Consider the following 230,686-nt stretch of genomic DNA (forward strand, 5'->3'; position numbering starts at 1 on the left):
ACCTCCGTCCTCGCGGCACACGAAGGCCGCTCGGGTGACCCGGTCTTGCGAGATGACCGGAGAGACAGGGCCCGGCGTCACCGACGGGTGGGTTGCGATTACCTTAACCGATGCAGCAGTCCCGGCATCGTGGTCGCGCTCCCGAGTCCTGTGGAGAACGCCACTAAGGCGGCTGAACGGCCGATTCGTAACCCACCTTTCACCCGACCCTTTCGTCCCGCCCGGCAAAGCGGATTGGGACCTCGGTCACGGGTCTGGCACGATCGCAACGTGTTTCCCTCCATGCCGCAGGACGATCCCTGGGACGCCGAAGCCTCCCAGCAGGTCGCACGGATGAACCCGGGCCGCCCCAAGGCCGGGTTCTACGGCGCCGTCCCCGACGAGGAGGGGGGCGACCCGGCCTCGAGCGAGTCGGACGACGACGAGTTCGAGGAGATCGAGGTCGTCCCGGTCCGGCCGAAACTCTCCGTCGCGATCGCCGGCTTCGCCGGGCTGCTCACGGTGGCGCTGGTGCTGGGCTCGGTCACGTCCGGGCCGGACTCCCGCGTGCCGTACGCGATAGTGCTCTTCGGTGTGCAGCTGCTCGGACTGCTGGCCTGGACCATGGCGTTGCAGCCGCCGGCGGCGGTGACCACGGCGGCGGTCGCCGCGGTGACCGCGCTGACCGCCGACTACCTGGCGGTCAGCGGCGACACCGCGGAACTGATGCCGCTGCTCTACGTCGGCGCCACGGGCGTCGTGGCGGCGCTGATCGGCCAGGTGTTCAAGCGGGAGGACCGGCAGCGGATCAGCGACACCTACCGGACCACCGCGATGATCGTGTTCGGCGCGGTGGCGTACGCGGTCCTGATCGTCCTGACCCGGCAGCCGATCGGCTCGCAGGCGATCCTGGTCTGCTGCACCGGCGCGGGCCTGGCGCTGCTGGTCTCCCGGCTGACCGACGCGATCTTCCCGAAGCCGCGGATCGCGGTGCAGGTGCCGCGCGGCGCGACAGGCATCGTGCTGGGCGCGATGGTCGGCACGCTGGTCTGCGCGGTGCTCGGCAGCTATCTGGTCCTGCCGTTCACCCCGGCGAAGGGCGCGGTGCTGGGCCTGGTCGCCGCAGTGGCGGCGATCCTGGTGGACCTGGCGGTGAACTTCGGCGAGGCGGGCCGCCGGCTGGCCGGGCAGGCGCCGACGTTCTGGCTGGCCAGGCACATGCAGGGTCCGCTCGGCGGTTTCGCGCTGACGGCGGTGGCGGCCTACACGCTGGTGCACTTCTACCTCTCCTGAACCGCCAGTTTGGTCGAGCCCTCAGCCGGGGCATGTACGTTTCCCAGACGTCAGGGCAAACCCGGGAGGCATCGTGAGGCGAAGACTGCTCACCGTCGTCGTCGTGCTGGTGCTGCTGCTTCTCGGCGGCGCTCTGGTGCTGGACCGGGTCGGCAAGTCCTATGCGGAAGGCATGCTGGCGGACCGGATCGCCGGTGAGGTCGCCGCGCAGAACTCGACGAGCGGCACGCCGGACGTGACGATCGCCGGTTTCCCGTTCCTCACCCAGGTCGCCAGCGGTGACTACCACCAGGTCCGGATCGAGCTGCCGGACTTCGCGGCGCCGGACGGCTCCGGCGGCACGGTGCGGATGTCGCTGCTGGACATCCGCGCCGAGGACGTACGGGCGCCGCTGGAGACGCTGCGCAACGGCGGCGACGTGATCGCCGGGACGGTGACCGGCGCCGGCACGATCGGCTACGACGAGATCACCGCACTGCTCGACCAGAAGGGCGTGAAGCTCGCCGAGCAGGACGGCAAACTGATCGCCACAGTCCAGCTGGAGATTCCCGGTCAGAAGCCGCTGGAGGTCTCCGGCACCACGAACCTGACCGTCGAGAACGGCTCGATCCGGGTTCGTTTCTCCGAGGTGACGTCGAAGGACCTGCCGGCGCTGCCGTTCCTGCAGAGCATGATCGATGCGCTGTCCTACCAGCTGAAGGTCCCGGAACTGCCGTTGAACCTGGTGGTCCGCGAGGTCGAGGCTCTTCCCGAGGGTCTGCGGGTGACCGCCGGCGCGTCTGATGTGAACCTCTCCGCAGGCGGTCTGTGACCGTCCGTTCCCGGATGGTGGTCGGTGCTGTTCCGCGCTCCGGGCTCGCTGGTAGGGTCGAGCGCATGAGCCTGTTGCTCACGAAAAGGCGCGCGATCGACCTGTGTCGCGTGGCCGCGTGCCTGTGTCGCCCCGCTGTCTGACGGGGCCACTCGGTGCTGAGCACCTCCTCTGATTAGCCCGGGGCACTTCTTCTCTGCCCGGCAGTGGCGCCGTCGCACAAGCAGCCCGTGATCCGTAGTAAGCCATGGGTCCGCGCGGAGTGCGACCGCATCTCCGTGCGCTGACTCTCCCCTCACCCACCATCAGGGAGTGAATCGATGAGTCGCGACACCGCACTCGTTTCGGCCGACTGGGCCGAGAAGAACCTGGACACGCCGGGCATCGTCTTCGTCGAGGTCGACGAGGACACCAGCGCGTACGACGGCGGCCACATCCCGGGCGCCATCAAGATCGACTGGAAGCAGGACCTGCAGGACCCGGTCCGTCGCGACTTCGTCAACAAGGAGCAGTTCTCCGCGCTCCTCTCCGAGCGCGGCATCTCCAACGACGACACCGTGATCCTCTACGGCGGCAACAACAACTGGTTCGCGGCGTACGCGTACTGGTACTTCAAGCTCTACGGTCACGGCGACGTGAAGCTGCTCGACGGCGGCCGCAAGAAGTGGGAGCTGGACGCCCGCGTCTACACCAAGGACGTCCCGGCCCGCACCAAGACCGTCTACAACGCCAAGGACCCCGACCTGGAGATCCGCGCGTTCCGTGACGAGGTCGTCCAGGCCATCGGCGTGAAGAACCTGGTCGACGTCCGCAGCCCCGACGAGTTCGCCGGCCGCCTGCTCGCCCCGGCGCACCTGCCGCAGGAGCAGTCGCAGCGGGCCGGTCACATCCCGACCGCGATCAGCGTGCCGTGGAGCAAGGCCGCCAACGAGGACGGCACCTTCAAGTCGGACGAGGAGCTCGCCAAGATCTACGGCGAGGCCGGCCTCGACGGCAGCAAGGACACCATCGCGTACTGCCGGATCGGCGAGCGTTCCTCGCACACCTGGTTCGTGCTCAAGGAGCTGCTCGGCCACGAGAACGTGAAGAACTACGACGGCTCGTGGACCGAGTACGGCTCGCTCATCGGTGTGCCGATCGCGCTCGGCGACGAACCCGGAAAGGCCTGATCATGACTTCTCCCACCAACGTGACGACCGCTGCGGCTGGTTGCGCCGCCCCGGACCAGTCCGCGCCCCTCCCCAGCAGCGTGGACCTGGCCCGCGAAACGGTGATCACCGGCATCGTGACGAGCGCCGAGGGCGACCCGGTCGGCGGCGCGTACGTCCGCCTGCTGGACGGCTCCGGCGAGTTCACCGCCGAGGTCGTCTCCTCCCCGGAGGGCGTCTTCCGCTTCTTCGCCGCTCCCGGCTCCTGGACCGTCCGGGCCCTGAGCCGGTTCGGCAATGGCGAGCTCGCCGTCGACGCCACGGTCGGCGTCAACGAGATCTCGATCAACGTGGCTACCGCTTAGTCCACGCTCTGTTGAAAAGGGGGCGGGTCTACCCGCCCCCTTTTGCTATCCGGCAGAGCGCCGGCGCAGAAGCCGGTGGAGGATCAGGCGGATCACCCGGCAGCGGTACCGGCGGACGAGCCCCCGGAAGTGACCACCACCGCGTCCGGCGGCACCTCGGGGCGGCGACGCGACAGCCGCCGCACGCCGGTGTTGAGCACCGCGATCAGCGGAACCGCGACGAGCGCCCCGATGATGCCGGCGAGCACCACGCCACAGGCGATCCCGATGATCACCGCGAGCGGGTGGATGGCGACCGCCCGGCCCATGATCAGCGGCTGGAGCACGTGTCCTTCGAGCTGCTGCACCAGGATCACCGCGCCGAGCACCAGCAGCGCCACCACCCAGCCCTGGTCGACCAGGGCGACGAGCACCGCCACCGCGCCCGAGACACTGGCACCGACGATCGGGATGAACGCGCCGAGGAAGACCAGCGCGGCCAGCGGGAACGGGAACGGGACGTCGAGGATCAGCAGGGCCAGGCCGATGCCGACGGCGTCGATGAACGCCACAAGCACGGTCGCCCGCACGTAGGCGCCGAGCGTGGCCCAGGAGGCGTCCCCGGCGTCGGCGATCGACCAGCGCGCGTTCAGCGGGAAGAGCCGCACGACGAAGCGGAAGATCTTCCGGCCGTCCCGCAGGAAGAAGAACGTCGCGAAGAGCACCAGCACCAGACCGGTCGCCACCTCGGCGATGGTGGCCGCGGTGGAGATGCCGGTCGAGGTCAGCTGCGAGGTGTTCGAGTTGACCCACTCCTGCGCCGAGTCGATGGCCTGATCCACCTGGGCGTCGGAGAGGTGCAGCGGACCGGTCCGCGCCCAGTCCTGGATCTGCCGGACCCCGGCGCTGGCGTTCTGGGTGAGGCTCGGCAGGCCGTCGATGAACTGGTTCACCACCAGTGTCAGCGTGCCGGCCACCGCCGCGAGACCGCCCACCAGCACCAGGAACGTGGCGAGCGAGCTCGGCAGCCCGAGCCGCAGCAACCAGCCGACGGCCGGGCCCAGCAGCGCGCTGAGCAGCAGCGCGATGGCGAGCGGGACCACCACGACGCTGACCATGCCGATCAGCCGGAGCAGCGCGAGGCCGACCACGCCGACCACGATCAGCCGCCAGCTCCAGGCCGCCGCGACCCGCAGCGGCTGCGGCACGTCGGCGTCGTCCCGGCTGTTCGTCGACTGGTGCACGATCTCCGGCTCCGGCCGGCGGGGCGCGAAGTCCGGCTCCGGGACCGCGCTCTCCTCCCGAGCGGTCCGGACCTGCTCCCGGCCGGAGTCGTACGCCTTCTTCAAGTTCTCCCGGACCCGCTGCAAGCGGTTCAACCGCCTACCCCCTCGGCACTGTGCGATACGCGCTCATCACGGTAGTGCCCTGATGCCCGAATCGCTCTCCGAGCCATGCCTCCCCAGCGGTGAAGAGCTGTTCGTCACGGGCGTACCGTCTGCGTTTGTGAGTGCCGATACCCGTACCGACGCCGGATTGCCCATCCGGATGCTGCATGACCGCGTTCTCGTCCGTCAGGACGGCGGCGAGGGTGAACGCCGCTCCAGCGCGGGCATCGTGATCCCCGCGACCGCGACGATCGGGCGCCGGCTCTCCTGGGCCGTCGCGGTCGGCGTCGGGCCGAACGTCCGCTCGATCGTCGTCGGCGACCGGGTGCTCTTCGACCCGGACGACCGTTCCGAGGTGGAGTTGCACGGCAAGGAGTACGTGCTGCTCCGCGAGCGTGACGTGCACGCGGTCGCGGCCAACCGGGTCGAGTCGGACGGGACCGGCCTTTACCTCTGACCCTGGTTCCAGCCGCCGTTCGGCGGCTGCTGCGGCGGTTGCTGCGGCCAGGGCGCGTTGGTTCCGGGCGTCGGTGGGAACGGCGGCGGATTCATCGGGTACGCGGGGAAGCCCGGCTGTGGCTGACCGGCCTGATGATGTCCCGGCTGGGGATGGCCCTGCTGCTGGGGGTAGCCCTGCTGCTGGGGATATCCCGGCTGGTGCGGGTGACCCACCTGCGGGTATCCGTGCCCCGGATAGTCCTGCTGGTAGACCGGCGGCGGCGCGGCCAGACGCACCGGCACCGGCATGACCGGCTCGGCCGGCGGGGCGATCGCGCGCACCACCCCGTCCGGGAACGTGATCCGGTAGCTGTGCCCGTCCCACCAGGCCGGCGGGGTCTGCGGGTCCCGTCCCGCGAAGACCGAGCGGTACCCGGTGATCGCGGCGAGCAGCTCGCGCTCCTCGGTGACCACCCGTTCCAGATCGCGCGGCTCACGGGACAGACCCCGCTCCATGCCGTCGCGCAGCAGCGCCAGCCGGGTCGCCGCGAACTGGAAGCTGCGCATCGCCTTGTGCCCGGCCGGGCCGGCGATCCGTTTCGCCCACTGCCGCGCCGAGTGCCGCCGGCCCAGGCTGGCGAGCGAGGCCACCTCGGACGGCGCGAACCAGCCGGTCGCGACGTACCGCGGGAGCACCCGCTCGGCGAGCCGGCCCTCCCAGCTGCGCAGCGCGATCGCGAACCCGACGACCGCGAAGAAGAACGGCACCATGAAGCCGAGATAGCCGTACAGCATGATCAGGGCTTCGCCGGTGGCCGCGGAGAGCGTCGGCAGCAGGTTGAAGAGCCCGTGCAGGATCATCGCGGCGAGCAGGCCGGCGATCGGGGCGAGCCAGCGGACCGTGCGGTCGCCGGACCGGGCCGCGATGCCCAGGCCGATGCCGGTCATCGAGGTGAAGAGCGGGTGCGCGAACCCGGTGAACAGGATCCGCACGATGAAGATCAGGAAGACGTTCTGCAGGCCGGTCGCCGGACCGTACTCGTCGGCGCCCGCCGCGTACCCGTGGCCGCCCAGGTAGAGCACGTTCTCCACCATCGCGAAGCCGAGCGCGGAGAGACCGCAGTAGACGATGCCGTCGGTGATGCCGGACCACTCGCTGCGACGGCGCCAGAAGAGCAGCAGCGGGCCGATCGCCTTCATCGTCTCCTCGATGAACGGCGCGATCAGCACCGCGACCAGGGCGTCGGGCAGGCCGATCCGGTCGAAGAGCCAGGCCGCCCCGGTGTTCACCACCAGCGCCACCGCGGTCGCCACGGCGGCGCCCCAGGCGAAACAGAAGACCAGGTACTTCACCGGCTCCGGCTCGTACCTGTCGAGCCAGGCGAACGCGCCGGCCAGCAGCGGCACCGGCAGGATGGCCGCGGTCAGGCCGATGGCCAGGCCGGTGACGCCGATCGAGTACCCGAGGAAGACCAGCATGCCGATCGCGGCCGAGGCGATCAGCACGATCACCGCGGTGACCGGCAGCCAGCGCCGCCAGCCCATCCGCCGGCCGGGAATCGGCGCGCTCGCCATCGCGGCCGTCGTCTCCGGGTACGGCGGGACCGGGTCAGCGGTCACCGGCGGCTCTTCGATGGTTTCCAGCGGTCGGTTCTGGCCGGTTTCTGGCAAGTCTGGGCTGTTTTCCGGCGGTGAGACGTCGGCCATGACCGCCAGCGTAGTCACCGATGTCGCGACGAGCGTGCCCGAGGAGCGGTCAGGACTGCCGCGGCCGGATCTGCCGCTTACGAGCGCCGTGCGGACGGCCACGCCAGCCGATCGCGTCACGGACCAGCCGGGTCGCCTCCGCGTACTCGATGCCGGTGGCCCGCAGCAGGTCAGCCACCGCGGTACGGACCTGCGCCACCACCACGCCGCCGGAGTACCCGACGCCCTCGGCGTAGGCGCGGCCCGACTCGGCCACCGCCCGCAGCGCGCGTTCCCGGGTGGCCAGCGGCTCGACCCCGCGGTCCCACTCCTGCCGGAGCAGGTCCACCGCGTCACCCAGGTGCTGGATCGAGGCCGGCAGCACGTCCGGCACCGGCTCCTGGTCGTTCAGCGCGGTCTGCGCCCGGCGAACCATCACGCGGACGTTGCGCAGCGCGTAGGTGAGCTGGTCCGCGCCCTCCACGTACTGGGCCAGGGCGCCCCGCGAACGCCACCGGGCCGGCGCGAACGCCACGTTCTCCCGGGCGGCGTCGATCGCCGTACGGAATGCCGCGAACGTCCCCTCCGCGGCCCGCAGGCGTTCCAGCGCGCCCTGCACCACCGCCGGGTCCCCGGCGGTGAGCCCGCGCGCAACGTCGTGCAGTCCGGCGGTGAAGGCGCGCAGGGCCGGATCGGCGGCCCGGGAGACCACCGTGAGCGGATTCAGCGGCAGCAGCACGCTCATCACCGCAAGACCGATTCCGCCGCCCACGAGAGCGTCCAGGAAGCGCGTCCACGGTTGACCGCTGGTCGAGGTGAGGGTGGCGACCAGCACGGCCGAGGAGGCGGATTGGACGATCAGCGGTGCCCCGCCGCCGACCGCGGTGGCGAGCAGCACGGCCAGCAGGACGATCACGCCGATCTGAATCGGTCCGGTTCCGATCAGCAGGATGATCCCGTCGCCGAGGCCGATCCCGACCGCGACACCGATCACCAGCTCCGAGGTGCGCCGCAGCCGCTGCCCCACCGACGAGCCCAGCGTGATCACCGCGGCGATCGGGGCGAAGAACGGCATCGGCCGGCCGAAGAGGTCGTGGGCGACGAACCAGGCGAGGCCGGCCGCGAGACCCGACTGCAGCGCGAGCATCAGGCCCGCCCGCCCGCGGGCCAGAGCGGCGATCATGAGTTCAACCTACGTGCCAGGATGCGGGTGTGACATCTTTGCCCGATCGTTTCCGGACGGCGGCGCGGGGCGCCGGCGCCACCACGAGCGACACCGACCTGGACGCCGCCGCGAATTACCTGCTGGGCCGCTGGGCCGAGCCGCAACGCCACTACCACGACGTGACGCATCTCGCCGCCGTCCTGGACGTGGTGGACCGGTTCGAGCACCTGGCGCCGAACCCGGACCGGGTACGCCTCGCGGCCTGGCTGCACGACGCCGTCTACGACCCGCGGGCGCTCGGCGACGCCAACGAGCGGGACAGCGCCGAGTTCGCCGAAGGGCTGCTGCTGAGCCTGGGCGCGCCGGACGAGGTGGCGGCCGAGGTGGCCCGGCTGGTCGGGCTGACCGCCGGGCACGCCACCGAGGACGACGACCCGGACGGCGAGCTGCTCTGCGACGCCGACCTGTCGATCCTCGCCGCCGACACCGAGCGGTACGAGCAGTACACCAGCGCGATCCGCCGGGAGTACGCGCACGTGCCGGACGACGCGTTCCGGGCCGGGCGGACCCGGGTGCTGACCGAGCTGCTGAAACTGCCCTCGATCTACCGCCACTCCGAGATCCGCGCCGAGTGGGAGGAGCGCGCCCAGGCCAACCTCACCGCCGAGCTGGCGGAACTCGCTTAGGGGCCAGATGCTTCGGGCGGCGTAATCCCGCCGTCCGGAGCCTTGCGGCCAGATCGCGGGACGGCAGCAGCGTCGCGCCCAGCCAGAGGGCGCTGGAGAACCGGTACTCCGGGATGTCGTAGTGGTCCCGGTCGAAGGCCCGCCGGGGCGAGCCCAGCATCTCCGCGAAGACGTGCAGCTCTTCGAACGAGACGTCGCTGACCAGGTGCGACCAGAGGACGCCGCGACCTGGCCAGAGCGGTTCGTCGACGAGGATCAAAGATCGATCTCGAGCAGCTCGACCCGGCGGTCCGCGGCCAGCCCCCGCACGTCCGGCACCCCGAGCCGGGCGGCGTCGGCGGTCGCGTCGTCGGGCATCGTCTGCGACTGCCGTTCGGCGGTCACCCGGGCCAGGTAGTGCTCGATCTCCTTCTGCCGCACGGTGGCGTCCCAGCCCAGCGCGTCACCCATGATCTGCGCGGTGTGCTCGGCCGACTCGGTGCCGCGGTGCGGTGTCTCGAAGGAGATCCGGGTACGCCGGGTGAGCACGTCGTCGAGGTGCAGGGCGCCCTCGGCGAGAGCCGCGTACGCCACCTCGGCCGCGAGGTACTCCGGGGCGCCGGCCAGCGGGACCGCCAGCTGCGGGTCGGCGGCCATCATCGCCAGCAGGTGGACGGTGAGCGTCCCGTACCTCTCCAGCAGATGCTCGACCACCCCGGTGGTGACGCCGTGCCGCCGGGCCAGGTCCTGCCGGTCGCGCCAGGCCGCCGCGTACCCGTCCGCGCCGAGCAGCGGCAGCTGGTCGGTGCGGGACGGCTGCGCCGGGCCACCCAGCCGGCGGACAGCGCGGTCGATCACGTCGGCGGCCATCACCCGGTACGTCGTGTACTTGCCGCCGGCGACCAGGAGCAGGCCGAGCATCGGCTCGACCACGGCGTGCTCACGGGAGAGTTTCGACGTCGAGTCGGCCTCGCCGGAGAGCAGCGGGCGCAGGCCGGCGTAGACGCCCTCGATGTCGTCGGTGGTGAGCGGCCGGTCCAGCACCGTGTTGACCTGGTCGAGCAGGTACCTGATGTCGCGCGCCGAGGCCGCCGGGTGCGACCGGTCCAGTTGCCAGTCGGTGTCCGTGGTGCCGATGATCCAGTGGCCGCCCCACGGGATCACGAAGAGCACGCTGGTGGCGGTCCGCAGGATCAGCCCGGCCTCGCCGGTGATCGCCGAGCGGGGGACCACGAGGTGCACGCCTTTCGACGCGCGGACCTTCAGACCGGGCCGCAGGCCGACGTCACGGAGCATCTGCGACATGTCGTCGCTCCACACACCCGTCGCGGCGACCACCGTCTTCGCCCGTACCTCGAAGGTCTCTGATCCCGGGGTCTCCAGGTCACGGACCCGGACGCCGACGACCTGGCGGGCCTCGCGCACGAAGCCGGTGACCCGGGCGCTGGTGACCACCGCGGCGCCGAGACTCGCCGCGGTCCGTGCCAGGTTGACCACGAGGCGGGCGTCGTCGACCTGGCCGTCGAAGTAGCGGATCGCGCCGCTGATCTTGTCGGCCCGCAGGCTGGGGAAGATGTGCCGGGCGCCGTCGCGGGACAGGTGCCGGTGCAGCGGCATGCCGCGGCCGGCGCCGAAGACGCCGGCGAACACGTCGTACGCCGCGACGCCGAGACCGTAGTAACCCCGCTGCCAGGCGCGCTGGGCGATGTTCGCCGCGGGCAGCGGCACCATGATCGGAACCGGACGCACCAGATGCGGCGCGAGCCGGGTGGCGAGCAGGCCGCGCTCGGTCAGCGCCTCGTGCACCAGGTGCAGCTCGAGCTGCTCCAGGTACCGCAGGCCGCCGTGAATGAGTTTGCTGGAGCGGCTGGACGTGCCGGCCGCGAAGTCACGGGCCTCCACCAGGGCCACCTTGAGCCCCCGGGAGGCCGCGTCCACCGCGGCGCCGGCGCCCGTCACGCCGCCGCCGATCACCAGGACGTCGAACTGTTCGTTCCGCAACCGGCGCAGGTCGGCCGTGCGCCGGATGGGAGAGAGACGACCGGCCGAGTTCCGGGATACCGAGGGATCACGCACCTGTCCCAGGTTAGCGCCCCCGGGTGTACCCCATGCTGACGAAAAAAGGCATTTCCGTACGGCTGGCGGCGCGCGTACCTACCGTGAGGGCGTGCGCGGACGGAGCGCCGGGATCCTGTTCCTCGTCCTGGCTGTGATGCTGGCGACGCTGCCGGTCAGGGTCGCGGCCGCCATCACGACGCCGTTCACCACCCGGTTCGACGTGAATGCGAACGGCTCGATCATGCTGCGCGGCAACGCGAACCTGACCTGCCCGGTGCACCTGCTCACACAGGCCTGCTCGGCGGCCCGCAACGGCACCGGGTCGACGCTGAACGAGGACCTCAACAACAACGGCTATCCGATGGTCTTCACCGATGCGGACGGCGACCCGGCGACGTTCAACGACAGCGCGGCCACGGTCGACATGCCGGCCGGCAGCACGGTGCTCTTCGCGGGTCTCTACTGGGGCGCCGACCCGTACGCGGGCAGCTCCCTCGGCGCCCTGCTCGGCGCGGACGCGCCGTCGATCGCGGACCGGAAGAAGGTGCTGTTCCGCACGCCCGCGGCGGCCGCCTGGAACCCGATCACCGCGTCCGACACCTACGAGACCACCACGCCCGAACCCGTCTACCAGAGCTTCGCCGACGTGACGGCGCTTGTCGCGGGCGTCGGCAACGGGGTGTACTCGGTCGCCAACATCCAGGCGGGCCGGGGCAAGGGCACGTACGCCGGCTGGACCCTGGTGATCGCGTACGCGAACCCGGCCGAGGATCTGCGCAGCCTGCGCGTCTACGACGGGTTCGGACTGATCGACTCGGGCAGCACGACCATCCCGGTGACCGGCTTCGAGGCGCCGCACAGCGGTCCGGTGCAGGCCGAGGTGGGCGCGGTCGCCTACGAGGGTGACCTGGGCAAGACCGGCGACGGCCTGCAACTGAACGGGCAGGCGCTGAGCGACGGGGTGAACCCGGCGAACAACGTCTTCAACAGCACGGCCAGCGAGGGCGGCGCGATCCTCGGCGGCCGTGATCCGGGCTATCGCAACCTGTTCGGCGTCGACATGGACCAGTTCAACGCGTCAGGCATCCTCGCCAACGCGGCGACCAGCGCCACCCTGCGGATCAGCACCTCCAGCGAGACGTACTACCCGGGCGTCATCACGATCGCCATCGACCTGTACGCACCCAAGATCGTCACCACCAAGACGGCGACCGACCTGAACGCCGGCACGCTGGTGCCCGGCGACGAGATCGAATACCGGATCGAGGCCCGCAACGACGGCCGGGACATCGCCGACGGGGTCACGCTTGCCGACTCCATGCCGGTCTACACCACGTACGTCCCGGCGTCGGCGCGGATCGGGACCGCGGCGGTGACCGACGCGGCCGACACCGACGGTGGGCGGGTCAGTGGCGGCACGGCCGTGTTCACGCTCGGCAGCATCCCGTACCAGGGGAGCACGTATGTCAGGTTCCGGGTCAGGGTCGATCTGAACACCCCGGCCGGATACGCGATCAGCAACCTGGTGAACGTCAGCTACACCGGCCGCACCACCAGCGTGGCGGTGGCCGGGGCGGGCGGCACGTCGGCCGCCCCGGTGCTCCAGCCGGACAGCGACCTGGTCGGCGCGCTCGCCGTCGTACCGGCGTACGTCCAGCGTGCCTCGACGCCGGCCCCGGTGACCTACACCGCGACCGTGACGAACGCCGGCCCGAACCTGGAGCCGGCCGCCCGGGCCCAGCTCACCCTGCCGGCCGGGCTGACCGTCGGTGCGCTGCCCGCCGGGTGCACGGCAGCCGGACAGGTGGTCACCTGCCAGCTCGGCCCGGTACTCGCCGGGCACCAGGCAAGCGTCAGCGTCCCGGCGACGGCCGGCTCCTCCGCCGCGGCGGACGCGGTCGCCACGGTGACCGCCTCCGGCGCCGGGCGAGACACCGTGAGCGGCAACAACACCGGTTCCGCGTCGCTCTCGGTCAACTCGCCGCCGGTCGCTACGGCCGACACCGCGGGCACCACGAACGGACAGGCGGTCTCGATCGACGTACGCGCCAACGACACCGACCCGGACGACACGGTCTCCACGCTGCTGGTGTCGATCACCGCCGCGCCCGCGCACGGCACCGCAGCGGTGGCGTCGAACGGCACGATCGCCTACACCCCGGTGTACGGCTGGACCGGTCCCGATGTGTTCACGTACGAACTGAACGACCGCGGCGGCGGCACTGCCACCGCCACCGTCACGGTGACCACGGCGAACGCGAGGCCGCAGGCCTTCGACGACGAGCGCAACGCCCCGCCGGCCACCCCGGTGCCGATCTCCGTGCTGGCCAACGACACCGACCCGAACACGATCTTCGGCGACACGCTGCACCTGGACTCGTTCACCCAGCCGCCGTCCGGGACCGGCGTCGTCACCCGGCTCGGCAACGTGCTCACCTACGCGCCGGACATCTCGTTCAGCGGCCGGGCGCACTTCACCTACACGGTCGAGGACAGCCACGGCGGGCAGGACACCGGCGACGTCTACGTGGATGTGGAGAACGCGGCCCCGACCGCCGCCGACGACGCGAAGACCACCCCGTTCGAGACCGACGTGCTGATCGACGTGCTGGGCAACGACACCGACCCCAACGCGGGTGACACCAAGACGCTGGTCTCAGTGGACCCGCCCGGCGTCCCGTCCGGCTCGCAGGTCCGCTACCAGCCGCCGGCCGGCTTCTCGGGGACCGTCGCCTTCGCGTACGTGATGCGCGACAGCGGCGGGCTCACCTCCACCGGCACTGTCACGGTGACCGTGCTGAACGGCCCCCCGGACGCCTTCGATCACGCGGTGACCACCCCGTACGGGACGTTCCGGGACGTCAACGTGCTGGCCGGCGCCATCGACCCGAACCTGCCGCCGGACCCGCTCCGGGTGAGCGGCGTGACGAACCCGGCCGACGGGACGGCCGTGATGCGCTCCGGCGGCATCGTCAGGTACACCCCCGACGCCGGCTTCTCCGGCACGGACCACTTCGACTACACGGTCGACGACGGCCACGGCGGCACCGACACCGCGCGCGTCACCATCGACGTGGAGAACGGGCTGCCACAGGCGGTCGACGACGCGGTCACCGTGCAGGCCGGCGTGCCGCTCGCCATCGACGTGATGGCCAACGACACCGGCGACCCGAACGGCGACCCGCTCACGATCAGCGTCACCTCGCCCGCCGCGTTCGGCACGGCATCGGTCGGGCCGGGCAACCGGATCACCTACGCCCCCGGCACCGGGCACCTCGGCGCCGACGCCTTCGGATACACGCTGAGTGACGGCACCGGGTCCTCCTCCGCCGTCGTGACGATCGGTGTGGTCAACTCGGCGCCGATCGCCCGGCCCGACGCGGTCACCACCGACACGAACACCCCGGTGCCCGTCGCCCCGCTCGCCAACGACAGCGACCCGAACGGGGACGTGTTCACGCTCTCCGGCATGACCGCCGCGGCGCACGGGACGATGGCGGACAACGGCGACGGGACGTACACGTACACGCCGGATACCGGCTTCTACGGCACCGACACCATCGGGTACGCGATCGAGGACCCGTACCGGCTCGCCTCCTCGGCGGTCATCACCATCACGGTACGTAATGCCGCGCCCGTGGCGATCGACGACTCGTTCCTGGCACATCCGCAGGTCACCACGATGCTGGACGTCCTGGACAACGACTACGACCCGAACACCGGGCAGGAACTGAGCATCGCGTCGGCCGGGCCGGCCGGCAAGGGCTCGGTCGTCCTGGCCGCGAGCGGCACGCTCACCTACCGGTCGTCGCCCGGCAGCACCGGCCAGGACACGTTCACCTACGTGATCACCGACGACCTCGGGCGCACCGACACCGGCCGGGTGACCATCACGATCAACGGGCCGCCGGTGCCGGTCGCCGACGCGATGACCACGCCCTCCGGGACGCCGGTGACCATCCCGGCGACCGCCAACGACCTCGATCCGGAATCCGAGACGCTGACCGTGGTCGCGGTGGGCACGCCCGGGCACGGCACGGCCGCGATCAGCGGGTCCGGCACCGTCGACTACGCGCCCGACCCGGCATTCGCCGGGACGGACACCTTCGGGTACGACGTACGCGACGTCACCGGCAACACCGCGACCGGAAGCATCTCCGTGCTGGTCGAGAACGCGCCGCCGATCGCGGGTCCGGACGAGTCAGGCGTGCTCACCGGCCGCAGCATCCTGATCGACGTGCTCGGCAACGACACCGACGCCAACACCGGGCAGACCCTGACGATCAGCTCGGTGGGCGCGCCCGGCCGCGGCGTCGCCTCCCTCTCCGGCGGACAGATCCGGTACGCCCCGACCGGGAACTGGACCGGCCGGGACACCTTCACCTACCAGGTCAGCGACGGCGCGGGCGGGCTCGGCTCGGCCACCGTCGGCGTGACCGTCACCGACGGGCAGGCGATCGCGAACCCGGACCGGGCGGCCACCGGGTACCGGACCGCGGCCGTCGTGCCGGTGCTCGCCAACGACGCCGACCCGGCCGGAACCCTCACCGTCGTCGCGGTGACCCAGCCGTCGCACGGCAGTGCCTCGTTCACCACGACCACGGTCCGCTATCTCCCGGCGGACGGGTTCAGCGGCACCGACACGTTCCGCTACAGCGCGGAGGACGACACCGGGACCCGGGTGACCCAGTCCGTCACGGTCACGGTGGGTGCGCCGCCCGTGGTGCCGGACAGGTCGGCGGCGACCGGGCCGGGCGAGAAGGTCGGGATCACGCTGCCCGGCACGGACCGGCAGGGGCGGCCGGTCACGGTCACCGGGCTGGGCACACCGGCGCACGGCACGGTGGTGCTGAACGCGGACGGGACGGTGACGTACACGCCGAACCCGGGCTTCAGCGGGACTGACTCGTTCACGTACACGGTGGTGGACGAGTACGGGAACCTGGCCCACGCGACGATCGAGGTGCGGGTGGCGGCCGCGTCGGTTCCGTCCCCGCCCCCGTCCCCATTCCCATCGCCGTCCCCGTCCCCGTCGCCGTCGCCGTCCCCGTCGCTCTGGCCCTCGCCCAGCATTTCGCCGGTGCCCAGCGCTTCTCCGACCGGCAGTCCCAGCCCGAGTCCGCGTCCAGCCAACCGGGTTCCCCTCGTCGGGCCGGACATCGAGGCCGTGACCGCCGGGGAGAAGGTCACCGTGCGGCCCCTGAGCAACGACTCCGACCCGGACGGGGATCCGATCTCCCTGATCGACGTGGGCCGGCCCGCCCACGGCACGGCCACCGCCACCGGCCTGGCCGCCACGGGCTTGACCACGGCGGGCTTGACCACGGCGGCCAGGCCGGTGGCGGCGGATCCGGCCGTCGCCCGGCGGTCCCCTGCCACGATCGTCTACACGCCTGTGCCGGGGTTCGCGAGCGGCACCGACAGCTTCACCTACACGATCGGCGACGACCGGGGCGGCACCGCGACCGGCACCATCACCATCCGGGTCGTCGCGGCCGCTGACCCCCTGCCGGTCACCGGCCACGACCTGATGTCGCTGGCCCGGATCAGCACGGCCGCCATCCTGACCGGGACCGGCCTCTACATCCTGAGCAGGCCTCCCGCCCGCGGGCCCCGCCCGCACGCCGGCTGAGCCCACCCCCGCGCCGCTCACGCCCCGCCCGGACCGCCCCGCGCCGCGCTCGCATCCGCCCCGACCGCCCCCGCGCCGCTCACGCCCCGCCCGGACCGCCCCCGCGCCGCTCTCGCACCCGCCCCGACCGCCCCCGCGCCCGCCTGCGGACAGCGAAAAGGGCGGCCCGCCGAAGCGGACCGCCCTTTTTCTAAGACTGGACTCAGAAGTCCATGTCACCGCCGCCCGGGGCGCCGGCCGGAGCCGGGTTCTTCTCGGGCTTGTCGGCCACGACGGCCTCGGTGGTGAGGAACAGCGCGGCGATCGACGCGGCGTTCTGCAGCGCCGAACGGGTGACCTTGGCCGGGTCGATGATGCCCGCGGCCAGCAGGTCCACGTACTCGCCGGTCGCGGCGTTCAGACCGTGACCCGCGGAGAGGTTGCGCACCTTCTCCACAACGACGCCACCCTCGAGGCCGGCGTTCACGGCGATCTGACGCAGCGGGGCGTCGAGCGCGACCTTGACGATGTTCGCACCGGTCGCCTCGTCGCCGACCAGGTCCAGCTTGTCGAACGCGGTCTTGCCGGCCTGAACCAGCGCGACGCCACCACCGGGGACGATGCCCTCCTCGACGGCCGCCTTCGCGTTGCGAACGGCGTCCTCGATGCGGTGCTTGCGCTCCTTGAGCTCGACCTCGGTGGCCGCGCCGACCTTGATCACCGCAACGCCGCCGGCCAGCTTGGCCAGGCGCTCCTGCAGCTTCTCACGGTCGTAGTCGGAGTCCGAACGCTCGATCTCGGCGCGGATCTGGTTGACCCGGCCCTGGATCTGCTCGCCGTTGCCGGCGCCGTCCACGACGGTGGTCTCGTCCTTGGTGATGACGACCTTGCGGGCCTGGCCCAGCAGGGACAGGTCAGCGGCGTCGAGCTTGAGGCCGACCTCTTCGCTGATGACGGCACCACCGGTCAGGATGGCGATGTCCTCCAGCATGGCCTTGCGGCGGTCACCGAAGCCGGGGGCCTTGACGGCGACCGACTTGAAGGTGCCACGGACCTTGTTGACGACCAGGGTGGCCAGGGCCTCGCCCTCGACGTCCTCGGCGATGATGACCAGCGGCTTGCCGGACTGCATGACCTTCTCGAGGATCGGCAGCAGGTCCTTGACCGCGGAGATCTTGCTGTTCGCGATGAGGATGTAGGGGTCGTCGAAGACGGCCTCCATCCGCTCGGCGTCGGTCATGAAGTAGGCCGAGATGTAGCCCTTGTCGAAGCGCATACCCTCGGTGAGCTCGAGCTCGAGGCCGAAGGTGTTGCTCTCCTCGACGGTGATGACGCCTTCCTTGCCGACCTTGTCCATGGCCTCGGCGATGATCTCGCCGACCGTGGAGTCACCGGCGGAGATGGAGGCGGTGGAGGCGATCTGCTCCTTGGTCTCCACGTCCTTGGCGAGCTGCTGCAGGCCCTCGGAGACGCTGGCGACAGCAGCCTCGATGCCCCGCTTCAGGGCCATCGGGTTCGCGCCCGCGGCCACGTTGCGGAGGCCCTCACGGACCAGCGCCTGGGCGAGGACGGTCGCGGTCGTCGTGCCGTCACCGGCGACGTCGTCCGTCTTCTTCGCGACCTCCTTGACCAGCTCAGCGCCGATCTTCTCGTACGAGTCCTCGAGCTCGATCTCCTTGGCGATGGATACACCATCGTTGGTGATCGTGGGGGCGCCCCACTTCTTCTCGAGAACGACGTTGCGACCCTTGGGGCCGAGCGTCACCTTGACCGCGTCAGCGAGCTGGTTCATGCCCCGCTCGAGGCCCCGACGAGCCTCCTCGTCGAATGCGATGATCTTGGCCATACGGCGTTGTCCTCCCGGACATCCGCGGTGCCGGGCCTCGTCGGCCCCGCTCTCCGCACGTTGAGGAAGTCTGCGGACGTCACCACCTGGCGATGTGACGTCCTCAGGCCGAGCCGGATAGCCCGCGACGACCGGTTTCGTGCCGCGGCGCCGATGGCAGCGCTGCGACCGGAACCCCACCGTCCCGACCTGTTGGCACTCACTGGGCGCGAGTGCCAATGACTTGTTTAGCACTCCCGGGTACCGAGTGCAAGAAAACCCATCTTCCCGCGAAACCTCGGTACCGGACCGGTAATCCGATAAGGATCTTGAAAGCGCAGGTCAGGGTTGCCCGGGCGGGGGCCGGCGGGTATGGAGGACGTCATGGACAACTGGACCGTACGCCGGGTCACACCAGAAGACGCGGGACGGATGCGAGCGCTGCGCCTGGAGATGCTCGCGGACAGCCCGCTCGCCTTCCTGGAGACCCTGGCCCAGGCCGCGGCCCGGCCGCACGAGAGCTTCCGGCACCGGATCCGGCAGTCCTCCTCCGGGTCCGAGACGGCCCAGTTCATCGCCGAGCCGCCCGGCGCGCCGTTCATCGGACACGCCGGCGGAACCGTGCTGCCCGACGAGCCGCACTGCACGGTCGTCTTCGCGGTGTACATCACCCCCGCGCACCGGGGCGGCAAGGCGCTCGCGCAGCTCGTCGACGCGGTGGCCGACTGGTCGCTGGCGTGCGGCCGCAACGAACTGATGCTGGAGGTGGTGGTCGGCAACGAGCGCGCTGTCCGGGCGTACCAGAAATTGGGTTTCGCCGACACCGGTGTGCGCCTGCCGCACCCCACCGTGCCGGTGCTCACCGAGCTGCAGATGCGCCGGCGGATCTGATGAGACCGCGGGCCCGGACCGTGCTGACCGCCGCGAACGGCACCACCGCGGCGGGATTGCTGATCGCGAAACTCACCGGCTCCACGATCAAACGAGGCCCGGGCGGCATCCTGATCGCCGAGGGTTACCGGTTCCGGAAACCGCCGGCCTCCTGCTTCACCATCGGTTCAGTGATCATCACGAAGAGGTCCGCTGAATGGTTGCTGGACCCCCGGCGCGAGCGCCTGCTGGCCCACGAGACCCGGCACGCCGATCAGTACGCCGTGCTCGGGCCGCTCTTCTGGCCGGCGTACTGGATCGCCTGCGGATGGTCGATCACGCTGACCACGTCGTTCGGGGTGCGCAACTACTTCGAGAAGAGGGCCGGGCTCGCGGACGGGAACTATCCCGAGTTCGAGCCGCTGCGGCCCTGGATCCAGCGGGTTCTCCGCCGGTCGTGATCGATTTTGGTCGGGAGGACGGACGCACAGCGCCTCCGGCACGAAGCCATGTGGGTCAGCGCTGGATCGTTGGGTCCCTCGGAGATTGTCGCCAATGTCCAGGTGAGGGGCCGCTTACGGCGTCGCGTCCTCCCGCGTAGAGCATCCTGCCCATCCGGAGATCGGATCGCAAGTCCTCCGAGGAGGGATTTTCAACAACCGGCAGAGATGCGGTTACTGAGCGTCATCCTCGGTTCATCCGAGCAGGCCGGCTTCGCGCGCGCCACGCAGCGACGGCTTGATGGTGTGCGTCGGTCCAACCTGGCCCGCGACCGCGTCCAGAGTCTTCAGGCCCTCGCCGGTGTTGTAGACGACGGTCTCCTTGGCCGGATCGAGCTTCCCGGCCTCCACCAGCTTCTTCAGTACGGCCACAGTGGTGCCACCGGCCGTCTCGGCGAAGATGCCGGTGGTCTCGGCGAGCAGCCGGATGCCGGCGCGGATCTCCTCGTCGTCGGCGTAATCCATCCAGCCACCGGTGCGCTTGACCGCCTCGATCGCGTACGGCCCGGCGGCCGGGTCGCCGATGTTCAGCGACTTCGCGATGCCGGTCGGCTTCACCGGCGTGATCACGTCGGTGTCGTTGTGCAGCGCCGTGGCGATCGGGTTGCAGCCGGCCGACTGGGCGCCGAACACCGTCCAGCCGCCCTCCGGCGCCTCCACGAGTCCGATCTCGACCAGCTCGCTGAACGCCTTGTCAATCTTGGTGAGCAGCTCGCCGGACGCCATCGGGACGACCACCTGCGCCGGGATACGCCAGCCCAGCTGCTCGGCGACCTCGTACCCCAGGGTCTTGGAGCCCTCGGCGTAGAACGGGCGCACGTTCACGTTCACGAACGCGGTGTCCTCGAACTCGTCGGTCTCCACCAGCTCGCTGCAGAGACGGTTCACGTCGTCGTACGAGCCCTCGATCGCGACCAGGTCACCGCCGTACACCGCGGTGGTGATGATCTTGCCCTGCTCCAAGTCGGACGGGATGAACACGATGCTCGGCACACCGGCGCGAGCCGCGTGCGCCGCCACCGAGTTCGCCAGGTTGCCGGTCGAGGCGCAGGAGAACCGCTTGAAGCCCAGCTCCTGGGCCGCGGTCAGGGCCACCGAGACGACCCGGTCCTTGAAGGAGTGCGTCGGGTTCTGCGAGTCGTCCTTCACCCACAGCGGCGCGGTCAGGCCGACCGCGGCGGCCAGCGCCGGGGCGGAGACCAGCGGGGTCAGTCCGGGGTCGAGGGTCACCCGGGTGGCCGGGTCCTGCCCGGCCGGGAGCAGCGCCGCGTAGCGCCAGATGTTCTGCGGGCCCGCCTCGATCTCGGCCCGGGTCACCCGCGCGAGAGCCGCCTCGTCGTACGCGACCTCGAGCGGGCCGAAACACTCGTAACAAGCGTGCTGGGCGGCGAGCGGGTACTCCGCGGCGCAGGCGCGGCAGATGAGGCCGCGAGCGGGGGAGGTGGGGGTAGCAGTGGGTGCGCTGACGGCAGACGTCATCGAGGCCTTCCTCTCATCTTTCCCCGCGGCGACCTGCCGGAACGGGGACGGAATTAGCACCTGCCGAGCGGGTGGGCCTCGTCATCGAGACACGCGCGGTGGTTGCCGGGGCTTCAACGGGCCGTTCCCTCTGCCCCTCTGGATGAGGTATTCAGTTGTTTCCCGAAGCTTACGACGAGAGTCCGCGATCTTCACCACGAGTTCCCGAGGTGTGAGCGACTTCCCTCCGGCACGCTCCTCCGCGACCTTGGCAGGTCCTGCCCGCGTGGCAGCCACTACTCGCCTGGATCGCCCCGGGCGGGGCAATGCCACTTAGCTGATATTCAGTGGCAGGTCCGGCCGTCCGGTCCGGTGATCATGATCCGTCGGGACCTGTCGCTCGTGCCGCCAGGTCACACCCGTGATCGACTGAGGTTGAGCGGCGTGGGACAGGCGGCTCACGGTGGGGCTCGCCCGGGGTTGGTGGCTCACAATGGGCTCACCCGGGGTTGGCGGCTCACGGTGCGGCTCTGTCGCGGGGGCTGCGGCGCACGGAGGTGCACGCCGGCCGTGATGAGGTCGCACGGAAACGGTTCGTGTGCTGTCATCCCCGCCCTGGCGTTGATGAATCGCCACGCAGGCGTTGCGTGTGACCTGGTCCCCCGCCGCAGGCGTTGCGTGTGGCCTTGTCGATGCGGCGGCGGCGTTGCGTGGAGCCTCATCTACGCCGCTGGTGCCGCGGACGGTCTCGGGCCGGGCTACGCGACTGCGCGGGCCGGTCGATGCGGCGATCCGCACCCACCGCCCCGCTACGGCATCGATCCTCTAGGAAGTCACGTCCTTGCGGGTGAATCGGTAGAACGCGACCCCCCAGAACAACGTCGCGTACACCACCGCCGAGATCGCCCCCTGCGCCAGATTCTCGGTCTGCACCGGGCTGGACAGCAACCCGCGCCAGGCATCGGCGTAATGCGTGGGCAGCAGGTTCCGCAACCCGCCGAGCGCAGTGATCTGGTCCAGGATGCTGGAGAGGATCCACAGCATCACAGCGCCCCCGACCGCCCCCAACGCCGCATCGGTCAGCACCGACAGCAGGAACGCCAGCCCTGCCACCACGAGCATCACCACGGCGAGATAGGCCACCACGGCCAGCAGCCGCAGCAATCCTTCGGACGCCGGCAGCTCAGCGGCGATGGTGCTCCCGAGGGGCCCCCACCCGTATCGCAGCGTCCCGATCAGCAGGGCCGTCCCGGTGAGCGTGAGCAGGGCCAGCAACGAGTACGCCCCGGCGACGATCAGCTTCACCCCGAGCAGCCGCCCCCGCGGGACCGGAATCGCCAGCAGATAGCGCAGGCTCCCCCAGCTCGCCTCGGACGCCACCGTGTCGCCGAAGAACAGCGCCACCACCACGACCAGCAGGAATCCCGCGGAGACGGCGAGCGCGAACAGCGCGAAGTTGAGCCCGCCCGAGGTGGCCAGGTCGGCGATGCTGCTGAACGCGCCGCTGACGTCGCCGTCCTCTTCCGGGCCGGGGTCGCCGATCTCGAACGCGACCAGCATGATCACCGGCAGGAGCACCATGAAGCCGAGTGCCAGCTGGGTGCGGCGCCGGGAGGCCTGGCGGCGCACCTCGGCCCAGATCGGCAGTGTGCGTGACGCCCGGTAGCCGGCGGCGGCCACCACGCTGCCTGCGGAGTCGGTGCTCATCGGTCCCCACTTCCCCGCGAGTTGTCGCCCACCAGGGCCAGGAACGCGTCTTCGAGCCGCCGCCGGGGCACCAGCCGATCCACCCCGATGCCGGCCGACACCAGCGAGGCGACCATTTCCGAGCGGGGTGTCCCGTTCATGTCGACGATCAGGCTGGACGCGCCCTCCTCCTTGACCGAGCGGACGCCGAGCTCTTCCAGCACCCGTGTCGCGCCCGGCACATCGGAGACGTCGAGCTGCACCGACGGGGAGTCGCCGACGATCTCGTCGACCGGGCCGGACGCGACGATCCGGCCCTTGTTGACCACGACGGCGTGGGTGCAGGTCTGTTCCACCTCGGCGAGCAGGTGGCTGGAGACGAGCACGGCCCGGCCGTCGGTGGCGTACCGCTGCAGGACGCGGCGCATCTCGGCGATCTGCGGCGGGTCCAGGCCGTCCGTCGGCTCGTCGAGCACGAGCAGTTCGGGCAGGCCGAGCATGGCCTGGGCGATGGCGAGACGCTGGCGCATGCCGTGGCTGTAGTTCTTGGTCCGGCGGTGCACCGACGCGCCCAGGCCGGCGATCTCCAGCGCCTCGTCGAAGCGGGCGTCCTCCCACGGGCGGCCGGTGGCCTGCCAGTACGCCCGGAGGTTCTGATAGCCGGTGAGGTGCGGCAGGAAGCCGGGGCCCTCGACCAGCGCGCCGACCCGGGACAGGATCGGCGCGCCCGGCACCAGCCGGTGCCCGAACACGAAGATCTCGCCGGCGGTCGGTGTGGTCAGGCCCATCAGGACCCGCAGCGTGGTGGTCTTGCCGGCGCCGTTCGGTCCGAGCAGGCCGACGACCTGGCCCCGCTCGACGGTGAAGCCGATCTCCTGGACCGCCACGAAACCGTCGCCGTACGCCTTGCGCAGCCCGTCGACCACGAGCGGGGTGTCCGCGTACCGCGCGTCGACGGTGGTCTCCCTGCGGCGGTGCCGGCTGCGGAGGATCAGCAGGACGGCGACGAGGCCGAGCAGGACTGCGGCGACGACACCGGCGAGCACGTACCACCAGAGGGTCGCCGGGTTGGCGATCGGCGTGCCGGTCAGCGTCGGGAGGGTGAGCGTGGGCTCTGCCGCGACCGTGTAGGTGGTCGGCTGCGCCGGGGTGAGGAACGCCTGGTCGGAGGTGGCGACCGCGACCCGCAGCGTGTGCCCGGCCTCGATCCGGCGCACGATTGCCGGCATCGTGACGGTGACCGGCTGGGCGTCCTCGACGGTCTCCGGCAGCCCGGTGAGCCGGACCGGCGCGACGAGGCCGGCGCTGAGCGTGGCCGCGCCGCTCTGGTCGACGTCGTAGAGCTTGACGAAGAGCGTGGCCGCACCGGTGGGCGAGGCGGCACGCAGTCGCACCTGCGGGGCTCCGCCGACCTCGATCGAGGCGTCCAGCGGTTCGGAGGTGAACGAGGCGAACTGACCGGGAACGTCCATCGCGATGCCACCGCTGAGCACCGAGGTGAGCCGTCCGCCGATGCCGGGCAGCGAGCTCAGGGTGCCGGGGTTGCCGTTCGGTGGGTTGGCGATCGGCTGCGCCGATCCGGTGAGCGAGACCTCGGTGCGTCCGGTTCCGCCCATTGAGGGGTACGCCTTCGCGGAGTACCCGTTCGTCACGAGTCCCCGATCGAGGGCGCTGAAGCCGGCCACCCGCGACCAGGTGAAGTCGTCGCCGGGCGCCTCGCCCTCGCCGTTCAGGTAGTGGTCGAGCCACTGCACGGTGAGGTACTTGACCCGGTCCGAGTCGGAGGCCGGCCCGGCGCCGCCGTCGTGCCCGCCGGTGAACCAGGCGACACGGACCGGGGTGCCGGTGGCGGCGATCCCGCGCGCGTTCGCGTCGGCCTCGGAGAGCGGGAAGAGCGTGTCGACCGCACCCTGGATCAGCAGCGTCGGCGCCTTGATCTTGTCGAGGGTGGCTGCCGGGCTGGACTTGCGGAGCAGCTCGACGGTTCCGTCGTCGGGGATGCCGGTGGTCGCCATCTGCAGGTAGGCGGCGCAGACGTCGGCCGCGAACCGGCCGCAGGCGGGGTCGGCGGTCTGCGGCCGCCCCGGCGTGGCGGAGTCCGGCGTGGCGGAGTCCGGCGTGGTCGCATTCTGCGTGTCCGAGGCCGGCAGGGCCGAGTCCAGCGTGGCCGAGCCGTTGCCGAAGAACAGGCCCGCCCAGGACTTCTTGAAGACGCCCACCCCGCCGGTGTCGGCGGACTGCGGCAGGAACGACGTGTTCAGGTCGTTCCAGGTGATCGACGGGACGATCGCGTCGACCCGCTGGTCCTGACCGGCCAGCATCAGCGCGAGCGCGCCGCCGTAGGAGCCGCCGACCACGCCGACCCGCGGGTCGCCGGCGGCGTCGGTGCGCACCTCGGGACGCTTCGCCAGCCAGTCGAGCAGCCTCTGGGCGTCCTTGACCTCGTAGTCCGGGTGGTCCAGGTGGATCTCGCCGCCGCTGCGGCCGAAGCCCCGGGCGGTGTAGGCGAGCACCGCGTAGCCACGGGCGGCGAGGCTCTCGGCGTCCGAGCTCACCGAGTTCTTGGTGCCGCCGAAACCGTGCGCGAGCAGCACGGCAGGCACCTTCCCCGAGCGGTCCCGGGGCAGGTAGAAGCGGGCGTCCAGGTCGACCGGCTCGTTCCCGGACGGCCCGGAGTTCACGGTCAGGCGCAGATCCTCGGCGGCCCAGGCGTCAGCTCTTGAGCGGACCTGCCAGACGGTCGCGGCGGCGAGCAGCACGACCACGACCCCGGCGATGATCGCCCGGCGCCGGGTGAGCCGGGGCAGCTTGCGCAACCCGGCGGTCAGGGCAGACATGGCGCACACGCTAGCCGGAACCGACTGTGCGACACCTGTGAACCGGTCAGCATCCCGAATCGGTGCGGTGGCGTTTCTCCACGCTCGCGGCGACCCCGCCGACCAGGCCCGTCACGTTGTCACCGGTGACCTTCACGAGCAGCGCGTTCGCGCCGTCGGAGACCTCCCAGGCGGCGCCCGGACGACCGAAGATGATCTTCCCGTCGGGGTACCGCGCCGTCACGTCGGCGAGCTCGGCACCGACCGCGAGGCCGGCGTCGGTGGCGGCGCCGGGCGCGGTCACCTCGATCTGGACCAGCCGGCCGTCCGCGAACCGCAGCTTCGGCTTCTGCGGCAGCGCCGAGCCGGTGCCGGTGGCACAGCCCGCCTCGTCGGTCTTCAGCGCGCCGACCAGCTGGGCGCCGATCAGCTCGTCCCGGGTCTGACCGATCCGGTACGGCCCGAACCCGCTCGCGGTGAGCCCTTCACCCGTGCCAGGAGCCGCCGGAGCAGGTGTCTTCTCCGTGTCCGCGCCGCATCCGGTGACGGTCAGCGCGACGAGCGCGGCGATCAGTACGAGCCTCAACAACGGCCTCCCGAGCCTGCGGCGGATAGCGTGGACGTCCAAGAGCCCGAACGATCAATTCGGAGGCATCCGCGGTGGCTGATGATCTCACGCTGACTGTGACATTGCGGTCGGCGGCCCTGGACGCGCGGCGGGGCATCGTCCGCCTGCACCCGGAGGTGATGGCAGCTCTCGCGCTGCGGCCCGGCGATCCGGTCCGGCTGACCGGCGCCCGCACCACGGCCGGCATCGTGGCCCGCGCCGAGAGCACGTCGAGCCGGGCCCTGCTCTACGCCGACGACCTGATCCTGGGCAACCTCGGTGTCCGCGACGGCGGCCAGGTCACCGTAACCCCGGTCCCGGTCGTCGCGGCGCGCCGGGTCACGCTCACCGGACCGGCCGAGATCGTCGCGGTGGTCTCCCCGGAGATGCTGCGGCTCGCCCTGCTCGGCAAGGTGGTCAGCGCCGGCGACGACGTGTCGCTGCTGCCGCAGGACGTCCTGCCGGGCGCCGGCGACCGGGGCCTGGTCGAGGCGGCGCGGCGCAGCCTCGCCAACCGCGTGGGGTACGCGTGGACCAGCACCCTGCTGACCGTGACGTCGCTGGACGGCCCGGACGCCGCTCTCGTCACCATGGACACCGTGGTGGCGTGGCAGGACGGGCCGGTCACCGCCGGGCCGTCGGTGGAGTCGGTCCCGGTGATGACGACCGAGGCGCCCAACCTCGATGACCTCCCCGGTCTCCGGCCACAGGCCAAGGAGCTGGAGGAACTGCTCGACCTGGGCTTCAACCACGGCGAGGTGCTGGCCCGCCTGGGCACCAAGGTGACGCTCGGCGTGCTGATCTCCGGCCCCTCCGGGTCCGGCAAGTCCGCGCTGGTCCAGGCCGTGGGCGCCGCGGTGGGAGCTTCGGTACGCGGTGTCTGGGCGCCCGAGCTCGCGGCGCTCACCAACAACGCGGCGGCGGCCCGGTTACGTGAGCTGAGTCAGGAGGTCCGCGGCAAGACGCCGGCCGTCCTGCTGATCTCGGACGTGGAGGCGCTGGCGCCGCGGGAGGAACCCGGCCCGATCTCCACGGTCTTCCGCCAGGTGCTCGCCGAGACGGTCGCGGCCGGCGCGGCGGTGGTCTGCACGACCAGCAAACCGGAGTCGGTCGACCCGGTGCTGCGGGCGCCCGACCTGCTCGCCGTCCAGCTGACCGTCCCGCTGCCGGACGCCGCGATGCGCCGGGAGCAGCTGGCCGCGCTCACCCGCGGGATGCCGCTGGCGGAGGACGTGCGGCTGGACGACGTGGCCGGCCGTACCCCCGGATTTGTCGCCGCCGACCTGGGCGCGCTGACGCGGGAGGCCGGGGTGCGCGCGGCCCTGCGTCACGTCGGCAACGGGACCGGCCCGGACGCGCCGACCGTCACGATGGCCGACTTCGAGGCGGCGCTCGACGTGGTCCGGCCCACCTCGATGGCCGAGTCCACGCTCGAGGTCGCCGAGGTGACCCTGGACGACGTCGGCGACATGGCCGAGGTGAAGCAGACCCTCACCGAGTCGGTGCTGTGGCCGCTCACCTATCCGGACACGTTCGCCCGGCTCGGCGTCTCTCCCCCGCGCGGCGTGCTGCTCTACGGCCCGCCCGGCTGCGGCAAGACGTACCTGGTGAAGGCGATCGCCGGGACCGGCAAGGCGAACGTGCTGTCGGTGAAGGGCGCCGAGCTGCTCAGCAAGTGGGTCGGCGACAGCGAGCGCGCGGTGCGGGAGCTGTTCCGCCGGGCCCGGGAGGCGGCTCCGACGCTGGTCTTCCTGGACGAGGTGGACGCGCTCGCCCCGACCCGCGGCCAGGCCACCGACGGCGGCACCGCGGACCGGGTGGTGGCGGCCCTGCTCACCGAGCTGGACGGGGTGGAGGACCTGCGCAACGTCGTGGTGATCGGCGCCACCAACCGGCCCGATCTGATCGACCCGGCGCTGCTGCGGCCCGGGCGGCTGGAGCGCCTGGTCTACGTGCCGCCGCCGGACGGCGAGGCGCGGGCCGCGATCCTGCGGGCGTCGGCCCGCGCGGTGCCGCTGGACGCCTCGGTCGACCTGGACGAGCTCGGCGCGGAGCTGGAGGGGTTCTCGGCGGCCGACTGCGCCGCGCTGATCCGGGAGTCGGCCCTGGCCGCGATGCGGGACTCGCTGGAGGCGTCCACGGTCACCGCGGCGAACGTGGCGACGGCCCGGAAACGGGTGCGGGCGTCGCTCGACCCGAATCAGGTGGCGTGGCTCGCGGCATACGCCGAGACACACCAGCCGTGAGCGCTATCGCCGGCGGGTCCGGGCCCGTGCTGATCGCAGCCGTCGCAGGCGGCCGATCAGCACGGGGTCGTGCTCCAGCGCCGCGGGGTTGTCGAGCAGGCCGTTGAGCAGCTGGTAATAGCGGGTCGAGGAGAGGTCGAAGGTGTCCCGGATCGCCTGCTCCTTGGCGCCGGCGTGCTTCCACCACTTGGTCTCGAACGCGATGATCTGCTGCTCACGCTCGGTGAGGGCCGGTCTTTCTTCTTCCTCCATGGCGCTCCAAGCATCAGCGGGGATCACCAGGATAAGCGTGCCAGGTGATCCCCGCGCACGTTACCTCATGTGATGTCGCGCTTACGCATCGTCCACATCGAAGCGCCGACGATGACCGCCACGACGACCGCCATCCCGATGCCCGCGGTCTGCCATGTCATCAGATACGTGTCCGGCTCACATCCGGCCGACGAGGAGAAGTTGCAGGAGTCGTAGTCGATCGACTCGTACTCCTTCGACATCCAGGCCATCCCCCAGATCGGCAGCGCCCAGACCTCCCAGTACTTGAAGCCGGCCAGCTGCGTCATGATGATCACGCCGATCTGCAGGGCGCCGGCCGCCACCAGGACGCCCAGCGCCATGCCGGTGTGCCGGCCCAGCGAGGCCAGTGCGAACCCGAGCGCGCCGGCCGCCACGATCAGGCCGAGGCCGCGCAGACCCATCAGGCCGAACGACTGCCAGACGCCCGAGGTCATCTTCTCGGTGGTGCCGCGGTTCTCCGCGAGCAGCCGGAAGAGACCCGCCCAGACCGCGCCGAGCAGCACCGCCAGCGTGGTCAGCCAGCCCAGGAAGACGCCCAGCTTGGTGCCCAGCACACGCAGTCGCTGCGGCTGCCAGAGCAGCAGGTTCATCATGCCGCCGCTGTTCCACTCGGCGCCCACGAAGGACGCTCCGATCAGGAACGCCGCCGCGGCGAGGACCACGGCGAACACCGAGATCATGTCCCGGAAGTCGTCGCGCAGCTCGAAGGTCGGCGGGATGCTCCACCGGTAGTCGAACTCGTCCGGCTGCGGCGTCCAGATCGCGGCGTCGCAGCCGCCCGGCCAGTTCTTCTCCGCCTCCGGCGTGCCCTGCGCGGCCACGCACCGGGCCCGCTCGGCCTCGGACTCCTGCAGCGCGCGCTGGTAGTCCTGCTCCGCGCTGGCCTTGGCCGCCGCGATCTGGTCCGGTCCCACCTTCTCGTTGGCGAGCCAGGCGCCGGCCACGACCGCGACCAGCACCAGCAGCGTTCCGAGGACGATCAGTTTGGTGAAGCGGCGCTTGATCAGCCGCCGGGATTCCGCACGAGCCAGGCTCACTGTCCCCACCCACCCTTGCCCGCTGCGCTCTGGCCGGCGGTCAGCGCGTTCTCGTCCACCTGCCGGCTGTGCCCCTCGACCGGCGCGGTGCCGGTCAGCTCCAGGAAGACGTCCTCCAGGTCGGCCGCGACGGGCGTCAGCTCGGTGACGTAGATCTGCTGGTCGGCCAGCAGCTTGGTGATCTGGGCCGGGTTGCTCGCGTTGCCGACCGTGAAGTGGTCGGCGGCCAGTTCGACCTGGGCACCTGCCCTGCGCAGCATCTGCGCCGCGCTCATCAGGTCGACACCCGGCTCGAGCCGGACCTTGACCGCCCCGCTGGTGTGCTGCGCCAGCACCGACGAGACCGAGCCGGACGTGACCCGCCGACCGGCCGAGATGATCGTGACCGAGTCGCAGATCAGCTGGATCTCGCCGAGGATGTGGCTGGAGAGCAGCACCGTCATGCCGGAGTCGGACAGGTCCCGCATCAGCGTGCGCATCTCCCGGATGCCACCCGGGTCCAGGCCGTTCGCCGGTTCGTCGAGAATCAGCAGCTTCGGTTCCTTGAGCAGCGCGGACGCGACCGCCAGGCGCTGCTTCATACCGAGCGAGTACGTCTTGACCCGCTCCTTCGCCCGATCGCGCAGTCCGACCAGGTCGAGCACCGAGTAGACCCGGTTCCGGTTCACCCCGCCGGCGTCGGCGAGCAGCGACAGCGTGGTCTCGGCCGTGAAGTTCGCGAAGAACTGCGGGCTCTCCACGATGGCGCCGACCTCGCGAGCCACCTCCGGCAGATGCCGCGGAACCTCACGCCCGAGGATCGCCATCCGGCCGTCGTTGGGCTTGATCAGCCCGAGCAGCGTACGCAATGTGGTGGTCTTGCCGGAGCCGTTGGGACCGAGGAATCCGTGCACCTGACCGGCTTCCACGACCATGTCGAAGCCATCCAGCGCATTCCGGACACCTTTACGACTGCGGTAGGTCTTACGCAGCCCTGATATCTCGAGTACGGCGGTCATTCGCCGCACAGTAGGTGAAGATCGCCACTATCGGGATCCCGAACACACGTCAGGCGGTGATGACGTCCACTCCGGCCTCGCGGAACGCGTCCACCACTGAGGGCGCCGCCCCGGAGTCGGTCACCAGCGTCTCCACCTTGGAGATCGGGCAGATCCGCGCGAACGCGTGGCCGCCCAGCTTCGACGAGTCGGCGATCACGACGACCCGCTTGGCCCGGGCCACCATGAGGCTGTTCATCGCGGCCTCGCCCTCGTGGTGGGAGGCCGCGCCGAGCTCGACGTCGAGCGCGTCGACACCGAGCAGCACGATGTCGATGGTGACCTCCTTGAGGAGAGCGCCGCCGAGCGGGCCGACCACCTCGAAGGACTGCGGGCGGACCACCCCGCCGGCCACGACGATCTTCATCCGCGAGCGGACCAGCAGCTCGTTGGCGATGTTGAGCGCGTTCGTCACGACGGTCAGCTGGGCGCCCTCGCCGACCGCGTTGAGGTCGGGCCGGACCGCCAGGGCCCGGGCCACCTCGGTGATCGTGGTGCCGCCGTTGAGCCCGACCACGGTCCCCGGGCTGACCAGCTTGGCGGCGGCCTCGCCGATGCGCTGTTTCTCGGCCGAGTGCTTCGCGCTCTTGTACCGCAGCGGCAGGTCGTAGGACACTCCGTTGGCGACCGCGCCACCCCGGGTACGCGTGATCATCTGCTGCTGGGCGAGCTGGTCGAAGTCACGGCGGATGGTCGCCTGTGACACGTCGAGGGTCTCTGCGGCCTCCTCGACCGTCACACGGCCGCTCTCCGTGAGGAGCTCGAGCAGGGCATTCCACCGCGCGTACCGGTCCACCCGTCACTCCCAGCTGCACGTTTCATGATAAGTGTGTGCACATTAGTGCGCGAAAGGTCCCGAAGCAAAGCGACGCGATGCGCAAAGGACCTTTGGAACTTGCCCCCACGCCAAGGCCATGAGCACAATAACGCGCGAAAGTCCCGGGAACCGAGCGCTAATGCGCAGCAACTACCGGTGAGGAACAGCTATGAGCCATGTCAAGGCGGAGATCGCCACCCAGCCGGAGTGCTGGCGGAAAGCAGCGAACCTAGCCGGATCAGCGCCCGGCCTGCCCACCCCCGGGGAGCGGGTCGCCGTCGTCGGCTGCGGCACCTCCTGGTTCATGGCGAAGGCGTACGCGGCGCTGCGTGAGCAGGCCGGACACGGTGAGACGGACGCCTTCCAGGCCTCCGAGTTCCCGCACGACCGCCGGTACGACCGGCTCGTCGCGATCACCCGGTCGGGCACCACCACCGAGGTCGTCGACGTGATGCGCACCGTCGGTGCGAAGGCCCCGGTGACCGTGCTGACCGCGGACCGCGCCCAGCCGGCCGCGCAGGTCGCCCGGGACGCGATCGTGCTCGACTTCGCCGACGAGCAGTCCGTCGTGCAGACCCGGTTCGCCACGAGCGTGCTCGCGCTGCTCCGCGCCCACCTCGGTGAGGATCTGGAGCCCGCCGCGATGGACGCCGAGGTGGCGATCCGCATGCCGCTGCCGGTGCACCCCGCACTCGTCGACCAGATCACCTTCCTCGGCCGGGGCTGGACCGTCGGCATCGCCGAGGAGGCCGCGCTCAAGTGCCGGGAGACCGCGAGCTTCTGGACCGAGTCGTACCAGGCCATGGACTACCGGCACGGGCCGATCTCGATCGCCGGGCCGCGCCGCGTGGTGTGGGCGTTCGGCGAGGTGCCGACCGGCCTCGCCGACGAGGTGGAGAAGACCGGCGCCGCCTTCCTGCACAGCCGCCACCACGGCGGATACGCGTCGCTCGGCCGCTGGGTCGGCGGCCGTGACCCGCTCGACCCGATGGCCGACCTGATCCTGGCGCAGCGCGTCGCAGTCGCGCTCGCCACCACCCAGGGCCTCGACCCGGACAACCCGCGCAACCTGACCCGTTCCGTGATCCTCGGATGACCGAGGTCGTCATCGCCCTCGACGTCGGGGGCACCGGGATGAAGTGCGCGCTGGTCCGGCCGGACGGCACGGTCCAGCACGAGGAACGCCATCCCACCCGGGCCGAGCGTGGCCCGGCCGCGGTCACCGAGAACATCCTGGACGTCGCCGAGTCGCTGGCCGCCACGGCACGCGCCGCAGGACTCACGCCGGTGGCCACCGGCATCGCCGTGCCCGGTGTGGTCGACGAGGTCACCGGGGTGGCGGTCTGGTCGGCGAACGTGGGCTTCCGGGACGTACCCCTGCGGGATCTTGCCCGGCAGCGGCTGGACATGCCCGCCGCGCTCGGCCACGACGTTCGCGTCGGCGCCCTCGCCGAAGCGCGCCTCGGCGCCGGCCGGGGACGCCGGCACGTGCTGTTCGTGGCGATCGGCACCGGCATCGCGGCCGGCCTGGTCGTCGACGGGTCCGGCTACCCGGGCGCGCACGGCGCCGCCGGCGAGCTCGGGCACGTGATGGTCCGGCCGGGCGGCTCGGTCTGCGGCTGCGGCCAGCGCGGCTGCCTGGAGGCGGAGAGCTCGGCGAAGTCGATCGGGCGACGGTACGCGGAGCTGTCCGGCGCCTCGGAGGCCACCGCGTTCGACGTGGCGACCCGGGCAGCGGCCGGCGAGGAGCTCGCCGGGCAGGTCTGGCGGGACGCGATCGAGGCACTCGCCGACGGGCTGCTGACCGCGCAGGCGCTCTACGACGTCGGCGTGGTGGTGCTCGGCGGCGGACTGGCCGAGGCCGGTGACGATCTGCTCCGGCCGGTACGCGCGGCGGTCGCCCAGCGGATCACGTTCCACCGCTCGCCGGAGATCGTCCGGGCCGAGCTGGGTGACACGGCCGGTTGTCTGGGCGCGGCGCTGCTGGCCCTCGACTCGTTGCAGGGAGACCGATGACGCGCCTGGCAGGCCGGATCGTCACGCCGTCCGGGATGTTTCCCGGAGAGATCACCGTGACCGGTGACTCCATCGCCTCGCTGGACCTCGCCGGGGACGCCGGCGACGACATCATCGTTCCCGGATTCGTGGACCTGCACTGCCACGGCGGCGGCGGGCACACCTTCACCACCGGCGACGCCGCGGCGGCCCGGGAGGCGGCCGCCTTCCACCTCGGTCATGGCACCACCACGATGCTGGCGAGCCTGGTCAGTTCCCCGTTCGAGCTGATGCGCGACGCCACCCTGGCCTACCGCGCGCTGGTCGAGGACGATGTGATCGCCGGTATCCACTTCGAGGGCCCGTACCTCTCCCATGCGCGCTGCGGCGCGCAGAACCCGGCGTTCCTGCGCGACCCGGCGCCGGGCGAGCTCACCGAGCTGGTCAAGATCGGTGAAGGCGCGGTACGGATGATGACCGTCGCGCCCGAACTGCCCGGCGCTCTGGACGCCATCGCGTTCCTGCGTGAGCACGGCGTGCTGGCCGCGGTGGGACACACCGACGCCACGTACGCGCAGACGCATGCCGGCGTGGCAGCCGGCGCGACCGTCGGCACCCACCTGTTCAACGGCATGCGCCCCCCGCACCACCGCGAACCCGGACCGGTGATCGGCCTGCTCTCCTCGATCGCCGCGGTCGAGCTGATCGCCGACAACATCCACCTGCACCTGGGCATGCTGGCGTTCGCCGCGGGCAGCGCCGGCCCGGACCGGTCGATCCTGGTGACCGACGCGATGGACGCCACCGGCATGCCGGACGGCCGGTACGAGCTGGGCGGCCAGGAGGTCGTGGTCGCCGACCGGGTGGCCCGGCTGGTCCGGGACGGCTCGATCGCCGGAAGCACGCTCACCATGGACGTGGCGCTGCGCAACGCCGTGGCGGCCGGCCTGTCCCTGACCGATGCGGTGACGATGGCGTCGACGACGCCGGCGCGGCTGCTCGGCCTGGACGACCGGGGCGCCATCGCGCCCGGTCTGCGAGCCGACCTGGTGGTCCTGGACGCCGACCTGAACCTGCGCCGGGTGATGAAGGCCGGGGCCTGGATCGCCGCCTAGCGCCGCGGCGGCGACAGGCCCGCCGGCCGTTCCCATCCGCGCAGCGCCGGCAGCGGGATCGCGTCCCACGGGATGCGGGCGATGATCCGGGCCAGCACCAGCCCGAGCAGCACCCCGGCGACCGAATCGGTGACCCAGTGGAAGCCGAGGTAGACCGTCGTGCAGAAAACGATCACGACGGGGGCGACCCGGAGCGCCAGCCACTCCGGGCGGGTCAGCGGGCGGTGCAGCAGCGCGGCGATCAGGACGGCCATCACCGTGTACCAGACGAGCACGTTGCCCATGTGCCCGGACGGGTAGCTCATCCCGTATTTCCCGATCGCCGCCGGGTTGAACAGCTCGGTCTTGTCCGGCCCGGTGAAGGCGGGCGCGGCCCGGTCGAAGAGCAGCTTCGCCGGCCCGATGGTGAGATAGGTCAGGACGAACGCCGCGACGAACGGGAACACCGCTCGCACCGAGCGCGTGCGCCACACCAGCAACCCGGTCAGGATCAGCGCGACGGGCGTCAGCACCTGCCCGCCCTGACCGAGATAGTTCAGCACCCGGGCGGTCCAGTAGAGAGCCGCCGGCTGGTGCGCGAAGGCCCAGTCCGCGACCCGCTGATCGAACGCCAGCAGATGACCCGCGGCGAGGGCCACGGTCAGGGCCACGAACGCGACCACGGCGAGCAGATCGGGCCACCAGTTACGGGTCCGGACAGGTGCTAGGGACGAAACCACACCACCAAACTAGATGGAGGCGCGCAACTTCGCGGCGAGCAGGTCACCCCGTACCCCGGAGTTGGGGCAGCCGCCGAAGTGGTGCAGCGCCACCACCCGGTTCGTCCGCCGGGACAGCACCGGTGAACCGGACGAGCCGCCCGCGGTGTCGCAGAAGTAGGAGACGTCCGAGTGCGGGGCGTACCCGGTGTAGTCCGGGTTCTCGACCGAGCAGTTGCTCGCCTTCTCGCCCTTGCCGCCGGCGATCCGGGTGGGCTCGCCGGCCGGGTGCTGCGGCACGTAGAGCTCCTGGCCACGGGTGGGCCGGCTGGTGTCCAGGGTGAGGTAGCCGAACTTCTCGACCGACGCGAACCCGTCGACCGTGAAGACCGTGTAGTCAAGCGTCTTGTCGGTGGCGATCACCTGGTCGCCCCAGACCTTCGTGGGCTTGAAGACGTCGTATCCACCGCACTTGGCGCACTGGTAGTTGAACCACACCTCGGTGTCGTAGGCCTCGCCGGACGTGGTGAGGCAGTGGTTATTGGTGATCATGCGGTTCTTCGGGCCGACCCGCCAGCCGGTGCAGAGCTCGGTCCCGTTGATCAGCAGCCGGGCGATCGCCTTCGACTTGGTGTAGGCGACCGGGTCGGCCGACTGGTAGCAGACCGCGTCGCTGGAGGTGTCCGCCCCGCACACCGACTCCTCCCGGCCGGGCCGGGCCCGATGCGAATCGGCGCCCGACCGTGCCCGCTTCGACTCGCCGCTCTGCCGGGCCCGCTTCGACTCCCCGCGGTCGAAGCCTCGGGCCACCCGGTCGACGCGCACGCCGAGGTTGCCGAGGGCGGTACCGAGGCCGAGCGGGTCGACCGCGCGGTGCATCTCCACGATCGCGGTGTCCCCGGTGATCGACATGGCCCACCGGCCGTCGTCGGCGGCCTCGTACCGGTAACTCTCGGTGCCTTCCGGGTTGGAGACGGTCAGGTAGTCACCGGGGAGCATGTCCAGCCGGTCGAAGTGCACCTTCACGTACGACGCGCCGGGGTAGTGGAACTTCTCCTCACGGGGCCCGGTCAGATACTCCAGCACCTTCCGTACCGCAATGAGCTCACCGACCCGCTCCCGGCTCGTACCCGTGGTGGTGGCCGATTCGAGCGGCCGCTCGCGGCCCGGTCCCGCTTCCTTCGCGGCCCGTTCCGGCGCGACCGGCGCCGCGGACCCGCTGGACGCCGACGGGGCCGGGGAGGGCGTCCCGGCGGCGCGTTCCGCGCGTCCCGACTCCTCGACCCTGGTTGCGGCGGGTGCCTTCCCTTGCGCTGCCACGGGGGTACGGCTGATCGCCGGCGCTTCGTGCCAGATGCCGACCGGGCTATCGCTGGTGGGTGTCGCCACCACCGCGGCTGCCGTACCGGCCAGCGCGAGGGCGGTGCACGTTCCGATGACGATGCCTGTCTTGCGTCGCATGCCACTCCCGTACGTAGTCGGCCGTTTCGCACCTGTGTAACGAGCCACCAACGCACGCGACGCGCCGAACAAACGGGCACACTGGGGCGGTGCGCATCACCTCCGCCCTCATCGACCCGGCGCTCCTGGACCTGCCATGGCACATTCCCCTGGAGGACTGGCCGGCGGACCACCTGGTAGCACTCCCGCAGGGCATTTCGCGGCACGTCGTCCGGTTCGTCAAGCTGAACGACACGGTCTACGCGATGAAGGAGACCCGCGAGCGCATCGCCGAGAAGGAGTACGACCTGCTCCGCGCCCTGGAGCGGATCGACTTCCCCGCGGTGCAGGCCGTCGCGATCGCCACCGACCGGCAGACCAAGGAGGGCGAGCCGCTGGAGACCGTGCTGGTCACCCGCCACCTCCAGTTCTCCCTGCCGTACCGTGCGCTCTTCTCCCGGGTGCTGCGGCCGGAGACGATGAACCGGCTGCTGGACGCGCTCGCCGCCCTGATCGTGCGGATGCACCTGACCGGCTTCTCGTGGGGCGACTGCTCGCTGTCGAACACGCTGTTCCGGCGGGACGCGGGCGCTTTCGCGGCGTACCTGGTGGATGCCGAGACCGGGAACCTCTACCCGAAACTCTCCGAGGGTCAGCGCAGCGAGGACATCGAGATCCTCCGGCTGAACATCTTCGGCGAGTGCCTCGACCTGCAGGCCGCCGAACTGCTGCACGAGTCGATCGACCCGGAGGCCGTGGTCGACGACATCGTGGCGCGCTACGAACGGCTGTGGCACGAGGTGACCTACGAGCAGGAAGTGGCGAAGGACGCCCGGCACCACATCGAGCGCCGGATCCGCCGCCTCAACGAGATGGGCTTCGACGTCGCCGAGGTCTCGATGTCCACGATGGACGGCGGATATCGGGTACGCCCGAAGGTCGTCGACGCCGGCTATCACACCCGGCGGCTGATGCGGCTCACCGGACTGGACGCCGAGGAGAACCAGGCCCGTCAGCTGCTCAACGACCTGGACACCTACCGCGCGGAGAGCCACCTCACCGACGAGCAGCAGGCCGCGCACCGCTGGCTGACCGAGGTCTTCGAGCCGGTTGTCCGCGCCGTGCCGGCCAACCTTCGGCAGAAACTGGAGCCGCAGGAGATCTTCTCGCAGATCATCCAGCACAAGTGGCTGCTCTCCGAGCGGGCCGGCCGGGATGTCGGGATGGGACCGACCGTCCAGTCGTACCTGACCGAGGTTCTGGTCAACAAGCCCGACGAGCAGGCCGTGCTCGGCATGGAGCCGGACGAGCTGTCCAGCGTGCTGCCCTGACGCCGACGGCTCAGAACGTCAGCGCCCGCAGGCCTCCGCGCCGCGCCACCACCAGGATCCGGTCACCCTCGGCGAGCACCCGCCGGGGGTCCGGCCGCCAGTCGACCCACTCCTGGCCGGCCGCGGACATGCCGAGCACCCGCACCTGGCCCGGATGGTCAGCGTGCTCCAGCGGGGCGCCGTCCAGAGCGGACCCGGCCGTGATGGTGACCGTGGCGACCATGACGGCGTGCCGGTCGACCGGGATGGTGGCGTGCACGTCGCGTTCCAGCAGGGCGGCCGCGAAGACCGGCGCACAGAGCCGGGACACGCTCCGGGACGTGTTGATCTGGAAGGCCGACTCGACGCGCTGCGCGAAGTCGTCGTCGAAGAGCCGGAGCACCACCCGCAGGTCCTCGTGCGCGCTGCGGGCGCGCAACGCCGCCTCCAGGTTGATCGGGTCGTTGGTGGAGAGCACCACGAGTGCCCGGCAGGTGTCGATCGCGGCGGCTCGCAGCGTCGCCTCGTCCGACGCGTCGCCGACGATCACCGGGATGTCCCGGTTCTGCGCGGCCTTCACCCCCACCGCGTTCTTGTTCCGGTCGATCGCCACCACCCGGACCCCGAGGTCGTGGAGCTGACGCATCACCTGGGTGCCGACCGTGCCGAGGCCGACCAGCACCACGTGATCGCGAAGCTCGCTGACGAGCCGGCCCTGGGTGATCGCCAGGCGGGCGTTGACCATGCCGTCCACCACGGCGGCGGTGATCAGCGGGATCAGCGCGAGACCCGCGATGGTCAGGACCAGCTGCGCGGCCTGTGCGATGGCGTCATAGTTTTCCTCCACATCGGACGATCCCACCGCGGTCAGCAGGGTGACGTAGATCTGCTCCCAGAGGCCGTGGTCCACCTTGTCGTACCGATTCAGGACGGCCCCGGCGACGAGCGTCGTGGCGAGCGTGATCATTACCGCGATGCCGAGCTTGCGACTGAGCGCCGCACGCACCGCACGCCCGAAATAGCCGAACGGCCGCCGCTTGCGCCCGGCCCGGGTCAGCAGCCGCCGGGTCACGTCCTCGCCAGGCGGCCGGCCGACGGCTTCGGCGAGCACCAGGTCGGTCGGCAGCATCCAGTCCGGCTCGGGATCGGCGGGAAGGACGCTGACCTCGCCTTCGGCGTCGGTGACGGTCAGGGTCAGCACGACCCGGCGGGCCGGGACGTCGGCACGCTCAGCGACATAGAGGGTACGGTCGGCGCGGCGGAAGTGGGTGGGCGCGACCTCGCCGAGAGCGGCCGCGACGAACGCCGGCGCCGCCATCTCGGCGTCGGAGAGCACGGCGCAGTCCGGGAAGAGCCGGTCGACGCTCTTCGCCAGGCCACGGCTGGACATCCGGACCACCACCCGCAGCGTCTGCTCCACCTCGCGGGCACAGAGGGCGGCGTGCAGGTTCGTCATGTCGTCCGGCATGACCAGCGCGAGCGCCGCCGCGCCGTCGAGGCCCGCCTCCTGGAACGTCTTCTCGTCCAGCCGGTCGGCCCGATGCCAGGTGACGCCGCGGTCGGCGAGGCCGGCCAGATCCGGCACATCGGCGCGCACCCGGTGCGGAGTGATCACCGTGATCCGGATCCGGCGCCGGGAATTCGCGAGCTCCTCGGCGAGTGTGTAGACAAGTGCGTCGGCCCCGCAGAGCACCAGGTGAGGCCGCTCGTCCTCAGTGGACTTGTCGGGCTCGGGACGCTCGTTCGCGGGCAGCACACTCACGTTCGCAGATCGTAGTCAGCCGGAACCGACGCGCGGGGCCGCTCGTTGCCCCATCCGAACCATTCGTCCGACTTGGTGGGTAAATACCCAACCCATCGTCCGAAGTGGCTTGGAGAGAGATCAGTGCGGAAGTTGTGGTGTGCCGGAGCGTTCATCGGCGGGATCCTGCTCCTCGGGGCGGCCCCCGCTCAGGCGTCTGGAACCCGGACCGACGAACAACCGCTGAACCCGGCCGGTGAGGCGCTGCAGGTGCCCCCGCTCGTGTCCGACCCGCTCAGCGGTGAACCGCTCATCCAGATCGGACTGGACGGCAAGCGGATCGTCCGGATCCAGCGGGGTGGGGACGGCTCCGGCCGTACCGAGGAAAAGGCCGGCCGCGCACTGCCCGCAGCCGACGTGGTGAGCGGAACCCTGCCGAGCCGGGACCAGAAGCGCCGGACACCGGGGACGCTCGGCCGGCTGCCGAACCCGGCGCCCGCCGCGCTCGCCGCACACGACCTGGCGATCTCCAAGGGTGCGCTGATCGCCGGGCCGCTGTTCACGGCGCTCGGACCGAGCGGGCTGCCCGTCACGCACCACATGCCGGCGTCGCCCGGCGCCGGCACGGCGCACGCGGAGAGCACGAGCACGGATGTGCCGCTTGTCGGGCTCGGCGACGCGGTGCCGGTTCGCGGGGTCCAGCGCCAGGTCGGGGATCTGAGCGTCGCGGATCTGAGCAAGGACATCTCGGGGCTGCCGCTCGGAGGGTCGCCGGTGCTGCAGTCGGGCCGGTCCGCCCGGCCGTCCACGCCCGGTGCGGCGGCCTCGGCTCTTCCTGTGGACCCGGCTGCTTCGTCGACCGTGCCGGGTGCTGGTCAGCCCGCACCGGCGCAGTCGTCCCTCCCGGCGCAGTCCGCTGTTCCGGCGCAGTCCGCTGTTCCGGCGCAGTCCGCTGTTCCGGCGCAGTCCGCTGTTCCGGCACAGTCATCCGTCCCGGCGCAGGCGTCGCCGGCTCAGTCGGCTCCGGGCAAGCACTCGTCCGGCAAGCACTCGTCCGCCAAGCACTCGTCGCCGTCCGCTCACTCGACGAGCGTGACGCCGCGTGACCAGATCGACGACCCGCGTCTGCTCGAGGAGCCGACCGAGGGGCTCAACTGATCAGGGTCGTACCCCTGCGTTGATCCAGCGAGAGCGCGCGCCGCCGACATCCAGCGGTGCGCGCTCTCGCGCACGTCCCTCAGGCGAACGAGTACAGCGCGAAATCGGTCTCCCCGACGCAGGCCAGCACCGACGTGTTCCAGGCACAGGCGCCCGGCCGCACATCACGCACCAGCCCCATCTCGGTCGCCTTGTCACCGACGTGGACGCCGGACAGCGAACGGCTGCCCACCGACGTCGTCAAACCGTCCGAGAAGCGCAGCACATTGCCGGCGTCAAGACGCACCGCCACACCCGGCACCGTCCACGTCGCGTCACCACCGCCGCCGAGCAGCAGGCTCGAATCGTCGGTGACGGCCAGCAGCGAGTCACCGACCGGGGTGAGCGACTCGACCTGGGCGACGCTGTGCCGCCACAGCTCGCCGCCCTTCACCGCGTCGACGGCCACCACCTCGTCCTTGTCATGGTCGAACCCGGCCGTCTCGACGAAACAGAGCCGCGCCTCGCCGCACGGGGTGAGCTTGCTCAGCGAATCCGCCGGATCGGCCGTGTGCAGGGTGACCGGCTCACCCAGCTTCTCCAGGTCATAGGCGAAGATCCGCTTCGCGGTGCCGGACTCCTGGACGAACAGCCGCCCCTCGTGCGCAATCACCTCGTCGCTCGTGGACGCGACGCTGGGCCGGGTCCGCGCGACCTTCCCGGTACGGATGTCCCGCACACTCGCCGACCGATCACTGTTGATCTGCACGAACCGGTCGTCGTCCGACACGTTGGGCGAGAACGGCCGCCCCGCCGATCCGGCCGGCCCGGCGAGGTCGGCCTGCGTGGTCACGGTGACGACGGTGGTCGCGTCCGGGTCCTTCTCCTCCCACCGCACCCGCCCGTCAGCCAGGTCCAGCCCGAGCAGCCGCTCCTCCACCCGGTCGACGAGCACCATGGTGTCCGCTCCGATGTGCACCGCGTCGGAGGCCCCGAGCGGCCGATTCCACAGCTCCGCGCCGTCCTCGGCGCTCAGCAGCCGCATCTGCGCCTTACCGGTGCCGGACTCCAGCGCCGAGAACACCACCAGCGCCGACGGCAACGCGATCATCCGGTCCCAGAGCGCGGCCGTACCCACCGCCGGGTTTCTCCAGACCACCTCGCGACTGCCGGTGTCCACCGCAACCACCCCGAGCCGCCCGTCCGGGTCAGCGCTGGCGAAGTACGCCCGCTCCCCGATCACCTCCGCGTCCGACCAGGCCGAACCCACCGGAACCGCCGGCTCGAACCGCCCGATCTCCTCCACCGGATGGAAATCGATCGCCCGCACCCCCGGCCAGAACACCACCGCCGCCGCGGCCAGCCCCAGAACGACAACCCCGGCCAAAACCTTCCACCGGTACGACCGGACCACCGGCGCCTCACGTGTGACCCCGGGACTCCCCGGAATCGCCCACGTCGAGTCTCCCGCCCCGACCGGATAGGGCACCTGCCCACCGGCAGCAATCGCAGCCGCTTCCCCGGTAGCCCACGGATCCACCGGTTCGGCATACCGAGGCTCAGCGTGCGTGTCCGTGGGCGGCCCCTGATGCGGCGCAGTAGCCCCGTCGCCGCCACCGGTGTCGTTCTCCCCCGGAGCCGCCATGCCGTCCCCTCCCCAACACCCCACACCGGCCCGTCATGCTACCGACCCCCACCCCACCAGCCCCGCCTCCGCAGCACGCCCGCCTCACCCCTCCGTCCTCGGAGCCGCCACCAGCGCCCGCCAAGGCCTCTCAACCACCTCCCCGGCGCCCTCCCCGCCGCTGCAGACTCCTAACCACCCTCGCCAGCCCTCTCCCCGCCACTGCAGGCACCCCAACAGCCCTCACCACCAGCCGGACCAGCCGGACCGGCTGGCCCTCAGCGCACCGTGGACAGCACTGGCGACCCGGCGGCGCGAGGCAGCCAGCCGTAGCCGAGGCCCGTTTCCCGGCCGCACAACCCGCGCTGGCTACGGCCGAGCCCACCGCGCCGTAGCCCGCGCAGGCAAAACCCGCTCGTGACCTGCGTGGGCTACGGCTCGGTTGGGCGGCGAGCACCGAGCCGCGGGCTACGGGCTGCAGGGGCGCGGACCAGCGCGCGGACAGCGGACCGACGCGGCGGACAACGGACCGGGACGGCGGACGACAACGGACCCGGGCAGCGGACAGCGGACCCGGGACGGCGGGTGGGCTGCCGCAAGGGGACTGATAGGAAGAGGGCGCAACCACTCACGCACGCCGCGCGGGCTGATGGCGCGCGTTCTGGGCGCGCCAGCGCCCAGCGTGCCGGCCCGCGCACCTCGGCGGGAGCGACGGTCTGCACCCACCACCCCGCTGCGACATCGGTCTTTGAAGATGTCTGCTGGCTATCGTGGCGCTATGCGCATCGAACGAGTGACCGTCGCGGCCGAGGTTCACCGAGCGGCCGACCTCTTTGATGCGCCGCCGCTGGAGGGTGCCACCCAGCGGTTCTTGGACGATCCGACGCACCATCTGCTGCTCGCCTATGACGACGGGGATCGGCCGGTCGGGATGATCAGTGGGGTGGAGACCACGCATCCGGACAAAGGGACCGAAATGCTGGTGTACGAGTTGGGTGTCGCTCCCGTGGCGCGGCTGCAGGGGGTCGGGGCGGCGCTGGTGGAGGCGCTGGCGGCGCTGGCTCGGGCGAACGGCTGCTACGGCATGTGGGTGGCGACCGAGTCGGACAACAAGGCTGCTCTCGCCACCTATCGCCGGGCGGGCGCGTGCGAGGAGATGACGTTCACGATGCTGAGCTGGGATTTGAGCTAGGGCGGTCGGAGGCGGGCCAGACGTAGGGCAGATCGTCGGGCACGTCGTCGCCGAACAGCGGGCGGTAGTGCGCCGCGTCCTTGCGGATCAGCGCGGAGCGGTGGCTGAGGTGCAGGTCCTCGTCTCCGAGCCAGGGTGGGAGTTCGCCGGCCTGGGCCAGTTCCTCGTCGGTGCGCACTGTCGAAATGCCGCGCGCGGTCCGCAGATCGGTGAGCATGGTCGCGGCGCAGGTGTCGGCCCGGCCGGTGGCGGTCCAGACGGCGCACATGTCGAGGCCGTAACGGACCAGCGCCTCCTCGTAACCGTGCCACATCTTGACCGCCGGATGGTGCCGCCAGCCGTAGCCCGGCTGGATCAGCCCGCGCAGCACCTGGATGGCTTCGACCCGCTGCTTGCCGAGCCGTTTCACGTCGAGCGCGAGACCGCTGGCGGTGAAGCCGGAATACGGCAGGAAGGTCTGCACCGTGTGGTCTTGCCCGCTACGGCGAAACAAAAACGGCCTCTCCCAGCGGGGAGAGGCCGTTCCGCGGAAAATCAGATGCGCACGCCGGAGCCGGCGTTGAACACGTGCAGCGCGCTGGTCTGCGGCTTGATGAACACCGTCTCGCCCATGCTCGGCATGTAGCGACGCTCGGTGCGGACCACGAAGCGCTCGGAGCCGCCGCCGACCTCGGAGTGGCCGTAGACGTTGGCGTCCGAACCGAGGTCCTCGACCAGGTCCACGACGATCGGCAGAGCGCCGGCCGACTCGGTGACGACCTCGGCGGCCTCCGGGCGGAAGCCGACGGTGACCTTGCCGTCGCCGCCCTGCTGGGCCGCGGCGACCTGCTCGCGGGTCAGCGGGATGGTGAGCGAGCCGAAGGTGGCGCCCGACTCGGTCAGCGGCACGGTCTTGATGTTCATGGCCGGGGAGCCCATGAAGCCGGCGACGAAGACGTTGCCGGGGGTGTCGTAGAGCGCCCGCGGGGTGTCCACCTGCTGGAGGACGCCGTCGAGCATGACCGCGACCCGGTGGCCCATGGTCATGGCCTCGACCTGGTCGTGGGTCACGTAGACGGTGGTGACGCCGAGCTTGGCCTGGAGCGAGGCGATCTGCGAGCGGGTCTGCACGCGGAGCTTCGCGTCGAGGTTCGACAGCGGCTCGTCCATGAGGAACACCTGCGGCTGACGCACGATCGCGCGGCCCAAGGCGACACGCTGACGCTGACCACCGGAGAGCGCCTTCGGCTTGCGCGAGAGGAACTCCTCGAGCTGGAGCAGAGCGGCGGCTTCCTTCACCGCGCGGTCGATCTCCGACTTCGGGGTCTTGCGCAGCTTCAGGGCGAACGCCATGTTCTCGTACACCGTCATGTGCGGGTAGAGGGCGTAGTTCTGGAACACCATCGCGATGTCACGGGACTTCGGCGGGAGGTTCGTGACGTCCTTGTCGTTGATCAGGATGCGGCCGCGGTCCACGTCCTCCAGGCCGGCGAGCATGCGCAGGCTGGTGGACTTGCCACAACCGGAGGGGCCGACCAGGACGAGGAACTCGCCGTCGCCGATCTCGAGGTTCAGCTCGTTGACGGCGGGACGCTCAGAGCCCGGGTAGATCCGGGAGGCCTTGTCGTAGGTGACGGTAGCCATGGTGAATCGACTTCCTTTCCACCGGCAGGAACGTGCCGGACGATCCGAGTAGAAGGAACAGCCCCGCAAACGTAATTGTTTTTCACCGACCTGCCAAGATGGTGGCCGCATCCCAGGACGTTATGCTGGCCGTGACCCGCCCCTGTAGCTCAGATGGCCAGAGCACCCGTCTTGTAAACGGGAGGTCGTCGGTTCGATCCCGACCGGGGGCTCCACAGCACTTCCGCACCGAGCATTCCCCGCAGCAGCTGCCGCCGTCCCGCAGCTGCCGCCGTCCCGCAGCCATCGCCGTCGCCGCGGCCAGCGGCCAGCGGCCAGCGGCCAGCGGCCAGCGGCCAGCGGCCAGCGGCCAGCGGCCAGCGGCCAGGATCTTGGCAAGTGGCGGAGCGGAGCGGGGGGACGGAGCGGCGCGGGACGGAGCGGCGCGGGGAGGCGGGGCCTACCTCGTGGAATGCTGCCGGAGGTCGGCGATGCCCCGGTCCATCGCACGGCCCAGCACGCGGGCGAGCGGGCGCTCCGCGAAGCGGTGAACCAGCCAGGCGAAGACCAGCATCATCGCCATGACGCCGAGTGCGAGCGGCAGCGCCGGAAGCTGGTCCTTGAGCCCGTGCAGCACGGTGAGACCGATGGCCTGGTGCAGGAGGTACACGGGATAGGTCAGGATCCCCGCGGTGGTCAGCCAGCGCCACTGGATGCGGTTGAACTTGCCCAGGGCGAGAAGCAGCATGAAGAGGAACGTGCCGGCGATGATCAGCTGCGCCGGCCAGGCGGCGATCGGGTGGTCCACGTTCGTGACGACGGGCTCAAGGTTGCCGACCCGCTGCTTGACGCTGTACTCGGCGAGCACGAAGCTCACGCCCACGATCCCCACCGGAACCGCCGACAACCCGAACCGGTAGATGAGGTAAAGGCCGATGCCGCCGGTGAAGTAGGGGGCGTAGTACGGCATGACCCACGACCACAGCACGTCGTTGGACAGCTGCCAGGCGAGCATCGAGGCGAGGGTCCAGAACACGCAGAACAGGACGCAGCGCCGGAAGGTGACTCCCATGGCGACCACAATGGCGAAAGCCAGGTAGAACTTGAGCTCGGCGAAGAGCGTCCAGTAGACGCCGTCGACGTTGGGAATGCCGAATCCCTGCTGGAGCATGGTGTAGTTGACCGCGACGTCCGTCCACGAACTGGTCGAGCGCACGGTCGGCCAGATGGTGATGACGATCACGGAAAGCGTGAGCGCGACCCAGTACGCCGGATAGAGCCGGGTCACCCGGGACGAGAAGAAGTCGCCGAGCCCCTTGTTCCACGCCGTCATGCAGATGACGAAGCCGCTGATGAGGAAGAAGACCTCGACGCCGATCCAGCCGTACTGGGTGAACGGATGCAGGATCGGGAACAGCTCCTTGGCGCTCGCGTCCCACGCGTCGTTGGCGCCGGTGTAGTGGTGTGCCATGACGGAGACGGCGGCGAGCAGCCGGAGGCCGTCGAGCAGCGCCAGTCGCGGGCGCCGAGCGGGGCGCGGAGGGCTGACCGCCAGCGCTGAGTCGATCTCCTTTCCGGAGTCACGTACCGGGTTCAGCGTGGGAGTCTCAGACACGTACTCGCATCTCCTAGAAGTCGGGGCGACAGCGTATCGGAGACACATTCACGTTCCTGGCTCATGTGATTTTGACAACGGAGCGAGGGCTCCACCTCTACCCCCCCCCTCGGCGCAGCCGCGAACTCAAGCCGACATGAGAATGCGGTGGGAGAGCATGCTGTTCCGGGCACCGGGCACCGGGCACCGGGCACCGGGCACCGGGCGAATGGTAGGGGATCTTGGTAGGCAACCGTCCGGAACGGTCCGCCCGACCGGGGATGCGCCGGAATCCAGCTGACATATAACAGCAGTTCACAGGCACAATCACAGTCCGGGCGGGACCATCCGGAATGATCGCGTTCTTGCTTGTAAACGGGAGGTCGTCGGTTCGATCCCGACCGGGGGCTCCACAAAGCCAAGACCAGCAAGAACGAACGGCGGCCCGCTGAAACTCAGCGGACCGCCGTTCGTCAAACCCGGTGGATCAGAGCGGGCGGATGTTCTCCGCCTGCGGGCCCTTCTGGCCCTGGGTGATGTCGAACTCCACCTTCTGGTTCTCCTCGAGGCTGCGGTAGCCGCTCGTCGCGATCGCGGAGAAGTGGGCGAAGACGTCAGCGCCGCCGTCGTCCGGGCTGATGAAGCCGAAGCCCTTGTCGGCGTTGAACCACTTCACGGTGCCTGTAGTCATGTCTGCTCCTTCGCAGGCTGTTGGAAACCGCCCTGTGCGGAATCCGGGCGCCACGGCGTTGATCACCCGCGTCGAAACGACACGAAAACGAAAAACGCCTGGGACGGGTTCAGATAACCCACCAGGCGCCGGAAAACGTCTACGGAAATCAAAACTGCAACGCGACCAACGTAGCACAAGATCCCGGTCAGCGGAGCCGACACGGGCTTCCGGTCGTTGATCTTGTATGAGTTCCGTTCTGGTGGCCGCTGTCGTCGCGGCCCTCCTGCTGCCCCCTCCGTCGGATTGGGCTCAGCCCGGGTACGGCCCCGGAGCGACCTACTACAACCCGGCCGAGACGACGCTGACCACCGAAAACATCGGGAAGAAGTGGGAGGTGTCCACGCACGGGGCGCCGGACTGCGAGATCGGCCGCGAGCCCCTCGTGTACCGCGGATCCCTCTACACCAGCGCGCCGGGCGGCGTCGCCGCTCTCGACCCGGCAACCGGCAACCGGCGCTGGTTCACCCGGCTGGTCCGGCGCGGAATCACCCGAATGGCTGTCGCCGACGGCAAGCTCGTCACCCTCACCTACACCTGTGACGGCCAGGGCAGCTTCCTCACCGCGTTCTCCGCGGCCACCGGTGGCCGTCTGTGGGAGGTGCCGCTCGGCGGCCCGGCACAGGACATGGTGGTGGACCGCGGCGTGGTCGTCGTCGACACCCGGCCGGATTACACCCTCAGCACCACCGGGTACCGGCTCGGCGACGGCGGACGGCTCTGGCGGCTCACCGGCACCCGCGGCGACGGCCTGCTCTCCGCGAACGGGAGGCTGCTCCTGCGTACCGAGGGGAACACCGCCCGCGCGGTCGACGTCACCACCGGCCGGACGATCTGGCAAACCCCGCTCAATTGGTACGCCGTCGGCAGCGACCCGGCCGGAAGCAGGTTCTACGTCAGCGGCACCGGTGGCGCCCTCACCGCGGTGAACGCCGCCGACGGCTCGGTGATCTGGCGATCCGCCCTGCCGGCGCCCGGTGTCACCGCCGACGACCGGCGCCTCTACGTGCCCCGGTACCGCAGCGTGCTCTGCCTGGACGCGGCGACCGGCCGCAAGCTCTGGTCGGTGCACCTGCCGGACGCGGCGGGTCAGCCGGTCCGGGCCGGCAACCTGCTCTTCAGCCCGTCCGGTCTGGGATCCCCGCTGTCGATCGTCGACGCGGTCACCGGCAGGGGCGTGCACGGCGGGATGCCCTCGGACCAGCATTACCCGCCGACGGTGGCGGGCGGCCGCCTGTTCCTCACGGACGGCGACCGCCTGCGCGCGTATTTCTGAGCCTCACGCCTCCCGGCGGCGGCGGACCTCGGCCAGGGTGACGGCGGCCGCCACGCTCGCGTTCAGCGACTCCACCTCGGAGGCCATCGGGATGCTCACCCGCAGGTCACAGGTCTCGCCGACCAGGCGGGACAGACCTCGGCCCTCCGAGCCCACCACCACGATCAGCGGGCCGATCGCCGCCTCGAGCTGGTAGAGGTCGGTCTCACCGTCCGCGTCCAGCCCGATCGCGGTGAACCCGGCTTTCTGCGCCGCCTTGATCGCCCGGGTCAGGTTGACCACCTGGGAGACCGGGACCCGGGCTGCCGCGCCGGCGCTGGTGCGCCAGGCGGTCGCCGTGATGCCGGCCGCGCGGCGCTCGGTCATGAACACGCCGTGCCCGCCGAACGCGGCGACCGACCGGATCACCGCGCCGACGTTGCGCGGGTCGGTGATGCCGTCGAGGGCGACGAGCAGCGGAGCGGTCTGCTCCAGCGCCGCGGCCACGAGGTCGTCGAAGTCCTCGTACGCGAACGGCGGCACCTGCAGGCCGATGCCTTGGTGCAGCACGCCACCGGTCATCCGGTCGAGCTCGTTGCGGCTGATCTCCAGGATCGGGATGCCCCGGTCGCCGGCGGTCCGCACGATCTCGGTGACCCGGTCGTCGATGTCGATGCCCTGCGCCACGTAGAGCGCGGTGGCCGGCACCAGGGCGCGCAGCGCCTCCACCACCGGGTTGCGCCCGAGCAGCAGCTCGGGGCCTTCCTTGGTGGGGTTGGACTTGCGGCCCGGCGCGACCCGGGGACCGCGCGGACCGGACGCCCGGCCGCCACGGGCCGCTGCCGCGGCGCGGGTCATGCTGGTGCCGCGGCCACCGCCACGGCCCCAGGTGGTGTCCTTGGTGCCCGGCACGCCGACCTTGGGCGCCCGGCCCTCGGCCGCCGCTGCCCGGCGCTCCTTCTCCTGCTTACGAGCGGTCTTCTCGGGCAGTTTCTCGGTGCCCGAGTAACCCTTGTGCCACGGGCGCTCGTCGGCGGGCAGGGTCTTGCCCCGGCCCTTGAGGCTGGAGCGGTTCTTCCCGCCCGAGCCCATCGCGGCGCCTTTCTTCGCGGTCGCCCGCTTGCTGGCGTTCTGTGAATTTCCCGGCATCAGTGCTGCTCTCCTACCGTCCAGCGCGGCCCGGTCGGAGTGTCCTCCACCTGAATACCCGCGTTCTTGAGCTGGTCCCGCACCGAGTCGGCGGCCGCCCAGTCTTTCCGTGCGCGGGCTTGTGCCCGCTGTTCCAGTGCCAGCGCGACGAGTGAGTCGACGACCGGCTTCAGGTCGTTGCCGTTCGTGCCCGCGTCCCACGAGGCGTCGAGCGGGTCGATCCCGAGCACCCCGAGCATCGCACGAACCGCGGTGAGCGCGCCGCGGATGGCCGCCTCGTCACCGGCGGTGAGCGCGGTGTTGCCCTCACGGATGGTGTCGTGGACGATCGCGAGCGCCGCCGAGGTGTTCAGGTCGTCGTTCATCGCGTCGGCGAACGCCGGCGGCACGGCCTTGGGCCGGCCCAGGCCGACGATCTCGGCGGCACGCTGCACGAAGCCCTCGATCCGCCGGTACGCCACCGCGGCCTCACGCAGCGCCTCGTCGGAGTAGTCGATCCGGGAGCGGTAGTGCGGGGAGGCCAGGTAGTAGCGCACCTCGACGGGACGGATCCCGGACTCGACGAGCGAGTCCAGGTCGATCACGTTGCCCAGCGACTTGCTCATCTTGGACTCGCCGAGGTTGAGCAGCGCGTGGTGCACCCAGTAACGGGCGAAGCCGAGGCCGGCCGCCTTGGACTGGGCGATCTCGTTCTCGTGGTGCGGGAACGTCAGGTCGAGGCCGCCGCCGTGGATGTCGAACTCGTCGCCGAGGTAGCGCCGGGCCATCGCGGAGCACTCGATGTGCCAGCCGGGCCGGCCGCGGCCCCAGGGCGAGGACCAGTAGGCGTCGCTCGGCTCGTCGGCCTTGACGCCTTTCCAGAGGGCGAAGTCGCGCGCGTCCCGCTTGTCGCGCTCCGGGGCGTCGCCCGCCGACCGCATGTCCGAGGGCTTCTGCCCGGAGAGCGCGCCGTAGGACGAGTACGACGACACGTCGAAGTAGACGTCGCCGTTCAGGCAGTCCGCCGCGTAGGCGTGACCACGCGAGATCAACGTCTGGATCAGCTCGTGCATCTCGGTGATGTGCGCGGTGGCCAGCGGCTCGTAGGTCGGCGGCAGAACGTTCAGCGAGCGGTAGTCACGGTCCAGCAGGAGCCGGTTCTCGAAGGCGATGGCCCAGAACGGCCGCTTCTGATCCAGCGACTTCTGCAGGATCTTGTCGTCGACGTCCGTCACGTTGCGGACGAAGGTCACCTCGTGGCCGGTGTGCAGCAGCCAGCGTCGCAGCACGTCGTAGTTGACGGCGGACCGCAGATGACCGATATGAGGTGAGGACTGCACGGTGAGACCACACAGGTAGATCCCCACCAGACCGGGCGTCATCGGGACGAAGTCCCGGACCGATCGGGTCGCGGTGTCATACAGGCGCAGCGTCACCGCACAAGGGTACCGGCCCCGGCGAACGGAAAACCGCCCCGCCCGTGTCGACACGGGCGGGGCGGAGATCAAGAAAGATCAGCGTCCGCCGACAGCCGCGTAGGCGTCGACGATGCCGTGTCCGTAGAACCCGTTGAAGTTCCGGCCACCCTCACAGTAGGCGTCCCACTCGGCCGGACGCCCCTCGTTCACGTAGCTCACCAGGCGCGGGGTCGGGCAGGCCTGCTCGGCGGCGGTCTTGTAGAGCTGGCGCTCCACGGCGTCCGGGCTGAGCGTGAGGCCACCACGGCGCCAGTCGGGCTTGCCGTACCGGCTGACGATCAGCGCGGCGACACCGGCGGCGTGCGGGGACGCCATCGAGGTGCCCTGCAGGTACGTGTAGTAGCCGCACTTGCCGCCCTTGGTGCAGTCCTTGAAGACCAGGCCCTCGCCGGCCGGGAGGATGTTGCCGGCCGCGTCGACCAGCCCCTCCTCGATCAGCACCTTCAGCGGGTAGGTGGAGAGGATCCGGTTGGCCGGCAGGTTGAACTGCGGGGTGCCGAAGTAGTCACGGGCGAAGCCACCGGGGGCGGCCACCGAGATCTGCTCCAGGCCGTAGTTGCTGAAGTCGGACTTCTTGCCGGACGGGCCGACCGAGGAGACGCCGATGACGTGCGGGCCCTCGACCGGGAGGTCCCAGCAGGAGCTGTTGTCGATGGGGCGCTCGTACGGGTCCGCGCCGTAGTCCGGGCTGGAGGTGTCGGTCCGCGGCTTGCCGAGGTCCTCGCCGCTGTTGCCGAGCGCGCCGACCAGGGTGACGCCCTTGCGGTGCGCGTAGTTGAGCGCCCGCTTCATGGCGGCGATGACCGCCCGCTGCTCGGCCTGGTCCTCCGGGCTGTCCGCCGGGTTGGCCGTGCAGTTGTAGAGCCAGGGGTCGACGTAGAACGACATGTTCACGACGTCGATGCCGGCGTCCGCGGCGTGGGTGAGGCCGTTGACGACCGGGTCGAGGAAGAAGAAGCCGGAGTCCTGGCCGACCTTGAGCTCGACCAGCGTGACGTCCGGGGCGACGCCGGAGACGCCGAAGCCGTTCGCCGCGGCGCCGACCGTGCCGGCCACGTGGGTGCCGTGCCCGCCGTCGTCGGTGCCGACCGGGTCGAGACAGCTCGCGACCTCACACGGACCGTCGATGTCGGTCATGTCGGGCGCGAAGTTACGGGAGAGCCGGGGGCTGAAGTGGGCCGCCAGGTCGGGGTTGGAGGCGTCCAGGCCGGTGTCCATGATGCCGACGGTCACGCCGCGCTTGCCGGACTCGATCTTGCGAGCCTTGTCGGCGCGGATCATCTTGAGGCCCCAGAGCTTGTCGTCCAGCGGGTCCATCCGGGTGCCCTTGGACTTGCCGGCGCCCCGGTTGTGCCCGGCCTTCTCGACCTTCTCCAGGCCGTTCGGCGCCTTGCCGATCGCCTTGCGCTCGGACGCGCCGATCAGGGCGCCGGACTTGGTGGCCTTCGCCGAGAACTTGGCGTCGGTCGAGGTGACGCGGTAGACGCCGACCGCCTCGTTACCGGTCACGACCGTGCCGCCGGCCGCCTTGATGGCAGCGGTGGCCTCGGCGGCAGATGCGCCGTCCGCGGCGACCACGGTGTAGTCCACCGCGTTACCTGGCTCGGCCGTGGCCGAACCAGGTACCGCGGTCAAGAAAGCCAGGCCGGTCGCGGTGATGACCGCCCCCGTGATGAGCCGTCTTCTCATGGAATTCGCTCCTAGTTGTTGGGCTAGGAGGAATCTCATCGAGAAATGTCGCTCAACACAAGATGAACGGCAGTCAATTTACGGACGGGTCATACGCAGCACGTCGAGCGCCTCGTCGAGCTGCTGTTCAGTGAGCTTTCCCGATGCGACGTGACCGCGTTCGATCACTACCTCGCGGATCGTCCGGTCGCTCGCGAGAGCCTGCTTCGCGATCGCGGCCGCCTCGTCGTACCCGAGGTAGCGGTTGAGCGGGGTGACGATCGACGGCGAGCCCTCCGCGTACGCCCGGGCCACCTCCTCGTTCGCCTCCAGCCCTGCCACGCACCGGTCGGCGAGCTGGCGGGAGACCGCGGCCAGCAGCCGGATCGACTCGAGCAGGTTGCGGGCCATCACCGGGAGCATCACGTTCAGCTCGAAGTCGCCCTGGGTGCCGGCGAAGGCCACCGTCGCGTCGTTGCCGATCACCTGGGCGCAGACCTGGCGAACCGCCTCGGGCACCACCGGGTTCACCTTGCCCGGCATGATCGAGGAACCCGGCTGAAGGTCCGGAAGGCGCAGCTCACGCAGGCCGGCGCGCGGCCCGGAGCCCATCCAGCGGATGTCGTTCGCGATCTTGTAGAGCCCGGCCGCGACCACCCGCAGCTGACCGGACGCCTCGACCAGCGCGTCTCGGGCGCCCTGCGCCTCGAAGTGGTCCCGGGCCTCGCTCAGCGGCAGGCCGGTCTCCGTGCGGAGCAGCTCGATCACGGCCGGCGCGAAACCGGGCGGCGTGTTCACCCCGGTGCCCACGGCGGTCCCGCCCAGCGGCAGTTCGCCGAGCCGCGGGAGGGTGGCGGTCAGCCGCTCGATGCCGTTGGTGACCTGCTGCGCGTACCCGGAGAATTCTTGTCCGAGAGTGACAGGGGTGGCGTCCATCAGGTGGGTCCGGCCGCTTTTCACCACACCAGACCAGGCCTGTGCCTTTTCCCGCAATGCTGACGCGAGGTGGTCGAGGGCCGGGATCAGGTCGGCGCTGACCGCCTCGGTGGCGGCCAGGTGGATCGAGGACGGGAAGACGTCGTTGCTGGACTGCGACGCGTTGACGTGGTCGTTCGGGTGCACCGGCTTGCCCAGGTCGCGCGACGCGAGCGTGGCGATGACCTCGTTGGCGTTCATGTTCGACGAGGTGCCCGAGCCGGTCTGGAAGACGTCGACCGGGAACTGGTCGTCGTAACCCCCGTCGGCGACGTGTGCCGCGGCGACGGCTATCGCGTCGGCCAGGTCCTTCTCCAGCACGCCGAGGCTCGCGTTGGCCCGTGCCGCAGCGCCCTTGATCCGGGCCAGGGCGCGGATGTGCGCGGGTTCCAGCCCGCGGCCGGAGATCGGGAAGTTCTCCACGGCACGCTGGGTCTGCGCACGCCACAGAGCGTCGGCGGGCACACGTACCTCGCCCATCGTGTCGCGTTCGATGCGGTAGCCACTCTCGTCAGTCGTCACGGTTTCATCCTCTCTCTCCGGTTGACGGGACGCCCGTCGATCGTGGTGATCCCCATCCGGTCGAAAAGATCACACGCGGCCGCCCGGAGCCGGACGGCTTCCGGATCGTCGTGGTCCAGGCAGTCGGCAAGCCCGGCCTGGGCCCGAGCCAGCGAGTACGCGAGGCGCCACTCCCGGGCGAGCCGGATGACGTGCTCGAACATCGCCCTGGCCGCCGCGATGTCCCCGGACCGGCGGACAGTGGTCGCGTGATCGTTGCGGAACTCCGCCTCGTGATGCCTGTCGCGTAGCTCAGCCACCAGCTGCAACGCCCGTTCGTGCTCGACGCTCGCCTCGGCGTACCGTCCGGCGTCAGCCAGCAGCCAGGCACGGTCGTTGTGCGCGTCGGCCAGCAACGACCGGTACCCGATGCGAGACGCGACCGAGGCGGACGCCTCCACGTAGCGCCGGGAACGGTCCCGGTCGATCTCGCCGGCTTGGTACCGGCACCGGCCCAGCACCAGGAGCGCCGCCGCGGCCATGGCCTCCTCGCCCTGGTCCATCGCGAGGATCAGACGCAGGCGGGCATAGCGCATCGCATCGGTGAGGCAGCCGAGCCGGCTGAACACCTCGCAGGCGGTGCCGAGCGCCCCGAACAGGGACGCGTCCCGGCTCTGCCCGTCGAGCACCGCGATCCGGCGGCCGGTCATCACCGCTTCGATGCTTTCCCGGAACCGCCCCTGCACCAGGTAGATCATCGCGAGATTCATGTAGGCCCGGGAGTGCCGCTGACCGATCGCCTCGTCGCTGCGGATCGCGAGCAGCAGGTATCGCTCGGCCTTCTCGTTCTCTCCGGCCCGGCCGTAGGCGGAGGCCAGGTAGTTGGCGGTGACGGCGACGGCGTGGAAGTCACCTGACTTCTCGATCTTGGACATCGCGAGCAGGTGGGTGTCCCGGATGTCATCCATGTAGCCGCGCAGGAAGAGCGGCCGCCAGGCGGCCCGGGGGATCCGCCAGGCATAGTCCAGCGATCCGCACGCCGCGGCCGCCTCGACGAAGGCGGTCAGCTGCGTGCGCTGCCACTCCAGCCGCGCGGCCGGGTCCTCCAGTTCGTCCAACAGGTCCGGGCGGGCCGGGCTGACTCTGCCGAGATCACTGTCGACCGCTTTGCGATAGCCGCGCGTCGTCGCGGCCGCCGCGGCGTGCATCTCGAAGTCGAGAGCCCCGATCAGCGCCGCCCGCTGCTCGCCGGCCGGCAGGTCGGCCGCGAGCATGCCGGCGAACTGCCGGATCAGGTCGTGCATCCGATACGAACCCGGCTCCGGTTCCTCGACCAGGTGCACGTCGACCAGATCGTCGAGCGCGTCGAGCGCGCCCTCCAGGCTCGATCCGGCGAGGGCCGCCACCGCGAGCCGGTCGAAGACCGTGCCCGGATAGAGGCCGAGCAGGCGGAACACCCGCTGCGGCGACTCCGGCAGCTGCCGGTAGGTGAGAGAGAAGGCGCCGGTCACGGTCCGCTCCTCGGCCGCCAGCTCGGGCAGCGCCGTCCCGCCCATCCGGCGCAGCAGGTCGGCCACCCGCCAGCGCGGACGGTGCAGGAGCCGGGCGCCGGAGAGCCGGACGGCCAGTGGCAGCCCGCCGCAGCGCCGGACCACCTCGGCGGCGGCCTCCGGCTCGGCACGCACCCGGTCGCCGGCGATCCGCTCCAGCAGCGCGACCGCTTCCTCCGGCGCGAGCAGCGGCAGCGACTCGACCCGCACCCCGTCCAACCCGGAGAGCCGCCGCCGCGCGGTGACCAGGGTGAGACTGCCCGCCGCGGACGGCAGCAGGTCGGCGATCTGCGCGCTGGACGCCGCGTTGTCCAGCACCACGAGCGCCTTACGGCTGGCCAGCTCGGTGCGCCAGAGGCCGATCCGCTCCACCGGTTCCAGCGGGATGTCACCGGCCGCCACCCCGAGCTGGCGGAGCAGCACGATCAGCGCCGCGGCCGGCTCGACCGGCGGCTGCTCGCTGTATCCCCGCAGGTCGATGTAGAGGTGCGCGTCCGGGTACCGCTCGCCGGCCCGGGCCGCGAGATGCAGCGCCAGGGTGGTCTTGCCGCTGCCGGCCATCCCGTCGATCACCAGCACGGCCGGGTCCGACCGCGGAAGCTCGTCGAGCAGGCTCTTCACCAGCTCGACCCGGCCGGTGAAGTCGCCGACCGTCCGTGGCAGGCAGCGTACGGTCCGGGCCACCTCCGGGACGTACTCGCCGGACAGCATGTCGCGGTGGAGTTCTTGCAGCTCACGTCCGGGCTCGATGCCGAGTTCCCCGCTCAGCACGTCACGGGCCCGGCGGAACTCGGCGAGCGCGTCCGCCTGCCGCCCGGACCGGTGGAGGGCGGTCATCAACTGCCCGCGCAGCCGCTCGCGCAGCGGGAACTGCTCCACCCAGCCGGACAGCTCGCCGATCAGCTCCCGCGCCTGGCCCGCCTCGAGCTCCAGGTCCACCCAGTCCTCGACCGCCGCGGCGCGCCGCTCGTCCAGGCCGGCGGCCGCCGCCCGCACGGCCGGCGCGTCGATCTCGGCGCAGGCGGAACCCCGCCAAAGATCAAGGCCTTTCCGGTACGAGGCCCGGGCGCTCCCCGGATCGCCCGCGGATCTCGCCTGCTCCACCAGGCGCAGGAAGACCGTGGCGTCCAGCTCGTCCGGTTCCGGCCGGATCCGGTAGCCCGCCGGATCACTGAGGATGGCCCCGGCCGGCAACACCCGGCGCAGCCGGGACACGCACGTCTGGAGCTGCCCACGCGCGGTGGCCGGCGGCTCCGCGCCCCAGACTGCCTCGGTGAGCTCGCCGAGACCCACGATCCGGCCGGGCCGCAGGAGCAGCATCGCGAGCACGATGCGATCACGAGTCGCCGTGATAGGCACGTTCCGCTCGTCGTCAATTACAGAGAGTGGCCCCAGGATGCGGTAGCGCAAGGTAGTCACCCGTTCCCCGTATACCGTGCCCGCGACTCTATCCGAGCACAGAGGACCAGAACGACAGCGGAACGAGAGCGCCCCCGTGCACCCTTGTTCCAGCGCCGCCCCGCCGCTTGAGCGCCCCTTATGCGGCGGGGCGGCCCCGCTGTTCAACGGGGGCGCGCGGCCCGTCCGTGGTACTCCCACGGACGGGCTGTTCGTATCTTGGTGATCACGCTCGGTTGGACGCGGTAGCGAACGGAACGTACCGTCGGTGCGAGTTTGGATTACCCCCGACGAAGAGGATCCCCCTGATGCGACGCGCCATCCTGGCCGCGCTCGCCGGCGGCGTGCTGCTGACCGGCGCCGCCTGTGAGAGCGATGCGAACACCAGCGAGATCGCGGCCCCGGCCGCCGTCACCGCTTCGGCCGCCCCGGCCACCACCGAGCCGGCGCCGGACTACTCGGCGGACACCGAGAAGGTGTGCGGCCGCCTCGACAAGGTCTTCAGCGCCGCGCTGGGCGACTTCGGCACCGAGATGGGCAAGATGATCGCGCACAAGGAGGCGAAGCAGACCGACGAGGCGAAAAAGGCGGAGAAGGCCGCCGCCGCCGAGCTGAAGTCGGTCGGCACCCAGATCCGCAAGGAGACCGAGAGCGCGGAGAACCCCGAGCTCAAGGAGGCCGGCGACGCCTCGGCCACGAAGATCGAGAAGAGCGCGAAGAACCGCGACTACATCGAGAAGATCAAGTCCACGAAAGACCTGGACAAGACCCTCAAGACCCAGCTGGCCGAGTGGCTGAGCCCGGTCGCCGGTTACTGCCCCACCAACTGACCTCGCGATCTTGTGCGGTTGCCGCCTCGGGACAACCGCACAGGATTCAGCGACCGGAGTCAGCGCCGTCCGATGCTCAGCATCGGCTTGGTGACCTCGGCGAAGAAGTCGTTGCCCTTGTCGTCGACGACGATGAAGGCCGGGAAGTCCTCCACCTCGATCTTCCAGACCGCCTCCATGCCCAGCTCCGGGAACTCGAGCACCTCGACGTGCTTGATGCAGTCCTGGGCGAGCCGGGCCGCCGGGCCGCCGATCGAGCCCAGGTAGAACCCGCCGTACGTCCGGCAGGCGTCGGTGACCTGCTGCGATCGGTTGCCCTTGGCGAGCATCACCATCGAGCCGCCGGCCGCCTGGAACTTCTCCACGTACGAGTCCATCCGCCCGGCGGTGGTCGGGCCGAACGACCCGGACGCGTACCCCTCGGGGGTCTTCGCCGGTCCGGCGTAGTAGACCGCGTGATCACGCAGGTACTGCGGCATCGGCTCGCCGGCGTCCAGCCGCTCGGCGATCTTCGCGTGTGCGATGTCCCGGGCCACCACGAGCGGGCCGGTCAGCGAGAGACGCGTCTTGACCGGGTACTTGCTGAGCTCGGCCCGGATCTCGGCCATCGGCCGGTTCAGGTCGACCTGGACGACCGGCTCCTCGCCCATCTCCACGTCCGGCAGGAACCGCGCCGGGTCGGTCTCCAGCCGCTCCAGCCAGACACCCGACGGGGTGATCTTCGCGACCGCCTGCCGGTCCGCCGAGCAGGAGACGGCGATCGCGACCGGGCAGGACGCGCCGTGCCGGGGCAGCCGGATCACCCGTACGTCGTGGCAGAAGTACCGCCCGCCGAACTGGGCGCCGATCCCGAAGTCGCGGGTCAGCTCCAGCACCGCGGCCTCCAGCTCGAGGTCGCGGAAGCCGTGCGCCAGCATCGTGCCCGCGGTGGGCAGATTGTCCAGGTACTTCGCGCTGGCCAGTTTCGCGGTCTTCAGCGCGTGCTCGGCGCTGGTGCCGCCGATCACCACGGCGAGGTGGTAGGGCGGGCAGGCCGAGGTGCCGATCAGGCGCAGTTTCTCGTCCAGGAACTGCATCATCCGCTGCGGGTTGAGCAGCGCCTTCGTCTCCTGGTAGAGGTACGACTTGTTGGCCGAGCCGCCGCCCTTGGCCATGAACAGGAACTTGTACGCGTCCGGCTGGCCGCCCGGGTCCTCGGCGTAGAGCTCGATCTGCGCCGGCAGGTTCGTCCCGGTGTTCCTCTCGTCCCACATGGTCAGCGGGGCGAGCTGCGAGTAGCGCAGGTTCAGCCGGGTGTACGCCTGGTAGACGCCGAGCGCGATGGCCGCCTCGTCGGCGCCGTCGGTGAGCACGTGCCGGCCGCGCTTGCCCATCACGATCGCGGTGCCGGTGTCCTGGCACATCGGCAGCACCCCGCCGGCCGCGATGTTCGCGTTGCGCAGCAGGTCCATCGCGACGAAGCGGTCGTTCGGCGACGCCTTCGGGTCGTCGATGATCGAGCGCAGCTGGGCCAGGTGCGCCGGGCGCAGGTAGTGCGCGATGTCGTGCATCGCCTCGGCGGTGAGCTGGGTCAGCGCGGACGGCTCCACGGTCAGGAAGCGCCGGCCCCCCGGACCCTCGACCACGTCCACGCCCTCGTCCGTGACCAGACGGTACTCAGTCAGGTCCTCGCCGGTCGGCAAGAGCGGCGAGTAGGTGAAAGCGGCGCCTCTGCTCATGAGCGGCAAGCCTAGGGCAGCCGGGCCGCCCCGCGCGAACCCTCCCCGCGGAGTCGCTCTCTCGATCACAGAACCGGGGAACGGCGACCTACGGATCAGGAGAACGGCAGGTAGGCCATGTCACGTCCGGAGACGGCGATCAAACCCTCCGGCCCGGCGGCGAAGACCTTCGCGCCGGTGCGCACATCGACCCGGACCGCCCCCGACGCCGGTGCCAGGGCGGTGACCCGATTCTTGGAAACCACGATTGCGGCGTACGGGGTGAGCGCCGCGCCCGCCTTCTCCCGCCCGGTCTGCCGCCACACCGCCTTGTCCTTGCTGAACGAGTAGCCCCGTACGGTGTCGCCCTCCCGGATCACCGCGTAGGAGTCGTTCACGGCGAGCACGTCGGACTCCTTGTCGCCGTACCAGAGGTTGCGCCCGTCGTTGCCGTTGATCAGCACCTCCCGGCCGTACGGGTCGACGCCGAGCAGCACGTTGTAACCGCCGGCCGGGTCCCGTCCCGGCGCACAGTCCGCCCCGTTGTCGGCGGTACGCAGGTTGAGCCCGTCCCGCCGCCACACCACCGCGTCACCAGGCGGGTCGCCGGCCACCACCTCGTAGTAACAGGTCCCGTCGGCGGAGGTCCCGCTGACCGTGAGCACCCGGCCGCCGACCACCACGACCCGCTGGTCGCGCCCGGCCCGGACGGTCGCCACCACCCTGCCCTTCGCGGTGTCGATCACCCGGATCTGCCCGTCGTGCGGCAGGCCGATCAGTTCCGGGAGCGGCGGCGGCCCGGCCACGTCGTCGTCCACGTCGCCGGAGACCAGCCGCCGGGTGTCCGGCAGGTCGGGGTTGGCGGCGTCCAGCACGAAGCCGATGCCGCCGGTGTCCACGCTCCACAGCTCGGTGCCGGCCTTCGGGTCCCACGCGGTGAGACGGCAGTCGTTGCCGCCGGAGCAGCTCAGGTCGACGATCGCGTCCCGGTACGTCCAGACCGCGCCGGCCGTCGTGTCGGACCGGCGGACCGCACCGGTCTGCGGGTCCAGCACCTGGTAGCCCTTGGTGAGCAGCCGCCCGGTCACCACTACGGCGTCGTCACCCGAACCTGCGATCGCGGCCCAGTCGAAGTCGGACTTCCAGAGCGGGACGGCGGCGGTCAGCCCGAACGCCTCGACCGATGTCCGGTACTCGACGATCACCGCGTCGCCGACGACGGCGATGCTCTGCGGCGTGCCGCCGATCCGCTGCTGCCAGCGGGCGCCGGCCGCGACCGGCTCGCTCCGGTTGACCCACTCCCACACCTGCGGGAACGGGTTCCAGACGCCGGTGCTGGCCAGCACGGTGACGACCACCGCGGCGGTGAGCACCGTATATCCCTTCCAGGAACCTCCGCCCGCGGCCATTCCGGCAGGGTAATGACCTCGATCGACTTCAGTCGCGAGGGCTGTTTGTCCGTGTCGACCCGATAAAGTGCACTAACGGCCCAGTTCGGTACGGGATCAGCTCCGCCAGCGCGATGATCGTGTGCGCCCGGACGATCCCCTCGTAGCCGACGATCTGGTCGATCACCCGCTGCAGGTCGGCGTTGGCGCGCGCCACGATGCGGCACAGGATGTCCCCGCTGCCGGTGATCGTGTGCGCCTCCAGGACCTCCGGGATGTCCGCGAGATGCCCGGCGACGGCGTCATGCCCGTACCGCTGCCGGATTTCCAATGTCACGAAGCTGGTCACACCGAAACCGATGGCGGCCGGGACCACCTCCGGGCCGAACCCCTTGATCGCGCCCCGGGCGACGAGCTTGTCGAGGCGCGCCTGGACGGTGCCACGGGCGACCGCGAGCCGGCGGGAGAGCTCCAGCACACCGATCCGGGGCTCCGCCTCGAGCAACTCGATCAGCCGGGCATCCAGGCCATCGAGCTGCACACTCTGCTCAGTCATACCGCGAAACTACCGTACGTATTGCGCAGTCTGATCAGACCGGAAGGGAACTGTTGCCCGCAACATCAGGTCAGGCCACTGTCATCGGAAAGCACTGGAGCGACCTGGGACACTGAGATCAAAGACCGGGCCGCAGGGAACGGTCAGGTCGTTCTGGTAAAGGTTTGCCCATGAGTTCGCTTCCCGCGGGTTGGTACAAGGACCCGGCCGACACCAGCACCCAGCGCTACTGGGACGGTGAGGGCTGGCTGGGTCGGGCCATCCCGGCCGACGCGACCCCGCCGGACGGCCCGCCCGCGGTCGAGCCGGATCCTCCGGCGCCCGCCCCCGCGTCGCCGCCGCAGGCCGTCTCACCGGCGCCGCAGACCTACGCCGCGCCGCCCGCCTACGGGCCGCCGCCGGGTCAGACCCCGCCCCCTTATGGACCGCCGCCCGGTCAGGTCCCGCCCTCCTACGGCCCGCCCGGTCAGGTCCCGCCCTCCTACGGCCCGCCCGGTCAGGCGCCGCCCGGTTACGGCCCGCCCGGTCAGGCCCCGCCCGCCTATGGGCCGCCGCCCGGATGGCCCGGTCACCCCGGGTCGCCGGGTCAGCCCGGTCAGCCCGCCTGGGCCGGGCAGCCGCCTCACGCGTACCTCTATCCCATGCCGCAGGCGATGCCGCATGGTCTCCCCCTCGCCGGCCTCGGCCGGCGGCTGACCGCCCGGCTGATCGACATCGTCGCCGTGCTGCTGCTCAACGTCGTGGTCAACGGCTGGTTCATCTATCAGTACTGGCAGGAGTTCTACCCGATCCTGCAGGAGCAGATGCGGCAGATCGAGGCCGGCAACGACGCCCTGGTCGCCGCGCCCGCCTCCTCGCGGATGCAGACCCTGTCGATCGCCATCGTGCTCGTCGCCACCCTGCTCTGGCTGCTCTACGAGGCCCCGTCCACCGCCAACCGCGGGCAGACGCTGGGCAAACGAGCCATGGGGATCAAGGTGGTCCCGATCGAGAGCACCGCGCCGCTCGGCTTCGGCCGGGCGTTCGCCCGGTGGGCCCGGCTCGGCATGTGGACGCTGTTCTGGTGGTGCGGGGTCGGCCTGGTGATCCAGTTCCTGGCCTCGCTCTCGCCGGTCTTCGACACCCGCCTGCGCCAGGGCTGGCCGGACAAGGCGGCGGCCACCGTCGTGGTCGCCGTCCCGCACGGAGGCACACCCACCGTTCCGCCCGCGCCGGGCGGCAACTCTCCCGGAGGACCACAATGACCCGGCTGACCCGCGCCGACCTAGACGCGCTGCCCAACTACGTGCCCGGCCGCAACGTCGCCGACCTCGCCCGGGAGCTGGGCATCGCCGAGGCGATCAAGCTGGCCAGCAACGAGGTGCCGTACGGGCCGCTGCCCGGCGTCGTGGAGGCCGTCACCGAGGCCGTGTCGTCCGTGCACCGCTACCCCGACATGGGCGTGGTCCGGCTGCGCGAGGTGATCGGCGAGCGGTTCGGCGTGGACCCGGCGCGGGTCGTCACGGGCTGCGGCTCGGTCGCGCTCGCGGAGATCCTGGCGAAGTCCACCTGCCTGCCCGGGGACGAGATCGTCTACTCGTGGCGGTCGTTCGAGGCGTACCCGATCATCGCGGCCGGCGGCGGGGCGACAAGCGTCCGGGTGCCGAACACCGCAGGTCACGGGCACGATCTGAGCGCGATGACCGGCGCGATCACCGACCAGACGCGGATGGTCTTCGTCTGCAACCCGAACAACCCGACCGGCACCGCCCTGCGCAAGGCCGAGCTGGACCGGTTCCTCGACTCGGTTCCCTCCGACGTGCTGGTGGTGCTCGACGAGGCGTACCGGGAGTTCGTCACCGATCCCGAGGTGCCCGACGCGCTGGAGACCTACGGCGACCGGCACAACGTGGTGGTGCTGCGGACCATGAGCAAGGCGTGGGGCCTGGCCGGGCTGCGGATGGGTTACCTGGTCGCCCAGCCCGAGGTCGCCGCGACGATCCGCAAGGTGGTCACCCCCTTCTCCACCAGCACGGTCGCCCAGGCCGCCGCGCTCGCCGCCCTGGAGCAGGAGGACGAGGTGCGCCGCCGCTGCTCCCTGGTCGTCGCGGAACGCTCCCGGCTCACCGAGGCGCTCCGGAAACTCTCGATCGACGTCCCGGAGAGCCAGGCGAACTTCGTCTGGCTGCCGCTCGGCGACCGCACCGCCGCCTTCGCCGCGGCCTGCGAGAACCGCGGCGTGATCGTCCGGGGCTTCCAGCCCGAGGGTGTCCGCGTCACGGTCGGCACCCCTGAGGAGAACGACCTGTTCCTGGCGGCTGCCGAGGCGGCGCTGAACTCCTGAGGCTCAGCCTCCGGCGATGGCTTCCTGCTCGGCCCGGTGATGCTCTTCGAGGCTGATCCGGGCCGGGAAGGTGCCGCGGAACGCCACCACGTAGACCGCCAAGGCCGCGTCCCGGCGGGTAAGCGCGACCCGCAGCGACGCTGACCCGAGCAGCACCGGCACAGCGTTGAACGCGCCACCCCGGACCACCACCATCGTCACCGCGCAGAGGCCGACCTGCGCCTCGGAGACCTCGAGACCAGCGGAGATAAGCACAAGAGAGGAGTTCGACGTGACATCCCGCTCCACCGAGCTCCTCCGGGTGGTGCACCACCGGCCCGGCGTCACCCGCGCCGACGCGGCCCGCCTGCTCGGCGTCGGCACCGGCGCGGCCACCGAGCTGGTCACCAAGCTGAGCCGCGCGTCACTGCTGATCCAGGCCCCGGCCGCCCCAAGCGGCAGCCGAGGCCGCCCGACCACCGTGCTCCTGCCCCACCCGGCCGGCCCGCTCGTGCTGGCCCTCGCGATCACCCACGAGGCCTGGCGGATCGACCTGGTCGAGCTGGGCGGCGCCACCGCCGCCTCCTGGTCGCAACGGCACGCGGCCACCGGCTGGGACGAGGTCCGTGCGGCCGTCACGGCCGCGATCTCCACAATCCTCATCGAGTACGGGCCCAGAATCCGCGCCGCCGGAGTCTCCGTCCCCGGCACGGTCTCCCGCACCCTCCAGCTGGACGCCTCAACCGCAGGCTGGCACGACGTCGACCTGACCACCCTGTGGCCCGCCGAGACCGCCGGCGTCTCGGGGGTCTTAGGCGTCTCGGGTGTCTTAGGCGTCTCGGGCGTCTTAGGCGTCTCGGGCGCCTTGTCGCCCGGCAAGACCGCAGGCGTCTCGGGCCCGGACGGGCGGCCCCGCGCGGGTGTCTTCGTGGCCGGCAACGACGCGACGCTGGCCGCCACTGCCGAGTCCCGCCGAGGTGCCGCAACGGGCGCCTCGGTGGCTCTGCATCTGCGCATCGAGGCCGGCCTCGGCGGCGCCGTGGTGGAGGACGGCCGCCCGGTGATCGGCGCGCGAGGCGCCGCCGGCGAGTTCGGCCACATGCCGTTCGGCGACCCGGCGATCCGCTGCCCGTGCGGCGCCTCCGGCTGCTGGGGCACCGCCGTCGACGGCACCGCACTGGCCCGCCTGCTGAACCAGCCACCCCCGCGCGACGAGGTCACCTACGCCCGCCGTGTCATCACCGCAGCGGCCCGCGGCGACGAGGCCGAGCTGGCGGCGGTCCGAGCCGTAGGCGCGGCACTGGGCCGAGGCATAGCCGGCCTGGTCAACGGCCTGGACGCCGACCTGGTCACCCTCGGCGGCCTCGGCGTGGACCTGCTGGCGACCGTCCCGGAATCGATCGAGGCCGCCTATCGCGACGGCTTGATGCTGATCCACCGAGACGCGCCGCCCCCAGTCCTGCCGGCGACGCTGGGCGACGACGAGGGCCCGATCGCCGGAGCCGCAGAGGAGGCGTGGTCAGCGTTGCTCCCTCAGCTGACATGACCACGACACCACATGCCTCGTGAACAAGCGCTCAGGAGTTCTGGCCGCCTGGCCTGTCGCGCGTCTCGGCCTCGGCAACGGTCTCCATCGCGGCATTCACGAGCCGTTCGGCCAGATTCACGGTGGCGTCGAGCTCGGCCTCGATGGTGCTCGGCTTGGATTGCCAACTGACCACGCGTACCAACCTGTCGTCCTGCGCCCAGAACGCCATCCGTGTGACGGTCTTCTTCGTCGGCACGATACCGAGCTTCATGCCCAGCCACGCCTGCACGCCGGGGTCGGTGTCCGACGAGAACGGATGCTCAGAGGAATCGATGACCCTCATGAACGGCAGGGCGATCGGCAACGTCACCCGGAACGCGGCCTTCTCGGTGCTGGACGTGTCCCGAAACGAGAAGATCAGGAACGGGAACCCCTTCCACTCGCCCGCAACCACGTCGGAGGCCTCGTTCCGCCCGGCCACGTAGGGTGCGAACAGCCCGGCGTCACCGGCGAGGGTCGGATGCTTCCGTTCGTACGTCCATCCGTGCGCTGCGGCCAGCGCCCGCCGGCCCGCCGGCACTCGTGCCGCGACCACGAACGCCACGATCACCGAAATCAACAGCGCCGCCGAGATCAACAGCGGCACGGCCGCCACGAACCGCCAGATCAGGTCGTCCGCGCGGAGATCGTCAGGCTGAACGGCCGCCACATGCTTGGCCTTCATCTCGTCATAGGTGCCTCCGCGCTCAGCAGCACCCTTCCCGAACGCCATGCAGACGTCACCGGGATTCATCACCTTGCCGTCGCACAGCACCGGTTCGGCGCTCCTGCGCTGGGACTCGGCCTGCAGTTCGGCATCCGACTTCCAGTGGCTGTCGAGCAGCCAGACCCCGAGCCAGCCGATCAGAATCGCTATGAGGCCGACGACGACGCGCCGAGTCAGCGTATGGACCATGGGCCCACCATAGTGGAGTTCATGAATGCTTAAATCGTGCGAGATCGCCAGACTGGATGGACTGGACCGCACTGCACTGGATTGACTGGACTGCCCTTGACTGCACCGCACCGCACTGCAGTGGACTGCACAACACTGCACTGGGCTGGGCTGGGGTCGACTGCAATGGATGAATCAACTCAACACGTCCGAATCAACCCACCGTGTTGAGTTGACGTGCAGTCAACATCTGAAATCAACACACGACGTGATGTGACCTGACTCGACCCGACGGCCGGTCAACCCAGCGCCGCGACGATCACCGTGTCGAGCGTCAAGTAATAGATCGGCGACTCCGGATCATCCGGCGCGTCAATGTTGAGCCGCTCCATCGCAAGATAGCCGCCGGCGATCCGATACGCCCCCGGCTTCCACACCGTGCTCTCGCCGCCCTGCCCCAACGCGAACCGCAACGTCTCCACCCCGGTGCCGGCGTCAACACCGATCAACGTGTTCTCCGGCGTCAACAACAGCACCGTAGCGCCGTATCCACCCAGCACCCGCGCCGATCCACTCCAGCTCCACGACGCGCCACCCTCGGCAGACGGCGAACGGCCGGTCACCCCGTTCCCATCGGAGCTGACCACCACCCCGGCCGCCACCGTGGCATCCGGATCATCCAGAGCCGGCGCCCGCTTCCCGTGCACCCATCCCTGCCCCGCCGCATCACGCAGACCGGCACACCCCGACCCGTCGGAGTCGCAGCCGAGCGGCGTCCACGGCGCCGCCGGCCATCCCGTCACCGGCTTGCCGGTCATCACGTCGAGGACCGCGCTCCCGCCGGTACACGCATACACACCCTCAGTCGTGGTGAAGCTCTCCGCACACCCATCAGGACGCGTCATCCGCCAGCGAAGAGCGCCGGTGCTCAGGTCGTACCCCATCAGTTCTTGATCGGCGGTGACCACGACGCTGCCGCCGGCGATGCGCAAGCCCGGCGGATCCCAGACCGTCGCGGCCCCGGTGCGATGTCCGGCATATCCGGGCGCTTCCGGTGCATCCGTCCGCCAGCTGATCTTCCCGGTACGGGCGTCGAGCGCCACAAGATCACCATCGGACCACCGGGTGACGACGGTGGTCCCACCGGCCGCCACGCCGCTGAGCTGCTCGGGCCAGCGGCGGAACGACCACCGGGCGGTGTACACCGTCCGCGCGTCGACCGGCCCGTCCGCCCGCACCTGATGTTTCGCGGCATAGACGCGCAGCCGCCCGTCAACGACCAGCGGCGCCACATTGATCTTGCTGGTGACACCCGCCTGGCGGATCGTAAGCGGAGGGTACGGAGTGGTCGCGCTCGCCAGCACCTCAGCCGGAGCCAGCACCCGCCAGCCGATCAGACCGGCCGCGACCAGCAGAACCGCGGCCGCCAGAGTTCGAAGCAGCACCCGGGTCACACCGGAATCATCCCACGGTCACTCATACCCGCCGTTGATGAGCCCCAGCCGCACCAGCTCGGTGAGCGGCTCCACCACGTTCGCCGCGCCGAATCCGACGAACAGCGGCCGCTGCGCGTCCCGATGCGTGCGGGCCGGCTCGACCAGCGGGACCGGGTGTGTCGCGGCGAGCGCCTCCGCCACGTCGGCCACCTCCCCGCCCTCCGCGGCGACCACCGTCGCGATCAGCACGTTGAGGAACCCGTGATGGGTGAACCCGGTCTCCGGATCGGTGTGCCGGGTCGCGTGCCGCAGCCCGGCGGCCAGCTTGAACGGCAGATCGCGGTCCCGGCACGCGCAGATCACCGCGGCCAGTTCGACAGGTGTCGGGAACAGCTCCGCCGCCAGACCGCCGACCCGGAACTTCGGGGCGATCGCCAGCCCTTCGACACGGGCCTCGGCGACGCTGTCCAGCGCGGCGAGCAGGCCCCAGCTGAGCGGGATCTCGGCGTACAGCCGGATGTCGCCCTGCCGCGCCGCGAACGCCCGCAACGCGGCCAGCCCTGGTTGCGGATCCTCACCCCGGCGCGCCACCGCCGCCTCGACGTGCTCGATCGCCAGACCTGCGGCTCGCAGTTTCTCCACGGTCATCGGCAGGTTCGCGGCGGGCACGTCACCGATCAGCCCGGCGCGGGCGCGGGGCAGCGGACCGGCGCCGACCACCGACGCGGGGACCAGCAGGGAGCCGATCAGACCCGCGTACCAGGAAGCGGCGTGCTCGTCGTATTTCGCCACCGCGTCCGCCAGGACGATCGGGCTGGGCGGAAGCAGAGACGCGTCATCGACGAGCCCGGCATAGAGCGGAGGCACCATCGTCGACACGATTTCGAACCTAATGGACGCTGCGAGAAACGGACAACCACGTCGTCCTCGCTCATCAACCTCGTTCAGCGGCGACTGGTGATCACCAGGAGCTCCGCGGCGGCGGCCAGGACCATCGCGATCACGAGCGCGGGAACGCCCCCGACCACCGTGTAGAGCAGCAGGAACAGCGGCGCCACGAAACTCAGATAGACCGCGACCGCCAGTTTCCGGTTCGCGGAGCGCAGCCGGGTCAGCACCACACCACCGGGCTCCGGCAGCCGACCGCGGAACCAGAGCACCACCGCGCCGAAGATCAGCACACCGATCATGCCCGACCAGACCCGCGAGATCCCCGAGCTGACCATCGTCATCGCGGCGGTCAGCACCGCGGCGACGAGCGTGCCACCCGCCGCGTACCGCACGGTCTGGCGCACCGCGTCCGCGGACTCCTCGGAGACATCGAGCACGGGGCGCGCAGGGCGCGCCACCTCACTCACCACACTGCTGGGGTACGCCCCATCGCCCGGCACCGTGGCCTCCGGCGGCACGCCCAGCGACGCCTCCTCCGCCAGGTCCTCGAGTGCGCGGGCCCACCGGCGCCGCTCGAACCGGACGATGCCCACCTCACTGGCGGCGTCACCGACCGTCCCGTCCAGCTCCAGCGCCTCCGCATAGGCCCGCTGCGCCAGATCGAAGAGTCGCAGCCGTGCCGCGACGACGGCCAGGACCAGGTGTGCCTCGGCTTCGGTCGGAGCGACTCGGACACCGTTCCACGCGGCGTTCAGCGCTTCCTGGCCGTTGCGCGCCTCGCTCAGCAGCGCGGCGCCGGTCCGCTGTGCGTACGCATCCTCGGGCCAGTCCCGGAGAATCCCCTCGGCGACCCGCGCGGCATCACCGAACCGCCTGGTGTCGGTGAGCGCCATGGCCCGCACCACCAGCGCCGGAAGCGCCGGGGGCGTGGTCGCGACGGCCCGGTCGGCGGCGGCCAGCGCCTCAGCCGGCTGATCAGCGGCGAGGTGGATCGTGGCGAGCGTGGCGAGCAGCGCCGACTCCTGCGGCGCGCTGCTCAGGCCGGCCGCGATCTCCTCGGCGGCTTCGTCATACCGCCCGAGGTCGGCGAGCAGAAGCGCTCGCTGCCGGTGCTCCTCGGGCGTGGTCTCGGGCTCAATGGGGGCGGACACGCTGCCGAGCGTAGGCGGTCTACCTGGAAATAACGTGAGTCGGGGTGAGCCGGCACACCACCCGCACCACGTCCGGCCCGTCGGCGGTCCACGGCTCGTTCGCGTACTTGAAGCTCAGCTCGCTGATCAGGTCGCCCTCGTCGTCCCGCAGGTCGACTGTGCCCTCCACGGTGAAGTAGGAGTAGGGCTGCGCCGGGTCGTACCCGCAGATCGAGACCCGCGCGTCCCGTTCCATGTTCCGCGTCTTCTGACGTCCCCGAACCGTCGAGAAGAGGACGTCCTCGCCGTCCCGCTTCACCCAGATCGGCGTCGACTGGGGCGTGCCGTCCTGGTTGATCGTGGTCAGCACCACGTACGTGGGATTGTCGATCAAGTTCCGGGCGGTCTCCGGCAGCGCGACGGTCATGGCAGTGATCATGCCCGATGACCACGCTGTTTCCTCCGTGACAACCGCCACGGGCTCAGGCGGCGGGATAGACCATCGCCACGGCTATGCCGGCCAGCCCTTCGCCGCGCCCGGTCAGGCCGAGCCCGTCGGTGGTCGTCCCGGCCACGGTGACCGGCGCGCCGACCGCGTCGGAGAGCACCTGCTCAGCCTCGGCGCGCCGCTTGCCGATCTTCGGCCGGTTCCCCACCACCTGAATCGACACGTTCCCGATCTCGAAGCCGGCCGCCCGAACCCGCGAAGCCGTCTCCTTGAGCAGCGCCACCCCGGCCGCGCCCGCCCACTCGGGCCGGCTCGTCCCGTAGTTGCTGCCCAGGTCACCGAGCCCGGCCGCGGAGAGCAACGCGTCACAGGCGGCATGCGCGGCCACGTCAGCATCGGAGTGTCCGGCCAGGCCCGGCTCACCGGGCCACTCCAGTCCCGCCACCCAGCAGGGCCGGTCGCCGTCGAAGGCGTGCACATCGGTACCAATGCCAACCCGCGGAACGATCACTCCGCGAGCGTACGCCGTCCCGCTCCCCGACCGGATCTCAGCAGACCGTGGTCGAGGGGCATGACCTGCCAGATCCGAGGAGACGAGCGGCACCGCGCGCAGGTGGCAACGAGTGCGGGCGACAACGACACGGCGGCATCACGTGATTCCGCTGCGGCGCGGGTCAGCTCGGCGGCGCGGGTCAGCTCGGCGGCGCGGGTCAGCTCGGCGGCGCGGGTCAGCTCGGCGGTGCGGGAAGTGTCAGCAAGTGGGCTGCCACGGCCATGTCCATCGGGCGCGTGATCTTCAGTGCCAGGTCCGAGCCGGGGACGCAGCGCACCGGCAGGCCCAGTTTCTCGACTGCCCCGGCGTCGTCGGTGTGGGAGTCCGCGGCTGCGGCGTGCGCCGCTCGCAGCACAGAGGCTCGGAAACCCTGGGGAGTCTGCACGGCTCTGAGGGCGGAGCGGTCGACCGTACCCAAGACCGTTTCCGTGTCGTCGACCTCTTTGATCGTGTCGACGACCGGGAGCACCGGGATCACCGCATCGGCGCCGTCACGGACCGTCGCGGCGACGCGCTCGAAGACGGAGACCGGGGTGAGGCAGCGGGCCGCGTCGTGGACCAGGACGATGCCCAGCTCGGGTGGGACCACGGCGAGGGCGGCGGCCACCGACTCCTGACGCTCGGCGCCGCCGGCCACCACGGTGACCGGGGCGACGTCGGCGAGAAGGGTGTGCACGGCATCCACGTCGGCCGGCGGGGCGGCGATCACGATCATGGCGACCGAGGGTGCCGCGGCGATCCGGCGAACGGCGTGGACCAGCAGGGGCTCGCCCTCGAGGAGGCGGAGCGCTTTGGGTGCGCCGGGACCGAGCCGGAGGCCGGCGCCGGCGGCTGGAACGACGACCGCGACGTCACCGCGAGCACTGGGCTGCGCGGTCACGTCGCGGTCGTCGGACACAGTCTTGAGGAGTGTTTGCGTCGGGTGGATCAGGCCTCGGTGAGGACCTTGTCGAGCAGGACCTCAGCCTCGTCCTTGGTGCTCTTCTCAGCGAGGGCCACCTCGCCGACCAGGATGTCGCGGGCCTTGGCGAGCATGCGCTTCTCGCCTGCGGACAGGCCACGCTCACGCTCACGACGCCAGAGGTCACGAACGACCTCAGCAACCTTCAGCGGGTTGCCGGAGGCGAGCTTCTCCAGGTTGGCCTTGTAACGCCGCGACCAGTTGGTCGGCTCCTCGGTGTGCGGAGCGCGCAGGACGTCGAAGACCTTGCCCAGGCCCTCTTCGCCAACCACTTCGCGCACGCCGACCTCTTCGGCGTTCTCAGCGGGCACCCGAACAGTCAGATCGCCCTGGGCGACACGCAGAACGAGATACTGCCTTTCAACGCCCTTGATGACCCTAGTCTCGATTGCCTCGATGAGTGCGGCCCCGTGGTGGGGGTAAACAACGGTCTCGCCGACACTGAAAACCATAGGTTCGAAACCCCTTTCGCTGTGTCTAGGGTAACACGCTCAGACGGCGGTGTCTCGCCCTGGCGGTCACTGTTAGTGCAGCTCAGGGGGCATGTGATGGGGCTTTCTCCCGCTTGACAGCGAAGCGAGAAGCTGCCTTAGTAACTCAAAGTGATCAGCACGTCACGGGCTAAGCCAGCGAGTCGGAAATTCCCGACCTGATGGCTTTGTCAGATCAAGCTTATCGCTAAGGTCCGCAATGACGCACCACTGGCGATGCGAGCCCCCGTGGGGGAGGCTGGACGGGAGTTCCCCGACCGAAGCAAGATCTGGTCGGCCAGGGGGGAGGTTTAGTCATGGCTGGCGCGAGCGACAACGGCGGCTGGCCGCCTGACGGCGGTGCCAACGACGATCTTCCTGACCTCCCCGAGGAGTGGGGGGTCATCGTGATCCCCGACGACCTCTCCGAGCTTTCCGACGAGGTCGAGGCGGTTCGTGCCGAGCTGCACACGGCGGCGCCCGCCACCGGGTGGCAGCGCTTCGCCCGCCGGCCGGCAGTGCGCCGCCTGCGCCGGTGGGGCACGTTCGCCGTGCGGACTCCCGCTCTGATCATTTCGTTGGCCATCCTGGTCACGGTGGCGAGCCTGTTCGCCTCGGCGTGGCCCGGCCCGCCGCGTCAGCCGGCCACGCAGCGCACCGCCAGCACCACCGAGGAGCCGGCCGACAAGCTGCCCGCCCTGGAGTTGATCGGCGCTAACGGGCAGACCGTCTCGCTGATGAGCCGGCTACCCGCTGTAATCATTCTGACCGACGGCTGCGATTGCGAGAGCCTGATCGCCGATACCGTCTCTCTGGTCAAACCGGATACCGCGGTGATCGCCGTCGAGTCCAGCGCCCCCTCGATGGGCACCGGCGCGGTCGCTCTGCCCCCGGCGCAGACTCCCCAGGCGGACGGCAAGGCCGTCAGTCTGCTCCAAGATCCCACCGGCGGCCTGCGGCGTCATTTCCGGTTGAGCACACCCGACGGTACGGCCGCCGTGCTCCTGGTCGACAAGTCCGGCAAGATCGTGCGGCTGTGGGACCGTGTCGCCTCGGTCGAGCGGATCCGCCCCGACCTGGCACGCCTGTAATCAGCCCGCTCAGGCGGAACGGCAAAACGCGCGGCACCCGCGCCCTCCGACAAAACGGCCAGCAGCCGGGAGCCGCAGTCGCGCCCCCGAGGCAGATCGTGGCAAGCCACGCCTACGCCCGGACCAGCACTCGCCAAGATCGTCGCGGAAGGTGGCGCGGGCGAGGGCTGCGGCTCGGCGGCGTGGCTGGGCGGCGGCGAGGTCCGGCACGGCGGCAGGGTGCGCGATGCGATGGCGCGGCGTGGCGTGGCGACAGGCGCGGCGCGGCGGCACGTGGTGCGACGTGGTGCTGAGGGCAGCCCGGTGGAGGAGACGACGCGGCGCGGGCCGCACAGTGAGGCGGGCCGCGCAGCGAGGCGGGCAGCGCGCGCGGGGCGGGCAGCGCGGGCGGGGCGGGCAGCGCGGGCGGGGCGGGCAGCGCGGGCGGGTCGGGCGGGCGGGCAACGCGGGCGGGCGGGCAACGCGGGCGGGGCGGCAGGGGCGCGGGGCTACGAGTTGAGGCGTTGGAGGGTGTAGCGGAACACGACTGGGCCGGCCTTCTCCACGTTCACCCGCAAGTGCAACTCATCCGCCAGCCCGACGCTGAACACCTCCGGCGTCCGCGACCCCGAACACCTCATCCCCCGCCCGGTCTCCCGCGCCCCGAGACTCACCCGGACCCGGCTGCCGTCGTCCCCCGCACACACCACCGACACCAGGAACTCCCCGCTGCCGACCGCGGCGACCTCCTCGTGGCCCTCCCCGTCGGTGACCGCCACGGTCCCGGACATCTGCTGCTCACCCGACTCGGGCAGCAGCTGCTCCGCGGTGCGGCGCCAGCCCAGCAGGCGGTCGTCGACCGGTTCGCGGGGTGCGGCTCGCCACCACCACATCGCCCCCGCGATCAGGATCAACACCGCCGATAGGTGCAATACGGCACCGCGGCCCCGTTCCGCGTTCACGCTCCGAGAGTAGAGCCCTCCAGAAGAGTGACATAGAGCGTGAGGCCGGGACCGAATGCCAGCATGACGATTCGTCGTGGTGGATCCTCTTGGCGGCGCAGGGCGTCGAGGACCAGGAGGACCGTCGCGGAGGAGCAGTTCCCGTACGCCTCCAGCACTCCCCGGGACGGAGCGAGCGCCGCGTCGTCGAGTTCCAGCCGCTCCTGCACCACGTCGAGGATCTTGGGACCGCCGGGGTGGACCGCCCAGCCGTCGATGTCGGCGATCCGCAGCCCGCGCTTGGCCAGCACGTCGTCGACCAGGTCCCGGACGTGGGCCGACAGGACCGACGGCACCTGCGCGGACAACCCCATCCGGAAGCCCGCGTCGGTGACCTCCCACGTCATGTGGTCTGCGGTCGTGGCGTCGGTGACGGCGGCGACCTCGCTGACCCCGTACCCGAAACCGCCGGGAGTGACCACGCACGCGGCCGCCGCGTCCGAGAAGAGCGCGTGCGAGACGATCTGCTGGATGTCGGTCCGGGTGCCGGCCGGCTGCAGGTGCAGGCTGGTCAGCTCGGCGCAGAGGAGAAGCGCCGGCCGTCCGCGGGCGACCACGAAGTCGCTCACCGTGCCGAGACCGGGTAGTGCCGCGTAGCAGCCCATGTGCCCGACGAAGAGGCGCTGCACGCTCGGCGACATACCCATGTCCCGGGCGAGCAGGATGTCCAGTCCGGGCGTGGCGTAACCGGTGCAGGAGCAGACCGCGAAGAGGCCCAGCTCGTCGGCGGTCAGGCCGGCGTCGGCGAGGGCCCGGCCGACCGCCGCCTTGCCCAGCGGGATCGCCTCGACCTGGTAGCGACGCATCCGGCGCTCGGTGGACCAGCTGGAGACGTCCTCGAGGAGCGGGCTGACCACCGCCTGCCGGGTGCGGACACCGGAGTTCGTGAAGATCCGTTTCGCGAGGGCCTGCCGTGTGCCGGTGTAGTGGTGGGCGAAGTATCCGTCCCAGAGCTCGGCCTGCACGGCGGAGGGCGGCAACGCCACGCCCAGGCCGCTGATCACCGCGGTCACCACCGGGGAGCCACGCCGTCGGAGTCGGGGTCGCCGCCGAGCGCGTCGGTGCCGAGCCAGTCGGCGCAGACGTCGCTGGTGGCCGGCTGCAGGGAGCCGGCCCGGGCATCGCGATACAGGCGTTCCAGCGGATGGCCGCGCCGCATCGCCGACGTGCCGGCCGCCTCCAGCATCGACGCTGCGACCTCGGCCGCCGTCGTGCCGGCCAGCAGTTTCGCCCGCCAGACCCAGCGGTTCGTCTCCACCTCGCCGGGTGCCTCGTCGACCCGCCGAGCCGCTTCCCGGACTGCCAGGTGGGCGGCGGAGACGGCGGCGTCGGCCCGGCCGATCCGGGCGCGGACCGCCGGCAGATGCCCGAGGCCCCGCTCGTTCACGTGGGCGACGGCGGCGTCGACGGCGGCCCGGGCCACGCCCACATAGACCGCCGCGTAACTGGCCACCATCCAGTGCGGCGCCAGCTGCACCGCCACCAGCGCGAGGCCTTCCAGCCCGCCGAGCAGCGCGGACTCCGGAACCGTCACGTCGATGTGCAGGTCGTGCGAGCCGGTGGCGCGCATGCCGAGCGCGTCCCAGGTCTCCTCGACGCGCATCCCGTCGCCGGCCGGGACCAGGAACTGCGAGACCTGGGTGGGGTCGCTCGCGCTGCGAGCCGCCACCAGGTACGCGTCCGCGTGCCCCGCCCCCGAACAGAACGTCTTCGACCCGGTGATCCGATATCCGTCGTCGACCCGCTGGTAGCTGGTGGTCAGTTTCGACAGCCGGGAGCCGACGCCGCGTTCGCTCATCGCCACCGCGTACCAACTGCCGGCGGCGGCCGCCTTGAGGTGCTCGTCGCGGGCGGCCATCGCCTCCGGCGGCAGCCCGAGCGCGTCGGCCAGGGTGTCGCTTATCCCGCCGAGCGCGCCGGTCACCGAGGCGTGCATGTTGAAGACCAGGGCGGTGGCGCCGTTGCCCCGGGCCAGCTCGTAGGCGACCTCGGCGTAATCGGCGAAGCCGGCGCCGGCCCCGCCGAGACGCGCCGGGACCATCAGGCCGAAGAGTCCCGCGTCGCGCAGGTCGGCGAAGTCGTCGACGGGGAAGGAACCGTCCCTGTCCGTGGCGGCGGCCCGGGCCGCGAAACGCGGCGCCAGCCGGCGAGCCTCATCGATCATGCCGGGTACCAACCCCTTGATAGAGAACGGCGGCGGAGAACGCCGGGACGATCTTTCCCGCGGACCCCCTGCGCAACACCAGCCACTTGAACAACCCCCCGAACGTGGGGCGGACACCGCGGACCCGCAGGGTCACGCCGTGCCGGGCGAACTGCTCGATCAGCCGCCGGGGCGGCACGAACAGGGCCGGGTCGTGCAGCCCGACCGGCGCCACGCCGAGCCGCTCGCCGATGGTCACCGTGATCAGCCGGCTCAGCGCGGTGTCGTTCACCGTGTCGATCACCACGCGTCCGCCGGGTCGCAGCACCCGGGACAGCTCGGCGACCGTCCCGGGCAGGTCGGTGACGTGCTCCAGGATCTCGCCGGCCACCACGACGTCGACGCTGCCGGAGCGCAGCGGCAGCCGGGTCACGTCGCCGTTCAGCCCGGTGACTCCGCGCCGGGCCGCCTCCGCGAGACCCGGGCGGCCCAGGTCGACGCCGACGTGCCGATATCCCTTGTCGCGCACGTGCGGGGCGAGCAGCCCGCCGCCGCAGCCCGCGTCCAGCAGCACCCGCCCCGGACCGGGCGCCGGTGGGATCAGCGCCGCGCGGGCGGCCGCCAGCCAGTGCAGAAGCTCGAAGTCGCCGCCGGGTCGCCACCACTCGCCGGCCAGGTCGTCGTACTGACGGGGATCGTTGCGCTGCATGGACAGCATGTGATCGAGCGTGGCACGGGATCGCCGGTTCCACCACACTGCGAGACATGCCCCGTGCACTCGCATTGCTACGCGCCTCACATCCGGAGCCGGGTGGCGCCGTCACGCTCGCGATGGCGTTGCTCGCCGTGGGGGTGGGACATCGGGGGTGGCGGCTCGTCGCGGTCGTAGTCGCGGTGGCGCTCACCCAGCTCGCGGTGGGCTGGGTCAACGACTGGCTGGACGCGGATCGGGACCGGACCGCGGGACGGCGGGACAAACCGGTGGCTGCAGGAGTGGTCTCGGCCCGTACCGTGGGGATCTCGGGTTTGCTCGCGGCGCTCGCGATCCCGCTGCCGGCGCTGCCCCTCGGCGCCCTGCCCACCCTGCTGATCGCGCTGGTCGGCGCTTTCGCCCTGCTCTACGACTGGCCGCTGAAGTCCACGCCGTTCTCGGTGGTGCCCTATCTGGTGGCGTTCGGACTGCTGCCGGCGTTCGTGGTGGTGTCGCTGCCCGGCAATCCGGCGCCACCGGCCTGGCTCGTCGCGGCCGGCGCGCTGCTCGGCGGTGGCGCGCACTTCGCCAACGTGCTCCCGGATCTCGCCGACGACGCGGCGACCGGCGTGCGCGGGCTGCCGCATCGGATCGGCGCCCGGGGTTCTCAGCTGGCCGCCGCGGTGCTCCTTCTGGGCGCCACGCTCGCGCTCGTCTTCGGGCCTCCTGGGCCTCCGTCGTGGGCGGGCTGGGCGGCGGCGTCGGCCGCCGTCGTGGTCCTTCCTCTGGGGATGTACGTGTCCAAGCGCGCCAGTGGCCGGCCGGTGGCATTGTTTCGGGCGGTGATGGTGGTGGCCCTGATCGACGTCGTGTTGCTGGTGCTGAGCTGATCTCTTCTGGTCTGACCGACACCTGTTGGATGGGTCGGCGCACGCGGCCGATCGCCGCCCATTAGGCTGATCTAACACCTTGGTGTCTCTATTTGGAGGATCGTGATGCGTCCCCTGGGAACCCGTCGCGCCGTTCAGGCCGCGGGTGCCGCCACGGTCGCTGTCCTGGCTCTGGCCGGGTGCTCGGCCGGTCAGGTCGCCGAAACCGCCATCCTGGACACGCCCATCGCCGGGGTCGACACTCAGACCACGAGCGGGAGCGTCTACATCCGCAACCTCCAGGTGGAGTACCCGGGTGTCGAGGGCTACAAGGCGGGTGCGAACGCGCCGCTGGAGCTGAGCCTTTACAACCAGACCGACAACGAGATCACCGTCTCGATCAGCAGCCGGCCGACCGAGCAGGCCCAGGTCGTCTCGGCGAGCCAGGTCGGCGTGGTCACCCGTGGCGCCAGCCCGGCCGCGCCGTCCGGCGCTCCGGACCAGACGCCGGCCTCGCCCGCCTCCGAGCCTCCGGGCGCGAACGGTGCGGACGAGGCTTCCAGCGCCCCGGCCACCGAGGCCCCGGCCGGCTCCCGGGCCCCCTCGGCCCCGGTCGCCTCCGACGGCCCGACCGCCCCGGTCGTGCCCGCGGTCAGGGTCTCCCCGGCGCAGTTCAAGATCGGCGCGCAGGGCACCGCCCTGTTCCGTCCGACCGATGCCGCGCAGCTGCAGGTCATCGGCCTGAGTGACGACCTGGCGCCGGGCACCTCGGTCAACCTGGTCTTCGAGTTCAGCGACGGCTCCCCGGCCATGGAGGTCCCGGCCCCGGTCGCGAACCCGCTCACTCCGGGCCCGCGTGAGGAACCCCACCTGGATGAGGACTCCGAGCACTGAGCGGTTCTGTCGTACCCCTGAGCTAACTTCTCTCGGGTGACGACCTCCCGCGCGGCCTCGAAGGCTCCTCGCGCCTCTTACGTCTGCGACGCCTGCGGTCACCAGCCGCCCAAATGGGTGGGTCGGTGTCCGGAGTGCGGCGAGTGGGGCTCGGTCATCGAGTCCACAGTCTCCGCCCCGCTGGTCTCCGGCCGGGTGGTCAGTTCCCGTATGCCGTCCGAGCCGGCCCGGCCGATCGCCCAGATCAGCGCCGCGCCGGCTCGTGCCGTCGCGACAGGTGTCGGCGAGCTCGACCGGGTGCTCGGCGGCGGCCTGGTCCCCGGGGCGGTGGTGCTGCTCGCCGGTGAGCCCGGCGTCGGCAAGTCCACCCTCCTCCTCGACGTGGCCCAGCAGTGGGCGGCCGGCGCCGGCACCCCGTCGCTGGTGGTCAGCGGTGAGGAGTCGGTGAGCCAGGTCCGCCTGCGCGCCGAGCGGCTCGGCGCCTTGCACGACAAGCTCTACCTGGCGGCAGAGAACGATTTGGGTACGGTGATCGGCCACCTCGACGCCGTGAAACCCGGCCTGCTGGTCCTCGACTCGGTACAGACCGTCTCCGCGCCCGGCACCGAGGGCGTGCCCGGCGGCGTGACCCAGGTCCGCGCCGTGACCGCCGCCCTCGTCTCGATCGCCAAGGAGCGCGGCATCGCGACCGTCCTGGTCGGCCACGTGACGAAAGACGGCCAGGTCGCCGGTCCCCGCGTCCTGGAACACCTGGTCGACGTGGTGCTCCACTTCGAGGGCGACAAACACTCCTCGCTGCGGCTGGTCCGCGGCGTGAAAAACCGGTTCGGCGCGGCCGACGAGGTGGGCTGCTTCGAGATGCACGAGGGCGGCATCACCAGCCTCCCCGACCCGTCCGGCCTCTTCCTCACGCGCTATCTGGAGCCCGTTCCCGGCACCTGCGTGACGGTGGCGATGGAGGGCCGGCGCGCCCTGGTCACCGAGGTCCAGGCGCTGATCGGGGCCGAGGTGCAGGGCTCGCCCCGGCGGACCGTGTCCGGTCTCGACGGCGCCCGTCTCGCCATGGTCCTGGCCGTCCTGGAGCGCCGCACCAAGCAGCTCAAGCTTTCCAACCGCGAGGTCTTCGCGGCCACCGTCGGCGGGATCCGGCTCACCGAGCCCTCGGCCGACCTGGCGATGGCGCTCGCGGTCGCGTCCGGCGGCCTGGACCTCGCGATGCCGCCGACCCTGGTGGCGATCGGCGAGGTCGGCCTGACCGGTGAGATCCGCCGGGTCGGCGCGGTCGGGCGGCGGCTCGCCGAGGCGGCCCGGCTCGGTTTCCGGGTCGCGCTGGTGCCGCCGGGCTGCGGTCCGGACGGGACGACGGGCACGCCCAAGGGCATGCAGGTGGTCGAGGTCGGCGATCTGCGCTCGGCGTTGCAGAGCGCGGCGCGGGCCGCCGCCGACCACGTCGCCAAGTGACGCAGCGTGACGAATCATCACGCTACGGAGCATTCATCGAACCACGCCTCGTTGACGTGGATGACAGTCCGTAGAATGTCCAGGTGCCGCTCGACCGCGATGGTTCCAAGCCCGCCGCCAGTTCCACGCCACGTCCCGGCGTCAACGGCGCTGGACACCGCGCGATGACACCCCCGGCCGGCCCCGGCCTGACCGGGGGAGCAAGCGATCCGCTCCGCGCCAACCTGGCCCTGATGGCTCCCGGCACGGCGCTGCGCGACGGTCTGGAGCGCATCCTGCGGGGCCGCACCGGCGCGCTGATCGTGCTCGGTTACGACGCTGTCGTGGAGAGCATCTGCACCGGTGGCTTCCCGCTCGACGTGGAGTTCTCCGCGACCCGGCTGCGTGAGCTGTGCAAGATGGACGGCGCGGTCGTGCTCTCCAGCGACGGCACCCGCATCGTCCGGGCCGCCGTGCACCTCATGCCCGACCCGTCGATCCCGTCCGAGGAGTCCGGCACCCGGCACCGCACCGCCGAGCGGGTGGCGAAACAGTCCGCCTTCCCGGTCATCTCGGTGAGCCAGTCGATGCACATCATCGGGCTCTATGTGAACGGTCAGCGCCACGTCCTGGACGACTCGGCCGCGATCCTCTCCCGGGCCAACCAGGCGCTCGCCACCCTGGAGCGTTACAAGCTGCGCCTGGACGAGGTCTCCGGCACCCTCTCCGCCCTGGAGATCGAGGACCTGGTGACCGTGCGGGACGCGGTGGCGGTGGTGCAGCGGCTGGAGATGGTCCGCCGGATCGCCGACGAGATCTCCGGTTACGTGGTGGAGCTCGGCACCGACGGCCGCCTGCTCGCCCTCCAGCTGGACGAGCTGATGGCCGGTGTCGACGCCGACCGCACCCTGGTCATCCGCGACTACCTGCCGTCCGGCCGCAAGGCCCGCACGCTCGACGAGGCCCTGGTCGAGCTGGACCTGCTCACCGCCACCGAGATGATCGACCTGGTCGCGGTGGCGAAGGCGATCGGTTACCCGGGCGCCTCTGACGCGCTCGACGCCGCCGTCTCGCCGCGCGGGTTCCGGCTGCTGGCCAAGGTGCCCCGGCTCCCGGCGCAGATCGTCGACCGGCTGGTCGACCATTTCGGCAGCCTGCAGCGCCTGCTGGGCGCCACGGTCGAGGACCTACAGGCTGTGGAGGGCGTGGGTGACGCCCGGGCCCGGGGTGTGCGCGAGGGGCTGTCCCGGCTGGCCGAGGCGTCGATCCTGGAGCGCTACGTCTAGTGAGGTGCCTCACTCTTGCCCAGTGGCGGCGCGTTCGGCCGCGCGACAAATCGAGCATTCCGGGCGTCCCGCGCTGACCCTCGGGTGACTCTGTGTAGTGGGGTGGCCGATTACCCGTACCCGTCAAAGGGTTTGGTGGATGTCTTTCGCGTGGTCTGCCACGGCGGCCCCGGTGATCGTCGCGGTGAGCGGCAGGACCTCCAGGCAGCGGCGGATCGCCTGACCCATCACCGGGTTGGGGACGCGCAGCGAAATGGTGCAGTGCGGCACCCAGCGGCCGGGGCGATAGTGCTCCCACACCTCGACGCCGCGCTCGTGCAGGCGGGTGTGGACGACCTCGTGGAGCGCGAGCAGTTCCGGGGTGACCGTGACGCCGAGCCAGAGGACGCGGCCGACGAACTGGCCGGCGAAGTTCATCTCCACGGGCAGGCCGCGGCCGAGCGGAACGCCGTCGAGGGCGTCCGCCACCGCATGCGGGTCGATGTGGTGGGCGGCGGCCAGGGAGACGTGCGGGCGGTGCTTCTGGTGCAGCGAGCCCAGGCTGGGGATGCCTTCGTCGTCCAGCGCGCGCCAGAGCGTGCGGATGCGCCGGGTCGCGTCGACGTCCAGGTAGAGCTCGAGTGCCGCGACCAAGCTGTCAGGCGACGATCGTCGCGACGACCGGGGCGCTGACCACCGCGCCGAGACGGCCGCGCAGCTCGTAGTCACCGGCGGGCGGGATCGGGCCGGCCGGCACGTTGTTGGCGCACTGGGTGGACTGGCGGCCGTTCCAGGTCACCATGTACTCCCGCTCGGCGCCCGGCGCGAACGCGCGGATGTCGCTGCCCTTCGCCGTGCTGCACTTGTCCGACGACCAGAACTTCTGCGCGCCCTGCTCCAGGTAGAGCTCCTGCGCGTCGGCGCCGACGTCACGCGTACACGTACGCGTGCCGATGTTCTTGATCTTCAAGCGGATCTCGAGCGGAACGCCGCGCTTGACGCTCGTCTTCACCGGGACCGGCGTCACCGACATCTCGGCATCCGTGCAGGCCCCACCGTCACCGGCCGGGACAGCCGCGGTCGTGGCGCCGGCGCTCGGGGCGCCCGTCGTCGGCGCTGCCCCCGGCGCGGTCGTGGTCGGCAGCAGCTCCTCCGCGGGGTCCTGCGTCAGCAGGTCGGCGGGGTCCGGCAGAGCCTGACCCCCGGGCGGCGCGCTGTCCAGGAAGGAGGTGTCCGGCGACGGCGATGCCGTGGCAGGTGCGGGCGTCGGATATTGCGACGACGCGTTCTTGGTCTTCGTGTCCTTGTCCTCATCGGGGGAACAGGCCATGAACAGCACGATGACGCCGAGCAGCACCGCGCCCAGCACGACCAGACGCCGGCGCCAGTAGACGCTGGGTGAGAGGGGACCAACCGTCGCACGCATGATGCCGCTCACGGTAGACCTGTGCGTCCAGAGGTAGGCGCGCGACGCGCCGGTTATGCGACACCAACTCGCGAACCGCTCGTTAGAGATAGACCTTGCGCTGGTAGATGGCGTGGGCGCCGGCGACCCGGTCGAGGAAAAGTTTCCCTCCACAGTGGTCGATCTCGTGCTGCAGCGCCCGGGCCTCGAACGCGTCGGTGGTCATCGTGACGGATTCACCCGTACCGGGGAGGACGGCCTCGACCACGATCCGCGCCGCACGCTTCACGTCGCCGGTGAGGTCGGGCACCGACATGCAGCCCTCCCGGCCGGGCCGCCACCGGCTCGCCTCGACGATTTTCGCGTTGCAGAGGACGAACGTGCCGTGGACCGTTGCCGCTTTCGGGTGACCCGTCACGTCCACGCAGAAGACCTGGGCGCTCACGCCCACCTGCGGCGCCGCCAGGCCGACGCAGCCCGGCGAGACCCGCATCGTGGCGACCAGGTCGGCGGCGAGCTGGACGATCTCCGGATCGGTGGGGTCCACCTCCTGGCCGACCTCGCCGAGGACGGTCGCCGGCGCGGTGAGGACGGGAAGCACCCGGCCCGCGCTCTCCGCGTTCTCCCCGGTCACAGCAGCTCCGACTCGGCTCGCCGGAGGGTCACGTCGACGCCCAGCTCGGCGCCCGCGACGGCGAGACGCTCGGCCAGTTCGTCGGCCGCACCGCCCGGCAGGTCCACCTCGGCGACCAGCACGTAGAGCGGCCCGGTCAGACGGGTGGTGAGGTCGGTGATGTTGCCACCGGACGCGGCGACCACCCGGGTGACCGCCGCGACGATGCCGAGCCGGTCGGCGCCGTGGACGCTCACCAGGTACGGCTCGCCGTTCGCCACCTGTCCGGCCTCCGGCTCCACCCTGCTCACCGTGGCGAGCAGACCGACCGGCCTGAGCGCCGCCTCGACCTCCTCGGCGGTCGGCCCGTTGCAGATCAGGGTCATGGCGAAATGCCCGCGCAGGCGGGTCATCGTCGAGTCGGTGAGGTTCGCGCCGACTCCGGCGAGAGCCTCGGCGACGTCGGCGACGATGCCGGTCCGGTCGGGGCCGATGACGGTGATGGCTAGCTCGTGCACCCGCCTACAGTAAAACGGCTATGACTCTCGCCGACGCAGCCATCGCCTGGTACGACACGAATGCCCGAGATCTTCCGTGGCGTCAGCCCTCCACCACCCCCTGGGGTGTACTCGTCAGTGAGGTGATGCTCCAGCAGACCCCTGTCGTCCGCGTGGAGCCCGCCTGGCGCTCCTGGATGACCCGCTGGCCCACGCCGGCCGCGCTCGCCGCTGACCCGCCGTCCGAGGCGATCCGGATGTGGGGGCGCCTCGGATACCCCCGGCGCGCCATGCGCCTGCACGCCTGCGCCGTCGCGATCGTGGAGCGCCACGGCGGGCGAGTGCCGGACGATCTCGATCAGTTGCTGGCGCTGCCGGGCGTCGGCACCTACACCGGGCGGGCGGTGGCGACGTTCGCGTACGGGCAGCGGCATCCGGTGGTGGACACGAACGTACGGCGGGTGGTCTCCCGGGCCGTCGAGGGCAAACCCGACGCCGGGCCTGCCACCACCGCCGCCGACCTGACCGCGATGGAGGCGCTGCTGCCGTTCGACGTGCCGACGGCGGCCCGGGCCAGCATCGCCTTCATGGAACTGGGCGCGATCGTGTGCACGGCCCGGTCGCCTAAATGCAGTGAATGCCCGTTCCATGATGTTTGCGCTTGGCGCCTTTCCGGAACGCCACTGCCGGACGGGCCGAGCCGAAAACCGCAGCGTTACGCCGGCACCGACCGCCAGGTCCGGGGACTGATTCTGGAAGTGCTCCGGCACGCCACCGGGCCGGTTCCGCGACAACGGCTGGACCTCGTCTGGACGGATGAGGTGCAGCGGACGCGGGCGCTTTCCGGACTCGTCGAGGACGGACTCGTGGAGCCGCTGGGGTCGGACGATTTCGTGCTGGCCGGCGATGCGCCGCAAACTGAGGTGCAACAGTTGTAGAACGCGGCGACCATGGTGCCCGTGCATGAGATTCGAGCAGTGTACGACGACCATCTGATCACGATTTATCAGGCTTATCCGGCCGAAATCGCCGAGCCCGCATTGCGTGCCGGCCGTTTCGTGCCACCGTTCAAGCCGAATCGAATGACATGGATAAAACCGTCGTTCCTGTGGATGATGTATCGCTCCGGCTGGGCCACCAAGCCCGGCCAGGAACGGATCCTCGCCATCTCGATAACCCGCACCGGCTTCGAGTGGGCCCTCAACAGAGCCGTCCTGAGCCATTACGACCCCGCCACCCACCCCGACCGGGCAACCTGGCAGCGCCACCTCCGAGCCGCCCCCACCCGGGTCCAGTGGGACCCGGAACGCGACCTCCACCTGAAACCCCAGCCACACCGCTCACTGCAGCTGGGCCTGGGCCCCGAGGCAGTCCCCCACTACACCGACACCTGGACAGCCGCCATAACCGACGTAACCCCTCTGGCCCACGAGATCCACGCCCAGGTCCAGGCCGCCAACCTCCAAGCCGCAGCCGCCCTGCTCCCTCCCGAACGCCCCTACCCCTCATCGCTCGCCGCCGCGCGATCCCAGCCGCGCTAAGCCGCACCGCCGCCAGCAGCAAGCCCACGCCGACAGCAGCGACGAGCCCACGCCGGCAGCAGCGTGCCCACCGCCGGCCTAGCGTTCCCCGCCCCACAGAGCCCAGCCACGCAAGGTTTTGGGGCGGGGAGGGCCCACTCCGGGCGGTCAGGCTTGATCCCTGCGTGGGCCCTCCCCGCCCCAAAACCGCCCCCCCTCGCGACCGGGGGGCGGAAACGAAGCGGCCCGGCACCCCCCGAGGGGGCACCGGGCCGGATCATTCAGAAACTCACTCCTCGGTAGTGGCAGCCCCAAGGTCAGCCGGCACCGCATCCGGCACCGAGACCCCACGCTCCGCCCCACGGAAGACCAGCTTCGCCTTCTCCACCTGAGCCGGGTCCCCCTCGCAGTCCACGACCACGATCTGACCGGGCCGCAGCTCGTTGAAGAGGATCTGCTCGGACAGGGTGTCCTCCAGCTCCCGCTGGATGGTCCGGCGCAGCGGCCGCGCACCCAGGACCGGGTCGAAGCCCTTGGCCGCCAGGTACTTCTTCGCGTTGTCGGTCAGCTCGAGACCCATGTCCTTGTTCTTCAGCTGGCCCTCGATGCGAGCCGTGAAGATGTCCACGATCTGCAGGATTTCCTTCTCCCGCAGCTGGTGGAAGACGATGGTGTCGTCGATACGGTTCAGGAACTCCGGGCGGAAGTGCTGCTTCAGCTCGTCGTTGACCTTGATCTTCATCCGCTCGTAGGACGACTCCTCGGCCTCGGAGGCCTGGAAGCCCAGCGACACCGCCTTCGCCACGTCACGCGTGCCGAGGTTGGTGGTGAGGATGATGACCGTGTTCTTGAAGTCCACGATCCGGCCCTGGCCGTCGGTCAGGCGACCGTCCTCCAGGATCTGCAGCAGCGTGTTGAAGACGTCCGGGTGGGCCTTCTCGATCTCGTCGAAGAGGACCACGGAGAACGGCTTGCGACGCACCTTCTCGGTCAGCTGGCCGCCCTCGTCGTAACCGACATAACCGGGAGGGGCACCGACGAGGCGGGACACCGTGTAGCGGTCGTGGAACTCCGACATGTCGAGCTGGATCAGCGCGTCCTCGGAGCCGAACAGGAACTCGGCGAGAGCCTTGGAGAGCTCGGTCTTACCGACACCGGACGGGCCGGCGAAGATGAACGAGCCGCTCGGGCGCTTCGGGTCCTTCAGACCGGCACGAGTACGCCGGATCGCCTTGGAGACCGCCTGCACCGCGTCCTCCTGGCCGATGACCCGCTTGTGCAGCTCATCCTCCATGCGCAGCAGACGCGAGGTCTCCTCCTCGGTCAGCTTGTAGACCGGGATGCCGGTCCAGTTGCCGAGGACCTCGGCGATCTGCTCGTCGTCGACCTCGGACACCACGTCCAGGTCGCCGGCCTTCCACTCCTTCTCCCGCTGCGCCTTCTGGTTGAGGAGAGTCTTCTCCTTGTCGCGCAGCTGGGCGGCCCGCTCGAAGTCCTGCGCGTCGATCGCGGACTCCTTGTCGCGCCGCACCTGGGCGATGCGCTCGTCGAAGTCGCGGAGGTCCGGCGGCGCGGTCATCCGGCGGATGCGCATCCGTGCGCCGGCCTCGTCGATCAGGTCGATCGCCTTGTCCGGCAGGAACCGGTCCGAGATGTACCGATCGGCCAGCGTCGCGGCCGCGACCAGGGCCGCGTCGGTGATGCTGATCCGGTGGTGCGCCTCGTAGCGGTCCCGGAGGCCCTTGAGGATCTCGATGGTGTGCGCCAGCGACGGCTCGCCGACCTGGATGGGCTGGAAGCGGCGCTCGAGGGCGGCGTCCTTCTCCAGGTGCTTGCGGTACTCGTCCAGCGTGGTCGCACCGATGGTCTGCAGCTCACCGCGAGCCAGCATCGGCTTGAGGATCGACGCGGCGTCGATCGCGCCCTCGGCGGCGCCGGCGCCGACCAGGGTGTGGATCTCGTCGATGAAGAGGATGATGTCGCCGCGGGTGCGGATCTCCTTGAGCACCTTCTTCAGGCGCTCCTCGAAGTCACCGCGGTAACGGGAGCCGGCCACGAGAGCACCGAGGTCCAGCGTGTACAGCTGCTTGTCCTTCAGCGTCTCGGGCACCTCGCCCTTGACGATGGACTGGGACAGGCCCTCCACCACGGCGGTCTTGCCGACGCCGGGCTCGCCGATCAGAACCGGGTTGTTCTTGGTGCGGCGTGAGAGCACCTGCATGACCCGCTCGATTTCCTTCTCCCGGCCGATGACCGGGTCGAGCTTGCCCTCGCGGGCGGCCTGGGTCAGGTTGCGGCCGAACTGGTCGAGGACCAGCGACGTGGACGGCGCGGCCTCTCCGGTCGCGGCGCCGGCGGCGGCCGGCTCCTTGCCCTGGTAGCCGCTGAGCAGCTGGATCACCTGCTGGCGGACCCGGTTCAGGTCGGCGCCGAGCTTGACCAGCACCTGGGCGGCGACGCCCTCGCCCTCACGGATCAGGCCGAGCAGGATGTGCTCGGTGCCGATGTAGTTGTGGCCGAGCTGAAGCGCCTCGCGCAGCGAGAGCTCCAGGACCTTCTTGGCCCGCGGCGTGAACGGGATGTGCCCGCTCGGCGCCTGCTGACCCTGGCCGATGATCTCCTCGACCTGCTGCCGGACACCTTCGAGGGAGATGCCAAGGCTTTCGAGAGCCTTCGCAGCGACGCCTTCTCCTTCGTGGATCAGACCCAAGAGGATGTGCTCTGTACCGATGTAGTTGTGGTTGAGCATCCGGGCCTCTTCTTGGGCCAGGACGACAACCCGTCGCGCTCGGTCGGTGAACCGCTCGAACATGCCCTCGTGCTCCTCACATGCCGTGCGCCCATGCTGAGTCTGTCTCAACAACTGGCGGGGCCAGCGCACGGGCATCGGTGATGCCCGTGCTGTAACTCTATCGCCGCTGACGCGCTCCGCTGGGTCCTCGTGACCCTTCGAAACGATCCGCGACGTTGATTTAGCCAACTTCGCACGCTCAACGGCTGTTCCCCCACCCGAACGTGTACGCGTACAGCGAAATCGCGGGTGTCCACAGCCTGTGGACAACTCGGCACCTGCCTGTGGATAACTTGGGGACAGAACGCCGGAAGGGCGTGCTGATCACGAAGATCAGCACGCCCTCCCAAGCCGGGAAGCCCCATCAGAACCAAGCCCAGCCACAGCCGGAGCCGACGGCGCAGGGCAGGCCTCGGCGGCCGTTCAGGCCCGTCCGGGCCCCTTGGAGTGGAACTCGTCCACGATCTCCTGCGGGATCCGGCCCCGGTCGGAGATGTCCTTACCCGCCTTCTTCGCCCACTCGCGGATCGCCTTGTTCTGCTCGCGGTCGGCGGTGGCGCCGCCTCGGCCACGCGCCGCCCGGCCACCGACGACCACACCGCCGCGGGCGACCCGGGTGCCGGCTTTGACGAAGGGCTCGAAGACCTCCCGCAATTTCGCGGCGTTCTTCTCGGACAGGTCGATCTCATACTGAATGCCGTCGAGCGCAAACTTCACGGTCTCGTCGGCGTCACCGTTGTCGAGGTCATCGACCAGCTTGTGAATGATCTGCTTGGCCACGCGCCGTTATCCTCCCGAACACAGGTTCTCTCCCCAGCAATGGGAAGACAATAACGCCAGGGGCGTATCGGCCGTCAATGGCGGGGGCAATAATGCCGAGCAACTACTCCGGCCGGACCAAGGGGAAGAGGATCGTTTCCCGAATGCCAAGGCCGGTGAGCGCCATCAACAGCCGGTCGATTCCCATTCCCATGCCACCCGTGGGCGGCATTCCGTACTCCATGGCACGGAGGAAATCCTCGTCCAGCTGCATCGCCTCGGCGTCGCCACCGGCCGCGAGCAGCGACTGCGCGTGCAGCCGTTCGCGCTGGACAACCGGGTCGACGAGTTCCGAGTACGCGGTGGCGAGCTCGAATCCGGCGACGTAGAGGTCCCACTTCTCGGTCAGTCCCGGAATGGAGCGGTGCGCCGCGGTGAGCGGGGCGGTCTCCTCCGGGTAGTCCCGGACGAACGTCGGCTGCTGCAGCTTGTGCTGCACGAGGTGCTCGAAGAGCTCCTCGGCGAGCTTTCCGGCGCTCCACTTCGGGTCGACGCCGAGCTGCACCTTCTCCGCGTACCGCTGGAGCTGGGCGAGGTCGGTGGAGATGGTGACCTCCTCGCCGAGCGCCTCGGAGACGGCGCCGAAGAGGGTGATCTCGGCCCACTCGCCGCCCAGGTCCACCTCGGTGCCGTCGGCGTGGGTCACCACGTGCGATCCGGAGACGGCGGTCGCGGCCTCCTGAATCCACTCCCGGACCTGCTGCTGCATGACGTTGTAGTCGGCATACGCCTGATACGCCTCGAGCATGGCGAACTCCGGAGAGTGCGTGGAGTCCATGCCCTCATTCCGGAAGTTGCGGTTGATCTCGAAGACCCGCTCGATGCCGCCGACCACGGCACGCTTCAAAAACAGTTCCGGGGCGATCCGCAGATAAAGATCGGTGTCCAGCGCGTTGCTGTGAGTCACAAACGGCCGGGCCGCCGCGCCCCCGTGCAGCAACTGCAACATGGGTGTTTCCACCTCGAGGAAATTGCGGCGGAACAGCGACTCACGCAGGCTGCGGACCACCGTGGCACGAGTGCGCACGACGTCGCGGGCCTGCGGCCGGACGATGAGATCGACATAGCGCTGCCGCACCCGGGTCTCCTCGGAAAGCGGCTTGTGCGCGACCGGAAGCGGACGCAGCGACTTGGCGCTCATCGTCCAGGAATCGGCGAGCACGGAAAGCTCGCCGCGGCGGCTGGTGATCACTTCACCGGTGATCGCGACCAGGTCACCGAGGTCGACGACCTTCTTCCATTCGTCCAGCGCGTCGGCGCCGACCTTGTCCAGCGAGAGCATCGCCTGCAGCTCGGTGCCGTCGCCGGCGCGCAGCGTGGCGAAGCAGAGCTTGCCGCCGTTCCGCACGAAGATCACCCGGCCGGTGACCGAGACCGTGTCGCCGCTGGCGGTGTCGGTGGGCAGCTCCGCGTACTTGGCGCGGATCTCCGCGAGCTCGGCGGTCCGGGGAACGTTCACCGGGTACGGCGGGACGCCCTCGGCCAGCAGCCTGTCGCGCTTCGCCCGGCGGACCCGCATCTGCTCGGGAAGGTCCTCGGCGGGGTCCACTGCTGGCGTGTTCTGCTCGGTCACGGCTCGACTTCCTGCTGGATTCTCATCAAAGACCTGGAAAGCGTACTCAGCGCTGCTCAGACGTTCCGCTCATATACCATCCGCAGCCCGATCAGCGTGATCATCGGCTCGTGCGCGGTGATGGTCCGGCACTCGTCCTTGACCAGCCAGGCCAGGCCACCGGTCGCGATCACCGCCTTGACCGGGCCGATCTCCTCGACCATCCGCTCCACGATCCGGTCCACCTGCCCGGCGAAGCCGAAGTAGAGCCCGGCCTGCAGACACTCCACCGTGTTCTTGCCGATGACCGATTTCGGCCTGGTCGGCTCGACCTTGCGCAGCTGGGCGGCGCGGGCCGCGAGCGCGTCGAACGAGATCTCGATGCCGGGCGCGAACGCGCCGCCGAGGAACTCACCCCGGGCACTGATCAGGTCGAAGTTGGTGGTGGTTCCGAAATCGACGACGATCGACGGCCCGCCGTAGAGCGCATGCGCCGCCAGCGTGTTGACCACCCGGTCGGAGCCGACCTCCTTGGGGTTGTCGATCGCGAGCTGCACGCCGGTCTTCACGCCCGGCTCCACGATCACGCTGGGCACCTCGCCGTAGTAGCGCTTCAGCATGGTGCGCAGGTTGCGCAGCGCGGCCGGAACCGTCGAGCACGCGGCCACCCCGGTGATCTCGACCGCGTCGCCGGCCAGCAGTCCGCGAAACATCAGGCCGAGTTCGTCGGCGGTCGATGCGGCGTCGGTCTTGATCCGCCAGTTGTGCACCAGTTTGTCGCCGTCGAAGGTGGCCAGCACGGTGTTGGTGTTACCGATGTCAATGCAAAGCAGCACGATGGCCCCTAAGAATCAAAATCAAGACCTTCATTGTGTACGCCGCCCGCCGTCCCCGACCGCACCCGGACCGTCCCCGAGCCCGCCGGTTCACCGCGAACCCGCCGCGATCCCCGAGGTGAGGATCACCGGTTCTCAGCGCGGACGCAGGTCCAGTGCGATGTCGAGGATCGGCGACGAGTGGGTCAGCCCGCCGACCGACAGATAGTTCACCCCGGTCGCGGCGTACGCGGCGGCGGTCTCCAGCGTCAGGTTCCCGGTCGCCTCGAGCTCGGCCCGGTCACCGACCGCGGCCACCACCTCGGTGAGCAGCTCGGGCCGCATGTTGTCGCAGAGCAGGAACGTCGCGCCGGCCTCGACCGCCTCCCGCGCCTCCTCCAGCGTGGTCACCTCGACCTGCACCGCCACGTCCGGGAACGTCTGGCGCACCAGCTGATAGGCGGCGGTGATGCTGCCGGCCGCCAGCTTGTGGTTGTCCTTGATCATCGCGACGTCGTAGAGGCCCATCCGCTTGTTGGTGCCCCCGCCGACCCGTACCGCGTACTTCTCCAGCGCCCGCAGGCCGGGCGTGGTCTTGCGGGTGTCCAGCACCGTCGCGCCGGTGCCCTCCAGGATCTCGGCCCACTTGCGGGTGTGCGTCGCGACCCCGGACATCCGGCTGATCAGGTTCAGGGCGGTGCGCTCGGCGGTCAGCAGCGCCCTGGTCGGACCGGTCACCCGGGCCAGCACGTCGCCCCGGCGTACCCGGTCGCCGTCGTTCGCCACCTGCTCGAACGTCGCCGTGCCGGACGACGTGACGGCGAAGACCTCGGCCGCCACCAGCAGTCCCGCCACCACGCCGTCGGCGCGGGCGACGAGCTCGGCGATGCCGATCTGGCCGGCCGGGATGGTGGCCTCGCTCGTCACGTCGCGGGGCGGGTCACCGAGGTCCTCGCCGAGCGCCGTGAAGACGATCCGCTGCAGCTCGGCCAGGTCGATTCCGGGAAGCGTCACGCCATCTCCTCGAACTTCTGGGTCAGGTGTCCGTCGGTTCCGACGGCGTTGAGCAGGTGGCCGCGCCACTCGTCGGCGGCGGTCGGGTGGTCCTCGCGCCAATGGCAGCCGCGCGTCTCCCGGCGCGACAGCGCGTTGGCGACGAGCACCGACGCGATGGTGAGCAGGTTCGTCGCCTCCCACGCCGCGGTGTTCGGCCGGGACCGCTGCTCGGACAGCCGGCTCAGCTCCTTGGCGGCGCCGGCCAGCGAGTCGGCCGAGCGCAGCACGCCGGCGCCGCGGGTCATCGCCCGCTGCAGCTCGGGACGGGTGGCCGGGTCGGCGACCCAGGCCGGGCCCGCGTCGGCACGCAACGGCTCGGCCTGTTCCGGCAGGTCCCGGCCGATGTCGTCGGCGATCCGCTTGGCGAAGACCAGGCCTTCGAGCAGGGAGTTGCTGGCCAGCCGGTTGGCGCCGTGCACGCCGGTGCAGGCCACCTCGCCGCAGGCGTACAGGCCGGGGATGCTGGTACGGCCGTGCAGGTCGGTGCGGACTCCGCCGGAGGCGTAGTGCGCGGCCGGGGCGACCGGGATCAGCTCGGTGGCCGGGTCGACGCCGGCGGCCCGGGTGGACGCCATGATGGTCGGGAAGCGGTGCTCCAGGAACTCCTTGCCAAGGTGCCGCGCGTCCAGATAGACGTGGTCCGCCCCGGTGGCCCGCAGCACCCGGTAGATGCCCTTGGCGACCACGTCGCGGGGCGCCAGCTCGGCGAGCTCGTGCTGCCCCACCATGAACCGCTCGCCGGTCTCGTCGACCAGGTACGCCCCCTCGCCCCGCAGCGCCTCCGAGATCAGCGGCCGCTGGACCGAGTTCACCTCGCCGGACACGAACGAGGTCGGGTGGAACTGCACGAACTCGACGTCGGTGACGACCGCGCCGGCCCGCAGCGCCAGCGCGACCCCGTCACCGGTGGAGACCGACGGGTTCGTGGTGGACGAGTAGATCTGGCCCATCCCGCCGGTCGCCAGCACCACGGCCCGGGCCAGGATCGCGCCGACGCCGTCCTCACTGCCCTCGCCGAGCACGTGCAGGGTGAGCCCGCAGGCCCGGCCGTCGGCGGCGCGCAGCAGGTCCAGCACGAGCGCGTGCTCCACCAGGCGGATCCACGGGTCCCGGTGCACCGCCTCGTGCAGCGCGCGCTGCACCTCGGCGCCCGTCGCGTCGCCGCCGGCGTGCACGATCCGGTCGGCCCGGTGCCCGCCCTCGCGGGTCAGCATCAGCGAGCCGTCCGGGTTGCGGTCGAACTCGGCGCCCCGGCGGATCAGCTCCCGGATCCGGGCCGGACCCTCCTCGACCAGCACCCGGACCGCTTCCGGGTCGCAGAGACCGACGCCGGCGATCTCGGTGTCGTACGCGTGCGCCTGCGGCGAGTCCAGCGGGTCCAGCACGGCGGCGATCCCGCCCTGCGCCCAGCGCGTGGAGCCGTCGTCGATGTTCACCTTGGTCACGACCGTGACGTGCAGGCCCTGTTCGCGCAGGTGCAGGGCGGCGGTCAGGCCGGCGATCCCGGAACCGACCACGACGACGTCGGTGGTCTCGGTCCAGCCCGGCTCGGCAGCCGCGAGCCGGCGGGGCAGCGCCGGTAGATCCGCGAGAGGTGACATGTGTCCCAGTACACTCCGCCCGCCCGGATCCGTCGCGGCGGGGGCACCATCAGTGGTCACGGTTACTTGTACTGGACAGGGAGGGCTTTCGTGCCCTTGCCTTCGAGCGAGCTCGTCAGCTCCGCGCCGTCGAGCCACAGGTAACAGCGGACGCTGTGATCGCCCTGCGCCCACACGTCGGCGTTGCCGGGCAGCGACACCACTCCGGTCCGGTACCGCAGGTCGGCGTCGTCCGGCACATCGACGTACTTCGCGACAACGGTCCGGCAGCCGTCGTGGAACTCCTCCCACGTCGCGTCCCGCTTCGGGTACGCCGCGTCGGCCGGCGCCTCCCACACCCCGACGAACTCGGCGTTGTGCTTCTCGGCGCATCCGGCGGCCGGCATCGTCTCGATCGCGCCGCCGCCGTCCAGCCCGATGGCGTAACAGCCGAGTTCGAGCTCGGATCCCTCGGTGGAGAGCGCGTTGCGCAGCGTGCCCTTGCGCTGGACCAGGGCGCCGTCGTCCTCGATCGAGTCGAGTTCCACCACCTCGCAGCGGAACCACCGCGCGCCGCCGCTCCAGGCGGCAGGTGAGGGGTCGGTGACGCCGATCCAGAGGCGGGCGTTGCGCCACGGCCCGCCCACGTACTCGGTGGTCTTGTCGTCGCAGGTCCGATAGGCGGCCTTGGCCGCCGACGAGGTCTCGGCGGGTGGCTCGCCGGATTCGGCCGCGGCGCCGGTGTACGCGCCGACGAAGACCGTCTCGGTGCGGTGCAGCACCTCGCAGTCCGCCTCCTCATAGGTGGACCGCGGCCCGGAGACGGCGAAGTTCGACAGGTGACACGTCTCGGAGACCGGCACGAAGCTGGTGGCCGCGGCCATCGCGCCCCAGTCGTTGATGAGGTCGCCGTCGATGTCGCCGCTGCCGCCGCACCCGGCGGCGAGCAGCACCGCCACGCTCATCGCGGCCGCCCCGGCGCCGCCTCGGGTACGCCGCCGGTGTCGCATGAACCCGCCTCCCACGTCCGCCGCCGGTGTCCGATCTATCGATCGTAAGACGATCTGTACGGATACCGGCGGCGTTCCGGGAAGTTCCCGCCGCAGAGCGCTACAAAGCGCCCAGGCGACTCACCCGCGGGCCAGCGTCAGGTCACCCCGCACCAGGTCATCGGCCATCCCGGGGACCGCCTCGGCCGGGTCGGCGCCCAGCTCGATGACCCTGTTGGACGCGTCCACGTGCACGACCCGAGGCCGGTACTCCTTCGCCTCCGCGGTCGACATCTGACCGTAGGAGATCAGGATGACCAGGTCACCGGGGTGCACCAGGTGCGCCGCCGCGCCGTTGATGCCGATCACGCCACTGCCCCGCTCACCCGGGATCACATAGGTCTCCAGGCGCGCGCCGTTCGTCACGTCCACGATCGCCACCTGCTCCCCGGGAATCAGGTCGGCCGCGTCGAGCAGGTCCTCGTCGATCGTCACCGAACCGACGTAGTGAAGGTCGGCCTGGGTCACGGTGGCGCGGTGGATCTTCGACTTGAGCATGGTGCGCAGCATTCAGGAGTCCTTCCGGAGCTGGAGCGGAACGTTGTCGATGAGCCGGGTGCTGCCGACCTTGGCGGCCACCAGCAGGCGAGCTTCGCCCTCCTCCGGCGCGGCGCCCAGATCCGCGCCGGTCAGGGCCAGGTAGTCCACCCGTACCCCGGGCTCATCCGCCAAGATCTTGTGGGCCGCGGCCAGAACCGACTCGGCGTCGCTCTGCGCGGCGCCCTCGCGCAGAGCGCGAGAGAGCGCCAGCGCCGACAGGCGTTGCTCGGCGGAGAGGTACCGGTTGCGGCTGGACAGGGCAAGACCGTCACTTTCCCGTACGGTCGGGACGCCCTCGATCTCCACGCCCAGCTCCAGGTCACGCGCCATCCGGCGGATCAGCGCGAGTTGCTGGAAGTCCTTCTCCCCGAAGTACGCCACATCGGCGCGCGTCAGCATCAGCAGTTTCTGGACCACGGTGAGCATGCCGGAGAAGTGTCCCGGCCGGCTCGCGCCCTCCAGGATCTCGCCGAGCGGCCCCGGATGCATCGTGATCGACGGCGGCCCACCCGGATAGACGTCGTCCCGGCTCGGCGCGAACACCACCGTGACGCCCTCCGCCGCGCAGGCCGCGACGTCGTCGTCCAGGGTGCGCGGATACTTCTCGAAGTCCTCGCCCGGCCCGAACTGCAGCGGGTTCACGAAGATCGTCACCACCACGAACGCCGACCGCTCGCGCGCCACCCGCATCAGCTGCCGGTGGCCCTCGTGCAGCGCCCCCATGGTCATCACGACCGCGATCTCCCCGCCCGCCCGGTCCAGCTCGGCGGCCAGGTCGGCCCGGGTGTGCACCAGCGTCGTCACGCGACACTCCCGCTCTGTACGTGAGCGCCCGGCACGCGCGCCGCGTCGGCCCTTCTCAGCACGTCGAGCAGCGCGGCCGCGTCGTGCGGGCGCAACCGGCCGGACGCGATCGCCCGGTCCGCGGTACGCAGGGCCATCGCCAGGTACGCCGGGACCGCGTCCACCGGCATCCGGTCCAGATGCTTGCCGACCGTGCCGGCGTCCCCCCGGGAGACCGGGCCGGTCAGCGCCGCGTCACCCATCCGCAGCGCGTTGTCGAGCGCCGCGGTGAGCAGTGGCTCGAGCACCCGGCCGGGCCGGCCGACACCCGCCGCGCGCAGCAGGTCGGAGGCGTCGTTGACGAGCGTGACCAGGTGGTTCGCGCCGTGCGCGAGGGCCGCGTGGTAGAGCGGCCGGGCCTCCTCGGCCACCCACTCCGGCACGCCGCCCAGGTCGGCCACGAGCCGGGTGGCGAACGCCCGGTCCCGGGTGGTCACGCCCCAGGCGATGCCGGGCAGCCGGTCCAGGTCGGTGTCCGCCCCGGTGAAGGTCATCGCGGGATGCAGGGCCATGCCGTTCACATCGCCCAGAACCGCGAGTCCGTGAGCCCCTGAGGTATGTGCCACCACCTGACCGGGGCGCAGCGCGCCGGTCCGGTCCAGGCCGGCGATCATCTCGGGCAGGGCGTCGTCCGGGACGGCGAGCAGCAGCAGGTCGGTGCCGGCCCGTGCGACCTCGTCGGCGGGCAGGATCGCGGCGTCCGGCAGCAGGCGGGCGGCGCGTTCGCGGGAAGCGCTGGAGACGGCGGCAGCGGCCACCACGCGGTGCCCGGCCGCGGTGAGTGCGGCGCCCAGAACGGCGCCCACCCGGCCGGCGCCGACGACGCCGACGGTCAAAGCGTTCATCTGTGGATCCAGTCCTCGAGTCGGGGTACCGGTCGTGCGAGAAGTATGCGCCGAATTAACACGCCCGTAGCAACCACCTGTGGCAAACCGCACCGGCTCGCCGTCAGGTGCTGTATCGACCGGGCCGCCACAGCACTGAGCGCCGGCTGGTCCGGCCGGTCGTCAGCGCTCCCGGGACAGCACCCTGCACCAGCCGGACCAGTCGGACCAGTCGGACCAGCCGGACCAGCCGGACCAGCCGGACCAGCCGGACCAGCCGGTGCTAAGTGCTCTCTGGCGCCGCAGCCGCGTCGCGTCGCGCGCCCCTCGGGGCCCGGGCTTAGGCTGGCCGCATGTCCATCGGGTGGCGGCTGGCGATGCGGGCGGCGCTCTACGGCACCGACGGCTTCTTCGTGCGGGACGACGCCGGCCCGGCCGGGCACTTCCGCACCAGCGTGCACGCCTCCCCGCTGTTCGCCGGAGCGCTGCTGCGCCTCGTCGAGCGGCTCGACCGGGCGCTCGGCCGGCCGGAGACGTTCGATCTGGTCGACGTCGGCGCCGGCCGGGGCGAGCTGCTGCGCACCCTGCTCGCGACGCTCCCCGCCGGCCTGGCCGGACGGGTCCGGCCGGTCGCCGTCGAGATCGCGCCCCGGCCGCCCGGCCTGGACCCGCGGATCTCCTGGCGCCGCGACATCCCGGACCGGGTGACCGGGCTGCTGATCGCCACCGAATGGCTCGACAACGTCCCGCTCGACGTGGTGGAGACCGACGAGCACGGCACGCTGCGCAAGGTGCTCGTCGACCGCCGGACCGGCGCCGAGACGCTCGGGGCGCCCGCCGACGCGGCCGACCTCTTCTGGCTGAGCCGCTGGTGGACCGGCCCGGGACGGATCGAGATCGGCTGGCCGCGGGACACCGCCTGGGCGGACGCGGTCGCCGCGGTCCGGCGCGGGGTGGCGCTCTGCGTCGATTACGGGCACCGGCGCGCCGACCGGCCCACGCTCGGCAGCCTCACCGGTTATCGCGACGGTCGCCAGGTGCCACCGGTCCCGGACGGGAGCTGCGACGTGACGGCCCACGTGGCGATGGACGCCGTGGCGGTGGCGGCCGGTCACCCGTACACGATGATCCGCCAGCGCGAGGCGCTGAAAGCGCTCGGTGTCGACGGCGCCCGGCCACCGCTTGATCTGGCCCGCACCGACCCGGCGGCCTATCTCCGGTCGCTCTCCGCGGCCGGCAGCGCCGCTGAGTTGATCGATCCGAGCGGGCTCGGCGCGCACTGGTGGCTGTGGCACGCGGTGAACGTCGACATCCGTGGGACGATGCAGCCGTGCCATCCGACCGCCCCCTCGAAACGGACTGAAGGCCAACCCCATGCGTGAGATTACGGTCGGAACGGGCAGCGGTCTCGAGACTGCCGACATGGTGCTCAACATCGGGCCGCAGCACCCGTCGACGCACGGTGTGCTCCGGCTCAAGCTCAAGCTCGACGGTGAGCGCGTCGTCGAGTGCGAGCCGATCGTCGGTTACATGCACCGCGGCGCCGAGAAGCTCTTCGAGGTGCGCGACTACCGGCAGATCATCATGCTGGCGAACCGGCACGACTGGCTCTCCGCGTTCTCCAACGAGCTGGGCGTGGTGCTCGCCGTGGAACGGCTGATGGGCATCGAGGTGCCCGAGCGCGCGGTCTGGCTGCGGATGGCGCTCGCCGAGCTGAACCGGGTGCTCAACCACCTGATGTTCCTCGGCTCCTACCCGCTGGAGATCGGCGCGATCACACCGATGTTCTACGCGTTCCGGGAACGGGAGACGCTGCAGGCAGTCATGGAGGAGGTCTCCGGCGGCCGGATCCACTACATGTTCAACCGGGTGGGCGGCCTCAAGGAGGAGGTGCCGGCCGGCTGGACCAAGCGCGCCCGGGAGGCCGTCGCCGCGGTCCGCCGCCGCCTGCCCGACCTCGACCAGCTGATCCGGAAGAACGACATCTTCCTGGCGCGTACGGTCGGTGTCGGCGTGCTCTCGGCGGCCGACGCCGCTGCGTTCGGCGCCTCGGGACCGGTGGCCCGGGCGAGCGGACTGGACTTCGATCTGCGGCGGGACGAGCCCTATCTGGCGTACGACCAGCTGGAAGTACCGGTGGTGACCCGGCAGGCCGGTGACTGCCACTCCCGGTTCGAGGTGCTGCTCGATCAGACGTACGTCTCACTCGACCTGGTGGAGCAGTGCCTGGACCGGGTGGAACGGATCGGCGGGCCGGTCAACGTGCGGCTGCCGAAGGTCGTGAAGGCGCCGGAGGGGCACACCTACGCCTGGACCGAGAACCCGCTCGGCGTGAACGGGTACTACCTGGTGTCCCGGGGCGAGAAGACGCCGTGGCGGCTCAAGCTGCGCACCGCGTCGTACGCGAACGTGCAGGCCCTCTCCACGCTGATCCCGGGCTGCCTGGTCCCGGATCTGATCGCGATCCTCGGGTCGATGTTCTTCGTGGTCGGCGACATCGACAAGTAGGTCAGCGGCCCTGCTGGTAACCGCCGTAGGACGCGAAGTCGTCGAGCGAGCCGACGTTGGTGTCGTTCGCGGACGGGCGGTGGCGGCGCGCCTTGTACTCGCCGGACGGCTCCTCGTAGGACGGGTAACCCTGGTCGGGGTATCCGGGGTCCTCGTAGCCGTGCTCCTCGTACCCCTGGTCGTCGTAGGGCTGCTCGTCGTAGGCGTTGTAGGGGCTGCCGTACTCGTTCCCGCCGGAATATCCGCCGGCCGCGCCGAAGTCGCCGTTCGGGACCTCCGGCCGGCCGTACTGGGTGCCCGGCCGGACCGACGCCGAGGCACGCGGCGGACCCGCGGCGCCGGGCGGAACGGGACCCGAGGAGACCGGACCCGGCGGAATCGGACCGGACGAGATGGGCCCGGACGGAAGGGGTCCGGACGAGATCGGACCAGCCGGAATCGGCCCGGACGGAATCGGACCGGACTGAATCGGTCCCGAGGAGATCGGGCCGGGCGGGATCGGGCCGGACGAGATCGGGCCGGGAACGGCCGCGGACGCGCGCGGCGGGCCGGGCGGCACCGACGCGGAGGCTCGGGGGCCACCCGGGCCGGGCGGCGGCGGACCCAGCGGACCGGACGGGCCGACGGGACCGGGCGGCGGCACGGCGGCGCCACGGGCCGGGCCCGGGCCGGGCGGCGGAACGGCTGCCGCGGCACGGGGGCGCGGAACAGGGCCGGGCGGCAGGGTGCCGGCGCCGTTCATCGCAGGCGCAGGCGGCGGACCGGGTACGGCAGCCGAGCGCACCACCGAGGCGGACCCGGACGGCACGGAGGCGGAGGCCCGTCCCGCCGGAGCGTTCCCATAACCGCCGTCATACGCCGGGGCCTGCTCATAGGACTGCCCGCCGTAGGACGGCTCCTCGTAGGGCTGCTCCTCGTAGGGCTGCCCGTCATACGGCTGTTCCTCATACGGCTGCTCGTCATAGGAGTGGCCGTAGCCCTGGCCGTCATAGGACTGATCGCCCGCGTACGACTCGTAACCGTCATAGCCGGCAGCGTCATACTCCGGCTGCGGAGCGTAACCAGGCTCGGGCGCGACGACCGCCCGGCCACCGGTGGTGCGTGGCGGCAGCGGCGGGCGGGGCGCCTCGGCGACCGGGTGTGCCGCGGCCACACCGGCGAACTCGGCGCGCATCTGCTGGCGGAGCTTCTCCACCTCTTCCGCGACGCGGTCCTCGACATCCATCCTGAGCAGCACCGGATCGGCACGGATCAGCAGGGACGCGCCGACCAGCACCACGCTCACGGCGAGCAGCAGCACGGCGAAGCGCATCGAGGTCTGCCCGCCGCCGATCAGCACGATGGCGGCCGCCAGCGGAGCGAGGCCAGCACCGCCCCAGAGGAGGCCGCGGAGCAGCTTCGCGCTGTGTCCCGCTTCGGGGTCGCGTTCCGGCATGGGGGCAGATGTTACCGAGAGTGCGCCCCGGACGAAACGGCCACACGCTCGAACGGCACATATGGCCCCCTATCACCCGACGATCCGGCTGGTTCCCGTACGCGGGAGCCAGCCGAGACGTCACCGGGTGCCGCGCCGGCCGCCGAGCGAGGCGAAACCGACGATCCAGCCGACGAAGAGGCCGTAGCCGGCGCCCGCTCCTGCCGCCCGGAACGCGTCGAGCAGGGAGGGGTTGCTGAGGAAGAGGGTGGCGAGCAGAGCGGCGAACCCGCCCGCGAAGATGTACGCGGCCCAGCCCGCGAAGAACTGGCTGATCGTGCCGCGGGCCCGGGCCAGCTGCGAGCCGGGCAGCAGGTAGAGGAAGACGGCGGTCAGCACCACGACCAGGATCGCCTTGAGATCCCCGACGATCACGTCACGCAGCGAGTCGTCGGTGTCGAAGCTCCAGTGCGGCCAGGCCAGCAGCCGCAGCCACCAGCCGCCGGCGGTCCCCTCGTTGGTGTTCTCCAGAGCCCAGTCGCTGTACCAGGGGCTGCCGAAGACGAGAACGAGTATCAGTGCGGCGAGCGTGCCCGCACCCGGTGCGGTCTTATATCGATTCCCGAGAGCCATGGCCCCCGCTATTCCCAGCGGAGGCCGGCGCTCAAACGATGAACGTCACTTGCTCAGGTAGTCGATGAAGGCGGCTCGCAGCAGCGGTTCCTGCTCGCCGAGGTCACGGCCCTCCAGCTCACGCCAGAGCGCGACCGCCTCGTCGATGGTCGGACCGATCGAGTTGGGCGCGCCGTCCAGCGCGGCTGCCTCGTCGGCGTCCGGCAGGTGCCGCAGCACCGACCAGTAGAACTTGACGTCGTGGTTCTCCCGGGCCCGGGCGAAGGCCCGCTCCCGCAGCTCCTCGGTGGAAAGGGCGTCCAGTTCGGCGAAGGTCGGCGAGCTCATGGTCAAAAGCATAGTCAGCGGGTGGCGCCCCACGGGCCGTCGTCCCAGCGGCCGTCGCGGGCAGGCTGCGGGGCAGGCGGCGCGTTCCACGTCTCCGGCCGGTCCGGCGACCAAGTGCCGGTGCTGGCCGCGGCGTTCCACTCCTCGCCGGTACCGGCGGGCAGCGGCCGCCCGTACGTCTCGACCAGCCGGGTGACGATCAGACCGGCCGCGAAGACGCTCGCCGCGATCGCGAAGAGCGCGATGTCGAGCTCCCGCCGGTTCTCGAAGTCCAGGAAGAGGGTCAGCGCGGTGACCGCGAAGAGCGTGCCGAAGATCCCGCCGCGCCGCCCGTACGCGCTGGTGCCGCCGAGCAGGGCCAGGCCGATGCCGATGCCGGTCCACTCCAGCCCGGTGCCGGGGACGACCGGGGCGTCCGTGCCGGCGGCCAGGATCGTGCCGGCGCCGACCGCGCAGACCGAGGAGAAGATCAGCGCGAGCACCACGGGCACGGCTGCCCGGCTGCCCGGGCGGCGGGCCGGGTCACCGGACGGGCGGAAGGCGCCGACCCAGCGGCGCACCGGGCCGACCGCGCCGAGCGCGCCACCGAGGAGGGCCAGCAGCGCGAAGCCGCCGAAGAGCAGGAATGCCTGGTCGGTCGGGTTCCAGTCGCCCTGCACCACGACCGGCGCGACGCGCAGCTGGGCGTAGACGATGACGCCGAGCCCGGCGGCCAGCGTGGCGGCCCAGCCCGGCACGTGCAGCGCGACGACCACGATCGCCACGATCAGTCCGCCGGCCGCGCCGATGATCAGCGCCGGGGCCAGCGCGGTAATCAGTCCTCTGTCGCCGTTCTCCGCGTACTGAAAGGCGGCGGCCAGGGCGATCGGGCCGATCGCCAGGTTCGGCACGCCGGCCCGCAGACTGAGCCCGGCGCCGAGGGTGAGCAGCCCGATCGCGGCGCCGGTGACGAGCAGCGCGTCCAGCGCCGGGCGTTCCAGCGCGGCCGAGTCCTCGCCGAACAGCAGGAAGCCGATGGCCGCGGTGGCGAGCAGGAGCACCACCTCCCAGCCGAGGTGCACGCCGAGGCGGTCCCGGCCGTCCTCCTCGACCGCGGGGAACGAGCCGGTGGTGGTCACCGGCGCGCGCAGCGACTGGTCGAGCGTGCTGGCGGTGGCGTCGTCGTACTGCACCCGGCGCCGATACGCGGCCGGATCCGTCTCGGTCTGGTCGTTCTGCCGGCGGAACGTGGTGTCGTCATACGACATGTCCGCGCCTCCTTACGCCTCCGCGAGCGGTTCGAGGCGCACGCTACTCCGGCTGTGGGCCGCCCGCCGCAAAGCATACGGATACGGCATGGCCTCAGTTCAGAGCGTAAGAGACGTCGACAAGCATCAACGTCGTTCGGACGGCCGATCGGAGTCGTCGTCCTGCCGGTCGGGTTGTTCCGGCACCCGGCAGGAACGCTCCAGCCACAGCGCCGCGCCGATCAGCGCGAGCGCGGCCACCAGACCGCCCGCGGTGGCCGGGATGTCGTCGCGGGCCGCCTTCGTCGGCTCCAGCAGCAGCCAGGTGAGCAGGCCGGCGGAGAACCCGGCGAAGATCGCGCCGACGAGCGCCGACGCTTTCGCAAGAGCGACATAGCGCGCGACGGCCAGCGGCTCGACCGGCGGAGCGCCGGGTTTGCGCTGGATCCGGGCCGCGGTGTTCTGCGCGAGCATCGCCTCGGCGACCGCGAGGACGGCCAGGACCAGCGCCGGAGTCCACGGCAGCGAGGGCAGACGGGAGTAGGAGAAGCTGAGCAGCAGCCAGCCCGCGGCCGCGGCGGCCAGGCCGGCCACCACGAGGACGGAGATGCTCGTCGGCCGCAGCGACGGGTCGGGACGACGCCCGTCTTGGGGGTTGGCGCTCACTCCATCGACTCTAGCGACTGATCCGGCCGCGGGCTCATCGCCGCGAGGTCGGCGGCGGTCTCCGGCGCGTCCAGCAGCGCGGCCACCGATCCGTGCCCGGGCAGCACCGCGTCCGGTTCCAGATCGAGCCAGGGCCGGAGCACGAACGCCCGCAGGTGCGCACGCGGATGCGGCAGCGTCAGCTCCTCGTCGTCGCTGGTCACCGGCGTGCCGTCGGCCGAGCGGACATCGATCACGTCGACGTCGAGGGTCCGCGGCCCGAACCGGCGTTCCGGGTCCCTCACCCGGCCTTCGGCCGATTCGCACGCGCGGGCGCGCTCCAGCCAGTCGCGCGCGGTCGCGCTCGCGTCATCCACGATCACCACCACATTGAGGTACGGGGGTTGCGCCGCATCCCCCCACGGCGGTGTCTCGTAGACGCCGGAGATCGCCGTGACGCTGTCACCCAGAAGCGCGACGGCGGACCGCAGGTGGGCTCGCCGGTCACCGAGGTTGCTGCCCAGCGAGAGAACGGCCCGGGTCACGAGCGTGCCCGGCGCAGCGTGACGGCGACGTCGGCGAACTCGTGCGGGATCGGTGCCTGCGGCTTGTGAACCGTCACCTCGGCAGCGGTCACCCGGGAATCGTCGAGACAGACGTCGAGCAGCCGATCAGCGAGCCGTTCCAGCAGGTTGACCGGCTCGCCGGTGAGCACGTCGACGAGCCGCCCGGCCAGCTCGCCGTAATGAACGGTGTCGGTCACGTCGTCGGAGCGGGCGGCCGGTCCCAGGTCGAGGTCGAGCCGGACGTCGACGACGAAGTCCTGGCCCTGCTCCCGCTCGAAGTCATAGACGCCGTGGTTGCCCCGCGCGCGCAGTCCGGTCAGCGTGATGTGTCCGGTCATCGTCACCCCGTACCCCAGTCAGTTTTTGATCTTGAATGTCGGCGCGCCGGTGGCCCGCCAGACGGCGAGCGCGTCCACTGTCGCGCGCACCTCGTGGACCCGGACCCCCCACGCGCCGGAGGCGACCGCCAGTAAAGAGGTGGCGAGGGTGGCCGCCTCGCGGCCGTCGACCGGGCGCGGCGTGCCGTCCGGACCGGCGAGCAGACGCCCGAGGTAGGTCTTGCGGCTCGCCGCGAAGAGAACCGGGAAGCCGAGTTCGATCAGCTCGTCGAGGTGCGCGGAGAGTGCCCAGTTGTGCTCGGCCGTCTTCGCGAAGCCCAGACCCGGGTCGAGGACGATCCGGTTCGGATCGACGCCGGCGGCGACCGCGGCGTCGGCGCGGGCCCGCAGCTCGTCGCGGACCTCGGTGACCACGTCGGAGTAGACGGCGAGCTTCTGCATGTCGCGGGAGTGTCCACGCCAGTGCATGAGGATCCAGGGGCAGCCGGCGGCGGCCGCGACCGAGGCCATCCCCGGGTCGGCGAGCCCACCGGAGACGTCGTTGATCACGACGGCGCCGGCCTCCAGAGCGGCCTCGGCGACCGCGGCGCGTGTCGTGTCGACACTGACCGGTACGCCCTCGGCGAACAAGCCTCTGATCACCGGAACCACCCGGGCAATCTCGGTGGGAGCGTCCACACGCTCCGCTCCCGGCCGGGTCGATTCGCCGCCGACGTCGATGACGTGGGCACCTTCTTCAAATAGGCATATGCCGTGTTGAACCGCGGCGTCGATATCCGTGTATCTCCCACCGTCAGAGAAGGAGTCCGGCGTGACGTTGAGGACGCCCATCACGACCGGGTGATCCCTGCGGAGCAGTTCAGCACCCGTGAGCTGCACGTCCAGCGGTGAAGTCGGCACAGGCAAAGGGTACGGGGCAGCAGGTTTTCGAACAGGTGTACGATGCCACGTGACTGAAATTCACGCGCTCCTTCACCTTGGGTAACGAAACGGGCGCTTGTTGCTCGCAAGTACGAGCCGTACTCTTCGGAACTGGGCATCATGAAGTGACCGAAGAGAGCAGACGAGCATGGCAGTGCCCGAACAGCTCACTCGACGTGGTGAGCGCGAGGTAGCACCATATGGGCGTTGCCGTACGGCTTCACAACTGCAGCGTGTCCGTACCCCCCTTACCGGACACGGGGAGGTTTACCGATGATCGCCACTGAACTCGCCGTACTGGCGGCACCAAGCGGCACCATCAACACCGAAGGCATCGTCACTTTCTTCGCGAGCAACATCGCACCGATCCTGCTCGCGGTGCTCGGCGTCATCTTCATCGGCCGGGCCAGCCGCGGTGAGATCTCCAAGGTCCTCACCAGCTCGGCGATCGCGATCGTGGGCCTGGCGTTCATCGCCGGCGCGGCGACGCTCTTTTTCGTCGGCGAAAACATCATCGACCTGATCTTCAACTGAGATGCGGCTCAGGACCGACGACGACATCTACCGGGCACGCCTGGTCTATCTGGGCCCGCCCGGATACACGCTGCCCATCCACCTGCCCTACGCGCAGTACGGGATGTTCGTCGCACTGGTGCCGCTCTTCATGGCAATCCACTACCTGATCACGCTCGACTTCGACCCGTTCCCGGCCTGGGAGATCGCCCTCGCCATGGTCACCACGTCGTACGTGTTCCGGCATGTCGACCCGGACCGCCCGGCCCGCGTCGTCATCCGCACCGCGCTCACCGACTGGCGCCGCACCCGCGAGCCCGCCGTGGAGCAACGCGATCCGAGACTTGTCGCCACTCGCATCCGCGTCCGGGAGGAGTTGGTATGACCAGTTGGCTGGCCCCCGATCTACCGGCTTGGACCGCTCGCACGATAACGGCTGCCGCACGCGCTGCCGGGGTCCGCGCATGACCGGAACCTCTCCGCACGGGCATCCCCGCGCGGATGCCTCGTCCGCAGACAGGCACAGTAACGGTGTGCGCTCGGACAATTACTCTCCGCCTGATCCGCTGGACAACTCGGACGAGCTCGTCGCCGCCCCCGGACACGGCGGCGTCGGCGTCTTCCAGGCGCCGCAGCCGGTCCGCCCGCGTGGGACCGCGGTCGACACCACCATGGACATCGACTCGCCCTTCCTCGACCTGTTCGGCGGAACAGCCACCCCGGCGCGTACCACGAGTACCCGTCCGAGTGATGTTTACGCGAACCCGGTGGACCCCGATCCGGACCGTGGCTTCGGGTTCAACGACCGGGTCGCCGCTCCGGATTCTCCCGCGCCGGTCTCGCCGGTCTCACCTGCCGCTCCGCGTCCGCCGGCCCGGCCGGCTCCTTCAACGCCGCCTGCTCGGCCTGTTTCTTCGGCTCCGCCTGTTCGGCCCGTCGAGTCGGCTCCGCCTGTTCGGCCCGTCGTCTCGGGCCCGCCGGCCGTGGAGCCGGTCGTCGAGGAATCGCCCGGCTGGGGTGGCGCGCCGTTCACCCGGGCGCCGGTCGGGCCGGAGCCCGACTTCTACTCCGAGCCGGAGACCGCCGCGCCGGCGTTCCCGGGCGAGCCCGCGCCGGCCGCCGAGCCGCTGCCGGACGAGTTCGACTTCAGCGAGTTCGACAACTGGCCGACCTCCGCCCCGGCCGCCGGGCACTCCCCCGCAGGTGTGGCGCCCGAGCCGCCGCGTCCCGTGGCCGCGGATCCGGGACCTGCTCCGGCAGTGTGGCAGACCGTTGCCGCTCCGGCTCCGGTGACGAGTGCTCTACCCGTACCGGTGCCGGAGAAAGCCCCCGCCAAGCGTCCGGAGAAGGCGCCCGCGAAGCGGGAGAAGCCGGCGAAGCCGGTGCGGCAGCGCAAGGAGGCCAAGGCCCCCGCGGTGCGCCCGCAGAAGATGAAGTTCGGCGACCGGGACCCGGCCATGGAACTGGCGATCAGCGAGATCGCCGGGCATCTGACGTTCACCCAGAGCACCGTGACCGCGTGGTACTCGCTGCCCGAGGTGCGCTGGGCCTTCCGGCCGGACGCCGAGCGGGAGGCGCTGCTCAGCGCCATCTCCGAGCAGTACGCGGGGCTCGCCGGATTCCGGCTGCACCTGCGCCGGACCACCCGGCCGTTCCCGGCCGACGAGTGGGCCCGCACGGTCGACTCGTTCACCGCCAAGCCGCTGCCCGACGTGCACGGCGCCACCTCCTGGTCGGACCACCTGGTCGCCGCGCAACGGCACCTGCTCTCGGTCAACCACGCCGAGGGACAGACGTTCCTCGGGGTCACGTTCGCCCGGCGCTCGCTCGGCGACACGTTCTCCGAGCGCATCCTGCGGATGTTCGGCAAGGGCACCTCCGACGGCGAGCGCCGCAAACTGGGCCGGACCGTCGAGCAGTTCGACGAGGTACTCAACGCGTTCGGCATGCGCGGGCGCCGGGTCACCCCGCAGGAGCTGGAATGGCTGCTCTACCGCTCGGTGGCGCTCGCCATGGCGCCGCCCGGACTGCTCTCCCCGGTCACCAACGGCCACTGGGAGACAGGTGACCTGCTCGCGCTCACCGAGCAGGTCGAGCGGTACCGCACGCCGTACGGGTCGACGGTCAAGCTGGTCAACCGGATGACCGGCGAGGAACGGCACGTCGCCGTCCTCTCGGTCGGCCGGATGGAACCGCTGGAGATCCCGGAGAAGCACGAGCCGTGGATGCACTTCCACGAGCGCCTGCCCTGGCCGATGGAACTCTCCTCGCGGATCGACATCCTCGGCTCCAACAGCTCGTTCAAGAACCTCGAGCACCGGCTCCGGATGATCCGGTCCCAGCAGCTCGACTACGCCGAGCACGGCATCGACGCGCCGCCGGAACTCGAACGGCTCGCCAAGCGCGCCCTCGTCATCGGGGACGAGATGACCACCGGGCTGCCCGTCGAGTCGGCCCGCGCGCACGGCTGGCATCGGATCGCGGTCGGCGGCGCCACCCGCGAGGAATGCCTCGAACGCGCCCGGCGGCTCATCCAGCTCTACTCCCGGGAACTGCGGATCTCGCTGCAGCACCCGAAGAACCAGGACCAGCTCGCCCGCGAGTTCATCCCCGGCGAGCCGATCGCCAACACCGGGTACGTGCGGCGGATGCCGGTGAAGCTGCTCGCCGCGGCGCTGCCCCAGGCGGCTTCCACGGTCGGTGACCGGCGGGGGGACCTGATCGGGCGTACCGCGGGAACCTGCCGCCGTCCGGTCTTCCTCGACCTGCACTTCCCGATGGAGGTCCGGGAACGCTCCGGTCTCGGCGTCTTCGTGGCCGAGCCCGGCGGTGGCAAGTCGACCCTGATGGGCGCGCTCGGTTACCTGAACGCCCGCCGCGGCGTCCAGGTCACGCTGCTCGACCCGTCCGGCCCGCTCGCCCGGCTCTGCCAGATGCCGGAACTACGGCCGTACAGCCGGGTTCTGAACCTCACCGGCTCGGAACAGGGGACCCTCGCGCCGTACGCGCTGATCCCCACCCCGATCCGCTCGGAGTTCCCGACCGGCCCGGCCGGCGACCGGGAATTCGAGATCGCGATCTCCAACGCGCGGGCCGAGCGCCGCATGCTCGTCCAGGACATCTGCTCGATGCTGGTGCCACCGCAGGTCGCCAAGGAAGCGTCGACCGCCACGCTGCTGCGGCACGCGGTCCGGCAGGTCCCCGCCGAGGAGACGTCGACTCTCGACGACGTCGTCCGCACACTCCAGGGCCTGGACGACGACGAGGGCCGCGAGCTGGCGAACCTGCTCCTCGACACCGCCGAGATGCCGCTCGCGCTGCTCTTCTTCGGCCACCCGCCGGCACACCTGCTCGGCGCCGACGCGGCCCTCACCGTCATCACCATGGCCGGGCTGCGCCTCCCCGACCTGAAAATCGAGCGCGAGTACTGGTCGGCCGAGGAATCCCTCGCCCTGCCGATGCTGCACACCGCGCACCGGCTGGCGGTCCGCCGCTGCTACGGCGGCTCGATGTCGTCCCGCAAAATGGTCGGCCTCGACGAGGCACACTTCATGGAAGGCTGGCGGTCCGGCCGCTCCTTCCTGGTCCGCCTCGCCCGCGACTCCCGGAAATGGAACCTGGCCGCACTCGTCGCCTCCCAGAACCCGCGCGACATTCTCGGCCTCGACGTGCAGAACCTCGTCTCCACCGTCTTCGTCGGCCGGATCGCCGAGGACCAGGAGATCGCCTCCGAAGCGCTCCGGCTCCTGCGGGTGCCGGTCCATGACGGGTACGAGGCGACGCTGGCCTCGCTCTCCCAGGTGGACAGCTCATCCCAGCACCGCCTGGGCTTCCGCGAATTCGTGATGCGCGACGTGGACGGGCGAGTCCAGAAAGTCAGAGTCGACGTGTCATATGTCGACGGGCTCCTTGAACATCTGGACACGACACCGGGCGTGGCGCCTCCTTCGGTGGCTCCGCTCCCGTCCGACCTGGAGGTTTGAGATGGTGCGGCGGGGGTTGGCGCTGGTAACGGCGATGATTGTCGTCGCGGTGGCTTCGATAGCTTGGGCGGTGGCCGCGCCGGAGGGCGCATTCGCAGCGCCGGCTAGGGCGCCTGGAGGGCTCTGCAGTACAGAGGAATGGGGGCAGGATCTAGCCGGATGTGTCGAGCGGCTCGGGGACGTAGGCGCGACACGTCTGCAGTGTTTGGATCCACCCACTCCCAGCACACCTGACTCTGGGCTTGCGGGCTGGTTCGCCGAACGCCCTACATCGTCGACAAGCAGTAGCTTCCCCGGCCTATACAGCGACTACGGATATGCCGGATACAGCTATACCACTTACGACCTGCAAGGCGGTTGCGCCTCTTCGATTACTGAGGCAGATCAGAAAGTCGAGACTACGATCGCCAACGGTGAGTTCATGATTGCGACGGCGATCATGGGCGCGTCGAATGCTTTACGAGAACGTGCATGGAATCCTGAAACGCTGTGGGGGTGGGCGAATCCCTTGGTTGACCAAGCAACCAAGGCCGTGTACCAGAAGGTGTTCAGTGTTTTCGGCGTTGTAACGCTGGCCGTTATCGGTGTTTACCTACTGTGGCGTTCCCGCCAAGCCGACATGGGTGCAGCAACCACGACCGCCGGCTGGGCCATCTTTATTATGGTTGTCGTCACTGCTATCGCAGCTTGGCCCGTCCGGTCAGCTAGTATTGCCGACCAAACTTTAATTGGCAGCCTCGAAGTGGTACACGACGCCGTCGGACCACAACCGGCTAAACCTCTAGAGAATTGCGCCCTCGGACCGGAAGCATGCACTGACAAGCGGCCGCCAGCCGTGCGCGCCAGCGACACTGCAACAGAAACTATGCTTTACCGGAATTGGCTACGAGGCGTACTCGGATCAGCCGATAGCGAAACCGCTAAAAAGTATGGGCTTGCGCTATACGACGCTCGGGCCCTCAAGTGGGAAGAAGTTAAGCAGGTTCGCGCCTTCCCAGATACTCGCGACGGTACGCTCGAACGGAAAAAGACCCAGTGGATGAAGGTCGCCGAGCAGATTCGCGTAGAGGATCCAGAGGCCTACGAGTATCTGCAAGGACAAAAGGGAATGGAACGGATCGGCGCCGGATTCATCGCCCTGCTGGCGGCTTTCCTTTTCGCGATGTTCGACATCACGGCGTCGATTTTGGTTCTCTTAGGCTTCCTAGTGTTCCGCTGGGCGGTTATTGCAGCTCCAATCCTAGGAACCATCGGACTACTTCGGCCAGCCAGTTCGGGAATCCGACGGCTCGGAAATGCCGTCGTAGCAGCGGTCTTCAACATCGCTATTTTCGGTACGGGCGCTGCAATCTATCTCTTCGCGGTCGACCTGATCATGAATACGTCGAGCCTCGCTGGGTGGCTCCAAGTGGTCTTGGTCTGGCTTACCGGCGTCGTTGGATGGCTCCTCCTCAGGCCATACCGACGCATAACTCAGCTTGGCGGTAAGGACAGCGCCGCGGCGATTGCGTCTGCCGGGTCGTGGCACCGCCGGTTCTTCCGCGACATGCGTGAGGCGGCCAAACTCGAAGTTGCTGAGGGTGGCGGGACGCGCGAGCCGACATTCGGCAAGGACGGTCGGCCGATTTACGTGGAGCAGCGGAACCTACGCCCCGAAGCTCGGTTGGAAGACCCGGCGCATTCGAGCGCCACCCGCTCCGAGATCGCGGGTAGCGGAACTTCCACGGAGGTCGTCACTCGCCCGGACGGCAAGGAGACCGTCCACGACGACGGAGCGCCCGTCCCCGCGTCCAAGCGGAGGCAAGCCACTCGGGCACGCTCGCGCGGGGGCGCGGAGTGGGCCGAGCCTGAGGTTGCGGAGAAGCCCGCGTCCTACGCCATCTACCGACCGGAGACCGGAGCAACGAGTCAGGAGCCGGCCAGCCCACGGATTCGTTCCGAGGCTAGGTGAGTGGTGTGGCAGGACTGATCGAACGCACGCTCACCGGGATCTTCCGGTCGCGGTGGGGTGTGGCGATCGTGCTGGTCACGATCGTGTTCGCGGTGGTGGGCATCGGCCGCCTCTTTTCGGACGGGGATGATGCCTCGCCGCAGCTCGGCGGCGGAAGTCCCGCACCGGCGATCAGCATCGACCCGTCCGAGGATGACAGTGTCGTATCGACCGAGCCTCCGCCGACGCCGAAGACCAGTCCCGGACAGGCCAAGCCGGAGGCGGTTGCCTATGCGTTCGCATCCGCATGGGTTGACCACGAGTCGGTGAGCGCGGAGAAATGGCGGGATCGTCTCCTGCCCAACTCCACATCCACCCTCTCTGATCAACTCCGCGGGGTGGATCCGGCCGGGGTTCCGGCCGAGCGAGTGATCGGCCGGCCGGAACTCGTAGCCGTCAACGACACGATGGTGAATGCGATCGTCACGATGGACTCCGGAAAGCTGAGCCTGCGGCTCATCGCTCCAGAAGGGCTCTGGCTGGTCGACGGCATCGACTGGGAGTCGGCGTGAGAGTTCCGCGGCCGCGCAAGATAGTCGTGCTCGTCTCCCTGGTCGTGACGCTCGTACTGCTCTGTTGCGGTGGCAGCGTGACGGCCCTGCTGCTCGGGAATCTCAGCAACGACGAACAGAGCAGCCTGAACGCGGCGATGGGCTGCGGCAAGGGTGGCGCGATCGACCCGGACTCGAAGTTGCCCAAGGTCAGGCCCTACGGCGCAACTCAGATCCGCAACGCGGCCGTCATCATCAATGTCGGTGAGCAACTGCAGATGCCCCCGCGTGCGTGGGTTATCGCCGTGGCAACCGCGATGCAGGAATCCCGGCTGGTCAACCTCGGACACCTGGGCGCCCGGAACGACCACGACTCGCAGGGTCTGTTCCAGCAGCGGCCGAGTTCGGGGTGGGGAACACCGGCGCAGGTACGGGACCCGGTCTACGCGAGCACCAAGTTCTACAACAAGCTGAAGACGGTCGACGGCTGGGAGACCATGCCGCTCACCCGGGCCGCGCAGGCCGTCCAGATCAGCGCTTACCCGGATGCGTACGCCAAGCATGAGCCGATCGCCACGCAGATCGTCAACATGCTCGCCGACGGCGCGGCCAGCGCAGCCGGAAGTTCGCTGACGATGGTCTGCGCCGCCTCCGGTCAGATCGCGGCATCCGGCTGGACCATTCCGCTGCGGGCCGGCGTCGGCTCGGGTTTCCGTAGTCCGGAGCGCCCCAATCACCAGGGCGTCGACCTCAGCGTCGACAAGTACACGCCGATCGCTGCAGTGGCGAGCGGCGTCGTTTCGCTCGTCAAATGCGACGAGGATTTCCGGGGTCGTAAGACCTGCAATGTGGACGGCTATCCGGGCAAGGGCGGCTGCGGGTGGATGGTCGAGATCATCCATGCGGGGAACGTCATGACACGTTACTGTCACATGGTGCAACGGCCGTTCGTCAAAGAAAATCAGCAGGTCGCGGCCGGTGACGTCATCGGACGAGTCGGCTCCAGCGGCAACTCGTCAGGGCCGCACCTGCACTTCGAGGTGCATCTGAACTACGACCGGTCGAGCGCCGGCGCGATCGACCCGGTCCGGTTCATGCGGCAGCAGGGCGCGGCGCTTGGCGGTGAGGGATGAACGACGGATTCCCGGATCCTTTCGCTGCGAACTCAGGATGGGCCTTGGACGCGCCTCGTCCGGTGATCCCGACTCCCGCAACAATGGGTGGACAACTCCGTGGACGGCGTGTGGTGATCGGATCACCCGGTCTCGGCTGGCGGAGTGACCTGCGTGCTGACGAGAAGGTCGTTCAGGGCAGTCGGACCTACGTTCCGGTCATGGCCGAATCCGAGTGGTACCGCGCCGAAGCGGAGCAGACCGAGGTGTTCGCCGCGCTGGTGCCGGTTGATCGGGTGTGGGTCGAGGAGCTGGGCGTGGCTGGAACTACCTCATCCACCAGACCGGCTGAGGCACAACTGGTCTCACTCGACGAGCCACCGCGCCGGCCACCGGTCGTAGCCACCGAGGCCGATTTTCTGGCGGGGCGTCGTGTCGCGCGCCTACTGGAGGACGGTGGCGAACAGCGTGACCTTCGCGCGGTCACCGAGCTCTACACGAGCGAGGACGGCGAGATCTGCGCACGAATAACGCAAGAACTCGACTGGTACCGCTGGGGCTGGGACGGCCGCACACCGAAAACCTTGGAAGTGCCCGCGCACCTCCTCTGGATTGAATAACTACGTGATCTTCGTGGCGCCGCAAACACGCCACCCGTCTTCGTCCACCACCGCGAATTGCCACGTACTGCCATCCCGCCCACCCTGAGTCTTGATGGTTCGGGTTAAGTCGGCTGTCACAACGCTATTTTTCTCTACGGTCGCGACTTTAGTGATAGACCAGGTGATAGAAATACCTACGGCAAATTCCTTTTCCCGCTGCTCGGTGTCACTGCGAAAGTCTGTAAGTGATGCAAAATCTCCGCCGGATTTACATTGATAGAGCGCGGCATCGCTATCGTTTCGGCTCGCCGCGAAGGCGCCTAGGAAGTCGTTCACGGCGCTCTCTGGAGAGGTCCTTTCGATCTTTGTGGCGTCGTCATACAAGACGAAGAAGATGCCGGCTCCGCCTAAGCACAACAACCCCACAACACCAGCAGTCAACGCCAGGACCAGCCGCGCGCGACGGCTCCGCAAACGCCCCCTCTTCAGCCCGCCAACGGCGCCACCCCTCGCGCCACCTCCGCCACCAGCAGGCTGATTTCCGTCCGACGTCACCACGGCTCCGACCTCCAAGGGCTCCGACCCGCTCCAACCCGCCCCCACACCACGAACCCTAATCCACCTCAAGAACATGGAAGTCCACACCGAACCCCCAATGCCGCTGGATCTCCACGATCGCCGCCTTCACCAGCTCAAGGTCCTCGGAGGACACCACCGATTCGTCGTCCCACGTCGGCGCCACCGGCAGGTAGAACCCATAACTGCCCAACCCCCGGTCAACGGGTACGTGCATGACCCGCCCCCGGAACTCGACCCGCATCGTCTCCCGGTCGACGGTCCTCAGCAGCACCCCGCTGTCCGTCCGCGCGGCCTGGCTGCGGATCTCGTGGACTGCCAATTCGTCACACCCCCGCAGGGTCGATGGTGGTGAGCCGCGTCGTCGCCGGGTTCTCGAACAGGGCCCGCCGTTCGACCGCGTTCCAGATGCCGTCGGCGCGCGGGTTGTGTGTCCAGGCGGTCACCTCGCCGACCGCGGTGGACGCGTACCGTTCGGAGAGCCGGCTCCAGATGTCCCGGGCCTGCGTCTGCCGTACGGGTGATCCGTCTTCGAAGAGCCGCAGATCGTCGAAGGCCGCACCGCCCGGCGTCTTCTCCAGTGTCACCGACGTCACCCCGTCCGTGTACTTCTCGGCGAACACCCGCATAGGCGTGCCGTCACCGGCGCGTCCGGAGTAGAACGTCGCGCCGTTGACGGGGCTGCGTACGTCGACCCGTTCGACCTCGCGCATGAGCCGGTGGAACTCCGAGTTCTGCCCGAAGTGACGGCCGAGGAGACCGGCCTGGCGGACGAGGGTCCCGGAGGAGACCGGCAGCAGGTCCGCCGCTCGGGTGAACATCTGCGCGATTTCGCCTTCGACGACCTGCAGCGACCGGTGGATGAGCTGACGGCAGGCGAGCCGGGTGGCGGCGACGAAGACCGGCACCTCGGCGAGGGTGGCCCCGGCGGTCACGAACGACGTCGCCACGGCCTGCCCGACCTGGAACGCCAGCAGCGTGAGCTGGGCGATGTACGCGGTCTTCAGCGCGACCGTGACACCGGCCATGGCGATCAGCCCGGCACCGATCAGTTCGACGGCGGTGGCCGCGTCGGTGAGCCTCCGTCCGGGCCCTTCGGGACCGTTCCACCACTGCTCGAAGGCTTCGACGGAGGCGCCCTCGTTCTCCAGCCAGACCCGGCGGGCCGCGGTGTCGGCTTCGGCGAGGTGCCGCCGCAGCCGGGTGCCGTGTTCGATCCAGGCGAGGCCGTCGGCGTGGAGCCGGTCCTCGTCGACCTGCGGCCAGCTGAGCCCGACCCAGCCGAGGGGCTCGGTCAGTTCGGCGGGCAGCTCGATGGTCACGGAAGGCCCCCGGGTGAAAATTCAGACGCGGCGGTGAGATCGGCGGTCGCCACCGCCCGTGCCTGCATGGTCAGGCTGACCGCCGCGTCACCCATCTGCTGGACGTAGGAGCCGAGCGCCCCCAGCGCATGCCCGAGAATCGCCTGGTAGGCCAGCGCGAAGGCACTACCGCTCTCGTCCTCGCCCCACGGGTTGGCAGGCCCTGCCACGGTCGCGTCAAGCTCCGCCACATCGGAAGCCATCCGCTGGGCGATTCCGGCCAGAGTGCTGCCGGTCGCGGCCACCGCGTCCGGATCCATCCGCATTTGTACGTTCATGTCACCGCACCGCCCTCCGCGAGATGTCGTACAGCGCCGTGGAGATCTCGGCGAACCGCCGTTCGGCCGCTTCGGAGGCGTCCGCCACCTGCTGGGCGAACGCTTCACCGGTGGCCGGCGCCAGGCACTCCTGCGCGTCGAGAAACGCCTCCACCAGCCCGGATCGCAGGTCCTGGGCGGTCATGGCGGTCACCCGCGGGTCGAGGATCAGGTCCCAGAGCCGTCCGTCGCTGGCGAGCTCGACCCGGATCCAGCCACCGGCTGCCTCGCCCGAAACGATGTAGTTGGTGTCCACTGCGGCCTCCACAAACCAGCTGATCCTGTGCAGGCGAATACCACCGGAACACGCTTCGAGTTCAACCCGGCACGGAACGCACCTGCGGCGAGGCACGAAATCGCCGATCGGGGACGCAACGCGGCAGCCGACCGCCTCTGGGATAGGTTTTATCCGCGGACAGGAGGTGGTGGCAGTGGCTGATTCGACTCTGCGGGTCCGGCAGGCCGCCGCCTTGCACCGGCAGGCGGTGGCGACAGTGGACGCGGCCGCCGCGGCGCTGGAGGCATACGCTCCGGCCGCGGCAGACCCCCGCGAGCAGTACGGGATAGCCGAGCGCCTGCGGGCCGCAGCGGCGCACCTGGCACCCGGCTGGCTGGGTGTCACCCTGGACCCGATGACTCCGCTCGGCCCGCTGGGCGGCGACCGGAGCGGCGAGCCGGCGCAGCCGCAGTTCGTCCGGGTGGGTGTCGCACAGCCGCTGGACGACGTCCGGTTCCCGGCCGTGGTGCCGCTGCTCGGCGCGGGTCACCTGACGATTGACGCCACCGCGACGGATCCGCGGGTGTTCGGCCTGCTGCGCGCGCTGCTGGTTCGGCTGTTCGCGGCGGCGCCGGCCGGTTCGCTGCTGGTGCGCGCCGTCGACGGGGTGGGCGGCGGCTCGGTCTTCGCCCCCTTCGAGGAGCTCGCCGACGCCGGGCTGATGTCACCACCGGCGACGGACCGCCAAGGGCTGCGCGACGTGCTGTCGGAGGCGGAGAAATGGCTGCGCCCGGCCCGGGGCGGCAACACCCGCCGGTCCCGGCGCGACCGGACCCTGCTCGTGGTGATCGCCGGCCTCCCGGAGCTGACCGAGGGCGAGGAGCTGCGGCGGATCGCCGCGCTGGCCCAGCAGGGCCCGGATTCCGGGCTTCACCTGATCGTGGCCGGCTGGCCGCCGGCGCCGGTCACCACCGAGACCACGCAGGCGCCGCTGCCACGGACCACGGCCATCTCGGTGCGCAACCCGTTCGCGATCATCGGTGACCCGCCGGGCGGCACGTTCGGGTCGGTGCCCGAGGCGCTCTGGCTGAACGCGCCGGTCTTCCTGGACGAGGACCCGCCTCCCCGCCTGATCGACGCGGTCTGCCAGGAGCTCGCGGCGGATTCCGCGGCGGCGTCCCGGGTGACGCTCTCCGACCTGCTGCCGGACTCGGCCGACGAGCTGTGGAGCGGTGACGCGGCGACCGGGGTGGAGACCGTGGTGGGCCATCACGGCGACGTGCCGCTGGTGCTGCGCTTCAACGACCTCACTCCGCACTGGATGGTGGGTGGCCGCTCCGGCGCCGGCAAGACCGCCTTCCTGATCAACGTGCTGTACGGGCTGGGCGCCCGCTACCGCCCCGACGAGCTGGCGTTCTACCTGCTCGACTTCAAGGAGGGCGTCTCGTTCTCCGAGTTCGTGCCGACCCGGCGGGACCGCACCTGGCTGCCGCACGCGCGGGCCGTCGGTGTCGAGTCCGACCGGGAGTACGGCCTGGCCGTGCTCCGCGAGCTGGACGCCGAGATGGGCCGCCGCTCACTGGCGTACAAGCGGGCCGGGGTGTCGCGCTTCGCGGACCTGCGCGCGGTCGCGGCCGAGGAGGGGCGGAGTCACCCGCTGCCCCGGATCCTGTGCGTGATCGACGAGTTCCAGGTGCTGCTCGCCGGCAACGACCCGACCGCCGCCGAGGCGGTGGCCCTGCTGGAGTCGCTGGCCCGCAAGGGCAGGTCGTACGGTATTCACCTGGTCCTGGCGAGTCAGACCGTCCTCGGCGTCGAGGCGCTCTACGCGAAACGGGACTCGATCTTCGGCCAGTTCCCGGTGCGGATCGCGTTGCCGGGCGGCGGCGACGTGCTGGAGCCGACGAACGACTCGGCCGCGGGGCTGCCGCTGGGCAGCGCGGTGGTGAACACGGCCGGCGGTCTGGGCGGTCCGCGCGGCGCCACCCGGGGACACGAACGGGTGGTCCGGTTCCCTGATCCGCACGCCGATCAGCAACTCCTGAGCGACCTGCGGCACCGGTTGTGGGGCTCCCGCGACCCGGATTCGCCGCAGCCGCTGGTCTTCGCCGGCTACGCGCACCAGCACCTCGCCGACGACCCGACGTACCGCGCGGCGCTCGCCGGGCGGTCGTCCCGGCCGGCCGCGCTGCTCGGCCGGGTGATCGACGTGGGCCTGTCCACCGCCACGTTCCCGCTGGACTCCTCGCCCGGCCGGCACCTGGCGATCCTCGGCTCGAACACCGTCGGCGCCGAGGTGCTTGACGCGGCGGCGCGCAGTGTCGCGGCCTGCCACGCGCCCCGCACCACCCGGTTCGTGATCGCCTCGCTGGTGGCCGAGGGCGACGCCATGGCCTCGGCGCTGGCCGCCGAGATCGCGCAGCGGCAGGACGTGTCGGTGGTCGACGCGACAGGTCTCGCCGCCGAGATGGACGCCGGGCGTCCCGGCTACCGCGTGGTGTTCGGGATGGACGCGGCGCCGCCCGGCAGCCTGGCCGGGCTCCGGCAACTGCTGCGCGAGGGCCCGAGCCGGGGGGCGCACCTGCTCTCCTGGTGGCGCGGTGTGCGCCGGTTCGGCGAGGAGACCGGTGGCAGCATGGGCCGGGAGGACGTCGCCGGCCTGCTCTTCCTGAACGTGCCGCAGACCGACGTGACGCTGATGCTGGGCCGCGCCGTGGACTGGCACCCCCGCCCGAACCGGGTGCTGCTGCACGACCGGCACACCGATCGCACCGTGACAGTGGTCCCGTTCGTCGCCCCGGAAGCGGAGGAGCCGTGACCGAGCAGGCCGAACAGCGCGGGACGGTTCCACCGCAGGCCGCGTCGCCGCAGGCCGTGCCGTCGCAGGCAGCGCCGCCTGACCCGTGGGCCGACTACCTGGCCGCCGCCCGGGAACTCGACGCGGTGCGCCGGGCCGCGAGCTCGATGGCGGGCGAGCACGCCGAGACGATCGCGACCGCACGTCAGGAGCTTTCTTCGGTACGGGCACGGCTCGTCCCGCAGCGTGCCCGGCTGGCGCGCGACTTCGCCGTACCGGAATGGGAATTGACGCCGCAGCCGGAGGATCAGGCCGCGGCGATGGCGAAGGTGGCCGGCGGGCCGGCGGCCGTGCTCGCCGCGCTGCAGGAAGCGCGCGCCACCGCGGACGCCGCGGACCACTCCTTCATCGGGCCGGCGCCGCTCGGGCCGCACCGGCCCTACGGCCGCAACCTGCTGATCTACGGGCCGTTCGCGTTCGTGGTGCTGCTGGTGCAGGTGATCCTGTTCCTGCTGGTCGGCTCGCCGCCGGACTACGCGCTGGCGTGCGCGCTGAGCATGCCGCTGCTGGCGTTCGGGCTGGGCTGGGCGACGATCGGTTTCGTCTATGACGACGAGGGTGTGAAAGCGGACCGGACCACGGTGCTCGGCGTGATCGTCTGCCTGGTTCCGGTGCTTCTCACCTGCGCCGGGCGGGGCCTGCAGGCGCTGTTCGGCTGAGAGCGGACCAGACAGGGGAGGAACCATGGCGAACGTCGAAGAGGTCAAGGTCAGCGTCGCCGCGTCGGTGGACGGCGCCCAGCGTGCCGTCGCCGGCATCCAGCAGGTGGCGGACCAGCTCGATCAGGCGCTGCTGCTGCTGCGGATGACAGCGGTGGGCTCGTTCCATCCGGCCGCGGCCACCGCCATCGCGAATCTGGAGCAGGCCCGCACCCGCCTGGACGAGGCGACCGCGCTGACGGTGTCCGCGATGGACTCGGCGAACACGTTCCGCAGCCTCATCTGAGGCCGGCCGGATCTCGGCTCAGCGAGCGTTTATCAAGGCCATCGCCTCGGCGCGGACCTTGCCGTCGCTCTGGAAGGCGCCCCGCACCGCTGAGGTGACCGTGCGGGCGCCGACCTTGCGGATGCCGCGCATCTCCATGCAGAGGTGCTCGCACTCGAGGACCACGATCGCGCCGCGGGCGGCGAGTTTCTCCATCAGCAGGTCGGCGATCTGCGAGGTGAGCCGCTCCTGGACCTGCGGGCGGCGGGCGTAGACCTCGACGAGCCGGGCCAGTTTCGACAGGCCGGTGATCCGCCCGTCGGCGCCCGGGATGTACCCGATGTGCGCCACGCCCTTGAACGGGAGCAGGTGGTGCTCGCACATGCTCTGCACCTCGATGTCACGGACCAGCACGAGCTCCTCGTGGTCCGCCTCGAAGGTGGTGGTGAGCACGGTCGCCGGGTCGACCCGGAGGCCGGCGAAGAGTTCCGCGTAGGCGCGGGCGACCCGGGCGGGAGTGCGCTCGAGACCGTCACGATCCGGGTCCTCACCGATCGCGATGAGGATCTCCCGGATCGCTTTCTCGATCCGCCCGAGGTCGACGGCGTCCTCCACCGGCGTACCGGTGACCTTGCCGTCGACCAGACGGGCGGCGAGATAGTCCATTTCGTCGGACAAGTTGATCAGTTGCTGCTTTCCGAGCCGTTCGCGTTCGGGTTGGGTCCGACCGCGATCTGACCGTCCGCCTCGGCCTGGGCCTTCAGCTTGTCCCGCTCGGCGGGGGTGAGCACGGGCGGCGCCTCGGACGGCAGCCGCTTGCCGAAGCCGTTGAACGGCGACATCGGCGGCCGCTTCACGACCCGGGCACAGATCCGGTTCATGTCCTCCTGGGTGATGGTCTCCTTCTCCATCAGCTCCAGGACCATGTTGTCGAGAACGTCGCGATACTCGACCAGGATCTCCCAGGCCTCGTCGTGAGCGAGCTCGATGAGCGCGCGCACCTCGGCGTCGATGTCGGCGGCGACCGCGTCGGAGTAGTCCTTCTCGTGTCCCATGTTGCGACCCATGAAGGGCTCGTCACCGCTCGTGCCGTACTTCACGGCGCCCAGCTTCGAGCTCATGCCGTACTGCGTGACCATGGCGCGGGCCAGGCCGGACGCTTTCTCGATGTCGTTGCCGGCGCCGGTGGTGGGCTCGTGGAAGACGAGCTCCTCGGCGGCCCGGCCACCCAGCGCGTACGCCAGGGTGTCGATCATCTCGGCACGCGTCTGCGTGTACTTGTCCTCGGTCGGCAGGACCAGGGTGTGCCCGAGCGAGCGGCCACGCGGAAGGATCGTCACCTTGTGCACCGGCGCGGAGTGCGGCAGCGCGTAGGCCACCAGGGCGTGTCCGCCCTCGTGGTAGGCGGTGATCTTCTTTTCCTTGTCGCTCATCGCCCGGGTCCGGCGCTCGGGGCCGGCGATGACCCGGTCGATCGCCTCCTCGAGGAACTCGTTGGAGATCGCCCGCTTTTCGTTACGGGCGGTCAGCAGCGCGGCCTCGTTGATCACGTTGGCCAGGTCGGCGCCGGAGAAACCGGGCGTGCGGCGGGCCACCGAGTCGAGGTCGACGTCGGGCGTGAACGGCTTGCCCTTGGCGTGCACCCGCAGGATCGCCTTGCGGCCCTCCATGTCCGGGTTGTCGACCGGGATCTGCCTGTCGAACCGGCCCGGGCGCAGCAGCGCCGGGTCGAGGATGTCGGGACGGTTGGTGGCCGCGATCAGGATCACGCCACCCTTGGTGTCGAAGCCGTCCATCTCGACGAGCAGCTGGTTGAGCGTCTGCTCGCGCTCGTCGTGGCCGCCGCCCATGCCGGTGCCACGGTGCCGGCCGACCGCGTCGATCTCGTCGACGAAGACGATCGCCGGAGCGTTCGACTTGGCCTGCTCGAAGAGGTCGCGGACCCGGCTCGCGCCGACACCGACGAACATCTCGACGAAGTCCGAACCGGAGATCGAGTAGAACGGCACCCCGGCCTCGCCGGCGACGGCGCGGGCCAGCAGCGTCTTACCGGTACCGGGCGAGCCGAAGAGCAGAACGCCCTTCGGGATCTTCGCGCCGAGCGCCTGGTACTTCGCCGGGTTCTGCAGGAAGTCCTTGATCTCGTGCAGCTCCTGGACCGCCTCGTCGGCGCCCGCCACGTCGGCGAACGTCGTCTTCGGCGTGTCCTTCGTGATCATCTTCGCCTTGGACTTGCCGAAGTTGAGCACGCGTGAGCCGCCGCCCTGCATCTGCGACATGAACAGCAGCAGCAGGATCACGAGGATCGCGATCGGGAGCAGGTTGATCAGCAGGCTCAGCAGAATGTTGTCGCCGGAGACCGTGGCGTCGACCGTCCCGGACACACGCCCGGTGGCCTTGGCCTGGAGGACGTCGTCCCAGATCTGCTCGGTGGCCTCGTACGGGTACTGAGTCTCGATCTTGTCAGTGGTCTTGCCGTCGAACCGCTCCGAGGAGTCCAGCTCGATCTGGAGCGTCTGCTCCTTGTCCTTCTGGACGACGTTTTTGATGCCGCCCTGATTGAGTCGCTCGAGAGCGATGGAAGTATCGACCCGCTGGTAACTGGGACCACTGGTGAAGAAAGAGCTCAGCGCGACTACGCCGATGATCACCAGAATGATCCAGACCACCGGGCGGCGGAAGAAACGCGTACGTTCCATACTGTTGTCGGGCGCCAAGCGCCCGGACCCTCCTGATCGGCGTCCTGGTCACCTCAACGTCGCCGCCCACCGGCGGCCGCCGGCATCCGATACCCCTGTCTTGTGACGGTGAACCGGGACCGGCCCCTCCGGCGTATGTGACACCACGCCATCGGTCACTCGACCGTACACCGTAGGTACCGATTACGAACCCGTGAGCCCGGAGGGCGAACCCCCTGTACCCGGCGGTTAGTACGGGCGGTCTCGGTGCAAAACCGCCCATAACGACTCTTACTGTGAACACGCTGGGAAAGCGTGTTCAGCTACGGGCGTACACCTCCGGCTTCAGCACCCCGACGTACGGCATCTCGCGGTAACGCTCCGCGAAGTCCAGCCCGTAACCCACCACGAACTCGCTGGGGATGTCGAAGCCCACGTACTTGACCGGGACCTGCACCTTGACCGCGTCCGGCTTGCGGAACAGGGCCACCACCTCGACGCTCGCCGGCGAGCGCGACTCCAGGTACTTCATCAGCCAGGAGAGGGTCAGCCCGGAGTCCACGATGTCCTCGACCACCAGCACGTGGCGATCGGTGATGTCCCGGTCCAGGTCCTTGAGGATGCGCACCACACCGGAGGAGGTGGTGCCCTGCCCGTACGACGAGACGGCCATGAACTCCATCTCGGTCGACGGGCCGTGCCGGCCGAGTGCCCGGGCGAAATCAGCCATGAACATGACCGCGCCCTTCAGCACGCAGACCAGCAGGATTCCGTCTTTCGCGTCCGCGTGGTCCGCGGAGACCTGCTTGGCCAGCTCATCGATCTTCTCCCGGATCTGCTCCTCCGAGATGATCACGTGGTCGATGTCGGCGTCGTACCAAGAACCATCAGCCATGGGCTAAGCCTGCCCCATGGAGGTTACCGATTGTCGAACGGGGCCGGATTCCGACGAAGTGGCCTCACTTGATATGGGCCGGAACCACCCGAACGAGGCGATCCGCCCGGCGGCCCACGACTATCCCGTCCGGCAGGAACACCGGTCCCTGACCGTGCCACTGGGTGATCAACGCGTCCATCGCCACCACGTGCCGGTACGCCAGCGCGCCACCCGGAGCGCCCAGCTCACGGGCCCATCGGTGCAGCACCCGGCTGCGGATCGCGGCCGCCAGCCCGGCCAGGACGGGCACCGAGAGCCCCTCGGGGACGCTCGCCGACACCATCGCGGCGGCGGCCAGTTCGTCGAGCGCCTCGCTGTCCGCGGCGACGAGTGACGCGGTCCGTGCGAGGTTGCTCACCACGGCCGGGCCGAGCGCGTCCACCAGCACCGGCAGCACCGAGGCGCGGACCCGGGACCGCGCGTACGCCGGGTCGCTGTTGTGCGGGTCCTCCCAGGGCGCCAGGCCGAGCGCCGCGCAGGCCTTGCGAGTGTCCGCCCGCGCCACGTCCAGCATCGGCCGCCGGAACACGCCGCGCCGCCCCGGCATCCCGGAGAGCCCGCGCGGACCGGCGCCCCGGGCCAGCGCGAGCAGCACGGTCTCGGCCTGGTCGTCGCGGGTGTGCCCGAGCAGCACCGCGGCCGCGCCCAGCTCGGTGGCGGCGGCGCTGAGCGCCTCGTACCGCGCGGTCCGGGCGGCTGCCTCCGGCCCGCCGGGCAGGCCGGCCACCGAGACGGTCTCGATCCGCACCGGGTCGAAGCCCGCGTCCCGGGCCCACGCGGCCACCGACCGGGCCCGGCGGTCCGAGCCCTCCTGCAGCCCGTGGTCCACCGTGACCAGACCGACCCGGGAGAACGAGCCCTGCTGGTTCAAGAACTGTGCGGCCGACGCCAGCGCGAGCGAGTCGGCGCCGCCCGAGCAGGCCACCAGCAGGAGCGCGTCGGAGGGCAGGTCGGCGAGGCCGCGGCGGACCGCGGTGCGGACGGCAGCGACCGGGGCCGGGATCCGGGCCATGGCCTAGTGGTGCACCCGGGCGACGTACGCGTCCGGGTCGCCCAGCTCCTCCAGCCGGGGCAGGGTGAGCGGCGACTCGAAGACCCGGTTGAAGCCGGTCATGCCGACCCGGTCGACGACTCCGTGCACGAACTTGCGCCCCTCCGCGTACTGCCGCATCTTGACCTCGATGCCGAGCAGGCGGCGGATCGCCTTCTCCAGCGGGTTCCCGCTCTCCCGGCGCCTGTTGAACTTCGCCCGGATCGAGTCGACCGACGGGATGACCTCCGGGCCGACGCCGTCCATCACGAACTCGGCGTGGCCCTCGAGGAGGGTCATCAGCGCGGTCAGCCGGTCCAGCACGGCGCTCTGCGCCGGAGTCTGCACGATGTCCAGCACCGAGGCCCGGCTCTCCGGGTCGCGGACCGCCTCGGAGAGCGTGGCGACACCACGGCGCAGCCGCTCCAGGATGTGCTCGCCGCCCTGCGAGGCGTCGACGAACGCCTGCACCTCGCCGAGGAAGTAGCCCCGCATCCAGGGCACCGCGGTGAACTGTGTGCGGTGCGTCACCTCGTGCAGGCAGACCCAGAGCCGGAAGTCGCGGGAGTCGGCGCCGATCTTCCGTTCCACCTCGACGATGTTCGGCGCGTTCAGCAGCAGCTGACCGGGCTCGCCGGAGAACACCTCGTATTGCCCGAGGACACGACCGGAGAGGTACGCCAGGATGGTCCCGGCCTGCACCCCGGTGACCCGGGAGCCGATCGCGTCGGCGAGCGGGCCGGGCGGGCTGTCCCCGGCGATCCGGCTCACCAGCGGGCCGATCACCCGCTGGAGGCCGGCGATGTTCACCTTGGCCCAGTCCCGCCGGTCCACCACGCGCACCGGCGGAACCTCCACCTGCGAGGTCAAGCCGGTATACGCCGCCACGTGCCCCGCCGCTTCCTCGGTGAGTGCCCGCAGCTCGGCAACCACCTGCGTGGCCTCCTCGAGGGAGACCGCGGGGCCGGTCTTGGAGAGCGCGCCCGCGGTGGCGGCGGCCAGATCCCAGTCAACGAACTGCGCCATGCAGCCCACCGTACCCGTGTGGAACCAACCGGCCCTCCGGTGAAACCCCGGGTCCGTCCTCAGCAGCCGCACGCCACCAGCCGTGCCGCGATCTTGTCGAGCGCCGCGCGGGCGGTCACCGCGTTCGCCCCGCCGACCGCCATGATCGCGAAGGCGAGCACCCGGCCGTCCTTGGTGACGAGCACCCCGGCGAGGGTGTTCACGCCGCTCAGCGACCCGGTCTTGGCCCGGACGATGCCCTGCGCGGTCTGGTTCGGGCTGGGCACCACGAACCGGGTACGCAGCGTGCCGGACCAGCCGGCCACCGGTAGCCCGTTGAACATCGCGCTCAGGCTGGCGTTCTTGCCGCTCGCCGCGAGAGCGAGGGTCTGCACCAGCATGGTCGGGCTGATCCCGTTGTTCCGGGAGAGCCCGCTGCCGTCGTACAGATTGGCCTCGTCGGCCGGAAGGCCCAGCTCGCGCAGCTTCTCGATCATGGCCTCGGCGGTGTTCTCGAAGCTCGCCGCGGGCTTGCCGGCGGCGAGCGGCACCTGCCGCGCCACCGCCTCGGCCAGCACGTTGTCGCTCTGCTGCAGCATCCAGTCGACGATCTGCACGAGCGGCGCCGAGCTGACCCGGCCGAGCTCCTTGCCGGGCGTCCAGGTGGTCCCGGCGGCGGCCGACGCGCCGGGCGCCGGGCTGCTGCCGGACTCGGCGAGCTGCGGCGCCTCGGTGGCCCGCACCGACGTGGAGGTCGCGTCGATCGCCTTCGCGAACAGCTTGCCGGCCGCGTTCGCCGGGTTCGCGTACCGCGGGTCGCCGCCGAAGTCGTTGTGCACCGGGTCGATCCGGCCGCCGTTGGTCATGAACGGCTGGATCCGGGCCACCTGGCCCTCCGCGATGTCACCGGACCCCCATCCGGTGGCCGTCTCCGGACCGTCGTAGAGCGACATGTCCACGAACACCTGGGTGGCCTGGGTGCCGCCCAGCGACTCCTTCACCTGCTCGGCGAGCGTGTCCAGCCGCGCCGCGCCGGGGAACAGCTGGTTTTCGTCCACCGACATGGTCGCGTCACCGGCCCCGATGATCACGACCTCACCCGGGTTCTCGCCGGCCACCACGCGGGTGACCATCCGGTAGGCCGGCCCGCGCGCGGCCAGGGCGGTCGCCGCGGTCAGCAGCTTGGTGGTCGAGGCCGGCGTGGTCGGCACGTCGGCGTTCTTCGCGTAGAGCACGCTCCCGGACGCCGGGTCCAGCACCGAGACGTGCACCGTGTCCCCGAGCGCGCCCGCGCTCACCAGCGGGTCGAGCGCCGCCTCCACCGCAGCGGTGTCCGGCGTCGTGCCACCCGTCTCGGCGGCGGCGAGCACCGGTGTCGGCGTGGGCTCCGGCGGGATCGGCGCGGCGCTGGGCGAGCTTGCCGCATCGGCGCCGAGCCATCCGTCGACAGGCCCGGGCCGCACCACCAGACCCACTGCCGCCACCAGCGCCAGCAACACCACAACCGAAAGAACAGAAACCAATTTCGTACGGGATCGACGACGGACTCCCGCCTCGTCCGGGGCGACGCCGTCGCTGGTCACGGCCGTTGCGCCGGCGCCGGCGACGGGTGCGTCGCCGGCGGCTCGCGGCCGGGCGGCGGACGCGTCTCCGGCCGCACCCGCCCCGGAGGCGGGGGCCGACGCCGCGGGCCGCGTCATGTTCAGCGGCACCGAGGCCCGCCCGTAGCTACCGCTGCCCGAGGTCGGCTTGACCTCGGGCACGCTCCCCGCGGCGGGCACGCCAGCGCCGCTCGGGAGGGCGCCGGCACTGCTCGGGGCAGCGCCAGCGCCGCTCGGGGCAAATCCAGCAGCGCCCGGCGCGGCGGCCGGATTGGAGTTCAGCTGAGCGGTGGCCTCGCCCGGCCGGGCGACCCCGGGGAACTGCGCCGTCGCGTCCCCGGGTTGCCCCCACGGATCCCCGCCCCGCACACCGGGAATCTGGGCGGTCGCGTCACCCGGACGTGCTCCCTGATCCGACAAAGGGGCGCTTTGCCCGGAATTGCCGGAAGTTGAAGGCGGATCGGACGCCCACGGATTGCGCGGGGAGTTCCACGGTCCCACCGGACCCGGCCCACTCGGCGGATACTCCCCACCGGCCGGCGGCACGCTCGGCGCAGCAGGAACCGCGCCCGGAGCGGGCGGTGGCAGGCTCGGCACAGCGGGCGGTGGCAGGCTCGGCACAGCGGGCGGTGGCAGGCTCGGCACAGCGGGCGCCGCGCTCGAAGCGGCAGGCGGCGCGCCCGAAGCGGCAGCCTGCGGATGTGGCACACCGGCCTGCCCACTCGGAGCGACGGGCGGCGCAGCAGGGACAGCGGGCGGCACGGCAGCCGGCGCACCCGGCACCCAAGGCTGCGGATTCGGCGTCTGCGCACCCGGCATCCAAGGCTGCGGATCCGGCGTCTGCGCACCCGGCGCTCCGGCCTGCTGATTCGGCGTCTGCGCACCGGGCTGCCCGGCAGCCTCACGACCCGGAACGGGACCGCCCGGGAACGCCCCCGGAACGGGACCCCCCGACGGCGGCCGCGACCAGTCCACGGGCGGGACGCTCCCACGGTTCGGGATCTGCTGCGTGCCGCCGGCCCAGTCGTAACTCGCGGCCGGATCGGAGATCGGCGAACCCGGCCACGGCACCGTGCCCGGTACGCTCGCCCGGCCCGGAACGCTCGGCTGGTCGGCCGGCGGCCACCCCGCGCCCGGCACGGACTCCTGCTGCCAGGGGAAGGGCTGCCGATACGCCTCGGGAGACGCCACCTGCCCAGCGCCCGGCTGTGCCCGGCCCGCCTGCTCCGATGCGGCCTGATCGGATCCGGGCGCGCCGGACCGACCGGCCGCCCTTTTACCCTGATCGGCACCGGATTGCGAACTCGACACGCCGTCATTGGCCGCGCCGTCATGTGAATCTTGCCTCGTCACACGCCCCTCCTCGCCCGTGGCGTCAGACTTAGGGGAGACTAGCGACATCCGGCACACCGTTGCGCGCGGATCCTGCGGGCCCGGCTTCCACGCCCCGCTTCCCGCCCGGCGGACCGGTCTATTCACGCGGGCAAGCAAAAGGGGAGCGAAAATAATGGATTTCGACGTCTTGGTTGAGATCCCCAAGGGGCAGCGCAACAAGTACGAGGTGGACCACAAGACGGGCCGCATCCGGCTCGACCGGACCCTCTTCACCGCGACTCAGTATCCCGCGGACTACGGCTACATCGAGGGCACCCTGGGGCAGGACGGTGACCCGCTGGACGCTCTGGTCCTGATCCAGGAGCCGACTTTCCCGGGCTGCCTGGTTCGTGCCCGCGCGATCGGCATGTACCGGATGACCGACGAGAAGGGCCGCGACGACAAGGTTCTCTGCGTTCCGTTCGAGGACCCGCGTCAGGAGCACCTGCGCGACATCCACCACCTGGGCGAGTTCGACCGCATGGAGATCCAGCACTTCTTCACGGTCTACAAGGACCTGGAGCCGGGCAAGTCCGTCGAGGGCGCCACCTGGGTCGGCCGCATCGAGGCCGAGAACGAGATCCGCGCGTCCTTCAAGCGCGCCGAGGCCGCCGAGGCCGAGGAGCACGGAGAGCACTGACCGGACGCTCCCGCCGATACCGCTGACGACCGCACCTGCGGGGCCGCTGCGCCTCGCAGGTGCGGTCGTATGCGGGCTTCAGGAGATGCCGGAGAGGGCGGCGTAGAGTCCGGCCACCGCGCAGGCCACCGGGATCACCGCGATCACGGCCAGCCCTTCCAGCAGGTCGGCGGCCCGGGTCAGGTAGGGCGAGGGCGGCCGGTGGGCGTACCGGGAACCTGCGACGACCGTGACCGACGCGACCAGCAGGACCACCCCGATCAGGGCCGGCAGGCGCCGCGCGTCCCCATTCCCGGTGAGCAGCAGGTCGATGCCGAGGGCGGCGAAGCCGCCGAGGCCGGCCACCAGCAGCGGCGCCCGCAGCCGCACGGTCACGAAGAGCCGGGCGCGCAACAGCAGCGCGAGCGCGGCGGCCGCGATCAGGATCCGGGCGGAGAGCGTGCCTTCGGCCGCGAGCAGGGCGAATCCGGCGGCGGCCAGGAGCGTCAGGCCGAGCAGCAGGCCGGTCAAGATCTCATCGGTACGGTCGACAGCGGCGAACACGGCATCCCGGCCGGGTGGCTCGTCCCGGGCCGGTTCCGGGCGCCCGGGCGTCCGCCCCGGCAGCGCGAGCGGCGGCAGCGGCAGGCGACCGAGCCGGACGGCGATCACCGGCAGCACGCCGAGACCGCAGACCAGCACCGAGATCAGGGCAGCGGCGGCCGCCGCGACGGTGGAGACCTCGGCGATCAGGGCGGTCAGGACGCCGAGCACCCCGGCGGTCACGCCGGCCACCGGAATCCGGGTCCCGGCCGGGATCGCGAGCGCGCCGAGCAGCGCCGCCACCGTGAGGGCCGCCGCACCGGCGGGCAGGTCCCATCCGGCGCCACTTGACCCCGCTCCACCGGCCACGGCGAACGGCAGCGCATAACCGCCGAGCGCCACTCCGGTGTACGCGTAGCCGTACCCCCGGATGGCGACCGTCCCGCCGAGCAGGAGCAGCAGCGCCGCGCCGAGCCCTGCGGCGCCCCGGCCCGGACCGGCGGTGAGCAGCGCGAACAACCCGAGCCCGAGGGGCACCGCGGCGGACGCGAGGGCGGCGGCCCGGGTGGTCTCCGGCGTCCACACTCCGCCGCGCCGGCGAGCGCCCTCGGCGACGGCCTCCACCACGTCGTCGTATTCGATCTCCGGCCACTCGTCGTATGCCGGGACGAGGTGGAGCACCTCGCCGTCCCGTACCCCCTGGGTGAAGAGACCTTGACCGGTCGCGAGAGCGACCCCGTCGGCGCGCCGGAGCACCCACCCGCCGTGGTTCTCCCCCCGGTCGGCGAGGTCTTCGCCGGCCTGCCGGAGCACGTCGGGCAGCAGCTCGGCGAGCGGCACCTGCTCGGGGAGGGCCACGTCCAGCCGGCGCAGCGGCGCGCTGATCGTCACGCGGGCGAGTCCGGTGCTCATCGGGCGCCTCCGGAACGAAAGTTATCCACAAGCGTGAATTCAATGCTGCGGACGGCACGCACTCTACCTAGCATCGTGAGGACATCGCTACGGAGAGCAACAAGATCGGAGTCCGATGGGGACGATCACGGTCCGGCGGCCACCGCGCCGCCCGGAGCCGGTCATCCCGTCGGGCGCGCTCACCATCGATCCGCCGCCGGAGATGCCCGCCGCGCCGACCGGCCGCTGGCAGCAGTGGCTGCTGGCGCTGCCGATGCTGGGCGGCACCCTCGCGATGGCGCTGATGATGGGCCAGGGACAGGGCGGCCCTTATGCGTACGTGGTGGGCGGGCTCTTCGGGATCTCCTCGCTGGCGATGCTCACCATGTCGCTCGGCTCCACCGGAGCACCCCGCAGAGCGGAGCTGATCGCGGCCCGGCGGGAGTACCTGCGGCACCTCGCCGGGCTGCGCCGCCGGGCCCGCCGGACCGCCCGGATGCAGCGGATCGGGCTGCTCTACCGCCATCCCGATCCGGACCGCCTGTGGTCCACGGTGGACAGCGACCGTCTCTGGGAACGCCGGCCGGAGGACGCCGACTTCGGTGTGGTCCGGATCGGACTGGGGCCGCAGTCGCTGGCCACCCCGCTGACACCGCCGGCGACCCGGCCGCTCGACGAGCTGGAGCCGATGACCGCCGGCGCCCTGCGACGGTTCCTCCAGGCGTACGCGGTGGTGCCGGACCTGCCGGTGGCGATGTCGGTGCGCGGCTTCGCCCGGGTCCTGGTCAGCGGCGGCGGGGCTCGCGCCCTGGTCCGCGCGGCGCTCGTGCACCTTGCCGTCTTCCACGCGCCGGACGACCTGATCATCGCGGTCTGCACCGGGCCGGGGACCCGTGACGACTGGGAGTGGGTGAAGTGGCTCCCGCACAACGGTCATCCGAGCCGCTCCGACGCGCTCGGCCGGCTGCGCCTGATCGGTGATCCGGACCTGCTGGACGACCTGCTGAGCGGCCGGACCGGGCAGCATCTCGTGGTGGTGACCGACCGGCCCGACCGGCCCGTCTCGATCGGGCGGGACGGTGTGACAGTCCTCGACCTGGACACCGCGCCACCCCGGATGCCGGACGCCTCGACGCTGGTCCTGGAGATCTCCGAGGACGGCACGCTGCACACGTCCACGCTGGACGACCATGGTGTCGCCGGCCGCGCCGACCGGCTGGAGATCGCGCAGGCCGAGGCGATCGCCCGGCGGCTCGCGCCGTTGCGGCTGGAGACCGGCCCCGAGTCGGCCGGACCGGCGACCGGTTCCGACCCCGGCCTGACCGAGCTGCTCGGCATCGGCGACCCGCCGGTGCTGACCTCGGTGCGCCGATCCGGCCGGCACCGGCTGCGGGTGCCGATCGGGGTGGACGACAACGGCCGCGCGGTCGAGCTGGACCTGAAGGAGTCCGCGCAGGACGGGATGGGCCCGCACGGGCTGATCGTCGGCGCGACCGGGTCCGGCAAGTCCGAGCTGCTCCGCACGCTGGTGCTGGCCCTGGCCGCCACCCACTCCGCGGAGACGCTGAACCTGGTGCTGATCGACTTCAAGGGCGGCGCGACGTTCGCCTCGATGGACCGGCTGCCGCACACCGCCGCGCTGATCACCAACCTGGCGGACGCGCTCCCGCTCGTCGACCGGATGGCCGACGCCCTCGACGGTGAGCTGCTGCGCCGGCAGGAGCTGCTGCGCCGATCCGGCAACTTCGCCGGGCAGCGTGACTACGAGCGGGCCCGTGCCGCCGGGGCGGCGCTGCCACCGCTGCCGTCGCTGCTGGTGATCTGCGACGAGTTCTCCGAGCTGCTCCAGCGCAAACCCGAGTTCCTCGACCTGTTCCTGCAGATCGGCCGGCTCGGCCGGTCGCTCGGCGTGCATCTGCTGCTGGCCAGTCAGCGGCTCGAGGACGGGCGGCTGCGCGGGCTGGACACGCACCTGTCGTACCGGATCGGGTTGCGGACCTTCTCGGCGCTGGAGTCCCGGGCGGTGCTCGGGGTGCCGGACGCGTACGAGCTGCCGCGCTCGCCCGGCCACGGCTACCTGCGGTCCGGCACCGAGCCGCCGATCCGGTTCCGTGCCGCGTACGTCTCCGGCCCGTCCCCACGCCCCCGCGAGCTCGTTCCCGCCGCCCCGCGGGTGCTGCCCTGGACCACCCGCCTGCTGCCGCTCCCGGCCGCTGACCGGCGACCGGAGCTGGAGGGTCCGCCCCTGGCCGACGTGCTGGTCGGCCGGCTCGCCGGCCACGGCCCGCCGGCGCATCGGGTCTGGCTGCCGCCGCTGGACCGGTCCGCCGGCCTGGACGACCTGCTCGGTCCGATCACCGCCGACCCGCAGCGCGGGCTGACCGTCGCCAACCCGGCGCTGCGCGGCACCCTCCAGGTGCCGATGGCCCTCGTCGACAAGCCCCGGGAGCAGCTGCGCGACGTGCTCTGGCTGCAACTGTCCGGCTCGGCCGGGCACGTGGCGGTGGCCGGCGGCACCCGCAGCGGCAAGTCCACCGCGCTGCGCACGCTCGTCTGCGGCCTCGCGCTCACCCACACCCCCGCCGAGGCACGCGTCTACGCCCTCGACTTCGGCGGCGGAACGCTGAGCGCCCTGCGCGACCTGCCCCACGTGGGTGGCGTCTTCGGGCGACTGGAGCCGGAGGGGGTGCGCCGCACCGCCGGCGAGATGGTGACGCTGCTCAACGATCGCGAGCGCCGGTCCCGCCCGGACGACCCGCACGTCTTCCTGGTCGTCGACGGCTGGTCCACGCTGCGCACCGACTTCGAGGAGCTGGAGCCGATCCTCACCGACCTGGCCACGCGCGGGCTCGCCTACCGGATCCACCTGGTCGCCGCCGCGTCCCGGTGGACCGATTTCCGGCCGCCGATCCGGGACCTGTTCGGTTCCCGGGTGGAGCTGCGCCTGGGTGATCCGGCCGACTCGGCGGTGCATCGGCGGGCCGCGGCCGAGGTGCCCGAGGGACAGCCCGGCCGTGGCGTGACCGAGCACCCGGACGATCGGGACCGCGGGCTGCACCTGCTCACCGCCCGGCCGGAGGTGTCCACAATGGGCGACACGGCGGCGCTTGTCGAAGCGGTGGCCGCGGCCTGGGGCGGGCCGGTGGCGGATCCGGTGCGGTTGTTGCCGGCCGTGGTGGCGTACACGAATCCCGGGCCCGCGGAGGGCAGCGGCCTGCGCGTGCCGATCGGCATCGCCGAGAGCGATCTGCGGCCCGTGGAGCTGGACTTCGCCGCCGAACCGCATCTGCTGGTCCTGGGCGATGCGGAGTGCGGCAAGTCGTCCTTCCTGCGCGCGCTCGTCACGTCACTGACCAGCCGTTTCACCCCGGAGCAGGCGCGGGTCATGCTGGTCGACTACCGGCGCGGCCTGATCGACCTGCCGCACACCGAACACCGCATCGGGTACGGGATACAGGCTCAGCAGACAGCCGATCTGCTCCGGTCGGCGGCCGGATACATGGAGCGGCGGCTGCCCGGACCGGACGTCACGCCGGAGCGGCTCCGGACCCGCTCGTGGTGGACCGGACCGGAGCTGTTCGTGCTGGTCGACGACTACGACCTGGTGGCTGCGGGACCGGCCAACCCGCTCATGCCGCTGCTCGACCACCTGCCGCAGGCCAGGGACATCGGGCTGCACCTGGTGCTCACCCGGCGGGCAGGCGGCGCGGGCCGGGCCCTGTACGAGCCGGTGATCCAGCGTCTACGGGAGCTGTCCGCGCCCGGCCTGCTGATGTCCGGTCCGGTGGAGGAGGGCGCGTTGCTCGGCACCGTGCGAGCCGGACCCTTACCACCGGGGCGTGCTCACCTGATCACACGGCGTGAGGGAGCACGGCTCATCCAGCTGGCATACCTGCCACCGTTTCGGGATGCGGAAAAATCAGCAGACTCCGCGTGCGATTAAGCGCGGCCGACCGCAGCGACACGCCGACACTGGGGAGTAATCTCCCTCCATCGACTGACCATCCTCACCAGAGCGAAGGCGGTGTTCGTTGCCGAGCCTCTCCCGCCGGACGGCCGCCGCCATGCTGGCCGGGCTCCTGACGTTCGCCACCCCCGCCACCGCGGCCGTCGCCGCCCCGGCGATCACGGCGGAGCCGGTGGTCACCACCGACGACTCGGTCCGCTCCGACCAGTGGCAGCTGCAGGCGCTCGACCTGACCGGCGCGTGGTCCTACGCGGACGGCGCCGGTGTGACGGTCGCGGTCCTCGACTCCGGCGTCGACGCGCGCCACCCCGACCTGGAGGGCCAGGTGCTGCCCGGCCTCGACCTGGTCGACACGAAGGGCGACGGCGAGAGCGACCCGGTCGGCCACGGCACCACGGTCGCGGCTCTGATCGCCGGCCGCAACGACGACGACGCCGGCGTGGTGGGCATCGCCCCCAAATCCAAGATCCTTCCGGTACGGGTGCTCGACGCCCAGAACCGATACGACGACGCGCTGATCGTGGCGCAAGGTGTTCGCTGGGCGGTCGACCACGGCGCCAAGGTACTGAACCTGTCGCTCGGCGGCAGCGGATCCAGCGCCACCCTGGCGGCCGCGCTCGACTACGCGTTCGCCAAGGACGTCGTGGTGATCGCCTGCACCGGCAACGCCAGCGCGTCGGCCAGCTCGGAGAACACCGGGGTGTGGTACCCGGCTCGCGAGCCCGGCGTGGTCGCGGTGGCCGGCATGGAACGCGACGGCACCACGCTCTGGGAGGGTTCGATCACCGGCGCGGAGACCGTGCTGACCGCGCCCGCCACCCAGCTGGTCGGCGCCCGCGGGCCGGACGACTACTGGCGGGTGCAGGGCACGAGCTTCGCCGCGCCGATGGTGGCCGGCGCCGCCGCCCTGATCCGTTCCCGCTGGCCCGACATGCCGGCCGGCGAGGTGATCAACCGGCTGATCCGGACCGCTGACGACCGGGGTGAGCCCGGCCGCGACGACAAGTTCGGCTTCGGCCTGGTGAACCCGGTGGCCGCGCTAACCGCCGACGTCCCGTTCGTGACCGACAACCCGCTGGACACCACGCCGCCGGCCGGGGTCGCCCGGTTCGGCAGCGCGCCGGTCCCCGGCCAGGCCCAGTCGGCCCCCGAGGCAAGCGGCGCGCCGGGCGCGGTCACGCAGTCCCCCGCGGCGAACGCGGGCGGGTGGGCCGCGCCGGCTCAGCCCCTCGGCGGGGGAAGCCATCCGGCCCGCTGGATAGCGATCCTGCTCTTCCTGATCTCCGCGCTGGCAGCCGCCTTCACGGTCCGCCGCTTCGCCGGCACCGCGGGCTGAGCCAGGAGCCGTCTTTTCGCGTCACGCCCGGAGCGGGTGTGTGGTCACGCCCGCGCGCGGGTGACCGCGAATCAGGCGCACTCGCCGGTGTCGACGCCCTTCGTGCGGCTCTTACCGGTCTGCGCCACCCCGGCTGCCTCGTCGGCGGTGAGGGCGAAACCGACGTTCTTGTCGTCGGCGGCGGCCGCGAAGATCACGCCGAGGACCCCTCCGCCCGGATCGATCAGCGGACCGCCCGAGTTGCCGCTGCGGACCAGCGACTTGATCGTGTAGATCTCCCGGGTCACGTCACCCGAGTCGTAGATGTCCGGCCCGGTGATCCGGCTGACGTCACGGACCCGCGCGGACTGGGCGTTGTAGGGCCCGTCCTGTGGATAGCCCAGCACGATCGCGCTCGCCCCGCTTGCCGCTTCCTTGCTCACGAACTCCATCACCGGCGCCTTGAGCCCCGGCACGTGCAGGACCGCGAGATCGCGTTTCGGGTCGTAGACCACGACGGTGCCCTCGAGCTGGCCGCGGGACGTCTCCACCACGACCTCCCGGGTGCCGGCCACCACGTGCGCGTTCGTCATCACCCGCTCGCTGGCGTAGACGAAGCCGGTGCCCTCGATCCGCCGGGAGCAGCTCGGCGCGGCGCCCAGCACCTTGAGCACCGACTTCTTCGAGTCCTGGACGATCTTGGAGTTCTTCAGCTTGGGGTCCGGCTCGGCGACCTCTTTCGCCTGGGTACGCGCGAGACCACCGAACACGTCCGGGAATCCACTGGTGTCCAGGGTGTCGCGCAGCGCCGAGGAGAGCGCCTGCGCCTGCTCCGGCATCAGCCCGTTGATGCCGGAGAGGATCGCGCTGCTCCGGAACTCCCGGTTGATCGCCGGGAACGGGGTGGACCCGAGCGGAACGGCCACCAGCCACGCGGCGAGCAGCAACGCGACCACCGAGACGAGCGCACCACCGGCGTCGTCCAGATGCTGCAGCGGCTTGCTGAAGATCCCCCGGCGCAGGTTGGTGCCGAGCCAGCCGGCCAGCGTCTGCCCGAGAACCGCGAACGTGAGGATCACGGCGAGGGCCACGACCAGCCGCACCGTCCCGTCGGCGAACTGCTGCGCGATCAGTGGTCCGAGTTGGAGCCCGATGAGAACCCCGCTGAAGAACCCGCCCAGCGAGAACGCCCCGATGACGAATCCCTGCCGATAGCCGCTGATCGCGAACAGCAGCATCAGCACAACGAGAATTACATCGACCACGGGCACTCACTCAGCGTAGAAGCACGTGGCCACGTCACGGCACCACCTCGTCGGGCGCGCCACTGGAAGCCGCCGGAACGGGTGCCGACGCATCCGGAAGCTCCACCACGCGACCCGGTTCCCAGGGCTGCGACCACCCGGCCATGTCGAGCAACGACGAGATCACCCCTGCCGTGAAACCCCAGACGAGCAGCCCTCGGACCTGGAAGGCGGGTCCGATCCAGCCACTCGGATGACGCACCCGGATACGGTTCGCCGGGTCGGCCAGTTCACTGATCGGCAGACGTGCGACATGTGCGACTTCGGTCGCCTGCAGCGGGTGCACCGGGTGCGGCTGCCGCCACCAGGCCAGCACCGGCGTGACGACGAACCGGCTCACCGGGATCCACAGGTCCGGGAGCAGGGCCAGCACCTCGGCGCTGCCGCGGTCCAGGCCGACCTCCTCGGAGGCCTCGCGCAGCGCGGTGTCCGGCGCGTCCCGGTCCTCGGGGTCGGTCGCGCCGCCCGGGAACGCCGGCTGCCCGGCGTGGTTGCGCATGGTCGCGGCCCGCTGCAGCACCAGCAGGTCCGGCCCGCCCGGGGTGTCGGCGGCGGGCTCACTCTCGCCGAGCAGCACCAGGACCGCGCTGTGCCGCCCGTTGCCGCCGGCCGGCTGGCGCAGCGGGGTGAAGTCCTCGGTCCGGCAGGTCGACACCCGGGTCAGCAGCGGCTCGAACCAGTCCGGCAGACCGTCCGGCCGCCGCAGCACCCGCCCCTGGCTCATCGGGTCACCGTCACGCCGGTGTGCTCCTTGACCTGCTTGATCAGCTCGTCGACGGTCAGCGGCACCCGATGGACGTAGACCTTGCCGGCGGCGTCGACGAAGATCGTCGCCGGTAGAGCCGGCTGCTTGACCGCGATGGCGAGGGACTGCTTGGGGTCGAAGAGAGTCGGCATGCTGATCCCGTTGTCGGCGGCGAACGAGGCGGCCCCCTCACGCCGGTCCATGCTGTCCACGGTGAAAACCGTCAGCCGTCCGTCGGCCCGGTCGGCCAGGCCTTGAATGACCGGTAACTCCTCACGGCAGGGCGGACACCATGAACCCCAGATGTTGATCACGGCGGGCAGTCGCACGTCGCGGAGGCTGACCTGCTCGCCACCGGTGAAGCAGGGCAGCGACAAATCCGGCAGGTCGGTCGGGCTCGCTGCCGGGGAGGCGGTCGCAGTCAAGGTGTCGCACGCGGCGAACGGAGACGGTGACGCGGGCTCCTCGCTGCTCGACTCGGCGGCGGCCGAGCAGCCGGCCACCACCGCCAGCGCCATCACGAGCGGCGCCACCGCGCGAAACCGGATCACGGTTCCTCCGGCGCCAGAACCGCGGCGACCGGCACGAGATCGGGATCCACCCCGGCCGCCACCGCCAGCTCACGGGCCCGGGGTCCTTTGAGCAGTTTCGCCGCGGCCGCCGCCTCGGTCGGGCCCGTCCCGTACGCCGGGCACATGCTCGCCAGCGTGCAGGCGCCGCAGGCCGGTTTCCGCGCGTGACAGACCCGCCGCCCGTGGAAGATCACCCGGTGCGACAGCATGGTCCAGTCGCGTTTCTCGATCAGCTCGGCGACCAGGAACTCGATTTTCACCGGGTCCTCCTCGTCGACCCAGCCGAACCGGTTGGTCAGCCGCCGGAAGTGGGTGTCGACGGTGATGCCGGGCACCCCGAACGCATTGCCGAGGATCACGTTGGCCGTCTTGCGGCCGATCCCGGGAAGCTTGACGAGCTCGTCGAGCTTGCGCGGCAACTGGCCGTCATGCCGGTCGAGGAGCGCCTGACCCAGCTTGATCAGTGAGTCGGTCTTCGCCCGGAAGAAGCCGGTGGGCCGCAGCAGCGTTTCCATCTCGGCCCGGTCGGCGGCGGCGTAGGCGGCGGCCGACCGGTATTTCGCGAACAGCTCCGGGGTGACCTGGTTGACCCGCACGTCGGTGGTCTGCGCGGAGAGGACCGTCGCGACCGCGAGCTCGAGCGGGTTGGTGAAGTCGAGCTCGCAGTGCGCGTCCGGATGGGTCTCGGCGAGCACCCGGGCCATCTTGCGGGCCCGTCGTTTGCGGCCGAGCAGGGTCTCCCCCGCGTATCGCGATGCGGAGGCGGGCGGAGTCACCGGTAAAGAGTACGTCGGTGCGGCGAACATCCGCGGTCACGCCGGGGGCTTGATCGTCCCGTCGTCACCGATCGACACCGCGGAGTCGCCGAAATCGGACTCGGAGAGCTGAGCGACCAGTTCCCGTCCTCGCTCGTTCTTACTGTCCCGGGTCGGCACGCCGGTGGTGTTCATGTACGTGGAGAGGAACTTGCCGCCGGTGTACTCGCCGTCCTTGGTGAGCGAGACGTGCAGGATCCCCGCGTACTTGAGGACGCCGTTGCTGGAGAGCGTCTTGCCGCCGCCGGCGAAGTTGCCGAGGCTGTACGCGATCAGCTTGCCCTTGTAGAACTCCATGCCGCGCAACACGTGCGGCCCGTGCCCGATCACCAGGTCGGCCCCGGCGTCGATCACCGTGTGACTGAACTTGATCGGATCACCGCGGTTCTCGCCGAAGAAGAGCTCGTTGCCCGGCTTCACGTGCTGCTTGTCGGAGCCCTCGGCGCCCATGTGGACCTGCACCACCGTGAGGTCCGCCTCGGACTTGGCCTTCTCGACGATCGCGGCGGCCGCGTCCAGGTCGTTCAGGTTGTTCGCTCCCGCGTACGGCGAAAAGCCGATGACCGCGACCTTGACGCCCTTGATCTCCACGACGGTGATCTGGTCCTCGGCCCCGGTGTGCTCCAGCCCGGCGCCCTCCAGGGCCTCGACGGTGTTCCGGTACCCGGCCGTCCCGTAGTCCTTGGAGTGGTTGTTCGCCGTGTTGAGCAGCTGGAACCCGGCGTCCTTGAGGTGCTCGGCGTACGCCGGCGGCGAGCGGAACGCGAAGCAGTTGGGCCGCGGCGGCGAACCGCACTTGGAGCTGCCGGTGTCACCGGTGAGCGGCTGTTCCAGGTTGCCCATCACCAGATCGGAGGCGAGCCCCTTCTTCACCGAGTCGAAGAAGCCCTCGCCGCCGTTGGCCGGCAGCCGGTTCGGCGCGCTGCCCATGATGATGTCACCGGTGGCGGAGAGGGTGATCGACTCGACGGTGGCGGACTCCTCGACCGGTTTCGCGCCGCTCGTCGTGGCGGGCGCAGCGGAAGCCGCGGGCGCCTCCCACTGAGCGGAGGGTGAGTCGCCGCGTTTGGCGATGGCGACACCGGCAACGCCGGCACCGGCCAAAACAGCTAGGACAATGGTGACAGTTAGGGCAGGGTGTCCTAAACGTGCCTGGCGATGGGACCGGGGGTGCGAATTCATCGACCGGGACGATACCGTCAGCTCGCATGCGGGATCGACCGACGAAAGGCCTGTCCTGATATGCCCGGACCGCTGAATTGTCACTAGCGGTCACGGCATTTCTGGTTACCGTCCAGTATCTGGATCAAGGGGTGGCCGCCCGTTTCCCGCCCGCGTGCGCCTAGACTGATCGAGCGCAGACGTTGCGCGTTTTCGGAGGTGCGGCGATGGATGAGGTACTGGCTCGCAGCGGGATCTTCCAGGGCGTTGACCCGGAAGCCGCAGAGGCGCTCGCCAAGGAGATGGACACGATCGAAGTCCGTAAGGGCGACGTGGTCTTCAACGAGGGCGAGGCCGGCGACAGCCTGTATATCGTTCTGTCCGGGAAGATCAAGCTCGGACGCAGGGCCGCGGACGGCCGGCAGAACCTGGTCTCGATCATGGGACCGTCGGACATGCTCGGCGAGCTTTCCCTCTTCGACCCCGGCCCGCGGACGGCGACCGCGACCGCGGTGACCGACAGCCGCCTGGCCCGGTTGAAGAAGTCGTCGCTGCGGCCCTGGCTGAACAACCGGCCGGAGATCGCCGAGCAGCTGCTCCGCGTGCTGGCCCGCCGCCTGCGCCGGACCAACGACGCACTCGCCGACCTGATCTTCACGGACGTGCCGGGCCGGGTCGCGAAGAACCTGCTGCAGATGGCCGGCCGGTTCGGCACCCGGGACGGCGGCGTGCTGCGGGTGACCCACGACCTCACCCAGGAGGAGCTGGCCCAGCTGGTCGGCGCGTCCCGGGAGACGGTCAACAAGGCGCTCGCCGACTTCGCCTCCCGCGCCTGGCTGCGGCTCGACGGCAAGAGCGTGATCATTCTGGACCCGGAGCGGCTCGCGCGGCGCGCCCGCGTCTGACCTTTCCGCCTGAAGGGGCTGTCCGCGAGGACAGCCCCTTCAGCATGCCCGCGTCACCGTGTCGCACCCGCCAGGCCACTCGTTACGGAGGTGGCCGAGAGGCACCGGCGTGACAAGGAAGGGCGCGGCTTTGAACGCAGGTAGGGTCGGAGCGGGCATCGGGGTGTCTGCATGACCGTGCTCGACACCACGCTGGACCCGCGTGACCCCGCGTACCTGGAAGGGCGCAGCGCCACCCTGCAGCTCCTCGCCGACCTGGAGGACGCTCTCGACCAGGCCCGTGCGGGCGGCGGCGAGAAGTGGGTGACCCGCCATCACGCGCGCGGAAAGCTGCTCCCCCGCGAGCGGATCGAGATGCTGCTCGACCAGGACAGCCCGTTCCTCGAGCTGGCGCCCTCGGCCGCGTGGGGGTCGGAGTACCCGGTCGGCGCGAGCGTGGTCACCGGCGTCGGGGTGATCGAGGGCATCGAGTGCGTGGTGATCGCCAACGATCCGACCGTGGACGGCGGGGCGGTCAACCCGTACACCGCTGCGAAGATCCGCCGTGCGGCGCGGATCGCGTCGGTGAACCGGCTGCCGCTGGTCACGCTGGTGGAGTCGGCCGGCGCCGGCAATCCGGACGGTGGCATCGCCCGTGAGCTGAGCCGTCTCACCCCGGATCGGGTGCCCACCGTTTGCGTGACGTTCGGCCTGACCACTGGTGACGCTGCGTATCTGCCGGCGCTCGCCGATTACACGATCATGGTGCGTGGGCACGCCAAGGTGCTGACCATCCACCCGCAACCGGTCCGCAGTTCGGCCAACGGCGTCGAGGTCCGCGCCACCCCGGTCGTGCCGGCCGGGCCCGCCGGACCCGCAGATCAGCTCGCCGAGGACGAACGCGACGGCCTGCGGCTGGCCCGCCAGTGCGTACGCCGCCTGAACTGGCGCAAGCACGGCCCGTCCCCGCGCACCCGGCATCCGGTCCCACCCCGGTACGACCCCGAGGACCTGCTCACCGTGGCCGCGACCGATCCCGCCGAGTTCGAGCCACGGGAGGTGCTCGCCCGGATCCTCGACGACAGCGACTTCGACGAGTTCAAGCCCGGTCAGGCGGTCGCCCTGCTGGCCGGCTGGGGTGAGCTGCACGGATACCCGGTCGGCGTGGTCTCCAGCCCGAGCACGCCCTGCTCGGCGGCCGAGGCGCAGAAGGCCGTGCACTTCCTGCACCTGGCGAACGCGACGGCCACCCCGCTGGTCTTCCTCCGGCATACCGGCACCCCGGGCGGCGACGACACGGAACCTCCCGACGCCCGGCACGACGCCCCGCTGGTCCACGCGGTGTCCCGCTCGACCGTCCCCCACCTGGTACTCACCGTCGGCTCGGTCGCCGAGCACTCGACCGACCGCGTCGGCGAGCCGCGCTTCACGTTCAGCTGGCCCGCGAAGGGCCGCACCTGCGCCGACGACGGCGTCATCGACCCCCGTGACACCCGTACGGTCCTCGGCCTCTGTCTCTCCGCGGTGCACAGCGCCGCCGTTGAGGGTGCTGGACACGTCGGCGTTTTCCGACCTTGAAAGGTAGTGCAGTGATTCGACGACTTCTGGTGGCCGACCGTGGAGAGGTCGCCCGCCGGGTGTTCGCCACCTGCCGGCTGGTCGGCATCGAGACGGTCGCCGTCTACTCCGACATCGACTCGGCGGCACCCCACGTCGACGAGGCCGACTACGCGGTCCACCTGCCGGGCAACACCCCGGGGAGCACCTACCTGCGTACCGAAGCCCTGATCGCGGCCGCGCAGCGGTCCGGCGCGAACGCCGTGCACCCGGGCGTCGGCATGCTCGCCGAGGACCCGGACTTCGCGATGGCCGTGGTCGACGCCGGCATGATCTGGGTGGGGCCGACCCCCGCGACGTTGCGCGCGCTGAGCGTGAAGCCCGAGATGAAGCAGCTGGTGGCCGAGGCGCGGGTGCCGGTGCTGCCGACGTTCACCGACCCGGGCTCGGTGACCGGCTTCCCGGTGCTGATCAAGCCGGCGACCGGCACCGGCGGCGCCGGCATGCGTGTCGTCCGGGACGCCGCCGCCCTGGCCGAGGCCGTCGCGTCGACCCGCCGCGAGGTGGGCGGCGACGTCTTCTGCGAGCCCTACGTCAGCAACGTCCGCCACATCGAGGTGCCGATCCTCGCCGACGCGCAGGGTTCGGTCGTCCCGTTCGGCGAGCGCGAGTGCTCGGTGCAGCGCCGCTACCAGAAGATCATCGAGGAGACCCCGTCGCCGGCCGTCGACGCCGCGCTGCGCGAGGACCTGTGCCGGGCCGCGATCGTCGTGGTCCGGGCCCTCGGATACGTCGGCGCCGGCGCCGTCGAGTTCCTGCTCGACGCGGAGGGCAAGTTCTGGTTCCTCGAGCTCACGCCGACCCTGCAGGCCGATCACGCGGTCACCGAGTGCGTCTCCGGATACGACCTGGTGCGCCTGCAGTTGCTGGTGGCCGAGGGCGGCAGCCTGCCGATGCCGGGCCCGCCGCCGATCCGCGGGCACGCCATCGAGGTGCGGATCTGCGCGGAGGACCCCGCGTACGCCTGGCTGCCCGCCGCCGGAACCCTGCACCGGTTCGCCGTCCCCGACGTGGCCGGCTCGTTCCGCCCGCTGGCCCAGCCCGGCCTGCGCCTGGACGCGGGCGCCGCCGACGGCTCGGTGATCGGCATGCACCACGACCCGATGCTCGCGAAGCTGATCGCCTGGGCGCCGAGCCGCCAGGAGGCCGCCCGGATGCTGGCGTCCGCGCTGGCCCGCGCCCAGATCCACGGCGTCGTCGCCAACCGGGACCTGCTGGTCCGCACGCTGCGCCACCACTCGTTCCGCAGCGGCAGCACCGACACCGGTTTCCTGGACCGCCACCCCGAGGTCTTCGCGCCGCTGCTCTCCTCGGTCGACGCGGTCCGTCTCTCCTGCCTGGCCGCCGCGCTCGCCGGCGCCGCCGCCCGCCGCGCCGCGGCCCCGGTGCTGAGCTCGCTCCCGTCCGGCTGGCGCAACGTGCCGTCGGGTTCGCAGACCGCGGTCTACGACGGCCCGACCGGCCCGGTCGAGGTCGGCTACCGGATGAACCGCCACGGCGACCTGGCCGGCTGGTGGGTCCGCGCGGTAGACCCGGAGGAGCTCGACCTGGCCGGTCTCGGTCAGGCCCCGGTCTCCGACGAACACCCCCCGATCATCGTGGTCCAGGCCGACGGCGACCGCGTGGTGCTCAACGTGCAGGGCATCCGGCTGGCCGTCCTGGTCCACCGCGTCGGCGACGTGTCATATGTGGACAGCCCCGAAGGCTCGGTCACCCTCCGCGAGATCTCCCGCTTCCCCCTGCCCGCTCCGGAGACCACCGAAAGCTCCCTGATCGCCCCCCTCCCCGGCGCGGTCCGGCGCGTCCTCGTCGTGCCCGGCCAGCGAGTCCGGGCCGGTGAGCTGCTGCTGACGCTGGAGGCGATGAAGCTCGAGCACCCGGTCCACGCCCCGTCCGCCGGCGTGGTCGCCTCGTTACCGGTGCATCCCGGCACCGAGGTGGACATAGGAGAGCTCTTGGCGGTCCTCGACCCCGAATAGATCGGGTACGGGCGACACCGTCCCCCGAAGCACCGATCCGTCCCCGAGAGTCCGCGCGACGAGGTGCCACTCAAGGCCGTCCGGCGACTTTCGCGATCGGTGCATGGTCGCCCCGAACCGTAAGCCGCCTCGTTTAGTCCTGCCGAGTCATCCTCATTGAGAGATCGATTTGACGGCTCATCACCCTTTCGGTGACCCCGGCGAGTGAATTCCCACGCCGGGCAGCCAGAGCCTGTTACGTCAGGTGACGCCCCTCAGCGATCCCGGTTTTCCATCGTCGCGCAAACTACACACCGTTTGACGGGTTCGGAGCCAGCGCAAATATGCAAGCTTCGATGGAATCTGCAAGTTGCCTGCACATCGATATCACTCCGCCGAGCATGAATGCACGTGCATCCGCCCTTGCGGCGTTGAGGGACGCTTCCTAAGTGACTATAAGTGACCTCTTGGGCATCGCAAGATGTGAGTATGCTGCGTTCAGGGCGGGCTAGCGCGTGCAGATGCACGTGCATAAGCCTAGTGGTCAACTAGGTGGAACAGCTCGCTCCATCTATCGAATCAACCGCGGGAAAGAAGTCGCGGCGGCCTCTCCTGCATGAGAGGCCGCCGCAGGAAACCCCAACTCCGCCAGGAGAAAGGATTCGCCTTGAGCCTACGGCAGCGGAAACGAACTGCTAAGAGTCAATCGTCAAGTGCCGCTTCGAAACTTGACAAACAGAAGCATGAGTGTTCAGCGGATGATTCGGGGAGCGCCCAGCCGGATCAGGGAAGCCGGAATCCGCACAGCGTTGCCTTCGAATATCTGAAGCACGTAACGGCCGCTTTGGCCGGCGCCACCGCGCTCATCGGCGCGATCGGTGGCCTGCTCGGTCTGTTCCGCTGATCGACCGCCTGCCGGGCTGCGCCAGCGGTCCGGCAGGCGACCAGGGTGACACCACTCCACATCGACCCAGCGCGGCGGCCTCAGCTGAACCAGCGGCTGAAGAAGCCCTTCCGGCTGTTCTGGTGCACGGTCGGCGTGTCGTCTTCGCGCGTCGGCGTGCTCGGCACGATCGGCCGCGGGCGCGGCGGCACGAAGTTCTGCGTGGAGCGGTAGACCACCGGCGGCGGCTGGGGCGTGTTCGGGTCGAGCTGCAGATTGTTCAGCAGGTCACGCAACTGCTCGGCGCTGGGTCGCGCCTCCGGCTCGTTCGCCATGCCGTACCGCAGCACCTCGGTCAACGCCCGGGGAACGCCGGGGATCTCCGGGACCGGCTGCGCGAACAGGTCCATCAGCGTGATCAGGCTGGGGCTGCGGTCGCTCTGCCAGCGCGGCGGCCGGCCGTTCATCACCGCGTACAGCGTCGCGCAGAGCGCGTAGACGTCGGCCGCCCCGGACGGGTTCTCGTGCCGGAACATCTCGGGCGGCGCGTACGCCGGCGTGAGCACCTCGAGGGTGACCGAGGAGTCCCGCATCTCGCCGAGGACGGCCAGGCCGAAGTCGGCGAGAACGGCCGGGTTGAAGTGCGAGTAGAGGATGTTCGCCGGTTTCACGTCGCGGTGCAGGACGCCGTTGGCGTGCGAGTGCACCAGCGCGTCGGCGATCTTGATGCCGACGTCGCGGGCCTCGGCGGGGGTGAGCGGGGAGACGCGCATGCGGTCGAGGTACGACCCGTCGCAGAGCTCCATGATCAGGTACGGGTGCTGGTCGACCGTCACGCCGACGTCGAACAGGTCGACGACGTGCGGGTGGGAGGACATGCGGCCGGCCGCCCGCGCCTCGCGCAGGAATCGGGCCTGGTCACGTGCGTTGTCGAGGGTCCGGTTCTCCATCTTGATGGCGACCTCACGACCCACCGAGTCCTGAGTCGCTCGGTACACGGTCGCATAACCCCCGCGCGCCATGACAGACAAACCGGACATTCCCGGCACGTATGGTACGGGCAGGGCACCAGGCGGAGTCTCCGTCACAGAAAAGAAAATACGCCAGGCCGCTGGAAGATCATCCCGGCACATCAGACGCGTAGGCGACAGTTTCCGGTTCGACCCCCGCGAGGGCCAGCGTGTCACGCAGTTCCTCGGCCGCGGAACGCTCGCTGACCTGCTCCGTCGAGTACGCCAGCCGCACCGCCTCGTCCGCCGACGCCCGTGCCTCGTCGAAGCGCTCGGCCGCCGCCAGCACCCGGGCGCGCACCATCGCGGCGAGCACGCCGCTGCGCACGTCCTCGGCCGGCACCTCACGGGCCCGCTCGATCCAGGTCATCGCGGACTCCACCCGGCCCTCGGCGAGCAGGGCCGACGCGTACGCGGCGAGCGCGTGCCGCCGGGAGAAGAGCAGCGACGGCGTCGACGTGTCACTTGCGATCGGCGCCAGCAGTCCGATAGCGGTACGCGCGTCCCCCGCCCGGGTACGCGCCTCGGCCAGCAGCACCCGCGGACCCACCTGAGCCGGGGCGAGCGGGTTGTGCGGCTCCACGGCCACCATCACCCGCTGCGCGTCGGCCTCCGCGGTCGCCAGGTCGCCGCGCTGCAACGCGACGAACCCGTGCAGGGTGCCGGCCATCCCGAGCAGCAGCGGGTGCCCGGTGCGGTCGGCGTAGACAAGCGCGTCGCTCAGCAGGTCCTGCGCGTGATCGAACTCACCGAGCCCGCGCGCGATGGCGCCCCGGACCACCATGGCGAGCCCCCGGCCCCAGTCGTCGGAGACCTCGTTGAACTCCCGGTACGCCCGCCTGGCCTGCCCGTCGGCCGCGCCGAGGTCACCGAGCTCGGCCGCCGCGTACGCCTCGACGACGCGCAGCGTGCCGACCGCCCAGCCCTCACCGACCCGGTCGCCGAACGGCAGGAAGATCCGGGCGAGCCGGCGCGCCTCCTGCAACCGACCGGCCAGCAGCCGGGCGAACGCCGTGGTGCCCCGCAGCCAGGCCCGGCCCACCTGGTCGCCGAGCTCGGCGAAGAGCCGTGCGGCCCGGCCGAGCACCGCGTCGGTCCCGGCGAAGTCGCCGCGGGTGGTGGTCACCCAGGCGAGGTTCTGCAGCGCCCAGGCCTGCCCGTGCCGGTCCCCGGCCGCGAGCGTGACCTGGTACGCCGCGGCGAACCGGCTGCTCGCCTGGCTCAGCTTGCCGGCCAGGAAGTCGGCCATGCCGAGGCGGCGCATCGCGTTCGCCCGCTCGGGCAGCAGCTGCGCCTCGGTCGCCACCTCGAGCGCCTCCTGCCAGGCCGCCACGGCCTGACCGGTGTCGCCGAGCGCCTCGTGCGCCCGGCCGACCAGGATCATCGCCTCGGCCCGGCAGAGCGGGTCGTCGGCCGACGCCTTCGTGATCTTCTCGCCGGCGGCGAGGGCATCGTCGGCGCGGCCCAGGCGCAGCAGCGCGCGGGCGTGCACCAGCTGGTCCGGGAGGGGAAGACTGTTGTTGCTGGTGAGGGCGGTGGCGCGTTCCGCGTACTCGATGGCGGCGGCGGGTTCGATGTTGGCAAGCGCCCGGCGGGCCATCCGGCCCAGCGCGGCGACGCCGAGCGGCGCGACCTCGCGGGCCGTCGCGTCCGGCCGCAGCCGCACCTGGTTGGCCAGCTCGACCGCGCACTCGGCGTGGGTGGCGATGAACGCGTCCCGCTCGTTGCCGGTCAGGTTGAGCCGGACCGCGCCGTCGTGGCCGGGCCGCCGCACGGTCTCCGGCGCCGCCCAGGTCGCCAGGTAGGCGTGCCGCTCCGCGAGGTCCGCCTTGCCGATACCGGCGTAGGCCGCCTCCCGCATCAGCGGGGTGGTGAACTGGTAACCGCCGCGCGACCGATGCAGCATGCGGCGTTGCAGCAACTCGTCGATGGTCCGCTCGAGTTCGACCGAGGAGACCGCCCCGGGCCGCGACTCTGCCGCCCGGCGTTCCTGCAGCGCCTCCAGCACGCCGCTGGGCACGGTGGCGCCCGCCACCGACGCGTCCCGCAGCACCGCCCGCGGCTCGGGAGAGAGCGCGTCGATGCGGGCCGCCAGCACGGCCGCCAGGTCCCGGGAGAGCAGCTGACTGTCGAGCGAACCGGCGGTGAGCTGCCAGCGGCCCGCCGCGTTGGCGCCGACCGCCGGGGTGAGCGCGCCCCTCTCCATCAGCAGGGTGACCATCTCGGCCAGGTAGAACGGGTTGCCCTGCGCGGTGGCGAGCAGCCGGTCGCTGTCCGCCTGCGGCAGCTTGCCGCCACTCAGGTACGACGTGAGCAGCCGGGACGCGTCCGCGCCGCGCAGCGGTGGCAGGGTGTGCACCTCGGCGTCGGCGAGCCGGGTCATCACGCCGGCCGTGCGGACCAGCTCGGGCCGGCCCAGCAGCAGCACCACGACCGGCCCGTCCAGCTGGGAGAGTGTCCCGCCGAGCGCGTCGATCGTGGTGGCGGTGGCGTCGTGCAGGTCGTCGACGATCAGCACGAGCGGCGCGTCGGCGGCGAGCGCGTTCAGCAGACCGGCGACCGCGTTCGAGATGGCCTCGGCGTCGACGCGTTTCGCGCTCGGCGGCCAGTCGGCGGGCGCGATCGGGCCGCCCGGGTTCGCCTTCGACTCGCCGTACCCGAGCAGGACCAGCAGGCGATCGGTGTCGAACTGCGCACCGAATCGGCCGGCCAGCTTGCGCAGGCGCTCCTCGACGACCGTGCGGCCGACCGTGGCGGTGACGTCCTTGGGCAGGCCGGCGGCCTTGCGGACCAGGTCGGCCAGCGGCGCGAAGCGGCGGCGCTCGCCGAAGGCCCGGCAACGCACCCGCAGCACCCGGGCGCCGTGCCCGGAATACGCCCCGGAGCCCACCTCGTAACCCGCGGCGAGCCGTTTCACCTCCCCGGCGAACCGGGACTTGCCGATCCCGGCCTCCGCGGTCATCACCATGATCCGCGGGGTGCCGGAGTCGATCGCCTCGGCGAGCCGGCCGGAGACCCGGCCCAGCTCGGTCTCCCGGCCCACGAACGGCGCCTCGTCGCCGAGGCCGGACCGGGTGCCGGGCGCGTCGTGCAGACCCAGCAACTCGTACGTCGGGACCGGCTCCCGCTTGCCCTTGAGCCGCAGCGGGCGCAACTGCCGCCAGGACGCCACGTGCCGGGTGCCGCCGCTGGTCCGCTCGCCGGCGTAGACCGCGCCGACCGCCGCGGCGTCGGCCAGCCGGGCCGCGGTGTTCACCGTGTCGCCGATGACCGTGTATTCGATGCCGGCCTGCATGCCGGCGACCACCTCGCCGGTGTTGAGCCCGACGCGCAGGCCGAGCGGCGCGCCGCCGCCACGCTCGTCGTCGAGCACCCGGCGGACCGCTCGCTGCATGCTCAGCGCGGCCCGGACCGCCCGCTCGCCGTCGTCCTCGTGGGCCACCGGCGCGCCGAAGACCGCCATGATCCCGTCACCGGTCAACTTGTCCACGTGCCCGCCGAACGTCTTCACCGCGCCGGCCAGCGCGGCCAGCACCCGGTCGGTGACCGCGCCGACCCGCTCCGGGTCCAGGTCCTCCGACCAGGAGGTGAAGTCGGAGAGGTCGCCGAAGAGCACCGTCACGATGCGGCGCTCGGCGGCCGGCAGCGAGGCCGCGTCGAAGGACGCCGCGCCGGGCAGGGCGGCGCCGCAGTGGTGGCAGAAACGAGCGCCGGAGACGGCGACGGTTCCGCAGACGGGGCAGGTCACGGCCGATCCAACCGGTTCGACCCGGTGCCGGATTCCCGGCGCAGGTGATCGATTTGCGCGGCCGCCGACCACTCGGCGGCGAACCGCACCGCCGGATCGATGTCCGGGTACACCACGTCGACCACCGCTGCCGGGGTCTGAGCCCCGGCCGCCATGGCGGCCGCCACCTGCGCCAGTCGCTCCCGGCGGTGGTCCAGGTAGAAGGAGGCACGCTCGGCGGTGTCGCTGCGGGCCGGTCCGTGACCGGGCAGCATCAGCACATCCGGGTACGCCCTGAGCAGCTCCAGACTCGACAGATAGGAGCTCAGGTCGCCGTCCGGCCGGGCCACCACGGTGGTCCCCCGCCCCAGGATCGTGTCACCTGTGAAGATCACGCGCTGGTCCTCGCACTCGACGAGAAAGCACACCGAATCGCGGGTGTGCCCCGGAGTGTCCAGAACCTGTATTTCCAACCCGTTCCCACCGAGATGCTCGCGTGGGTCCAAAGGCTCACCGTGCCGGCAGTACGCCGGGTCGGCGGCCAGCACGGCGGTGCCGCCGAGCAGCTCGGAGAGCCGGTCGGCACCCTCGACGTGGTCGTGATGACCGTGGGTGACGAGAATGAACTGGAATGGACCGTGCTCGGCGATCCGCCGCAGGTGCCCCTCGTCCAGGGGGCCCGGGTCGATCACGGTGGCGTAATCAGAGCCGGGAGCACGGAGAATCCAGGTGTTGGTGCCGTCCAGTGTCATCGGCCCCGGGTTGGGCGCCCGCAGCAGCGTCACCCAACCCGGTAACCGGTCGACCTCCGCCGACGCGGGCTCAGCACCCCCCATGACCCGAATCGTACGTCGGAGGTGGGGCGGTAGCCGAGACACGATGTCCGTTCCGGTCACCTTGGGTGACCAAAAGGGGCGGAATCACCCGAAGATCATGCCACTTCGGCGATGACCTCGACCTCGACAGGGGCGTTCAGCGGCAGCTCGGACACCCCGACCGCACTGCGCGCGTGCCGGCCCTGCTCGCCCAGCACCTCGCCGAAGAGGTTCGATGCGCCGTTGATGACGACCGGCTGACCGGTGAAGCCCGGCGCCGACGCGACGAAACCGGTCACCTTGACGATCTTCACGACCCGGCCGAGCCCGACCAGCGACTCGATCGCGGCCAGCGCGTTGAGCGCGCAGATCTGCGCGAGCTCCGCGGCTTCCTCTCCGCTGACCTCGGCGCCGACCTTGCCGGCCTTCGGCAGCTTGCCGTCGACCAGCGGGAGCTGGCCGGAGACGTAGACGTAGTTGCCGGACTGCACGGCCGGGACGTAGGACGCCAGCGGCGGCACCACGGTCGGCAGGGTCAGTCCGAGTTCGGCGAGCTTCGCGTACGCGTCGACGGCGCCCTCGCCGGCGACCGGAGCCGGGCCCGTCATGCCTTCGGCCGCTTCAGGTAGGCCACGAGCTGCTCGGGGTTGGGACCGGGCACGACCTGGACGAGCTCCCAGCCGTCCTCGCCCCAGTTGTCGAGGATCTGCTTGGTCGCGTGTACCAGCAGGGGCACGGTCACGTACTCCCACTTCTGCATGACTTGGCCTTTCCCTAAGAGTCGGATACCGGCACAGCTTAGGGCCCTCACCGAGGGATGGTTGGCTAGGCTGATCAGCACATATTGCGACTAATTGACTGCGGAGGGTGAGATGACTCAGGATCCCGGCGGGCATCCGGAGCCGCCACCCTCGCCCGACCCGGAGCCACCGCAGCCGATTCCGCCGCCGAATCCCATCCCGGTGCCAGAACCGCCGCACGCGACCACCTACGCGCTGCCCGTCGCCGGGAGCGCGCCACCGCCGATCGGGGCGCACCGCGCCGACGACACCGCCGGGGAGAACCCCACCCAGGTGATCTCCAGCGTGCCCGGTCCCTGGCACGCCCGGCACGAGAAACCCGGCGAGTGGCAGCACACGCCGCCGCAGCACCTGGCATTCGAGCACTCGGCGCCGGCCGAGCCGATCTGGGTGGGCACGCCGGGCGGGTCGTCCTCGATGCGGCCGGACCGGAGCCGGCGGTCGACCGTGTTCCTGGTGTCGGCGCTGATGGCCACGCTGGTGCTCTGCGGCGGCGGGGCGGTCTCCGCGTACTTCCTGTTCCGCGACGCCGACAACCCCGGATCGCCGGACCCGGCGACGGCGGTCAACCGGTTCCTGACCGCCGTCTACACGCAACAGGACGCGAACGCCGCCGAGACCCTGGTGTGCCGCAAGTCCCGCGACGACCGGAAGCTGGCCGAGCGGGTGGACCAGATCAGCGCGTACGCCGACGGTTACGCGGGCGCGGTGTTCCGCTGGGACGATCCGGCGGTGTCCGGCACCACCGAGGAGCAGGCCACCGTCGCGGTACGGGTGGTGGTGTCGACCCAGGACGAGAAGTCCGCCGCACAGGACCTGGAGTTCACCGTCGTCCGTAAGGCCGGCTGGCTGGTCTGCGAAGTCTCCGGCTAGCCGGTGGCGCGGTTGGTCGTAACTTAGATACATGGGCGAACACCGCAACTGGCCGGAGAGACTGCACGTGGTGACCGGCAAGGGCGGCACCGGGAAGACCAGTGTGGCTGCCGCTCTCGCGCTCGGCCTGGCCGCCGGCGGCCGGCGCACGCTGCTTGTCGAGGTGGAGGGCCGGCAGGGCATCGCGCAGCTGTTCGGCCTGGACCCCCTGCCGTACCAGGAGAAGCGGATCGCCACCACCAGCGGCGGCGGCGAGGTCCGCGCCCTGGCCGTGGATCCCGAGGAGGCCCTCCTCGAGTACCTCGACATGTTCTACAAGCTGGGCGCGGCCGGCCGGGCGCTGCGCAAGATCGGCGCCATCGACTTCGCCACCACGATCGCGCCCGGCCTGCGTGACGTGCTGCTCACCGGCAAGGTGAAAGAGGCCACCACCCGCGCCGAGAACGGGCGCCGGGTCTACGACGCGGTGGTCCTGGACGCGCCGCCGACCGGCCGGGTCGGCCGCTTCCTGAACGTCACGGCGGAGACCGCCCGGCTCGCCAAGGTCGGTCCGATCAAGACGCAGAGCGACGGCGTCGCCTCGCTGCTGCGCTCGCCGATGACCGCGGTGCACGTGGTGACGCTCCTGGAGGAGATGCCGGTCCAGGAAAGCCTGGACGCGATAGGTGAGCTGACCGCCCTGCACATCCCGATCGGCCGGATCATCGTGAACGGCGCCCGCCCGTCGCTGCTGCCGGCCGGCAAGGTGACCAAGGCGGAGGTGAAACGGGGGCTGACGGCAGCCGGTCTACCCGCCTCGGCGGGCACGGTGAGCCAACTCACCGCCGAGGCTCAGGCCCACCTGACCCGGCGTGAGCTGGAGGAGTCGCTCCGGGTCGAACTGGCCGAGCTGGGCCGCCCGTTGGTGGAGCTACCCCAGCTGCCGGACGGCATCGACCTCGCGGCTCTGCAAGATCTGGCCGGCCGACTTCTGCGGGCCTGATCCGGGGATCGTCCGATCAAGACGCATTACGCTGGAACGGTGGCTGATTTGACCGCTCCACGGCTCGACGTCGACGGCCTGCTCGCCGATCCGGCCGTCCGCATCGTGGTGTGCTGCGGCGCCGGCGGCGTCGGCAAGACCACGACCGCCGCGGCGCTCGGCCTGCGCGCCGCCGAGATGCACGGGCGCAAGACGGTGGTGCTCACCATCGACCCGGCCCGCCGGCTCGCACAGTCGATGGGCCTCACCGAGCTGGACAACACCCCGCGCCAGGTGAAAGGCATCGAGGTGGCCGGCGGCGGTGAGCTGCACGCCATGATGCTCGACATGAAGCGCACGTTCGACGAGGTGGTCGAGCAGCACACCAAGCCGGACCGCGCCGCCGAGATCTTCGCGAACCCCTTCTATCAGGCGATGAGCTCGACCTTCTCCGGCACGCAGGAATACATGGCGATGGAGAAACTGGGTCAGCTGCGGGCCACCGACGAGTGGGACCTGATCGTCGTGGACACCCCGCCGTCGCGGTCGGCGCTGGACTTCCTGGACGCTCCGGCGCGGCTCTCCCGCTTCCTCGACGGGCGGATGCTGCGGATGCTGCTGGCGCCCGCGCGGACCGGCGGGCGGAGCATGTTCAGCCTGGTCACCGCGTCGTTCGGGCTCTTCTCCCGTACCGTGCAGAAAATCCTCGGCGCACAGCTGCTGACCGATCTATCCGGTTTCGTCGCGGCGCTGGATTCGATGTTCGGCGGCTTCCGGGCCCGCGCCGACCAGACCTACCGCATCCTGCAGGACCCGCAGACCGCGTTCCTGCTGGTCGCGGCACCCGAGCGGGACGCCGTGCGGGAGGCGGCGTACTTCGCGGAGCGGCTGGTGGCCGAGCGGATGCCGCTGAGCGGCCTGGTCCTGAACCGGATGCACCAGACCGAGCCGGCCGGCCTGACCGCCGAGGAGAGCGAGGCCGCCGCGGCGGAGCTGGACGCCGCCGGCGATCAGCCGGTCACCGCCGATGTGCTGCGCATCCACGCGGGTCTGCTGCGGCAGACCGAGCGGGAGGTCCGGGTGGCCGCGACGTTCACCGACGCCTTCCCGGCCGTGCCGACGACGGCTGTCGCGGCGCAGCCCGCCGACGTCCACGACGTCGACGGGCTGCGAACGATCGGAGCGCTGCTCGCGGGACCGGCTGCTTGATCTCCGCGGGCACCGCTCGTGGGATCAGCTGGAGACGAGCACCTTGTCGGCGCCCTTCTCCCGCAGCGCGGCCTCGAACGTCTTCCGCCAGCTCGCCACATGCGGGTGGCGGCGCAGGAGCGCCCGCCGCTCGCGTTCCGTCATGCCTCCCCAGACGCCGAACTCGATGCGGTTGTCCAGGGCGTCGGCGAGGCACTCGTAGCGAACCGGGCAGCTGCGGCAGATCCTCTTCGCCACGTTCTGCTCGGCGCCCTGCACGAACAGCGCGTCAGGGTCGCCACTCTGACACGCCGCCATGCTGGGCCAGTCGCTGATCATCCCCATCGGTAAACGTCCCCCCTTGTTTCCCCCCGACGTCCGCGGACCATGTCCCCCATGCCACGCGGACGCCCTGTGCGATGTCTCGCCGGACCATCATGCTCCGTAGTTGGGTGATTACGCAACGTTGTCCCTCAAATACGTATAGCCCGGTAGTTCCGGGCAAAGCGGCCAGGGGATGGTGGCCGAACGGGGGCATCTTTGGTGCAGAAGCCGAAAAACGCTCCGCTAGGCGGGGTGACAGGCCACACTCATATCGGGCGAGGAGGACCTTCTCGCCAGGCGGTCGCGTGCACTGTTCGCGTACCCTGCTCGGGTGACCTCCTGGCTTCGCAGACGCGATCACAACATCTTCACGAACGCGACCTCGCTTTTGATATGCGGCCTGCTGGCCGGCGTGGTCGTGGCCGCCGCCGCTTTCCCCGCCGCGGCGATGACCGGTCTGGCCGCGAAAGCCGGCGGCCAGACGTTCGCGGACCTGCCCAGTGAGCTCAGGAACTTCAGTTCACCGCAGATCACCCGGATCTACGCGTCCGACGGGCGCACCCAGATCTCGCAGTTCTACGACGAGTTCCGCAGCGACGTTCCGCTGAAGGACATCTCCAAGAACATGCAGAACGCGATCCTCGCTGCCGAGGACCGGAAGTTCTACGAGCACAACGGCGTCGACCTCAAGGGCGTCGCCCGGGCATTCGTGGGCAACAGTCAAGGTGGCGCCCAGCAGGGCGCCTCGACCCTCACCATGCAGTACGTGCGGATGTCGCTGGCCTACTCGGCGACCAACCCGCAGGAGGTGATCGACGCGACGAAGGACAGCCCGAAGCGCAAGGTCACCGAGATGAAGTACGCGCTGCAGGTGGAGAAGCAGCTCACGAAGGAGCAGATTCTCGAGCGCTACCTGAACATCGCGCCCTTCGGCAACCAGGCGTACGGCGTCTTCGCCGCGAGCCAGGTCTACTTCAACAAGAAGCCGAAGGACCTGTCGATCGCCGAGGCCGCCATGCTCGCCGGCATGGTGAAGGCGCCGACCAGCTTCAACCCGGTCAACCCGTCGGGCCACAAGCAGATCACCGAGCGCCGCGACAACTACATCATCCCCGGCATGGTCACGCAGGGGTCGATCACGCAGGCGGACGCCGACAAGGCGAAGAAGGAGAAGGTCCCCACCAAGGTCCGCTCGGTCGGCAACGGCTGCGCCTGGGTGGCGAAGAACAACTGGGGCTTCTTCTGCGACTACTTCTACCGGTGGTGGCTGGGCCAGGAGGCCTTCGGCGCCACCGAGTACGACCGGGAGCGTCGCCTGAAGAGCGGTGGCTACCGGGTCGTCACCACCCTGGACCTCAAGGGCCAGGCCGCGGCGCGCAAGCAGATCTCCCAGCGGCAGAAGGACACCAGCAAGAACGCGCTGCTGCTGGCCGGCGTTCAGCCCGGCACCGGCAAGGTTCGGCTGCTCGCCACGAACCGTAAGTACAAGCTCGACGACCCGTCGGACCCGCAGAACAAGATCTCCTCGGACCCGAAGAAGGCGGCCAAGGGCATCCGCGGCACGTACCCGAACACCACCAACCCGCTGATGACCGGTGGCGGCGACATCACCGGTTACCAGGCCGGCTCGGTGTTCAAGATCTTCCCGATCATCGCGGCGCTGGAGTCGGGTCTTCCGCTGGGCACGACGATCAAGGCCGAGAAGCAGTACAAGTCCGGCTACATCGTTCAGCGCGGCTCGTCCGCCGCCTGTGCCGGCACGCACTTCTACTGCCCGAAGAACTCGGGTGGCGGCGGCGCCGGCGTCTACACGATGTGGTCCGCCTTCGCGAAGTCGATCAACACGTACTTCATCCCGCTGCAGGAACGCGTCGGCACCGACAAGGTGGTCGCCGTGGCCAAGCGCTTCGGCGTGCAGTTCCGCGAGCCGAACGACGCCTTCATGACCACCAAGGAGGGCGGCGTCGAGCAGTGGGGCGCGTTCTCCCTCGGTGTGACCGCGTCCACGCCGCTGGACATGGCGAACGCGTACGCCACGCTCGCCGGTGACGGCAAGTACTGCGAGCCCACCCCGGTCGAGCAGATCACCACCAAGGACGGCGAGAAGATCGACGTCGGCAAGCCGCACTGCATCCAGGCCACCCCGAAGGACGTGGCCCGGGCGGCTCTCGACGCGGCGCGCTGCCCGGTCGGTGACTCGGCCCAGATGGGCGCCTGCAACGGCGCGACCGCCGGCCCGACCAAGGGCATCGTCGAGCACCCGGTGTTCGGCAAGTCCGGCACCACCGACGCCGACAAGACCGCGTCGCTGATCGTCGGCACCACGTCGATCGTGGTGGCGGGCTACATGGTCAACCCGGACTACCCGGACCACAAGGACCACATGTCGCACCCGATCATCAACCCGACCGTTCAGTACACGGTCGCGGCCTACATGAAGGGCAAGCCCAAGGTCCAGTTCAAGAAGCCAAGCAGCACCAAGATCGCGACCGGCGATCAGCGCTCGATCGCTGATGTGACGTGCGACTCGCTCGGATCGGCCCGGGACCGGCTCGAGGGCCAGGGCTTCTCGGTCTCGGTCGGCTCGACGGTCGACTCGAAGTGCCCGGCCGGCACCGTGGCGAGCACCAACCCGTCCGGTCGCACGATCAAGGGCGGCGTCGTGGTGCTGGAGATCAGCAACGGCAAGCAGGACAAGCCGAAGACACCGGAGGGCCAGCCGTCCGGAGAACCGGGGCGCCCCGGCGAGAACAACGGCCCGGGCAACTAGCGGCCTGATCCAAAACGGGCGGGAGATCGAGATGATCTCCCGCCCGTTTCATTTCGCCTCTCAGGCGAGCTGACGCCGGACCTCGGCTGCCACCCGGCCACCCTCCGCGCGGCCCGCAACGGCGGCCTGAGCCGCCTTCATGGCCGGGCCCATCTGCGCCTTGCCGCTGAAGCCACCGGACGTGAGCGCCTGGGTCACGATCTCGGCGATCTCCTCGTCGGTCAGCTGCTTCGGCAGGTACCGGTCCAGCACCTCGCCCTCGGCGGTCTCCTTCGCCGCCTGGTCGGCCCGGCCCGCCCCGGAGAACGCGGTAGCGGCCTCACGCCGCTTCTTCGCCTCCTTGGTGAGCACCGCCAGCACCTCGTCGTCGGAGAGCTCACGGGCCTCGTCGCCGGCCACCTCGGCGGTGCGCACGGCGGACAGCGCCATCCGCAGCGTGGAGGTGATCAGCTCGTCCCGGGACTTCATGGCGGCGTGCAGGTCATCGTTCAGGCGGTCTTTCAGCGTTCCCATGGACGGAGAAACTACCCTTGCCGTCATGCGTAAGCGCCCCCTTATCACCGCTGCCGCCGCACTGACCGCCCTGGGTGGCGCGACGTTCGCCTATGCCTCCCTGATCGAGCGCAACGCGTTCACCCTGCGCCGGTTCGACGTGCCGGTGCTGGAACCGGATGCCGAACCACTGCGGATCCTGCACATCTCGGACCTGCACATGATGCCGGACCAGCGCCGCAAGCAGGACTGGGTGGCCGCGCTGATCGGCACCGACCCGGACCTGGTGATCAACACCGGGGACAACCTGTCCTCGCCGCACGCGGTGCCCGGGGTGCTGCGCGCTCTGGAGCCGATGCTCGACCTGCCCGGTGCGTTCGTCTTCGGTTCCAACGACTACAAGGGCCCGAAATTCAAGAACCCCCTGAGGTACGTGCTGCCCGGCGAGCGGGAGTACGTGCAGGGCAACGACCTGCCCACCGAGGACCTGCGGGCCGCCCTCGTCGACGCCGGCTGGGCCGACCTGAACAACGCGCGCACCACGCTGAAAGCGGGCGGCCGCTCGATCGAGCTGGCCGGTGTGGACGACCCGCACATCAGCCAGGACGACTACGACTCGGTGGCCGGCCCGATCAGCCCCGGTGCCGACCTGCACCTCGGCGTCACCCACACACCGGCGTCCCGGGTCCTCGACGCGATGGCCGCCGACGGCTTCGACCTGCTGCTGGCCGGTCACACCCACGGCGGCCAGGTCTGCGTGCCGCTCGTCGGCGCGCTCACCACCAACTGCGACCTCCCGCTCTCGATGGCGAAAGGCCTGCACCGCTGGCCCGGCTCGGACTCCTGGCTGCACGTCTCGGCCGGCCTGGGCACCCATCCGACCGCCCCGATCCGCTTCGCCTGCCGCCCGGAGGCCACCCTGCTCACCTTGATATCGCGCTGACCTGCGTTTTTGCGGATTAGGGGTACCCGTTTTCGCGGAGCCGGGACGGTCGGCTAGTATTTCTCCTGCAGCTCGGGGTGTGGCGCAGCTTGGTAGCGCGCTTCGTTCGGGACGAAGAGGCCGTGGGTTCAAATCCCGCCACCCCGACCACGTAGTTGCAGGTAAGGCCCGGCTCCCCCTCGGGGGAGCCGGGCCTTCCGCTTACCCGAGCCACAAACACAGCAGCGTGTGGATTTCGGGGGCGGAGCGCGCCCGAATCACACACGCGGGAATGCGGGGCTAGACGGCGAGCTGCGGGCGTGGGGCGACGGTTCGGGGGGCCACCTGCTGGGGCACGGCGTAGGGGCCGATCATCTGCTCGACGGCCGGCGCCACCGAGGGGCGGTCGCCGAGCTGCATGAGCCTCGTGGCGCGGGCCAGGGAGCCGGTCTCGCCGTCGCGGAAGCCCTCGCGGTAACCGCGCTCGTAGCGTTCGCCGCGGCCTAGGGCACGGCCGAGCGCGAAGCACGAGGAGCCGGCGAGGGCGAGCAGGAAGAGCATCGCGAAGGGTGTCACAGAACTTTCCTTCCGGGGCGCAAGCCACTTAATAGGCGAAAAATACCCGAAAAGGACATACTTTGCGGTATTGCATGGAGCAAGTACCTCTACGGGTGACGGAAAAGCGTCCCGGGGCATGTGACAAGCTGGGACCTTGTGACTGACTCCGACCTCGCCCGCCAGGTTCGCACCGTGAGCCGGCTGACCGGCGAATTCACTCTGCGTTCCGGCCGCACCGCTACCGAATACTTTGACAAGTACCAGTTCGAGGCCGACCCGGTGCTCCTCGACAAGCTGGCCGAGCAGCTGGCAGTGCTGATCCCGGAGGGCACCGAGGTCCTCGCCGGCCTGGAGATGGGCGGCATCGCGGTCGTCACGGCCCTCGCCCGGCACGCCAAGCTGCCCACCGCGTTCGTCCGCAAGCAGGCCAAGCAGTACGGAACCGCCCGGCTGGCCGAGGGCGCCGAGGTCGCCGGCCGACGGGTTCTGATCGTCGAGGACGTGGTCACCTCGGGCGGGCAGGTCGTGCTCTCCACCAACGACCTGCGGCGTCTCGGCGCGCACGTGGACCACGCGGTGTGCGTGATCGACCGGCAGGAGGGCGGCGCCGCCGCCCTGGCCACCGAGGGAATCACCCTCCGCGCGCTGCTGACCCGAGCCGACCTGGACGCGGTCGCCTGACCGCCTTCGTGCGTCGTTGAGCTTGTGAATTCGCGCCGGTATCCCCGTTCACGCACCTGCGCGGATTCACGAGCTCGGGATCTCAGAGGAGCCGTTTCGAGTCCAGAGAGGCCGATGCAGCGTTGCCGGGCTTAGAGCGCGTCGCTTCCCTTCTGCCCTGCATGCCACTGCTGGCCATCCCGGCCTGGAGCGTGTGGCGAATGGTCCGTGGCGCGCGGCTCGGCGACTGGCGTCGGCCAGGATGGTTCGGCCACGCCGCATGGGCGTCCTTCGCCCTGCTGGCCTTGGTGTGGCTGTGGGGAGCCCTGTCCGGCGGACTCGACATCGAGGAGACCTGCCGGCTGCGCCATCACGAGCCGTACGACGAGGCGTATTACCAGGCTCATCGAGACGACTACTTCCGGCTCTTCCCCCTGAGCCAGAAGTGCAACGCCGGTTACGACCTGGTTGCCCCCTGGGTCAACCCCGCCGTGGCCGTGCTGTTCCTGCTCCTGCTGGCCGCCCTGACCGGACTGGTGGGCTCCGTCAGCTCGTCTCTTGGCGGACCCAGTCGGCGTAGGCCGGGTTCGCCGCCAGGATCGGCAGAGCCAGGACGCAGGGAACGTCGTAGGGGTGCTCGGCGCCGGCCCGCTCGATGATGCGTTCCACCAGGTCCACGCGGGTGTGCAGGGCCACCCGGGCCTCCGGGTCGTCCTGCACCGCGCCGTCCCAGCGGTAGATCGAGCGGATCGCAGCGATCTGCTGGCCACAGGCGGCCAGGCGGTCGGCGACCAGGCGGCGGGTGAAGCCGGCCAGCCACTCCGGATCGGCGGCCGTGATCACTACCTCGCAGATGTCCGTGGTCATGAGTCCTTCTTACCGATCTCGGCGGCGAGCAGTTCGGCGATCTGGACCGTGTTGAGCGCCGCGCCCTTGCGCCTGTTGTCGCCGGTCACGAAGAACGACAGGGCTCGCGGGTCGTCCATCGCCCGGCGGATCCGGCCCACCCAGGACGGATCGGTGCCGACCGCGTCGATCGGCATCGGGAACTCGCCGGCCTCCGGATCGTCCACCACGATCACCCCAGGGGCGTTGCGCAGCACCTGACGGGCCGCGTCGGCGGTCACCTCGGCGGCGAAGACCGCGTGCACCGCGATCGAGTGGCCGGTCACGACCGGGACCCGGACGCAGGTGGCCGAGACCTTCAGCGCCGGCATGCCGAGGATCTTGCGAGATTCGTTACGGAGTTTGAGCTCCTCGGAGGACCAGCCGAGCCCGGCGGGCTCACCGGACCACGGCACCACGTTCAGCGCGAGCGGCGCCGGGAAGGGTCCGAGATCGTCGCCGACGGCCTGGCGCACGTTGCCGGGACGGGAGCCGAGGAGCCGGTCGCCGGCCACCTTGGTCAGCTGGTCGTGCAGGGTGTCCACGCCGTCCTGACCGGCGCCGGAGGCCGACTGGTACGACGCCAGGACCAGCTCACGCAGGCCGAACTCGTAGTGCAGCGGCGCCACCGCCATGATCATCGCGGCGGTGGTGCAGTTGGCGCTCGCCACGATCCCGCGCGGGCGGTGCCGGAGCACCTCGCGGTTCACCTCGGGCACCACGAGCGGCACGTCCGGTTCCATCCGGAACGCGGACGAGTTGTCGACCACGACGGCGCCGCGGGCGGTCGCGATCGGCGCCCACTGCACCGAGACGTCGTCGGGGACGTCGAACATCGCCACGTCGACGCCGTCGAAGGCCTCCGCGGTCAGTTCCCGTACTTCGAGCTCCTCGCCCCGGCAGGTGAGCACCTTGCCACTGGAACGGGCGGAAGCGATGAGCCGGATCTCGCCCCAGACGTTGCGCCGGGACGAGAGCAGCTCGAGCATGACGGAACCGACGGAGCCGGTGGCTCCGACGACGGCGAGCGTGGGCTGCGCCATCGCGCGGGTTACCGGCCGGTGCCCGCGTAGACGACGGCCTCCTCGTTGCCACCCAGATCGAACTGGTCGTGGACGGCACGCACCGCGGTGTCGAGGTCGGTGTCACGGCAGACCACCGAGACCCGGATCTCCGACGTGGAGATCATCTCGATGTTCACCCCGGCCGCGCCGATGCAGGCGAAGAAGGCCGCCGCGACGCCCGGGTGCGAGCGCATGCCGGCGCCGATCAGCGACACCTTGCCCACGTGGTCGTCGAAGAGCAGACTCTTGAACTTGATCTGGTCCTTGATCTTGTCAAGGGCGGTCATCGCGGTCGGGCCGTCGGCTTTCGGCAGCGTGAACGAGATGTCCGTGCGACCGGTGCCCTCGGTGGAGATGTTCTGCACGATCATGTCGATGTTGATCTCGGCCTGGGCGACCGTCTCGAAGATGCGGCCGGCCGAACCGGGCTCGTCCGGGACGCCCACGATCGTGATCTTGGCTTCGCTGCGTTCGTGCGCGACCCCGGTGATCAATGCTTGCTCCACGTCAGGGTCCTCCATCGATCCGGTGACGAGCGTGCCTTCTTTGTTCGAGTACGAAGAGCGTACGTGGATCGGCACCTTGAAGCGGCGCGCGTACTCCACGCATCGCAACATCAGCACCTTCGCCCCACCGGCGGCAAGCTCGAGCATCTCCTCGTACGTGATCTGCTTGATGTGCTTGGCGTTCGGCACGATGCGAGGGTCGGCGGTGAAGACGCCGTCCACGTCGGTGTAGATCTCACACACGTCCGCGTGCAGCGCCGCGGCGAGCGCGACGGCCGTGGTGTCCGAGCCGCCGCGGCCCAGCGTGGTGATGTCCTTGGTGTCCTGCGAGACGCCCTGGAAACCGGCGACGATGGCGATCGCGCCCTCGTCGAGCGCGGTGCGCAGCCGGCCGGGTGTGACGTCGATGATCCGGGCCTTGCCGTGCGTCGAGGTGGTCAGCACGCCGGCCTGCGAGCCGGTGTAGGACCGCGCTTCGTACCCCAGGTTGTGGATCGCCATGGCGAGCAGCGCCATCGAGATCCGCTCGCCGGCGGTGAGCAGCATGTCCATCTCGCGACCCGGCGGCAGCGGGCTGACCTGGTTCGCCAGGTCCACGAGCTCGTCGGTGGTGTCGCCCATCGCCGAGACGACGACAACGACGTCGTCGCCCGCCTTGCGGGCGGCCACGATGCGCTCGGCCACGCGCTTGATGCGCTCGGCCGTCGCCACCGAGGAGCCACCGTACTTCTGCACCACTAGAGCCACGGCAAACCATTCCTTCCAGCTCAGTCCTGCCCACCCTAGCCGCGCGACCGGGACTGCTCGACAGGCGATCCCAGAATCCGGCCGCCCGGGGCGACACGCCGGAGCCCGCTGAAGCAGTGCGTTGACCGGCCCGGCCAGAATGACCCGATGCGCCGTTTCGCGTTCATCGTCACGCTGCTGGCGCTGGCCCCGACCGCCGGCTGCTCCGGCGACACTCCGGAGCAGGCCCCCAGCTCACCGGCGCCCTCGGCGGTGGCCGGACCGGCCGCCGACGCCAGCGACGCCCTCGCCGGCCTGGCCGCGTTGGCCCTGGACCGGCGGTACGCGGCGCTCTACACCTGGGACGTCGGCGACGGCCAGCCCCGCAACGTCATCGCGATGGTGGCGAACGACGGCAGCTGGCGGGTCGACATCCCGCGCGGTGCCCAGGGCGGCACGACCGACGTGTCGATCGTGCGCACCGCCGCGGGCGTGCACCAGTGCTCGCTCGGCGTCACCTCCACCTGCGTCCTGGTCGCCGACAAGGGTGAGAAGGTGCCGGGACGGTACGACCCACGGGTGCAGCGCCTGTTCCGGCAGTGGCTGCCGGCCTTCACCGACCGGCACGAGGCCCTCGCGGTCTCCGCGGTCCGGCCGCTCGCCGGCGCGCAGGGCTCCTGCTTCTCGGTCGACTCGGTCGCGGCCGGCCTGGACGCGCCGGTCGACGTCGGCATCTACTGCTACGCGCCGGACGGGCTGCTCACCGCGGCGCGGGTCAACTTCGGGGTGCTGAAGCTGGTCAAGCAGGTCGCGGCGCCGGCCACCGTTCAGCTGCCCGGCCCGGTGATCTCCGGCACTCCGCTGGGCATGGACGCGCCACCGCCGCCGGTCGTCCAGCCGTCCAGCGCCGGCCTGCCGGGCTGAGCGGCTTCCCACGATCCGGTCGTTCCATTAGCCACCTCGAAACGGATCACGTAACGTCGGTGACGACATGTGGCAGGTGAACCTTCTTCTTCGCTGCCGCGACGAGGCCCCATCCCAGGCCGGCACCTCGTCGCGGAGGTGACGCGCGCCGCCTGCTCGTCTTCTTTCCTGACTGGAGCAGTCACATGTCCGATGCCTTCAAGACCCAGGCCCCCAGCGCCATGCCCTTCCAGCGCTACGAGGCGTACCAGAAGCAGTTCGACGTTCCGCTGACCGACCGGCAGTGGCCCTCCCGCGTGGTGGAGACGGCCCCTCGTTGGTGCGCGGTCGACCTGCGGGACGGCAATCAGGCGCTGATCGACCCGATGTCCCCGGAACGCAAGCGGCGGATGTTCATGCTGCTGGTGAAGATGGGTTACAAGGAGATCGAGGTCGGCTTCCCGGCCGCGAGCCAGACCGACTTCGATTTCGTACGCCAGCTCATCGAGCAGGACCTGATCCCGGACGACGTCACGATCCAGGTGCTGGTGCAGTGCCGTGAGCACCTGATCGACCGGACGTTCGAGTCGATCCGCGGCGCCAAGCGCGCCATCGTGCACTTCTACAACTCGACCTCGACGCTGCAGCGGCGCGTGGTGTTCGGCCTGGACAAGGACGGCATCACCGACATCGCGACGACCGGCGCCCGGCTCTGCCAGAAGTACGCCGAGATCCACACCCCGGACACCGAGATCTTCTACGAGTACTCGCCGGAGTCGTACACCGGAACCGAACTGGATTACGCGCTGGAGATCTGCTCCGCCGTGATCGACGTGATCGACCCCACCCCGGACCGGCCGCTGATCATCAACCTGCCGGCCACCGTCGAGATGGCGACGCCGAACGTCTACGCCGACTCGATCGAGTGGATGCACCGCAACCTGCCGCGGCGTGACAGCGTGATCCTGAGCCTGCACCCGCACAACGACCGGGGCACCGCGGTCGCCGCCGCCGAGCTCGGCCTGCTGGCCGGCGCGGACCGGATCGAGGGCTGCCTGTTCGGCAACGGCGAGCGCACCGGCAACGTCGACCTGGTGACGCTGGGCCTGAACCTGTTCTCCCAGGGCGTCGACCCGCAGGTGGACTTCTCGACCATCGACGAGATCAAGCGGACCGTCGAGTACTGCAACCAGCTGCCGGTGCACGAGCGCCACCCGTACGCGGGTGATCTGGTTTACACCGCGTTCTCCGGCTCGCACCAGGACGCGATCAAGAAGGGCTTCGCCGCGCTGCAGGACGACGCGGACGCGGCCGGCACACCGATCGACGACTTCACCTGGGGTGTGCCCTACCTGCCGATCGACCCGAAGGACGTGGGCCGCACCTACGAGGCGGTCATCCGGGTCAACTCGCAGTCCGGCAAGGGCGGCGTGGCGTACATCATGAAGGAAGAGCACAAGCTGGACCTGCCGCGGCGGCTGCAGATCGAGTTCTCCGGCGTGGTGCAGCACCACACCGACGCCGAGGGCGGCGAGGTCGGCCCGCAGCAGATGTGGGACATCTTCGCCGGTGAGTACCTGGTGGAGCACCAGATGGCCACGGCGTTCACCGTGGAGAACTACAGCACCGCGACGGTCGACGGCAAGGTCGAGATCGACGTCGAGGTCTTCCACCGCGGCGCACGGCGTCCGCTGGCGGGCGTCGGCAACGGCCCGATCGCGGCGTTCGTGCAGGCCGTCGAGCCGCTGGGGATCAGCGCCCGGGTGCTGGACTACCAGGAGCACGCCCTGACCTCGGGCGGCGACGCGCAGGCCGCGGCCTATGTGGAGGTTCAGGTCGGCGACGCGAGTTACTGGGGCGTCGGCATCGACTCGAACATCGTCAGCGCGTCGATCAAGGCAGTGACCAGCGCGATCAACCGCGCGCGCTGAGAGATTCACCCCCGCGTGCTGCCGACGGGCGGCACGCGGGGTTCACACATAGTCTGGCGTCGTGCCACGTTACATCGCCCCCCTCGTACTGACCGCCACCCTCGCTCTGACCGGCTGTGAGGTCGTCGACGCCGGATCCACCGGCGCTCCGGCCCCGACCGAAGCCACCGATTCCCGTGCCCAGCTGGACGACCTGACCGTCGCCGCGGCCGGGAGCATGAAGGGTTACACCCGGGAGAAGTTCCCGCACTGGCGGGACACCGGCTCGAACTGCGACGTCCGCGACTCGGTTCTGGAGCGCGACGGCGAGAAGGTCAAGCGCTCCGGCTGCAACGTGGTGGCCGGCACCTGGCGCAGCCTCTACGACGGTGAGGTGCTGAACTCACCGACCAAGGTGGACATCGACCACATGGTTCCGCTCGCGAACGCCTGGCGGTCCGGCGCCGCGAAGTGGGACAACGACAAGCGCGGCGACTTCGCGAACGATCTGGAGCGGCCGCAGCTGATCGCGGTGTCGGCCAGCTCGAACCGGTCGAAGGGCGACCAGGACCCGTCGACGTGGAAGCCGTCGGATCGGGACAGCTGGTGCACGTACGCCAAGGACTGGGTAACCGTGAAGACCTACTGGAAGCTGACCGTCACCGAGAAGGAGAAGGTGGCGCTCGACGACATGCTGGAGACCTGCTGATGGCTTCTCCCGAAAAGAGCCTGACCACCGACATCGTCCCCGGCCCGGGCGGTGTGATGACCGACGAGGTCGGCGTGGTGACCGGCGACCTCACCCTGCGGACCGAGATCTCCGGCGGCGACGTCGTGCTGCGCGTGCAGTACAAGGACGCCGAGGAGTGGTACGCGGTTACCGGCGGCAAGGCGCCCCTCGCCGACCCGGCTGATCTGGAGGCCGTGCACAGCATCGCCGTTGGCCTGCTGAACCGACCGGGAGGCTGATCGTCTTCGGTCAATGGCACCGACGCCGGTACGGTCGTGTCGCGCTGAACGGCCACGCCGGCGCCCTGCTGATCAGCGTCCTTACCGGACCACGCAACGGATCCGTTCCGCCCTATACTCCCCGCATTCACGGGGAGGTAGGTCTCATGTCACGTTCGCAGTGGCTGACGCGCATCGGCGTCGCTCTTTTCACCACGATCGCTGTCGGTGCCGTTGGTACACCGGCATTCGCGGCCAGTACCGGCACCGCATCGGTCTCCGGCAAATCGACTGTCGTCTTCAAGGCAGGCTCCGGCAGAACCAACTCCGTCAAGATCACTCGTTCGCTACGGACGATCACCATCGACGACAAGGTCGCGGTCAAAGCCGGCAAGGGCTGCAAGCCGGTCAAGGGCGACAAGACGAAGGTCCGCTGCACCCCGTACATGACTCCCACCCTCGTCCGGGCCTATCTGGGTGACCGGAACGACGTGCTGGTCAGCACCGCCGGCACCCCACTGAAGGCCTATGGCGGCAGCGGCGACGACAAGATCACCGGAAGCTCCGGCGCGGACCGGCTCGTCGGCGACTCGGGCAATGACCAGATCTGGGGTGCCGCCGGCAACGACAGCCTCGACGGCGGCACCGGCAACGACCGCGTCAAGGGCGGCACCGGCAACGACAAGCTCTACGGCAGCGCCGGCAACGACACCGTCAACGGCGAGTCCGGCAACGACTCGCTCGATGGCGGGTCCGGCAACGACAGCATCGCCGGGTCCACCGGAAACGACAACGAGCTCGGCGGTACCGGCAACGACACCTTCGTCCAGGGCGGCAACGGCCGGGCGGACAGAGACGTGATCAGAGGCCAGGCGGGCCGCGACACGGTCAGCTACGCCACCCGTACCGGAACCGTCTGGATCTCCACCGACACGACGAAGGCCGACGACGGGGAGGCGGGTGAGCGCGACACCGTCCATCCCGACATCGAGGTCCTCGTCGGTGGCCGGGGCGCCGACTTCCTGAGGGGCGGCGGCAACGCGACCGCGTTCTACGGCGGCGACGGCAACGACCACCTGGTCGCGTCTGCCCACCACTCCCTGCTCGACGGCGGCAACGGCCGCGACCGGGTGTTCGGCGGCCAGGGCAACGACACGCTCCGCGGCGGCAATGACAACGACGAACTGATCGGCTGGTCCGGCAACGACCTGCTCGACGGCGGCAACGGCGACGACTACCTCGCCGGTGACGACCCTGATCTGGAGTCGAGCAGCGCCCGGGGCAACGATGTGCTTCGCGGCGGCCCGGGCAGCGACCGGGTCGACTACAACGGCAACAGCAAGCCGGTCACCGTCGACCTCGACGGAGCCACAGGTGATGACGGACAGGCGGGCGAGCACGACACGGTCGGTTCGGACGTCGAGCGCCTCATCGGATCTCCGCAAAGTGACGTGTTGACCGGCAACAGCGCCGCCAACCACATCGTCGGCGGCTTCGGCGACGACGTCATCCGGGGCGGCGGCGGCAACGACACGCTCTCCGGTGAGGACGGCGCCGACCGGGTCTTCGGCGAGACCGGGGACGACACGCTGCAGGGCGGCAACGGCAACGACGTACTGACCGGCGACAGCGGCAACGACAAGGAGTACGGCGACGCAGGCGACGACACGTTCCGGCAGCCGCAGGCCTCCGGTGCGGACGCCGACACGTTCGCCGGAGGCACCGGCACGGACTTCGTCGACTACTCGTACCGGACCACGAGCTCGGTGACGCTCAGCCTGAACGGCGTCAAGGGCGACGACGGCGGCGACTCGGAGGGCGACACCCTGCCCGCGGACGTCGAGGTCCTGGCCGGCTCCGCGCTGGGCGGCGACACGATTCGCGGCAGCTCCGGCAACGACACCCTCCACGGCTGCGGATTCGGGGACAAGATCTACGGCGAGGGTGGCGACGATGTCATCCATGGCGAGGGTGTCTGCTCCGCCACCGCCGAGCGGGACAGCATCGAGCCTCAGGGCAGTTACCTGGTCGGCGGCGCCGGCGATGACAAGATCACCGGTACGAAGTACTCCGACAGGTTCTTCGGCGACTACGACACCCCCTCGGACACGCCGCGTCCGGCCGGCGTCGACACGCTGATCGGCACGAGCGGCAGCAACGGCAGCGACTACGACGACGACGCCGCCGACTACCGGTACGCCAGCGGTCCGGTCATCACCGGCAACGTCCCGACCGGCAAGACCGGTGAGCGGGACAAGCTGTCCGGCATCTCGATCGTCTTCGGCTCCGAGTTCGACGACGTCCTCGCCTTGGACGCCGACTACCACTGGGTCTACGACCCGACGCTGTACGGGCTCGGCGGAGACGACGAGCTCTACGGCGGAACGGCGACCTGGCTCAACGGCGGCGACGGCACCGACCTGTGCCGTCTGAGCGAGACGTCCACAGGCGAGAAGCGGAACTGCGAGCTGTGATCATTCGGTACGGCCGGGTGGGTGCGTGTCACCCCACCCGACCGTCACCGCATGGTCCGCTGCCAGCGCCTGGCGGTCCGTCTGCTTGATTGTCCAGAACGTTGATCATTCAGGGCAGCGCAACGCATCCGTTTCGTTCTATCCTCCTCGTGGCAACCAAACGGGGAGGCTCCTTTGTCACGTTCCCAGTGGCTCACTCATGTCGGCGTCGCGCTGCTCACCACCGTCGCCATCGGTGCCACCGGCTCACCCGCCTTCGCTGCCGGCACCGGCACCGTCTCGGTCTCCGGCACGTCCCAGATCGTTTTCAAGGCCGGCTCCGGCAAGGTCAACACGCTGCGGATCAGCCGATCGGGCCGGACCGTCACCGTCAACGACGGGGTCACGCTCAAAGCCGGCAAGGGCTGCAAACAGGTCAAGAACGATCGGACGCAGGTCCGCTGCACCACCAAGAAGACCCCGGCCTTGATCACCGCGTACCTCGGTGACAAGAACGACAGCCTGACCGGCAATCTCGGCACCCCGCTCAAGGTCTACGGCGGCAGCGGCAACGACCGGTTGACCGGCGGCAGCGGCAACGACCGGATCGTCGGTGAGTCCGGCAACGACCGGGTGTACGGCGCGGCCGGCAACGACAGCCTCGACGGAGGTACCGGCAACGACCGGATCGTCGGAAACCAGGGCCATGACAAGGTGTGGGGCGGCGCCGGCGACGACAGCATCCTCGGCCACGACGGCGACGACACCCTCTACGGTGACGCCGGCAACGACGTCATCGAGGGCAGCTGGGGCACTGACAAGGTCTGGGGTGGCAGCGGCAACGACCGGCTCGGTGGCGGCGACGGCAACGACCGGCTCGACGGCGGCGCCGGCGCCGACGCGCTCACCGGCGCCAACGGCCATGACAGCCTCTACGGCAGCAGCGGCAACGACAGCATCGACGGTGGTACGGGCAACGACACGCTGCACGGCGGCGACGGCGACGACGCTTTGAAAGGCGGCACCGACCGGGACAAGGAGTACGGTGGCGCCGGCAACGACCGGTTCCTGCAGTCCAGCCTCAGCAGTGGCGACGACGACCTCTTCGTCGGCAACGCCGGCAACGACGAGGTCAGCTACGTGAGCCGGACGAATCCCGTCTACCTCAGCAACAACGGAGTGAGCCGCGACGACGGCGCCCGCCGGAACCTGAACGACAAGTGGGTGCAGGTCGAGTTCGACACCATCTCCACCGATGTGGAGAGTCTGGTCGGTGGCGCCGGCCACGACCGGATCTTCGGCGGCCGGCACGCCGACATCCTGACCGGCGGCCGGGGCAGCGACCTCCTCGACGGCGGCGACGGCAACGACGTGCTTTACGGCGGCGGGCGGACGGGTGTCCCGGATGAAGGTAACGAACTGTTCAACAACACGCTGATCGGCGGCGCCGGGGACGACAGGCTCTTCGGTGGCGCCGCGAACGACGTGCTCATCGGCGACTACAACACCCCGTCGGACATTCCCCGGCCGGTGGGGACCGACCGGCTCGACGGCGGCAGCGGCGACAACACCGTCTCCTACCAGTACGCCGGCAGCCGGGTCGCCGTCCTCGCGCTGCAGCGCGGGTCGTCGAGCGAAAACGGAGAGAAGGACGAGAACGACTACATCCGCAACGCCGGCGGGATCATCGGCTCCGGCTACGACGACGAGCTGACCGGTGGCGGCGGATACCACACCGATTTCCGCGGTGGCGCGGGGAACGACGTCATGCGGGCCCTCACCGCAGGAAGCCAGCTGATGGGCGGCACTGGCGAGGACCGGATCTACGGTGGTCCGGCCACCTCGTCCTGGGGTGACAGCCTCTACGTCGACGACCACGTGAAGGACGAGTTGATCGGCGGCACCCACTGCAACGTCTTCCCGCTCGACGAGGCCTCCGGCTGCGAGCTGGTACACCAGAACTGATCGGCGCACCCGTCCGCGGCACCGCTGGACCAGGCAGAAAGTGCGGTTCTACAGTCAGCCGCGGGTCCCCCGAAACAGGGAACCCGCGGCTGAGGTGAACTGTCAGGCCGGCGTCGCGGCCGAGCGGCGACCCGCCACGGTCTCGTCCGAGACGACCGGGAAGTGGCACGCGGTGAGGTGCGACTCCGGGTCGTCGAGACGCGTGACCAGCGGCGGCTCCTCGGTCGCGCAGATGTCCTGAGCCTTCCAGCAGCGGGTGCGGAACCGGCAGCCGGACGGCGGGTTGATCGGGCTCGGCACATCGCCGGTGAGCAGCACGCGCTCGCGCTGCGCGCGATCACGCCGGACCGGGTCCGGCACCGGGACCGCCGACATCAGGGCCACCGTGTACGGGTGACGCGGGTTCTTGTAGAGCTCGTCCCGCTCCGCGATCTCCACGACCTTGCCGAGGTACATCACGGCGACCCGGTCGGAGATGTGCCGCACCACCGAGAGGTCGTGCGCGATGAACACGTAGGTCAGGTCGAACTCGTTCTGCAGGTCTTCCAGCAGGTTGACGACCTGGGCCTGGATCGACACGTCGAGCGCCGACACCGGCTCGTCCGCCACGATCAGCTTCGGCTTGAGCGCGAGCGCCCGGGCGATGCCGATGCGCTGGCGCTGACCGCCGGAGAACTCGTGCGGGTACCGGTTGTAGTGCTCCGGGTTGAGGCCGACGAGTTCCAGCAGCTCCTGGACGGCCGTCTTGAGGCCGTTCGGAGTCGGGATGTTCTGGATCTGCAGCGGCGCCGAGATGATCGAGCCGACCGTGTGCCGCGGGTTCAGCGACGAGTACGGGTCCTGGAAGATCATCTGCACGTCCCGGCGGAGCGGGCGCATCTGCGTGACCGACTTGTGGGTGATGTCCTCACCCTCGAAGACGATCTTGCCGTCGGTCGGCTCCAGGATCCGGGTGAAGAGCCGGCCCAGCGTCGACTTGCCGCAGCCGGACTCGCCGACCAGACCCAGCGTCTCGCCGGCGCGGACGTTCAGGTCGATGCCGTCGACCGCACGCACCGCCCCGATCTGGCGCTTGAACAGCCCCTTCGTGATCGGGAAGTGCTTCTGCACCCCGGTCGCCTCGAGCAGGTTCTCGCTCATCGTTCTATTACTCCCCGCTCAGAGGTTCGGAAGCACTTCTTCCTGGAAGATCTTCGTGCGCAGGTCGGGCGGCAGGTGGCAGGCCACCCCGTGAGTCCCGCCGCTCAGGATCGGCACCTCTTTGAAGGAACGATCGCCGTTGCGACCCGCGTAGGGGCAGCGCGGGTGGAAGGCGCAGCCGTCCGGCAGATTGATCAGGCTGGGCGGCGATCCCTTGACCGGGTTGAGCCGGTCGCGCACCTCACGGTCGAGGCGGGGCATGCTTCCCAGAAGACCCCAGGTGTACGGGTGTTGCGGGCGCTGGAAGAGATCGACGGCCGGACCACGCTCGATGACCTTGCCGCCGTACATGACGAGCACCTCGTCGGCGAGCTCGGCCACCACGCCGAGGTCATGCGTAATCATGATGACCGCGGAGCCGAACTCCTCCTGCAGGTCCCGGATCAGGTCCAGGATCTGCGCCTGCACGGTCACGTCGAGAGCCGTGGTCGGCTCATCGGCGATCAGCAGCTTCGGGTCGTTGACGAGCGCCATCGCGATCATCGCGCGCTGGCGCATACCGCCGGAGAACTGGTGCGCGTAGTCGTGGAAGCGCCGCTCCGGCTGCGGGATGCCGACCCGGGCCAGCATGTCGATGGCGCGCTCGCGGGCGGCCTTCTTGTTCACGCCGGGGTGATGCACCCGGTACGCCTCGACGATCTGCGACCCGACCGTGAAGTACGGGTGCATCGCGCTCAGCGGGTCCTGGAAGATCATCGCCATCTTGCCGCCGCGCAGCCCGCGGACCTCTTCGTCAGTGGCGGTGACCAGCTCCTTGTCGTCGAGCCAGATCTCCCCGGTCACCTTCGCGTTGCTGCGGGTGCGGTGCAGGCCCAGGACGGCGAGCGAGGTCACGCTCTTGCCGGAGCCGGACTCGCCCACGATGCCGAGCGTCTGGCCGGCCTTGAGCGAGAAGGTCGACCCGGAGACGGCCTGCACGATGCCGTCGTCCGTCTCGAAGCGAACCGTGAGGTCCTTGACCTCGAGGAACGGGCGGTCAGTAGCCGAACTGGCGGACATGTACCTCTCCCTCAGCTCAGCCGCACGCGCGGGTCGATGACGCCGTAGACCAGGTCCACGATCAGGTTGGCGAAGACGATGAAGAACGCGGCGATCATGGTGACGCCGAGGATGACCGGCAGGTCGTTGGCCCGGATCGCCGTGAGCGCCTGGTAACCGAGGCCACGCAGGTTGAAGACGGCCTCGGTGAGGACCGCGCCGCCGAGCAGCGCGCCGAGGTCGAGGCCGAAGACCGTGACGATCGGGGTGAGGCCGGATCGCAGGCCGTGCTTGCCGATGACAGTCCGCTCGCGCAGGCCCTTGGCCCGGGCGGTGCGGATGTAGTCCTCGCCCAGGGTCTCCAGCATGTTCGCCCGGGTGAGACGGGCGTAGGTGGCGGAGAAGAGGAAGGCCAGCGTGATCCAGGGGAGCAGCAGGCTCACGAACCAGTCGGCGGGGCTCTCCAGGAACGGCACGTAGTTACTTGGGGGTAACCATTCCAGCCAGTAGATGAAGACCGCCGAAGCGAGCAGGCCGGTGAAGTAGATGGGCAGCGAGACGCCGGCCAGCGCGCCCGTCATCACCGCCCGGTCCAGCAGGCTACCTCTTCGCAGCGCCGAGATGACGCCGGTGGAGATACCCATGATCAGCCACAGGATCGCCGCGCCGATGGCCAGCGACAGCGTCACCGGCAGCTCGTCGAGCAGCAGCGGCGTGACTTCCTGGTCAGTCTTGAACGAGTAACCGAGGCAGGGGGCAGGGCAGTGCGTGACGTCCGGCCCGTTGGCGTAGTCCCGGCCGACCACGAGGCCCTTCAGGAACTTGCCGTACTGCACCAGGATCGGGTCGGCGAGACCCATCTTCGTGCGGATGCCCTCGATCGACGCCGCATCGGCGGTCTTGCCGATGTAGAGCAACGCGGGGTCATTGCCAGTGATCTTGGGGACCCCGAAGAAGATCCCGAAGGTCACGAGCGTGACCACCAGAAGCGTAATGACGGCGTTGATCAACCGCCGGATGATGTAAGCCAGCACGTCGTTCGGCCGAAGGACGGGCGGGTACCGGTCTTGCGAACCGATACCCGCCCGCCGCGGGCGGCCTTCACCAACCCTTCGAATTACCCGTTGCCGCTAGAGGGCTGTTTGCCGAGGCTTACTTGCCGTCGCTGACGCCGACGGCCTGGAAGTCGACCATGCCGAACGCGTCGTGGATGTAGACGTTCGTCAGCCGCGGGTTGCGGTAGTTGAGCGCCTTGTCGACCACGAACGGCAGGTAGTACGCGCCTTCCATGATCTTGTGGTTGATCTGGCTGTAGATCTCCGCGGCCTTGGTCGCGTCGGTCTCGCCGGCAGCGTCGTCGAACAGCTTGTCGATCGCCGGGTCCTTGATCTCAGCAAGGTTGTAGTTGCCGTTGTCCGGGATGAAGCGGCTGTCCGCCAGCGGCTGCATGTAACCGGAACCGGTCGGGTAGTCGGCACCCCAACCGCCGATGATGATGCCGTAGCCCTTGCGCTTCACGTTGTCGGGCGCGCCGGTGATGGACGGCTGCTGGGCACCGTCGTACTGCTCGATCTTGGCGTTGATGCCGACGACCTTCAGAGCGGCCTGGAGGGCCTCGGAGGTCTTGACCTCGGCCTCACGGTTGTTGCGAACCGCGATGATCGTGTCGAAACCGTTCGGCTTGCCACAGGCGGCGAGGGCCTTCTTGGCCTCGTCGACCTGGGCCTTGCCCTGGAGGCGGTTGAACGGGTCGTACTTGGCGTCCGAGCCGGCGATGTTCGGCGGAAGCATGCTGGTGCCGATGTCGCCACCCGCGATCGGGCCGCCACGAGCCGTCTGGAGCGTGGTCGGGTCGGCGGCGTAGATCACGGCCTTGCGGCACTCGATGTTGTCGAGCGGCGCGACCGAGGTCGCCAGACCCGCGTACCGGAGGAAGCCGGTGGTCGGGGTGTCGGCGTTCGCCTTCATGTTCGGGTCGGTGAGGACCTTGGTCCGGGCCGACGCCTGCACACCGGTCTGGCCGACGTCGAGGTCCGCGGTGCCGGCCAGCAGGCGGGCGTCCAGGTCCTCGGCGTTGGTAGTGATGGTCAGGTTGATCGCATCCGGCAGAGCCTTGCGGATCGGGTCGGTGGCCTGGTCCCAGTTCGGGTTACGGACCCAGCTCACGGACTTGCCGGGCTGGATGCCACCCTCCTTGAACATGTACGGGCCGGAGGCGGCGGGCGCCGAGCCGTACTGCGCGCCGGTGTCCCGCTTCTGCGGCACCGGGCCGGAGCCGGGCATCGCGAGCAGGTAGATGAAGTCCGAGGAGGGCTTCTGCAGCTTGAAGGTGATCGTCGAGTCGTCCGGCGTGGTGACCGACTTCAGACCCAGCTTGTTCGGGTCGGTGTCCTTGTACGGTCCGGGGTAGTTCTGACCCTGGTCCAGCAGACCGGGCAGGTAGACCGGACCACCGTTGATGGCGTCCGAGGCCCAGACCCGCTCAATGCCGTACTTCACGTCCTTCGACGTGATCGGGGCACCGTCGTCCCACTTCAGGCCGCTGCGCAGCTTGAAGGTGTAGGTGAGCTTGTCGTCGCTGATGGTCGGCAGCGCCTCAGCGAGGTCGGGCTGGAGCTCCAGGCCGGCCTTGCCCGGGACGGCCGAGTACTCGACCAGCTTGCGGGTGTAGAGGCGGTTGAGGTTCCAGACGAACGCGTAGTAGCCACGCGCCGGGTCCCACGAGTCCGCGTCCTGCGAGGTCCACAGGTTCAGCGTGCCGCCCTTGGTCGTCGACGGGTTGACGACGTCGGTGATCGCGGCGTTGTACGCGGCCTTGCCGCCGGAGCTGCTGCTGCCCTTGTCGTCGCTGTCCGAGCCACCACCGCACGCGGCGGTGGTCAGCCCCAGCACGACAGCGACACCGGCTGCCGCTGCCGCCCTTGTCTTTCGAGACACCGTTTCTCCTACCTCCTCGAACAGCGGAGCCGTACGGTCCGCCAAACATGCGATGTTCTTGAACAACCCCTGTGTCAGCGGGCCTTCGGGTCGAGCGCGTCGCGCAGGCCGTCACCGAAGAGGTTGAAGGCCAGCACCGTAATGAAGATCATTCCGCCCGGGATGATCATGAACATGGGATCGATCTGGTAGAAGTTCACGGCGTCCGAGAGCATGCCGCCCCAGGAAGGCCAGGGCGGCGGGATACCAACGCCGAGGAAGCTGAGTGCGGCTTCGGTGAGGATGTTGGTCGGGATGATCAGCGTCGTGTAGACGAGGATCGGCGCCGCCAGGTTCGGCAGCAGCTCACGGAAGAGGATGCGGGGTGAGCGGGCGCCCATGGCCCGAGCCGCCTCGACGAACTCCCGCTCGCGCAGGGAGAGCGTCTGACCGCGAACGATCCGGCCGATGTAGGGCCAGCCGAAGAAGCCGATCACCATGATCAGCACGCTCACGCGCGACCAGCGGGTACCCAGTCCGAGGAACTCCTGCGGGAGCACGGAGACCAACGCGATCGAGAAGAGCAGCTGGGGGAACGCGAGAAGGAAGTCCATCACCCGGCTGATCACCGAGTCGACCCAGCCACCGAGGAAACCCGCCGCCGTGCCGAACAGCACCCCGAGGATCGTCGAGAGGAACGCCGACAGGAACGCCACCGTCAGCGACGTCTGAGCGCCGTAGACGATGCGGCTGAAGATGTCCCGCCCGGTCGTCGGCTCGACGCCGAGAAGGAAGTCCTTGGTGATGCCGCCCCAGGGGTGGATCGGCGTGCCGAGCGTCTTATCGATCTCATCCCCGTGCCACTCGTCGATCGGATAACCGAAGAGCCTGGTCAGCAATGGGGCGAGAATCGCGATGAGGATGAGGAAGAGGACGACGCAGGCGCCACCGATGGCGACCTTGTCCTTCTTCAGACGCCGCCAAGCGATCTGCTTGAGCGAACGGCCGGCGATCGCTTTCTCGCCGGGGCCTCGTACCTCAGCCGCGTCGGCTGTCGGCGGCGTCGTCTCATCGACGATCGACGCTTCTGGGCCAAGCGACATCTATTCGCCGGTCCTCTCCCAGTCGCCGCGCGACGGGAGTCCACAGCCACGGTTCGAGGACACACGGAACATCCCCCGAGCGGTGACGATGGCCCACGTAGCTAACGGCAACCGATCGGTTATCGCATGCCTCGAGTGCCGAACCCTCGCTGCGCCGACCGAGATCAGATCGACACCGCGAGAGCACTCGACGGCGGGTGTGGCCGCCATCGAGAGGAACATTCACCTAGTGAGTGCTCCGGGTCAAGTTCACGGACGGCACGCGGACGCTTCCGTGTCTCCCTCGTGATGTCCCTGTGACCTAGACGTTGAACCAAACGGAAATTACCTCGTCCACGGCCGTTAAGGAGCGAATCGGACGCAACCGGTCGCAAGGCGTTACAGCCGCGTTACGAGACGTAGACTCAGATCGCTCGACGGCCCTCGAAGGCCCGGCCGAGGGTGATCTCATCGGCGTACTCTAGATCGCCGCCGACCGGCAGACCGCTCGCCAGACGGGTCACGGCGATGCCCATCGGCTTCACCAGAAGGCCGAGATAGGTCGCGGTGGCCTCACCCTCCGTGTTCGGGTCGGTCGCCAGGATCAGCTCCTTGACCTCACCCGTCCCGAGCCGGATCAACAGCTCGCGGATCTTCAGGTTGTCCGGGCCGACGCCCTCGAGCGGATTGATCGCACCACCGAGAACGTGGTACCGCCCGCGGAACTCGCCGGTCCGCTCGATCGCGACGACGTCCTTCGGCTCCTCCACCACGCAGAGCACCTCGTTGGTGCGGCGGGTGTCCCGGCAGACCCGGCACTGATCAGACTCGGCCACGTTGAAACAGGTCGTGCAGAACCGCACCAGCTCCTTGACCTTGCGCAGAGCGCCGGCCAGCCGGTTCACGTCCGCCGGGTCGGCGGAGAGGATGTGGAACGCGATGCGCTGAGCCGACTTCGGGCCAACACCCGGAAGCCGGCCCAGCTCATCGATCAGGTCCTGGATGGCACCTTCGTACACGGATCAGAACCCCGGCAGGGAGAAGCCACCGGTCGCCGGTCCCATCTTCGACTCGGCCAGCTCGCGCTGCGCCTCAGCGGCGTTGTGGATCGCCGCCAGCAGAAGATCCTCCAGCGTCTCGACGTCGTCGGCGTCCACCGCCTTCGGGTCGATCTTGACGGCCTTGAACTCGCCGAGACCGGTGATCGTCACGGTCACCAGCCCGCCGCCGGCGGTGCCGGTCAGCTCCGCCTCAGCCAGCTCGGCCTGCGCCTGCGCGACCTGCTGCTGCATCTTCTGCGCCTGCTTCATGATCTGCTGCATGTTCGGCTGTCCACCGGGGCGCATGGCACCGCTCCTCAATCTTCGTTTCCCTAACCGCCATCGATGACCCACGGCGGCCGAAAGTTACCGCCGCCAGACTAGCTGGATCAGGCGGTCCTGCTTCGCTCCATGTAACCGGTGAGCTCCGGCCCGAACCACGCCCGGGTCAGAGCTCGCCGATCTTCTCAGCGCCGAACGCGTCCCGGAGCAGCTGCATGGCGAGCTCCTCGCCGCTCTGCCGGGCCGTCTTCTCGTCCAGCACGTCGTCAAGCGGCTCGTCACCGGGGTCGAAGCCCTCGATGGCGGCGGCGCCCGCCGCGGGCAGGCCGTCGAACTCGGGATCGTAGGGCGCCTCCTCCGTCGGCGTCCCGTCCGACCAGGCGGCCCCGCCACCGGCCCGGCCGGCCGCCGGCCCAGCGGCGGCGGCACTCGCCGCCCGAGCCGCAGCCAGGCCACCCCCGACCGCACCGCCACCGGCGCTCGCCGCGCGGGGCGCCGCCGGACCGCCGCCGGGTGCTCCCGCCCCGCCGGGGGCGCCGGCTGCCGGGCTGCCCTGCGGGCGGGCCGCTGCGGCGTTACGAGCATTCGCGGCGGCAGCGCGCGCGGCTTCCATAGCTGCGGACCGAGCAGGGACCGCCTTCGCCGCAGAAGGCGGGCTCGCCGGAGCGGCCGGGTTCACCCGAGCAGGCTGGTGCCCCGGAACGGGCGCGCTCGGTGCGGCCGGCGCGCCCCCTGCCGCCGACGGGCTCACCGGGGCAGGCGGGTTAACCGCGGGCGGCGTGGACAGGTTCGCCGGAGCGTGCGCGCTGCCCGAGGCATCCGCGTTCGCCGGAGCATGTGCGCCGCTCGAGGCATCCGGGTTCGCCGAAGCATGTGCGCTGCCCGAGGTATACGCGTTCGCCGGAGCATGTGCGCTGCCCGAAGCATCCGGGTGCGCCGGCGTGGTCACCGGAGCCGGAGCAGCAGCGACCGGCTCTGCCGCCTGGGGCGGGCTCGCCGGCGGCCGGCCGGCGGCACCGGGCTTGACCGGCTCGGGCCAGTCGTCGTCGGCCGCGATCGGCTCTGCCGCCCGCGGAGCTGCGCTACCCGGGCGGACAGGCTCCGGCCAGTCGGTGTCGCCCTCGTCGGACACCTGTTCCGAGGCCGCGGTGGCCTGAGCGGGACGGGCCGGGGTGGCGGCGGCCGGAGCGGGACGGGCCGGGGCCGCGGTGTCTGGAGCGGGACGGGCCGGGGCCGGCCATTCGTCGTCGGAGTCCGGTGACGACGGGCGCTGCGGCCGGGAGGGGCGTGACTCGGTCCGGCCGGTGTTGCGCTCCGGAGCCGTGGACGACGCCACCGCCGCGGGTTGCGCCGGCCGGCCGGGAGTCGCGGACGACGGACGGCGGTTCGGTGACTGGTCCCGGCTCCCGGGGGTGGCGGCCCGCGCCGGCGAGGCCTCGCCGACCTCGCAGCGGATCTGCCACTGCCCGCCGAGTGCCCGCCCGAACGCCTCGGTGATCACGCCCTGATAGCCGGTGACCAGCCGCTCCGCATATTTCGGGTTCGGAGCGCCGAACACCACCGTGTCACCCTCGACGGCGCGCAGGTCGATTCCGCTCTTCTGCATCACGCCGACTTTTTCGTGCGAGCGGCCGAGCTCCAGCCAGGCGGCACGGACATCCTCCAGCCGGTCGACGGGAGGTGCGGCGGGCGCGGGCTCGGCCGGCTCGTCATCCCACGGGGGCGGTTCCTCGTCGTAGCCACCGTCGGCGACCGCGTTCCAATCCGGCGCCCCCGGTGCCGCAGAAACCGGCGCCACAGAAACTGGCGCTGCAGAGACAGGCGCTGCAGAGACAGGCGCGGGCGAGACCGGTACAGCTGAGACCGGAGCCGCCGAAACCGGCGCCGCTGCCACCGGAGCCGGGGAGACCGGTGCGGCCGCACGAGAGGCCGCACCCGCAGGCCGCCCCTTCGCAGCAGCAGCCGCCGCCGCCGCGGCAGCAGCTTTCGCCGCAGCCTTGCCACCGCCGAGAGCGCCACCCCCGCCGAGCCCCGCATCACCACCGGAGCCGACATCGCCCACGCCGCCGGCGCCCTGCACCGTCGAGGAAGCCCGGGACGTCTCGTCACCGGAGTCGGCGGGAGTGGGCTCACCCCGTACCCCAAGGGGGGAAGACCCTCGCTCCAGACGCTCCAGGCGCTGCAGGAGCGCGGTCGAGGAGTCGTCGGCGCCGGGGAGCAGCATCCGGGCGGTGATCAGCTCGAGCAGCAGGCGGGGCGCGGTGGTGCCACGCATCTCGACGAGGCCGTTGTGCACGATGTCGGCGGACCGGGACAGTGTCGCCGGGCCGAGCTTGGTGACCTGACCGGCCATCGCTTCGAGCTGGTCGGCAGGGCCGTCGATCAGGCCTTTCGAAACCGCGTCGGGGACCTGCTGCAGGACGATCAGGTCGCGGAAGCGCTCCAGCAGGTCGGAGGCGAAGCGGCGCGGGTCGTGGCCGGCCTCGGCGACCCGGTCGATCGTGGCGTAGGCGGCCGCGCCGTCGGCTGCGGCGATCGCCTCGCACATCTCGTCGATCAGGGCGACGTCGGTGACACCGAGCAGGGCGACGGCCCGCGAGTAGGAGACGCCATCCGGCCCGGAGCCGGCGATCAGCTGGTCGAGGATCGACAGGGTGTCTCGCGCGCTGCCGCCACCGGCCCGCACCACCAGCGGGAACACCGCCGGGTCGACGGTGACGCCCTCGGCCTCGCAGAGCTGCTGAAGGTACGGCCGGAGGGTCGCCGGCGGAATCAGCCGGAACGGGTAGTGATGTGTCCGCGAGCGGATCGTGCCGAGAACCTTGTCCGGCTCGGTGGTCGCGAAGATGAACTTCACGAAGTCCGGCGGCTCCTCGACGAGCTTGAGCAGCGCGTTGAAGCCGGCCGACGAGACCATGTGCGCCTCGTCGATCACATAGATCTTGTAGCGGCTGCTGGCCGGCGCGAAGAACGCCTTCTCCCGGATCTCACGGGCGTCGTCGACACCACCGTGGCTGGCCGCGTCGATCTCGATGACGTCGATCGAGCCGCCGCCGTCGTTCGCCAGCGACTTGCAGGAGGCGCAGACACCGCACGGGTCGGGGGTGGGCCCCTGCTCACAGTTGAGCGAGCGGGCCAGGATGCGGGCGCTCGAGGTCTTGCCGCAGCCACGGGGGCCGGAGAAGAGGTACGCATGGTTGAGCCGCCCGCTCCGCAGCGCCTGCGACAGCGGCTCGGTGACGTGCTCCTGGCCGATCACCTCGGCGAACGTCCGCGGACGGTATTTCCGATAGAGGGCGAGCGCCACTCCTGCCACCTCCTGACGACCGCGCCATTGTCCGTCGAGGGTCTGACAAGAACCAAACAACGTGCCCCAGGGAATGAAAGGACCCCCCGTGCACCCGTCAGAGCCCGCTTATCCTTGCTGCCTTCCGGCCCTGGGGAGGTTCACGAGATACACGCCGCACGAGGGGCTGGTGTGAAGCCTACCCGCCCCCGTCACCGGTGTTGCGCCGACCCCCGTGCGTGTGTCGCCGCACAGACCTCTGTACTCTGGCGCACGGAGGATTCGCCTAGAGGCCTAGGGCGCACGCTTGGAAAGCGTGTTGGGTTAACACCCTCACGAGTTCGAATCTCGTATCCTCCGCCAGCCCTACCAGGGCGAACACTGAAGGCCGGACCCCCAGGGTTCGGCCTTCATGCTGTTCGCGCCTCAGTTGCCGTCTCGGTCGGGCCGACGGCGGCCCGCCCCGGCTCCGTCACCTACCTCCCTCTGCCGAGCTCCACCGAAGGTCGCTCAACAGCGCGCGGTTGCAGTCGCCGCTGACTGACGGGCGGTCTCGTACCGCTTCAGTTGAGCCGTGTGTGATCCCGCTCGAAGAACGTTTCAAAGGCACATGGCGGATGCTCCGGCGCCTTCGTTGCCAACTCAACGGCACCCGAGACCGGTTCCGCGAGTTCGCACTAGCTCGCCCGACGACCAGACCATCCTCGGCGTCAGCGGAAGCTCGAATATTTAACAATCATCCACAGCGCTGCCGAATTTTAACATGTGTCCCGTCTCCGACAAACGACACGTTCAGACGCGTATTGATATTCTTCGACAAATCTTGCTACTGTCGTATCGATCTTGGCGATTGGAACAAATTCACTGGGGGGATGCATTGAAGCGCACAAGGAAGGCCGTCACCAATGTGCTGATTGCGGCACTGACAGCATCGGCTATCGCGATTTTCGCCGACGCATCCGCTGCGCACGCAGGGCCGGATGACCCGGGAACGGGCGGACCGGGGAGCGGAGGTCAGCCGACAGCACCGCCATCTGCAGTGGTCCCGGAGGTCATCGGGAATGACAGTGACGGTAATCCGGTCTACTCGACGGGCGGCAATGGGATCGTTGATCCCGCGGAGGATTCGGATAGCCTTTCCGACGAACCGTTCGCCGAGGTGCCTGAAACTGAAGGAAAGCCGGACGCCACGACGCAGGGCACCGGCGAGACCTGCCCGGCGAAGACTACGGGCACGGTCAGGAACATCCCGAACAGCCTAAAGGTGGACTGGGCCGACTCGGTCATCAACCGGACGAGCGGCAAGGTGTCTTACACCGTCAAGGCCGAAACCAGCAAGAAATTCACATGGAGCGTGGGAGCTTCAGTGTCCGGCGAAGGCAAACTTTGGATCTTCGCCAAGGTATCCGCGACCATCAACGGCAACATCGCGCACGAAAAAAGCACCATCTACGGCAGCAGCATTACGGTAGAGGTGCCGGCACACAAAACGATGAAAGCCGATCGCGGGATGTGGCAGGAGAAATTCAGCTACAAGTATAAGACGACCACCAAAAATTGCTCCTGGAAGAGCGGATCGGGTACCGGCTGGGCGCCCTACCGTCAGGCCTGGCACGTCTACAGCTAAACGCTACTAGCTCTCCGCTTGAAAGATCTCTGGGCGTCCGGCCTATTGGCCGGACGCCCAGAGAATTTCGCCATCCAATCAGAAAATGAACAGGAATAGCTATGCCGAAACTTGGCTCACGCCTTGCAATTGCAGCGCTGGCAGGCGCTACCGCAATCTTTGTCATGACAGCATGCGACTCGCAGGCAGAGAAATCGGCATCTCCAACACCGTCATCGGACGGTACTGCGCTGGACACGGCTGTGCCTAGCAGCTCGACGCTGCATCCGGATGCGACGCAATCGTTGCGCCCTCCGCTTGAGACCGCAGCGGCTGACGAAGTTCTCGTACGGCCCATGAGCGGCTCCGGTTCGGCTCAGACTCCGCCCTTCCAAGTCGACGAGAAGCTGTTCACGGTCCGTATCGCGTGCATCGGCGGCGGAGAGCTCCAGTTGTTCCAGGGCGAGGAGAAGGTGGAGGTGTCTTGCGACGGATCCACCCGCCGCGTTCATGTCAATACCGACGCGAAGGAAGAGCGGGTGCCGATCACGGCGTCTGCAAAGCAAGAGTGGACCGTGTCAATCGTCGTCACTAAGGACTTCTCCACGGCGGGCGCTACTCCCACCGCGGACCCATCGGCATCGGCCCTGGGCTAGATTTCGCCGGATTGACAAGCCCTCTGGATCATAGGAGAAGCCGGACCCGTCCAGTCCGGCTCGCCGATACCGGCATTCACTGCCTGGTCCGCACCGAGCTGGGCGCCCGGCTCCACCCGATCACCGGTGTCTACGCCCGGTGCAGAAGGCCGGACCCGTCGGGTCCGGCCTTTTCGCTGCTCCGGCCGGCGGTGGCACCCGCTGCGGAAGGTCATCGCGCGGTCTCGTATCGTTCTGGTTGAAAACAGTGCAGGCGAGGGCCGGCTCCCGATCGGAGCCGGCCCTCGTCGTCTGTTACTTGATCTTCAGTGCCTTCGAGGTGGCCTTGCCGTCGTAGTGGCCGGCCCGTTTGGCGGTCACCGTCACGGTCAGCTTCTTGCCCTTCCAGGACTTCTTGAGCTTCACCTTCGACCCGGTGCCGACCACCTTGCCGTCGACCCGCCACACGTACTTGTAGGAGGTCGCCGACGGCGACCAGGCGCCCACCTTGACCTTCACCGTCTTGCCGGCCTTGACCGTGCCCGAGATCGACGGCTTCTTGGTGGCCTTCGGCACCACGCCGTAGCCGACCGTCACCGCCGCCGAGGAGCTCGCGGTGTCGGTGTGCCCGGCGGCCCGCGCGGTGACGATCACGGCGATGCGCTTCCCGCGCAGAGAGGCCGGGATCGTGTACGCGGAACCGGTCGCCCCCTTGATCGCCACCCCGTCAGCGGTCCACTGGTAGCGGACCGACGCCGGTTTGACGCTCCACGTCCCCGTGGTCGCCCGCACCCGGAGCCCGACCGCAGCCTTCCCGACGACCGACGGCTTCGCCTTGACGACGATTTTCGGCATCGGCAGCACGTTGACCAGGTTGTTCAGCTGGGCGGTCCGGCTCGCCGAGGAGTAGGAGGCGCCCACGATGTTCCACTTGCCGGGTGCCGCCTTCGCGAAGTCGGCCTCCACGGTCATCCGGTACCGGTTGGCCGACACCGATCGCACGGTGCCCGGGATCGAGGCATGGCCGGCGCGGGTCAGCCGTACCGTGTCGCCGGTGTGCAGCGACGTTCCGGCGATCTCGAAGGTCGCCTTGCGCCCGGCGGTCACGTTGATCTGCTCGGCCGGGTGGAGCGAGTAGGTGTTGCCGTCGCACAGCCCGGTGGCGCACGAGGCCTGAACCGTGAAGGGGACCGGCGCGGTGGCGTCGGCCGTCACGGCGATCACCGCGGCGCCCCTGGTCTGACCGGAGGCGAACCGGGGCGTGCAGCTGTAGCCGTCGCGGGGGTCGTACGCGTAGTCGCACGGCAGGGCGGTTCCGTCGGGGCTGAGCATCAAGGCTGCCGGCAGAACAGCCGCCGAGCTCTGCACGCTGACCCGGAACCGGTCACCCGGGCGCACCGGCAGCACCTGGCACCAGGCCCGCCGGGCCGGGGTCAGCGTCCCGGTGACCGGCCCGAATCCGTAGGCGACCGACGCTGGGCTGTCCGCACAACCCGGGGCGTCGCTCAACCCGCTGCCCAGGCTCCAGCTGTCGAACTCATAGGAGACCGGGTACGCGGCGGTCACGAAGAACACGTCCGCGCCGACCTGGCAGGACATGCACGCGACAAGCCGGTCGTCGGTGTCGAAGTACCGCACCACCGCACCCCCGCGCGTGGACCCAGGAGAGGTCGTTGCGATAGCAGTGGATCTCACCGAGCCGGAGGCTTCCGCGGGTCGCCACGCCACCGAAGTCCGTGGAGGCCCGCTTCCCGCAGTTCGTTCCGCTCGCGTCGACCCTGGCGGTCAGGTATTTCCCGCCGCCGGCCGACTGGGACCGGACCACCACGGTGTACGGCCCGGTCTCCGGCAACTGGCAGCCGGCCAGCGGCGCCGGCGACCATGACGCGGCGCCGCAGACGGGCGCGCCGTTCGGCCCGAGCACCCGCAGGCTGGCGAACGCGTCATCCGCGCCGGATCGGCTGACCGAGATGATCTCCCGCGGTGTGTGGCCGGCGGCGGTGAAACAGGCGATGAAGTCGTCGCCGGTGAACGCGACGGATGCGCCCCGCGGGTCGCCGAAGTCGCCGGCCGGCAGTTCCGGGCATCCGGTCGAGCCGGTGACCCGCTGCAGCGCGAACACGTAGCCGCCGCTGCGCCGTCCCTCCGGCATCATCGTTATCAGCCGCTCGCCGCCGCTCAGCGCGCAGCCGGAGGTGATCAGGGTCCGGCAGCCCACCGTCCCCGAGGGCTGGACCAGATCGAAATACGGCCAGGCGTTCCGCTCGTTCTCCGGCAGCGCGGCCTGGTAGGTGCCGGCGCCGCCGGCGACCTCCAGACAGTTGACCTGGCCTGCCGTATCGATGGTCTGCCGGGTCTGCGCCTCGGTGTAGCCGCGGCCTGCGGCCGGCACGCATCCGCCGCCCTGAAGCGGGACGAAGGTCGTCGCGAACGCCGTCGTGACGTCGGCGACAAGGGTGTACGTCCCGGTTGCCAGGTCGCACCAGAGCCGCGAGCAGATCGGCTCGCCGTCGCCGTCGTAGACCTGGAGATCCTGCGGGACGTTCCTCTCGTCGACCGCCTGGACCATATGCCGTCCGGCCGTCTCGACGACGAGCCGGCGGCAGTCACCGCCGCCGAGGGGACCGGCCGGCGCGGCGCCGAAGGCCCCGGGTGTCACCTCCGGGCAGGTCGCCGGATCGATCGCGGCCGGAAGACCGGCGAGGACCGCCGGAGCCGCGGGCGCCGCCGATGCGGGCAGCGGAACCCCGGAGACGGCGACCGCCAAGGCGGCGCTGATTGATATGAGCCATCGCCTCACGGCATCCCCCGCGCGTGCAGTCCACATAGCGCGGAGATCATCTCATCGACATGAACGGCTACCTATATGCATTCCATCATTCGGGAAGTGGCAGCACAGAGATAGGAACGGCCCCGTATCGACCTAGAGTTGTGCGGCCGCTATCGCGTCCTCAACCTCGGGAAAAATCGCGAAATAGCGACCGAGGCCGACGGTCTCCAGCAACTGAGCCAGGAACGGGTCGGCGCCGGCGAAGCTCAGCCACCCGCCCCGCGCCGCGATCACCTGCTTGCTGGTGATGAAGGCGCTCAATCCGACCGAATCGCAGAATTTGAGGGCGGTGAGGTCCACGACGATCCTCGGCACCGGGCGCTCCAGCAGATCGGCGAGCGCGGTGTAGAGCCGGGCCGCCGTGTCGGCATCAAGTTCGCCGCACAGCTGGAGTACCGCTACGTCGGACCGGTGCTCGATGACAATGGCGCGCATGAAATCTACGCTAGATCGACAGCTTCCCGACACATCGGACAAGACGTGCGTCTGTCTTCCCCCTCGAGAACAACACAAACGCCACCGAGAACAACACAAACGGGCCGGACCCCACAGGGTCCGACCCGTTCGAAAGGCTGAGCCGGAACAGTCAAGCAAAAGCGGCACAGCCCGGGAGGCTCCTGGCGCGCCTCTTACAACTCGCGCCACTGCCAGCGTGGACCACGCCACGCGTCGGCCAGGATCATCGCTGACGCCCGGCCGGGACACTGCTGCACCTTGGACTTCCCCTCGGGGCCGCCCAGTTGGGCCTCGACCTCCCACGTCTCACCGTCGGTCCGGATGTAGACGTCGCGACGCTGGAGACGGAGATCGCCATTCCACCAGTGATGCTGAACTCTCACGTGTCAAATCTAGGACAGACATCGAAGCATCTGCGTGGGGCAATCCGCCGAAAGTTCCTCGCCGCCCGGTCGGAACCACATTGTCTGATCCGGTGGATTTGGTCCGCGTGACTTGCGCTACTACCTACATCGCAGGGCCGTCCAAGATTCACTACAGAACGTGATTGCGTGGTTGACCTGCAGCGAAACACCCGCGTTACACAGACCAGCACTGATCATGGAGAACGCCCGAACGTACGAGCCGGCGATCACATGGACGGGGGATGCCCGTCAAGGCCACGCAGCGTAACAGATCGGCGAAGAAAAACAGAGAGCCCGGTCCGTGTCGGACCGGGCTCCTCCGTTGGCGGTGGCGGCGGGATTTGAACCCGCGGAGGGCGTAAACCCTCACACGCTTTCGAGGCGTGCTCCTTAGGCCACTCGGACACACCACCGGGAAGTACTTTACGGGACGCATGAAGGAGCTTGAAGCCGGGTCACCCATAACCCTGCGGCACCGCGCTGAACTGGCAAGATCGACGCTATGGACAAGCGAATCGGAGAGACCTCATGAGCGTGCACATCGGCGGCAAGCCGGGCGACATCGCCGAGCGGGTGCTGCTGCCCGGCGACCCGATGCGGGCCAAGTGGATCGCCGAGACGTTCCTGGAGGACGCGGTCTGTTACACCCAGGTCCGCGGGATGCTCGGCTTCACGGGCACCTGGAAGGGCGAACGCGTCTCGGTGCAGGGCTCCGGCATGGGCATGCCGTCGGCCTCGATCTACACCCACGAGCTGATCAACGAGTACGGCGTGAAGTCCGTGATCCGGATCGGCTCCTGCGGCGCCCTCGCCGACGACCTGAACCTCGGTGACGTGATCGCCGCGATCGGCTCGTCGACCGACTCCAACATGAACCGGTACCGCTTCGAGGGCGTCGTCGACTACGCGCCGGTGGCGGACTTCGGACTGCTGCGCACCGCCGTGGAGAAGGGCGAAGCGGCGGGCATCCCGATCCGGGTCGGTCAGATCCTGGCCGCCGACACCTTCTACAACGACCGCCCGGATATCACCGACCGGCTCGCCGACTACGGCATCCTCGCGGTCGAGATGGAGTCCGCCGCGATCTACACGATCGCCGCCCGCTACAAGGCGAAGGCGCTGACCATCCTCACCGTCAGCGACCACATCAAGCGCGGCGAGGCGATGGACTCCGCACAGCGCGAGCAGGGCTTCAGCAACATGGTCAAAATCGGTCTCGACACGGCCATCGCGGGCGCTTAGGCGCCGGCTGGGCGGCCGGTCACCCTTCACCCTCCGAGGGTACGGTCACCGGCCGCCCCTTCCGACCGGAAGAACTCGCGCAGCAGGGCGGCGCACTCGTCCTCCAGCACACCCGAGTACACCTCGGGACGATGGTTGAGCCGCCGGTCCCGGACCACGTCCCAGAGCGAGCCGACCGCGCCGGTCTTCGGCTCCCAGGCGCCGAAGACCACCGTCCCCACCCGGGCCAGCACCAGCGCGCCTGCGCACATGGTGCACGGCTCCAACGTCACCACCAGGGCGCAGCCGTCCAGCCGCCAGGAGCCGAGCCGAGCCGCAGCCTGCCGCAGCACCAGCACCTCGGCGTGTGCGGTCGGGTCGCCGGAGAGCTCCCGTTCGTTGCCGGCCGCCGCCAGTTCGGTCCCGTCCGGGCCGAGCAGCACCGCCCCGACCGGCACGTCCGCCGGGGAGGCGGACGCGACGGCGAGCGCGCGCCGCATCCACTCCTCGTGCTGTGCGCGACGGTTCACGCCTCGCGCAACTCCTCCATCTCGTCACCGCACCCGATCTTCTGACAGATCTCCGCGGTCACGTCGGACGGCAGCATCCCCTCCATGCCGCAGAGCGCCAGCAGCCGCTGCGCGTTCACGCCCAGGTCACCGAGCAGCTCCGCGTCACCGATCGGGTCGGCGTCCGGCTCCGCCGCCGGCCGCTCCTCGTCGTCGTCGCGGGCGGCCAGGTCGTCCAGCCCGAGCGCGGGCGTCTCCACCTCGCCGAGCAGCACCGATCCGATCCGGGACTCCTCGGCGAAAGCCGAGTCGGATGCGAAGACCCGCAGGTCCTCACCCTCGTCCAGGCGCAGGATCGCGAGGTACTCGTCGTCGCTCTCGACGAACAGCAGCGCGAGGTCGGCGTCCGGCTCCGCATCGCGCAGCGCATCCACCACCTCGTCAATGTCGGCCAGGCCCGAAAGGTCCAGCTCCGACGCCGTCCACCCGCTCTTCGTCCGGCTGACGGCGGCAGCGAAAATCGACACGATTCCCCCAACGCGGTTCTTATCCTCAGCGCCTGACGGTAGCGGGTAGTACGGCGGGCGCATCGCGCCACGCCTTGCACGTGACGAAGTCAGTTCGCGGGACGACGGCGCGTCGCGATCAGCTCACGCAACCGCACGCCACGCATCCGCTGTGACGGGTCGGACTCACGGACCGATTTCGCCTGCGCGAGAGCCGCCAGCAGCTCCTGACGGCGACGGCAGCGCTCGGGGTCGAGCCGTTCTGGCGAGGGGGCCATGCAGCCGAGAGTGCCCAGCCGGAAGGCATTCGTCAAGGGTCGATGGACAGTTCGGCAGACCCGCTTCCGAGCGCGACGAGAAGGGCACGAAAGGTGGTCGTCAAAGGCCGCTTTTCACCACAGCGGCCAGTCGTTCGTACCGATCCATCGCAGCGTCACGAACGTCATCGCGATGGACAGGCCGAGGCCGCTCGCCACCGACACGCCGACCGCCACTCCGCGGTCACCGATCGCGGTCAGCAGCAGCGCCACGAGCCAGGCGCTGACCGCCGCGCCGATCGTCCACCAGGCGTACGACATGAGGCCGCGCCCGAGGCTGCCGAAGATGATCAGCCAGACCGCCGCGGCGGCCAGACCGCTGAGCACGCCACCGGCCGAGATGGGGTGCGGCTCGCGGTAGACCGGGCGGGGCGGCGTCGACGCGAACTGCCGGTCCGGGGGCGGGAGGTATCCGGGCGGCGGCGCGGACGCGGCCCAGATGCTCTGCCGGTCAGCCATTCCGGTTCCCCTCTCCGTGTCCCCCTGTCGCCGGGGCCTGACATCTGCAGCGTAGTCAGCACGACTCGGCAGTGGCCTCCCGCTTCTGTCAGGATGGCCCGGTGCGCTTCCTCCGTACCCTCTCCGGTCTGACCCTGACGGCCGCCTGCCTGGCCGGATGCGGCGGCGCAGCCGGCGCGGGGTCACCCGCGGCGACGCCGCACTTCGTGGAGCCCGCCTCGGCAGCCGCCCCGGCCGCGGCGAGCGCTCCGACCGCGGGAACGCCCGCCGAGAGCCCGGCCACCGCCGCGAGCCCGGCCACCGAGGGCGGCGCCGCCGCGACGAGCGCGAGCGCGGCGCCGAAGGCGGGGAAGGTGAAGTACGTCTTCCCGGTCGACGCGTCGAACGTCGACTTCCACACCACGCACTCGAAATACCCGGCGACCGACCTCTTCGTCGACTGCGGCGAGCGGTTCGTCGCCACGACCAGCGGCGTCGTCCTGGAGATCAGCCTCTCCGACAAGTACGTGAAGGGCAGGCCGGACGGTCCGAACAACGGCGGCCTGTCGGTGTCGCTCCTCGGTGACGACGGGGTGCGCTACTACGGCTCGCACCTGAGCAAGGTGCAGTCCGGCATCGAGGCGGGTGTCCGGGTCGAGGCCGGGCAGCTGCTCGGCCGGACCGGCAAGACCGGCAACGCCAACAACGTGTGCCACGTGCACTACGGCATCTCCCCGCCGTGCGCCGAGACCGGTGACTGGAAGGTGCGGCGCGGCGTGATCTGGCCGGCGACCTTCCTCACGTCGTGGCGCAAGGGCGGGCAGAAGAGCCCGGTCGCGACGGTCGAGGCGTGGGAGAAGAAGAACGGCTGCAAGGCGTGAGGGTCGCGGTCGTCGGGCTCGGCCTGATCGGTGGCTCGCTGCTCCGGGCGCTTGCCGCGGCCGGCCACGAGGTGACCGGTTTCGACGCCGACCCGGCAACTCGCGAGGCAGCCCGCACGGAAGGTTTCCGGATCGCCGACTCGGTGGCCGAGGTTGTGGCCGGCTCGGAGCTGACTGCTCTGGCCGTACCCCTGACGGTGTTGCCGGAAGTGATTCCGCAGCTTGCCGGGTACGACGGCCTGGTGACCGACGTGACCTCGGTGAAAGGTCCCGTCCGTGACCTGTTGAAGGACCGCCGTTTCGTGGGCGGGCACCCGATGGCCGGCCGGGAGACGTCCGGCTTCGCCGCGTCCGAGAAGGATCTCTTCGACGGGTGCGCGTGGGTGCTCTGCCTGGAGCCGCACGAGACCGATCTGAGCCACTGGCTGACGCTGGCCCGGCTGTTCACCGGGATGGGCGCGCGCGTGGTCCCGGTGACCGCCGCCGAGCACGACACCGCGGCCGCCCAGATCAGCCATGTGCCGCATCTGTTCGCCGCCGCGCTTGCCGAGCAGATCGTGGAGAACCCGCTGGCCGGCGCCCTGGGAGCGGGATCGTTCCGGGACGGCACCCGGGTGGCCGCGACCCGGCCCGAGCTCACCGCGGCGATGTGCGGCGGCAATCGGGGCGCGGTGCGGCGGGAACTGCACCGCCTGATCGGTGTCCTGGAGGAGATGTCCGAGGCCCTGGAGGCGGAGGATCCGGTCGCCGCGCTGACTCCGCGTCTCCGGATGGGTGCGCAGGCTCGGCGTGCCTGGCCGGCCACGCCCGGTCAGGCCACCAGGGTCCCCGCCGAGGTGCAAGCGCTTCTGGATCTCGGACGGTCCGGCGGATGGGTGACGTCGGTAGGCGACACCGACGTTGTCGCATTGCGGCCAGAAAGTGACCGCAAGCCTTCCTAGGGTGAGAGGTGTCCATGAGGCGCCATACCCGAGGAGTCGCAATGCCCGGTCAGGTCGGTCCGATCGCCGACGAGCAGGATGGCCTGCTCGCCTACCTCGCCCAGATGCGTTACGTGCTCAAGCTGACCGCTCACGGGCTCACCGAGGAGCAGCTGCGGTCCGCCGCCAGCGCGAGTGAGCTCACCGTCGGCGGTCTGATCAAGCACTGCGCCGCCACCGAGGAGAGCTGGATGACCGTCGTCCGGGGCGAGCCGCAGCCGCTCGACTACGGCGCCTACGCGGCGAACTTCGCGCTGGCCGACGGGGAGACCATCGACGACGTCCTCGCCCGGTACGACGTGATCGCAGCCGCCACCGAGAAGACGGTGAAGGACCTCGCGAACCTCGACCACCCGGTCCCGATCGACCACTCGGTGCCGTGGAACCCGAAGGACGCCGACTTCTGGTCACTGCGCTGGGTGCTGCTGCACCTGATCCAGGAGACCGCGCGGCACACCGGGCACGCCGACGTCATCCGGGAGAGCGTGGACGGGGCTACGGCGTACCCGCTGATGGCGGCCGCCGAAGGCTGGCCGGAGACCGACTGGATGAAGCCCTGGAAGAAGGAGGCCTAGGGCTTCTCACCCCGGTCCAGGCGGATCACGCGGCGGTCGGTGACGATCGCGGTGACCAGGTCGTGCGGGGTGATGTCGAAGGCCGGGTTCACCGCGTCGCCGAACGCGGTGACCTCGGCCGCGCCGCGGTCCTCGATCTCCACCAGGTCGCCGCTCGGCGTGTCCAGATCGACGGTCGTCTCCGGCGCCACCACCACGAACGGGATGCCGGCCCGCCAGGCGCCGAGCGCGTGTGAATAGGTGCCCACCTTGTTGATCACGTCGCCGTTGGCGCAGATCCGGTCGGCGCCCAGGATCACCGCGTCGATCTCGCCGCGGGCCATCAGGAACGGCCCGGCCGAGTCCACCGCCACTCGGTGCCCGATCCCCCACTGGGTCAGCTCCCAGGAGGTCAGCCGGGCGCCCTGCAGCAGCGGCCGGGTCTCGCTCGCGATCACCCCGCCCAGCCGGCCCCGCCGGTGCAGCTCGCCGACCACCCCGAGCGCGGTGCCGATGGTGACCGCGCAGAGCCCGCCGGTGTTGCAGTGGGTCAGCATCCGCGGCCGCTCGCCGCAGAGCGCGGTGACCAGGTCGGCGCCGAGCATCGCCATCGCCTGCGACGCCGCGATCTCGGAGTCCCGGATCACGCAGGCCTCGGCGAGCACCGCGTCCGGGCCGTAGGGCAGCATCCGGGCGGCGCGTTGCGCTCCGCGGGCCAGGTTCACCGCCGTCGGGCGTGCGGTCTCCACCTTCTGTACGGCCACCGCCAGCGCCACCGGATCGTCGTGGTGGACGCGCGCCGCCAATGCCACGCCGAACGCGCCCGCGACGCCGAGCGCCGGGGCGCCGCGCACCGCCAGCGACTGAATCGCCGCGATCAGCTCGCCCACCGTGTGCAACCGGAGAACACGCAGCTCACCCGGGAGAGCCGTCTGGTCGATGATCTCGACGGCACCGTTCACCCAATCGATCGTCCGCATTCCGCCCACCCTAAGCCTCTAATCTGACTGCCATGGCATCCCGTGATCCGGTCGCCGATCTCCGGCGCATCGCGTTCCTGCTGGAGCGGGCGAACGAGGCGACGTACCGGGTGAAGGCCTTCCGGTCGGCGGCCGCGACCGTCGCGAAGACCCCGCCGGACGAGCTGGCCGAGCGTGCCGCCGCCGGCACCCTGGCGAAACTCGCCGGCGTCGGCGAGGTGACCGCCCGCTGTGTCACCGAGTCGCTCGCCGGTGAGGAGCCGGTCTACCTCCGGCGGCTGGTCAGCACCGAGGGCAACGACCTGCCGGCGGCGGCCACCGCGTTGCGGGAGGCGCTGCGCGGCGACTGTCACGTGCACTCGGACTGGTCCGACGGCGGCTCCCCGATCGAGGAGATGGCGCTGGCCGCCGCCGAGCTGGGCCACGAGTACTTCGTGCTCACCGACCACTCGCCCCGGCTCACCGTGGCCCGCGGCCTGACCGCCGACCGGCTGCGCCGCCAGCTCGACCACGTGGCGAAGCTGAACGAGCTGATGCCGGACGGCTTCCGCATCCTCACCGGCATCGAGGTGGACATCCTGGAGGACGGCTCGCTGGATCAGGAGGACGAGCTGCTGGAGCGGCTCGACGTGGTGGTCGGCTCGGTGCACAGCAAGCTGCGGGACGAGTCGCCCCGGATGACCCGGCGGATGGTGACCGCGCTGGGCAACCCGCACCTGGACATCCTCGGGCACATGACCGGGCGCAAGGTGTCCGCGAAAGGCGAGGGCGACGCCGCGCACCGGACCGCGCGCACCCGGCCGCCGAGCACGTTCGACCTGGAGAAGGTGCTGGCCGCGGCGATCGAGCACGACAAGGCCATCGAGATCAACTCGCGGCCGGACCGGCTCGATCCGCCGAAGCGGATGCTCACCGTGGCGGTCGAGGCGGGCTGCCGGTTCAGCATCGACACCGACGCGCACGCGCCGGGCCAGCTGGACTGGCTGGGGTTCGGCTGCGAGCGGGCGGCGCTCTGCGACGTCCCGCCGGACCGGGTGGTCAACACGTGGACGGCCGACCGCCTGGTGGAGTGGACCCGTTCGCACGCGTGACTCCCGTAGGGTCGGCGGGGTGGGACGAATTGACGAAATCGCCAACCGTTACGTCGATGAGTGGGCCGCGCTCAACCCCACCGGGGCGACCGCGGTCGGCATCTCCGGATATGACGACAAGACCGACGACCTCTCTCCGGAAGGCTTCGCCGCGCAGGCCGAGCTGACCCGACGCGCCATCAACGACCTGGACGTGGTCGACCCCGAGCACGAGTCGGAGGAGGTCGCGAAGGACGCCATGATGGAACGCCTCGGGCTGGAGCTGGCGCGGTACGACGCCGGCTACACCGCCACCGAGGTCAACGTCATCACCAGCGCCCTGCACGGCCTGCGGATGGTCTTCGACATGATGCCGACCGAGGGCGAGGAGGCGGTCGCCAACATCGCGGCCCGGCTGAACGCCATGCCGCGGGCCCTGGACCAGTACCGGCGGACCCTGCTGGAAGGCGCCGCGGCCGGCCAGGTCAGCGCCCGCGCCCAGCTGCTGGCGGTCGCCGAGCAGTGCGTGGCGTGGACCGACCCGAACCGGGACGACTTCTTCCACGGCCTGGCCCGGCGGCTGGAGGCGTCCGGCGCGCTCGCCACCGAGCTGCGCCGGGGCGCGGAGGCCGCGACCGCCGCGACCGCCGACTTCGGCACGTTCCTGATCGACGAGATGGCGCCGCGCGGCCGGGACAAGGAGGCCGCCGGCCCGGAGCGCTACGCGCTCGCCTCTCAGTACTTCCTGGGTGCCAAGGTCGACCAGGAGGAGACGTACCACTGGGGGTTCGCCGAGCTGGACCGGCTGGAGCGGGAGATGCGCGCGGTGGCCGGTGTGATCGCCGGCCGTGGCGCCACGGTGGACGAGGCGGTCGCGCGGCTGGACGCCGACCCGGCCCGCAGCATCGGAACGAAGGAGGAGTTCCGGAACTGGATGCAGGCTCTCTCCGACCGGGCGATCAGCGAGCTGAACGGCACCCACTTCGACATCGAGCCGCCGGCCCGGAAACTGGAGTGCTGCCTCACCCCGACCAGTGACGGCGGCATCTACTACACCGGCCCGAGCGAGGACTTCTCCCGGCCGGGCCGGATGTGGTGGGCCGTGCCGGAGGGGCAGACCTCGTTCTCCACCTGGCGTGAGGTGACCACGGTCTACCACGAGGGCGTTCCCGGCCATCACCTGCAGATGAGCCAGGTGCTGCTCCGGGCGGACTCGCTGAACCGCTGGCAGCGGCTGCTCTGCTGGTGCTCCGGGCACGGCGAGGGCTGGGCCCTGTACGCCGAGCGCCTGATGGACGACCTGGGTTATCTGACCGACCCCGGTGACCGTCTCGGGATGCTCGACGGGCAGGCGCTGCGGGCCGCCCGGGTGATCGTCGACATCGGCATGCACCTGGAGCTGGAGATTCCCCGGGACAACCCGTTCGGCTTCCACCCGGGTGAGCGGTGGACGCCGGAACTGGGCTGGGAGTTCCTCCGGGCGCACACCCGGCAGCCCGAGGACGTCCTGCGGTTCGAGTGGAAGCGCTACCTGGGCTGGCCCGGGCAGGCGCCGTCGTACAAGGTCGGCGAACGGATCTGGTTGCAGGCCCGGGACGAGGCGAAGATCCGCAAAGGCAGTGATTTCAACCTCAAGACCTTCCACCGGGACGCTCTGAACCTCGGCGCCCTCGGCCTCGATCCATTACGAAAAGCACTGGCGAGGATTTAAGTCATTAGGGTCTCTCCGCGCCGAAACCGGGACGGAGAGGCCCACCTTTATGTACACGCATGACTACGCTGCGTGAATTGTTAGCCCAGAGCAATTGGGGCGACACTATGCGTGAACACAACCCGGGGAAGACGTAACAAATCCGAAGTAGAACTCATATTCACGTGCCACCCAGGGTGTGGATACCATCTGCGCGGCGCTCGTCACTCAACTCCCGGGCCCCCGTGGACAGGGCCTTTTCAGTCACGACCCGAGCATGGACGTCCGTACAGGCGAGTCGGCAGCGTCGCGTATCCCCCGATCAGCCGAGACAACTCTGACCCTTGGAAAGGGGTTTTACGAGGTTTTCTCGGATAGATTGACCCAGATCGGTGCGCCCGCATGGCTACTATCCGTAGTCACTTGATGGCCCATCGCGTGTGCATGGCGGAGGACTAAAGCAATGTCAGTCTCGGTGAACAGCCGGCGAGCCCGTTTACGCTCCGCCCTTGCGGTGGTGCTGACGGTTCTCGTCCTGCTGCCTGCCGCAGCCCTGTTCCTGCGGGTTCTGGACGACAACACGGAGCAGCGGGATCGGTTGACGCTGGAAAATCAGGGCGTCGAGTACCTGACGGCGCTCTCGCCGCTGGTCAGCGCGCTGGCGGAGTCCCAGTCGTCGGCGCTGCAGGGCGTCACCGCGGAGCCCGCATCGCTGACCGCCGCGGTGGCCCGCGTGCAGGACGCCGACGCGCGTCTCGGCGAGGCGCTGGACACCTCGGAGCGCTGGGCCGGCCTGAAGGACAAGATCGGCCGCCTGCCGAACGTCAAGGGTGACGCGGCGACGATCTACGAGGCCCACGTCGAGGTCTCCGACCTGACGCTCGCCCTCTACAGCGCGGTCCGGGAGAACTCGACGCTGAACCGCGACGAGGAGAGCGACATCTGGTTCCTCCAGCAGGCCGCGGCCGTCGACATGCCGGAGGCGGTCACCGCCGTGAGCCGGATGGGCGACACCGCGAACCTGGTCGCCGCCGCGAAGGCGAAGCAGAAGGCCGCGCTGAACGTCAAGTTCGGCTACGAGGTCCTCTCCGTCCAGAACGCCGGTGACGAGCTCACCGACAACCTGCAGGCCGCGGTGGAGGACACCGAGAGCGCGACGCTCGCCGGCAACCTGGTCTCCAACCTGAACTCGTTCAAGCGTGGCATCGAGGACGCCAACCGTGGCGCCAACTTCGGTGGCTCGCCGAACGTCTCCGCCATGGTGACCGCCCAGAGCACCCTGCAGACCGCGCTCAACGCGCTCTCCGGTGTCGTGCTCAAGGAGATGAAGACGCTGATCGACGACCGCATCGACGCGCTGAACTACCGCCGGGCCGAGGCCTGGGGTCTGCTCGCCGTCGCCGTCGCGCTGATCGTCGTCGCCACCTTCTGGACCCGGGCCCGGGCCCGCCAGGTCACCGACTCGATCAACGACGGGCCGAGCCGCGACGTCTCCGTCCAGGGCGACGCCGGTGCGAACCCGTACAGCGGCCCGAACCCGTACGACCAGGCGCCCAACTACGGCGAGATCCCCAACTACGGCGACAACGCTACGCGGCGGGAGCGTTCCGGTGCTCTTCGGTAGGTTCCGCATCCTGGGCAAACTTGCCCTGCTGGTGCTCGTTCCGCTGCTCGGGGTCGTCGGCCTCAGCATCCCGGTCATCTACGAGCGAGTCGATGCGGCACGCATCGCCCAGAACACGTCCGACACCGTCCTGCTGGCCACCGAGGTCAGCTCCACGCTGATCGAGATCCAGGAGGACCGGCTGCTCGCGGTCGGCTACCTCCTCGGCGTGGTCGATCGCCCGACCTTCGTGGTGCAGAGCAGCGAGGCCGTCGAGTCGCTGGCCAAGCTGGCCGACGCCGAGAACCTGCCGCAGGACCTGCGCCGCACCATCGCGAGCGCCGCGAAACTGAACGTGACCCGGCAGAACGTCCTCAACAACGCGGTCACCAGCGTGGCCGCGGTCGTGGAGGACTACAACGAGGTCATCACCCCGCTGATCGACGGCCTCGGGCTGACGTCCAACGCCGACCTCACCACCGGCGTCGGCCGGCAGGTCTACGCGCTCGAGCGCGCCATGCGCTCCGACGACCTGATCGGTCAGGCGTCCTGCTACCTGGCCGCCGCGGTGGTCTTCGGCAAAGATCCGCAGGCCGCGAGCCTGCTGCTGAGCGCGTTCAGCTCGACGTTCAGCCAGATCGAGTCGATCATCACGACCTCGAAGGTCTACTTCACCGACGCGCAGTACAAGCTGTACATCAACACCCAGGACGCGTTCCGGTCCCGTGTGGGCGACGAGTTCCAGACGGCGCTCACCACGAACCCGACGCAGGCCCTCCGGGACCTCGACGTCAAGACGCTGTTCCCCTCGCTGCAGTCGGTCACCGTCCTCGGTAGCTTCGTCGAGAAGCGCGTGGCCAAGGACGTGGACATCATCACCACCGACAACCGGGAAAGCGCCATCCGGCAGGCGGTCCTCATCGGTGGTGGCTCGTTCCTGCTACTCATCCTGGTTATCACGCTGAGCATCTTCATGGCCCGCGCGGTCGCCCGGCCGCTGCGCCGCCTGACCGTCTCCGCCGACCGGATCGCCCGCGCGGCCGAGTCCGAGCTGGAGCGCGTGGCTGACGACGAGGGTGAGGCCCAGGTCCGCCCGATCCGGCTCGACGCGGTCGACGTGGAGGCCCGGGACGAGATCGGTGACCTGGCCCGCGCGTTCGACCGGGTGCAGACCACCGCGGCCCGGCTGGTGGAACGCCAGGTGGTCGGCCGCCGCAACACCGCGCAGATGTTCGGCCACGTCGGCCGGCGTACCCAGAACCTGGTCGGCCGTCAGCTCTCCCTGATCGACTCCCTGGAGCGCAAGGAGACCGACAGCGACCGCCTGCGCGACCTCTACCGCCTGGACCACATGTCCAGCCGTCTGCGCCGGAACGCGTCCGCGCTGGTCGTGCTCTCCGGTGGCGCCGGCGCGAACGAGCACATGGCACCCCTGCCGCTGCAGGACGTGGTCCGTCTCGCCCTCGGTGAGATCGAGGACTACACCCGTGTCGAGGTCGACGTCCCGGAGGACATCGTCGTGGCGCCGGCCGTCCTGGCCGACCTGACGCTGCTCCTCGCCGAGCTGCTGGAGAACTCCACCTCGTTCTCCCCGCCGCACACCACCGTCACCGTCTCCGCCGAGGAGCTGCGGGGCGGCGCCCGTCTCGCGATCATCGACCACGGCCTGGGCCTCGCGCCCGAGCGTCTGGCCGAGGAGAACGCGCGACTGACCCGCCGTGAGCGTCTCGACCTGGCGCCCACCGAGGTTCTCGGCCTCTTCGTGGTCGGCCGCCTGGCCCGCCGGCACGGCATCGAGGTCACGCTGACCGACACCCCGGACGGCGGTCTGACCGCCTGGGTCGACCTCAACCCGTCGCACCTGATCTCCCGGGTGGAGAACCTGAGCGCGGCGCCGGCTGCGGCGTTCCCCGCGCCGGCCGCGCCGCCGCAGATCCAGGCGCCCGAGGTTCCGGCCGTCCCCGCGGCCGCTGCCTGGTCCGGCGCGCTGCGCGGCAACACGACCGAGGTCGCGATCGCCAGCGCCGGTGTCCGGCAGGTGCCGGGCAGCGCCCAGCCGTTCGACCCGAACGTCCTGACCCGGGCCACGCAGACGCTCGAGACCGGCCACTCGTGGAACGCGTTCGCGCCGCAGCCGGTCTCCCCGGCCGTCGACGACAACGCGCCGGTCTACGACGCCGAGCCGATCTACTCGCCCGGTGTCGCGTACCAGGAGCCGTCCGCCCCGATCTACTCGGAGCCGGTCCCGTCGTACGACATGGGCATCCCGGTCGCCGGCCGGGGCCCGGCCGCGCTGCCGGAACTGCCGTCCGCGCCGACCGCCGGCACCTCCTGGAACACCGAATCCCCGGTCCAGGCGAGCTGGAACGAGGCCGGCCACGGCGAGACCTCGTTCAGCCGCAACGAAGCACAACCGGCGTGGAGCTCCCCCGCTCCCGCCGTGGAGGCCCCGATGGCTTCTGCCATTCCGCCGGAGGCCCCCCAGCTTCCGCAGCAGCGCACCGCGGACAACTTCGGGCACGCTCCGGCGGGGCACACTCCGGCTGGCCACATCCCGGCCAACCCGGAGCCGATCGCGCCGTCCGCGCCGTCCGGCCGTAACGGCAACTCCGCGCCGCTGCGCCGCCGGGTTCCCGGCAGCCAGCTCCCGGTCGAGACCGGCCCGCAGCAGCACGCTGCCGCGCCCTCTCAGGACGACGCCCTCGCCGCTCGTGCCGCCTTCGACGCGTTCGAGGCGGGCGTCAGCCGGGCCGAGTTCGACGCCGGCGACACGAGCGTCTCGATGCCGGCGCCGCAGATCAACCAGCCGGAGTGGAACACCCCTGCTCCGCAGGCTCAGTGGAACAACCCGGTTCCGCAGACCGAGTGGAACGCTCCGGCCCCCCAGGCCGAGTGGAACACCCCGGCTCCGCAGGCCGAGTGGAACACCCCGGCTCCGCAGGCCGAGTGGAACACCCCGGCTCCGCAGGCCGAGTGGAACACCCCGGCTCCGCAGGCCGAGTGGAACACTCCTGCCCCGCAGGCCGGTCAGCCGGAATGGAACACCCCGGCCCCGGCCGCCAGCAGCCCGGCGTGGAACGTTCCGGTGGCGGAGCCCGCACCGCCGGCGCCGCCGACCACGCCCGGCAGCATGCCCCTGACTCGTCGTGTACCCGGCGCCACCTTGCCGAGTGACGAGCCGCACCGTCCGACCCCGCCCCCGGCCCCGGCCCAGTTGGACCCGGACGCCGCGCGGGCTCTGATGGATCAGTTCGAGTACGGCGTCGCACTCGCGCTGAATGAAAGCCAGCCACAACACGAGGGACAACCGCGATGACTTCCCCTTATGCTGCCGCACAAAGCCAGCTCAGCGCTGAAGCCAAGACCTTCAACTGGCTGCTGGACTCCTTCACCTCCGGTACAGCGGGTGTGATCGAGGCCATCGCGGTCTCCTCGGACGGCCTGCTGATGGCCATGTCCGCGATCAAGGACCGGCCGAACGCCGAGCGCCTCGCGGCCGTGGTGTCCGGCCTGACCAGCCTCGCCGGCGGCGCCGCGAGCTGGTACCGGCTGGGCGCCTTGAACCGGGTCATCATCGACATGGCCGACGGGTACCTGCTTGTCACCGCGATCAGCGCCGGCTCGGTGCTCGGCGTGATCGCCGACCGCAGCGCGAACCTGGGCACCCTCGCGTACGAGATGACGCTCTTCGCCACCCGCGCGGGTGGCGCGCTCAGCCCCCGCCTCATCGCCGAGCTCAAGAACGCCGTCCAGCAATGACCTACCCGGACCCCGACGACGCAGTTCCACCGGCGCGGCCCGGGATCCGGCCTTTCCTGCAATCCGGTCCGCAGCACTCGACCGGCGGCTACACCCCCACCGGGGAGCACCCGCCGGTCGAGACGTCGACCAATGCTCTGCGCCCGTTCGTCATCACGTCCGGGCGGACCGATGGAGGAGACCCCGACATCGGTATGGAAACTCAGGTGACGTTGGTGCCCGGCGCGCCACCGTCGCGGCTATCCCCGGAAACCAGGGCGATCGTGGCTCTCTGCGAAGACAGCCCGATCTCGGTCGCTGAGATCTCCGCTCGGCTGCGCCTGCACCTGGGCGTGACCCGAATCCTCGTCGGTGACCTGCGGGCCACCGGCCAACTGGACGTCCATGTCCTGGAAAACGACACACCTGACCCCGAGACCATCATGCGAGTGATCCGTGGACTTCGATCCATCAGCTAACCGCGTCGTCGGTACCGCGCGCATACCCGGCGCACCCGCGCCCAAGAAGGCGCCGGTCCCGGTAAAGATCATCGTGGCCGGCGGCTTCGGTGTCGGTAAGACCACGACGGTAGGCGCCATCTCAGAGATCTCGCCGCTGACCACCGAGGCCGAGATGACCTCGGAGTCCGTTGGTATCGACGACCCCGGTCAGGCGACGATGAAGACGGGCACGACCGTCGCGATGGACTTCGGCGTTCTGACCATCGACCAGACGCTCAAGCTCTACATCTTCGGCACCCCGGGCCAGACCCGTTTCGCCTTCATGTGGGACGACCTGGTCCGAGGTGCCCTGGGCGCCCTGGTTGTGGTAGATACGAACCGAATAGACGACTGTTATCCGGCTGTCGACTACTTCGAGCGCGCTGGGCTTCCGTTCGTCGTCGGCATCAACACCTTCAACGGGCAGATGGGCTACAGCGTCGACGAGGTGCGCTGGGCGCTGGCGGTCCGCGAGGACGTGCCGGTCATCTCGTTCGACGCCCGTTTCCGGGCGTCGGTGCGGGACGCGCTGCTCGTCGTCCTGGACCAGGCCCTCGATAAGGCGATCCGGATGAAGACGTCGTAGGGTGTGCGCTGGTCGCCCGGGGACAGTTCCCAAACCGGCCCCCGCAGGGGCACAGTTGGGGTACCGGGCGACCGCGTGAGGGATGAGGACGGTGACCGTGCGAGGCGGACTGGACGACGCGCTCGACAAGCTCGCCCGGCGTGACGAGCTGAGGCGCCGCGCCAGCGGTGAGACCCCCGGCACTCCGCCGGCGGTGACCGAGCTGGTCGAGGCGATCGCCGCGGTGATATCCCGCCACCCGGAGCTGGGCGTCACGGTCGGCGTCGAGGGCGCCGGCGATCCGGTGCTTCTCCACTTCGGTTTCGCCGACGGTGTCGTGCAGGTGAGCGCGGACAACACGGTCGCCACCCGGGCCGCCGAGGCCGCGCCGAAACACGCCGACTTCGAGATCGATGTGGACGCCGAGCCGGTTTACGAGGCGACGCCCGCCTATGAGGCGCCTCAGGCTTACGAACCGCCCCCGGCCTACGAAGCGCCCCTGGCTTACGAGGCGCCGCAGCCCTATGAGGAGCCGCAGCCCTATGAGGCTCCCCGGGCCAGCCGCGACGATCAGGACCGCTTCGGCCCGACCGATTTCGATTACGAAGAACCCCCCACGGCCGAGCGCCCGTTCGTGTCCCCGGCGACCCCTTTCGTGGAGCAGTACCCGGAGCCCGTCCCGCACCCCTTCGCGGCGACGCCCCCACCCCCCGTGCCACCACAAACCCCTTTCCAGTACGGGTCCGCGCACGGTTACGGAGAACCACCCCACTCGGCGCCCCCGTTCCAGCCGGAGTCCAGTTACGCGCCCACCCAGGCCGCTCCCGAGCCGGCACAGAGCTCGCCGCAGCCCGCCTTCATCCCCCCGCAGCCGGCGCCCGCTTTCGCCGCACCCCAGCCCGCGCAGCCCCAGCCCGCGCAGCCCCAGCCCGCGCAGCCCCAGCCCGCGCAGCCACAGTTCGCGCAGCCACAGCCCGCGCCGTCGCACTCCGCACAGCACGAGCCGGCCCAGCCGGAGCATGCCGCGCAGCCCGGCTTCCCGCCGCCGCTCGCGAAACCGATCCCGCTGCAGGTGGAACGCCCCGAGGAGACCGAGCAGGCGGCCCGCCGCCTGGCCGCCCTCCTCCGCGACGACCCCACCCTCCTCGACGCCCCGCACGACTGACGCATCACGCTGAGCAATCACGCGATTGCCCTTCGGAGTTAACTCTTTTCCCACCAAAGCGGATGAATCGCGCCCGCTTTCGACCGTCCGGCGCCACCTGGGATGTCTGGGATGGACCTTTCGGACGGCTTCCGCCGCCGTTCCGCTCGCGGCCCTTGAGTCACGCTCCGTAGCTACTTAATGTCCTATTACGTCCGAGAGCGCCTCCCACCCCGCTCCACGGGCATCGCGAACCGTGACCAGGACCGGGGAAGGCCCGCCATGCAGCGCGAAGTTCATCTGATCGGCGGCACCCGCTCCGAGGCGATCCGGCTGGCCCCGGTCACCCTCGCCATGCGGGAGGCCGGCCTGCTCCAGCCGGTCATGATCGCCGCGGGCAAGCACACCGGCACGGTCACCCGCACGCTCGCCGCGTTCGGCCTCGAGCCCGACATCACCGTCGAGGGAACCGGCAACGACACCGTCGAGGGAACCCGCACCGACAACGGCGACGACCCGCTGCTCCGGGAACTCGACGAGCTCTGGTCCGTGCGTACCCCCGCTGCCGTGATCGTCCAGGGCGACACCACGGTGAGCCTGGCCGCCGCTCTCGCCGCGTTCTGGCGCCGCATCCCGGTCGTCCACCTGGAAGCCGGCGTGCGCTCCGACGACCTCAGTTCGCCATCCGCTCAGGAGCCTGACCGCCGACTGCTCGCCCAGGTCGCCTCGCTGCACCTGGCGCCCACGCCACTGGCCGCGATGAATCTGCTGGACGAGAGGATCGCGCACACCGACGTGCTGGTCACCGGCACCACCGTCCTGGACGCGACGCTCGCCGTGACCACCCGCCGGACGCCGTTCCAGAACCCGGCCGTCGCGGCGGCCCGCACCGGCAGCACGAACCGCCTGGTGCTGATCACCGGGTACGGCAGCGAGGCCGGAGGTGAGCCGCGGATGGCGGCTGCGGCACGGGAGCTGGCCGAGCGTCACCCGGACGTCGACGTGGTGCTGGCGGTCCACTCCGGCCAGGTGGACGCGCTGCCCGGCGACTCTCGGGTCATAGTCACCGGCCCGCTGTCCTATCCGGACCTGTCCCGGCTGCTCTGCGAGGCGTATCTGGTGGTCGCCGACTCGGACGGCGTCGCGGAGGAGGCCACCGCGTTCGGGGTTCCGACGCTGATGCCGCGGGACGGCGGGGAGCCGGCGGCGTCGCTCACCGCGGACTGCGCGAGGGCGATCGGCGCGGACACCGAGGCGATCGTCACGGCGGCGTCCGCGCTGCTGACCAGCCGGTTCCGCCGGGATGCCATGGCCGCGGGCAATACCCCGTACGGTGATGGGCTTGCTGCTCGGCGAACCGCGCAGGCCGCGGCCGCGCTCCTGGGTCTCGCACCCGTTCCCGATGCGATGCCCGTCTCGGTGCCCGTCCTTCCGTCGGGAGCGCACGCCTGATGAACGCCGTGGATTTCTGGGTGCGGTCGTGGACCTCCGGTGACCTGCCCGCCGCACGCAAGCTTCTCACCGCCGACGTGGAAGCCGAGTGGAACCTCGACGCGCCGGTGGATGACGAGGAATTACTGCAGGTCATGAGCCGGATCGCCGCCTTCGCCGACCGGGTTGAGGTGATCTCGCGGACCGATGCCGTCGACGGCTCGGCCATCGTCTACGACCTGTCCGCGCCGTTCGGCACCGCCCGGCTGGTGGAGTTCCTCGCGGTGGAGGACGGTTCGATCAACGAGATCAGGCAGGTGTACGACGTGACGGCCGTCGACCGCTTCTTCCCCGGCCTTTACGACAATTAGTTGATCCCCCATTACCCTTCGACTAAGGACCAGACCTCCGGGGGGTGTTTCTTTGCGTTTACGTGTTCGCGCCATTCTCGCCGCGGCGCTGGCGGTTCTTGCCGGCCTGGCGGTGCCGCCCGCTCCGGCTTCGGCCGCCGAGTTGCGCCCTTTCACGGCATTGCATTGGAATGTCAGCGGCTGGGTGCAGCACCGCAATTCGACGACCGACGGGCTGGTCGACAAGATCGCCTCAGCGATCACCTCGAAGGACGCTGATTTCGCCGGCCTCAACGAGATCTGCTGGGACCAGTATCAGGCGGTGCTGGGCAAGCTCGCCGACGCGGGCTGGCCCGACACCAAAAACTTCGCCCGCTTCGAGATCAACATGGACACCGGGATCTGCGGTGGCAAGCCGTTCGGGATGGCCCTGTTCAGCAAGGCTGCCCTCGGCACCGCAACCGGGTACCAGCTGGAACCACAGAACTCCGCAGAACCTCTCGTGGATCGCAAGCTGTTGTGCGCGCCGGTCACAGGCCGGAAGCTGCGGTACTGCGTCACGCACATCACGCCTGACTCGGCGGCGCATCCGGAGTTCAACGCCGGACAGATCGACCATGCGCGCCGGATCGTCGACGACTTCTTGAACGCCGGCGAAACCGTGGTGACGGCTGGTGACTTCAACGTCACGCCTGGGGCGGGCCGACTCGACGGCTGGTACTCACCGACTATCGATACCCCGTACAACTCCGGAAACGTGGGCCGGCACGTGGAGATGGACGACCAGTACTCGGTCTGCCCCGGCTTCGGCCGGAGCACGTCCAACGTCAACCCTCCCGGGGCGTGCGACACCGCCCAGAAGATCGACATGATCTTCGTCTCGGTCGGCAACGAGGAACTGGTCGGCTGTTACGAGGCCGGCGTGCTGCAACCGATCTGCAAGGACGGGGAGTTCTGCTCGGACCACCAGGTCCTGTGGGGATCGGGAACCCTGCTTTCCTGATCCGGCCCCTGGTGCCCGGCGCGGTCGGGCACCAGGATGGTGGTCAATTAGGCCGTTAACTGTCCTGAATCGTCGGTAGCGTGCGGGTCATGCCTTACGACTTGCAGATCGTGGTCGACAGCAGTGACCCGCACGCGCTCGCGGACTGGTGGGCGGAGACCCTGGACTGGCAGGTGGAGCCGCAGAACGAGGCGTTCATCGCGGACACCGTCGCCAAGGGTTACGCCCGCGAGGAGGACACCAAGCGGCACAACGGCAAGCTGGTGTGGCGCATCGGTGGCGCGATCGTGCACCCGGACGGTGCCGGCCGCAGCCGGATCCTCTTCCAAGCGGTCCCCGAGCCGAAAACGGTGAAGAACCGGATGCACGTGGACGTGCGCGTCGGTGACGAGGACCGGGAAGCGGTGCGCGACAAGCTCGTCGGGCGCGGCGCCACGTTCGTCCGGGCCGGTCAGCAGGGTCCGTTCGCCTGGTTCGTGATGACCGACCCGGAGGGCAACGAGTTCTGCCTCACCTGAGGCCGCCGTCTAGGAGGCGGGCGGCGCTCAAGCAGGCAGGCAGGGCTCAAGCAGGCAGGCAGGTAGGTAGGCAGCGCTCAGGCAGGCAGGGCTCAAGCAGGCAAGGTTCAAGCAGGCAAGGCCCGGTCGAGCAGGGTGAAGAGTGCCTGCCAGTGCCGCTGTTCGGCCGCCGCGTCGTGCATCGCGGTGTCCGCCATCGTGAAGCCGTGCGGCGCGCCCTCGTACAGCTCGGAGGTGTGCTTCACGCCGGCCTCGGTCAGAGCCGCCTCCAGCGCCGCGACATGCTCCGGCGTCATCGAGCCGTCGTTGTCCGCATGTCCGAAATAGACCTCTGCGGTGAGCGCGCCCACGGCCCGGTGCGGGCTGTCCGGCGTCTCGGTGACGACCCGTCCGGCGTGGAAACTGGCGAGCGCGGCGAACCGGTCCGGCAGCGCACTGGCGGCGATCAGCGCGTTCCGGCCGCCCATGCAGTATCCGACGATGCCGCCCGGCCCGGCCGCGACGTCCGGGCGCGCGGCGAGGAAGTCCAGGTACGCCCGAGCGTCGGCGATCACCCGCTCGGCGGTGAGCTCCCGCATCATCGGCATCAGCCGGCCGAATGCGGCGCCGCGCTTCTGCTCGTCGACCAGTTCGTCCAGTTCGACGAGTGGGCTGCGCCTGCTGCGGTAGAAGAGGTTGGGCGCAAGAACCGCGTATCCGCGCTCCGCGATCCGGCTCGCCATCTCCATGATCTGCGGACGCAGGCCGAACGCGTCCATGAAGAGCAGGACCGGCCGGAACGACCCGCCGCCGTCCGGCGTGACCAGGTACGCGTCGGCAGTGCCGTCCGCTGTGGTGACATCGACCTGTTGCTGCATCTCGCAAACCTCCGGCGCCGTCAGTGAAGATCGTCCGGACCGTAACATCGGATCTCTGTCTTTCCCGGTGAACGTCGTATCCTCATGCCCATGGCCACCCGGCTGCGCGCGGATGCCCGAAGGAACCGAGCGGCCCTGCTCGCGGCCGCTCGGGAGGTCTTCGCCGAGCACGGCCTGGACGCGTCGCTCGACGAGATCGCCCGCCGGGCCGGTGTCGGCAACGCCACCCTCTACCGCCGCTTCCCCAGCCGGCGGCACCTGGTCGCCGAGGTGTTCGCAAGCCACATGACAGCCGCGGTACGCCTCGCCGAGCAGTCCCTGCAGCATCCCGACCCGTGGGCCGCGTTCGTCGGTTACCTGACCCGGGTCTGTGAGTTGCAGGCCACCGACCGCGGACTCGCGCAGCTGCTGGTCACGACGGCTTTCGACGACGACGAGCGGCTCGCCGCGCTGCGCGCCACCGCCCAGCGGCGGGCCGTCGACGTGCTGATCCGGGCGCAGCGGGCCGGTCGGCTCCGACCGGACTTCACCCGGCAGGACCTGGAGCTGCTGATGATGGCGAACGCCGGGGTCGCTCAGCACTCGGCCGACCCGCAGGCCTGGCGCCGTCAGCTCGCGCTGCTCCTCGGCGGCCTGGCGACCCGGTGACGTATTAGTGCCCGCCGATGGAATGGTTGGGTGGCGGCCCACGGTGCGGCGACGTTCACGCGACCGCGATGAGGTCGCACCGAAACGGTTCGTGTGCTTCCATCCCGGCCCTGGCGTTGATGGATCGCCACACAGCCGTTGCGTGTGACCTCGTCCCCGCGGCACGAGCGTGGCGTGTGACCTCGTCCCCGCGGCACGAGCGTTGCGTGTGACCTCGTCCCCGCGACGCCGGCGTTGCGTGTGGCCTCATCCCCGCGGCCACCGCTGGCGCCGGGACGTCTAGGGCCGGGCCCGCGACTGCGGCGGCCGGCCGATGCGTCGGTCCGGAAGCTCCGCATGGCCGGATCCGTCAGGCGAAACCGCGGCCGGCCTCGCCGAGCGCCTCGGCCGCCACCTCCCAGTAGGTGGAGTCGGCCGGGTGGGCCAGCCAGGCCGTCAGCGCCACACGCAGTGCCGCGAGGAACGTCGCAGCGATCAGGGTCGCCCGTACCCCCGAGGGGTCTGCAGCCGGACCCAGACGGGCCGCGACCTCCGCAGCGACCTCGCGCTCCATCGCAGCGAAGGTCTGCATCTGCGCCGCGGCCAGCGACGGATGCCGGCGCATGAGGCGCGTGCGCGCGGTCCACTCCGGATCGAGGTCGCCCTGCGCGCTGTAGAACTCCTCGGCCGCAGCCGTGAGCGCCGCCCACGGCGACTCGTCGCGCGGGCGGGCCCGGATCATCTCAACCACCTCGCGCATCCGCCGATGCTGGCCGTAGAAGAGCGCCTCCTCCTTGTTCGCGAAGTAGTTGGAGAAGGTCCGCCGGGAGACACCGGCCTCGTCGGCGATCGCCTCGACGGTGATCCGGTCCGGGCCGTGCTCCAGGGCGAGGCTCAGCGCCGCCTCGTGGAGGGCTAGGCGAGTGGCCGCCTTCTTGCGCTCGCGAAGGCCCGGCTCGGTGGTCGGCACGCTCATCGCATGAGCATATCGGCGTGTGACTCAGTTCCCAATGGGAAAACTTGCACAACCGGCAACTTCAGCGCAATAGTTGTATGCAACAAGCATCACGGGAGGTGACATGGCCAGCGACACCCTGGTAGCGGCTCTGCATGAGCTGCTCAAAGCGGTTCGCCTGCTGAAGCAGAGCTCCGTCGCCCCGGTCGGCACCGTCGGCGTGCTCGCGGCGATCCGCCGGCACGAACCATCCGGCTGCCACATGAAGGACCTGGCCACCGAGCACGCGCTCGATCCCTCGACGATCAGCCGCACGATCGCCGCCCTGGTCCGCGACGGCCTGGTCGCCCGGGCCGCCGACCCCACCGACGGACGCGCCAGCACGCTTCGCCTCACCGATCGCGGCCAGGCCGAGCTCGACGACGTCTACGCCCAGTACGACAGTCGGCTCGCCGACGCACTTTCCGAGTGGAGCCCCCAGGAGATCGCGACATTCGCCGCATCCCTGCAGCGGTTCGCCAAAGACCTGATCAACCACACGCCCAGCCTGGAGGCAGCGCGATGAGCGCCCCAACCACAACCCGGGCCGACCACAGCGCGATGACGCACCGCGAGATCATGGAGGCCCTCTCCGGCCTGCTGCTCGTGCTCTTCGCCGCGATGGCCAGCTCCACCATCGTCTCGACCGCGCTGCCGAAGATCATCGGCGACCTCAACGGCAGTCAGACCCAGTACACCTGGGTTGTCACCGCCACGCTGCTCACCGCAACCGCCACCACCCCGATCTGGGGCAAGCTCTCCGACCTCTTCAGCAAGAAGCTGCTGGTCCAGCTCTCCATCGTGATCTTCGTGCTGGGCTCGCTGATCGCCGGCTTCACCCAGAACACCGAGCAGCTGATCGCCGCCCGCGCGTTCCAGGGCATCGGCATGGGCGGCGTCCAGGCGCTGGTCCAGGTCGCGATCGCCGCGATGATCCCGCCGCGGGAGCGCGGCCGGTACAACGGTTACCTGGGCGGCGTGATGGCGCTCGCCACCGTCGGCGGACCGCTGCTCGGCGGCCTGATCGTCGACTCGGACTGGCTCGGATGGCGCTGGTGCTTCTTCATCGGCGCGCCGTTCGCGGTGATCGCCCTGATCGTCCTGCAGAAGACCCTGCACCTGCCGGTCATGCGCCGTGAGAACGTGAAGATCGACTGGATGGGCGCCTCCCTGATCGCGGCCGGCGTCAGCGTGATCCTGGTCTGGGTCTCGTTCGTCGACGACTCGTTCGCCTGGATCTCCTGGGAGACCCTCGCGATGGTGGGCGCCGGCGCAATCCTGCTGGCCCTGGCCGTCTGGGTCGAGTCCCGGGTCTCCGAGCCGGTGGTCCCGCTGCCGATCGTCCGTCAGCGCACCACGGCCCTGGCCATTCTCGGCAGCCTCGCGGTCGGCATGGCGATGTTCGGCGGTTCGGTCTTCCTCGGCCAGTACTTCCAGATCGGCCGCGGTTACAGCCCGACCCAGGCCGGCCTGCTGATGATCCCCATGATGATCGGCATTCTGGTCTCCTCGACGATCGCCGGTCGGATGATCACCAAGTCCGGGAAGATCAAGCCCTACATCGTGGCCGGCACCATCGTGCTCGTCGTCGGCTTCGCCGGCCTGGCGACGCTCGACCACGACACCCCCCTCTGGTACGTCGGGATCGCGATGGCCCTGGTCGGCATCGGTGTCGGCATGTCCATGCAGAACCTGGTGCTCGCGGTCCAGAACACGGTGGCGCTCAAGGACATCGGCGCGGCCAGCTCGACAGTCGCGTTCTTCCGCTCGCTCGGCGGCACGATCGGCGTCTCGGTTCTCGGCGCGGTCCTGGCCCGCCAGGTGTCCGAGTCGATGACCGAGCAGATGACCGCGGCGGGCATGCCGGCCGGTAGCAGCAACTCCGGCATCAGCGCCCTCAACCTGAGCAGCCTGCCCGAGGCGGTCCAGCACATGGTGCGGGTCGCGTACGGCGACGCCACCGGCCACATCTTCATGATCTCGGCTGCGGTCGCGGTGATCGGTGTGGTGGCGGCGGTCGCGATGAAGCCCGCGATGCTGCGCAGCACCGTCGACGTCGGCGCCGCCCCGGAGAAGGAGCCGGCGCTCGCCGCCAAGTAACCCGCTTTCCCCGATGCCCGCACCCACTCAGGGTGCGGGCATCGTCACATATAGCGATTTGTCCGTTTACGCAGAGATACGCTCGACAAACGGAAAGTGATTTCCCTTCAGCCCCGGCTCGGCCCGGCCGATCGGTGCGCCTGGCAGGGAACTCAGCATGGCGATGGGAGAACCGGGTGGATGAGCTCGTGACCAGCGCCGAGGCCCTGTCGGCCGCCCTGGTGTCAATCGAGGACCAGCGATCCTGGAACGCGGACGTCGAGCTGAAGCGCGCGCTCGCCATCGAGAAGGCAGCACAGGCCCTCGGCGACGAGTCGCTGGTCGCCCGAGCCCGGATGTGCCAGGCCAACATGCGGCTGCAGTCCGGAGACGTGTCCGGCGCGTCGGCACAGATCTGGCAGGTGCACGACTGGGCGGTCGCTCACGACGACCGGGTGCTGCTGGCCCGTACCCATCTGGTCTGGTTCTACATCCACCAGCATCTGAGCGACGCCGAGCAGGCTCTCGAGCACGCCGTGCTCGCGGTCGAGTTGCTCGACGACGACGCCACCCCGCACATGCAGGTGTGGCACCGGACCAAACTCGCCGACGCGCTCTGGGCGGCCGGCTCGATGGACGCCGCCCGGGTCCGCTACCAGCAGGCCGAGCGACTCGCCGTGCAGACCGACTCGCCGGCCCTGCTCTGCCTGCTGAACAACTATGCGTTCACCGAGTTCGAGACCGGTCACCAGGATCGCGCCGAGGAGGTCGCCGAGCGGCTGCTGCGGCTCGCCGGCGAGCGCGGTGAGGAGCTGGAGCCGGCGTACCTGGACACGGTCGGCTGGATCCAGATCGGCAACGGGCGGTTCGCCGAGGCCGAGGCCACCATGCGGCTCTGCATCGAGCGGCACGAGGAGGGCTGCTACGACGCCGCCGACGGACTGGCGATGTACCTTCTGACGCTCGCCCGGGCACAGCGCGGCCTCGGGGCGTACGAGCGGGCACAGTCCACCCTGGACGCCTCCCGGGCGATGTGCCAGGAACGCGACCTCGGCGATCTGCTGGTGCGTGTGCATCAGGAGCAGGCCGAGCTGCACGCCGCCCGGGGCGAGTTCGCGGAGGCGTTCGCGGCGCACAAGGTCTTCTTCACGGCGTATCAGGGTCGGCACTCCCTGCAGCGGGAGGCACGGACCCGGACCCGGCAGGCGATGTTCGAGACCGCCGAGGCCCGCGAGGAGGCGGAGCGTTTCCGCGAGCAGGCCCGCCGTGACCCGCTGACCGGACTGCACAACCGGCGGTACGTCGACGAGCGGCTGCCCGCGCTGATCCGGTACGACCCGGCGCTCGCCGTCGCGCTCGTCGATCTCGACCACTTCAAGCAGGTCAACGACCGGCTCTCGCACAACGTCGGCGACCAGGTCCTGATCACGGTGGCCGACCTGCTGGCCGGCGGGCTCGCCGACGCCTGCCCGGACGGGTTCGTCGCCCGGATGGGTGGTGAGGAGTTCCTGATCGTGCTGCCCGGCGCCGGCACGCGGCGGGCCACCGCGATCGTGGACGGCATCCGCCGATCGATCGGCGGGCACGACTGGTCACCGCTCACCCACGGACTGCCCGTCACGGTCAGCATCGGCGTCGCCACCTCGGACGAGGTCCCGGCCGCCACCCAGACCACCCTACTGTCCACAGCGGACAGTCGTCTGTACGCTGCCAAGCACGCCGGACGTGATCGCGTCGTGTCGGTCACCGACCGCTGGGAGCATGCCTCGGTGGCATGAAGATCCCGGCGCTTTCGGTAGCCGGATTCGGTCTCCGGGGGTTAAGTCGGTCAATCATTGCCGCTACCCTGAACGGGCCGAGTTGATCGGCGACGGGGTCGTGGCGCGAGGAGGCGGTCGTGGACAAGGGCAGCAACGAGGTGGCTCCCCCCGGGGTCAACATCAACGTTCCCCACTCCGCTCGCATCTACGACTACTGGCTCGGCGGCAAGGACAATTTCGCCGTCGACCGTGCCGTCGGCGAGGCAATGATGAAAGCCATCCCCGGTATGCGCTACATGGCCGGGGAGAACCGGAAGTTCGTGCACCGCGTCGCCCGCGACCTGGTGGCGAAAGAGGGCATCACCCAATTCCTGGACGTCGGCACCGGCATCCCGACCCGGCCGAACCTGCACGAGATCGCCCAGAGCTTCGAGCCGTCGACCCGCGTGGTCTATGTGGACAACGACCCGATCGTGCTGGTCCACGCCCGCGCGCTGATGATCAGCACGGCCGAGGGCCGCAGTGAGTACATCTCCGCCGACGTGCGCGACCCGTCGTCGATCCTCGAGGACCGGGCGCTGAAGGACACCCTCGACCTCACCAAGCCGGTCGGCCTCACCCTGATCGCGATCCTGATGCTGCTCGCCGACGCCGACGACCCGTGGGCCAAGGTGGCTGCGCTGCGCGACGCCCTGCCGTCCGGCAGCCTGATCGCGATCACCCACCCCACCGCCGACTTCAACCCGGACGAGGTGAACGCGGCCGTCGCGGCCGCCACCGGCGCCGGGATGACGCTCGTCGCGCGCACCGAGAGCGAGGTGCAGCGTTTCTTCGGTGACTGGGAGATGCTGGAGCCGGGCCTGGTCCCGGTGTCGAGCTGGCGGCCGGACAGCGAGGTCGCCGACCCCAAGGCGGCGTATTACTGGGCCGGCGTCGCCCGTAAGCCCTGAGGCGCCTGTCCACCGCCCCCGAACGTGTGAAAACCCCCGCCGGCTCGGCCCGGCGGGGGTTTTCCAGTAAAGCTCCATGACCGGATGGGCGGCCCAGCACGGGGAACCGGACCGCCCATCCGGCGTCAGACGGGTGTACTGCGTAACACCCGCAAGCGCGGACGCTTGCACGCCGGCGGGACGGGCAGCCGCCCCGCACGGATCAACATCTCCCGGACCTCGCCGGCACGACCGGCCCGATCGACGACCACACCACGCACGCCGAACCAGGTGTCACCGTCATGCGGAATCGGTGTCGACAGGTCGGCGCTCAGCACGCGCAGACGAATCGGCCCGATGCCGTAGCAGTAGTCCGCCTCGGCGAACTCACAGACCGGCCAGACCGGCTCGCTCGGCCGCAACCGATCGTCACGAATCCGCGGCGCCGAGACACCCCAGCCGCTCCGGGCCGGACGGTGCCGGGCGCGGCGCGGCCGGGTGCACCGCAGAAGGTCACTCGCGCGCGTCGGACTCACCCTCCTCGGCCGGCGCCCCGGCGGCGGGGCGGTTCAACGCGTAGCGCACGCCGCCGAACCGGTGCGTGACAGTGCTGGCCCGGGCCTCGGCGGCGACCACCTCGTCGATCACCGGCTCGTCACGGAAGAGCACGGACGGGTTACCGCGGCGGGACTGCTCGGAAGCCTCAGGAACGTTCGGATCGGGATGTTCGGGGCCGACGTTGGGTATCGACACACTCGTCACCTCTCGCTCAGAACGCCCCCGCCAGGGGAGCCTCGCGCTGAGGCCGCAGACGTCGCTCCGCGACCGACCCATCACCCAAAGATGTCACCCTGAGTGACAACCATCCGGTGTAGTACGTGCGTTATCATGCTCAAAATCACGTGACTACGCAAGGCCAGATGCACGTGCATCTGCATTCTCGGTCTGAATGGCACGTGACATCACCACCCCCGGGTCGATCGGCGGTCCGGGGCAGACCAAGGGAGCTTGGAATGACCTACGTGGTCAACGGCATGCCAGCCGGCCAACTGCAGGGCGCTGTCTGGCAGAAGAGCCGTCGCAGCAACCCGAGTGGCAACTGCGTGGAGTGCGCTGTCCTGCCCGGCGGTGACGTCGCCGTGCGCAACTCCCGGGACCCGGAGGGCGCTGCGCTGATCTACACGCGCGCCGAGATCGAGGCGTTCCTCGGTGGCGTTCGCGACGGAGACTTCGACAACCTCGTCGCCTGACGCGCGGTTCACCGACACAACTGAACTGGGGCTGATCTTTCACACGGTCCGGTCGCTGTGCGGCCGGACCGTGCCGTTTTCCGGCCTTCCGGCCCGCGCCCGGCCGGGCCGTTTTTCGGCCTTCCGGCCCGCGCCCGGCCGTGCCGTTTCTGGCCTGCGCTCGGCCGTCAGGCCGGGCGGCCCACCTCGTGCAGCAGCTTGCCGAGGATCTCCGGCGTGTGGTTCGGCGGCTCGGCGTCGATGCAGACCCGCTCCATCGCCATCGCGTACTGATCGACGTCCTCGCGCTTGTCCAGGTAGATCGCGCTGGTCAGCTGCTCCACGTAGACCACGTCGGGAAGCTCCGGCTCGGGGAACCGCAGGATCGCGAACGGACCACCGGCCGCGGCGTGCCCACCGGCGTGGAACGGGATGATCTGCAGCCGCACGTTCGGCATCTTCGACGCCTCGATCAGCGCCTCGATCTGCTGGCGCATCACATCGACGCCGCCGATCGGCCGGCGCAGCACCGCCTCGTCGATCACCGCCCAGAGCTGCGGACCGCCCGACCGGGTGAGAATCTGCTGCCGATGACGCCGCACCTCGACGCGCCGGTCGATCTCCTCGACGCTGGCGCCGGCGTGACCCAGCATGATCACGGCACGCGCGTACTCCGGCGTCTGCAACAGGCCCGGGACGAATTGGATCTCATAGGTACGGATCAGCGAAGCCGCCGCTTCCAACCCGAGGTACGCCTGGAACCAGCCCGGAAGGATGTCGCTGAAGTGCTGCCACCAGCCCGGATTGTTCGCCTGCCGGGCCAGCCCGATCAGGGCCTCGCGCTCGTTGGGGTCGACCACGCCGTACATGGTCAAGAGGTCTGTGACGTCGCGTTCCTTGAAGCTGACCCGGCCCAGCTCCATCCGGCTGATCTTGGAACCGGACGCCCGGATCTCGTAGCCCGCCGCCTCGCGGCTGATGCCCTTGGACTCCCGCAGCTTGCGGAGCTGGGAGCCGAGCAGAATGCGGAGAACGGTGGGGCCACCGCCCGGCGCCTCCTCCTGCGAACCCGCGCTCACCTGACTCCTCGTCGCCGCCTTGTGACTGCCTGGCACAGCCACATGCATCCTAAAGCGGAGATCGTCCGCTGCGAAACCACGTCCCCGCCTTGCACGCCGCCATCTGCGCGATGCGGATGCACGTGCATCCGGCCTTGCGAACGCACTTGATGACGAGCATGATAGCTGACAGACACGTACCCGTTCGATAACACAGCGTGCCGAAAAGTCAGACTGCTCGGCCGATGTGGTCCCCGACACCCGCCTCAGTGAGAATGGTGGAGGCACACACATGTCGAAGACGCTGGCGTCCACGCCGACAGTCGCCCCGCCACAGCGTGACCCGGCGGATGTCGCCCCGGCCGAGAGCTACCGTCCCGCCGATCCGGTGTGGGTCTATCGCGACGGCTGGCGCGCCGGCGTCATCGAGGCGTCCTCGCCCCGAGCGGTCACCGTGACGTACCGGCCGCTCGGCCACCTGGGGACCGGGGTCGACACGTTCACCGCGCCGTATGTGACGTCCCGCTTCGACAGCGATCCCACTCTCGACCAGCGCGGCCTGCGCCTGGTGCGCCGCACCCCGCTGAACCGGGGACCGCTGGCATGACGGGCGCGGTGACGGTCTCCGCCATCGTCGGCCTGCTGAGCCTCTTCTCCGGCGTGGCCCTCGGGTGGTACCTACGACGTACCAACGACTGGTGCCCGACCTGCGGCGAGCAGCTGACCTGCCACGGCACCTGCCAAGTCAGCGCGGTGCGGGCGTCACTGTAGCTTTATATTTATGACAGCGGCTGACGAAAAGCGCCTGACGTGCGTGAACAGGAGCGCCGCTCTCTCCCGGGCCTTCGAGTTCCTGGGCCGCCGGTGGAACGGCGCCGTCCTCGGCAAACTCCGCGACGGGCCGCTCGGCTTCCGGGAGATCTCCCGTGAGATCGACGGCATCAGCGACTCGGTCCTGTCGAACCGATTGTCCTCTCTGGTCACCGCGGGACTGATCGTCCGCGTCGTCGACGCCGGCCCGCCGGTGTCGGTCTCCTACAGCTTGACCGATTCCGGTCGCGCGCTGATGCCCGCGCTCGACGAGATCGCCGTCTGGGCCGATCAGCACCTCACTCCGTGATCATCTTCACCCGCCGATCAGTGGCTTTCTCTGCCACAGCAACTACTTTTTTAGAAGTGGATACTCTTTCTGAAGCGGGTCCGGTCTCTCGTGGTCTGAGCGCCGAGGGGCGTGCCCTGCTGTTCACGGACGCACGCACCGCGTCGGCGTTCGCGCCGACCCCGGTCACCGACGCGGAGCTCGCCGAACTCTGGGATCTGGCGAAATGGCCGCCGACGGCCGCGAACACCCAGCCGTTGCGGGTGCTGTTCGTGCGTACCCAGGAAGGCAAGGCCCGCCTGATCCCCCACCTCGCGGAAGGCAACCGGCCGAAGTCGCAGAGCGCGCCGGTCGTCGCGGTGCTGGCGCTCGACACGTCGTTCCACGAGCACGTGCCGCAGGTGTTCCCGCACAACCCCGGCCTCAAGGACGTGTACGAGGCGAACCGCGACCTGCGCATCACCAACGGCACGTTCAGTGCGGCGCTGCAGGTCGGGTACTTCGTCCTGGCGGCCCGCGCGATCGGCCTCGTCGCAGGTCCGATGACCGGTTTCGACAAGGCCGGCGTGGATGCTGAATTCTTCCCGGACGGGCGCTTCGCGTCGCTTGCGGTGGTGAACCTCGGACACCCGGGTGAGAAGGCGTGGCGGGACCGGCTGCCTCGGTTGTCGCCGGAGACGACTGTGCAGTGGGCCTGAGCCGGTGGTAGAAGCGGCCCGGCGGTTTCCTCTTTGCCGCCGGGCCGCTTCCTCTTACTTCCAGGTCTGCCCGGCCTACTTCCAGGTGTCGCCGGTTAGGCGCTCGTAGACCTCGATGTAGCGGTTGCGCGTCGCCTCAACCACCTCGTCGGGGATCTCCGGACCCGGCGCCGTCCGATCCCAATCAGTCAGCTGACCGGACCAGTCCCGCAGGAACTGCTTGTCCAGGTACCGCGGCACACTGCCCGGCTTCCACTCGTCCGCACTCCAGAACCGGGACGAGTCGGGCGTGAGCAGCTCGTCGCCCAGCTTCAGCGTTCCATCCTTGGCCCGCCCCACCTCGATCTTGGTGTCGGCCAGGAGCATCCCCTTGCCGGCCGCGACCTCGGAGCCCCGGCGGTAGATCTCCAGCGTGACCCGCCGCAGCTCCTCGGCCAGCTCTCGGCCGACCCGCCCCACCGTCTCGTCGAACGTCAAAGGCGCGTCGTGTCCGCCACCGACGGGCTCCTTGGTGCTCGGCGTGAAGATCGGCTCAGGCAACTGGGACGACTCCACCAGCCCGGCCGGCAGCGGGTTGCCGGAGATCTGCCCGTCCCGCTGGTAATCCCGCAGCCCGGAGCCCGCCAGGTAGCCACGCGCGATGCACTCCACCATGACCATCTCAAGGCGCTCGCAGCGGATCGCCCGCCCCTGCCACTCGGCCGGCACATCGGTCACCGAGATGACGTGATTCGGAATCACGTCAGCGAGCTGATCGAACCACCAGAGCGAGAGCTGGGTGAGGATCTTCCCCTTGTCCGGGATCGGCGTGGGCAGGATGACGTCATAGATCGAGATCCGGTCCGAGGCGACCAGGAGCAGGTCCTCCCCGTCCGCATAGACGTCCCGAACCTTGCCGGAGTGCAGCAGTTCCACTTGTTCCCCTCGGTCGTACCGTCACTCTCGCAGCTACCGTATCGAGTCGCGCTCAGCCTCTGCGCACCTATGCCATGCGTGGCCAGCAAGCCCTCGCTCGGGCAACCCGCCCAAACCAACAAGACCCAACCGTGGCCTCTGCGACCACACAGCACACCAAACAGGCTTCCATAACTTCTTTCCGCAGCAGAAACCTGGCTTGATTGCGCAAGAGACGAAAACCATCCGCTAGCAGCGCAGTCAAACTCCCGCGGGAGGCGGTCGATAAAAAGATCATTCCCCTGAAAATCTCATATGACCTAAACCTCATCATCAACAACTGGCTAGAACAAGTCACCCATTTGACGGACACACTGATGGGTGCCATCGAATATTCTCAGGCAGAGAAACAGGGTCAGGTACAGAACATCTGCCACCTCAACACCCAGCAGCGCCGCGATGCTGGGCCGCGAGATAAGACATCTGGAAACCGGGGTATTCCTTCTCGCGAATCTGAGTCTTTGTTTATGGTGGATGCAGTCACCGCAGATGGCCGGCGGATAGATACTAGGAAGCCCACCTGACAGCAGCCCAGAGGGCACAGGTGATGGCAACTCCTCCCGGCAGGCAACCGGGGACGTTCGCCCGAGGCGCACCCGACCGTATGGATACCATCCGCCTCGGACGGTCACCTGTTCGCACCGTAACGCTTGAGGCGACACTTCGTTACAAGGCGTAGCCGGCTGCCACGAAGGGTAGGCATCACGTGCGGTATATGATTGGATCGGTCACAGACTGGCGTTACGCCTCGTCAGTTCGCCATTGCAGATATAAGCTGCAACGATGATCGGCGATGGAGGGCGCATGGAAACCGAGGCTATCAATGCCGCAGAATTCTTCGCCGGGATTGGCCTTGTACGTACGGCTTTGGAGCCTCTTGGAGTCAAGGTCGTGTGGGCCAACGACATCAAGCAAGCGAAATACGAAGCGTATCGCGCGAACTATCCAGATGCAGAAAAGCATTTCAAGGTTGATGATATCCGCAATGTGGTAGGCGATCAATTGAAGACGTTGTCAAGACTCGAGCTGGCAACGAGCAGCTTCCCCTGCATCGACCTTTCCCTCGCAGGCAACCGGCGTGGATTGGTGGGAGAGCAGTCTGGCATGTTCTGGCAATTCGCGCGCGTTCTTGACGAGATGTCAGAGGAAATCCGTCCTCGCGTAGTGCTGCTCGAAAATGTCCATGGGTTCGCTACCAGCCATGGCGGGCAGGACTTGACAGATGCACTCGCACGATTGTCACAACTAGGGTACTCGCTCGACGTGCTCGCCATCGACGCTAAGCACTTCGTTCCGCAGTCGCGGCCTCGTATGTTCATCGTAGGCGTGCTGCCAGCAGATTTGCCAAATAATGCGCACGTCGGCGTGCCAGTGGTTAGCGACGTTCGGCCGGCCTGGGTCACAGCGATCCACGCCAAGAACCAAGACAAGATCAAGATGCACTACCTCGACCTACCCGACCTGCCGGTAGGGCCGACAGATTTGAGCGGCGTGATCGAGTATGGAGCCCCCGAGAGTCTCTGGTGGGATCAGCAACGCGTCAAGGCGTTTGTGGATTCATTGAGCGACGGCCAAAGGCTCCGTTTCGAAGCGTTACGAACCTCAGATGCCCTCTCCTATCGGACTGCCTACCGGCGCACTCGGCAAGGCGTATCGATGTGGGAGCTTCGACGCGATGCCATCGCCGGCTGCCTACGAACGACCGGAGGAGGATCGAGCAAGCAGGCGCTAGTTGAACTTGGGTTCGGCCGTGAGCCTCGTGTACGATGGATGACCCCTCGCGAGTACGCTAACTTGATGGGTGCAACCGAATATAGACTCATCGCTGGAACGCCAAACCAGCAACTGTTCGGTTTTGGTGATGCCGTTGTCGTGGACGTCGTTCGATGGATTGGCAAGCATTATCTGTTGCCCGTATTGCGACCAGACAATAAGGCTGGAAACTAATTGCCCGGCTTGTGCAGGGAAAACCAACCCCGCGCTATCCACGACAGCACCAATCCCGTGGCAGGGCCCTCAGCAGCATTGCTTCTTCGAGACCCGATAAGGCGTCATGGCTCCAAATAAATTGCCAGCGGTTCCGCCCCCGTCTCGCGCCACGAAGTCAATGAAGGCGAATCGGAGCTCGGGCACTAAGCCCGAGCTTGCCCTACGGCGGGAGCTGTTCCGGCAAGGTCTTCGATATCGCGTGGGCCTACAAATTTCGTTGCGTGATAGAAAAGTACGCCCTGACGTCGTTTTCCCTCGACGCAGGGTTGCAGTATTTTTAGACGGCTGTTTTTGGCATGGCTGTCCCATACATGGGAGAATGCCCGCCGACCCAACCGGATATTGGCACGCCAAGATCGAAGGAAACAGAAATCGCGATGCGGTCGTAGACATTCAGTTGAATGACGCGGGGTGGGCAGTTATACGAGTATGGGAGCATGAGTCGGCAACCGAGGGTGCCGCCCGCATCAAATCCCTAGTCCTTTGCCGTTAAGAGTTAAGAACGCACTTGAACGGCCAGGGATAGCCTTCACCTCGAGGCAAGAAGGGCACCCTTCCTTACGACACTCTTCAAGGATCGTGTGTGGACGGCTGGCTGGACGACAGCCATGGTGGGCCAAGGCTTGCGCATCGTGCAGGTCCTTCCCACGCAGAGAACCTCTCATACAGCCCGCCTTCCATGCTTCGCCATTGCCCCGTATACTGGCCAGCCGATGAAATAGATGACTCGGATTTCAGAGGTGTGTAAAGTGGCCAGCCGCGGCATCGCTTCTTACAATCAGCCGGATCACCAACTGCCATCACGGGCATCGCTGCCGACTGCCTTTGTCCAAGGGTTCCGCCGCCTATTGAAAAGCGCGATGAGCACCGTCGACCCGGCAAGCAACAAGCGGCTGGGGAACTGTATTGGCGTATACGCCTTCTACGACTACGACGGCGAGCCTATTTATGTCGGTCAAACCTGGCTGAAGTTCACCGACCGAATCGGCCGACACCTAACCAGTCAGCGAAGCGATACTCTGGCATATCGGATCCTCGATCCTTTTGAGGTTGCCGCAGTGGAGTTGTGGCCAACAGAGTATCTGCGTGACGATCCAAACAAGCAAGAAAAACTTAACGAAATCGAGTTCTCCGCATACCGTAGAGCGATTGATGACTCGAAGTACAAAGCGATTCTCAATGAGAAGATTCCGCCCCCGTCTGACTTCGTAAGACTGCCACCCTCTTATCGTTTCAACTTGATCCCCGGAGAATTGCGGGAAGAACGCGAACATCCAGACGTACGTATCGCCCGTCGCGCTGAGACCTTGTCCAGAGTGGCGGCCGTTGCCCATGAACGCGGCGAAGTTTCGGCCGGTTTACGCCGCGTCATCGTTATCCAAGCAGTCCGCTTAGCTGACTTGGCCGCGGCCCGCTTGGCGTACGCAGAAGGCCGGCGCAGACCCTCTCCGGGCGCAATCAACGTACAAGAGCTAGTTGGAAACGTTCTCGAAGACTCCGACTCCGACTCGGATGAGGTCAACGACGACTTCTGAGCTCAAAACCCTCCGTCTGCGCAGCAGGACCAACAGGGCGGTCCTCCGGTGACCACAGCGTTGTTGCTGCTGGCTGCTCCGGACTCGACGCTGAGTGGGGATCATCTACGCTGACATCGATCAACTCAGCTCGTTCTGGTGAAGGGCTCGATGCGCACAGCAGCGGACTACCTCGCGATCACCCCCTCTGACGCGCGGGCGCAGTGGCGTTCCATCGCAGATCGTTCGTATCCGGACCCGGGCCGCAGGCAGGTCGTCTTCACCCCGGTGGAGACGTTGCTGTGCCTGGCTGCGAGTTTGATGGTCGATCACAGTCGCTATGGCAGCTCATCGGCGCACCGCGCGGAAGAGCCCGTCCCGACTCTGGCGCGGCTGTTCAAGCGACCCAATACCAGCGTCCTGGCGAAGATGGCGAATCTCGACGGCAGCCGCAGCCACGGCGCTCGCCATGAGACCGAGGTCGCTGCCAGGCTGCTCAGCAGCAGCGGTGACCTGGCTGCCGTCTATCGACTCGTTGTCCGCGCGGCCCGGGATGCCGGGATCAATGACGACGACCTTCCCGACTTCCTGTATCTCGAACACGACGACGCTCCGTTGATTTTTCTGGGCCAGGACGAGTTGGAGTCGGACGACGTCGCGGGGGTAGTGCGAAAGGAGCGCCCCAGCGTTCGAGATCAACTAACTGAGCAGCTTCTGATGGCCTCGGTTCGTATCGGGCAGCACCGGTTCGCGCGCGACGTGCTCCGCAATCACGGACACCGCTGCGTGTTCTGCGGTTTGTCGGTGACCGTCAATGACCGTCAGGCATCTCGGATGCTGGTCGCCTCACACATCAAGCCGTGGCGAGAGTGCGACTCTCGAGAACGCCTTGACGTCACCAACGGATTGACGGCGTGCCCTACACACGATGTGGCGTTCGACACCGGCCTCATCACCGTGAACGGCGGACTCCGCATCCACGTCCGCCCCGAGCTGGAGGACGCAGCCGCGTCCAACCCCGCCGCCTATGCGGCGTTCGGCCGCCCGCCGCTCGCCGAGCGCCTCCTTCTTCCACCACACGCGCTTCCTCCGCAACGTGGCTATCTGGATTGGCATTGGAATCGGATCTATAACCAGAGCTAGTAGTGCTTTGTCATGATCCGCGTCGGCGGGCTCGTTTCCGTTGCGGGAACGGGGTTCGGCAGGTCGGGCATGCGCCGATGAGGTAGACGAGCAGGAGTTGCAGGCGTCGGAGTACGGCGTAGAGGGTCATTCCGGCGCATGGGTTTTTGGGTCGAGGCGTTGCAGGGTGAGGAAGATGTGTGCCGCGGAGACGAGGGTGACGTGGTGGTGCCATCCCTGCCAGGTGCGGCCTTCGTAGTGGTCGAGGCCGAGACCGGTCTTGACTTCGCGGTAGTCGTGTTCGATGCGCCAGCGCAGTTTCGCCCAGCGGATCAGGGTGCGTCTCGCGGTCCGGGCGGGTAGGTCAGAGAGCCAGTACTTGATCGGCTCCGGGTTGCCGGGCGGCCATTCGGCGATGAGCCAGGCCTCAGGTAGGTCCTCGCCGCGGTGCGCGGACAGCAGGGTTCGCCCGGCCGGACGGACCCGGGTGAACACGAAGTGCGAGGACATCAGGAGCGGACGGCCGCCGCGGCTGCGGGAGCCGGGTCGCCAGGTCACTCTCCGGGCTTTGCCGGTGCCGGTGGTGATCAGTTCGGTGAGGGTCGGCGCCGGCTGCTGGTAGCGGGGCGTGGGATAGGAGCCGACGCCGGCGTAGTCCCCGGCCGTGCGGATCGTCGAGGCCGGGTAAGCGGTGAGCCTGCCGCTGACCTGCACCAGGTGGGGCAGCCCGCGTTCGGTCAGGGCGAGGCGGAACTCTGCGGCGTCGCCGTAGCCGCAGTCGGCCACGATCAGCGGCGGGCGATGTCCCCATCGCAGCAGTTCGTCGATCATGTCCAGGGCGAGGCGCCACTTCTCCCGATGGGTCACGTCGTCGCTGATCCCGGCGCGGCGGCGACGGTTGTGGACATCGCTGGTGGCCTTGGGTGAGGCGGGATCCCAGGACTCCGGCAGAAACAGTCGCCAGTCCACGGGGCAGGATGCGGTGTCGGTGACCATGCTGACGCTTACGGCGATCTGGCAGTTGGTGACCTTGCCCGCGGTGCCGGTGTACTGCCGGGCCACACACGGCGAAGCGGTGCCGCATTTGAGCAGGCCGGTGTCGTCGATGGCCCATGCCGTCGGGACGATCGCCTGGTCGGCCAGCGCGGCGATCCGTCGCCGGACCGGCTCGACCTGCCACGGACTGTTGGTCACGAAGTGGTTCAACGCCTGCTCATGCACGCCCTGCAGCCGAGCGGCCATCGGCTGGATCGACTTACGCCGTCCGTCGATCATCAGCCCTTGCAGATACGCGGCCGCACGATCCTGCCAGCCGGCCCTGGTCAGCGAGGCGAACACGTCCGACGCGAACTCGGCCAAGTCGTCACGCAACCGGTCAGCCTCAGCAACGTCCATACCTCAACGACAGCAACCCACCGTCAACAAGTCACCATCAGCCACTCGAAAGTGACAAAGCACTACTAGTTGTACCTGACAAAATGAAGCCGCCCGGTCGCGTCGGCGACCGGGCGGCTTTGTTTCGTCAGTTAGATCAGGCGGGCTGTTCGACCGGGCGGCCCAGCACGAAGTTCCAGTTCAGGGAGCGGCCCTTCACCCGGGCCAGCGCCACCCCGCCCGCTACCGCGGCCGCCGTTGTCACCGCGCCGGCCAGGAGCAGGGCGCCTCGGGCGCCCATCGAGTCGCACATCCAGCCGATTGCCGGGGCGCCGACGATTCCGGAGAGGGACGACACGATGCCGACCGTTGCCAGGACGCGGCCTCGCATGGACTCCGCCGTGTCCAGCTGGATTCGGGTGGAGACGACCGTGTCGAACACCACCGCGCCGGCCGCGATCGGGAGGATCAGGGCGGCGAAGCCGAGGACGTTCGGGGCCAGACCTGACGCGAACTGCAGGACGCTGATCAGGAAGCCGGTGCCGAGCAGCACCCGCAGCGTCGACTTGCCGCTGCCGGCCAGCAGCAGGCCGCCGGCGACCGCGCCGACCGCGAACGCCGTCGACAGCAGGCCGTAGGAGCCGGACGAGCCGCCCAGCGGGCCGGAGACCATCGCGGCCATCGACACCTGGTAATTGCGGCCGAGCGAACCCAGCACAAAGGAGAGAGCCAGGACGATCAGCACGACCGGCTGCCGGAGAACGTAGCGCAGACCGGCGATCACGCCACCGTCCGACGCGGACGCGCGGGCCAGTGAACGCATTTCACCGGTGCGCATCGCCAGCAGAGCGAAGATGACGCCGATGTATGAGACAGCGTTGATGAGGAACAGCGCCGTTGGGCCGGTGATACCGATCAGGACACCACCCAGCGCCATTCCGCCGATGCGGCCGGCGGAGCTGAGAACCGAGCCGAGAGCGAGTGCCGAGGCCAGCGCCTCACGCGGGATCAGGGATGATCCGAATCGGCCGAGGACCGGGCCTTCGAAGGAACCGATCACGCCCGAGGCCAGGGCCACGCCGTAGATCATCCAGTTGCCGGTCGGCAGCATCAGCGCGAGCGCCAGCAGGGCACGAATGGCCTGGCAGGCGATGAGCATCGGGCGCGCCGGGATGCGGTCGGCGAGGGCGCCGCCCCAGCTGCCGAGCAGCAGCACGGGCAGCGACTGGAGCATGACGACGGCGCCCATCTTGGTGGCCGAACCGGTCACCGAGAGGATCACCCAGTTGAGGGCCAGCACCTGCATCCACGTTCCGCCGACCGAGACCAGATCAGCGGCCGCCCACAGACGGTAGTTGCGCTCCTTGAGCGGCGCGAACATCGGAGCCAAGGTGGCGGCACCTCCGAAAAGAAAAGCGACGCCGACTCTCGGCGTCGCATGTCTCTTCGGTCCGGGCTCGCGTTCCGCTTCGCCCCTCAGACCCGGTGCTACACAACGG

Annotated in this window: 208 protein-coding genes, 4 tRNA genes, 1 other RNA gene, 1 pseudogene and 1 riboswitch; of the genes and pseudogenes, 94 read left to right on the forward strand and 120 right to left on the reverse strand. The window is 70.0% G+C overall.

All coding sequences use genetic code 11. From position 1 onward, the window contains the following. The first annotated feature begins 282 nt into the window (after positions 1-282). The 5 genes from AMIS_RS37965 to AMIS_RS37980 all read left to right on the forward strand — a co-directional run bounded on the left by AMIS_RS37965 (position 283) and on the right by AMIS_RS37980 (position 3,596). Complete coding sequence (locus tag AMIS_RS37965; protein WP_014447797.1) at positions 283-1,272, forward strand: hypothetical protein; 990 nt, start codon at positions 283-285, stop codon at positions 1,270-1,272. Positions 1,273-1,345: 73 nt separating this feature from the next. After that, complete coding sequence (locus AMIS_RS37970) at positions 1,346-2,083, forward strand: LmeA family phospholipid-binding protein (RefSeq protein WP_014447798.1); 738 nt, start codon at positions 1,346-1,348, stop codon at positions 2,081-2,083. A 65-nt stretch (positions 2,084-2,148) separates the two neighbouring features. Continuing rightward, positions 2,149-2,226 (forward strand): Ms5788A family Cys-rich leader peptide, encoded by a 78-nt coding sequence (locus tag AMIS_RS44895; protein WP_331429013.1) that lies wholly within the window; start codon positions 2,149-2,151, stop codon positions 2,224-2,226. Positions 2,227-2,403: 177 nt separating this feature from the next. Then, positions 2,404-3,252: a sulfurtransferase gene (locus AMIS_RS37975; RefSeq protein ID WP_014447799.1), complete on the forward strand. Its 849-nt coding sequence runs from the start codon at positions 2,404-2,406 to the stop codon at positions 3,250-3,252. A gap of 2 nt (positions 3,253-3,254) precedes the next feature. Further along, on the forward strand, positions 3,255-3,596 hold the full coding sequence (locus AMIS_RS37980; protein ID WP_014447800.1) for a DUF1416 domain-containing protein: 342 nt from the start codon (positions 3,255-3,257) through the stop codon (positions 3,594-3,596). 92 nt (positions 3,597-3,688) lie between these two features. On the opposite strand, the gene AMIS_RS37985 is transcribed toward AMIS_RS37980, so the two are convergent. Then, positions 3,689-4,945, reverse strand: a complete 1,257-nt coding sequence (locus AMIS_RS37985; RefSeq protein ID WP_014447801.1) for an AI-2E family transporter — start codon at positions 4,943-4,945, stop codon at positions 3,689-3,691. 178 nt (positions 4,946-5,123) lie between these two features. Here AMIS_RS37985 and AMIS_RS37990 point away from each other — a divergent pair, with 178 nt between their 5' ends. After that, positions 5,124-5,420: a GroES family chaperonin gene (locus tag AMIS_RS37990; RefSeq protein ID WP_172666716.1), complete on the forward strand. Its 297-nt coding sequence runs from the start codon at positions 5,124-5,126 to the stop codon at positions 5,418-5,420. Here the strand turns inward: AMIS_RS37990 and AMIS_RS37995 are convergent. Together AMIS_RS37995 and AMIS_RS38000 are read right to left on the reverse strand one after the other, a co-directional pair. Then, positions 5,411-7,108: a PrsW family intramembrane metalloprotease gene (locus AMIS_RS37995; RefSeq protein WP_014447803.1), complete on the reverse strand. Its 1,698-nt coding sequence runs from the start codon at positions 7,106-7,108 to the stop codon at positions 5,411-5,413. The two genes, AMIS_RS37990 and AMIS_RS37995, sit on opposite strands and share 10 nt — an antisense overlap. A gap of 49 nt (positions 7,109-7,157) precedes the next feature. After that, a complete protein-coding gene (locus AMIS_RS38000; protein WP_014447804.1) occupies positions 7,158-8,270 on the reverse strand; it encodes an FUSC family protein in 1,113 nt (370 codons plus the stop codon). Between the two features lie 29 nt (positions 8,271-8,299). Between AMIS_RS38000 and AMIS_RS38005 the strand changes: the two genes are divergently transcribed. Then, positions 8,300-8,938 (forward strand): HD domain-containing protein, encoded by a 639-nt coding sequence (locus AMIS_RS38005; protein ID WP_041830320.1) that lies wholly within the window; start codon positions 8,300-8,302, stop codon positions 8,936-8,938. Here the strand turns inward: AMIS_RS38005 and AMIS_RS38010 are convergent. Both AMIS_RS38010 and AMIS_RS38015 read right to left on the reverse strand, forming a co-directional pair. Beyond that, positions 8,910-9,197: a DUF4031 domain-containing protein gene (locus AMIS_RS38010; protein ID WP_014447806.1), complete on the reverse strand. Its 288-nt coding sequence runs from the start codon at positions 9,195-9,197 to the stop codon at positions 8,910-8,912. The genes AMIS_RS38005 and AMIS_RS38010 overlap by 29 nt on opposite strands. Further along, the gene (locus AMIS_RS38015; protein ID WP_041830321.1) at positions 9,194-10,993 is read right to left on the reverse strand and encodes a glycerol-3-phosphate dehydrogenase/oxidase; all 1,800 of its coding nucleotides are present in this window, start codon (positions 10,991-10,993) and stop codon (positions 9,194-9,196) included. The genes AMIS_RS38010 and AMIS_RS38015 overlap by 4 nt, the downstream gene beginning before the upstream one ends. Before the next feature lie 91 nt (positions 10,994-11,084). On the opposite strand from AMIS_RS38015, the gene AMIS_RS38020 reads away from it, so the two are divergent. Next, on the forward strand, positions 11,085-16,607 hold the full coding sequence (locus AMIS_RS38020; protein ID WP_014447808.1) for an Ig-like domain-containing protein: 5,523 nt from the start codon (positions 11,085-11,087) through the stop codon (positions 16,605-16,607). Positions 16,608-16,809: 202 nt separating this feature from the next. Here AMIS_RS38020 and groL read toward each other — a convergent pair whose 3' ends face one another. Continuing rightward, a complete protein-coding gene (gene groL, locus AMIS_RS38025) occupies positions 16,810-18,432 on the reverse strand; it encodes a chaperonin GroEL (RefSeq protein ID WP_014447809.1) in 1,623 nt (540 codons plus the stop codon). Between the two features lie 363 nt (positions 18,433-18,795). On the opposite strand from groL, the gene AMIS_RS38030 reads away from it, so the two are divergent. Beyond that, entirely contained in the window at positions 18,796-19,302 is a 507-nt protein-coding gene (locus AMIS_RS38030; RefSeq protein ID WP_157435202.1) for a GNAT family N-acetyltransferase, read from the forward strand. Continuing rightward, a complete protein-coding gene (locus tag AMIS_RS38035; protein ID WP_014447811.1) occupies positions 19,302-19,742 on the forward strand; it encodes a hypothetical protein in 441 nt (146 codons plus the stop codon). Before AMIS_RS38030 ends, AMIS_RS38035 begins: the two co-directional genes overlap by 1 nt. A gap of 234 nt (positions 19,743-19,976) precedes the next feature. On the opposite strand, the gene thrC is transcribed toward AMIS_RS38035, so the two are convergent. The 4 genes from thrC to AMIS_RS38055 all read right to left on the reverse strand — a co-directional run bounded on the left by thrC (position 19,977) and on the right by AMIS_RS38055 (position 26,327). Continuing rightward, the gene (thrC, locus tag AMIS_RS38040) at positions 19,977-21,260 is read right to left on the reverse strand and encodes a threonine synthase (RefSeq protein WP_014447812.1); all 1,284 of its coding nucleotides are present in this window, start codon (positions 21,258-21,260) and stop codon (positions 19,977-19,979) included. A 10-nt stretch (positions 21,261-21,270) separates the two neighbouring features. Continuing rightward, positions 21,271-21,409: riboswitch (SAM riboswitch) on the reverse strand. Positions 21,410-22,064: 655 nt separating this feature from the next. Further along, positions 22,065-22,946, reverse strand: a complete 882-nt coding sequence (locus tag AMIS_RS38045; protein WP_014447813.1) for an ABC transporter permease — start codon at positions 22,944-22,946, stop codon at positions 22,065-22,067. Then, positions 22,943-25,762 carry an alpha/beta fold hydrolase gene (locus AMIS_RS38050; RefSeq protein ID WP_041830322.1) on the reverse strand — a complete coding sequence of 940 codons (2,820 nt, stop codon included), beginning with the start codon at positions 25,760-25,762 and terminating at the stop codon, positions 22,943-22,945. Before AMIS_RS38050 ends, AMIS_RS38045 begins: the two co-directional genes overlap by 4 nt. A gap of 46 nt (positions 25,763-25,808) precedes the next feature. Then, entirely contained in the window at positions 25,809-26,327 is a 519-nt protein-coding gene (locus AMIS_RS38055; protein ID WP_014447815.1) for a hypothetical protein, read from the reverse strand. Positions 26,328-26,401: 74 nt separating this feature from the next. Between AMIS_RS38055 and AMIS_RS38060 the strand changes: the two genes are divergently transcribed. Continuing rightward, positions 26,402-28,594, forward strand: a complete 2,193-nt coding sequence (locus AMIS_RS38060) for an AAA family ATPase (RefSeq protein WP_014447816.1) — start codon at positions 26,402-26,404, stop codon at positions 28,592-28,594. A gap of 3 nt (positions 28,595-28,597) precedes the next feature. On the opposite strand, the pseudogene AMIS_RS38065 reads toward AMIS_RS38060, so the two are convergent. From AMIS_RS38065 to AMIS_RS38080, 4 genes and pseudogenes are all read right to left on the reverse strand, one after another. Continuing rightward, a pseudogene (locus AMIS_RS38065) lies at positions 28,598-28,822 on the reverse strand (DUF3263 domain-containing protein); the annotation flags it as partial. 89 nt (positions 28,823-28,911) lie between these two features. Continuing rightward, positions 28,912-29,925 carry a hypothetical protein gene (locus tag AMIS_RS38070; RefSeq protein ID WP_014447818.1) on the reverse strand — a complete coding sequence of 338 codons (1,014 nt, stop codon included), beginning with the start codon at positions 29,923-29,925 and terminating at the stop codon, positions 28,912-28,914. After that, on the reverse strand, positions 29,922-30,923 hold the full coding sequence (locus AMIS_RS38075) for an ATP-binding cassette domain-containing protein (RefSeq protein WP_014447819.1): 1,002 nt from the start codon (positions 30,921-30,923) through the stop codon (positions 29,922-29,924). The genes AMIS_RS38070 and AMIS_RS38075 overlap by 4 nt, the downstream gene beginning before the upstream one ends. 49 nt (positions 30,924-30,972) lie before the next feature. Beyond that, positions 30,973-31,758 (reverse strand): DeoR/GlpR family DNA-binding transcription regulator, encoded by a 786-nt coding sequence (locus tag AMIS_RS38080; protein ID WP_014447820.1) that lies wholly within the window; start codon positions 31,756-31,758, stop codon positions 30,973-30,975. A 190-nt stretch (positions 31,759-31,948) separates the two neighbouring features. On the opposite strand from AMIS_RS38080, the gene AMIS_RS38085 reads away from it, so the two are divergent. From AMIS_RS38085 to nagA, 3 genes are read left to right on the forward strand one after another with little or no spacing between them, the layout of a single operon-like run. Next, positions 31,949-32,875, forward strand: coding sequence for an SIS domain-containing protein (locus tag AMIS_RS38085; protein WP_014447821.1), 927 nt, complete (start codon positions 31,949-31,951; stop codon positions 32,873-32,875). Then, positions 32,872-33,795, forward strand: a complete 924-nt coding sequence (locus tag AMIS_RS38090) for an ROK family protein (protein ID WP_014447822.1) — start codon at positions 32,872-32,874, stop codon at positions 33,793-33,795. Before AMIS_RS38085 ends, AMIS_RS38090 begins: the two co-directional genes overlap by 4 nt. Beyond that, on the forward strand, positions 33,792-34,889 hold the full coding sequence (nagA, locus tag AMIS_RS38095) for an N-acetylglucosamine-6-phosphate deacetylase (RefSeq protein WP_014447823.1): 1,098 nt from the start codon (positions 33,792-33,794) through the stop codon (positions 34,887-34,889). The genes AMIS_RS38090 and nagA overlap by 4 nt, the downstream gene beginning before the upstream one ends. Here the strand turns inward: nagA and AMIS_RS43215 are convergent. Both AMIS_RS43215 and AMIS_RS38105 read right to left on the reverse strand, forming a co-directional pair. Continuing rightward, positions 34,886-35,608 carry a phosphatase PAP2 family protein gene (locus AMIS_RS43215; RefSeq protein WP_014447824.1) on the reverse strand — a complete coding sequence of 241 codons (723 nt, stop codon included), beginning with the start codon at positions 35,606-35,608 and terminating at the stop codon, positions 34,886-34,888. The two genes, nagA and AMIS_RS43215, sit on opposite strands and share 4 nt — an antisense overlap. A 9-nt stretch (positions 35,609-35,617) precedes the next feature. Beyond that, positions 35,618-37,048 carry a trypsin-like serine peptidase gene (locus tag AMIS_RS38105; protein ID WP_014447825.1) on the reverse strand — a complete coding sequence of 477 codons (1,431 nt, stop codon included), beginning with the start codon at positions 37,046-37,048 and terminating at the stop codon, positions 35,618-35,620. An 89-nt stretch (positions 37,049-37,137) separates the two neighbouring features. On the opposite strand from AMIS_RS38105, the gene AMIS_RS38110 reads away from it, so the two are divergent. Beyond that, complete coding sequence (locus AMIS_RS38110; protein WP_014447826.1) at positions 37,138-38,358, forward strand: DUF4032 domain-containing protein; 1,221 nt, start codon at positions 37,138-37,140, stop codon at positions 38,356-38,358. Positions 38,359-38,368: 10 nt separating this feature from the next. Here the strand turns inward: AMIS_RS38110 and AMIS_RS38115 are convergent, their stop codons facing one another. Next, positions 38,369-40,099 (reverse strand): NAD-binding protein, encoded by a 1,731-nt coding sequence (locus AMIS_RS38115; RefSeq protein WP_231859173.1) that lies wholly within the window; start codon positions 40,097-40,099, stop codon positions 38,369-38,371. Positions 40,100-40,222: 123 nt separating this feature from the next. On the opposite strand from AMIS_RS38115, the gene AMIS_RS41095 reads away from it, so the two are divergent. Then, the gene (locus AMIS_RS41095; protein ID WP_014447828.1) at positions 40,223-41,236 is read left to right on the forward strand and encodes a hypothetical protein; all 1,014 of its coding nucleotides are present in this window, start codon (positions 40,223-40,225) and stop codon (positions 41,234-41,236) included. Between the two features lie 79 nt (positions 41,237-41,315). On the opposite strand, the gene AMIS_RS38125 is transcribed toward AMIS_RS41095, so the two are convergent. Beyond that, a complete protein-coding gene (locus AMIS_RS38125) occupies positions 41,316-42,602 on the reverse strand; it encodes an outer membrane protein assembly factor BamB family protein (RefSeq protein WP_157435204.1) in 1,287 nt (428 codons plus the stop codon). A 1,015-nt stretch (positions 42,603-43,617) separates the two neighbouring features. Here AMIS_RS38125 and AMIS_RS38130 point away from each other — a divergent pair. Next, the gene (locus AMIS_RS38130; RefSeq protein ID WP_014447830.1) at positions 43,618-44,031 is read left to right on the forward strand and encodes a GNAT family N-acetyltransferase; all 414 of its coding nucleotides are present in this window, start codon (positions 43,618-43,620) and stop codon (positions 44,029-44,031) included. Here the strand turns inward: AMIS_RS38130 and AMIS_RS38135 are convergent. Both AMIS_RS38135 and AMIS_RS38140 read right to left on the reverse strand, forming a co-directional pair. Continuing rightward, positions 44,003-44,494: an MSMEG_6728 family protein gene (locus tag AMIS_RS38135; protein ID WP_014447831.1), complete on the reverse strand. Its 492-nt coding sequence runs from the start codon at positions 44,492-44,494 to the stop codon at positions 44,003-44,005. The two genes, AMIS_RS38130 and AMIS_RS38135, sit on opposite strands and share 29 nt — an antisense overlap. A 71-nt stretch (positions 44,495-44,565) precedes the next feature. Then, entirely contained in the window at positions 44,566-45,654 is a 1,089-nt protein-coding gene (locus AMIS_RS38140) for an ABC transporter ATP-binding protein (protein ID WP_014447832.1), read from the reverse strand. Positions 45,655-45,792: 138 nt separating this feature from the next. Here AMIS_RS38140 and AMIS_RS38145 point away from each other — a divergent pair. Continuing rightward, positions 45,793-45,869, forward strand: a tRNA-Thr gene (locus AMIS_RS38145). A 224-nt stretch (positions 45,870-46,093) separates the two neighbouring features. On the opposite strand, the gene AMIS_RS38150 is transcribed toward AMIS_RS38145, so the two are convergent. Together AMIS_RS38150 and cspE are read right to left on the reverse strand one after the other, a co-directional pair. Continuing rightward, on the reverse strand, positions 46,094-47,248 hold the full coding sequence (locus tag AMIS_RS38150; protein ID WP_014447833.1) for an acyltransferase family protein: 1,155 nt from the start codon (positions 47,246-47,248) through the stop codon (positions 46,094-46,096). Between the two features lie 466 nt (positions 47,249-47,714). Then, positions 47,715-47,918, reverse strand: a complete 204-nt coding sequence (gene cspE, locus AMIS_RS38155; protein ID WP_014447834.1) for a transcription antiterminator/RNA stability regulator CspE — start codon at positions 47,916-47,918, stop codon at positions 47,715-47,717. Positions 47,919-48,144: 226 nt separating this feature from the next. Here cspE and AMIS_RS38160 point away from each other — a divergent pair, with 226 nt between their 5' ends. Next, positions 48,145-49,233, forward strand: a complete 1,089-nt coding sequence (locus AMIS_RS38160) for a PQQ-binding-like beta-propeller repeat protein (RefSeq protein WP_014447835.1) — start codon at positions 48,145-48,147, stop codon at positions 49,231-49,233. 3 nt (positions 49,234-49,236) lie between these two features. Here the strand turns inward: AMIS_RS38160 and rlmB are convergent, their stop codons facing one another. The 5 genes from rlmB to AMIS_RS38185 all read right to left on the reverse strand — a co-directional run bounded on the left by rlmB (position 49,237) and on the right by AMIS_RS38185 (position 57,871). Next, a complete protein-coding gene (rlmB, locus tag AMIS_RS38165) occupies positions 49,237-50,361 on the reverse strand; it encodes a 23S rRNA (guanosine(2251)-2'-O)-methyltransferase RlmB (protein ID WP_014447836.1) in 1,125 nt (374 codons plus the stop codon). Beyond that, on the reverse strand, positions 50,361-51,776 hold the full coding sequence (gene cysS, locus AMIS_RS38170) for a cysteine--tRNA ligase (protein WP_014447837.1): 1,416 nt from the start codon (positions 51,774-51,776) through the stop codon (positions 50,361-50,363). The genes rlmB and cysS overlap by 1 nt, the downstream gene beginning before the upstream one ends. Before the next feature lie 78 nt (positions 51,777-51,854). Continuing rightward, the gene (locus AMIS_RS38175; protein WP_014447838.1) at positions 51,855-53,507 is read right to left on the reverse strand and encodes a S8 family serine peptidase; all 1,653 of its coding nucleotides are present in this window, start codon (positions 53,505-53,507) and stop codon (positions 51,855-51,857) included. Positions 53,508-53,585: 78 nt separating this feature from the next. Beyond that, complete coding sequence (locus AMIS_RS38180) at positions 53,586-54,983, reverse strand: class II fumarate hydratase (protein ID WP_014447839.1); 1,398 nt, start codon at positions 54,981-54,983, stop codon at positions 53,586-53,588. After that, on the reverse strand, positions 54,980-57,871 hold the full coding sequence (locus tag AMIS_RS38185) for an AfsR/SARP family transcriptional regulator (protein ID WP_014447840.1): 2,892 nt from the start codon (positions 57,869-57,871) through the stop codon (positions 54,980-54,982). Before AMIS_RS38185 ends, AMIS_RS38180 begins: the two co-directional genes overlap by 4 nt. Positions 57,872-58,218: 347 nt before the next feature. On the opposite strand from AMIS_RS38185, the gene AMIS_RS38190 reads away from it, so the two are divergent. Next, positions 58,219-58,740: a hypothetical protein gene (locus tag AMIS_RS38190; protein WP_014447841.1), complete on the forward strand. Its 522-nt coding sequence runs from the start codon at positions 58,219-58,221 to the stop codon at positions 58,738-58,740. A 59-nt stretch (positions 58,741-58,799) separates the two neighbouring features. On the opposite strand, the gene AMIS_RS38195 is transcribed toward AMIS_RS38190, so the two are convergent. From AMIS_RS38195 to AMIS_RS38205, 3 genes are all read right to left on the reverse strand, one after another. Continuing rightward, a complete protein-coding gene (locus tag AMIS_RS38195; protein ID WP_014447842.1) occupies positions 58,800-60,458 on the reverse strand; it encodes a fumarate hydratase in 1,659 nt (552 codons plus the stop codon). A gap of 95 nt (positions 60,459-60,553) precedes the next feature. Then, positions 60,554-61,846 (reverse strand): PQQ-binding-like beta-propeller repeat protein, encoded by a 1,293-nt coding sequence (locus tag AMIS_RS38200; protein WP_041830324.1) that lies wholly within the window; start codon positions 61,844-61,846, stop codon positions 60,554-60,556. A gap of 28 nt (positions 61,847-61,874) precedes the next feature. Further along, positions 61,875-62,381 carry an Lrp/AsnC family transcriptional regulator gene (locus AMIS_RS38205; protein ID WP_014447844.1) on the reverse strand — a complete coding sequence of 169 codons (507 nt, stop codon included), beginning with the start codon at positions 62,379-62,381 and terminating at the stop codon, positions 61,875-61,877. Positions 62,382-62,551: 170 nt separating this feature from the next. Between AMIS_RS38205 and AMIS_RS38210 the strand changes: the two genes are divergently transcribed. Both AMIS_RS38210 and hisC read left to right on the forward strand, forming a co-directional pair. Continuing rightward, entirely contained in the window at positions 62,552-63,625 is a 1,074-nt protein-coding gene (locus AMIS_RS38210; protein ID WP_014447845.1) for an RDD family protein, read from the forward strand. After that, entirely contained in the window at positions 63,622-64,704 is a 1,083-nt protein-coding gene (gene hisC / locus AMIS_RS38215) for a histidinol-phosphate transaminase (protein ID WP_014447846.1), read from the forward strand. Before AMIS_RS38210 ends, hisC begins: the two co-directional genes overlap by 4 nt. Positions 64,705-64,707: 3 nt before the next feature. Here the strand turns inward: hisC and AMIS_RS38220 are convergent, their stop codons facing one another. Then, positions 64,708-64,959 (reverse strand): hypothetical protein, encoded by a 252-nt coding sequence (locus tag AMIS_RS38220; RefSeq protein ID WP_041830325.1) that lies wholly within the window; start codon positions 64,957-64,959, stop codon positions 64,708-64,710. A gap of 16 nt (positions 64,960-64,975) precedes the next feature. Between AMIS_RS38220 and AMIS_RS44500 the strand changes: the two genes are divergently transcribed. Beyond that, the gene (locus tag AMIS_RS44500) at positions 64,976-66,229 is read left to right on the forward strand and encodes an ROK family protein (RefSeq protein WP_014447848.1); all 1,254 of its coding nucleotides are present in this window, start codon (positions 64,976-64,978) and stop codon (positions 66,227-66,229) included. 31 nt (positions 66,230-66,260) lie between these two features. Here AMIS_RS44500 and AMIS_RS38230 read toward each other — a convergent pair whose 3' ends face one another. The 8 genes from AMIS_RS38230 to AMIS_RS38265 all read right to left on the reverse strand — a co-directional run bounded on the left by AMIS_RS38230 (position 66,261) and on the right by AMIS_RS38265 (position 73,016). Next, positions 66,261-67,166 carry a hypothetical protein gene (locus AMIS_RS38230; RefSeq protein ID WP_014447849.1) on the reverse strand — a complete coding sequence of 302 codons (906 nt, stop codon included), beginning with the start codon at positions 67,164-67,166 and terminating at the stop codon, positions 66,261-66,263. Positions 67,167-67,444: 278 nt separating this feature from the next. Next, positions 67,445-68,590, reverse strand: coding sequence for an outer membrane protein assembly factor BamB family protein (locus AMIS_RS38235; protein ID WP_041831671.1), 1,146 nt, complete (start codon positions 68,588-68,590; stop codon positions 67,445-67,447). A gap of 27 nt (positions 68,591-68,617) precedes the next feature. Beyond that, positions 68,618-69,460: a hypothetical protein gene (locus AMIS_RS38240; protein ID WP_014447851.1), complete on the reverse strand. Its 843-nt coding sequence runs from the start codon at positions 69,458-69,460 to the stop codon at positions 68,618-68,620. Between the two features lie 65 nt (positions 69,461-69,525). Beyond that, a complete protein-coding gene (locus AMIS_RS38245) occupies positions 69,526-70,623 on the reverse strand; it encodes a tetratricopeptide repeat protein (RefSeq protein WP_014447852.1) in 1,098 nt (365 codons plus the stop codon). 19 nt (positions 70,624-70,642) lie between these two features. Next, positions 70,643-71,029, reverse strand: a complete 387-nt coding sequence (locus AMIS_RS38250) for a PPOX class F420-dependent oxidoreductase (RefSeq protein ID WP_041830326.1) — start codon at positions 71,027-71,029, stop codon at positions 70,643-70,645. 55 nt (positions 71,030-71,084) lie between these two features. Then, positions 71,085-71,561 carry a 2-C-methyl-D-erythritol 2,4-cyclodiphosphate synthase gene (ispF, locus tag AMIS_RS38255; protein WP_014447854.1) on the reverse strand — a complete coding sequence of 159 codons (477 nt, stop codon included), beginning with the start codon at positions 71,559-71,561 and terminating at the stop codon, positions 71,085-71,087. A gap of 217 nt (positions 71,562-71,778) precedes the next feature. Then, complete coding sequence (gene ispD, locus AMIS_RS38260; protein ID WP_041831673.1) at positions 71,779-72,483, reverse strand: 2-C-methyl-D-erythritol 4-phosphate cytidylyltransferase; 705 nt, start codon at positions 72,481-72,483, stop codon at positions 71,779-71,781. Between the two features lie 47 nt (positions 72,484-72,530). Next, entirely contained in the window at positions 72,531-73,016 is a 486-nt protein-coding gene (locus AMIS_RS38265; RefSeq protein WP_014447856.1) for a CarD family transcriptional regulator, read from the reverse strand. 335 nt (positions 73,017-73,351) lie between these two features. On the opposite strand from AMIS_RS38265, the gene AMIS_RS38270 reads away from it, so the two are divergent. Continuing rightward, the gene (locus tag AMIS_RS38270; RefSeq protein ID WP_014447857.1) at positions 73,352-74,125 is read left to right on the forward strand and encodes a hypothetical protein; all 774 of its coding nucleotides are present in this window, start codon (positions 73,352-73,354) and stop codon (positions 74,123-74,125) included. 488 nt (positions 74,126-74,613) lie between these two features. Here the strand turns inward: AMIS_RS38270 and AMIS_RS38275 are convergent, their stop codons facing one another. The 4 genes from AMIS_RS38275 to AMIS_RS38290 are packed head-to-tail and all read right to left on the reverse strand — an operon-like array spanning position 74,614 to position 77,966. Next, a complete protein-coding gene (locus AMIS_RS38275; RefSeq protein WP_014447858.1) occupies positions 74,614-75,066 on the reverse strand; it encodes a DUF6023 family protein in 453 nt (150 codons plus the stop codon). Further along, positions 75,063-76,118 (reverse strand): type III polyketide synthase, encoded by a 1,056-nt coding sequence (locus AMIS_RS38280; protein ID WP_231859440.1) that lies wholly within the window; start codon positions 76,116-76,118, stop codon positions 75,063-75,065. Before AMIS_RS38280 ends, AMIS_RS38275 begins: the two co-directional genes overlap by 4 nt. After that, positions 76,115-77,269, reverse strand: a complete 1,155-nt coding sequence (locus AMIS_RS38285; protein WP_014447860.1) for an acyl-CoA dehydrogenase family protein — start codon at positions 77,267-77,269, stop codon at positions 76,115-76,117. Before AMIS_RS38285 ends, AMIS_RS38280 begins: the two co-directional genes overlap by 4 nt. Continuing rightward, a complete protein-coding gene (locus AMIS_RS38290; RefSeq protein ID WP_014447861.1) occupies positions 77,259-77,966 on the reverse strand; it encodes a class I SAM-dependent methyltransferase in 708 nt (235 codons plus the stop codon). The genes AMIS_RS38285 and AMIS_RS38290 overlap by 11 nt, the downstream gene beginning before the upstream one ends. A 47-nt stretch (positions 77,967-78,013) precedes the next feature. On the opposite strand from AMIS_RS38290, the gene AMIS_RS38295 reads away from it, so the two are divergent. The 4 genes from AMIS_RS38295 (at position 78,014) to disA (ending at position 82,428) form a co-directional block, all read left to right on the forward strand. Further along, positions 78,014-78,829, forward strand: a complete 816-nt coding sequence (locus AMIS_RS38295) for a UbiA family prenyltransferase (protein ID WP_041830327.1) — start codon at positions 78,014-78,016, stop codon at positions 78,827-78,829. 105 nt (positions 78,830-78,934) lie between these two features. Further along, positions 78,935-79,702 carry a hypothetical protein gene (locus AMIS_RS38300; protein ID WP_041830328.1) on the forward strand — a complete coding sequence of 256 codons (768 nt, stop codon included), beginning with the start codon at positions 78,935-78,937 and terminating at the stop codon, positions 79,700-79,702. Between the two features lie 36 nt (positions 79,703-79,738). Next, complete coding sequence (gene radA / locus AMIS_RS38305; protein WP_014447864.1) at positions 79,739-81,163, forward strand: DNA repair protein RadA; 1,425 nt, start codon at positions 79,739-79,741, stop codon at positions 81,161-81,163. An 83-nt stretch (positions 81,164-81,246) separates the two neighbouring features. Next, positions 81,247-82,428, forward strand: coding sequence for a DNA integrity scanning diadenylate cyclase DisA (disA, locus tag AMIS_RS38310; RefSeq protein WP_041830329.1), 1,182 nt, complete (start codon positions 81,247-81,249; stop codon positions 82,426-82,428). A gap of 123 nt (positions 82,429-82,551) precedes the next feature. Here the strand turns inward: disA and AMIS_RS38315 are convergent, their stop codons facing one another. The 4 genes from AMIS_RS38315 to AMIS_RS38330 all read right to left on the reverse strand — a co-directional run bounded on the left by AMIS_RS38315 (position 82,552) and on the right by AMIS_RS38330 (position 84,943). Next, positions 82,552-83,061: a 2'-5' RNA ligase family protein gene (locus AMIS_RS38315; protein ID WP_014447866.1), complete on the reverse strand. Its 510-nt coding sequence runs from the start codon at positions 83,059-83,061 to the stop codon at positions 82,552-82,554. A 4-nt stretch (positions 83,062-83,065) separates the two neighbouring features. Next, positions 83,066-83,833 (reverse strand): hypothetical protein, encoded by a 768-nt coding sequence (locus AMIS_RS38320; RefSeq protein ID WP_014447867.1) that lies wholly within the window; start codon positions 83,831-83,833, stop codon positions 83,066-83,068. Between the two features lie 82 nt (positions 83,834-83,915). Next, positions 83,916-84,446 (reverse strand): peptide deformylase, encoded by a 531-nt coding sequence (gene def / locus AMIS_RS38325; protein WP_014447868.1) that lies wholly within the window; start codon positions 84,444-84,446, stop codon positions 83,916-83,918. Then, entirely contained in the window at positions 84,443-84,943 is a 501-nt protein-coding gene (locus AMIS_RS38330) for a glycine cleavage system protein R (RefSeq protein WP_014447869.1), read from the reverse strand. The genes def and AMIS_RS38330 overlap by 4 nt, the downstream gene beginning before the upstream one ends. A gap of 20 nt (positions 84,944-84,963) precedes the next feature. On the opposite strand from AMIS_RS38330, the gene AMIS_RS38335 reads away from it, so the two are divergent. Continuing rightward, positions 84,964-85,860 carry an HhH-GPD family protein gene (locus tag AMIS_RS38335; protein WP_014447870.1) on the forward strand — a complete coding sequence of 299 codons (897 nt, stop codon included), beginning with the start codon at positions 84,964-84,966 and terminating at the stop codon, positions 85,858-85,860. Positions 85,861-85,872: 12 nt separating this feature from the next. After that, positions 85,873-86,463 (forward strand): DUF4291 domain-containing protein, encoded by a 591-nt coding sequence (locus tag AMIS_RS38340; protein WP_014447871.1) that lies wholly within the window; start codon positions 85,873-85,875, stop codon positions 86,461-86,463. Positions 86,464-86,731: 268 nt separating this feature from the next. Here the strand turns inward: AMIS_RS38340 and AMIS_RS38345 are convergent, their stop codons facing one another. From AMIS_RS38345 to AMIS_RS38390, 10 genes are all read right to left on the reverse strand, one after another. Continuing rightward, positions 86,732-89,254: an ATP-dependent Clp protease ATP-binding subunit gene (locus AMIS_RS38345; protein WP_014447872.1), complete on the reverse strand. Its 2,523-nt coding sequence runs from the start codon at positions 89,252-89,254 to the stop codon at positions 86,732-86,734. A gap of 402 nt (positions 89,255-89,656) precedes the next feature. After that, a complete protein-coding gene (locus AMIS_RS38350) occupies positions 89,657-90,013 on the reverse strand; it encodes a histone-like nucleoid-structuring protein Lsr2 (RefSeq protein ID WP_014447873.1) in 357 nt (118 codons plus the stop codon). 103 nt (positions 90,014-90,116) lie between these two features. Further along, on the reverse strand, positions 90,117-91,625 hold the full coding sequence (gene lysS, locus AMIS_RS38355; RefSeq protein ID WP_014447874.1) for a lysine--tRNA ligase: 1,509 nt from the start codon (positions 91,623-91,625) through the stop codon (positions 90,117-90,119). Between the two features lie 56 nt (positions 91,626-91,681). Next, complete coding sequence (locus AMIS_RS38360; protein WP_014447875.1) at positions 91,682-92,440, reverse strand: type III pantothenate kinase; 759 nt, start codon at positions 92,438-92,440, stop codon at positions 91,682-91,684. A 135-nt stretch (positions 92,441-92,575) separates the two neighbouring features. After that, on the reverse strand, positions 92,576-93,433 hold the full coding sequence (gene nadC / locus AMIS_RS38365; RefSeq protein WP_014447876.1) for a carboxylating nicotinate-nucleotide diphosphorylase: 858 nt from the start codon (positions 93,431-93,433) through the stop codon (positions 92,576-92,578). Further along, positions 93,430-95,076, reverse strand: a complete 1,647-nt coding sequence (locus AMIS_RS38370) for an L-aspartate oxidase (protein ID WP_014447877.1) — start codon at positions 95,074-95,076, stop codon at positions 93,430-93,432. The genes nadC and AMIS_RS38370 overlap by 4 nt, the downstream gene beginning before the upstream one ends. Positions 95,077-95,138: 62 nt before the next feature. After that, positions 95,139-96,065 (reverse strand): septum formation family protein, encoded by a 927-nt coding sequence (locus tag AMIS_RS38375; protein ID WP_014447878.1) that lies wholly within the window; start codon positions 96,063-96,065, stop codon positions 95,139-95,141. Positions 96,066-96,185: 120 nt separating this feature from the next. Then, entirely contained in the window at positions 96,186-96,614 is a 429-nt protein-coding gene (gene panD / locus AMIS_RS38380) for an aspartate 1-decarboxylase (RefSeq protein ID WP_014447879.1), read from the reverse strand. Continuing rightward, on the reverse strand, positions 96,615-97,448 hold the full coding sequence (gene panC, locus AMIS_RS38385) for a pantoate--beta-alanine ligase (protein ID WP_014447880.1): 834 nt from the start codon (positions 97,446-97,448) through the stop codon (positions 96,615-96,617). Then, positions 97,445-98,332, reverse strand: a complete 888-nt coding sequence (locus AMIS_RS38390; protein ID WP_014447881.1) for a Rossmann-like and DUF2520 domain-containing protein — start codon at positions 98,330-98,332, stop codon at positions 97,445-97,447. The genes panC and AMIS_RS38390 overlap by 4 nt, the downstream gene beginning before the upstream one ends. A 332-nt stretch (positions 98,333-98,664) precedes the next feature. Here AMIS_RS38390 and AMIS_RS38395 point away from each other — a divergent pair, with 332 nt between their 5' ends. Beyond that, entirely contained in the window at positions 98,665-99,693 is a 1,029-nt protein-coding gene (locus tag AMIS_RS38395; RefSeq protein ID WP_014447882.1) for an SAM-dependent methyltransferase, read from the forward strand. Beyond that, positions 99,686-100,819 (forward strand): NADH-quinone oxidoreductase subunit D, encoded by a 1,134-nt coding sequence (locus AMIS_RS38400; RefSeq protein ID WP_014447883.1) that lies wholly within the window; start codon positions 99,686-99,688, stop codon positions 100,817-100,819. The genes AMIS_RS38395 and AMIS_RS38400 overlap by 8 nt, the downstream gene beginning before the upstream one ends. Before the next feature lies 1 nt (position 100,820). On the opposite strand, the gene AMIS_RS38405 is transcribed toward AMIS_RS38400, so the two are convergent. From AMIS_RS38405 to folP, 8 genes are all read right to left on the reverse strand, one after another. Beyond that, complete coding sequence (locus AMIS_RS38405) at positions 100,821-102,254, reverse strand: hypothetical protein (protein WP_014447884.1); 1,434 nt, start codon at positions 102,252-102,254, stop codon at positions 100,821-100,823. A gap of 120 nt (positions 102,255-102,374) precedes the next feature. After that, a complete protein-coding gene (locus AMIS_RS38410) occupies positions 102,375-102,866 on the reverse strand; it encodes a hypothetical protein (RefSeq protein ID WP_014447885.1) in 492 nt (163 codons plus the stop codon). A 45-nt stretch (positions 102,867-102,911) separates the two neighbouring features. Continuing rightward, positions 102,912-103,193, reverse strand: coding sequence for a hypothetical protein (locus AMIS_RS38415; protein ID WP_386933052.1), 282 nt, complete (start codon positions 103,191-103,193; stop codon positions 102,912-102,914). Between the two features lie 14 nt (positions 103,194-103,207). Continuing rightward, positions 103,208-104,440 carry an ABC transporter permease gene (locus AMIS_RS38420; protein ID WP_014447887.1) on the reverse strand — a complete coding sequence of 411 codons (1,233 nt, stop codon included), beginning with the start codon at positions 104,438-104,440 and terminating at the stop codon, positions 103,208-103,210. 126 nt (positions 104,441-104,566) lie between these two features. Further along, positions 104,567-105,085 carry a DUF3180 domain-containing protein gene (locus tag AMIS_RS38425; RefSeq protein WP_014447888.1) on the reverse strand — a complete coding sequence of 173 codons (519 nt, stop codon included), beginning with the start codon at positions 105,083-105,085 and terminating at the stop codon, positions 104,567-104,569. Then, a complete protein-coding gene (folK, locus tag AMIS_RS38430) occupies positions 105,082-105,609 on the reverse strand; it encodes a 2-amino-4-hydroxy-6-hydroxymethyldihydropteridine diphosphokinase (RefSeq protein WP_014447889.1) in 528 nt (175 codons plus the stop codon). The genes AMIS_RS38425 and folK overlap by 4 nt, the downstream gene beginning before the upstream one ends. Then, positions 105,606-105,968 (reverse strand): dihydroneopterin aldolase, encoded by a 363-nt coding sequence (gene folB, locus AMIS_RS38435; protein WP_014447890.1) that lies wholly within the window; start codon positions 105,966-105,968, stop codon positions 105,606-105,608. Before folB ends, folK begins: the two co-directional genes overlap by 4 nt. 18 nt (positions 105,969-105,986) lie before the next feature. Continuing rightward, positions 105,987-106,799: a dihydropteroate synthase gene (gene folP, locus AMIS_RS38440; RefSeq protein WP_083888865.1), complete on the reverse strand. Its 813-nt coding sequence runs from the start codon at positions 106,797-106,799 to the stop codon at positions 105,987-105,989. 363 nt (positions 106,800-107,162) lie between these two features. Here folP and AMIS_RS38445 point away from each other — a divergent pair, with 363 nt between their 5' ends. The 7 genes from AMIS_RS38445 to AMIS_RS38475 all read left to right on the forward strand — a co-directional run bounded on the left by AMIS_RS38445 (position 107,163) and on the right by AMIS_RS38475 (position 115,598). Then, a complete protein-coding gene (locus tag AMIS_RS38445; protein WP_014447892.1) occupies positions 107,163-107,423 on the forward strand; it encodes a hypothetical protein in 261 nt (86 codons plus the stop codon). Between the two features lies 1 nt (position 107,424). Continuing rightward, entirely contained in the window at positions 107,425-107,787 is a 363-nt protein-coding gene (locus tag AMIS_RS38450) for a hypothetical protein (RefSeq protein ID WP_014447893.1), read from the forward strand. 79 nt (positions 107,788-107,866) lie between these two features. Continuing rightward, positions 107,867-111,385, forward strand: a complete 3,519-nt coding sequence (locus tag AMIS_RS38455) for an ATP-binding protein (RefSeq protein WP_014447894.1) — start codon at positions 107,867-107,869, stop codon at positions 111,383-111,385. A 1-nt stretch (position 111,386) separates the two neighbouring features. Further along, positions 111,387-113,336 carry an FUSC family protein gene (locus AMIS_RS38460; protein ID WP_014447895.1) on the forward strand — a complete coding sequence of 650 codons (1,950 nt, stop codon included), beginning with the start codon at positions 111,387-111,389 and terminating at the stop codon, positions 113,334-113,336. Between the two features lie 59 nt (positions 113,337-113,395). Next, complete coding sequence (locus AMIS_RS38465) at positions 113,396-113,887, forward strand: hypothetical protein (RefSeq protein WP_231859175.1); 492 nt, start codon at positions 113,396-113,398, stop codon at positions 113,885-113,887. Further along, entirely contained in the window at positions 113,884-114,999 is a 1,116-nt protein-coding gene (locus tag AMIS_RS38470; protein ID WP_014447897.1) for a M23 family metallopeptidase, read from the forward strand. The genes AMIS_RS38465 and AMIS_RS38470 overlap by 4 nt, the downstream gene beginning before the upstream one ends. After that, positions 114,996-115,598, forward strand: a complete 603-nt coding sequence (locus AMIS_RS38475) for a hypothetical protein (protein WP_014447898.1) — start codon at positions 114,996-114,998, stop codon at positions 115,596-115,598. The genes AMIS_RS38470 and AMIS_RS38475 overlap by 4 nt, the downstream gene beginning before the upstream one ends. Here AMIS_RS38475 and AMIS_RS45110 read toward each other — a convergent pair whose 3' ends face one another. From AMIS_RS45110 to AMIS_RS38495, 5 genes are read right to left on the reverse strand one after another with little or no spacing between them, the layout of a single operon-like run. After that, positions 115,599-116,213: an Rv0361 family membrane protein gene (locus AMIS_RS45110; RefSeq protein WP_451916769.1), complete on the reverse strand. Its 615-nt coding sequence runs from the start codon at positions 116,211-116,213 to the stop codon at positions 115,599-115,601. Beyond that, on the reverse strand, positions 116,194-116,478 hold the full coding sequence (locus tag AMIS_RS38480; RefSeq protein WP_014447899.1) for a hypothetical protein: 285 nt from the start codon (positions 116,476-116,478) through the stop codon (positions 116,194-116,196). The genes AMIS_RS45110 and AMIS_RS38480 overlap by 20 nt, the downstream gene beginning before the upstream one ends. A 4-nt stretch (positions 116,479-116,482) precedes the next feature. After that, positions 116,483-117,478 carry a WXG100-like domain-containing protein gene (locus AMIS_RS38485; RefSeq protein WP_014447900.1) on the reverse strand — a complete coding sequence of 332 codons (996 nt, stop codon included), beginning with the start codon at positions 117,476-117,478 and terminating at the stop codon, positions 116,483-116,485. Beyond that, complete coding sequence (locus tag AMIS_RS38490) at positions 117,475-117,795, reverse strand: hypothetical protein (protein WP_014447901.1); 321 nt, start codon at positions 117,793-117,795, stop codon at positions 117,475-117,477. Before AMIS_RS38490 ends, AMIS_RS38485 begins: the two co-directional genes overlap by 4 nt. Before the next feature lies 1 nt (position 117,796). Continuing rightward, entirely contained in the window at positions 117,797-118,090 is a 294-nt protein-coding gene (locus AMIS_RS38495) for a hypothetical protein (RefSeq protein WP_157435208.1), read from the reverse strand. Positions 118,091-118,256: 166 nt separating this feature from the next. Here AMIS_RS38495 and AMIS_RS38500 point away from each other — a divergent pair, with 166 nt between their 5' ends. From AMIS_RS38500 to AMIS_RS38510, 3 genes are read left to right on the forward strand one after another with little or no spacing between them, the layout of a single operon-like run. Next, complete coding sequence (locus AMIS_RS38500; protein ID WP_014447903.1) at positions 118,257-120,869, forward strand: FtsK/SpoIIIE domain-containing protein; 2,613 nt, start codon at positions 118,257-118,259, stop codon at positions 120,867-120,869. Further along, positions 120,866-121,567 carry a hypothetical protein gene (locus AMIS_RS38505; protein ID WP_014447904.1) on the forward strand — a complete coding sequence of 234 codons (702 nt, stop codon included), beginning with the start codon at positions 120,866-120,868 and terminating at the stop codon, positions 121,565-121,567. The genes AMIS_RS38500 and AMIS_RS38505 overlap by 4 nt, the downstream gene beginning before the upstream one ends. 25 nt (positions 121,568-121,592) lie before the next feature. Continuing rightward, a complete protein-coding gene (locus tag AMIS_RS38510) occupies positions 121,593-121,853 on the forward strand; it encodes a hypothetical protein (protein WP_014447905.1) in 261 nt (86 codons plus the stop codon). A gap of 18 nt (positions 121,854-121,871) precedes the next feature. On the opposite strand, the gene folE is transcribed toward AMIS_RS38510, so the two are convergent. The 6 genes from folE to dacB all read right to left on the reverse strand — a co-directional run bounded on the left by folE (position 121,872) and on the right by dacB (position 129,182). Next, the gene (folE, locus tag AMIS_RS38515) at positions 121,872-122,498 is read right to left on the reverse strand and encodes a GTP cyclohydrolase I FolE (RefSeq protein WP_014447906.1); all 627 of its coding nucleotides are present in this window, start codon (positions 122,496-122,498) and stop codon (positions 121,872-121,874) included. A 17-nt stretch (positions 122,499-122,515) separates the two neighbouring features. Continuing rightward, the gene (gene ftsH / locus AMIS_RS38520; RefSeq protein WP_014447907.1) at positions 122,516-124,531 is read right to left on the reverse strand and encodes an ATP-dependent zinc metalloprotease FtsH; all 2,016 of its coding nucleotides are present in this window, start codon (positions 124,529-124,531) and stop codon (positions 122,516-122,518) included. Positions 124,532-124,829: 298 nt separating this feature from the next. Continuing rightward, entirely contained in the window at positions 124,830-125,405 is a 576-nt protein-coding gene (gene hpt, locus AMIS_RS38525; protein ID WP_014447908.1) for a hypoxanthine phosphoribosyltransferase, read from the reverse strand. 64 nt (positions 125,406-125,469) lie between these two features. Then, a complete protein-coding gene (tilS, locus tag AMIS_RS38530; RefSeq protein ID WP_014447909.1) occupies positions 125,470-126,459 on the reverse strand; it encodes a tRNA lysidine(34) synthetase TilS in 990 nt (329 codons plus the stop codon). 3 nt (positions 126,460-126,462) lie between these two features. Continuing rightward, the gene (locus AMIS_RS38535) at positions 126,463-127,503 is read right to left on the reverse strand and encodes a zinc-dependent metalloprotease (RefSeq protein ID WP_014447910.1); all 1,041 of its coding nucleotides are present in this window, start codon (positions 127,501-127,503) and stop codon (positions 126,463-126,465) included. 59 nt (positions 127,504-127,562) lie between these two features. Beyond that, a complete protein-coding gene (gene dacB / locus AMIS_RS38540; RefSeq protein ID WP_157435552.1) occupies positions 127,563-129,182 on the reverse strand; it encodes a D-alanyl-D-alanine carboxypeptidase/D-alanyl-D-alanine endopeptidase in 1,620 nt (539 codons plus the stop codon). Positions 129,183-130,590: 1,408 nt separating this feature from the next. Here dacB and AMIS_RS38545 point away from each other — a divergent pair. Beyond that, a complete protein-coding gene (locus tag AMIS_RS38545; RefSeq protein ID WP_014447912.1) occupies positions 130,591-131,097 on the forward strand; it encodes an inorganic diphosphatase in 507 nt (168 codons plus the stop codon). Between the two features lie 78 nt (positions 131,098-131,175). On the opposite strand, the gene eccD is transcribed toward AMIS_RS38545, so the two are convergent. Further along, positions 131,176-132,531 carry a type VII secretion integral membrane protein EccD gene (eccD, locus tag AMIS_RS38550; protein ID WP_014447913.1) on the reverse strand — a complete coding sequence of 452 codons (1,356 nt, stop codon included), beginning with the start codon at positions 132,529-132,531 and terminating at the stop codon, positions 131,176-131,178. Positions 132,532-132,646: 115 nt separating this feature from the next. Between eccD and AMIS_RS38555 the strand changes: the two genes are divergently transcribed. Together AMIS_RS38555 and mycP are read left to right on the forward strand one after the other, a co-directional pair. Further along, complete coding sequence (locus AMIS_RS38555; RefSeq protein WP_014447914.1) at positions 132,647-136,453, forward strand: type VII secretion protein EccC; 3,807 nt, start codon at positions 132,647-132,649, stop codon at positions 136,451-136,453. Between the two features lie 121 nt (positions 136,454-136,574). Next, a complete protein-coding gene (gene mycP, locus AMIS_RS38560; protein WP_041830332.1) occupies positions 136,575-137,813 on the forward strand; it encodes a type VII secretion-associated serine protease mycosin in 1,239 nt (412 codons plus the stop codon). Between the two features lie 71 nt (positions 137,814-137,884). Here the strand turns inward: mycP and AMIS_RS38565 are convergent, their stop codons facing one another. Genes AMIS_RS38565 through AMIS_RS38585 form a run of 5 tightly spaced genes read right to left on the reverse strand, consistent with a single transcriptional unit; the run spans position 137,885 to position 142,410 of the window. After that, a complete protein-coding gene (locus AMIS_RS38565) occupies positions 137,885-139,063 on the reverse strand; it encodes a MarP family serine protease (RefSeq protein ID WP_014447916.1) in 1,179 nt (392 codons plus the stop codon). Positions 139,064-139,091: 28 nt separating this feature from the next. Further along, positions 139,092-139,820: an NUDIX hydrolase gene (locus tag AMIS_RS38570; protein ID WP_014447917.1), complete on the reverse strand. Its 729-nt coding sequence runs from the start codon at positions 139,818-139,820 to the stop codon at positions 139,092-139,094. After that, the gene (locus AMIS_RS38575; RefSeq protein ID WP_014447918.1) at positions 139,817-140,392 is read right to left on the reverse strand and encodes a TlpA family protein disulfide reductase; all 576 of its coding nucleotides are present in this window, start codon (positions 140,390-140,392) and stop codon (positions 139,817-139,819) included. The genes AMIS_RS38570 and AMIS_RS38575 overlap by 4 nt, the downstream gene beginning before the upstream one ends. Beyond that, a complete protein-coding gene (nth, locus tag AMIS_RS38580) occupies positions 140,389-141,219 on the reverse strand; it encodes an endonuclease III (RefSeq protein WP_014447919.1) in 831 nt (276 codons plus the stop codon). The genes AMIS_RS38575 and nth overlap by 4 nt, the downstream gene beginning before the upstream one ends. A 6-nt stretch (positions 141,220-141,225) precedes the next feature. Next, positions 141,226-142,410 (reverse strand): CapA family protein, encoded by a 1,185-nt coding sequence (locus tag AMIS_RS38585; protein ID WP_041830334.1) that lies wholly within the window; start codon positions 142,408-142,410, stop codon positions 141,226-141,228. Between the two features lie 206 nt (positions 142,411-142,616). Here AMIS_RS38585 and AMIS_RS38590 point away from each other — a divergent pair, with 206 nt between their 5' ends. The 3 genes from AMIS_RS38590 (at position 142,617) to AMIS_RS38600 (ending at position 146,869) form a co-directional block, all read left to right on the forward strand. Beyond that, complete coding sequence (locus AMIS_RS38590; protein WP_014447921.1) at positions 142,617-143,294, forward strand: Crp/Fnr family transcriptional regulator; 678 nt, start codon at positions 142,617-142,619, stop codon at positions 143,292-143,294. A gap of 171 nt (positions 143,295-143,465) precedes the next feature. Next, entirely contained in the window at positions 143,466-144,851 is a 1,386-nt protein-coding gene (locus AMIS_RS38595) for a carboxyl transferase domain-containing protein (protein ID WP_014447922.1), read from the forward strand. Between the two features lie 11 nt (positions 144,852-144,862). Then, complete coding sequence (locus AMIS_RS38600) at positions 144,863-146,869, forward strand: ATP-binding protein (protein WP_014447923.1); 2,007 nt, start codon at positions 144,863-144,865, stop codon at positions 146,867-146,869. A gap of 963 nt (positions 146,870-147,832) precedes the next feature. Here the strand turns inward: AMIS_RS38600 and AMIS_RS38605 are convergent. The 5 genes from AMIS_RS38605 to AMIS_RS43225 all read right to left on the reverse strand — a co-directional run bounded on the left by AMIS_RS38605 (position 147,833) and on the right by AMIS_RS43225 (position 154,043). Next, positions 147,833-148,819, reverse strand: coding sequence for a serine/threonine-protein kinase (locus tag AMIS_RS38605; RefSeq protein WP_014447924.1), 987 nt, complete (start codon positions 148,817-148,819; stop codon positions 147,833-147,835). A gap of 31 nt (positions 148,820-148,850) precedes the next feature. Beyond that, positions 148,851-152,489 carry an adenylate/guanylate cyclase domain-containing protein gene (locus AMIS_RS38610; RefSeq protein WP_014447925.1) on the reverse strand — a complete coding sequence of 1,213 codons (3,639 nt, stop codon included), beginning with the start codon at positions 152,487-152,489 and terminating at the stop codon, positions 148,851-148,853. Continuing rightward, positions 152,486-153,304 carry an MBL fold metallo-hydrolase gene (locus AMIS_RS38615; RefSeq protein WP_041830335.1) on the reverse strand — a complete coding sequence of 273 codons (819 nt, stop codon included), beginning with the start codon at positions 153,302-153,304 and terminating at the stop codon, positions 152,486-152,488. Before AMIS_RS38615 ends, AMIS_RS38610 begins: the two co-directional genes overlap by 4 nt. A 95-nt stretch (positions 153,305-153,399) precedes the next feature. Beyond that, entirely contained in the window at positions 153,400-153,891 is a 492-nt protein-coding gene (locus AMIS_RS38620; protein WP_014447927.1) for a RidA family protein, read from the reverse strand. After that, a complete protein-coding gene (locus AMIS_RS43225; protein ID WP_014447928.1) occupies positions 153,888-154,043 on the reverse strand; it encodes a DUF4177 domain-containing protein in 156 nt (51 codons plus the stop codon). The genes AMIS_RS38620 and AMIS_RS43225 overlap by 4 nt, the downstream gene beginning before the upstream one ends. A 112-nt stretch (positions 154,044-154,155) precedes the next feature. Here AMIS_RS43225 and AMIS_RS41100 point away from each other — a divergent pair, with 112 nt between their 5' ends. Genes AMIS_RS41100 through AMIS_RS38635 form a run of 3 tightly spaced genes read left to right on the forward strand, consistent with a single transcriptional unit; the run spans position 154,156 to position 157,126 of the window. Beyond that, positions 154,156-154,956: an Rv0361 family membrane protein gene (locus tag AMIS_RS41100; RefSeq protein WP_014447929.1), complete on the forward strand. Its 801-nt coding sequence runs from the start codon at positions 154,156-154,158 to the stop codon at positions 154,954-154,956. A gap of 31 nt (positions 154,957-154,987) precedes the next feature. After that, on the forward strand, positions 154,988-155,938 hold the full coding sequence (locus tag AMIS_RS38630) for an ArsA-related P-loop ATPase (RefSeq protein ID WP_014447930.1): 951 nt from the start codon (positions 154,988-154,990) through the stop codon (positions 155,936-155,938). Between the two features lie 48 nt (positions 155,939-155,986). Beyond that, positions 155,987-157,126 (forward strand): ArsA family ATPase, encoded by a 1,140-nt coding sequence (locus AMIS_RS38635; protein WP_014447931.1) that lies wholly within the window; start codon positions 155,987-155,989, stop codon positions 157,124-157,126. Between the two features lie 24 nt (positions 157,127-157,150). Here the strand turns inward: AMIS_RS38635 and AMIS_RS38640 are convergent, their stop codons facing one another. Further along, positions 157,151-157,450 (reverse strand): WhiB family transcriptional regulator, encoded by a 300-nt coding sequence (locus AMIS_RS38640; RefSeq protein ID WP_014447932.1) that lies wholly within the window; start codon positions 157,448-157,450, stop codon positions 157,151-157,153. Between the two features lie 310 nt (positions 157,451-157,760). On the opposite strand from AMIS_RS38640, the gene AMIS_RS38645 reads away from it, so the two are divergent. Further along, positions 157,761-160,199 carry a transglycosylase domain-containing protein gene (locus tag AMIS_RS38645; protein ID WP_014447933.1) on the forward strand — a complete coding sequence of 813 codons (2,439 nt, stop codon included), beginning with the start codon at positions 157,761-157,763 and terminating at the stop codon, positions 160,197-160,199. 60 nt (positions 160,200-160,259) lie between these two features. Here the strand turns inward: AMIS_RS38645 and AMIS_RS38650 are convergent, their stop codons facing one another. Beyond that, a complete protein-coding gene (locus AMIS_RS38650) occupies positions 160,260-160,712 on the reverse strand; it encodes a GatB/YqeY domain-containing protein (protein ID WP_014447934.1) in 453 nt (150 codons plus the stop codon). A 25-nt stretch (positions 160,713-160,737) separates the two neighbouring features. Here AMIS_RS38650 and AMIS_RS38655 point away from each other — a divergent pair, with 25 nt between their 5' ends. After that, positions 160,738-161,634 carry a metallophosphoesterase gene (locus AMIS_RS38655; RefSeq protein ID WP_014447935.1) on the forward strand — a complete coding sequence of 299 codons (897 nt, stop codon included), beginning with the start codon at positions 160,738-160,740 and terminating at the stop codon, positions 161,632-161,634. A 73-nt stretch (positions 161,635-161,707) separates the two neighbouring features. After that, a tRNA-Pro gene (locus tag AMIS_RS38660) sits at positions 161,708-161,784 on the forward strand. 129 nt (positions 161,785-161,913) lie between these two features. Here the strand turns inward: AMIS_RS38660 and AMIS_RS38665 are convergent. Beyond that, positions 161,914-162,189 carry a hypothetical protein gene (locus AMIS_RS38665; protein ID WP_014447936.1) on the reverse strand — a complete coding sequence of 92 codons (276 nt, stop codon included), beginning with the start codon at positions 162,187-162,189 and terminating at the stop codon, positions 161,914-161,916. Positions 162,190-162,327: 138 nt separating this feature from the next. Between AMIS_RS38665 and pyrE the strand changes: the two genes are divergently transcribed. Further along, on the forward strand, positions 162,328-162,852 hold the full coding sequence (gene pyrE / locus AMIS_RS38670; protein WP_014447937.1) for an orotate phosphoribosyltransferase: 525 nt from the start codon (positions 162,328-162,330) through the stop codon (positions 162,850-162,852). A 525-nt stretch (positions 162,853-163,377) separates the two neighbouring features. Here the strand turns inward: pyrE and cutA are convergent. From cutA to AMIS_RS38685, 3 genes are read right to left on the reverse strand one after another with little or no spacing between them, the layout of a single operon-like run. Beyond that, complete coding sequence (cutA, locus tag AMIS_RS38675; protein ID WP_014447939.1) at positions 163,378-163,698, reverse strand: divalent-cation tolerance protein CutA; 321 nt, start codon at positions 163,696-163,698, stop codon at positions 163,378-163,380. Then, positions 163,695-164,759 (reverse strand): aspartate-semialdehyde dehydrogenase, encoded by a 1,065-nt coding sequence (locus AMIS_RS38680; RefSeq protein WP_014447940.1) that lies wholly within the window; start codon positions 164,757-164,759, stop codon positions 163,695-163,697. Before AMIS_RS38680 ends, cutA begins: the two co-directional genes overlap by 4 nt. 8 nt (positions 164,760-164,767) lie before the next feature. Further along, positions 164,768-166,033, reverse strand: coding sequence for an aspartate kinase (locus tag AMIS_RS38685; protein ID WP_014447941.1), 1,266 nt, complete (start codon positions 166,031-166,033; stop codon positions 164,768-164,770). Between the two features lie 147 nt (positions 166,034-166,180). Between AMIS_RS38685 and AMIS_RS38690 the strand changes: the two genes are divergently transcribed. The 6 genes from AMIS_RS38690 to AMIS_RS38715 all read left to right on the forward strand — a co-directional run bounded on the left by AMIS_RS38690 (position 166,181) and on the right by AMIS_RS38715 (position 174,191). Further along, positions 166,181-166,936 (forward strand): hypothetical protein, encoded by a 756-nt coding sequence (locus AMIS_RS38690; RefSeq protein WP_014447942.1) that lies wholly within the window; start codon positions 166,181-166,183, stop codon positions 166,934-166,936. A 185-nt stretch (positions 166,937-167,121) separates the two neighbouring features. Beyond that, a complete protein-coding gene (gene leuA / locus AMIS_RS38695; protein ID WP_014447943.1) occupies positions 167,122-168,846 on the forward strand; it encodes a 2-isopropylmalate synthase in 1,725 nt (574 codons plus the stop codon). Between the two features lie 61 nt (positions 168,847-168,907). Beyond that, the gene (locus AMIS_RS38700; RefSeq protein WP_014447944.1) at positions 168,908-169,534 is read left to right on the forward strand and encodes an HNH endonuclease family protein; all 627 of its coding nucleotides are present in this window, start codon (positions 168,908-168,910) and stop codon (positions 169,532-169,534) included. Next, on the forward strand, positions 169,429-169,794 hold the full coding sequence (locus AMIS_RS38705; protein ID WP_157435556.1) for a hypothetical protein: 366 nt from the start codon (positions 169,429-169,431) through the stop codon (positions 169,792-169,794). The genes AMIS_RS38700 and AMIS_RS38705 overlap by 106 nt, the downstream gene beginning before the upstream one ends. 146 nt (positions 169,795-169,940) lie before the next feature. Further along, positions 169,941-172,247 (forward strand): calcium-binding protein, encoded by a 2,307-nt coding sequence (locus tag AMIS_RS38710; protein ID WP_014447946.1) that lies wholly within the window; start codon positions 169,941-169,943, stop codon positions 172,245-172,247. Between the two features lie 174 nt (positions 172,248-172,421). After that, on the forward strand, positions 172,422-174,191 hold the full coding sequence (locus AMIS_RS38715) for a calcium-binding protein (RefSeq protein ID WP_014447947.1): 1,770 nt from the start codon (positions 172,422-172,424) through the stop codon (positions 174,189-174,191). A gap of 102 nt (positions 174,192-174,293) precedes the next feature. Here AMIS_RS38715 and AMIS_RS38720 read toward each other — a convergent pair whose 3' ends face one another. From AMIS_RS38720 to ffs, 9 genes are all read right to left on the reverse strand, one after another. Continuing rightward, positions 174,294-175,331, reverse strand: a complete 1,038-nt coding sequence (locus AMIS_RS38720; RefSeq protein ID WP_014447948.1) for an ABC transporter ATP-binding protein — start codon at positions 175,329-175,331, stop codon at positions 174,294-174,296. Positions 175,332-175,349: 18 nt separating this feature from the next. Further along, complete coding sequence (locus AMIS_RS38725; protein ID WP_014447949.1) at positions 175,350-176,390, reverse strand: ABC transporter ATP-binding protein; 1,041 nt, start codon at positions 176,388-176,390, stop codon at positions 175,350-175,352. 11 nt (positions 176,391-176,401) lie between these two features. Then, complete coding sequence (locus tag AMIS_RS38730; protein WP_014447950.1) at positions 176,402-177,403, reverse strand: ABC transporter permease; 1,002 nt, start codon at positions 177,401-177,403, stop codon at positions 176,402-176,404. A gap of 118 nt (positions 177,404-177,521) precedes the next feature. Then, positions 177,522-179,306 carry an ABC transporter substrate-binding protein gene (locus AMIS_RS38735; RefSeq protein WP_041830338.1) on the reverse strand — a complete coding sequence of 595 codons (1,785 nt, stop codon included), beginning with the start codon at positions 179,304-179,306 and terminating at the stop codon, positions 177,522-177,524. Between the two features lie 74 nt (positions 179,307-179,380). Continuing rightward, positions 179,381-180,388 carry an ABC transporter permease gene (locus AMIS_RS38740; protein WP_014447952.1) on the reverse strand — a complete coding sequence of 336 codons (1,008 nt, stop codon included), beginning with the start codon at positions 180,386-180,388 and terminating at the stop codon, positions 179,381-179,383. 404 nt (positions 180,389-180,792) lie between these two features. Continuing rightward, the gene (gene recR / locus AMIS_RS38745; protein WP_014447953.1) at positions 180,793-181,386 is read right to left on the reverse strand and encodes a recombination mediator RecR; all 594 of its coding nucleotides are present in this window, start codon (positions 181,384-181,386) and stop codon (positions 180,793-180,795) included. Between the two features lie 3 nt (positions 181,387-181,389). After that, complete coding sequence (locus tag AMIS_RS38750) at positions 181,390-181,713, reverse strand: YbaB/EbfC family nucleoid-associated protein (protein ID WP_014447954.1); 324 nt, start codon at positions 181,711-181,713, stop codon at positions 181,390-181,392. A gap of 142 nt (positions 181,714-181,855) precedes the next feature. After that, the gene (locus AMIS_RS38755; RefSeq protein ID WP_014447955.1) at positions 181,856-184,996 is read right to left on the reverse strand and encodes a DNA polymerase III subunit gamma and tau; all 3,141 of its coding nucleotides are present in this window, start codon (positions 184,994-184,996) and stop codon (positions 181,856-181,858) included. A gap of 74 nt (positions 184,997-185,070) precedes the next feature. Further along, positions 185,071-185,167: signal recognition particle sRNA small type (gene ffs / locus AMIS_RS41375), an RNA gene on the reverse strand. A gap of 83 nt (positions 185,168-185,250) precedes the next feature. Between ffs and AMIS_RS38760 the strand changes: the two genes are divergently transcribed. The 3 genes from AMIS_RS38760 (at position 185,251) to AMIS_RS38770 (ending at position 187,237) form a co-directional block, all read left to right on the forward strand. Beyond that, positions 185,251-185,338, forward strand: a tRNA-Ser gene (locus AMIS_RS38760). Between the two features lie 400 nt (positions 185,339-185,738). After that, entirely contained in the window at positions 185,739-186,602 is an 864-nt protein-coding gene (locus tag AMIS_RS43230) for a hypothetical protein (protein WP_157435209.1), read from the forward strand. 335 nt (positions 186,603-186,937) lie between these two features. Continuing rightward, on the forward strand, positions 186,938-187,237 hold the full coding sequence (locus tag AMIS_RS38770) for a hypothetical protein (RefSeq protein WP_014447957.1): 300 nt from the start codon (positions 186,938-186,940) through the stop codon (positions 187,235-187,237). Between the two features lie 294 nt (positions 187,238-187,531). On the opposite strand, the gene AMIS_RS38775 is transcribed toward AMIS_RS38770, so the two are convergent. The 5 genes from AMIS_RS38775 to AMIS_RS38795 all read right to left on the reverse strand — a co-directional run bounded on the left by AMIS_RS38775 (position 187,532) and on the right by AMIS_RS38795 (position 191,319). Then, complete coding sequence (locus AMIS_RS38775) at positions 187,532-188,854, reverse strand: hypothetical protein (protein ID WP_157435210.1); 1,323 nt, start codon at positions 188,852-188,854, stop codon at positions 187,532-187,534. Further along, the gene (locus tag AMIS_RS38780) at positions 188,754-189,983 is read right to left on the reverse strand and encodes a hypothetical protein (RefSeq protein ID WP_041830341.1); all 1,230 of its coding nucleotides are present in this window, start codon (positions 189,981-189,983) and stop codon (positions 188,754-188,756) included. The genes AMIS_RS38775 and AMIS_RS38780 overlap by 101 nt, the downstream gene beginning before the upstream one ends. 156 nt (positions 189,984-190,139) lie before the next feature. Further along, entirely contained in the window at positions 190,140-190,481 is a 342-nt protein-coding gene (locus AMIS_RS38785; RefSeq protein WP_014447960.1) for an STAS domain-containing protein, read from the reverse strand. Between the two features lie 194 nt (positions 190,482-190,675). Further along, positions 190,676-190,885, reverse strand: a complete 210-nt coding sequence (locus tag AMIS_RS38790) for a hypothetical protein (protein ID WP_014447961.1) — start codon at positions 190,883-190,885, stop codon at positions 190,676-190,678. A gap of 344 nt (positions 190,886-191,229) precedes the next feature. Continuing rightward, positions 191,230-191,319, reverse strand: a tRNA-Ser gene (locus AMIS_RS38795). Positions 191,320-191,434: 115 nt separating this feature from the next. Between AMIS_RS38795 and deoD the strand changes: the two genes are divergently transcribed. Continuing rightward, positions 191,435-192,148 carry a purine-nucleoside phosphorylase gene (deoD, locus tag AMIS_RS38800; RefSeq protein WP_014447962.1) on the forward strand — a complete coding sequence of 238 codons (714 nt, stop codon included), beginning with the start codon at positions 191,435-191,437 and terminating at the stop codon, positions 192,146-192,148. Between the two features lie 26 nt (positions 192,149-192,174). Here the strand turns inward: deoD and tadA are convergent, their stop codons facing one another. The 4 genes from tadA to AMIS_RS38815 form a co-directional block, all read right to left on the reverse strand. Then, positions 192,175-192,657, reverse strand: coding sequence for a tRNA adenosine(34) deaminase TadA (tadA, locus tag AMIS_RS38805; protein ID WP_014447963.1), 483 nt, complete (start codon positions 192,655-192,657; stop codon positions 192,175-192,177). Then, the gene (locus tag AMIS_RS38810) at positions 192,654-193,163 is read right to left on the reverse strand and encodes a tRNA adenosine deaminase-associated protein (RefSeq protein WP_014447964.1); all 510 of its coding nucleotides are present in this window, start codon (positions 193,161-193,163) and stop codon (positions 192,654-192,656) included. The genes tadA and AMIS_RS38810 overlap by 4 nt, the downstream gene beginning before the upstream one ends. A gap of 89 nt (positions 193,164-193,252) precedes the next feature. After that, positions 193,253-193,420: a hypothetical protein gene (locus tag AMIS_RS43555; RefSeq protein WP_172666650.1), complete on the reverse strand. Its 168-nt coding sequence runs from the start codon at positions 193,418-193,420 to the stop codon at positions 193,253-193,255. 114 nt (positions 193,421-193,534) lie between these two features. Beyond that, positions 193,535-193,918, reverse strand: coding sequence for a hypothetical protein (locus AMIS_RS38815; protein WP_014447965.1), 384 nt, complete (start codon positions 193,916-193,918; stop codon positions 193,535-193,537). A 101-nt stretch (positions 193,919-194,019) separates the two neighbouring features. Here AMIS_RS38815 and AMIS_RS38820 point away from each other — a divergent pair, with 101 nt between their 5' ends. Genes AMIS_RS38820 through AMIS_RS38830 form a run of 3 tightly spaced genes read left to right on the forward strand, consistent with a single transcriptional unit; the run spans position 194,020 to position 196,333 of the window. After that, positions 194,020-194,778: a M23 family metallopeptidase gene (locus tag AMIS_RS38820; RefSeq protein ID WP_014447966.1), complete on the forward strand. Its 759-nt coding sequence runs from the start codon at positions 194,020-194,022 to the stop codon at positions 194,776-194,778. After that, entirely contained in the window at positions 194,775-195,719 is a 945-nt protein-coding gene (locus AMIS_RS38825) for a prephenate dehydrogenase (RefSeq protein ID WP_014447967.1), read from the forward strand. Before AMIS_RS38820 ends, AMIS_RS38825 begins: the two co-directional genes overlap by 4 nt. Positions 195,720-195,760: 41 nt before the next feature. Continuing rightward, positions 195,761-196,333, forward strand: a complete 573-nt coding sequence (locus AMIS_RS38830; protein WP_014447968.1) for a DinB family protein — start codon at positions 195,761-195,763, stop codon at positions 196,331-196,333. On the opposite strand, the gene mtnA is transcribed toward AMIS_RS38830, so the two are convergent. Beyond that, on the reverse strand, positions 196,330-197,292 hold the full coding sequence (gene mtnA / locus AMIS_RS38835) for an S-methyl-5-thioribose-1-phosphate isomerase (RefSeq protein ID WP_014447969.1): 963 nt from the start codon (positions 197,290-197,292) through the stop codon (positions 196,330-196,332). The genes AMIS_RS38830 and mtnA overlap by 4 nt on opposite strands. A 32-nt stretch (positions 197,293-197,324) precedes the next feature. Here mtnA and AMIS_RS38840 point away from each other — a divergent pair, with 32 nt between their 5' ends. The 12 genes from AMIS_RS38840 to AMIS_RS38895 all read left to right on the forward strand — a co-directional run bounded on the left by AMIS_RS38840 (position 197,325) and on the right by AMIS_RS38895 (position 210,904). Continuing rightward, the gene (locus tag AMIS_RS38840; RefSeq protein ID WP_014447970.1) at positions 197,325-198,383 is read left to right on the forward strand and encodes a PHP domain-containing protein; all 1,059 of its coding nucleotides are present in this window, start codon (positions 197,325-197,327) and stop codon (positions 198,381-198,383) included. A 19-nt stretch (positions 198,384-198,402) separates the two neighbouring features. After that, the gene (locus AMIS_RS38845; RefSeq protein ID WP_014447971.1) at positions 198,403-200,073 is read left to right on the forward strand and encodes a DUF885 domain-containing protein; all 1,671 of its coding nucleotides are present in this window, start codon (positions 198,403-198,405) and stop codon (positions 200,071-200,073) included. Positions 200,074-200,569: 496 nt separating this feature from the next. Beyond that, on the forward strand, positions 200,570-201,676 hold the full coding sequence (locus tag AMIS_RS38850) for a hypothetical protein (protein WP_231859177.1): 1,107 nt from the start codon (positions 200,570-200,572) through the stop codon (positions 201,674-201,676). Continuing rightward, positions 201,663-204,971, forward strand: a complete 3,309-nt coding sequence (locus AMIS_RS44805; RefSeq protein ID WP_014447973.1) for a HAMP domain-containing sensor histidine kinase — start codon at positions 201,663-201,665, stop codon at positions 204,969-204,971. Before AMIS_RS38850 ends, AMIS_RS44805 begins: the two co-directional genes overlap by 14 nt. Continuing rightward, on the forward strand, positions 204,968-205,414 hold the full coding sequence (locus tag AMIS_RS38860; RefSeq protein WP_014447974.1) for a roadblock/LC7 domain-containing protein: 447 nt from the start codon (positions 204,968-204,970) through the stop codon (positions 205,412-205,414). The genes AMIS_RS44805 and AMIS_RS38860 overlap by 4 nt, the downstream gene beginning before the upstream one ends. Next, a complete protein-coding gene (locus AMIS_RS38865) occupies positions 205,411-205,872 on the forward strand; it encodes a DUF742 domain-containing protein (RefSeq protein WP_014447975.1) in 462 nt (153 codons plus the stop codon). The genes AMIS_RS38860 and AMIS_RS38865 overlap by 4 nt, the downstream gene beginning before the upstream one ends. Further along, positions 205,850-206,479, forward strand: coding sequence for a GTP-binding protein (locus tag AMIS_RS38870; protein ID WP_014447976.1), 630 nt, complete (start codon positions 205,850-205,852; stop codon positions 206,477-206,479). The genes AMIS_RS38865 and AMIS_RS38870 overlap by 23 nt, the downstream gene beginning before the upstream one ends. 91 nt (positions 206,480-206,570) lie before the next feature. Then, a complete protein-coding gene (locus AMIS_RS43560; RefSeq protein ID WP_041830342.1) occupies positions 206,571-207,623 on the forward strand; it encodes a hypothetical protein in 1,053 nt (350 codons plus the stop codon). A 261-nt stretch (positions 207,624-207,884) separates the two neighbouring features. Then, positions 207,885-209,054 carry a non-hydrolyzing UDP-N-acetylglucosamine 2-epimerase gene (wecB, locus tag AMIS_RS38880; RefSeq protein WP_041830343.1) on the forward strand — a complete coding sequence of 390 codons (1,170 nt, stop codon included), beginning with the start codon at positions 207,885-207,887 and terminating at the stop codon, positions 209,052-209,054. Beyond that, positions 209,054-209,404, forward strand: coding sequence for a hypothetical protein (locus tag AMIS_RS38885; RefSeq protein ID WP_014447979.1), 351 nt, complete (start codon positions 209,054-209,056; stop codon positions 209,402-209,404). The genes wecB and AMIS_RS38885 overlap by 1 nt, the downstream gene beginning before the upstream one ends. Positions 209,405-209,516: 112 nt before the next feature. After that, the gene (locus tag AMIS_RS38890; protein WP_014447980.1) at positions 209,517-210,386 is read left to right on the forward strand and encodes an endonuclease/exonuclease/phosphatase family protein; all 870 of its coding nucleotides are present in this window, start codon (positions 209,517-209,519) and stop codon (positions 210,384-210,386) included. Positions 210,387-210,475: 89 nt separating this feature from the next. Continuing rightward, complete coding sequence (locus tag AMIS_RS38895) at positions 210,476-210,904, forward strand: VOC family protein (protein WP_014447981.1); 429 nt, start codon at positions 210,476-210,478, stop codon at positions 210,902-210,904. Between the two features lie 107 nt (positions 210,905-211,011). Here the strand turns inward: AMIS_RS38895 and AMIS_RS38900 are convergent, their stop codons facing one another. Continuing rightward, the gene (locus AMIS_RS38900; protein ID WP_014447982.1) at positions 211,012-211,761 is read right to left on the reverse strand and encodes a dienelactone hydrolase family protein; all 750 of its coding nucleotides are present in this window, start codon (positions 211,759-211,761) and stop codon (positions 211,012-211,014) included. 90 nt (positions 211,762-211,851) lie between these two features. Here AMIS_RS38900 and AMIS_RS38905 point away from each other — a divergent pair, with 90 nt between their 5' ends. Further along, positions 211,852-212,409 (forward strand): TetR/AcrR family transcriptional regulator, encoded by a 558-nt coding sequence (locus tag AMIS_RS38905; protein WP_051042310.1) that lies wholly within the window; start codon positions 211,852-211,854, stop codon positions 212,407-212,409. A gap of 349 nt (positions 212,410-212,758) precedes the next feature. Here AMIS_RS38905 and AMIS_RS38910 read toward each other — a convergent pair whose 3' ends face one another. Continuing rightward, positions 212,759-213,364 carry a TetR/AcrR family transcriptional regulator gene (locus tag AMIS_RS38910; protein WP_014447984.1) on the reverse strand — a complete coding sequence of 202 codons (606 nt, stop codon included), beginning with the start codon at positions 213,362-213,364 and terminating at the stop codon, positions 212,759-212,761. Between the two features lie 103 nt (positions 213,365-213,467). On the opposite strand from AMIS_RS38910, the gene AMIS_RS38915 reads away from it, so the two are divergent. From AMIS_RS38915 to AMIS_RS38930, 4 genes are all read left to right on the forward strand, one after another. Then, entirely contained in the window at positions 213,468-213,908 is a 441-nt protein-coding gene (locus AMIS_RS38915; RefSeq protein ID WP_014447985.1) for a MarR family winged helix-turn-helix transcriptional regulator, read from the forward strand. Continuing rightward, a complete protein-coding gene (locus AMIS_RS38920; RefSeq protein ID WP_014447986.1) occupies positions 213,905-215,482 on the forward strand; it encodes an MDR family MFS transporter in 1,578 nt (525 codons plus the stop codon). Before AMIS_RS38915 ends, AMIS_RS38920 begins: the two co-directional genes overlap by 4 nt. A gap of 176 nt (positions 215,483-215,658) precedes the next feature. Beyond that, positions 215,659-217,239, forward strand: coding sequence for a GGDEF domain-containing protein (locus tag AMIS_RS38925; protein WP_051042311.1), 1,581 nt, complete (start codon positions 215,659-215,661; stop codon positions 217,237-217,239). 119 nt (positions 217,240-217,358) lie between these two features. Further along, a complete protein-coding gene (locus AMIS_RS38930; protein WP_014447988.1) occupies positions 217,359-218,171 on the forward strand; it encodes an SAM-dependent methyltransferase in 813 nt (270 codons plus the stop codon). A gap of 125 nt (positions 218,172-218,296) precedes the next feature. Here AMIS_RS38930 and AMIS_RS38935 read toward each other — a convergent pair whose 3' ends face one another. Next, positions 218,297-218,686, reverse strand: a complete 390-nt coding sequence (locus AMIS_RS38935; RefSeq protein ID WP_231859178.1) for a hypothetical protein — start codon at positions 218,684-218,686, stop codon at positions 218,297-218,299. Next, positions 218,664-218,903, reverse strand: a complete 240-nt coding sequence (locus AMIS_RS38940; RefSeq protein ID WP_041830345.1) for a hypothetical protein — start codon at positions 218,901-218,903, stop codon at positions 218,664-218,666. The genes AMIS_RS38935 and AMIS_RS38940 overlap by 23 nt, the downstream gene beginning before the upstream one ends. A gap of 260 nt (positions 218,904-219,163) precedes the next feature. On the opposite strand from AMIS_RS38940, the gene AMIS_RS38945 reads away from it, so the two are divergent. After that, on the forward strand, positions 219,164-219,400 hold the full coding sequence (locus AMIS_RS38945; RefSeq protein WP_014447991.1) for a DUF397 domain-containing protein: 237 nt from the start codon (positions 219,164-219,166) through the stop codon (positions 219,398-219,400). A 167-nt stretch (positions 219,401-219,567) separates the two neighbouring features. Here the strand turns inward: AMIS_RS38945 and AMIS_RS38950 are convergent, their stop codons facing one another. Further along, complete coding sequence (locus tag AMIS_RS38950; RefSeq protein WP_014447992.1) at positions 219,568-220,458, reverse strand: helix-turn-helix domain-containing protein; 891 nt, start codon at positions 220,456-220,458, stop codon at positions 219,568-219,570. A 271-nt stretch (positions 220,459-220,729) separates the two neighbouring features. On the opposite strand from AMIS_RS38950, the gene AMIS_RS38955 reads away from it, so the two are divergent. From AMIS_RS38955 to AMIS_RS38965, 4 genes are read left to right on the forward strand one after another with little or no spacing between them, the layout of a single operon-like run. Then, complete coding sequence (locus AMIS_RS38955) at positions 220,730-221,044, forward strand: hypothetical protein (protein WP_014447993.1); 315 nt, start codon at positions 220,730-220,732, stop codon at positions 221,042-221,044. Continuing rightward, on the forward strand, positions 221,041-221,208 hold the full coding sequence (locus AMIS_RS43565) for a hypothetical protein (protein WP_014447994.1): 168 nt from the start codon (positions 221,041-221,043) through the stop codon (positions 221,206-221,208). The genes AMIS_RS38955 and AMIS_RS43565 overlap by 4 nt, the downstream gene beginning before the upstream one ends. A 10-nt stretch (positions 221,209-221,218) precedes the next feature. Beyond that, positions 221,219-221,557, forward strand: coding sequence for a winged helix-turn-helix transcriptional regulator (locus AMIS_RS38960; RefSeq protein ID WP_014447995.1), 339 nt, complete (start codon positions 221,219-221,221; stop codon positions 221,555-221,557). Positions 221,558-221,613: 56 nt separating this feature from the next. After that, on the forward strand, positions 221,614-222,234 hold the full coding sequence (locus AMIS_RS38965) for a malonic semialdehyde reductase (protein ID WP_014447996.1): 621 nt from the start codon (positions 221,614-221,616) through the stop codon (positions 222,232-222,234). A 75-nt stretch (positions 222,235-222,309) separates the two neighbouring features. On the opposite strand, the gene AMIS_RS38970 is transcribed toward AMIS_RS38965, so the two are convergent. Beyond that, positions 222,310-223,149 carry a phosphoribosylaminoimidazolesuccinocarboxamide synthase gene (locus AMIS_RS38970; protein ID WP_014447997.1) on the reverse strand — a complete coding sequence of 280 codons (840 nt, stop codon included), beginning with the start codon at positions 223,147-223,149 and terminating at the stop codon, positions 222,310-222,312. An 822-nt stretch (positions 223,150-223,971) separates the two neighbouring features. Here AMIS_RS38970 and AMIS_RS42165 point away from each other — a divergent pair. The 4 genes from AMIS_RS42165 to AMIS_RS38975 all read left to right on the forward strand — a co-directional run bounded on the left by AMIS_RS42165 (position 223,972) and on the right by AMIS_RS38975 (position 227,834). Continuing rightward, on the forward strand, positions 223,972-225,135 hold the full coding sequence (locus tag AMIS_RS42165) for a DNA cytosine methyltransferase (protein WP_083888773.1): 1,164 nt from the start codon (positions 223,972-223,974) through the stop codon (positions 225,133-225,135). 160 nt (positions 225,136-225,295) lie between these two features. Further along, positions 225,296-225,670, forward strand: a complete 375-nt coding sequence (locus AMIS_RS42170; protein WP_231859179.1) for a very short patch repair endonuclease — start codon at positions 225,296-225,298, stop codon at positions 225,668-225,670. Positions 225,671-225,926: 256 nt separating this feature from the next. Next, positions 225,927-226,712, forward strand: coding sequence for a GIY-YIG nuclease family protein (locus AMIS_RS42175; RefSeq protein WP_083888775.1), 786 nt, complete (start codon positions 225,927-225,929; stop codon positions 226,710-226,712). Positions 226,713-226,850: 138 nt separating this feature from the next. Next, on the forward strand, positions 226,851-227,834 hold the full coding sequence (locus AMIS_RS38975; protein ID WP_231859180.1) for an HNH endonuclease: 984 nt from the start codon (positions 226,851-226,853) through the stop codon (positions 227,832-227,834). 126 nt (positions 227,835-227,960) lie between these two features. On the opposite strand, the gene AMIS_RS38980 is transcribed toward AMIS_RS38975, so the two are convergent. Both AMIS_RS38980 and AMIS_RS38985 read right to left on the reverse strand, forming a co-directional pair. Further along, positions 227,961-229,208: an IS701 family transposase gene (locus AMIS_RS38980; protein ID WP_014443070.1), complete on the reverse strand. Its 1,248-nt coding sequence runs from the start codon at positions 229,206-229,208 to the stop codon at positions 227,961-227,963. 136 nt (positions 229,209-229,344) lie between these two features. Beyond that, positions 229,345-230,568, reverse strand: a complete 1,224-nt coding sequence (locus AMIS_RS38985; RefSeq protein WP_014447999.1) for an MFS transporter — start codon at positions 230,566-230,568, stop codon at positions 229,345-229,347. Between the last annotated feature and the right edge of the window lie 118 nt (positions 230,569-230,686).

The sequence above is a fragment of the Actinoplanes missouriensis 431 genome (assembly GCF_000284295.1).
Lineage (GTDB): Bacteria > Actinomycetota > Actinomycetes > Mycobacteriales > Micromonosporaceae > Actinoplanes > Actinoplanes missouriensis.

Excerpts from the sequence above, each read along its gene's own strand:
- AMIS_RS37965 (WP_014447797.1), top strand. The coding sequence starts at position 283 with ATGCCGCAGGACGATCCCTGGGACGCCGAAGCCTCCCAGCAGGTCGCA.
- AMIS_RS44895 (WP_331429013.1), top strand. The coding sequence starts at position 2,149 with ATGAGCCTGTTGCTCACGAAAAGGCGCGCGATCGACCTGTGTCGCGTG.
- AMIS_RS37975 (WP_014447799.1), top strand. The coding sequence starts at position 2,404 with ATGAGTCGCGACACCGCACTCGTTTCGGCCGACTGGGCCGAGAAGAAC.
- AMIS_RS37980 (WP_014447800.1), top strand. The coding sequence starts at position 3,255 with ATGACTTCTCCCACCAACGTGACGACCGCTGCGGCTGGTTGCGCCGCC.
- AMIS_RS37990 (WP_172666716.1), top strand. The coding sequence starts at position 5,124 with ATGCTGCATGACCGCGTTCTCGTCCGTCAGGACGGCGGCGAGGGTGAA.
- AMIS_RS37995 (WP_014447803.1), bottom strand. The coding sequence starts at position 7,108 with ATGGCCGACGTCTCACCGCCGGAAAACAGCCCAGACTTGCCAGAAACC.
- AMIS_RS38000 (WP_014447804.1), bottom strand. The coding sequence starts at position 8,270 with ATGATCGCCGCTCTGGCCCGCGGGCGGGCGGGCCTGATGCTCGCGCTG.
- groL (WP_014447809.1), bottom strand. The coding sequence starts at position 18,432 with ATGGCCAAGATCATCGCATTCGACGAGGAGGCTCGTCGGGGCCTCGAG.
- AMIS_RS38030 (WP_157435202.1), top strand. The coding sequence starts at position 18,796 with ATGGACAACTGGACCGTACGCCGGGTCACACCAGAAGACGCGGGACGG.
- AMIS_RS38035 (WP_014447811.1), top strand. The coding sequence starts at position 19,302 with ATGAGACCGCGGGCCCGGACCGTGCTGACCGCCGCGAACGGCACCACC.
- thrC (WP_014447812.1), bottom strand. The coding sequence starts at position 21,260 with ATGACGTCTGCCGTCAGCGCACCCACTGCTACCCCCACCTCCCCCGCT.
- AMIS_RS38045 (WP_014447813.1), bottom strand. The coding sequence starts at position 22,946 with ATGAGCACCGACTCCGCAGGCAGCGTGGTGGCCGCCGCCGGCTACCGG.
- AMIS_RS38050 (WP_041830322.1), bottom strand. The coding sequence starts at position 25,762 with ATGTCTGCCCTGACCGCCGGGTTGCGCAAGCTGCCCCGGCTCACCCGG.
- AMIS_RS38075 (WP_014447819.1), bottom strand. The coding sequence starts at position 30,923 with ATGACCGCCGTACTCGAGATATCAGGGCTGCGTAAGACCTACCGCAGT.
- AMIS_RS38085 (WP_014447821.1), top strand. The coding sequence starts at position 31,949 with ATGAGCCATGTCAAGGCGGAGATCGCCACCCAGCCGGAGTGCTGGCGG.
- AMIS_RS38090 (WP_014447822.1), top strand. The coding sequence starts at position 32,872 with ATGACCGAGGTCGTCATCGCCCTCGACGTCGGGGGCACCGGGATGAAG.
- nagA (WP_014447823.1), top strand. The coding sequence starts at position 33,792 with ATGACGCGCCTGGCAGGCCGGATCGTCACGCCGTCCGGGATGTTTCCC.
- AMIS_RS38105 (WP_014447825.1), bottom strand. The coding sequence starts at position 37,048 with ATGCGACGCAAGACAGGCATCGTCATCGGAACGTGCACCGCCCTCGCG.
- AMIS_RS38130 (WP_014447830.1), top strand. The coding sequence starts at position 43,618 with ATGCGCATCGAACGAGTGACCGTCGCGGCCGAGGTTCACCGAGCGGCC.
- AMIS_RS38140 (WP_014447832.1), bottom strand. The coding sequence starts at position 45,654 with ATGGCTACCGTCACCTACGACAAGGCCTCCCGGATCTACCCGGGCTCT.
- cspE (WP_014447834.1), bottom strand. The coding sequence starts at position 47,918 with ATGACTACAGGCACCGTGAAGTGGTTCAACGCCGACAAGGGCTTCGGC.
- AMIS_RS38160 (WP_014447835.1), top strand. The coding sequence starts at position 48,145 with ATGAGTTCCGTTCTGGTGGCCGCTGTCGTCGCGGCCCTCCTGCTGCCC.
- rlmB (WP_014447836.1), bottom strand. The coding sequence starts at position 50,361 with ATGCCGGGAAATTCACAGAACGCCAGCAAGCGGGCGACCGCGAAGAAA.
- AMIS_RS38175 (WP_014447838.1), bottom strand. The coding sequence starts at position 53,507 with ATGAGAAGACGGCTCATCACGGGGGCGGTCATCACCGCGACCGGCCTG.
- AMIS_RS38190 (WP_014447841.1), top strand. The coding sequence starts at position 58,219 with ATGCGACGCGCCATCCTGGCCGCGCTCGCCGGCGGCGTGCTGCTGACC.
- AMIS_RS38195 (WP_014447842.1), bottom strand. The coding sequence starts at position 60,458 with ATGAGCAGAGGCGCCGCTTTCACCTACTCGCCGCTCTTGCCGACCGGC.
- AMIS_RS38200 (WP_041830324.1), bottom strand. The coding sequence starts at position 61,846 with ATGGCCGCGGGCGGAGGTTCCTGGAAGGGATATACGGTGCTCACCGCC.
- AMIS_RS38205 (WP_014447844.1), bottom strand. The coding sequence starts at position 62,381 with ATGACTGAGCAGAGTGTGCAGCTCGATGGCCTGGATGCCCGGCTGATC.
- AMIS_RS38210 (WP_014447845.1), top strand. The coding sequence starts at position 62,552 with ATGAGTTCGCTTCCCGCGGGTTGGTACAAGGACCCGGCCGACACCAGC.
- hisC (WP_014447846.1), top strand. The coding sequence starts at position 63,622 with ATGACCCGGCTGACCCGCGCCGACCTAGACGCGCTGCCCAACTACGTG.
- AMIS_RS38230 (WP_014447849.1), bottom strand. The coding sequence starts at position 67,166 with ATGGTCCATACGCTGACTCGGCGCGTCGTCGTCGGCCTCATAGCGATT.
- AMIS_RS38250 (WP_041830326.1), bottom strand. The coding sequence starts at position 71,029 with ATGACCGTCGCGCTGCCGGAGACCGCCCGGAACTTGATCGACAATCCC.
- AMIS_RS38265 (WP_014447856.1), bottom strand. The coding sequence starts at position 73,016 with ATGGTTTTCAGTGTCGGCGAGACCGTTGTTTACCCCCACCACGGGGCC.
- AMIS_RS38270 (WP_014447857.1), top strand. The coding sequence starts at position 73,352 with ATGGCTGGCGCGAGCGACAACGGCGGCTGGCCGCCTGACGGCGGTGCC.
- AMIS_RS38285 (WP_014447860.1), bottom strand. The coding sequence starts at position 77,269 with ATGATCGATGAGGCTCGCCGGCTGGCGCCGCGTTTCGCGGCCCGGGCC.
- AMIS_RS38290 (WP_014447861.1), bottom strand. The coding sequence starts at position 77,966 with ATGCTGTCCATGCAGCGCAACGATCCCCGTCAGTACGACGACCTGGCC.
- AMIS_RS38295 (WP_041830327.1), top strand. The coding sequence starts at position 78,014 with ATGCCCCGTGCACTCGCATTGCTACGCGCCTCACATCCGGAGCCGGGT.
- AMIS_RS38300 (WP_041830328.1), top strand. The coding sequence starts at position 78,935 with ATGCGTCCCCTGGGAACCCGTCGCGCCGTTCAGGCCGCGGGTGCCGCC.
- AMIS_RS38320 (WP_014447867.1), bottom strand. The coding sequence starts at position 83,833 with ATGCGTGCGACGGTTGGTCCCCTCTCACCCAGCGTCTACTGGCGCCGG.
- AMIS_RS38335 (WP_014447870.1), top strand. The coding sequence starts at position 84,964 with ATGACTCTCGCCGACGCAGCCATCGCCTGGTACGACACGAATGCCCGA.
- AMIS_RS38340 (WP_014447871.1), top strand. The coding sequence starts at position 85,873 with ATGGTGCCCGTGCATGAGATTCGAGCAGTGTACGACGACCATCTGATC.
- AMIS_RS38345 (WP_014447872.1), bottom strand. The coding sequence starts at position 89,254 with ATGTTCGAGCGGTTCACCGACCGAGCGCGACGGGTTGTCGTCCTGGCC.
- AMIS_RS38370 (WP_014447877.1), bottom strand. The coding sequence starts at position 95,076 with ATGTCACCTCTCGCGGATCTACCGGCGCTGCCCCGCCGGCTCGCGGCT.
- AMIS_RS38375 (WP_014447878.1), bottom strand. The coding sequence starts at position 96,065 with ATGCGACACCGGCGGCGTACCCGAGGCGGCGCCGGGGCGGCCGCGATG.
- panD (WP_014447879.1), bottom strand. The coding sequence starts at position 96,614 with ATGCTGCGCACCATGCTCAAGTCGAAGATCCACCGCGCCACCGTGACC.
- AMIS_RS38390 (WP_014447881.1), bottom strand. The coding sequence starts at position 98,332 with ATGAACGCTTTGACCGTCGGCGTCGTCGGCGCCGGCCGGGTGGGCGCC.
- AMIS_RS38395 (WP_014447882.1), top strand. The coding sequence starts at position 98,665 with ATGTCCATCGGGTGGCGGCTGGCGATGCGGGCGGCGCTCTACGGCACC.
- AMIS_RS38400 (WP_014447883.1), top strand. The coding sequence starts at position 99,686 with ATGCGTGAGATTACGGTCGGAACGGGCAGCGGTCTCGAGACTGCCGAC.
- AMIS_RS38405 (WP_014447884.1), bottom strand. The coding sequence starts at position 102,254 with ATGCCGGAACGCGACCCCGAAGCGGGACACAGCGCGAAGCTGCTCCGC.
- AMIS_RS38410 (WP_014447885.1), bottom strand. The coding sequence starts at position 102,866 with ATGGCTCTCGGGAATCGATATAAGACCGCACCGGGTGCGGGCACGCTC.
- AMIS_RS38415 (WP_386933052.1), bottom strand. The coding sequence starts at position 103,193 with ATGAGCTCGCCGACCTTCGCCGAACTGGACGCCCTTTCCACCGAGGAG.
- AMIS_RS38420 (WP_014447887.1), bottom strand. The coding sequence starts at position 104,440 with ATGTCGTATGACGACACCACGTTCCGCCGGCAGAACGACCAGACCGAG.
- folB (WP_014447890.1), bottom strand. The coding sequence starts at position 105,968 with ATGACCGGACACATCACGCTGACCGGACTGCGCGCGCGGGGCAACCAC.
- folP (WP_083888865.1), bottom strand. The coding sequence starts at position 106,799 with ATGGGCGTCCTCAACGTCACGCCGGACTCCTTCTCTGACGGTGGGAGA.
- AMIS_RS38445 (WP_014447892.1), top strand. The coding sequence starts at position 107,163 with ATGATCGCCACTGAACTCGCCGTACTGGCGGCACCAAGCGGCACCATC.
- AMIS_RS38450 (WP_014447893.1), top strand. The coding sequence starts at position 107,425 with ATGCGGCTCAGGACCGACGACGACATCTACCGGGCACGCCTGGTCTAT.
- AMIS_RS38455 (WP_014447894.1), top strand. The coding sequence starts at position 107,867 with ATGACCGGAACCTCTCCGCACGGGCATCCCCGCGCGGATGCCTCGTCC.
- AMIS_RS38460 (WP_014447895.1), top strand. The coding sequence starts at position 111,387 with ATGGTGCGGCGGGGGTTGGCGCTGGTAACGGCGATGATTGTCGTCGCG.
- AMIS_RS38475 (WP_014447898.1), top strand. The coding sequence starts at position 114,996 with ATGAACGACGGATTCCCGGATCCTTTCGCTGCGAACTCAGGATGGGCC.
- AMIS_RS45110 (WP_451916769.1), bottom strand. The coding sequence starts at position 116,213 with ATGTTCTTGAGGTGGATTAGGGTTCGTGGTGTGGGGGCGGGTTGGAGC.
- AMIS_RS38490 (WP_014447901.1), bottom strand. The coding sequence starts at position 117,795 with ATGAACGTACAAATGCGGATGGATCCGGACGCGGTGGCCGCGACCGGC.
- AMIS_RS38510 (WP_014447905.1), top strand. The coding sequence starts at position 121,593 with ATGGCGAACGTCGAAGAGGTCAAGGTCAGCGTCGCCGCGTCGGTGGAC.
- folE (WP_014447906.1), bottom strand. The coding sequence starts at position 122,498 with ATGGACTATCTCGCCGCCCGTCTGGTCGACGGCAAGGTCACCGGTACG.
- ftsH (WP_014447907.1), bottom strand. The coding sequence starts at position 124,531 with ATGGAACGTACGCGTTTCTTCCGCCGCCCGGTGGTCTGGATCATTCTG.
- hpt (WP_014447908.1), bottom strand. The coding sequence starts at position 125,405 with ATGGCTGATGGTTCTTGGTACGACGCCGACATCGACCACGTGATCATC.
- tilS (WP_014447909.1), bottom strand. The coding sequence starts at position 126,459 with ATGGCCCGGATCCCGGCCCCGGTCGCTGCCGTCCGCACCGCGGTCCGC.
- AMIS_RS38535 (WP_014447910.1), bottom strand. The coding sequence starts at position 127,503 with ATGGCGCAGTTCGTTGACTGGGATCTGGCCGCCGCCACCGCGGGCGCG.
- dacB (WP_157435552.1), bottom strand. The coding sequence starts at position 129,182 with ATGACGCGGCCCGCGGCGTCGGCCCCCGCCTCCGGGGCGGGTGCGGCC.
- AMIS_RS38545 (WP_014447912.1), top strand. The coding sequence starts at position 130,591 with ATGGATTTCGACGTCTTGGTTGAGATCCCCAAGGGGCAGCGCAACAAG.
- eccD (WP_014447913.1), bottom strand. The coding sequence starts at position 132,531 with ATGAGCACCGGACTCGCCCGCGTGACGATCAGCGCGCCGCTGCGCCGG.
- AMIS_RS38555 (WP_014447914.1), top strand. The coding sequence starts at position 132,647 with ATGGGGACGATCACGGTCCGGCGGCCACCGCGCCGCCCGGAGCCGGTC.
- mycP (WP_041830332.1), top strand. The coding sequence starts at position 136,575 with ATGCTGGCCGGGCTCCTGACGTTCGCCACCCCCGCCACCGCGGCCGTC.
- AMIS_RS38570 (WP_014447917.1), bottom strand. The coding sequence starts at position 139,820 with ATGAGCCAGGGGCGGGTGCTGCGGCGGCCGGACGGTCTGCCGGACTGG.
- nth (WP_014447919.1), bottom strand. The coding sequence starts at position 141,219 with ATGTTCGCCGCACCGACGTACTCTTTACCGGTGACTCCGCCCGCCTCC.
- AMIS_RS38585 (WP_041830334.1), bottom strand. The coding sequence starts at position 142,410 with ATGAATTCGCACCCCCGGTCCCATCGCCAGGCACGTTTAGGACACCCT.
- AMIS_RS38590 (WP_014447921.1), top strand. The coding sequence starts at position 142,617 with ATGGATGAGGTACTGGCTCGCAGCGGGATCTTCCAGGGCGTTGACCCG.
- AMIS_RS38595 (WP_014447922.1), top strand. The coding sequence starts at position 143,466 with ATGACCGTGCTCGACACCACGCTGGACCCGCGTGACCCCGCGTACCTG.
- AMIS_RS38615 (WP_041830335.1), bottom strand. The coding sequence starts at position 153,304 with ATGGGGGGTGCTGAGCCCGCGTCGGCGGAGGTCGACCGGTTACCGGGT.
- AMIS_RS38620 (WP_014447927.1), bottom strand. The coding sequence starts at position 153,891 with ATGACGGGCCCGGCTCCGGTCGCCGGCGAGGGCGCCGTCGACGCGTAC.
- AMIS_RS43225 (WP_014447928.1), bottom strand. The coding sequence starts at position 154,043 with ATGCAGAAGTGGGAGTACGTGACCGTGCCCCTGCTGGTACACGCGACC.
- AMIS_RS41100 (WP_014447929.1), top strand. The coding sequence starts at position 154,156 with ATGACTCAGGATCCCGGCGGGCATCCGGAGCCGCCACCCTCGCCCGAC.
- AMIS_RS38630 (WP_014447930.1), top strand. The coding sequence starts at position 154,988 with ATGGGCGAACACCGCAACTGGCCGGAGAGACTGCACGTGGTGACCGGC.
- AMIS_RS38640 (WP_014447932.1), bottom strand. The coding sequence starts at position 157,450 with ATGGGGATGATCAGCGACTGGCCCAGCATGGCGGCGTGTCAGAGTGGC.
- AMIS_RS38650 (WP_014447934.1), bottom strand. The coding sequence starts at position 160,712 with ATGGGAACGCTGAAAGACCGCCTGAACGATGACCTGCACGCCGCCATG.
- AMIS_RS38655 (WP_014447935.1), top strand. The coding sequence starts at position 160,738 with ATGCGTAAGCGCCCCCTTATCACCGCTGCCGCCGCACTGACCGCCCTG.
- cutA (WP_014447939.1), bottom strand. The coding sequence starts at position 163,698 with ATGACCACGGACATCTGCGAGGTAGTGATCACGGCCGCCGATCCGGAG.
- AMIS_RS38680 (WP_014447940.1), bottom strand. The coding sequence starts at position 164,759 with ATGGCGCAGCCCACGCTCGCCGTCGTCGGAGCCACCGGCTCCGTCGGT.
- AMIS_RS38690 (WP_014447942.1), top strand. The coding sequence starts at position 166,181 with ATGCGCCGTTTCGCGTTCATCGTCACGCTGCTGGCGCTGGCCCCGACC.
- leuA (WP_014447943.1), top strand. The coding sequence starts at position 167,122 with ATGTCCGATGCCTTCAAGACCCAGGCCCCCAGCGCCATGCCCTTCCAG.
- AMIS_RS38710 (WP_014447946.1), top strand. The coding sequence starts at position 169,941 with ATGTCACGTTCGCAGTGGCTGACGCGCATCGGCGTCGCTCTTTTCACC.
- AMIS_RS38720 (WP_014447948.1), bottom strand. The coding sequence starts at position 175,331 with ATGAGCGAGAACCTGCTCGAGGCGACCGGGGTGCAGAAGCACTTCCCG.
- AMIS_RS38725 (WP_014447949.1), bottom strand. The coding sequence starts at position 176,390 with ATGTCCGCCAGTTCGGCTACTGACCGCCCGTTCCTCGAGGTCAAGGAC.
- AMIS_RS38740 (WP_014447952.1), bottom strand. The coding sequence starts at position 180,388 with ATGTCGCTTGGCCCAGAAGCGTCGATCGTCGATGAGACGACGCCGCCG.
- AMIS_RS38750 (WP_014447954.1), bottom strand. The coding sequence starts at position 181,713 with ATGCGCCCCGGTGGACAGCCGAACATGCAGCAGATCATGAAGCAGGCG.
- AMIS_RS43230 (WP_157435209.1), top strand. The coding sequence starts at position 185,739 with ATGTGTCCCGTCTCCGACAAACGACACGTTCAGACGCGTATTGATATT.
- AMIS_RS38770 (WP_014447957.1), top strand. The coding sequence starts at position 186,938 with ATGAGCGGCTCCGGTTCGGCTCAGACTCCGCCCTTCCAAGTCGACGAG.
- AMIS_RS38785 (WP_014447960.1), bottom strand. The coding sequence starts at position 190,481 with ATGCGCGCCATTGTCATCGAGCACCGGTCCGACGTAGCGGTACTCCAG.
- deoD (WP_014447962.1), top strand. The coding sequence starts at position 191,435 with ATGAGCGTGCACATCGGCGGCAAGCCGGGCGACATCGCCGAGCGGGTG.
- AMIS_RS43555 (WP_172666650.1), bottom strand. The coding sequence starts at position 193,420 with ATGGCCCCCTCGCCAGAACGGCTCGACCCCGAGCGCTGCCGTCGCCGT.
- AMIS_RS38815 (WP_014447965.1), bottom strand. The coding sequence starts at position 193,918 with ATGGCTGACCGGCAGAGCATCTGGGCCGCGTCCGCGCCGCCGCCCGGA.
- AMIS_RS38830 (WP_014447968.1), top strand. The coding sequence starts at position 195,761 with ATGCCCGGTCAGGTCGGTCCGATCGCCGACGAGCAGGATGGCCTGCTC.
- mtnA (WP_014447969.1), bottom strand. The coding sequence starts at position 197,292 with ATGCGGACGATCGATTGGGTGAACGGTGCCGTCGAGATCATCGACCAG.
- AMIS_RS38840 (WP_014447970.1), top strand. The coding sequence starts at position 197,325 with ATGGCATCCCGTGATCCGGTCGCCGATCTCCGGCGCATCGCGTTCCTG.
- AMIS_RS38860 (WP_014447974.1), top strand. The coding sequence starts at position 204,968 with ATGACTTCCCCTTATGCTGCCGCACAAAGCCAGCTCAGCGCTGAAGCC.
- AMIS_RS38865 (WP_014447975.1), top strand. The coding sequence starts at position 205,411 with ATGACCTACCCGGACCCCGACGACGCAGTTCCACCGGCGCGGCCCGGG.
- wecB (WP_041830343.1), top strand. The coding sequence starts at position 207,885 with ATGCAGCGCGAAGTTCATCTGATCGGCGGCACCCGCTCCGAGGCGATC.
- AMIS_RS38885 (WP_014447979.1), top strand. The coding sequence starts at position 209,054 with ATGAACGCCGTGGATTTCTGGGTGCGGTCGTGGACCTCCGGTGACCTG.
- AMIS_RS38895 (WP_014447981.1), top strand. The coding sequence starts at position 210,476 with ATGCCTTACGACTTGCAGATCGTGGTCGACAGCAGTGACCCGCACGCG.
- AMIS_RS38900 (WP_014447982.1), bottom strand. The coding sequence starts at position 211,761 with ATGCAGCAACAGGTCGATGTCACCACAGCGGACGGCACTGCCGACGCG.
- AMIS_RS38905 (WP_051042310.1), top strand. The coding sequence starts at position 211,852 with ATGGCCACCCGGCTGCGCGCGGATGCCCGAAGGAACCGAGCGGCCCTG.
- AMIS_RS38910 (WP_014447984.1), bottom strand. The coding sequence starts at position 213,364 with ATGAGCGTGCCGACCACCGAGCCGGGCCTTCGCGAGCGCAAGAAGGCG.
- AMIS_RS38915 (WP_014447985.1), top strand. The coding sequence starts at position 213,468 with ATGGCCAGCGACACCCTGGTAGCGGCTCTGCATGAGCTGCTCAAAGCG.
- AMIS_RS38920 (WP_014447986.1), top strand. The coding sequence starts at position 213,905 with ATGAGCGCCCCAACCACAACCCGGGCCGACCACAGCGCGATGACGCAC.
- AMIS_RS38945 (WP_014447991.1), top strand. The coding sequence starts at position 219,164 with ATGACCTACGTGGTCAACGGCATGCCAGCCGGCCAACTGCAGGGCGCT.
- AMIS_RS38955 (WP_014447993.1), top strand. The coding sequence starts at position 220,730 with ATGTCGAAGACGCTGGCGTCCACGCCGACAGTCGCCCCGCCACAGCGT.
- AMIS_RS43565 (WP_014447994.1), top strand. The coding sequence starts at position 221,041 with ATGACGGGCGCGGTGACGGTCTCCGCCATCGTCGGCCTGCTGAGCCTC.
- AMIS_RS38960 (WP_014447995.1), top strand. The coding sequence starts at position 221,219 with ATGACAGCGGCTGACGAAAAGCGCCTGACGTGCGTGAACAGGAGCGCC.
- AMIS_RS42165 (WP_083888773.1), top strand. The coding sequence starts at position 223,972 with ATGATCGGCGATGGAGGGCGCATGGAAACCGAGGCTATCAATGCCGCA.
- AMIS_RS42170 (WP_231859179.1), top strand. The coding sequence starts at position 225,296 with ATGAAGGCGAATCGGAGCTCGGGCACTAAGCCCGAGCTTGCCCTACGG.
- AMIS_RS38980 (WP_014443070.1), bottom strand. The coding sequence starts at position 229,208 with ATGGACGTTGCTGAGGCTGACCGGTTGCGTGACGACTTGGCCGAGTTC.
- AMIS_RS38985 (WP_014447999.1), bottom strand. The coding sequence starts at position 230,568 with ATGTTCGCGCCGCTCAAGGAGCGCAACTACCGTCTGTGGGCGGCCGCT.